Source organism: Oryzibacillus soli (genome assembly GCF_051594765.1).
GTDB lineage: Bacteria > Bacillota > Bacilli > Paenibacillales > NBRC-103111 > Paenibacillus_AR.
This window is the reverse complement of the sequence record NZ_JBPPGJ010000005.1, coordinates 170,755-356,223: the sequence shown is the minus strand read 5'-3', so window position 1 is coordinate 356,223 and position 185,469 is coordinate 170,755. Positions and strand designations below refer to the sequence as shown.

Genomic DNA, 185,469 nt, shown 5'->3' with positions numbered 1-185,469 from the left:
ATTCCGCTTCCCCGAAATGCCTCTTGCAGACCAAGGGCCGTTAGGCCCGACGCGTAGATACGGTGTTAACTGAAGTCGGCTCTTCTTCGATTACTCATGCAAATCCCATCTCTTACACTTCATATTTATCCTATTTTCCCTGATTCTTCTATGTCATTTATCATCATTACTGTATTTTCCATCATAGACGGATCGAAAGGGTTACTGTTATCCTCGATTAGTCTCGTGTTATCTTCTTCAGTTCTAATTTATTTTTTTCTTCTCCTTCTCTCGGCTCGCGCGGCTCGAAGGGGGTCACAGGACTTTGCGAATGATCTCGCGCGAGTTTAATCTGTTTCAATCGTTTGTAGTAATGAAATGACTCGCGGGATCGAAGGGGGTTACAGAATAGCTCGCTTTGTCTCGCGTGTTATTTGGCTTTTATTGGTTTTCAACATTCTCCATCGAAATACACCATAATAGTCATTAGCCGATTTCAGTTAACGTTGTTGTATTCACGAACCCGAGAACCTTAAGGAAGCACAGAGCCATACGCGAAGTTGGCTCTCGATCGGCCGCGACGCGGTTAGGTTCGCAGAGGTTGTCTGCTGACTTCACTTCCCCGAAAAGCCTCTGCAGACCAAGGGCCGTTAGGCCCGCCGCGTGAATACGGTGTTATACGCTGCCCCTGGCCTCTTCGAAAAACAATCCATCTTCTTGTCTCTTGATCTTCAATGTCTCTTGACCTCCAATATCTCTTGACCTCCAATGTCTCTTGACCTTTATGTCTCTTGGCCTTCAATGTCTCTTGACCTTCAATTCTCTTTACCTTCGATGTCTCTTCGATCTCAATGTCTCTTCGATTTTTAATTATCAATATCGCGGCTCGAAGGGGGTCACAGAATTATTCGAATGATCTCGCGCGTAACTTATCTTTAAATGTCATTGTCTCTCAGGGGTTGCGTATAACGTTGTTGTATTCACGAACCCGAGAGGCTTAAGGCAGCGCCAGCTGCCGGGTCCTACGGACTTAGCCTCGCAGGAGTTGTCTGCTGAATCTGCTTCTTCGAAAAGCCTCTTGCAGACCAAGGGCCGTCAGGCCCGCCGCGTGAATACGGTGTTAGCTGATGTTACCGAGTTCGAAGGATTACATACAAGTACTTAGAAAGTCTTTATTATTTCAATGAGTCCAGGATTTCGCACTGATCCTTTACATTTTGGACATTCATTCTTTGTTATTAAGTTTTTGTATGCTGCTTTCAATTCTTCTTTATTAAAAATATAAGCATCCCTATCAAAACAAAAAGCATCAATATCTAGATTACAATCAAAACAATGAAAACGTCGATAATACACATATATTAAATTATCATTCGAAACAAGTGTGCATAGACGTTCATTTTCTAAAGTTAATCCATTAAAGCAATATAATATTCTTGGCCACCATTGACCTTCCTTCCAAGGAACTTTCTCCAGTACTGCAATCGTCTTTGTACCTTGTGTTCCAAAATCATCAAGATAATGTGATATAAATCCTTTAGCGAGTTCTGCATTTAATAATTTATATCCGAAAATTTCAGAAATTTTATTATCAAATATTTCTTCCCACTCAGAACGTGTTGGGAAGAGAAGCCTTTTGTTTTGAAAGTTGATCTCTTTCATTTATTTTTTTCCTTTCGGTAATTTCAGCTAACGTTGTTGTATTCACGAACCCTCACTGGCTTAAGGCGCGCCAGCGCCGGGTCCGACGGACTTAGCCAGTGCAGGGTTGTCTGCTGATTCCACTTCTCCGAAAAGCCCCTGCAGACCAAGGGCCGTAAGGCACGCAGCGTGAATACGGTGTTATATGATGCTGGCGACTTCATGAGTTACAAACACTGGGTTTATTCTTTAATAAAATCAATAAATATGTTTCCGTCCTTTTTATTCTGATATACCAGTCTTCCATCCAGTCCCAAATAGAGTTCATTGTATATAGATTTCTTTCTTATCCTTAAATCAACTTGCTTATCATTAACTTGAAATCTAGCAAAATAATAAATCATTCTTGGAGAATTAACTCCACTCTTAAAATCCTCGGTCCACAATTTCAAAACCCTCGATGGAGTTCTAATAACCGGTAATGACATATCTATTCTGTTTTTGTTTCTTTCGTATATTAATACAGTAATGAAAAATAAAAATATAATAACGGAAATGGAGGTTGCTAATATAGCTTCACCAGAAATAACTCTCACCTCTGTATTTGATTTTTAAGTACTTCGCCAGTTTCATATAACTCCCATTCTACGTATTACGCGAATAACATTGTACCAAGAGTATCTGCGAAAGGGTTCGTGAATGCGACGGATTATGGGGGTGTTTGTGAAGTGCGGCGGCAAGGGAGGATGTCGGGACACCGCTTTGGCGCCTCCAGACATCCCTATGTGTCTCTTTCTCACTCTTTGTCACCTCCCATACCCCCTGCGTCTCCTTCTTTCCTTAGTTCCTCCCCTATCTCCCCCTCCATCATTTCCCGCCCTATCGACCTCCATCATCCCCCGCCCTTCCGACCTCCATCCTCTCCCTTCCTTCGCTCCCTCACTGTTCTTCCTGATGATCCCTGCTGCTGAACAGCCGGTCGAGCGGGCTTTGGATGCGGCGGATGTCCTTGACGGTGACGTGAGTATAGCGCTCGGTGGTGCGGGAGCTCTGGTGGCCTAGCAGCTCCTGAATATAGCGCAGATCCGTTCCGTTCTCCAATAAATGGGTCGCGAAGCAATGGCGCAGGGTATGGACGGTGGCCGGTTTGGTAATGCCAGAGGTGCGATGGGCATGTTCGAAGGCCTTCTGGACGGTACGTTCACGAAGGTGGCTGCCGCGATTTTGTCCGGGGAAGAGCCAATTCTGCGGCTGCTCCTCCTCTAAGTAGGAACGGAGGACGGCGTAAGCGATCTTAGAAAGCAGCGTATACCGATCTTTTCGCCCTTTGCCCTGCCGGATGTGCAGCATGCCCCGTTCGAGATCCAGGTCCGTCATCTTCAGCCGTACGACCTCCCCCACGCGCAAACCGGCGGAATAGGTCAAGTACAGGATCGCGCGATGCTTCAGGTTCCCCACTCCCCGCAGGATCCGCATCACCTCCGGAGCAGACAGCACGGAAGGCAGCTTATTCTCCTTCTTGGGGCGAATCCACAAGCCCGCCTCCTCCCCATATTGACAGACAGAGACGAGATAGAATTTGATGGCGCTTAAGGCTTGATTCACATAAGCATGGGACTTGCCGCTATTCAACAGGGTGAGGGAAAAATCGCGCACCAGCTGCGGGTCATAGGTCCGCTTCCGCTTCTGCAGAGCATCTTGCAGGAACCGGGAAACATGGCCGGAGTAGGCCTTGATCGTCTGGAGGCTGTAACCCCGAAGCGTTAAGGCCTCTACAAGCCGTGCCTCCTCGGCCTCCCCCCATATCGGAATCCTTGCACCAGAATCTTCCCGGAGATGGGTAGAATGAGCTCCACCCGATTGAGAAAAGGAAGCCCACTCCCCAAGAAATCCGCATTCCTCCAGCAGCTCCTGCTCCACGTGAACCTCATAGTCAGAGAAGAGCTCCATAAACTGCTGGACATGCGTGATCGTGTAAGGAAACAGCCAGGCCCGCATGTGCGGATTCCAGCGTCGGCCAGGGATCAGACGAATAAGATTGACGATCTCCTCGCTATAGGGAAAGACCAAGCTTAACCGGTCATCATCCATTTTACCGAGTTGAATGACCATTACCAATTCTACCTCCAGTATACAAGATTGGTAATTCGTTGAATACAAAAAAGAGACCGTCCAGCCGCTGCTGGAACGGCCACAGAACGATCTCCGATGCTTTCGGATAAGTAGATAACTCTTATTATGATAGTGCGAATTAAAGGAAGCAAGGACGGCAGATGAACTTTGTGCGAACGGTGTCATCGCCTTATCGAGCCCATCTCCCTCCACACCGGACAGGCCAGTAGGCCTCTTCGTTTTGTCATGAGAGGCCTGCCATCTGGATGCCGTGGGCCGCCCAGTCGATGATCCTATTGTTCATGATCGCTACCTCCCCGGATGAACCTCCTCCTGTTCAATAGGCGGCGGGCCCGCGGTTGTCCCGAGGAACAGCTCGCCTTGAATCCGGATGTGCTCGTAGGGCAGTGTCGGGTTGGCAAGACGCCACAGCATCCGGTCCGCCGCCCGGTATCCGGTCTCCCGGATGGGCAGAAGTGGACGGGTGAACAGCGGCAGCTCCTCCGGCTGCTCGTTCAGCAAGCCGACCAGGGACACGTCTTGGGGAACCAGAAGCTTCCGTTCCTGCAGGATTCTCCATACATCGGGCACGACATGGTGTAGGCCGCAGATGCATGCGGTCGGCCGATAGCGCTCAAGCCGGTCCCGGAGCTCCCGTTCCCATTCGCCGGTCACCGTAAATTCCGCCAGGCAATGATGCGCCGCATCGGTGTCCAAGCCTTCCGAATCCATCGCCTGGCAGAAGGCCTGCCACCGGAGGATATAGCCTCTCTGGGAATGGATGTCTCCGACATATAGAATCCGCTTGTGTCCGAGAGCCATCAGGTGGAGCACCGATTCGTAGACCGCTTCGTAGATATCCCAGATCACACTGTCGATCTTCACACCAGGCGGAGGATAATTGAGCAGAATTCTGGGCTTCTGCAGGCGGAATAAGTGGGATTCCCAGACTCGGGGAGTCATCGCCGGAGCAATAAAGACACCGTCCGCGTACTCCAGACCGCTCTCCTCCACCCATTCCGCCATCCGGTTCTCTGGCAGTTGGCTGGGCAGCAGCCACTCCTCGATCTGATGGCCGAAGGAAGCGAAGCGCTCATGAAGCCCTTCGACCAGCTTCCGGATGTAGACGGCGGACTCATCCGTATACACGACGACAAACCGAAGCCGTTCCGCCGGATACGGCTCGATATGCTCCAGACGAAGGCTGCGGATTTGGTCCATCGTGTAATAACCCAGACGTACGGCGGTCTGGATGATGGCCCTTCGGGTAGCCTCGGACATGCCGGGCTTGCCCTTCAAGGCTTTGATGACGGTTTGTACGGTCACGCCGGCGGATTGAGCGATGGTTTTTAAGGTGACGGCTTTGCGGATCGGCAATGCCCTCTCCCCTTTCTTAGCATGATGATCTGGGCGTTTTGGTTACAGATGGACGTTCTTTCGTTAACCTTAAGTTAAACTAGTTTCCTCTGTCCGGCAATCTATAATTACTTACATAAGATCTTGATCCGAATGAAGGAGGAACCCCAAATGTCCGAACAAACGCAATCCGCAACCTTATTCGTCCCCGGTGAAGCCCTTCCCGTCCGTTATACTCCCGATGTAGTGGTGGTTGGCGGAGGCGCATCCGGTGTCGCTGCTGCGATGGCAGCCGCCCGCAATGGAGCGTCTACCCTATTGATCGAACAGCGCGGGTACCTGGGAGGTATGGGCACCGCGGCGCTGGTTCCGGCATTTTGCCCCTATACGGACGGCGAGAAGCCGGTAATTCGCGGCATCGGCTTGGAGCTGCTGGACCGGATGAAGGAGGAAGCAGGCCCCGAGTTCCACTCCCGCTACCGGGACATGCTGAATTGGGTGCCCATTGACGTCGAATCCTTGAAGCGGGTCTATGACGACGCCGTACTGGAGAGCGGAGCCCGGATCCTGCTGCATACCGTGGTGGACCGCGTGCTTCATACCGGAGACCGGATCAGCGGACTCGTCATCAGCAACAAATCGGGCCGTGCCGTGGTCCAGGCCAAGGTTTATATCGACGCCACCGGCGATGCGGATCTGGCGGCACTGGCCGGCGTACCCTTCCAGCTGGGCGGAGAGCATGGCGAACTGCAGCCCGGCAGCATGTGCTATCTGGTTACCGGGGTAGACCGGGCCCGGTTCGACCGGTTCCTGGAGGAGACCGGCGAGCATCCGCAGCTGGAACGGACCGTGACGGAGGCTCAGAAGAACGGAGACCTGCCCGAAGGACGGAAGCGGATCTCCGGGATGGCGTGGATTACCGATACGACCGTCGGATTTAACTTCGGCCATCTCTTCGGCATTGACGGCACCAACGCAGAGGATCTGTCCCGCGCGGCCATCGAGGGCCGCAAGCTGGTCGACCTTCAGATCCGGTTCCTGCGCAAGTATGTGCCGGGCTTCGGGAACATCCATCTCGTCCATACCGGCGACCAAGTCGGCATCCGGGAGACCCGGAGGATCCAGGGGGATTACACCCTGGTGGTCGAGGACTTCCTGACCATGCGAACCTTCACCGACGATATCGCCCGCAATTCGTATTATATCGACATCCACCTGGCCAACGCCGGAAGCACCATGACCATCAAGCACTTGCCCAAGGGCAAATCCCATGGGGTCCCCTACCGCTGCATGCTGCCGAAGGGAGTCTCGAACTTGCTGGTGGCCGGACGCTCCGTCTCGTCGGACCGGGCCGTACAGGGCTCGCTACGCGTCATGCCCAACTGCTTCGCAATGGGAGAAGCGGCGGGTATCGCATCGGCCATGGCGTCCTCAGGCGGCTTCGGCTTCCGTGAGGTATCCGTGCCCGCTCTGCAGAAGAAGCTGCTGGAGCAAGGGGCTTGGCTAGGAGAGAATCCCGGTATCGAATCCGAGGACCGTTCGTTAATCGAGGGGCAGGTCGCCTTCGACAAGGAATCGGATGCCTGATGAAGCAGGCATAAGCTTTAAGCCCTGGCACCGATGGTGTCAGGGCTTATGTTGTTGACCGCTTAGAGCGAGAGCAGGAAAGGGATGGCCATCCCGGCAATCCGCCGGTGTCCGGCCTCATTCGGATGCAGCCCGTCCGATGTAAAAAGAGGCAGCGTGAGCCGATTGAAGCCGCTGTTCGCGTATAAGTCCAAGACCGGCAGCGCGTACCGCGAGCCCAGCTCGCGGATCGCCGCGGCGTAATCCCCCAGCCGGTATCCGGCTTCGTTAACCGTCTCGATATCGAAGCCGTCCTTGTCGCGGTGCAGCGGCGTCCACAGGCTTAGCCTACAAGCCGGGTTGGCGGTCAGAACACGCTCCACCGTCGTCTCATAAGCACCGATGAAGGTGTAAATATCCTTCACACCGGGTTGGCCGAGAGGCTTGTGCAGCCGGAAATCGTTCACCCCGGCGAACACCGTGACGCATTCCAGCGACGGGTCCACCTCCGCCGACATATGCACCGTCGCGCCGTAATCCCGGTCCCCTCCGGCCGACATGGGGCAGCCGCTTTTGCTGTAGTTCACCACGCGCCCGAAGCCCAACGCCTCCGCCACTAAGGGCTGATATCCTTCCGCAGCCGTAATGCTGTCTCCCAGGGTACCCCAGCCAAGCCCTTTCCACTTTTCGTCGTTCATACGATTCCCTCCCGATAAATCTGGTTCAGCTTCATTGTAGATTTCGGTTAAGGGAACGAATAGTTTCACTTTTGTTTAACGAAAAAACCGCCTTGGCGCCGCTAGTCATAAGCCCGGCTGCTCTTCGGTGAGATCCAGATCCTTATAAACGAACTCTCTGGACCTCACGAAGCCGCTCTTCTCGTAAAAGCTCCGGGCCCGGCCGTTGTCGGACCAGTAATCCAGCTCGATCCGGGTGATCTGCCGCTCTCTGGCGAGCTCCGCGATAGCGTCCATGAAGAATCTGCCGCAGCCCTTGCCCCGGGCCGATTCGTTGATGCTGAGCTGGTGGACGTAGACCGAACGGGAGGGCTTCCGGAAATCCGTCTCCGGATAATCCCGGATATCGATCCAGGCATAACCTTCGTACTCCCCGTCGTGCTCCAGGACGAGGAAGATGGCGTCCGGCTGCTGGACCTTTTCCTTGAAGAAGGTCTTCATTGCCTCCGGATTGTAGGGCTTGAAGATGTCCGGATACAGGCGTTGATGCAGTTCGTGTACGTCCTTATTCAATCGAGCCACCAGCTCATAGTCCTTGGTCTGAATGATGTGCACGGCATTTTCCCCCTCATCTGCGATAGCCATCTCCTCTACATGTTCGATACCCCATCCAATAAATCCCTCTCGGACACAAAAAAGACAGAAGCCTATTCAAGACCTCTGTCCTTATCCATCGTCCGGCTGCTTCTGTACCAGCAGATTCGAGCCTTCCGTATATTCGGCATAGAATACGTCCTTCACATGGGAGACCCCATGTTCCTCAAGCTCCCGGTTCAACCACTTCGAATCCCGGCCGATTCGGTTCAACGTCTTGGTCATGATCTGTCCGTCCAAGATCAGCTGTGCAGGCAGCTGCACTTCCCCGCCCCCTCCGGAATCGGCAGCCCTCCCTCTCAGCACGCTCAGATTGCCGTTTCCTTCGAGAAACGCATAATCCACCTCGCGGATGGAGAAGATCTCCTTCTCCCGGAGGAGCACGAGGAGTTCGTTCAGATCCAGCCTCTTGTCCTTCAGCACCTGCTTCCGGATTCGTCCCTTCTCGATGATCAACGCCGGTTCGCCGTCGAACAAGGACCGGGCCTTCCGGATCTTCAGCTTCATCTTGTCGATGATGTAGATCAGGATCGTCCAGAAGACCAGGGCAAAGCTCATGTGAAGAGCCGTCACTTCATCTTGGTACAAGACGTTGCCGACCAGCTCCGAGAGGACGATGGCGGAGATGAAATCGAAGACGTTGAGCTTCTTCAGCTCGCGGCCTCCAATGAACCGGGCGACGACGAACAGCACGACAAAACCGACCAGCAGCTTCACAGACAAGTGGAAGTACTCCATGGGGAACCCTCCTCCGCGCCGCAAGAGCGGCGATAACAGGTTGTGGGGCATGGTGAGTAGTATTCCCATATTCTGTGAAAGTAAAGAAAGCTCCCGGGACGCATCGTCCGAGGAGCTTCCTAACCCGCCTATTCGAAAGCGACGACTTGATTCGTCTCCACGGACCGGAATGCCGCTTCGAGCAGCTTCATGACCCGCAGGACTTCCTGGTTCTTCACGATGATCTCCGCTTGGCCCTCAATGGCATCCAGCACATTCCGGTAGAAATCCCGGATATCCGTCGGAATCCGCGGAATCGCTTCTTCCGTGGTCGTGTGGTCGTTCACTCGGGGAGCCATGGTCTTGGTGAGACCGGCACCGGCAACAATCGGGGTGGCATCATGGCTGCCCGATGCATGGGCGAGCTTCACGATCTGGCCCTTCATGCTCCAGTCCTCGATCACCGCCGTCCCCAGCGTACCGTTCACGTACCATAACGGATTCTTGATGTAGTGGGTCGTACCGACCTCCAACAGGGCCGTGCGCCCGCTCTCGAAGGTTAAGCTCAGCCGGAAGCCGTCATCCACTTCGGCATTGGTGATGTGGGTGAATTGACAATAGACGGACTTCACCTTCTCCGGGAACAGGAGCAAAATCCGGTCCGCCAGATGGACCCCCCAATCCAGCAGCATGCCGCCGCCGAACTCCTGCTTGCCCCGCCAGTCTCCGGGTATACCCCGGGAGCCGTGAACCTTCGACTCCACATGGAACACCTCGCCCAGCACCTTCTCGTCCACCAGCTTCTTGACCGCGAGATAATCCTCGTCCCACCTGCGGTTCTGGCCGACAACAAAGTGCATGCCCGTCTCCTGCTGAACGTCCAGAATGTCCTGCAGCTCCCGGCTGTTCAGGGTGACCGGCTTCTCACAGATCACATGCTTGCCCGCTCTCATGGCGGCGATGGCAATCTCCGCATGGACATGGTTCGGAGTGGCGATTATCACCAGATCCACCTCCGGATCCGACAGAAGCGCTTGCAAATCCGTATACGCTTTCAGGCCTAAGCCGGCTGCTGCATCCTGCCGCTTCGGGTCGATGTCGCAGGCTCCGACCAGCTTCATATCTTCAACCGTAGGAATGAGTCTGCCGTGCTGGCTGCCCATGCCGCCGAACCCTATAATGGCTACCCCGTACTCTTTGGAACGCATCTTAACCATCATCCCTTCATGGAGTCACAATACCTATCAGGCTGTTATGGAAAAATGGTAGCATGATTGCTTCCCGCTTGACAAGAACTGTTCGTGGCATGATTGTATGCTATTTTGCCTTCATGAACCCTCATAAGAGCTCATCTAGGGCTACATCTTCTTATTGAAGACTCTCAAATTTCGATCTTTTCCTTGCGGCCCTGCAGCGTATAAGTCTTCTGCGGACCGAAACCGACATTAGCGTCCACCGTCATCTCAAGTGTTTCCCCATCCTTAGAGAAGCTGCAGGTGATGGTTTGGACGAAGGGACCCTCCACCAGTCTTAAGGTGATCTCCAACGTATCCGACGCGATCCAGCGGAAGCTGGCGGCTACCCGCTGCAGCCGATCCGGCGGGAACAGGTAGATCTGGTTCTCCCGCCATTCGGCCTCGTACAACAGAAGCGTCTGCTCCCCGGAGGATGTACCGACCGCCAACTCCGCCTCGCGGCCGCTGACCCGGAAGGCCATGGTCTCAAGTCCGAATGGCATCGGACTTAACCGGTACCTCCCGCCTTCCCATCGCCTGCCGGCTGGGTGTACCTGTTCCGTTGCGGCCGGAGGCTCATAAGCCAGCTCCCGGAGTTGGCCGGACAAGCTCCCGTGCGCCGCAGGATCCGCCGGCAGCGCTTCCGGTGCGAGGCCCGGAAGAAGCTCGCTCCAGAGGACGCTCAACAGCAGATGCGTGACGTTGGTGCCCGAGGTGAAGACGGCGACCGCATCCTGCTCCGGCATGACGATGCAGAACTGGCCGAAGGCGCCGTCCGCTCTATAGGCGCCATGCCGGCACCGCCAGAACTGGTAGCCGTAGCCCTGGGTCCAATCGTTATCCGGTTCGCTCCCGTTCCGGATCTGACCCGCCGTGGCCTCCTCCGTCCATCCTGCCGGAAGCAGCCTTTTCCCGTTCCAGATGCCGCGCTGCAGATACAGCTGTCCGAACTTCGCGATATCCTCCGTCTGGATCATCAGTCCCCAGCCCCCTGCGGCAATGCCCCGCGGGCAGGTCTCCCATTGGGCACCCTTAATGCCTAACGGGCCGAACAGACGGGGTTCCAGGTATTCCAGCAAGGGCTGACCGGTAACCTGGTGAAGGATCGCCGACAGCATATAGGTTGCACCGCTATTGTAGACGAAGCGGGTACCCGGGCGGTGTTCGACCGCGGCGGACAGGAAGCCTCTGGCCCAATTGGTCTCTCCGTCCCGGTTGAAGGGAGGCTCCTTGTCATGGCCGGTCCCCATCGTCAAGAGGTCGCGGATCCGCATCTCCGCCAAGTTCGCGGACACCTCCGCAGGCAGCTCCTCCGGAAAGTAATCGATCACCCGGTCATCCAGCGAGAGCAGGCCCTCTTCACGTGCCAACCCAATAGCCGTAGAGGTGAAGCTCTTGCTCAAGGAAAACAGCATGTGGCCTTCATCGGGCCGGTAAGGCGACCACCACCCCTCTGCGATGACATGGCCGTGGCGGAGCAGCATGAGACTGTGAACCTCAATGCGGTTGGCTTGAATCGCCTCCAAGAGCTTCTGGATGGCTTCAGAACGTACACCCTGCTCTTCCGGTGTGCTTCGAGGCAGCTTGAACGTGGAATCCATGGGTTCATCCCTTTCCGTATGGATAATGGCAAACGCATACATCCCTTATTTTACCATACGCAGCGCGCAAAAAGGACTGCCTCCGGCGAGGTCAGTCCCTTTTTTTGTGGCCAACCATTGTTGCAGCTAAGCAAGGCCGGTTTATCCCAGCTTCTTCTTCACGGGTATCCAGACCTCGCAATACTCCAGTCCGCTCTCCGCTGTCCCGTACAGCTCGAATTCCGGCCCGGTCTCCGGCTCGTAGCCCGACATGGGGAACCACTCGGTGTAGATGCGCTTCCACAAGGACTGAACCTGCGCCGTCGTCTGTTCCACCGAATACTCCTCAGTGGTGAACACCGCCCAGGTCAAGGCGGGGATCTCCACCCGGACATAGCCCTCCGTCCGAGCCTTCTCCGAGTCGAAGGCGCAGATCATATAAGGGAAGCTGGCGCCGCCGGTATCCCGGTAGCACATCACGGCATTAACCGGGCAGATTCCGGGCGTGCCGGGCTTCCAATCCATCCCCGATGCCATCCCCAGACGGTCAACCGTACCGTCCTGCATCAGACGCTGCCACATCTGCGGAATACCCTTCAGATTCTCCCCATCCACAGTCGTAAAAATCTCCTCCACCCCGAACACGGCGAAGGCTTCCTTCTCAACCATCCGGTAGTTCATTTCGTCAGCCCCTCGAATCGTAATGTGAAAGGATAGCCGGGGATAGGACTTCAGGTTGACTCCCATACTCCGGGATAATGTCGGAGCGACGCCATGCAGCTTCTGGAAGGCGCGTGCGAAAGCCTCCGGCGACTCGTAGCCGTACTTCAGCGCCACGTCGATCACCTTGATCCCGCTTTGCTGCAGCTCGAAGGCCGCCAAGGTCAGGCGCCTGCGCCGAATATACTCCGACAGCGGCACATCCGTCATGTAGGAGAACATCCGCTGGAAGTGATACACGGAGCAGCAGGCGATGCCCGCAGCCGTCCGGTAGTCGATCTCCCCCTCCAGATTCTCTTCGATATAAGCGATGGCGCCGTTCATCCGATTCAGCCAATCCATCCCATAACCTCCCTTCAACTTCAGAATACAAGATTAGGTCCAGGGCTGCCTTGCAATCCATGCACCAATCTGCTAGGTATCCCGCGCATGGCCGCGGTTAGCTGCGGCCTCTATCTTCCCTATCATACTATAATCGCGATCCGGCTCCTATCTGAAAAATAAAAAGGCCGCAGCCGAAGCCGCAGCCCTACCGATCAGATCCGTTCCCCCACCGGTCCTTTCCCGGCGGTGATCGACAGACCGCCGAACGCCTTCTCCCGGCTGGCCAGCTCCTCTCCGCTGCGCCGCAGGGCCGCTCTCGGTCCCTCGAACCGGGTCCGGTAGTAGCCGAAATCCATGATGACGAGCAGGATCATCATCCCCAGCATGGCATAGGCCGCATTCTGGTTGGGCGGAATCATCATGATGATGCTGATGAACACAATCCAGACCAGGGAGACGATGGCGACGGGATTGCTGTATTTTCCCAGATTCCAGGGACCGTTGTGCTTGGACTGGAACTTGCCGCTCCGCTGGGCCAGGAGCTTCAAAAGGATGGGGATTCCGTAGGAGACGTACAGCCCCACCACGCTGACGGCAGTCAGGAATACGATGGTGCCGTAGGCGGCATCCGGCTGGGCCAGCTTAATCAGATAATCCGTGAAGGCCAGCAGAAAGGACAGGATCACGGCCAGCCAGATCGCCTTGGCGGGAGTGCGGAACTTGGTGCTGATCTGTGACCATTGGGAGCTGAACGGCATGCCTTTATCCCGGGAGAAGGCGTACATCATCCGGGAGAAGGAGGTGACCGAGGACAAGCCGCAGCACCACATGGCGATGGTCACCAGCCAGAGTACGGCAGTGCCGAAGGTGCCGCCCAGCGCCTCGCTGATGACATGGATGAAGGCGTTGTCGGCCGAAGCAGCGGCGCCTGCGTCTCCGATGGACAGCGTGACGAACGCCAGCATGATGAAGCCGAAGACAAAGGAATAAGCGACGGAGGTGAAGATGCCCCAGGGAGCACGGATTCGGGGGTTAACCGTTTCCTCGATGGTGTGGGCGGATGCATCGAAGCCGGTGAACGTCCACTGCGCCTGGAGGAGGCCGATCAGGAAGGCCAAGGCGTAGGGCTTGTCGGAGAAGGTCTCACCCACATGGAACAGATAGGACACTGGCTGAAGCTCCTGCTTGGAGAAGAAGGCCAGGCACACCACCAGGACAACGACGACCGCGATATGATACCAGGCCGAGAAATCATTCAACCGAGCCACCAGCCGGATTCCGACATGATTAATGATGCCGTGGCTCAGCAGAATCCCGGCGAAGGTCACCAGCACCGACGTATCCGTGGAGGTGTAGCCGATGACGTCGGCCAAGAGCGGATCTGCGAATAGCGCTACGGAATAGCCGATGCCCGACACGATGCCGATCTGTCCGATCAGGTTAATCCAGGCCGTATACCACCCCCATCTGGCGTTCGCCAGCACCGAAGCCCAATGGTACAGAGCGCCGGCTGTTGGGATGGCGGAAGCCAGCTCCGCCATAGAGGCCGCTACGAACAGGACGAAGAAGGCTACGATGGCCCAGCCGAAGCCCATCATGCCGGCACCTCCGTATGTCAAGCCGTGTCCGTACAACGAGACCGCTCCGGTCAGAATGGAAATGATGGAGAAGGAAATGGCGAAGTTGGAGAAGCCGCCCATACTGCGCATGAGCTCCTGCGCGTAGCCGAATCGGTTCAGCTCGTTCTTGTCCGCCAGAAGCTGATCTTCGAGATGATTCATCGTCATGCCTCCCTTAGACATCGGATTGTTCACTCTCCTGCGCTAACCCAAAAACCGCTCGTGCGTGCTCTCATCGAAGCTCCGAATGTTCCGGTTGACCACCGCCATCACCCCAATGGCGAACAAGCATGGCAGCAAGACGCAGATGACGCCCCACAAGGTCTCCATCGATCTTCACCTCCCCGGCAGAAAGAATGGCCTTGTCTTAGAACCCGACGCCGCTTCTTTTCTCCTCCAGCATCCGCTTGACCAGCACGCCCAAGTAGGCGCCCGCTTCAGCCGGCGGCGTTCCTCCCTTGCGGATATTGGACAGAACCATACGGTCCGCATCGGTCTTGCCGCTGCGGGGCCGGTACCCCATATAGACGCTCAGGGATTCGGCCGAGACGAGTCCGGGCCGCTCTCCGATGAAGAGCACGGCCGTCTCGGGCTCCAGGATGTCGCCTACCGCGTTCAGGATCCCGACTCTGGCCCGCGGGATGAACAAAGGCGTTCCCGGCGGGATGCCTTCCAGCTCCAGGGCGTCGAGAAAGGCGGGCAGGATATCCCGTAGATTGGCGCAAACTGCGCTGGCGCTTAGGCCGTCCGATACGACGATCTGCACGGCGGGCCGGCGCTGGCAATGCCGCCGAAGGCGATCCTGAGCCTCGGAGGTCAGCTGGCGGCCCCAATCCGGCCGCTTCAGGTACACCTCCTTGTCGGCGCAGCGGGAATCGACCGAGAAGAGGCCGTGCTCCTGAAGCAGGGCAGCAGGCACCTCTCCATACACGGCATCCAGCGCCGCCGCATGATCTGCCCGGAGCACGAGCCATTCCCGCGTGGTCGGGCGCGTGCCCGCCCTTCCCGCCGCAATCCGGGCCGGCGTGGATGCTTTCAAGCGCTCTAAGGGCTCCTCCATCCGATTCATCCGCCTCCTTGAAGGAAATAGGCCGGATTTCCGGCCGCCGTGGTCAGTCTGCCCTGCTCCATCAGACCCCGGCTCTCGAGCCACCGTTCGAAATCGGGCAGCGGTCGCAGCTGCAGAAGCTCCCGGACGGTGGCAATGTCGTGATAACCCAAGGACTGGTAATTCAGCATGCAGTCATCCGCCAGGGGCACGCCGATCAGGAAGCTGACCCCGGCGGAAGCGAGCAGAACCGCCAAATTATCCATATCGTTCTGGTCTGCCGCCATGTGGTTGGTATAGCAGACGTCAACCCCCATAGGGAGCCCCTGGATTTTCCCCATGAAGTGGTCCTCCAGTCCGGCCCGCAGCACCTGCTTGCTGTCGAACAAGTACTCCGGTCCGATGAATCCGACCACCGTATTGACCAGGAACGGGCGGAACCGCTTCGCCAGCCCATAGCAGCGTGCCTCCAGGGTAACCTGGTCGATGCCGTGATGAGCCTCCGCCGACAGCTCGGAGCCTTGCCCCGTCTCGAAGTACCATCGGTTCGGACCGATTCCCGTCCCCATCTCGCGAATCTGGGCGTCCGCCTCCTCCAAGAGAGCGGCCCGGACCCCGAAGGATCGGTTGCCCGCCTCCGTGCCCGCCAAGCTCTGGAAGAACAGATCTGCCGGAGCCCCTTGACGGACGGCCTCCATCTGAGTGGTAATGTGGGCCAAGACGCTGTTCTGGGTCGGAATGCGTTGCCGGTCCAGCACCTCCTTGGTCTCCTGGAACAGCCTCTTGATGTTCTCGACGGTGTCGATCACAGGATTCACCCCCACCACGGCGTCTCCGATGCCGTAGCTCAGTGCCTCGTACAACGAGGCCTTCATGCCTTCAGGCGAATCCGTGGGATGGTTGGGCTGAGCCCGGCTCGCCAGCCTCCCCTTCGCGCCGAGTGCCGTGTTGCAACGGGTCTCCACCCTGCACTTGGCTGCAGCGGTAATGAGATCCAGATTGGACATGAGCTTGGCGGCGGCCGCCGCCATCTCGCTGGTCATACCGCGACCGATCCGCATCACTTCGTCAGGCTCGGCCGCCAAGAGCCTCTCCCGCAGTTCCCCCACCGTCCAGCCCCGGATGCTCCGGTAGACCTCTTCATTCACACCCGCTTCTATGATCCGGGACACCTCATCCTCCTCCGGCGGGAGAAGCGGATGCTCGCGCAGCTCCTCCAGCCGCAGCTCTGCCAGCACCCACTTGGCCAGCATCCTTTCCCTGGCGTCCCTAGCAGCGATGCCCGCCAGCCGGTCCCCGGACTTCTCTTCGTTGGCCTTGGCGAACACCTCCCGGAGCGAGGCGAAGTGCTGGGTCATGCCGTTTAGGGTCGTATGAAGCTTCATGGGTCTGAGTCCTCCTCGGGCAGGAATTCTAAGGGTGTCCGCTTCGCAAGCGAATCCGGCGGCGGCGGAAGGAAGACGAGCGTCTTCACCGATACGGGGACGGAATCTCCATACAGCGGCCGGCCGATGTCCACATAGCAACCGGGCTCCGCTCCGACCTGGTCGATGCACAAGGGATACAGCCTTCCGCCGGAGGCCAGCCGGATCGCCTGCCCCAGAGCTCTTCCGACATCGGCCTCGCAGATCAGCACCGGGGTACGGGCGGCCGGCAAGAGAAGCAGCCAGGACTCCGAGAAGGCAGCCGCCCAGGCCCGGATCCCGGCGTAGGTCAGAAGCTCCGGCGCAGCCGGTACCGCCAGCGCGAAGGGCGGCTCCCGGTCGGAGCCGTAGAGCTCCACGGCCTCGCCGAGCCTCCGGCGCAGCTCCACCGCCCCGATGCCCCCCGCATGCACCGGTACATGCCGGACCGGCAGCAGCTCCGGCGGGGCGGTAATCGTGGAGCCGCTCAACACCACGCTGTAGCCTCCTGCGCCGATTACTGTGGCTCGGCCCGGATGGGCGGCGGTACGGCAGGGGATTCTTCGTAGGCGGATCGCTTCCCGCAGCTCTGCTGCCAGAAGCGGCCCTATATCGCCGTAGACCGCCGTCTCCTCCACCGTAGCCGGGGCGCAGGAAGGATCCGCCATGAGCTGGCCGATCCCGCCGGTAACCGTGAGCTCGTCGGGCGTCCGGCCTTCGGCGGAGACGGAGGGGACGGCGCCATACCGAAGGCCGGCCGGACCCGGTAGGTCAGATGAAGCGCCGTCCCATAGACCGTGGAGCAGCTCCCCGGCCATGGCCCGGCAAAGCTCCCGGAGCTCCTCCATCTGCGCGAGGCGTCCTTCCTGCAACCGGATGCCCCGCCCTTCCATCCAGCTTCGAATCCGAGCCGATACGTACCCGATTCGGCCATTCCGGTCCAGCCTCACGAGCCGCCCGCCGATGTGATAATGGGCTCTCCATACTGCCGCCCCTTGATGGAAGGCGGCCGCATTGGCGGTCCCTCCTCCGATGTCAACGTTCACCACGGTGCCTCCCAGCTCCCTGGACCTGAGATCACTGCCTGCGCCCAGGCCCGCCAGATGAGCCTCCAAGTCGCTGCCCGCCTGAGCCGCCACGAAATCCCCGGCCCAGTCGGCCAATCTCCTCACCACGGTCTCGGCATTGGCTGCGGCGGAGGATTCGCCCGTGACGATCACGGCTCCCGTCTCCGCTGCGCCCGGCTCCAGCCCAGCCAGTTGAAGCTCGGCCTCGACAAGTGCAAGAACCCTCCGGCCATCGATGCCTCCGTCGGGAGCAAGCGGAGTCTCATGGGCTTCTCCTGTGTAGAGCAGGGTACGCTCCACGATGTCCTGCCGGGGCAGGCCGCCGGGGAGTCCCCGATCTGCCAGAGACAACTGGCTCACCACGACCTTGGTCGTGCTGGTGCCGATGTCGATGCCCAGACTCCGGATCGTGCGGACCGGATCCATTCGATCGGCCTCCTCCCTTCATCCTGCTGCGTTCAAGGCCAAAAAGCGCTCCATCCCCATTCTCATCCGGGACGAGCGCCTTTGTCCGTTTCCTGTCCTATCATCTGGATGTTAGGGCCCCCCGGAGGCATCAGCGCCGTCCAAACCATATTCCCTCCCCTTTCCGGTCTCGAACGTTCATGTTCCGTTTCCCGTTGAATGTATCGTAGATCGATGGAATGTATTTGTCAATATATCTAACCTAATTTCATTTATTTCTACTTCAATCCACGTGACACGTCACATATCATGACATCTACTATGCGTTTCCCCGACAAAAAAGACCTCGAACCGGGTCTAACCCCGGATCAAGGTCTACATAAGCCAAACTGCTGCGTCAGCCTTGGCTGACCCTCCTCATTCCTTACTCCTCATGACTGAAATCCTTCCCCATCCTATCTCGCCGAGTGGCGGATGACCTCCTCCAGTCGCGCGGCCACATAGCCTGCGCCCTGCTCCAGCTCGCTCCTCGTGAAGCGGACCAGATGCATGCGCTCGTCGGCATCCAGCGCCTCCTCGAGGAAGCCCATGAAGCCTCGTGCCCTGCGGTCTACCTCCAGCAGCACCTCCACTCCGCCGGCATCCGGGAAGAAGGTTGCCTCCAGCTCATCCAGATGCCCGTAATAGGGGCCCCCGGGTACGAACTCGAACTCCTGAATGAACGGAACGCCTCTTCCATAGCGGGGAGCATATTCGTTCTCTACCTTGCGGATGCGGAAGCCCAGACTTTCGATAGCCTCCAGAACCATGCCTGCATGGGGATGAGGCAGGACCTCGATGTAATCCTCATCGCCCGGATCCACAGTGTTGGCGATGTCCAGTCCGGTCTTGATCCAGACCCGGACCCGGTCGAAGGTGGATGGCGTATAATCGGGAAGCGTGAAGGCGAAGGGAATCTCCAGCTCCTCGTTCGGCTGCAGCCGGAGCGCACCGGTGACGCGGAATTTGGCAATCGCCTCCGTATACGTGACTTTGCGGTCGTCCCTTTCTCTGATATAAGTGGTCAAGAGGTGCAGGTAGATGCCTTCGATCTCCTGAGCGATCCCACCCCCGCGGACATACACGGCTCCCCGCACTTCATCCCCGGGCTGATACCGCGAATCCTCCAGACGGGTATCCACCTTAGCCCCCCCGATTCCGATACTAGCCAACATCCGGTTGAAAAACGACATATTCCTTCTCCTCCTTAAGCATGATGGTGTTGAACCCAATCCTTGAACAGCCGGTAATCCTCCTCGACCTGGTGCGAATAGGACAAGGCCCAATCGGATAGGGTCCGGCAGAAGTCTCCGCAGCTGTCGCCCATAGCCTTCTCGATTTCCTTCTCGCTGTGGTAAGGGAGAATGCCCTTCTCCACGTCCGCATCGGCCCGCGCATGCATCTTGGCTGTGATTCGCCCCATCACCTCCAGCACATCCGACAACTCCTCCCGGTCCTCCACGTTCTCCAGCTTCAGCTTTTTCTTATAGGGGGACCGCTCCCGGACATAGAAGTGCCGGTCTCCTACCGTCAGGTACCCCAGGAACGGATCCGCTTCGTGGTGCATCGCCCGCTGGGTCGAGACCACCCGCTTGCCCTGATGGAGGAAGTGCTCCCAGAAGCTCTCGTTGTACGGCATAAAATAGGCCGGAACCGGCACGCGGACCTCCTTGGCCTCCAGCACCGGATCGTCGATACCCTCGGCAGCCCGGCCCCCTTCGATCAGAATGTAGTACCGGTCCAGACCGATGGAAGCCGTCCCGGAACCGTGCTTCAGAGCAATGTCCTTCACCCGGTAATACTCCGGTGCCTGGCGGTCCTCCTCCTCCAGGCTGGCAACATAATCATGCCATGCCCCCAGCAGGAGTCCTTTGTCCTCTTGGCCTGCAGGCTGCAGCTCCTCCGACCAGACGAAGGAGCGCTTGTTTCCCTCCGCGTCCGTGATGGTCTCCAGGAACTTATGGCCGCTGCGCTTCTGGAGCTTCCGGATCAGCCTGCGCACAGGCCCGTGGGTCCGGCTCTCGTCGAAGACGAGGCTGCGCGGATCCTCCTTCCCCTTCGAGAAGCGGCGTATCTGGTGATAGTAGCTGTCCAGATACGTCTCGATGGCCTGCTGGCGGTCCTCCGGATCCAGGCCTTTGATTTTGCAGACCAGATCAATGCTGACAGCCATGCGCAGGAGATCGTAGAGATATGAGCCCAAGTACCCTTCGTCGAAATCATTCACGTCATACACGATCTCTCCCCGCTCGCTGCGGAAGGCGCCGAAGTTCTCGAAATGGAGATCGCCCTGAATCCAAGTGGGCCGGTCTGCAGGCGTGTGGTACGGGAACCATTCTCTCGTCACGTCCAGATAGAACAGATAGGCGCTTCCCCGATAGAAGCTGAATGGATGGGACGCCATCTTGGCATATTTCAACCTCCGGCTGTCCGGGTCAAGCTTCATGATGCCGGCATCGAATTCGTCGAATACGGCCGCTAAGGATTGCTGGCGAAGCCGCACCTGCGTATGCTTCACCCGTTCGATCATCGATTCGTACATGGTGGTCCTCCTTTTGCTGCGATAACGCGGGGCGTATGCCGGATAATACGCATGGTCTCCGCCAGGCGTTTCATTTTCCATATCGGTTCCATACCCAAAGAAACCCCTGCCCAACCGGACAAGGGTCCAACACCGACCGTTCAAGGCAGCATTCAGAAGTGCGGCACGGCCATCAGACCAGCATGAAGTAGTGGATGAACTCGTCGTCCTTCTGGTAGCCGTGGGCTTCATATACCCGCTGGGCTTTGAGATTGGTGGTCTGAGTGGCGATCTCTATACCCTTGGACTTCGTGGCGGCGGCGAAGGCCTTCGCCCTCTCCAGCAGCAGCCTCCCGATGTTCCGGTTCCGGTGCTCCGCGTGGATATAGAGATCGTTCAGAATCCAGAGCCGCTTCATGGACACCGACGAGAAGGACGGGTACAGCTGGGCTAAGCCCACTGCCTCACCGCTCTTCGAATCCCGTGCCAGAAAAATCACCGACTCCCCATGCTCGAACCGTTCGAACAAAAACCGGCGAGCCCCTTCCAGATCCGGCTCTTGGCTGTAAAACACACGGTATTCGTCGAACAATACCGCAGCATCCCCCAGATCGTCAATCGTAGCTTGATGAATCACGACAGCATCTGACATGGTTATTCTTCCTCCTATGGATCGCTTATCGCTTCTCTCTTCTCAGGGATCGAATTCGACATGCGATGGTAAGTTCCTGCTTTTTCCACCGTTATCCCTTGCCTTTGCTCACCCAGAAAACGATCCGGTCCCCCTTGGATACGGGAGTTCCGGGAGCCAGATCCTGCTTGAAGACACGGCCCTTCTCGGTCTCATGGACCTCCAGCTGGTACGAATATCGAAGTCCCGCCTTCAGTGCCAGCTGGGAGGCCTCCTCCAGCGTCTTCTGGGTCAAGTCCGGTACGGTGCTCTCCGTAACCGCCGGTGCTGTCGACGGCTTCGCCGGGCTGGAGGAGGATCCGGGTGATGGCGATGGCGACGGATGAGACGTCCCCTTCGGCTGCTGCGAGGCGGCCGGTACCGTTGAACCGACCGGCGTGGAGACTGCGGCTGGGGCCGACGCAGCGGTATTCGCCTTCACGCCGCCGTCCGCCTCCCCGTCCGGCAGCCGGATCATCCACCAGAAGAGCGCTATTCCGCACAATCCTATTCCGAAGCCGATGAGCGAGAAACGGATCCATGGGCCCATGGACCATCCCCGGTTGGTATCTTCCCCCATTCTATCGGAAGGAGAAGCCGTTGGACGGACCGGCTGCCGCTTAGGTGAGGAATGCGATTGCAGCGTACCCTCCGTCGGCTCCCCAGGGAATGGACGGCTTCGCTTCGTCGGGACGCTTGAAGGCGCGGGAGTTGGCTCCACGGTCTCAAGCAGCCGGCGGATCCCTCCTTCATAATCCCGCAGGGTGCAGGAAGGCAGCAGGGCCGAGCCGGCCCAATCGGCCGCTTCCTCCGCAGTGCCACCCGGCAGTCCGGACATGGCAGCTTTCACGGATTGGTACATCCGCGACAGGGAGGCAGGCGGCTCCTCGGAGCCGCTGCACAGCTGGTACAAGAGTGTCGATAAGCCCTTCACGTCCCGATGGTCCGAGGACCCCTCGGACCAGATGTTGATGAGGCGCAGTCGACCGTCCCGATCCAGCCACAGATTGCCCGCCGTCACGGCAAAATCCTGCAGCCGCTCCCTCCGAGCTTCCCGAATCGCCGGACATAGCTCCAGCAGCTGCTCCAGAATTTCCTGGCCGGTCCAATGAAGCATCGGCAGAGCCTCCGTCAGAAACCGGCCTTGATCCCGCACCAGGACGGCATACAGCCCGTTCCCCCCCACCGATACGTCTAGGACCGGCACATACCGGCGGTCGCCGTGCCGGGAGGCTTGGCCCAGCCTCCGCAGAATTTCTTCCTTCGGATGAGTATCCGTATCCGCTTGGCGCCATAGGATGACGCTGCGGTTTAATTTATGGTCATGGGCCAGGGCGAGCCATCCGCCGTCCGTACGCCTCCATGCCTGTTCCAACCGGTACCGGTTGTCAAACAGCTCCATCGGTTACCACTCCTTCCCTGTTTCTATTACTATATTCGGTCGGCGGACGTGTTTTCCGACTTTCTTCCATCGGCCTGTAAACATTTGTCACAGCGTTGAATGCGTTTACATGGTAAGATCAGGGTGAGGACGATCACTTCTAACGGAGGGATGAACCATGTTCAAGAAGCTGTTAGTCGCGTTCGACGGCTCCAACCATTCCCAAAAGGCGCTCCGACAAGCCATGCAGATGGCCGAGGACAACGGAGCTGCACTGCACATCCTCCACGTCTTTCAATTGCCGGCTCTAATCGTCGGCGAATCCTTCATCTCCGCTCCGCCCCAGCTGGAGGCGGACACGTACCGCAAGGCCGAGCAGGTGCTGGAGCAAGCCCAGACGCTGGCCGCCAGCCTGCCAAATGTAACGGGACTTCTCAAGTACGGCCGGCCGGCTGAGGTCACGCTGGAGTACGCCGAGGCCATCCAAGCGGATCTCATCATCGTGGGAAGCCGCGGGCTTAGCGGCATCCGGGAGCTGGTGCTGGGCAGCGTCAGCCACAATATCGTCCAGCACGCCAAGGTGCCGGTCTTAGTCGTAAAATAAGGAAGAGGGCTCCGGTATCCGCCGGGGCCCTCTTGCTGAAACAGCCTAGTCCTGAAGCGGCCTGCGTCTCATCAGCCGCTCCGGATCCCTGACGAACCCGTAGCTCTCATACAAGCCGTGGGCATCCTTCGTTCCCAACAGTCCGTTCAGGCCCTGAAGCTCCGGACTCGTGACGATGGCTTGAACCAGCCGCTTGCCGATGCCCCGGCCGCGGTACTCCTCATCGACATAGACGTCACACAGGTAATACATCGTAGCCCCGTCCGTAACCACCCGCGCGAATGCGACCTGCTTCTCGCGGTCGTATACCCCGAAGATCATGGAATGCTCGATGGAGCGCAGCATGGTTTTGTAGGACCGTTCGCTCGCCCAATAGCTGCGGGATAAGAATCCGAAAACCGCCTCCAGATCCAGCCGGCCCCGATCGGTGCTGATCTCCAGCTCATCCTGATGCATTCGTGCCCTCCCCCTTTCCTTCTGCTGACAGATTCCTCCGGAGCTTCTCCACCGTCTCCGGATGAACCCCGCAGTACTCCGTCAGATAGCCTTCCGCGGAGCCGTAACGTGCCAGGAGCTCATCGAGCACCCCGTCCAGGTATTCCCGCCGCACCTCCAGGATCGGCCGCAGCTGCCGTCCGGTCAGCCGGAACAGGCTCAGCCATCGGGCCATTCGCTCGATCCTCCGCATCCGGGATGCAATCAAGCCGTTGGAGAGCATATAGTGCTCCAACACCACCGGCCGCGGTAATCCGAGGAGCAGCTGGAGGATGGCGGTGATGAACCCGGTCCTGTCCTTGCCTCCCGTACAATGGACCAGCGCCGGAACATTAGACTCCTCCGCCAGCAGCTCCATGACCTGGCGGACCTGGTCCGGGCTGTCGAAGCCGATCCCCCGGTAGAAGTCCTCCATGAAGCATACGCCGCCCTGTTCATCCTTGCCGCGAAGCAGGAGCCGAACCATCTCACCTGGCGTGTAGTCCTTGCCGTACGGACAGAATGGAATGCTGACCACCTTAATCTCCCGTCCAGGAAGAAACCGGATCCCCTTCTTCCTCCGTTCATTCGGCGTCCGTAGGTCGATGATGAGGCGGATCCCGGTTTCCTCCAGCCGGGCCAAGTCTTTTCCCTTAAGGGACGAGAGCTCGCCGGAACGGAACAGAATGCCGGATTGCATCCGGCACCCCCCACGAGCGGCGGGAACCGCCGCGTCGCGGAAATTGCTCCACTGCGGCCCGGCCGAATAGGAGGCTGCAGGTATCGATCCCAATGACATCAGCGGCACCCCTCTCTTCAAACTTTCCGCTATGCGTATGATGAAGTCAGAACCATTATACCACCTGAACCGGATTCCGGGCATGAATGAAGTCGTGTCAGCCCCCGTCTTATTCGTTGATATCTTGAACCAGCTCCGACATAAAACGAAAAGGACCCTGCCGGGCGGCAGAGTCCTAGAAACGGCCCGATTTCAAGATGGAATAGATCAGCCACCCCACCATAAACACGGCAATGAGCGAACCGGTCTCCAGCACGGGCAGATGCCAGAGGCTGCTCGCCTGCCGATTAAGCGAAGAACCGACGATCAGACCGCACATGATGATGCTGAAGGCCAGCAGCACGATGCTGAAGGACAGCCGGTTGCTGATCCGGTCCAGCTTGCGCAGGAACTTGTCGATCTCCGGTATGCTGATCTCGAGCCTCCCCTTGCGGATGAAGGCCATCAGCTCCATGGCGTGCTTCGGCAGATGAAGCAGGGAATCTCCGTATTCCGCCCATTCCTCCTTCAGCTTGCCCAGCAGGCTTCTCGGATGGAACCGTTCGATCAGGAGCTTGCGCCCGAAGGGCTCGGCAATGCGGATGATGCTGATGTCCGGGTCCAGGTGACCGACCACCCCTTCGATGGTCACCAACGTTTTGCCCAGCATGATCAAGTCCGGCGGAATCCGGATCTGATGGCGGTAAGCCACCTGGAGCAGATCGTTCACCGACTCCCCCAGGCTGATCTGGCTGAAGGAGACGCCCATATACTTGTCCCGAAGCTTGTCCACATCCCTCCGGAGCTCCTCCATCTCCACCTCTTCCGTGACCAGACCCATTCTTAGGATGGCTTGGATGACACCGGAGGAGCTCTGCCGCATCAGGGCGATGATCAGACTGGAGAAGTGCTGCTTCATTTCCGGGGAGAGCCGGCCCACCATGCCGAAATCCAGGAAGGCAATGACCTCGCCCGGCAGGATCTTGATATTACCCGGATGGGGATCCGCATGGAAGAAGCCTTCGATGAAGATCTGATGCAGCACGGCTTGGAGGAGCCGGGAGGCCAATCGGGGGCGGTCGATGCCGCCGGCCTCCAGCAGCTCCAGCTGATTCAGGTTCGGCCCGTCAATGAATTCCATGGTGAGCATCTTGCGGCTGCTGAATTCCGCGTATACCTTCGGGATCTTGATCCGGCGCTCATGCCGGAACATGGCCCGGAATCGGTCCGCGTTCTGGGCCTCCATGATGTAGCTCAGCTCGTTGGTCAGGGAATGCCCGAATTCCTCCACCATCTTGCTGAGCTGGTACCGCTTGGCCCAGCGGAAGCGGGCTTCTGCCAGAACCGCCATGTTCCCCAAGATTTCCAGATCCGTCCGGATGACCGAACGGATGGCCGGACGCTGGATCTTGACAGCCACCTTCTCCCCGCTATGCAGGAGTCCGATGTGCACCTGTCCGATGGAAGCCGCAGCCACCGGCTCCTCGGCCAGCTCGGCGAAGATCTCCTCCGGCTCCCGCTTGGTCTCCGAGCGGATAATGCTGCGCACATCCTCGAAGCCGAAGGGCTGGACCTGGTCCTGCAGCTTCTCCAGCTCCGTGCGGATGGATTCGGGCAGTAGATCCGGCCGGGTGCTGGCGATCTGGCCCAGCTTGATGAAGGTGGGACCTAACTGCTGCAGAACCTCGCGGATCCGGGCGCCCACCGTCTTGCGTTCGCTCCTGCCGTTCTCCCAACGCCTGCGCTCCGGTATGGACAGCAGCTGGAAAATATCCATCTCCGCCACCACGTAACCGAAGCCGTGCCTGGTTAATGCCAATGCAATGTCCCGGTACCGCTGCAGATGTCGGATCCTTCTCCCGGCCATCCCTCACGCCCCCCTTAGGGCTCGATAGGAGGCGTCTCCAGCGGATCGATCCCCTGCTCGGGCACTGCAGGAGCCTCCAGACGATCCAAGCGCTGCTCCAGCCGGGTAATATCGTCCTTGGTGGCCACGTTCAGATCGGCCAACCGCTTCTGGAGCTGCTCTTGTACCAGGCGCTTCAGCTCATCCCGTTCCCGCTCGCCCCGTTCCAGCAGGCTGGAGATCCACTCCTTGGAGTCGGAGGGCGCCAGCTCTCCTTTTTTTACCATATCGTCTACGAAGGCTTCGATCTTGTCCTTGCCCGCCATCGTAACCCCCAAGCCGAGGGACAACGCTTTACGCAACAGCTCGTTCATGCTAGTGGCCAACCTCCGTCTAGTGGTATAGTCGGTGGTTAGGATTGCCAAGAAAGGTCAACTTTATGTTCCCGGATATGAAGGAATAAGAGCACGAGCATATAGATCAGCACCAGGTTGATGCTGGGAAACACGATTTTCTCCGCAAGGGACACCGTTTCACCGGCACGTTCTTGCCCGATGATCATCGCCGTGCAGGCGGTCGCCATGGATAATCCCTTGATCAGCAGGATGGTTGCCAGCATGTAGCCGGAGGGCTCCCGGCGGATCAGCAGGGTCCCTCCCAAGAAGAGGGCGGGCACGACAAAAGCCAAGTCCAGCACTTGGATGACCAGTGTCGTGTAATGCTCCAACCCGATTGGGACCGACCCGTCCCGCAGCGAGGGCAGAATCCGGCCCAGCCACATCAGCCCCAACGCGCCGCCGACAACATATAGAAATCCCGCGATGCGCTTAACCGGCAGCCCCGGACGAATCGAACGCTGCAGCAGCTTGCTGTCGAAGGGCACCCAGGAGCCGATGAAGGCGAAGAAGCTGGCCGAGCACAGCGCCACGTAGAGCAGGAAGATCGGATTATACATGGACAATAATGCATAGGATGCATATGCGTATACGAAGTAACCCAAGGTTCCCGTCAGCAGCAGCCGGCCTTTCAGGGAGCCTCTTGATTCCCAGAGTAGGGACAGCAGCAGCAGAGGAACCGCCAGCACCAGCGTAACCCAATCCTGGGCGATGCCTTGGGCGGCCACCGCCTTGGAATCATAGCGGTACAGTCCTTCCCCGTAGAGGGTTACCGATTCTCCTCTTACCGTCGTGAAGACCCGCTCGCCGCCGCCCCCCTCGCTGAAGATGCCCGTTGCCGCCGCTATGACCGCCATCAACGCTACAAGCAGAACCAAGATCCGCGTGCCTTTCCAAGGCTTCATCCGTACCCGCCTCCATGAAATGAATCCGTCTTTTAACAAAGTTCATTATTTTGAACACTGTTAAATTATCATCCACCCCAGAAATTGTCAATGTACGGAAGATGAACAATTCTACTCCATCAGCAGTCCAAGCTCATGCAGCTTCTCCATTATGATCCGAGTGACTACGGAGGTCCGTTCCCGTTCCCCGTAAGAGAGCCAAGCCAGCTCGTCAATCTCCGAGGCAGCCAAGAGCTCACCCTCGTAATCCCCGGTGTAGCAGGTCATCTTAACCATTACGCCGGCCGGCTTCCCGTCGGCTTGAGCTTCGAAGGTGCCGAAGTGCCGGACCGTGTCCGGCTGGACGCGCACCGACAGCTCTTCTTGAATTTCACGGAGGAGCGTATCCGTGTCCGTCTCCCCCGGGTCCCTCTTCCCGCCGGGGAAATAGAACAATTCCTTTCCCTTCGAGCGTGCGCTCAGAACCCGTCCGTTCTCGATTCGGATCCATGCGATTTTGTCAATTGATCCCGTCATGACTGTATGCTCCTTCTCCATGTAGTTTTCCGGCCGGCCTCGGAGGACCGTTCCGTAAGGAACAAAAACGGACCAGCAACCGGTCCGCCATGCTTAGGATTTATGCTTGCGCCAATCCATGCTGCTGTTGTTGAGCAGATATTCGAAGCTGCTCTCCAGCCGCTTCTGCTCGGCCTTCCTTGCCTCTTCTTCCCGCTTGCGCTGGTCCGCCTTCTGGCGGGCCTCCTCCGCACGCATCTCCTCGGCCTGGGACTTCAGCTTCGAAACGATGTCCGCATTCAGGAGATCCTTCAGCGTGGCCGGTTTATCCGCGGATTCGGCTTGGGACGCAGCTGGCCGCCGTCCTTGGTTCATCTTCTTCTTCGACATCACTATCACCTCTGTCCCCCTATTATACCAACAACGGCCGGGACGCCGCCATGCCAAAATCCCATACAAACAGCACAATTCCGGCGCTAGGCTTTTCCAATCCCCTTGACTATACTGGAGGAGGATTCGCATAAACGGCTTCAAGCCGAAACGGACGGTGGATAGGATGACAAAAGCACATGTGGGCATTCAGCTCTATACCCTTCGGGAATTGACGAAAACCGATTTTCTGGGCACGATCCGCAAGGTGGCTGATATGGGGTATGAAGCCGTGGAATTCGCCGGATACTTCGGAGTCCCGGCTCGGGAGCTTCGGGCGTTCGTGGCGGACTGCGGATTGAAAGCGCCCTCCTCCCACGTAGGTCTGGACTTCTCCGATCTGACCAAGATGGAGACTGCGTTGGCCCAGCAGATCGAATATGCCCAAGAGCTGGGTCTGGAGTACCTCGTAACTCCCTCTTCCCCCTTCTCCGAGGTTCCGACCCAAGAGGAGCTGGATCATGTCATCGCCTTCCTGGAGCGGGCGGCCCGGATGGTACGGGAAGCCGGATTGAAGTACGGTTATCATAACCACGCCTTCGAATTCAAGCAGGTGAACGGCAAAGCCATCATGGACCATATGCTGGAGCGGATTCCCGCGGAGCTTATGTTCGCGGAGTTCGATCTGGGCTGGGTGCACAAGGGTGGATGCAAGCCCGCCGAATATATCTCCCGCTATGCGGGCCGCGTCCCGCTTGCCCACATCAAGGACTTCGGCGAGAGCACCAGCGATACCGAGATTGGACGCGGTGTTGTAGATTTCGAGAGCGTATTCGGGATCGCGGAGCAAGCCGGCATCCGTTATTACATCGTGGAGCAGGAGCAATTCCAAGGCTCTCCGCTGGACAGCGCGCGCATTTCCTTGGAATACTTCAAGGCCAGAGGCCTGTTAGACTGATGCCGCTTTCTCCATCGCTTCCGCCCGCCTAGTTAGCGGCGGGAGCTTTTTTGGGTTAGAGCTGGCCCGGACCTTGATGGTGGAACGCTCGGATAGGGGTATACCGGCCGAAAATCTCCATTGCCGTCTTCAGAAGCTCCCGTTCCCCTTGGGCGACGATCACCACCTCCGGCTCCAGCTTCTTGTAGGGAATCCCTGCATGGCGGGTCATATAGCCCAGCAAGAGCCCTAGTCCGAAGCCCAATAGCAGGCCGAATAGTCCCCACAGCACCGGCCCCAGGGGCAGGACGAAGCCATAGATGACACCCAGCAGCATGAACACGGTCCCTAAGGGAAACGCCAGATTCATGATTCTTTCCTCCAGGTAGAAGTAGCCGTGGATCAGCCTTTTTTTCTCATGGGGAGGCGCTAGAGGCAAGACCAGAAGAGCTTCCCGACTGAAGCCGGCCTGCTCCAGCTGAATCAGGACCACTTCTACCTCCAAGCTGTGCCGGTAAGTCGCGGCGGCGTAGCCGATCCCCGATCCGCCCAACGAGTCCAAGAACCCTCCCTCCCCTCTTTCCTTGTGGTAGCGATCCGTCAGATAGGCCCTCTGCTCATAGGCAAGCAAGTTGTTCACGGCATTGCAGGTATGGTAAGCGTCGTACATGGCATACACGTACAAGGACGGTAGAAACAGCCCCCACTGGACATCCAGCGTTCCGGAGGCCAGCGCGAACTGTCCGACGCAGGTATGATGAATAGCGGTCAGGAACCGGGATTGGGAACAGGCGATAACCCAGGTCACCAGGATAAATCCGCCGGTCATCATCCGCTGCAGATAAATTTGACCGAGACCCGGCATCAGCAGGGAGGTCAAGGTGGCCACTCCGGCTCGATACCGGTTCAGGACATGGATGCCGACGGTATTCATCTTCATGATGGGAACGCGGGCATGTTCGAATTCGGCCAGCATGTTCACTTGATTCAGCATGATCGCTCTGCGGCAGGAGTCCCAGATGGTGAACACGTAGACAGCCACGTACAGAAGCAGCCAATCGGTATTGAGCTGGTCCCGCGCCCGGCTGAAGTCCCCTACCATGGAGTAGAAAATGCTCTCATTCAGATGCGAATGATAATTGGTGTAGAGCTCCCAGATTACCAGAATGAAGCCTTGGATATACTTGCCGAGCATCAGATGGCCGAACCCGGGAATGGCGGCGGACCACCACATGACGACGAATGGATTCTGGATCTGCATAATGTTCAGAGTGAAGACAGACATGGCTGCTTTCGGATAACGGGGAGCTTGATGTGTTGTTCCCACCGATCGTCCCTCCCCCCTTGGAATCCATCCTAGTATGCCTCATGGACCCAGTTTTATCCATATCAAAAAGACCCTTGACCGCTTACCGGTCAAGGGTCCTATCATTGCCGCTCGTTCTTAGCGCTTCCCACGGGGAGCGCCCTGCGGCTTGCCGCGGGCGCCGCCGGACGGCTTCGCTCCGAAGCCGGAGCGGGCATTCCCGCCGGGACGGCCTCCGGAGCTGCCGCCGCGGGGGCCTTGGGCGGATCGGCCGCCCTCTTGCCCGCGGCCACCGCCGGAGCGGGAGCCGGCTCCACGGGGACCGCCGCTTGCGCCGCCGCCCGGTTTCCCGTCGGTCCGGCGGTAGCCGCCCTTGCCGGCAGCCGCTCCGTAGCTGCGGCCCGGCTTGGTGCCGCCGCTTGCGCCGCCGCCCGTGCGCGGAGCCTTCCGCTCCTCGAGCGGATCATAATCCTCGCGGCCTACAGCCGAGGATATATCGAACTCCTCCATGCTCCGCCGCTTCAGCGTGGCATGGATGCCCTGCTCGATCTTCAGCAGGTAGGAGCGGTCCTTGGCCGCCACCAGCGTTACGGCGGTGCCGGTCTGCTTGGCCCGTCCGGTCCGGCCGATCCGGTGGATATAGGATTCCGCATCCAGCGGAATGTCGTAGTTGAAGACGTGGGTCATCCCCTCGATGTCCAAACCGCGGGCGGCCACATCCGTCGCCACCAGGTATTGAAGCTCCGCCTTGCGGAAGCGCTCCATAACCTGCTCGCGCTTGCCTTGGCTTAAGTCCCCGTGAAGCTCGTCCACGTTATAGCCCCGGTCCAGCATGGCTTCCGTCAGCTTCTTCGCCCGGATCTTGGTCCGGCAGAAGATCACCGCCAGGTAAGGCTTGTAGAGATCCAGCATCCGGAAGAGCGTGGCCTGCTTGGCCCGGTCCGTCGTCTCCACCACGAACTGCTTGATCTCGTCCAGCGTCACCTTCCGGCCTTGAATCCGGATATCCTGCGGGGCATTCATGTAGCCTTTTGCCAGATTCTTAATCGGGTCCGGCATGGTGGCCGAGAAGAGCATGGTCTGCCTGGCCTTCGGCAGCATCCGGATAATGCCTTCCACTTCGGCCAGGAAGCCCATGTGCAGCATCTGGTCCGCTTCGTCCAGGACCAGCATCTTGACGCGGTCCAAAGCCACCGTTCCCCGACGCACATGATCGAGCAGACGGCCCGGCGTACAGACAACGACGGACGGACGGCCCTTCAGCTTGCGGGTCTGGGCCTCCACGTCCTGTCCGCCATAAACGGGCAGAATATGTGCCCCGACCAGGGGTGCCAGCTTCCGCATCTCGGCGGTAATCTGAATGGCGAGCTCGCGGGTGGGCGTGATGATCAGCGCCTGGATGACCGGAGCTTCCGGGTCGAACTTCTCTAGAATCGGCAGGGTGAACGCCAGGGTCTTGCCCGTACCGGTCTGTGCCTGGGCAATGACGTCCTTCCCCTCCAGCAGAACCGGTATGGCCGCTTCTTGGATAGGGGTGGGCTCCGCAACGCCGAATTCCTTCAGACGGTGGACGAACCTCTCGCGTATGCCTAATGATGTGAATGCAGGTTGGCCGCTCATGTACACGTTCCTTTTCTTCTTATATAGGTGTTACGTCCAGCTCTTCCTTAGCTTGCCCCTTCCTGCGCCGCGCCCCGGAGAATATTCTCGAGGACCGGCTGGGAGGCGGGATTCCAGTCGAATGCCTTGAAGGCGACGAATTCAAACTGCTCCGTAGCAACGAACAGCGCCACCCGTTTGACGAGCAGCAGCGCCTTGGCTACCGCCGCCTGCTTATGGCCTTCGGCATCCTGCACCGCGCCGGTGAAGCGCATCAAGAAGTCGGGGTAACGGAGCTCCATGGCGATCTGCAGATCCGCATGGCCGTCCCCCTCCCGGTCGGCGGCGAACACGACGATATCCGAGGAGCTTATCTCGGCGTCATGCTCCGGCCTCAGCTGATGCGCTTCCTCCGGTCCGGCCTTGTACAGGAAGAGAACCTCCGTCCGTCTATCTTGCAATAGCAGACACGGGATCAGCCGCTTCCCCGGCAGCTCCCGCCCGTTCGGGAACAATTTCTCCAAATAAGCCTGCTCCGTCTGGTGCATTCGCCTCTCCCCCGCAATCTCGATTCGGTTACACCTTCAAGGTGTCCCGCGCCGCCTTCACCAGAAGGTCGAACGCGTCGTCGTCCTCCTCCAGCCAGTCCTCAACGGCCAGGATCTGCTCTTCGTCCCCGGACTCCTGCGAGAAGAACAGCCCGTAGCTCCAGTCCCGGTTATGCTTGCTGTGCAGCGCGATCTCGTACGGCTGCTTATGTCCCGACACTTCAAATTCGACCTTGCCCACATAGCCGTCTTCCTTGTTATAGGTCATGTTGGCGTTCAAGATCTTGATTTCCATCCGATTCACTCCTGTATCCGTCGGGCTATAGGCCCAGGGGCCGGTATATTGCTCCAGTCCTTACAATACCCTGACCGCCCGCAAAAAGCAACCAAGGGCTGCCAAACGGTCGGAAGACCGTCCGGGCAGCCCTGCCGGATCAAGCTGGAACACGAAGTCATGGACGTTCATTAATGGCCGATCATCATGCTGGCTTCCGCCTTCTTCTCGGCTCCCGCCTCACCGGGCTGGAGCTTGATGGGAGTCAAGAGCAGAGCCATCACGCCGCCGAAGGCCGCAACGAAGCACAGGATCAGGAAGGTGTTGCCGAAGGAGTGAGACCAGGCCGCCATCATGTCGCCTTTGCCGGCCTGCATGAAGGACTTCATATAAGCGGTCAGAATCGTTGCGAGACCGGCCACGGCGAAGGACGTCATGACCTGCTGCGCCGCATTGGTCAGCGAGGTGACGCGCCCTACCAGGTTCTGCGGAGCGGATTGGATCAGGTAGGTGTTGAGCGGCATCATGGATAAGCCCATGCCCGCACCGAGCAAGGCGAGAGGCGCGATCAGCACGGCCGTGCCGTCGGTCGCTTCCACCCGGGACAGCAGGAAGGCGGCCAGGGTCACCAAGCCCATGCCCGACAGTACCAGCGGTCTTGCCCCGATCTTGTCGAACAGCTTGCCTCCGATAGGCATGGCGAGAGCGGCGGCGAAGGCCTGGGGCAGCATGGCCAGACCCGTATCGAAGGCGGTATAGCCCTTCGCCTGCTGCAGGAACAGCGGAACCAGGAACAAGGTGCCGAACAAGGCGATCTGGGAGATCCACTGAACGATGATGCCGCGCGTAAAGTTGCCGGAGCCGAAAACCCGAAGCTCCAAGAGCGGCTGTTTGTGCCGAAGCTCGGCAAGGATGAAGAGAATCAGAGCGACGGCGCCGATGGAGATGCCTCCGATCGTCTTCGAGGACGTCCAGCTGGTGCCCCCTTCGCTAACGCCGAAGGACAGAGCAGCGAAGGCTAACGGTCCGAGAATCATACCCAGGAAATCCAAGGCGGCAACGGATTGGCGTTCGATCTTAGGCAGGGTCCGGAAGCCGATGATGAGCCCGATGATCCCCACGGGAATGTTAATGATGAAGATCCAGACCCAGCTGTAATAGTCCACCAGCCAGCCGGCTAGAACCGGGCCTGCGGCGGGAGCCAGGAGGATCGGGATGCCCATCATACCCATAACGGCGCCGACCTTGCTGGGCGGACTCAGCCGGTATGTGAAGGCCATGGCGATCGGAGCCAGCATTCCTCCGCCCAGCCCCTGAAGCACCCGGTAGATGATCAGCTGTTCGATGGAGCCGGCCAGGGCGCACAAGAGAGACCCGACGGTAAAGAGGGCGACGGACAGCAGGAAGATATTCTTGGCGCCGAAGCGGTCGGAGAGCCAACCGGCCAAGGGAATGACGGCGGCTTGAGCCAGCGCGTACCCGGTGACCGTCCATTGGACCACGGACAAGGTGCTCTCGAACTCCTTGACGAAGCCCGGAATGGCCACATTCATGGCCGTACCGTCCAGGATGACCATGAACAGCCCGATGATGATGGCGGCGAGGGGCGCAAGAATTTGCCGGATCGAGAAGTCCTCGTTTCCAGCGGTTGCTGCGGGTGTTGACATTGTTCAGTTCCTCCCATCCTTTGTCACAAAACGGTCGGAATGCTTCCTTAGCCTCCATTGACCTTCTATAACGCAGCCGTTACAATAAGGACAATCGGGCGGAGCTTCCGCCTTTCTTTATCTAATCTAACCGGACAATTGTCCGAATACTGGAGATCATACCGGACAATTGTCCGGAAGTCAATGCGAACCATCCATTCTTAACGATTCTTTCCGGAGGATTCCATATGCCCATGCGCAAAGACGCGGCGGAGCACCGCCGGCTCATCCTGCAAACGGCTCAGCACCTTTTTACAGAATATGGCGCGGACAGCGTCAGCATGCACCAGATCGCCAAAACCAGCGGAATCGGCCAAGGCACCTTGTACCGCAATTACTCGAACAAGGCCGATCTGTGTCTGGATATGATCCGGGAGAGCTCCCGTCAGCTGGAGCAGGACATCCAGGATATGATGGCCGGCGAACCCACTATCTCCGTTCGGGACAAGCTGGACGGTCTCGTGACGCTGATCGTCGGGTTCATCGAGGAGAAGTCTCAGTGGCTCGGCGCCGTTCAGACCTCCACCTGTCCCGATGGGGGGTCCACCTACTACCGGTCCCCGATCTACGAATCCGGACACAGCCGGATCCGCCATCTGCTCCAGGAGGCCGTGGACCGGGGCGAGTGCCCGTCCGATCTGGACACGGTATTCGCCGCCGACTCCCTCCTGTCCCTCCTGGATCCGGATTTGTACCTGTTCCTGCGGCGAGTCCGGGGCTATACGACCGAGGCCTATCTCCAGAATGTGCGCAGCGTCTTCCTGAATCCCCTCTTCCGACAGCAAAAGGGCTGAACCGCCTCTCCGGCGGTCCAGCCCTTTCTTGCGTATATGGATGAGTTCGTCCGGTTAAGCGGAGAACCCTTCGGCCGGGAGTGCCGTAGGCCTCTCCCGGGTCATCATCAGAATGACGAAGCCGGCAATGGCGCAGAGCGAGGCCGCGATCAGGATGTGGCTGATCGGCACCACGCCGTTCAATCCCGTTCCCAGCAGCGGTCCGATGCTGCCCCGGATACCGAATAGCATCAGGTGCAGACCGAAGACCAGCCCTTCCCGTCCGGGAGCCAGCTTGAAGACGTACGCCATACAGCCCAGGTCCCAGCTGGCGTCGGCCAAGCCTTGGAGACCGCTTGCGGTCAGCACGGCAGGGTACGTTCCGAATAGGCCGTACAGAAGAGGTGCCGTGGTATGGCAAAGCATGCAGACCATCATGACCCACTTGGGCGAATACCGGTCGATGACCCAGCCCATCAGGAGATAAGCTACCAGCAGCATGGAGAAGTATGCGACCCGGACGAAGCCGATGCTGCTGTTGGACAGCTCCAGGTGATCGACCTGGATGATGTTGTAGAGCGGATTCGCCAGCATATTGCCGAAGCCTGACAGGGTTGTCGCTGCAAGAAACAGCAGCAGAGGACGGTTTTCCTTGGCGGCACGGAGCTGCTCCGGGAGAGTGGGCCTCTTGCGGCCCGGCAGGCCTGCATTCGGCTTCCGCTCATCCTGCAGTCTGTAGAACAAGCAGATGGATATGGTACCCGTTATGGACGCCGCCATCAGGGGGAGTCCGCTTCCCGACACGTCGATCCACCGCCCGACCCCGTAGGCCATCGGAATCATGAGCAGCCCCATGGCCACCCGGACGTAACCCATCAGTCTTCCCCGGATATCCGCGGGGTAGATCTGTGTCATGAGCGTGGCATAGGCCGGCGCTTGGATTCCCATCAGCATATGGAACAAGAGGGCGATGCCCACGAACACCCACGGCGAGGTGAACAGAGCCGGTATGATGATCAATAGCCTTCCGATCACGTTCGGAACCACAACGTAGTTCTTCGCCCTTCCTTGCTCGGCCATCCCCGCCCATAAGGGAGAGAACAACAGCCCGATGGCGGGTGCGGCGCTTAAGAGCCCGACCTGCAGATCCGATGCTCCGTTCCGGATGGCGATCGGCATATAAAACTGATTGAATACGACATTAAATAAGCTGAACGTCACGGCGGCCAAAAAATCCCAGCGAAAATTCACCCAAGCCCGCCGGCTCATCCGAAGTCCCAACGCTTGTACTGAAGAACCTTCCATGTACAGTCTCCTACTCTCCATCTTCTCGATCATGGTGGCATTCAAGGTTAGAATCTCATGTTTCCAACGGCTGCGCAACCTTCATTAGAGCCCGAATAAGGGCGGAGAGCCTGTACAATCAAGACCTTGCGGATGAAAGAGAAGGCTTATCTTCCGTTCTCTCCTCTTCTTAAATCTCCGCGCATCAGTGCTTCCTCCAGCATGATCTCCGCATAGCTCCACAGAGTCTTGGAGCCCTCTGCAACCATTCTGCCGTTCCGGGCGACGACCCGTTCGTAGGTAATGTCATTTTCCTTCCAGGACTGTCCGCCGTTATGGACGTTCAAGAGCATCGGATGCAGGCGGTCCAAGGCATTGGCGAAGCGGGACTCCGGTGTTTCACGATCCTCGAACTCCAGCCACAGCTCCTTCAATTCCCTTCCTTGCGGGTCGGGAAGCATGCCGAAGAGCCGTTCGGCCGCCTTCATCTCGCGGTCGAACTTGTCCTCGTGCCCCTTCTCATCATAGGCAAAGGTGTCTCCCGCATCAATTTCGACAATATCGTGAATGAGCAGCATTTTGACGGTACGAAGCAGGTCCAGTCCCGGTTCGTTGGCATGCTCCGCTAGGATGACGGCCATCATGGCCAGATGCCAGGTATGCTCGGTATCATTCTCATACCGGTCGCTGCCGATCGGCTTGGTCTTGCGGAGCACGTGCTTCAGCCGGTCGATCTCGATAATGAAAGATAGCTGCTGCTTCAGCTTGTCCGTCTGGTTCATGGGTAATCCTCCGTTTCAAGTCCTATCGGATGGGCCGATAAAAAGGTTCCCTTCATATTACCAGAGCCCTATCCTGCGCGCCAGTGGGGAATTGACAGAAACCGGAACAAATTCTATTCTAGTTAAGATGCCCATCTCAATATCATAAAGGAGGACCCGCAATGACGCGCTCCCTGAACCGAATTACAGCCATCCAAAGCACCGTTGCCTACCGGATGTACAGGTCCTCCCGCCTGATCCGGCATCTGCATTATCTGACCTTCCAGCGCAACGGCTTCGACCTGACGCCCGAGCAGTGGTTCATCCTGAACAAGCTGGCGGTCAAGAGCCCCCAATCCCAGACGGAGTTGGGTGAGCGAATGATCGATGACCGTCCCAACATGACCCGGCTCCTGATGACGCTGGAGAAGAAGGGCTGGATCTCCAGACGGACCGACGTTCACGACCGGCGCCGTTCCGAGGTGCAGCTGACGGAAGATGGCATCCGCCTGCTCGAGGAGTGCCTCCCTCTGGCCGTCAAGGTTCGCGATCAGATGCGCCTGGAGATCACCGACCAGGAGCTGGAGATCTTCTGGAGCGTGCTGGACAAGCTTGATCATAATATTGAAGCCATCATTCAAGGCATGCCCGCCTCTCCCGCCATGGACAGCAGCGAATAAGCTGCTGATTTTTTTTGCGCTGAACCGCCGGTTTATTGTTGCTATAGCAACATATATATGCTACATTATCATCATTATCTACCATTCATTAGGAGTGATCATATGGATTACCGCTTCGCCGGGCGCATGTCCCGCTTTTCCTCCTCTGCCGTCAGAGACATACTCAAGTGGACGCAGGGTAAGGATGTGATCTCCTTCGCCGGAGGGCTGCCCGCGGAGGAGTGGTTCCCCAAGCAGGCGCTGGAGGATGCTTTCTCCCGGCTCTTCTCTGAAGGTACCGGACGGGAGCTTCAATACGGCTTGACCGAAGGCTTCCCTCCCCTGAAGGAGCTGCTGGTGAAACGGATGGACGCCATCGGCATCGGCTGTTCGGTCCGGGAGATGATCCTGACCACCGGCTCGCAGCAAGCCATTGACCTGACTGCGCGGATTCTGTTGGAGGACGGGGACACGGTTCTGACGGAGAACCCCACTTATCTGGCCGCGCTCCAAGTGTTCCAGAGTGCGGGGGCCAGCGTCCGCGGCATTAACCGGGACGAACATGGTATTGATCCCCAGCTGCTGGAACAAGCCATCCTGGAACACCGCCCCAAGCTGCTCTATGTGATCCCCACCTTCGCTAATCCAACGGGAGCGGTATGGTCCTTGGAGCGGCGCCGGACTGTGCTTGAGCTGTGCCGCAAGCATAACGTTCTGATCCTGGAGGATGACCCTTACGGCGAGCTGCTCTTCGAGGAGGGCTCCCGTCCCCCCACCCTCATGGCGCTGTCCGGAGCTGCAGCGGACAGTCCGGTCATCTACACCAGCACCTTCTCGAAGACCGTTGTCCCCGCTCTGCGGACGGGATGGGCGGTTGCGGACGAACGGATCATCGCCCAGCTGGCCAAGGCGAAGCAGGCGGCTGATCTGCACTCCTCCTGTCTGGACCAGCAAGCCCTTTACCGCCTGCTGCTCACCTTCGATCTGGACGGACATATCGCCCGTCTCCGCCAAGTGTACCGGGAGCGGATGGAAACGATGGTGGACTGTCTCAAGGACCCGGTATGGCAAGAGGTCCGCTTCGAACAGCCCCAGGGCGGCATGTTCCTATGGCTGGAGCTGCCGGAGGGAGACGACGCGGCGGCCTTCTTCCCCGCCGCCATCCAGGAGGGCGTGGCATTCGTGCCCGGAGATGGGTTCTTCACCGAAGGCGGCAACGGCCGATCCATTCGCTTGAACTACAGCCATTCCCGGCCGGAGGTCATCCGGGAAGGCATGGAGCGGCTGCAAAGGGCATATCTTCGGTATAAGCAGCAGATCCCCGTCTAAGTTCAAGCGGATCCCAACAAGCACAAACACCCGCATCATCGCCTTCCCGGCGGTGATGCGGGTGTTTGTGATTAGTTCCGGATTAAAGAGCCATCTCCAGGATCCGGCCCACATCTTCCTTCGCCAGCGGCTTGAAGGATCCGACGGGACCGAACAGAACCGTCTCGGAGGCCATCTGGTCCAGATGCTCCTGGCCGATGCCGTAATGCCCCAACGTGCTGGGAGCGCCGATCCGGGTGAAGAAGTCTCGGGTGGCCTGAATGCCGGCGAGCGCCAGCTCCTCTTGGGATTTGCCCTCCGCCGGGATGTTCCATACCCGGACGGCGTACTGGGCGAACCGGTCCGGCCGCTCCTTGTAGACGTACTTCATCCAGTTGGGGAACAGAATGGACAACCCGGCGCCGTGCGGAATGTCATAGATCGCGCTGACCTCATGCTCGATCATATGGGTCGCCCAGTCGTTTGTCATGCCTGCGCTAATCAGCCCGCCGTTCAAGGCCATGGTGCCGCACCACATGATATTGGCCCGGGCATTGTAATCCTTCGGATTCTCCAGCACCGCATCCGCCGTCTCGATGACGGTTTGCAGGATGGATTCGCAGAGACGCTCCTGCAGGGGCGTATCGGTGGTTCGGCTGAAGTACTGCTCGAAGACGTGGGACATGATGTCCACGATGCCGTTCACCGTCTGGTCCCGGGGCACGGTGAAGGTATTGGTGGGATCCAGGATGGAGAAGCGCGGATAGGTGTGAATGCTGCCGAAGGAGCGCTTACGCTTCTCTTCCCAGTTCGAGACCACGGAATTGCCGTTCATCTCCGAGCCGGTGGCCGCCAGGGTCAGGATGGCGCCGAGGGGCAGGGCCTTCTTGATCTCCGCTTGGCGCATGTAGAAGTCCCACACATCCCCTTCGTAAGGAACGCCGGCTGCGATGCCCTTCGAGGCATCCACTACGCTGCCGCCGCCCACCGCCAAGATGAACTCGATGTTGTGGGCCCGGCACAGTTCAATCCCCTTGCGCACCGAGGAAACCCGGGGATTCGGCTCGATGCCCGGCAGCTCGTGCACCTCCGCACCGATTCTGCTCAACTGCTCCATGACTTGGCCATACAGCCCCGAACGCTTGATGCTTCCTCCTCCATAGACGAGGAGCACTTTCTTGCCGTAGGGCAAAACTTCCTCCCCTAACTTGTCCACCATCCCCTGCCCGAACAAGACCTTGGTCGGGTTGTAAAACGTAAACGGGTTCATCTCGATTCCTCCTCTTGGTTCCCTGCGGAGCCGGGATCAGCTGAACGCGCCTTCCTGATCGTTCTCCTGGATGGCGCCGGTTTGATCCAGATCCGCTTCCTCGCGACCTGCCTCATCATTCACCCGGAGTCCCAGCCGTTCGTGCGGCTCCGTATCTTCGCCTTGCTGCTTCTTCTGATAATCCTCCATGCTCGGTTATCCCTCCTTTGCTGGAAGTAGGTTTCCAACAGATGAGGGGGATTATTCGCCGCCATTAGCCTTAAGCCGTCAGCAGCGACAGCTCCCGTTCGCCGACCCGGACAGGGGAGCGCGGCACCAGCGACAGATTGAAGCCGCCGATCAGCTCGGACGGCTTCACTGGCTCCGGCCGGTCCAGCAGTCCGCTCCAATACGCCAAGAGTCCTGTGACGGTCTCCGGCCGGACTCCTGCTTCCCTCATAGGGGACAGCGCCACGGATCCGTGGCGCTTGGAGAGCCGTTCGCCGTCGGGACCGTACAGCAGCGGCACATGAGCGTACTGCGGAGGCACAAGGCCTAGGGCGCGGAACAGCCAAATCTGCCTGGGAGTGGAATCCATCAGGTCCCAGCCCCTGAGCACGTCCGTGATCCCCATGGCTGCATCATCCACCACCACCGCCAGCTGGTATGCCAGGATCCCGTCAGCCCGACGGACGATGAAATCCCCGCCGGCCCCCGGAGGGAAATGCTGCCTGCCCGCTGCCAGGTCCAGGTAATCCATGGACTCCGCCGGTACGGCGAATCGGAGGGATGGCGTCTTCCGGGCCTCCCTCTCCATTCTCTCCTCCGGGCTTAGGCTCCGGCAGGTCCCGGCATAGACCGGCCCTTCGGATGCCAAGCCGTGGGGTGCGCTGGCTACGGCCATAAGCTCCGCGCGGCTGCAGTAACAGGGGTACACTCGCCCGGAGCTGCGAAGCTTGTCCAGCGCTTCCAGGTAGAGAGAAGTCCGCTCGCTCTGAACATAAGGCTCGAAGGCTCCTCCCGTATCCGGACCTTCCTCCCAATCCAGACCCAGCCACCGGAGGTCCTCCAGAATCCTCGCCGCATATTCCGGCTTGGACCGGGGACGGTCGATATCCTCCATACGGAGAATGAAGCTGCCTCCGGCGGCACGGACCTGCAGCCAAGCCAGGAGCGCCGTGCGGGCATTCCCCAGGTGCATGAGCCCCGAAGGGGTCGGGGCGAACCGACCGCGCATCATGCCTCAGCGCCTCCCGTGCTCTCTGTCCCGCCTATGGCGTCCGGAGAGCTTGTCCCGCCTGGAAGCTCGTTCAAGCCGGCCCATCTCCCGATGGTACGAAGCATCTCATCCGTAATGGGCAGGATGAAGTCGCACGACCGGACTTGGCGCAGGCCGCTCCGATTGTGGATCACCGCCGCCTGCATCATGATCCGGTAATGCCGCGTTCCGGGAGAAACGCTGACCAGCCCGGAGGCTTCGGAACCGTCTTGCACGGTCCGAAGCGGCTTCAAGCCGTAAGGATCGACCGGCATGATGCTGATTATATCTTCCAGTCTCAGGTAATAGTTCATATGGGGCTTCTGCAGAACCAGCTCCTTGCTGGTTACGGTCAAGCCATAGGCGCTCTTCTTGTGGGAGAGCTTGATCTCCCCCTCCATGGAACGAATGGCGATAAAGTCACGGTTCATCGTTCCTCCCCTTTCTCCCTCTAAGGTGGTTCGAATCCGTCCTATTCCGCTAGTTTATCACGTTTTCTCACCCCGTGCTACCGCGCGGAGGCTCCTCTAAGAGGGCTCAACCGTTCTTGCGCCGGGTATTCCCTCCCGACTTGGTGTACCGGTTGGCATAGGCGGAAGCAATGACCGCCTCCGGCTTGATCCGCGCCGTCACGCCCATGGCCTCCACTCTGCGGACCATCTCCATGACGAAGGGAGCCGTCCGGTTCACCATTTCGTCGCTCCCCGCGTCAATGTCCACAAAGGTACCGAAGGAGGCTCCCTGATAAACATGCGGAAGCACGATGTCCTCCAGCTGCCGGACCCGTTCCATGCCGAAGGCGGTGATGATCTCCTCCGAGATCGTCGTCTCCATGGTCAGCTTCTGACGGATGGAATAGACGCGCCGGGGCAAGACGAGCTTCCGGTAGCAGGCCCAAGCTCCATTGCCCAGACGGTGGATCACCATTCCCGTTACGAAGGTGGTCGAACTGGCATGGGCTTGGCAGTCGGTTCCCACGATGAACCGGTAGCTGCCCTTAGGCTCCCGCTGCATGAACGAGCGGACTCTCAGGAATACGTCCTCCAGAGTAAGCCGCCGTTCCGAGATATTCTGAAATACAACCTCTTCCTGCCGTTCCATGAACGGTCCGCCTGCCGTCATCGGCTTGCCACCTGCCCCTCCTTAATTTCATTCTTCGATCCTGCATGAAAGGCAGCGTTTCTATCAAGGTATTGCCGGAAGTGCAGCGTTATGCGGCCTTTACACGAATCCTTCACTAAGCGGGATGGAAATAACCGCTCCTACTCGTAAGGATTTCCAATCCGTGTTTTTCTAGAACGTTGCGGCGCGCGGATAGCAAAAAGACCCTTTCACCGAAGTAAAAGAGTCTTCTCTCTCATGTGGGTCAAGGGGCCAAGAGCAGTCTAGAGCAGCCTAGAACTGACGCTGGAATATGAAGATCCGGTGATCCGGCATCTCGGGTCTGTCACCGGCAGGTACCTCCCTCAGGATCCGGCTGATCTCGTCGGCGGCGGGAATCCATCTTTCCACATCGGTCATTTCCTTGGGCAGGTCGGTTTCCTTCTCTTTCGCGAACAGCGTAAGCATTGCAACCCCTCCTCTGGGATGTTCCATGTGAAGTAAGGTATTCAGGATTTCTATCCATATTATAACACGCTTTTATCAAGAAAGTAACCGCTTTCACAATTCTGCCAAAAAAGAAAACCCGCCTCCTTACAAGGCGGGCAACACGATTTCTACCGTCGTCCCTTCCCCTACCCGGCTGGTGATGTAGAGGTGTCCCCGGTGCTCTTCAATGATCCGGTAGCAGACGTTCAAGCCCAGTCCGGTTCCGTTTTCCTTGGTCGTATAGAACGGTTCTCCCAATTTCTGCAGCTTGTCCGGGGGGATCCCGACTCCTTCGTCGGAGATCTGAATGTTAACAGCTTCCGGTCTGCGGGACATCCGGACAAGGATGTGGCCGCCGTCCGGCATGGCCTCGATGGCATTCTTCAGAAGATTGATGAAGACCTGCTTCAGCTGATTGCCGTCCCCCATAACGGGTGGCAGAACGGCATCAAAGTGCTGGATCAGCTTAATGTGGCTCAGATAAGCCTGGGATTCCAGCAAGGAGATCACATGCCGGATCAGATCCTGAACCGGCTGCTCCTTAAATTCCACCTGCTTCGGCTTCGCGATCATCATGAAATCGTTTACGATCGCATGGATCCGGTCCAGCTCTGCCGACATGATATCGTAATAGGTGCTATGGTCGGGGGCCTTCTTGCGGAGCAGCTGGACGAAGCCCTTCAGGGAAGTAAGCGGGTTCTTGATTTCATGGGCGACTCCTGCGGCCATCTGGCCTACCGCCGACATCTTGTCGGAGCGGCCCAGCTTCTCCTCCACCATCTTGCGGGTGGTGAGATCCCTCAGTACGGTCTGGACCATTCTGCGGTCCCCCATGAGATGCGGCAGGGCGATGCTGCATGCCTCCACCTCGATGGATTCGTCACGGGGCAGGACGAAGCGGTATACCTGGAACTTAAGCCCTTCGTCCTTGGCTGCCGCACTATAATGCTCCGCCGCTTTCTCCAAGCAGCCGGGGTGGGTAAAGGCGTGGAGCTCCCTTCCCCGCAGCTCCTCCAGCGAACGGACCTGAGCCAGCCGGAGAAACGCCTCATTGGCGAAGTGAATGAAGGTCCCGTCGTGCAGAAGCGTCGGCTCGGGAGACAGGCGGAGCAGCATCTCATACTTCCGCTCATTCTCCCGCATGAGCTCCTCGGTCCGAAGCTCCAGCTGCTTGGCCCGCTGGACCAGATTGATCTTGCGCTCTTGATCCCCGCTCCGCAGCCTTGACAGAATGACATGCCCCGATACCAGAATTCCCGAATAGATCAGGTAGCCGGTTGCGTGAGACAGCCAGATGCCGGAATCCCTGTACCAGGTGTCCATCACAAAAGCAGGTCCGAACCACACCGCTCCGATCGTGAAGGTGAGGAGACTGAACACGGCGGTTCGCATCGGGATGAACAGCAGGACGAAGATCAGCATCTGATACAGCGCATCGATATAATGGATGAAGGCGCCTTCGAGGTGCCCCAGTGTTGCAAAGCCCCCGGTTATGCACAGAATCCCGATCGACGCGGTCAGCTCCGCCTGGTACCGGGTCTTGCACCTGTCCGCTAGCCAGCCGGCCGTCAGGGCGACCGCTGTCATCCCCAGCCTGACGTAGAGGATCGGGCCCACAAACGGCTTCATGAACGCCACGTCGGCCAAGGTGCCGATGAAGATCAATAAGGCCGCAAGCATCCAGCGAGCCCGCTGTTCGCGGGGATAGGGGGGCTTATGCTCCTTCTTCGGAGGGAAGGGAAACCTACTCACTACGTGTTGCGGATTAGGCAGTTCCATAAGCGTCTCTCCATTAGCTGACAATTGCTGTCGTGCAACCGTTTTTTTACCATTGTATCATGAAGATCAGCGAATGTGTATGAAACAGCACCTCCCGCAAACGTGAACATATCCAATTTTTTGGATGAATCGGATCGATTTATGTCGATAATTACATGATTGATGCGAAAATGAGAAAAACACCCTGGCAGGTGTTTTCATCATTTGCTTATATAACACTTCGTCGGAGTCTATTTTCCCTTGCAGAACCTCCGGGACACGGCGCCGGTTCCGCATGCGCTCACACATTCGCCGCACAGGATACATTCCGTATGGCGCGGATCCCCCGACCGGACCATGCCGGTGACATCCAGGCTCATGGAGCATGCTTTGCTGCACTTGCCGCAGCTGACGCAGCTGTCCGGATCGGCCACAAGCCGCAGGGATCTCCAGCCGAACCGGTCCTTCAGCTTGGTGCCGGCAATGTTCAGGATGGACATCGGGCAGATATAATGACAGGTGGCGCGCTTGCCCAGGAACAAGGGAGCAAGAGCCAAGACGACGACGATGAAGTAGTAGAAGATCAGCTTCTGCGCATTGTCCGCCGAGATGATATTCTCGGTCAAATACAGCGGCTCCATACGCAGATGGCTTGCATGGACGGCTAGCGGGTACACGATGAAGATCACCCAGACCAAGCCCAAGCCATAACGGAACGTACGCAGCCAGCGAACCTCCTTCAGAGGCTTCTGGAGCACCTTGTCCATGGACATCTGGAGCCCGCCGTAAGGACAAACATACGAGCATGCCGCCCGGCCGAACAGCAGCGAGCTCAAGAAGAAGAGCCCCCATACGATGAAAGCACCCGCGATAATGCCGCGGAACAGTCCTTCAATGATTAGATACGGGGAGAAATAGTTGAGCGACACCGGCAGCAGCAGGAAGGATGTCCAGAGCAGCAGCTTGCGTCTTCTTTGGTTGACAGCCATACGTACGCCTCCGTTCGGTTCAAAAGATGGATTGGTCTTCCTTCATGCCAAGAACCCGGGACAGCACCTTGCCGATGACAGCCAGCTTCCGGCGCGCCTCCATAGGATCCGTCATCTCCCGGTAATGGATCGATGTATAGGAAGTGATCCCCCGAAGGAGAATCTGGGTCACATCCTCCGGACTGTCCGTAACGAAGACGCCTTCCCGGACTCCCTGCTCCGTCACGGCGGCCAGCACCGGCTCCACCTCCCGGTAGAACATCTGCGTGAGCTTCAGGTGCATCAAGGCGTGCTTGTCATCCTCCGGCTGGAGGGCCATGCCGGTATCTCCTCCGGTTGGGAAGAGCAGGGACAGTACGGCTCGCAGCTTCATCACCGCATCCAGCTTCAGTCCGGCCATCTCTCTTGCCTTCTTCCCCAGTTCGGCCAGCCTTCGCTCCAGGACGGCATGCAGCAGCTCCTCCTTGGATGCAAAATGATGATAGAAGGTCCCCTTCGCAATCCCGACCTCCTGCAGAATTCCGCTGACCGGCACATGCTCATAGCCATCCCGTACGAACAGCCGCTCGGCGGCGTCCATCAGCTCCGATCTCCGTTCCTCTGCCTGCTTCACAATGCGTGGCAACTCTTCCGCCTCCCGTTCCCCATAATCTGCTATATCTTTAGCTTACTCCACCGACCGACCGTCGGTCTAGTGAAAGGTGTGTGAACGAAAAAAGGCAGCCGCAGAACACGGCTGGCCTTGTCATTTTTCCAATATGGCTTGGTGCTCGTACAACGTCTCTTGAAGCCGTCTCAGCTGGGCCGCCTCCGGCGATTCCAGGTTGAACTTGTGCTGCAGGGCCAATCCGGCCGCAGCTCCGGCGGCGTCCCCCAGCATGATCAGGTTCGGGTATACCCGCATCGCCGACCAGGAATAGGAATCGATATTTGCCGCGTAGCCGGGCAGCAGCAGATTATCCACCTCCGGCGTGCGGATCGTCTCATAGGGGACGTACCAGGGCTCGTGCAGCGGATTGGTCAGATTCTCATGCTTCTTGTACGTGTTGGAGTCGAAGTTGTAATAGCCGATTCCGATCCGCCGGTCGTAGAGCCCCTCTCCCCCGTTCATGACGTCCTGCTTGGTCAAGGCGTGCTTCCTCGGGTCCTCCGGTCGGTTCCTGGCGTGGATGCTCTCCCGTAGGTACAGCATATCCCCGACTACCGGATCTCCGCGCTCGTCCAATACCGGCTCCACCTTCTCCAGCCCGGGAAGCTTGCGGAGCATCTCCCAATACAGCGGGTTCTTCAGCTCCTTCAGCGCCATCTCCCGCGCTTCTTCGGGATCAAGCCCCTTGGAATCCGGATAGAGGCCGTTGTTCATAGCCAGATCCCGGTAAGTCTTACGGGCATCCACCTCATAGATAATCTGCTGATTCATCCAGAACGGAATCTTAGTCGTATCCGAGCCCACATGGGAGTACCCGTCTTCCCCGGCGTTATACGCTTTCAACCGGAAGTACGGATTCTCCTGGTTATACCGTACCACCTCCGGGGTCGTATAGGCTTCACGCCCCGCCCAGAACTGGAACGAGCCCTTCTTGGAATACGCCACGCCGTAGGCCAGCTTGTCGGGCTCGATGGCTCTGTACGCGTCGACGCCCTTCACCTTGTACATGAGGGTGGCGACCATCTGCAGCTGATCCTGTCCGGTGTCCTCCCTGCCGGTATGGTAGTCCGCACCGGTTAGGCGGAGCAGCCGTCCGCTCTCGGAGGCGTCCACGAAGATATCCGCCTTCACCGGCGGCATATCCTTGCCCTTGAAGGCGTACCGGCCGTCCTTGTCCTTCTTGATCCGCTGGTAGGTGACCGAACGGATAGACCGGGTGTCCTTCTTGTCTGGCGCCTCGGCCGTCTCCACTGCCGTCAGATCGGTCTCGTACAGCACATCCACCTGTCCGCTGGCCTTCAGGAGACCTGCGAAATACTCGGCCATGCGGTCAGGCGGAAAGACGGCCCCCAGGTCCCGGTGAAACCGGAACATGGAGCCTCCCTGCGAGCCCTCATATCCTGCCGGAAGTCCGGGAGGGAGCTTGCTGGATTTATAGTAATTCACATCAAACAGGTTTTGCTTGCCGGCGGTCATGATGGAGCCCAGCTGGTTCTCGGGCACGATCATCAGAACATCCGTATCCTTGCCGCCTGCGGCGATGGCCATTAACGCAGTGGATACGGCTTGGGGTCCGCCCCCGTAAATCACGATTTCGTAGTTGGTGTTGCGCACTGATGATGTCATCATGATACTGAAGACGCATACAGCTGTCAAAATCAGCCCTTTGCGAAGCATACCGCAGGTAACCTCCACTGTTCAATCCCGGATTAGGCCATCTAGAGCAGACCCTTAGTCATCTGGTCCCATACCTAAACATAATGGGACTTGGATTTCCTGTCAAGAAGCGGATTCCATGGCGGTGTCATCCGGCTTAGTATAGCTTTTCTTCCCGGATGATATGCTCCAGCAAGGATTGGCAGCCGGCGTCCACCATCCCGTATACCTCATCGAAGTTTCCCGTGTAGTACGGATCGGGAACATCGGGCGTGCCGCTATTCGGCACAAAATCCATCAGCCTTACCACTTGGGTATCCGGGCCGGGAGAAGTGACTCGGGCCAGATTGGACACGTTGGAGGCGTCCATGGCAACCACATAGCGGTGGAGCTTCAGATCCTCCGCCTTCACCTGACGGGCCGCGATGCCTTCATAGGAGATGCCATTGGAACGCAGCACCTTCCGTGTGCCTTCGTGGGGCGGCTGTCCGGTATGCCAGTCTCCGGTGCCGGCGGAATCGGTCCGGATCCGGTCCTCCAGGCCCGCCATCTTCACCTTGTGCCGGAAGACCGCCTCCGCCATGGGAGAACGGCAAATGTTGCCCAAGCAGACGAATAATACTTGAATCATGGTTGTCTTGGCCTCCTTGTTGCTAACCTTCGTTCATCCTATAGTACCAAAACCGCCCGGTCCCCGTAAATGACGAAGCCCTCCGGCCGAGGACCGGAAGGCTCCGATGCGGTCACGAACGCGACCGCTTTATTTCACCGTTTTGTTGTAGGCGGCGATCTTGGAGGTAATCTCCTTGGCTGCACCGTCCAAGGCTTCCTTCGGTGCCTTCTTGCCGTTCAGCGCCTCTTCGATGGCGTTCTCGACCACCTGGCGGGCCTCCGGGAAGACTCCCATAACCGCGCCTTGGGTCGATTTGCTGGCCTTGGTCGAATGAAGCTGATCCACCGCCGTTTTGAACTGCGGGTACTTGACCATGTTGTCCTTTACGGATTGCTGGTCATACGCCTTGGTGGTGATCGGGAAATAACCGGTATTGATATGCCATTCCGCCTGCACCTCGGGGGTGGTCAAATACTTGATGAACTCCCAAGCCCCCTTCTGTTCCGCCTCCGGACGGTTGTTCAAAATGTAGTTGCTGGCTCCGCCGACGATAACGCCGCCTTCTGCAGCATCCTTCGGCTTGGGCAGATAGCCCGTGCCCACAGCGAACTTCCCTTCGGCGCCGCTGACAATGCCCCGGAGCGATGCGGTGGAATCCAGCATCATGGCGATCTGCCCGGCGGCGAATGCTTTTTTGGTATCGTCGGTCTTGCGCCCCAGGTTGATGGCCGTCTTCTTGTCAATCATATCCTTCCACCAGGTCAAGGCCTTCACACCGGCTTCCGCATTCACCAGCGATTCGGTGGCCGGGCTTGTACGGCCGTTGCCGTTATTGACGTATTCCGCCCCTTGATTGGCGAAGAGCTGTTCCATGAACCAGCCGTAGATGGCGAAGGAGGCGCCGGAGGTGCCGTTCTTCGTCAGCTTCTCCGCAGCGGCGGCCACGTCCTCGAAGGTGGCCGGGGCTTTTTCCGGATCCAGGCCAGCGGCCTTGAAGAGGTCCTTGTTGTAGTAGAGAATCGGGTTGGACGTATTGAACGGCATGGAATACAGCTTCCCGTCGATGGTGTAATAGTTCAGGATGTTGGACTCCCAGTACGACGTATCGAACTTCTCGGCATCGATGAAGCTCTGGATCGGAGCGACAGCCTTGGAATCAATCATGAAGCGGCTGCCGATCTCGTAGACCTGGATCATGGCGGGACCGGACTTGGAGTCCATGGAGGCCTTCATCTTGTTCAGACTTTCGTCGTAGGTTCCCTGGAAGACGGCCTCGACCTGGACGTTCTTGCTCTGGGCATTGAAATTGGCCACCAGCTTGTCCACTGCCTTGCCCAGTTCTCCGCTCATGGAGTGCCACCAGACCACCTTCACCGGCTCCTTGGGTGCCGCACTTTCCTTCACTTGGCCTGCCGCTGCGCTGGGAGACGCCGTGGCTGCGCCTGCGGTGTTCTCCTCCTTCTCCCCGCATGCCGCCGCAGTCAGGGTCAAGCCCGATGCCAGCGCCAAGGCCAGTCCTTTGGTCCATCTGCTCATGTCTCTCATCTCTCCCTTGATCTCTATGGTATTGCATATGGTCAACCGTTTGAACTTGAACGTCCGGCGAACCGGCCTGTTCTAACGGATGCCTTCCAATCAGGACTATCCCTTCAGCGCCCCCGCGGTGATTCCGCTGACCAGCTGCTTGAGCCCAACGGCCAGCAGGAGAACCGACGGCAGCAGCACCAGCGTGACGCAGGCCAGCACCAGATTCCAGGAGGTGAATTCCTCGAATTGCAGCATGCTGATGCCGATCTGTACGGTTCGCATCGTCTCCCGGTTGGTCATCAGGAGCGGCCATAGATACATGTTCCACGCTTGCAGGAAGGCATACACGCCCAGGGTGGCCAGAGCCGGACGCGACAGGGGCAGCACCATCCGGACGAAGCACCGGACCGGGCCGCAGCCGTCCATTTTCGCCGCCTCGAAGAGCTCGCCGGGCAGCTGCAGGAAGAACTGCCGCAGCAGGAACGTGCCGAAGGCCGAAGCCATAAAGGGGATGGTCAGCCCCTGATACGTATCCATCCAGCCCCACGCCTTGATGGTCAAGTAATTCGGGATGATGGTGACCTCCCAAGGGATCATCATCGTGGACAGGAACAGGGCGAACCACAGCCGTTTGCCGGCGAATCTCAGATGGGAGAAAGCATAAGCTGCCATGCTGGCGATGACCAGCTGTCCGGCTGTGATGACGGAGGCGATGAAGAAGCTGTTGGAGATGAACCTGACCACCGGCACCATCCGCAGCACCTCCGCGAAGTTGCCCCAGTAGAAGCCGCCCGGCAACAGAGGCGGCGGGAAGCTCGATGTCTCCGACGGGGTGTAGAAGGACGCTGTCACCGTAAACCAGACGGGATACACCACGAAGACCGCCATCGGAAGGAGCAGCAGCCAGCGCAGAAGCTGTCCGCCGTAAGAGGCTGCTGATCGGCTCATTGATAATGCACCTTCCTCTCGAAGAAGCGGTACTGGATCACGGTCAGGAGCAGCACGATGGCGAACAGCACCAACGCTCGAGCGCTTCCAGTGCCGAACCGATAGTTGATGAAGGCCTCCTGGTAGATGGAATAGACGACCACGTCGGTATGGTGCATGGGGCCGCCCTTCGTCAGGATGTGGACCTGGCCGAAGGATTGAACCGCTCCGATGACGGACACGATGCCGACGAAGAAGACCGTCGGAGACAGCAGCGGGAGCGAGATTCGGAGGAAGCTCCGGATGGGACCGGCCCCGTCGATTTTGGCGCTGTCGTAGAGCTCCTCGGGGATCCCTTTCAACCCGCTCAGCAAGACGATGTACGTAAAGCCGATATTCATCCATACGGTCATGATGGAGACGGACGCCAGCGCCCACTTGGGGTCCGTCAGCCAATGGACGGGCGGCAGGCCGATGCCCTCGAGGATGGCGTTCCACATGCCCGCCGTAGGATGGAACATCATCATCCACATGACGGAGGCTGTGCCAACGGACAGCGCCACCGGCATGGAGAACAGAAGCTGCATGAACCGCATGCCGCGGGTACGGCTGTGGGTCAACGCCGCCAGCAGGAGGCCCCACACGATGACCGTCGGAACCGTATAGAGTGTGAACAGGCCGGTAACCTTCAGGCTGTCATAGAACGCCCCGGAGCGCAGCAGCTCCATGTAATTATCGAACCCTGCGAAGGCGGCAATTCGCCCCCTCGGATCTGTCAGGTACAGGCTCAGGTACACGGACTTGGCCAACGGATAAAACAGGAAAATGCCGAACAATACCAGGGATGGCGCCAGAAACCCGTATCCCAGAAGCTGCTCCTTCCATGCTGTGCCGAAGAATCTTCTCCGGCTGTGCGCCATCGTTCTCAACCGGGGACGTACGGTCAAGAGCTCTCTCTCCAACTGACTCATCGGCCAGCCCTCCTTATCTCAACGAGCATCAGTATAGCGGGCCAGTGTTATGCCGTTGTCATCCCCGTTTGAAGGAATTGTTCGTTTTCCGCTTGTCCTTCATAGAATCTTCCGGTTATCCGACAGCATCCGCCATGATCCGGCGTCCTTTCTTGAAGCCGGGATGAAGGAGGAGGCAGCGTCCACATATGAGCTTTACATATCTGCGATCAACAAAAAAAAACGCCGTCCGGCTTATGGGCCGAACAGCGTCATTATGGATGGATATGGAGGCGCGCAAGCTCTTCCAAGCTGAGCACCGTGTGATCGACTATGCGGGAAAAATCCTCCGCCACTTCCTCTCCGAACCGGCGGCCGAACAGAATCCGGATCCGGTTCTCCGGCGGCTCCGGGCTGCCGTACTCGGAGATTAGCGTCTGCCGGATGGCGAACCGGCCTCCCCATACCCGGCGAATCGTCTCTTCGATACGGGCGCAGGCCGACTCCACTGTGCCGCCATCCGCGAGTCTCATCCGGAAGGTTACGTCCAGCGAGCAGCCGGGAGTCCGGTCTTCCAGCTCCAGAATCTCCGAGGCAAGGTCAGCCAGCTCCGTTGCAAGGGTGACTTCGGCGGCTATTGTGGCTGCAGGAGCAGGTTCTTCCGCCGGATGGCTGTTCCCCTGCCCCGTCACCCGCTCCGCCAGCTCGAAGACCAGCCGGTAGGTCCGGGACATGGTGGCCAGGTTCACCAGATCCTCCCGTTCTGTTATCCGGATGGAGCCGGCCAGATCCAGGTCGTACACCGCTCCCTCCAGCACCACCTTCAGGTTCTCGTACACCGTGGGATCGAACACCGTCCGTCCCTCCCTCCTGGGTTGAAGGTTACTTGTAGAGCTCCTCGCGCAGCCGCTTCACGTCGGCATTCTCCAGATAATCGTCGTAGGTGGTCATCATCCGGTCGATCATGCCGTTCGGCGTAATCTCGATGATCCGATTGGCGATGGTCTGGATGAATTGATGGTCATGGGATACGAACAGCATCGTGCCGTCGAAGTCGATCAAGCCGTTGTTCAAGGCGGTGATGGACTCCAGGTCCAAGTGGTTCGTCGGCTCGTCGAGGATCAGGACGTTGGCCGCCTGCAGCATCATGCGGGCAAGCATACAGCGTACCTTCTCGCCACCGGAGAGCACGTTGGCCTTCTTCGTGGCTTCTTCGCCGGAGAAGAGCATGCGGCCCAGGAAGCCGCGGATGAACCCTTCGTCCTGCTCCTTGGAATATTGGCGCAGCCAGTCGACCAGCGTCAGATCGCAGCCGTCGAAGTAGGCGGAGTTATCCTTCGGGAAGTACGCCTGGGAGGTGGTGACCCCCCAGCTGTAGGTGCCGGCATCGGCTTCCAGCTCGCCCATGACGATCTGGAACAGAGTGGTCTTGGCCAAGCCGTAGGGGCCGACGAAGGCGATCTTGTCGCCCTTGTTGATCGTGAAGCTGACGTTGTTCAAGACCAGCTCGTCGCCGACGGTCTTGGTCAGGCCTTCCACGGTCAGAAGCTGCTTGCCGGCTTCGCGCTCCGGCTTGAAGTGGCAGTACGGGTACTTCCGGTTGGACGGACGGAGGTCTTCCAGGGTCAGCTTCTCCAGCTGCTTCTTCCGGGAAGTGGCCTGCTTGGACTTGGAAGCGTTGGCGCTGAACCGGCGGATGAACTCCTCCAGCTCCTTGCGCTTCTCCTCCGTCTTCTTGTTCTTGTCCTGCATCAGCTTCAGGGCCAATTGGCTGGACTCGTACCAGAAGTCATAGTTGCCGACGTACATCTGGATTTTGCCGAAATCAATGTCAGCGATATGGGTACAAACCTGGTTCAGGAAGTGACGGTCATGGGATACCACGATGACGGTGCCGTCGAACTTCGCCAGGAAGTTCTCCAGCCAGTTGATGGACTCCAGGTTCAAGTGGTTCGTCGGCTCGTCAAGCAGCAGGATGTTCGGGTTGCCGAACAAGGCCTGGGCCAACAGAACGCGAACCTTCTCGTTGCCCTCCAGATCCTTCATCAGGAGATCGTGCTTATCCTTGGTAATTCCCAATCCTGTAAGAAGGTTGGCGGCGTCGGACTCCGCTTCCCAACCGTTCAGCTCGGCGAATTCGCCTTCCAGCTCGGCGGCGCGCATGCCGTCTTCGTCGGAGAAATCGGCCTTCATGTAGATGGCGTTCTTCTCCTCCATGATCTGGAACAGCTTCGCATGGCCCATAATAACGGTCTGCAGCACCGGGAATTCGTCGTATTCGTAGTGGTTCTGCTTCAATACGGCCATACGCTCGTTGGGGTTGATGCTGACCTCGCCGGTGGAAGGCTCCACTTCACCGGACAGAATCTTAAGGAACGTGGACTTGCCTGCTCCGTTGGCGCCGATCAGGCCGTAGCAGTTGCCGGGGGTGAACTTGATATTGACTTCATCGAACAGCGCGCGGCTTCCATACCGCAGCGATACGTTGCTAACATTTATCATTCGTTCGTTAACCGCCTTTTTTCCATTTAATTGATGCATAAATACATCCGAAAGTTAATTGTACCATAAAACCGGGTGGGATTGAATAAAAGCAGGCTGTTTTTCAAAAGTTACTTATCAGCATGGAATTGAAGGAGGATTCTTCCAATATGGACAGTGTGGTAATAGCCCGTTCGCTGTTTGGAATCTCAATGGCCTTCCATATCATCTTCGCTACCTTAGGCGTCGGTCTGCCCGTGATGATCGTTGCGGCCGAGGTGCTGTCTTATATCCGCAAGGACCGGGATCTTCGAAAGCTGGCGCAGCGCTGGACCCGGGGCTTCGCCGTCATTCTCGGCGTCGCCATTCCGTCAGGCACCATCGTGGGCGTTCTGATCTCGGTGCTGTGGCCCGGCTTCATGGAGATTGTCGGACAAGTGATCGCTCTGCCCTTCCAGGTAGAGATCTTTGCCTTCTTCCTGGAGGCCTTGTTCATGTCCATCTACGTATACGCGGCGGACCGTCTTCATCCTATGCTGCGAATCGTCAGCGTCGTCTTCGTGGCCATCGGCGCCGTCGGCTCCGGGGTGCTGATTACGGATGCCCACGCGTGGATGAACACGCCGGACGGCTTTCGGATCGTCAACGGCCAGGTGACGGATGTGAACCAATGGGACGCCGTCTGGAATCCCAGCTTCGTCGTGACCGCCACCCATGTTGTGCTGTCCGCGCTGATGACCGCGGCCTTCTTCCTAGTGTCCATCGGAGCGTACAAGCTGCTGACGGCCAATCGGCGGACGGAGCGGGAACTCTCCTATCACCGCAAGAGCTTGGTGATTAGCCTCACTCTGGGCGGTTTGATGTCGGTGATGACGGCGGTGAACGGCCATGCCACGGCCCAGATGCTCCATCACCATAATCCAGAGAAGCTGGCGGCGGCCGAAGGGCTGTTCGAGACCGGTCCACATGCCCCTTTGGCCATCTTCGGAAGCGTGGATGAGGCCGCGCAGCGTATCCATGGTGCCATTGAGCTGCCCTCCATGCTGAGCTTCCTCGCCACCAACCGGTTTGACGGCGTTGTGCGGGGGTTGAACGATTTTCCGCGTGACACTTGGCCGCCTCTCTACATCCATACCCTCTTCAATCTCATGGTGGCCATCGGCATGACTCTCATGGGCCTCACCTTCTTGTGCCTAATTTACCGTTATCTATGGAAAAAAGCGCTGCCCCGCTGGCTTCTCATGGCCTTGACCGTTACCGGCCCCCTCTCCATGGTCGGCATCGAAGCCGGATGGATCTTCAGCTGCACGGGACGCCAGCCCTGGACCATCTACCATATTCAGCGGACGGCCGATGCGGCCATTCGTTCCGGGAATCTGCTGTTTCTGTTTGTGTTGTTCGTGGCTCTGTACGTGTTTCTCTCGGTCGTCACTGTGCTGGTGCTGCGCTTCTACTTCCAGCGGCATCCGGTCACCTTCGAGGAGCCTGACGAACACGAACCATCCGGCGGCTTCATCCGCCTCCGGGAGGTCTAGGCGATGAACGAGGCGCAATGGGCCATAACAATCCTGTGGGTCTTCCTCTTCGTCTATTCCATCGTGGGCTCCGTCGACTTCGGCGCCGGCTTCTGGGCCATGGTGTACGGTGAACGGAAGGATACGACGGCCGGCGTGCTGGCTAATCGGTTTCTCTCCCCCACGTGGAAGGTGACGAATGTCTTTCTCGTGCTCCTCGTGGTGGCATTGGTGGGCTTCTTTCCCAAAGCCACTTGGGTGCTGGGAGCCATTCTTCTGGTGCCGGTGTCCCTGGTGCTGTTTCTCTTGACCGTCCGCAGCACCTTCATGATCTATGCCTACTCCGCGTCCAAATACGGCCGTCTGCTCACCATCGTATCCGGCATTACCGGACTTCTGATCCCGGGTCTTCTGGTGGTGGTGCTTCCCATCACTTTAGGTGGCTTCGTGGACCAGATCAACGGCTATCCCGTGCTGCATCTCGGAAGGCTGTTCTCCACCCCTACCACTTACGCCCATCTCTTCTTCGGCCTGGCGACGGAGCTGTTCCTGTCCGCTCTCCTGTTGGCGGATTATTCGGTGGAGGCGGAGGACCGGTCGGCCTATGCAGTCTATCGGCGGGCGGCCGTGACTCTGGGACCGACGGCCATCTGCGCGGCGGTTCTAACCACCTTCACCATGGCGCCGGAGGCCCAGTGGATCGTCCGGGGCATCCGGGAGCAGGCGGTATGGTTCGGTCTGTCACTGGCCGCATTCGCCGTCGGCTATTCCGCCCTGTGGTGGAAAGGCCAAGACGGCCGCCAGGGACGGCCCCGGGTCAGTGTCCTGTGCATAGTGGTCCAGTATGCCTTGGCCAGCTTCGCCTACGGTTCCGCCCACATGCCCTATATCGTGTACCCGGATTTCACGGTATACGAGGGCTTCACCAATCCGGCGATGTTCCGCTCGCTGGCGGCAGGTTATGCGGTTGGCATTGCCTTCTTGGTGCCGCTCTTCGTCTGGTTCTGGCGGCTCTTCATGAAGGACAAGCGGTACCTGAAGCAGACATGAGAGGACCTCGAGTGAGCCCTCTCGAAGAAAAGGGACCCGCCTGCGCGGGTCCCTCCATGTTAACCCTATTCATACGGACGAAGCACCGAACTTACCGCTTGTCCTTCTCCAACGCCTCCACAAGCTCCGACAGCTCCGCCCACCGGGTCATGGCGACATCGAGCTCCTCCTCCTTGGCTTGCTGAAGCGCATAGAGCTCCTGTACCTTCGCGGAATCGGAAGCATGCTCGACCAAGCCTTGCACGATCCGCTCAAGGTCGGCCTCCAGTCCGGCGATCCGGCCTTCGATCTCATCCCATTCCTTCTGCTCCTTGTAGGAGAGCTTGCGGGGACGGTTGGCGTTGCGGTCCTCGCTCTTGCTGTCCGGCACTGACTGAGCGTTCCCCATGGCTGCGGCTGGCCCGCGGCCTGCTGCAGCCGCTGTTCTCTGCTGCGGCACGGCCGAATCCTCCTCCGCCTTGCGGGAGGACTCCTCCAGGTAATCGGAATAGCTGCCCAGATATTGTCTCACCTGACCGCCGCCCTCGAAAGCGAAGAGCTTTTCCGCCACCCGGTCCAGGAAATACCGGTCATGGGAGACCGTGATGACGGTGCCCGGGAAGTGCTCCAGGTAGTCCTCCAGGATGGTCAAGGTCTGGATGTCCAGATCATTGGTGGGTTCGTCCAAAAGCAGGACGTTGGGCTCCCCCATCAACGTCCGGAGCAGGTACAGCCGGCGCTTCTCCCCACCGGACAGCTTGGCGATATAAGTCCACTGCTGCTCCTGCGGGAACATGAAGCGCTCCAGCATCTGCGAGGCGGTTACGGTCACGCCGTCCTCCAGCTTGATGGTTTCAGCCGCCTCCCGGATATACTCCAGAACTCTCTTATTCGGGTCCAGATCCTCGTTTTCCTGCGTGTAATAAGCCAGCTTCACCGTGGTTCCGGTGTCGATAGTTCCACTGTCGGGCTGAAGACGTCCGGACAGCATGCGGAGCAAGGTGGTCTTCCCGCTTCCGTTCGGGCCTATGATGCCGATGCGGTCCCGCGGCAGCACCAGATAGCTGAAGTCGCGGATCAAGATCCTGTCCCCATAGCTCTTCGTGACGCCCTCCAGCTCCAGCACCTTCTTGCCGAGCCGGCTGGCCGTTACATTCATCTCGAAGGTATCGAGGGGCTGGTCCGGCTTCTGGGCCTGCAGCTCTTCGGCCCGCTGTATCCGGGCTTTTTGCTTCGTGGTACGGGCTTTGGCCCCCCGCCTCAGCCATTCCAGCTCGCGTCGCAGCAGATTTCTACGCTTATCCTCGGAGGCGGCCTGCATCTCCTCGCGCTCCGCTTTTTTCTCCAGGTAGACGGCATAGTTGCCTTCGTACGGGTAGATTTTGCCGCGGTACAGCTCGAAGATCCGGTTCGTGACCCGGTCCAGGAAATACCGGTCGTGGGTCACCAGCAGAATCGCTCCCTTGTACTTGGCCAGCTGCCCCTCCAGCCACTCCGCTGTTTCGTTGTCGATATGGTTGGTGGGCTCGTCCAGGATCAAGAGGTCCGCCGGATGGATCAAAGCCGCCGCCAGCGCCACTCGTTTCTTCTGACCCCCGGACAGCTCCCGGATCGGCTTGTCGAAGTCCCGTATGCCAAGGCGGGACAGAATGGTCTTCGCCTGCGTGTCCGCCTCCCAGGCCTGGACGGCGTCCATCCGCTGCTGGGCTGCGAACAGCCGGGACTGCTTCTTCTCATTCGCAGGATCCGCTTCCAGCTCCGCAAGAGCGGCTCCGTAGTCCCGGATCGCCGCGAGTACCGGATGCTCCCCGGCGAAGATGTATTCGAGTACCTTGATCTCCTCGGTGAAGTCCGGGGATTGGTCCAGATACGCAATTCGAAAATCATTGGACCGTGTAATGGTGCCCGAATCCGGCGTGTCTAGTCCGGCCAACACCCGGAGCAGCGTGGATTTGCCCGTTCCATTGACTCCAATGAGTCCGATCCGCTGCTTCTCGGCCACCGTAAAGGAAATATCGTCGAACAGCACCTTGGCGCCGTAGGTTTTGGTCAGATGCTCTACCGATAATACATTCATGTTCGCTTAAGCTCCTTCTTCGTTCAAGCTTCCGTCACGTAGGCCGCCAGCAGAGCAATCGTGTTCCAGAGCGCTTCCCGGTGGGTGCGTTCCATGGAATGGGACGCATGGACCCCAGGGCCGATCAGGGCCGCCCGGATGTTGTTGCCTCCCCGTAGAGCGGCTGACGCATCTGAGCCGTAGTTCGGATAGATGTCCACGGCGTGGCTCAATCCGTCCCGCTCCGCCAGCCGGATCAGCTTGCCGGTCATCTCATAGTCATAAGGGCCAGAGGAATCCTTCGCGCAGATGGAGACATCCGACTCGGTGCAGCTGAGATCGTCCCCCATGGCGCCCATGTCGACGGCGATCAGCTCGTTGATGTCTGCCGGCAGATAAGCGGCTCCATGCCCGACCTCCTCGTAGGAGGTCACGATCAGCTTCAAGGTCCGTTCCGGCTGAATGCCATTATGGGTCAAGAGCTCCAACAGACCGAACAGGCAGGCTACGCCGGCTTTATCGTCCAGATGCCTGGACTTGATGTGTCCGCTGTCCGTCAGAACCGTTCTCGGATCGAAGGAGATGATATCGCCGTTGCGGATGCCCATAGCTTCCGTATCGCCCTTGGCCTTGACCGGCGCGTCCAGACGGACCTCCAGGTTGGCTTCCTCCCGCTTCTGATCCCGGACGTCCGAGTAGACGTGAACCGATGGATGGGTGGTCAGGATAGTCCCCGTTACCGTACCTCCATCTCGCTTATGGACCGTACAGTATTCGCCTTCGATAGAGCTCATCGCATAACCGCCCAGAGGGGTCATCCGAAGCGTGCCGTTGGGCTTAATGGAGCGAACCATAGCACCCAGCGTATCCACATGGGCGGACAAGCCAATAGACGGAGCATCGGTTCGGCCCTGAAGGGTGATGATGCAGGCCATCTTCGGCGTCCGCTCCGTCTTGCATCCGAGCGCGGAGGCGCGTGCTTCCACTTTGTTCAATATATCGGCGCAGTACCCCGTCGGACTGGGGGTGGCCAAGAGCTCCTGCAACAGCTCCAACACGTACGCTTGATTAATCCGGTTCTTATAAGTTTGTTCCATAGCGGCAGCTCCGCCTTTCATCTTTCATCTTCGGCATATTTGGTGAAAAGACCAACCTTATTGTACAATAGTTCATGTTGAATTCCTACTTGCCGATGTACGAATCTATGGAAGGAGGCGTCCGCCATGACCCAAGAACTGGCTCCCAAAACCTGCTCTATCGACAGAATGATCACCGTGGAAGAGGATGTGCAGCGCGTCCTGAACGGCACCAAAACCTCCACCCGGCGCAACGGCCGCTATGCCGATCCGGGCGAAATCCTCGAGCTGCAGGGCCGACGATTCGAAGTGACCCGCGTATACCAGCAGACTTTAGGTGAGCTGACGGAGGAGCATGCCCGCTCCGAAGGGTTCCCGTCATTGGAAGCGTACAAGAGCTATATTCTAGGCATGCATAAGGGAATGCCCTGGATTCCGTCCGCCAAGGTCTGGGTCCACGAGTTCCGCCCTCTCGATTAGCCGGATTATGAACAAAACCGTGCAGTCCGCATATGCGGTGCACGGTTTTCTTTGTACATGAGGGTCATCTTGGAAGTAAGATTGTCCCATCGCCGGTTTGGCAAGCTCCCTATATGGAACGGCGTCCTGACCGATTGCGGGTCCTGTGCTGCAGGAACCGGGCACGCGGGGCCGGATTGGATTCTTGTCAGTCGTACCGGAAGCTTCACGTGAAACAGCCGGCTATAGGTTTTTGGTGTTAGGTGTTGCAATTAGCTGATCGCTTGTACCGGCGCAGCAGCCTGCTTCTTCTTCTTCAAGGCAGCGATTCCTTGTGCCGTGATTTTGGCCATATAATGCGTGCCTTCGGATTGGAAACGGATCAGCCGGTTCTCGGCCAAGTATTCCAAGGCAAAAAATTTCTCCGGGTTCATTTCCTCCCAGGTCTTCGGGATCATAGCCTTCCGGCCTTTTTCCATCAGATGAAAGGAATACAGCTCTTGAAGCACATCCTCGCGAATTTTCGTTCTTTTCGCAGAAGCCATGGTCGCTCACACTCCTTCAAGGTTCCGTGACGCTTTCTCTAATTTATAAACTTTATCGTTTACTAAGTATTATAAACACAATATAACAAATTGCCAAGCCCTACGTCAACTGTTTGTAGAATCGTTACAAAAAGAAAAAACGTACAAACAAAAGTTTGTACGCTTCCATCGTCCGATCTTAGACCTCGAAGTCAACCGCAAAGGCTGACTCCCTTACACCGGCAATGTACTTGCCGACTTCCACATGGACCGGATTCACTTGGTAGGCGTTCATAGCCTCCAAGGATTCGAAGGTGGTGATAAGGGCTACATCATAGGAACGTTCGGAACGGACTACGTCGATGCCCACCTCGATATCCAAGATCTCGGGGATCTTCCCCTTCATGCCCAAGAGTACATTCTTGGTTTCTTGCAGAACCTCCGGGGTCGGGTTCTTAAGCTTGAAGAAAACGACATGGCGCAGCATGGGGATACCTCCACATAGGTTTTGATGTCCATAGCTCATTATAGCGCATATAGTTTCCGACTTCATCCTGCGGTACCGTAGAGTTTACCTTCTTGCCGTATCGTCCATTAGCCGGAAAATGAATTCCGACTCAGCGGCCTTAACCCGGTCTCCATCCTGGAGCGGATATTCCCGATGGGATACGAGGAGCTCGCCGTTTAGCCTGGTTCCATTCTTGGAGCCCAGATCCGTTACCGTCCAATCGGTTACCTTCCGTCTGAAGACGCCATGCTTCCGGGAGATACCGGTGTCTTCCGCCAGCCAATCCGCTTCCTCCGGGCATCGGCCGAACAGGTACGTGTCTTGGCGAAGCTCTATCGTAGCAGAGATGCCGTTAAAATGATACTCCAACGAAGCCAAGGGCTGAAGCAGCACGGTGTCGGCTGGGAGTTGAGCCGTCTCCTGCGGCTCAAGCAAAAACACCGTCTTGGCGGGTGTGTCCGCATAGAGTTTCCCGTCGGACCATTCGAAGGTGCGTCCGTTAGCCGGCGCTTGACGGTGATCCTCTAAAGGGGCATCGGACAGCCGGGAACCGGCTTTGTTGGATGCTCCCTCCGCTCCCTTCTCTTCCGCCCATTCCACGGCCTCCCATGAATCAAGCTCCTGCAGGTCTTCCATGGAACCCGCCGCGCTCCTGCGTCCCCATAACACGTAGCCTGCTGCACTGATCGCGGTCACTCCGGCTCCGACTCCTGCCGTCAGATAGGTAGGCTTCCATGCCACCATGCCCCACACCGCAGCCAGTAGAAGGAGCAGGATCCGGAAGCCCGTTCCATTCGTCCACCCCCTCGGCTGAAAGCGCAGGGTATCTCCATCCGAGCTCCAATCCTTTTCGGGTCCCTCTTTGGAACCGAAGGCTGCAGCTCTCTTGGCGGTCTGGTCTCTATCGAACGGCCATGATCCAGCCGCTTGTTCTCCGGCTGCAGTATGGGAATATCTGGTATATTCAGCAGCATGCTCATCTGTTCGACAGATACTTGGGCGGCCATATACAGATCCGTCTGTTAACCGACGATACCCGGGAGGCCGGATGAGATCTCCATCCGTAATATCGGACGTTTGCCTGCCGATGGACTCCGCAATGCAGCCTACTAGGAGACGTCCGAACTCCGGCAGCTCGAACAAAGAGCTTTTCAGACAATCCAGAAGCACCGGACACTCCTCCGGGGCTGCTTGCGCCTCCTCCATCAGCTGAAGCGTCAATTGATAGATTTCTTGACGAAGCGACCGCTTATAAGGAACGCTCTGAAGAGGCAGATACATGAGGTGCACCTCTTCCGTATCCCGCCCTACGAGAATCCATGCCGGATGCAGCGCATATTTGTTTTCATCCAGCATATTCGCCCGGCTGTCCTCCAATATCCGGACAATGGATAAGAGCAGCTCCAGAACGGTTCGAAGCCCATGGTTTCCGTTTCGGATGAATTGGTGGGCTGGCGTACCCAAGGGTAGCTTGTACCATAAGGCAACCTCCATATTGACGGTTTCCACCTCCAATGCTAGGAGCCGCGATAAGCCTGATTTCTCCATCATCCGTACATCCAAGCGTGACAGCATCTCACCAGTCAACGGACCCGCTTCGTCTCCCCGAACCACCCAATACCTTCCTTGCCGGGACTCTTCTATACAGCTCAAGCCGTAGCTGCGATTCATCTTTTCATCCCTCCTTCATCCCATAGCTTCCAGCAGGGAAGCGAAGAATCCGGGAACCACCGCCAGCATGAAGGGGAACCGGAGCAGATCCTTCCGGCTTCTAAGACTTCGTACCGCATCGGTTTGCTTCAGGCATATCAGCCGGAACAAGCGGAAGAAGAGATCCTTTCCTCTATCTCTTAACAATCCCTTAGCCGCCAAAATCACGATGCCGATCAAGCCGGCGAACAGCACGGAATACATGGCGATCGAGAAGACCGCTCCCGCTCCACCGACCGCTCCGATGGCGCCGAACAGCTTCACGTCCCCTGCCCCCAATGCCCCGGTCAGGTGCAGGACGAGCATAAGCCCGAACCCCGCGGCGAAGCCCGCCGCCGATGAACCGATTCCTGACGCTCCATTCATTCCGCCCACAGCCAAACCGATCCCCGTTCCCGCCAAGGTCAGCAGGTTGGGAATGCGGTAATCTTTTAGGTCTGTATATGCAGCCAAGCCGATTAATACCGTCATGATCCACCAATGTCTATCCATCTGCACCCACCCAAGCACGCTCGTATGTTTTTTTCTTCATCAGGAAGGTCCGGTTCAGTAAAGGAACCGGAAGCCTCCACTCATAGCTTGCAATCAGTTCTACATATGGGTCTCCTCCTGGTACCAGAGAAGGCAGCCGTACCTCCTCTACATGAAGGTTCTCCTTCTTTAGGAACATCCCATTAGCGTAATGCTTCAGGATCGGATCGAACGCGGCACACAACAACGGATCCGTAATCCTATGAATCGCCCGGTCTGCCGTTTCAAGAGCTGCGTCCTCCCATGAGGCTCTGGCATGAGTTTCCCATTCCAGTATCCGGCCGACCGGCTCCGGGAGCAGGGCCTCATACTGCTGAAGCCAATCCTCCGATTCCGTCCAACGGCTACGAACCTCTTCCAATCGGCTCCAGGCGCTCTGAGTCCATGCTCCCGCCCGGGTTCCTCCGATTTTTTCTTTTGCCTCGCCGTAGACTATCCGCATCGGCATCCAATAGGAGGCGACGCTTTTCCCGGTTTCATCCAAAGCGGAGCGGAGGGCGATCTCGGCGGAGGCCCATTGGATCAAGCCGACCATGAATAGGACCAAACCCATCACGCCAGGCAAAATAATGGCGGCTTCCACCGTCATGGATCCGTGCGACCCGCGCATGAAACGGATACGAGGCTTCTTCTTAATCATAGGAATACACCGCCGTCTTCCGGATCGTGCACCTGTTTCCGCTAGCCTCGCAGCCCAACCCGGTTGCACCATTCAACTTGGCTAGGATTCCGGGGACGAACCACAGCTTGACGCTGGTGGTCATGCTTCCCTGCACGTAAGTAGTCGTCTGTACCAAGTCCGTTCCGGTATTCAGCTCTACGAGGGCCTGTGTCCGCGCCATTACCGAGTTGTGGTTGGGATGCAGCAGGAAAAAGAGCCTGAGACAATCCTTGTACGTAACCTCGAAAGCCTTGAAATTGGAGAACAGGCTGACACTTCCGCCTTCCGCCAACCGTTTGACATCCTCCGCGGCGCGAACCGCTCCCTTGGCTGCAGCGGCGAGAACGGATAAGAGAGGTGTTCCGACTTCCATCGCCTGTGTGCCCGGCTCCATCCATGCCTCAACCGTACGGATCGCAAAGAGAAACAGGAACAGCTCACCGTAAGCTGCACCGATATTTCCGGCGCAGGATCCGAACCCGTAAAGGGCATATTCTGCCTCTTGCTGACGAAGCGGATGACCGGCGGGACGCGACTTGGGTTCGGCGCCACCTACCGCTTCCGTGCGGGTTCTATAATTGAACTTGTCCAATACGTACTCGTTGAGCAGCAGTTCATCTTTTAGACCGTTCGCCGATTCCTTCAGACGGTCCATAAGCCCCATCCCTCTGCCAATGGCACTGTCCGTTTCCCCCGGCATGGAGAACTCCGTACCTGTCGGCTGCGGCAAATTGTGGTACGCCCTGTATTTCTTCTCCAGTCCCTCCTTCCCGACAAGCCGGGTATAGAGCTCTTGGCCAGCATCGGCACCCATTGCACATCCTCCCATGGATTGCTTCACATTCCCCATTACGGAGGCCACTTTGCCCTTGTACTCGTCCGATTTCTTCTTCAGCTCGGAATTGCGTCCGCTCCGTTCGTTCTCCTGCTGCCGTCTCGTGGAATCATAGCTTCGAAGCTGATTATTCAGAGTTTCCACGTCCCTGAGAAGTCCTTCCCATCTTGCGGTATTCCACCATTCCACGTCGTTCCAGCGGCTTTCCAACCCCTGGAACGCTGCTGCAATCGTTGCCGCCCCGGTACGATAGGCATCGTAGAAGCTATCGGGATATCCGGAGGCATACGGATTCCCCTCTTTGCGTACCGATTGACCCATACCTGTGCGGGTGGAGAGGCTATCCCATTCCTTGCGCCATTCCTGCTCTGCCGCCATGGCTTCCTTAAGTGATTCCTCGACTTTACTTCGCCGTACCGAAATGACCTCTGATTTGATCCGAATCGCCGCCTTGGCGGATGCGAATAATGCCGTATACTCGGCAATATCCTCCAATAAACGAACCAGCTTATCCTTCCGTTCATTCAGCTGCCGTAGTTCACTCTGCACGGAAGAAAGCGAAGCGGACAAATGGCTCAAGTTCTCTTGCAGCCCTTGTAATTGAGCGATGCCGACTCCGGGCACCATACTGAGCGCCGCCATGGACATCTGAACGGAGTTCATGGCGCTCTCCAAGGACTCCGATTGCCGAACCAAGTCCCGAATGCCTTCCTCCGTCACAGCCAGTTCTTGACGGATCTCATCCGCCGTACGCATCCCGATTCGTCCTGCCAGCTCCTGAAGACGGTTCAAGGCGGCTTGAGCCGCCGCGGTACCGGATTGACCCGATTGAATCAAATCCTGAGCAGCACTCCACGCCTCGTCCAACGCCTCTTCCCTTTTCCAATATAACGCCTCCAGCTTTGCAGCTCCTTCGTAATAATCGGCGCCTTTTCCATACGACTCTGCTGCACCGGTCTTGCTGAACTTGTCCGCCAGCTCCGTTAAAAACTCCACCGGTGCCTTCACTTTCATCTCCTGAGCGATCTGTCGTTCGAATACCGCCGGATTCGCCAAGGTGTATACCGGATGGAGCGACGCCAGCTCCTTCGCAAGCTTAGGGTCCGTATAGTGCAAGCCCTTCCCCTCTAGGGGAGTCAGAACGCGCTCCGCGACTTCGAGGAAAAGCTTGCGGCTGGATTCCTCCTCCCATCGAAGCCCGAACAGCCCGTAGTCTGCCAGCTTCAGATCATAACGGGACATGACGGATCGCAGTCCGTCTTTCATCGCGATTTCACTTTCCCTTGCTGCCGCACGAATCCGGATCAAATCTACGAATAGGGCCTGAACCAGAAAGATCGGCACCAGCACCACGATCAAATAGACGGAGACCGACCCCCGCGTACCGCATATAAACCTTCTCATACGTTTCCACCCCATCGTCACTGGTGAAGAACCACCATGATCCCGTTATCCTCCAGGCTCTTCCGCAGCTTCGGTGTAATGTCGCACTTGCCTGTCCGCGCAACAGGAAAGAAATGCCACACCACGCCTTTGACCGCTCCAGTCCGGATCAATTCCGCGTCCTTTTGGATCTGGAGCTGGGCATCGGTTTTGTTCACGGTGTATTTGGCCTCATGCATGATGCCGTCCCGATCCAGAGCATCAATATGCCGCTCCCCGTAGGGCGTGGTTACTTTCATGGCGGAACCGTGGACCAATTGCTGGATGTAGGCTTTCGCCTCCCGCTCCGACCGGATGGCCGGTCTGCTCAAATTTCCAGGAATTATGCCCTTCAACTTCTCCGTCATCGATTCAGGAGTGGCAAACCGGCTCTTTAGCTTGGCGGAATAGGTACCGATGAGCTCCATCGTTCTAAGCATATCCACGGGATCGCTTATATAGGAAGAGGCAGCCGCAGTCCGCTTGGCAGCTGGAAAAAGGATGCTTCGGGGCCCGGGATCGGAAGCATACCGCTTCCATTCTGCCCGGACCTCGCCTTCCACCAAACGGTTGATATGCACCGCCATTCCTGAGAAACGAACTTCTCCCGACGAGGAGCGGAGCAATTTGGCAGATGAGCTCCCGGCTCCGGTGACTGTTCCGTCCGGAAGACGGAGCTCCGCCTGGCGGAAGCCCCGAAACGCGGAGCTAAACAGTCCGGCTGCCTCTGAGAACATACTGGAGTAAATGTCATCCATCTCCTCATAAGAAAAGGCTCCTGTCACCGGGTCTTTGTGGGAATCCTTCCATACGAAAGCCGCCCTCTCTGTCCATTCCATCGTCCGCTGAATGAGCTCCGCCCGGCTGAAGGCCATATATCCGGCCCCTACCAGCAGCAGGGTAACGATCATGACCAACGGCATTAAGATGGCCGCTTCAATGAGAATACGGCCCCTTTCATCCTTCATGAGCCCCTGCAACCGACGCTTGCGCCGCATCCGAATCACGGGGTATCAGGAGGAGAGATCGTATCCGAATCCATACCCGTGATTTCCCCGATGTCGGAGTTGGCTTTATTGAACAGCTCCCCCACCCATTTCATGATCCATTTCCGCATGGCGATGGCGATTACGACAATAATCGCCAGTATGAGCAGCATCTCTAAGGTACCCAAGCCGTTCTCGTCTCTCCAGAAATTACGTGCCTTACTCTTTATCATCCCATACATCTGAATAGCCTCCTCTTAATTCATCATAAGCAGCGCAGGGGCCGCGACAATAACCATAACCGTGCAGAACAACAGGATCATGGGAAACACAAGCTTCGACGAGGCCTCCTCCCCCAATGTCCGGGCCATGGCCTTTCTACGCTCCCATAGGGTTCGGGATAAATCCTGGAGTGCAGTCACAAAATCAGTGCCTCCTCTCTTGAAATTCAACAAAACGGCCGTGGAAAACATGGAAACCTCCATCACCCCACATGCTCTGCTGAATTCCTCCATCGCCCATACGAAGGGCTTGTTATCCTTGAGAGCGCATGATAAGCGGTACCATTCCCACATTAACGGGTGATGGGACGCTTGTTGTATGTCCGGCGCCGTTCGGTGAATCGCCTGTTGCAGCGTCTCTCCCGCATTCATAAGCAGGGTCAGCTTGCACAAGAGCTCGGGAAGCTCCAATACGATGGCCCGCTGCCTGCTTCGAACGGCTCCTGCAAGAGCTTTATAGCGGTAAAATACGTACACCGGCGCTAGCAGCCAAGTCGTTTGCAGATGTTGGGGCCCCGATAGGATTGCGGCCAAAGCAAGGATCATCAGAATGCCGATGACGTGCATGATCATTTCGGCCGTCCATCGCTTGGTCTTCGGCCAAGATTTCTCCACGCCGTGCAGAACGGCCATCTGAACATGAATGCCACGGAACAACAAGGGCCATCGTTCCCATACCCTCTTCCGGTCGAGGAACCGGAGCAGCTCTTCAAGCACCCCTTCCTGAAACCGGACAAGCGAAGGGCTCTTGCTGCCTTTGCTGCGCTTCCATCGATACTTTGTTGCCATTACAGCTTCAACTCCATCCATTTGCCTGCCAGCACCCAGCAACCGAGAAAAACAGCCAAACATACCGACATGATCAACGCTCCCGCCGCATTCCCGTACAAGGGCTCCATATAATCCGGAGAACTCCATTGCAGCAGCCCGATCACTGCAAGCGGCGCCACTCCCAGAATCTTGGACTCGAACCGCTTCTGCGCCAGCATGACGCCGATTTCTTGGCGAACCTCCATCTTTTCCCCGATAATATGGGCCGTCCGCCTCATGACCTCCGCCAGATTGCCGCCCGTCCGCTTGCACGTCGAGAACACCTCCGTGAATTGAAGCAGCTCGTCCAGCTCCGACCTCCTGCCAAAATCCAGCAGCGCTGCTTCCACAGTCTCGCCGTTTCGAATCTTGTTGTCGATTCGCTCAAACTCGATCAGAATATACGTTCCGGGGTCCGTATAGATCAGACGCAGATCCTTTACTGCTGCGGAGAACGCGTTCTCCACAGCTCTGCCCGCCGTCAAGGAGGAAACCAGTGCATAGAGTGCCTGCCGGAATTGTCTGGCCAGCTCCTCCTTCCGCTTGCGGATTCGGGTTCGACGGAGCCAGCCGGGAACCCATAGCCCGGATAACGCACACAGCATCGCCGGTATCGGATGGTTATAGAACAGATAGCCGATGGCGTATCCGGCAAGGCCCCCACCTACCCAGCATAAGGCGGACTCGGCTGGGTGGAGGTTGTACATTCCGTACTTCGTTCCCTCCGTTCCGGAATCGGCCGCTCTTCCATATCCGGTTCGAAGCTTCTGCATCCTTCGGATGCGCAAACTTCTGCTTCTGAACCAACCTCTTATCATACGGCTTCCTCCCCTTTATGCAGGAGGCCTGCCTGCTCCAGCTTGCGGGTATCGGACAGAACGTGCCCCGTCGGTCGAAGCTGTCCTTTGACCCGTCCGCCGCTATCGCCATCGTCTGCAAACCGGAATAAGGGAACCAATCGGATCTCTCCCTCATACAATCCGGACACCTCTGAGATTTCGGTCACCTTTCTCGTCTGATCCCTCATTCTGCTCAAGTGGATGATCACATCGATTGCGGATGCGATCTGCTTCCGGATAACCTCTACCGGAAGATCTGCACCCGACATGACCATGGTCTCCAGGCGGCTCATCATATCACCGGCCGTATTGCTGTGCCCTGTTGACAAGCTGCCGTCATGTCCCGTGTTCATAGCCTGCAGCATATCCAATGCCTCCGCCCCCCGAACCTCCCCGACGATAATCCGGTTCGGCCGCATCCGAAGCGATGCCCGGATCAAGTCCCGGATACTGATCTCCCCCCTGCCTTCCGTGTTGGCGTTGCGGGTCTCCAAGGAGACCAGATTCGGAATCTGTTTGATCTGCAGCTCGGCGGAGTCCTCGATGGTGATGACCCTCTCGTGCGGCGGAATCCAGCCCGACAACGCGTTCAGGAAGGTTGTCTTGCCCGATCCGGTGCCGCCGCTGATGAAGAGATTGTACTTGCCCACAACCAGAGTCCGCAGGAACTCGGAGGCTTCTTCTGTGACCGCACCGAACCGAATCAGATCTTCCATGGTGATAGGTCTCGCCGGAAATTTGCGAATCGTCAAGGTGGGTCCCTTCAAGGAGACAGGTGGCAGCACCACGTGAATCCGAGACCCGTCTGCCAGACGGGCATCCACAATAGGCTGGCTTTCATTTACCGTCCGGTTCACCTTGGATACGATGGATTGGATGAGATCCTCCAATCTGGATTCCGCATCGAACGTAACAGTAGACCGGTACACGCCCCCGCTCCGCTCATAGAAGATTTCCTCGTGGCTGTTCACCATGATCTCCGTCACCGTGGGGTCGTCCAACAAGGGCTGCAGGACATCCAAACCGCGGAAGGAATGAAAGATACGTCTGACCACAGCTTCCTTTCTCTTGGCGGTAAGCGGCGTTTGCCGGGAGAAGCGGAATACCGCCTCTTCTATTCGTTCCAGCAGTTCTTGATCAGGGAGGGATTGGGAGTAGTCGAAGCCGCTGGCGATGGTGTTCCTTAATAAAGAGGCGATCTCCTCATCCGTCATGGCGCATCCCTCCTTTTAGACCAGGCAAGCTGTTATTCACCCATTCGCTTAACCATCGGAATACACGCTCTTGATAAAGGCTTCGTCCGGATAGCGGATCGAGATTCTTCAGGTTCAGCCATTCCGGCTCCAAGGGCAGCGCTTCTTCCGCATCAACCGCTGCTGCCGGGTTTCCCCAAGCTGCATCTCGGACCGTCCCCGAAGGGGCATCCGCACACATCGACAACATCACAGTCAATTGACAGCCGTACCTCAGCACCCCGCTCCCCTGGCGGTTCGAGCCGGTCAGCTCCATGAGCATCCCGGAGGCCTTGCCGCGTCCCCACATATGGTTCGGCACTAGGAAAACCAGCGTATCGCATGCTTGAAGGGCCGCCATGGTTCGGGGATCCCTCCCGCTGTCCAAATCCAGTATCAAGACGTTTCCTTTGGGTGAGGCCGCCGCTGCGTGGATCAGTGCAGCCGTTTCCTGCTCTCCCATTTGGAGCAGCTCGTCCGGGTGGCGGGAAGCGGGGAGATAATGAAATCGTCTCTCCGCATTCCACTTGAAGCACTCCTCCACCTTGGACATGTATGCCGGCCCCTTCCCCGCATGGTAGAGCGCTCTACCGTAGCCGTCCTCCTCGTCGGCTTCGGACGACCAACAGGATGAGGGCAAGCCCTCCAGGGAAATGGCTATGGGCCGCAGCCCCATCTTGGCCAGCAAGCCGGCAGCCGTATAGGCGAATACGGTCTTGCCCGAGCCTCCTGAGGCGGAATAAACGGCCATAATCGGACTTCTGTCAGAAGCAGAAGCTTCTGTTTGATCCTGCCCCTGATTCAGCACCAGAAGGACCGCATCCAGCAGTTTATTGACCGGCTGATACTTGGGGAACACCTTACTTCCCAGATCACACATAACCGAATCCTCAGACAATACGATCAAGGTGCAGTCCGCATCTGCAGTCCGATCCTGTATCAAGCTTTGTCCCGGCTCCAATTCGGCCAGCAGGACATCAAGGCCCTCCTGTCCTTCAAGATAAGTCAAACAATGGCCAAGCTCCGTGAATAGAGCCAACCGGAACCGTTCCCGGTACGAAGAGGCCCTGATGTAGGCGGATGCCCGCAACAAATATTCGGCATCCGTACTGTACAGACCCAATCGGATCTTCTTCATTTCCCACTACCCCCGCCAGAAAAAATAAAAAGCACCGCCAACGTCTGCAAGAACGTTGGCAGTGCTTCTGCCTCGAAAAAGGTATCTTTTGCTAGTTAGTATAGCAGAGTTTACCATTTTTGCAAGAGAAACTTATAATTCTCGAAGGATCGGATCCATTATGGATTCCGGCCTCGCCAGAACCTCCAGCGAAAACGCGACAGCTTCCGATAGCCGGAGGCCTTGAGAACCGGCGCAATAACAGGTTTCAACGCTTCATCCAGCTTATCCAGAACCTGCTGCTTGTCCATAACCAGCGAGCCGCTCCATTGGCAGGAAAGCAACTCCGAAAGCGGAAGCTCCGGCACTTCTGCAACCGGGTGGTCCGGCAAAGAGCGGATCCACTCTTCCTTGCCTCGGAACCCGCAGGAACGGTTCGCAAGGATCTGCACCTTCACTCCGTTATCGCGGAGCTTAGCCAGCTGGAGCCAAGCCTGCGTCGCTTCCGGCCGGGATAAATGCACGGGTGACGGTCCGCATACCAGATAGACGGCTGTGGCTTGCCGGCATAGCTCCATGACGGAAGCATTCTCCCATAGCGTCCCCACGTCAATCAGAACGACCGTCTGTTCCAGAGCATCCATCAGCTTGGTGGTATGGGCGGCATCCCAATCCATGCTTCCTCTCGGTACATGGGGCGGGAGCGGAACCCACTCCGTCGCGCCGTCGCACCAGCCGGGCTCCTCCTGCTGTCCGTCCATACCATAGCGCCCCCCTCCGTATCGAACCTTTTCGGTCCGAAACGTATACCCGCGCGGGGCCTTCCTCTCGCCGAACAAGGTCTGGTACAAATCTGGATGAATACCTGGATGCTCAACGACGGCATGCTTCAGGTAATGCCGGTTCAGTACTCGGGCAAGCGCCATGGTGATAAATCCAGCCCCGCTCCCGGGGGTAAGCGATCCGATCACGATCCATTGCCGTCCCTTCCGGGAAGCATTAAGCTGTCGGGAGTCCCGCACCCCATCTGGCTGCCAAACGCTTGCCCCGCTGCGCTGTCCGTTAGTCAGCAAAGGTTCCAGCTCCGAAGCCGCCTCCGTCGCGCTCTTGTAGCGGTCTCCGGGAGCCTCTGCCGTCAGCCGCTCGATAACCTCCTGCAATCCATCCGGAGCGTCCCGCTTTTTCTGCGGCAGCCAATCCGCTTCGCGATTCAAAATCTTGCCGCCGTTAAGAAGCGTATACATCACGGCCCCCATGGAATAAAGATCCGTTCTGGCGTCGGTCTGCCGGCCCAGGAGCTGCTCCGGCGCAGCAAAGCCCAAAGTGCCCAAGCAGACGGTATCCTTCTCCGAAGCGGCCTTATAGTGCCGAGCGGTTCCGAAGTCGATCAGTTTTAAGCGTCCCTGAGCATCCAGCATGATGTTGGAGGGCTTCAAGTCTCGGTGGATGATCGGCCTAGGCCTTCCCTCGTGCAGGTATGCCAGAACACCGCACAGCTTCAGGGCGATCCGGACGACGGTTTCCCACCCGAAGTCCACGCCTCTCCGAAGCAAGTCCTCCAGGCTCTCCCCCTGGATGTATTCCATCACGAGAAAACCGGCTTGTCCGGGTTCCGATGGCAAAAAGTCTACAACCGAGGCAAGTCCCGGATGGCTGCATTCCGCCAGAAAGCGTGCTTCAGCCGCGAAGGCATCCCGTTCTCCGGCCGGCATGGCGATCTCCTTGACGGCCCACATTTTTCCTGGAAGCCGGCTGTCCTCCGCTAGAAAAACAGCGCCCATTCCCCCTTGCCCCAGCATACGTACGATCCGGTAACGTCCTTCCAGCAGATCCCCCGGACGCAGATGGGGAGTGTATCTCATTGGCAACTCCTCCGTTCGAGCTGTTGTGGCTCCGATTATAAGCAGCTTTTTCCAGTTAAATCAAGAGTATTTTAATTTAATCTCATAAGTATTTAATGTTGTAAAATAAAATAAGACCTGCATCTGCAGGCCTTTCCATTTCTCCTATACCATCAAATTGCCCTCACCCAAGGCCGACCTCGGGACCATTCGATCTCGACGGGAATTCCATACGCCCGGGTCAACAACGCATCGGTCAGAACCTCCGCCTTCGGACCCGCAGCCACCAGCTTCCCTTCCTCCAGCAAGGCCACATGCGTAAATGCCGGCATGATCTCCTCCATATGGTGGGTAACATAGACCATCATACAATGGTGCTCCTCCCCGATTCGCTCGATGTCCTTCAGGAGCTTCTCCCGCTCGAAGAGGTCGAGCCCGGCGCACATCTCATCCATGATCAGAAGCTCCGGTGCGAGCATTAAAGCGCGTGCGAGGATCACTTTTTTGCGTTCGCCTTGGGATAGGGTGCCCAGAGGCTGATCCTTGAGATGGTGAAGCCCGACCTGTCGCAGCAGCCCTTCCGCCTTCTCCAGGACAGCCGGCTCAATGGTTTGGTAGAACCGCAGGAATGCGTATTCTCCTGTTGCCACCACCTCCAAGACGGGATCCTTCAGAGCCAGGCGTTCAATTAAGGACTGGCTGATATAGCCGATATGCTTGCGGACCTCGCGAACGTCCACTTCGCCATAACGGTTGCCCAAAACCTCCACTTTACCGGAAGTGGGGAATTGGTAGCCGGTTATCAGCTCCAACAGGGTGGTTTTGCCTGAACCGTTGCGGCCCAGAATGACCCAATGCTCCCCCGGCTCCATCCGGATGTTGACGTCGTCCAATATTATCCGCTGCTCTCTTACAAAACGAATTCGCTCCAATGATACCATCGCTCTTCTCCCTCTCTATCTCTTCCCGCTTCCGGCAATCCGCCTCATAACTTCATCGGGCACCGGAAACAAATATACCTTGACTTCCTTCGGCTTGTATTGGTATAAGTGCTGATACATGTTCATACGTCCCATGGAGCTGGAGGAGTGCAAATAAATTTCCTTTGCGTAAAGGCCACGCCTGACCATCTCTTGGACAATCTCCAAGCCGTTCGGCTGATCCCATCCAAGATCGTGATCCATCGACAGAACCTCCACCTCGCATTCCTCCAGCAGCTGCAGAAGCTCCTTGCCGTTACGGGCCAGCACGAAGCCCGGCGGCTTCCGGCGAGCGTCATCCAAGTATACGTGGATGCTTCCTTCCAATACACGACCCCCTTCTTGTTCACTTAGGGAACAGGCTACGGACCAGACCGATCTCCGACCGGTGGGTACCGTCCGGACCGGAGCCCGTCTCCAGAACAACCGGTAAGCCCGTTCCGCCCAATCCGCCAAGAAATGTCCGTATATCCTCCAAGCCGATATATCCCTGTCCGATGTTCGCATGGCGGTCCTTGCAGGAACCGCTGGGATATACGGAATCGTTCAGATGGACAGCCTTCAGGTGCTCGAAGAACCCTAGCCTCGCCCCGTTGTCCATCCAAGCCGCCGATTCTCCCTTCCGCCATACGCCGCTGGCGAACAAATGGCAGGTATCCAAGCAGAATCCGATCTTCTCCGGATGCTCCGCCAGCTTGCGGACGGAGATGAGCTCCTCCAGAGTGGTTCCCATGGGGCCGCCTTCACCGGCCTGGTTTTCCAGGAGAAGCAAGGTGCTTCCCTTCCAGCCGGACAAGACTTCATTCATACATTGTATGATATTTTTGTAGCCTTGTAACGGGTCTGTTTCCTTCGATTTGCCGAAATGCACCACGATGCCCACCGATCCGCAGGCTTCTGCGATTTCCAGATCGTTGCGCAGGGATGCGACGGTTGCGTCCCGGAGCGCCGAATGGGGATGAGCCATGTTAACCGGGTAAGGCGTATGGGCAATGCTGACGATCCTGTTCTCAGCACAAAATGCAGCGCAGGCTTCCGCATCCCTGCGGTCAAACTCCTTCACGGCCAGACTCCTGGGATTCTTGGGAAAGTATTGAAATGCATCCGCTCCGATGGCACTCGCGGTACGTGCTGCCTGCAGATAGCCGCGGCGGATGCTAATGTGACAGCCAACCTTCAATCCGTCTGCCCCCTTCATCGTTGGCACCCCGGGCAGGAATACGATTTCTTCGATGCAAAATCCACCCGCTGGATCAATGCTCCGCAGCGAACGCACGGCTCCCCCTCGCGGTCATACACCCGGCATCGGGCATCGAAGCCGCCGGTCAAGGCATCGCCCTTGAATAGCGGCAGATCCATATAACCGCCGTGTGCAATGGCCTCGGCCAACGTGCTTCTCATACTGCGGTAAAGCCGGCTCCAATCGGCTTCCTGCAGGTTCTCAAGCTTGGTCTGGGGCAGGATACCGGCATCGAAGCAGATTTCATCCGAGTAGCAATTTCCAATTCCTGAGAGCACGCCTTGATCGACCAGTACAGGCTTCAGATAGCCCCTCCTTCTGCCAAGCGCCAGCCTGAAGTCCGCTTCTCCGAAGCTGGGTGACATCGGCTCAGGGCCCAGCTTCGCAAGCACATCATCAACCTCCGCAGTCGGATAGAGGTGAAGATAGCCCAACCGCAAGCCGATGAAGTGTAGGCTGGCTTCTCCAAGCTGCAGTTCCACCTGAACGGTGCGCTCCGGCTTTTCCTGCTCTGTGCCCCAGAACAGGACACCTCCCAGCATCAGATGAAGAAGGAGCGCCTGATCCCCATCCAAGTGAAACAGCAGGTGTTTGGCACGGCGGGTAATATCCGTCACCGTACGTCCAGCTACCCGATCTACGAATGCTGCGGCATCGACGTTGACAGACTTCTCTCGAGTCACCGTAACACGGGTAATCCGCTTTCCCACCATTCTAGGGGTTAGTAGCCTTCGGTAATTTTCCATTTCGGGCAGCTCGGGCATGGGTCTAGTCCTCCGTGGCACAATTTACCATCCACCCCCTAGGATGATCCAGAAGCGATCGGTTTTATACAACGCGGATGCCATCCCCCAAAAAAAGAACACCCTGTTCACGAGAACAGGGTGTCGATTCTTTATTGTTTCAGTACCTTAACCAACCGCTTCGCTTCGCCCGTCGGGGTTTGAACAGCTTCGTACACCCGCACCTGCATGGGATACAAGTGTTGATACGTAGAGATATTCGAGAATGTTAGAGTTTGTTCACCACTTATTAAAGCATTGTTACCTGTGAAACTAAAATTTTGGGCACCGATCACCCTGCCGACACTGTCCACGAGCTCAAGCTTCATGTAGGAAGATTTAGCATTGACCACCACATCTTCAGTTTTCTTAATGTCAAGATCCATCTTGATCCTATAGGTGTAATTAGTAACCATGGAAGAATCCGTATTTATGTTCCAATACTTCAACTTCACGGAATAGGGGTAGAACGAGAGCTCATCGCCCGTGTTCACTACCGGCTGTGCCACTACCTTATAAGCCGAGATCGGAACGCCGTAGGAGGCCTTCAGCTGCGGAGCCATGGTGCTGACCAACTGATCGTCCAACATCTTCAGGAGCAGCTTGTCACCCTTTTCCGAGCTAGGAACGGTGAAGGAGTAGTTCACCACATAGCCCAGCTTCGGCATCAGGATCTGGGAAGCGCCGTCTTGACGGGTGCCGACGTAAGTATAGCCATCCTCGCTGGAGAGCTCCATGCCGAGGGCCGGAAGCGCCAGCGGCCGGTCATGATTGTTGCGAACAACCAGCTTCGCCATGATGGTCTGGAAGCCGTCCGCATCGTTTCCGTTCATTGTCAGATCGATCAAGGAAACACTGAGATTCCGGTCGACGAGCTTGGAATAAGGATCAAATACCATGGCGTCACCCATCTTATACTGCGGAACCATATCCCAGATCGTATTGTCCTTGGCCGGGAGCAAGATGTTGAGGCGTCCGACCGTATATCCGACCGCCTGATTGCCTAGGGTTACGAACTTCTCCGGTGTAACCACATTGACGCTCTTCAAGGTCTCATTCGCTTCATGCGGAATAAGGAAGTGAATGGTTTTCTTCTCACCCTTCTTCAGCTCCACGTTGCTTTGAACCATGACGCCCTGGAAGCTCTTCGTTTCGGAACGTCCCTCCAAGGTGAACGCCGGAATAGTTTCCGTCCGTTCCCCCCTATTCTCAGCCAGCATGGCCACCAAAGTTACCGGCCCCTGCTCTGTGCTCTGGTTGACGGTGAACAGCGGGGTAAACTCCAGATTCTCCGAGAGAACCGGAATGCGGAAGGCCTCACCCCACTTCTTCAGTGCCGCAGGCTCAGAGATAACAGAATCCTCTCCCTGCCAAGTCATGCTTGATGCAGGAACGGAAAGCATAACGGTCTCTTCCATCGGATACACGTATTTGTTAACCTTCACCCATTCAATCTCATCGATCGAAACGGCTACATCCCGGTCAATGAACGCCATGTAACTGAGCTCGATCTTTTCCTTCGCTAGAATGGACTTGTAGTTCGTTAAGCTTCCGGCCAGCGTGTATTCCAAGCCGTCGGTGGTTTTGGCGCGAAGCTCGTATTCCGGCACACGCATAACCCGGCTGCCGGTGTTCTCCAGGCGGATGACGACCGCGATCCGTACGCCGCCCTCTGTTTTATCACTTAATACGCTCTTGACTTCCGCTTTGAGAGCTTGGGTCAGCTGATACTGCACGCTATGTAAGGCTGTGGTGCCAACACCGGCATCCGCATAAGCGGTCAATGCCAACCCTTGAGTCATTAAAGCGGCTGAAACCGCTACAGCTGTTATCGTTCTGGTCCATTTCGTATTCACGGTTTTGCCCTCCGATTATTTATTATCCGCTGCGACTTGTACCTTTTCCTTGTCCTTCAGCTGGTTCTGGCCGGAGATGACCAAGGATTCTCCCTCTTGTACGCCGGAGAGGATTTCCTGGTTCAAGCCATTCAGACGGCCCAGCTTCACAAGGCGCTTCTCCACCGTGTCTCCCTTCAGGACGAACACGAAGGAGTCTCCGCCTTCGCGGACAATACTCAGAGTCGGCACGGCTACGACGATCTGCTCCTGCTCATCGGTCAGTTGAATCTGAACCTTCATTCCGGGCCGGAGCTTGCCATCCTCATTCTTAACCTCCAGCTCCATTTCATAGGACTTGCTTTGGGAATCCAGCACATCCGACAAGAAGGTCAACGGGGCTTTACCCTTCACTTCTGTGCCGGGCAAGCTGTAGTTCAGCTCCTTCTTCCCCCGGACCAGCTTGGCACCGTCTTCCGTCAAGAGTGCTTTGATCTTGATCGGATTCAGTTGCTGCACTTGGCCGATTCGATAACCGGGAGTCAACGTCATGCCGGACACAATTGGCATATCCGTCAGAACACCGCTAACCGGAGCCTTCACATTCAGATTCTCCAAGGAACGCTCCAGCTCCTTCATGGCAAGACGCGAGCTGTCCACTTGGTACGCCAACCCGGAGAGGTTGTCGGTTGTCTCCAGATTCTTTTGCTGCTGCTTCAAAATATCCAGGTCCAGCTGAGTATTCTTCAATTGAGTCCCTGCCTGGTCCAACTGTACCTCGGTGACCAAGCCCAGATCGTAGTTATTCCGAAGCTCGTTATAGTTGCGAGTCAACTCGGCCAAACCTCTCTCCGCTTTGGCTACTCCATTGGCCATTTCCGTCTTCTTAATGGTCAGATCCTTACGGGCATTCTCCAGTGCAGTCACACTGTTAGACAAGGCCAGTTGAAGCTTCTCACGGGACAACTCAATGTCTTTCGGATCCAGCTTCAGAATCACATCTCCCGCCTGAACCATCTCTCCCCGGCGCTTCAGAACCTCCAGCACATCCCCGCCGGACTTCGCCATAATGTCGATCTGCACGATCGGAAGCACGTCTGCTACCTGCTCCAACGGTGCGCCGATCGATTGTTTGGCCACCTTTGCGGCTTTGACGCTCTTGATGGTCTGAACTTCGGATGTCGGTGCAGGTGACGAGCTGGATGCACCGGACCCGGCGGAGCAGCCGGCCATGATGGCCATACTCAAGGTGACCGCACCCATCAGCTTTATGCTAGTTTCCCATTTGCTTAATCTGAATCGTTTCGCACTCATGGTTTTCTCCTCTTCCGCTCTATTATTCGGATACGGTAATGGTCGGTTGAGCCGGTGTCTTCGGCTTTCTCTTGAACAGGCGGGCCATTCTCCCCTTAAAGGCATGGATCATTTCATACATGATCGGTACGACGACCAACGTCAGCAAGGTGGAAGTGGTCAAACCGCCGATGACCACAACAGCCAATCCTTTGGAGATGATCGTTCCTTCCGACATGCCCAAGGCAAGCGGCATTAAGGCGAAGATGGTGGCTCCCGCCGTCATGATGATCGGACGCAGCCGTGTCGTACCGGCATCCATCAGCGCATCGCGAACGGATTCGCCTTGATCCCGGAGCTGCTGAACCCGGTCGATGAGAACGATGGCGTTCGTCACGACGATACCGATCAGCATCAGGAAACCGATCAAAGAGGTGACGTTGACAGATTCACGGGTTACCAAGAGTCCCAACAGACCGCCGATAGCTGCCAGCGGCAGAGAGAACAGGATGGCAAACGGAGCACCTGCGTTGCCGAAGGCCAAGACCATGATGAGATATACGATGAATACGGAGGCGATCATGGCGACGAACATCTCGGAGAAGCTGTTGGCGATATCGTCCGACACCCCGGATACTTCACGGCTTACACCAGCCGGAAGCTCCAGCTTATCCAGCTCGGCGGATACCTTCTGGCTGACGCCGCCTTTGTCCTTGCTGTCGATCATTGCACTCACTTTTACGACCTCCAGCTGCTTCTCGCGGCTGATCGTAACGGGTGCGTCGATCTCACGAACTTTGGCGATTTCCTTCAAAGCGATCGTAGTGCCTGTGACCGTCTTGATCGGGATGTTCTCAATGCTGGAGACTGAGTTCTTGAATTGCGGATCAAGCTCCAGAACGGTTTTGTACATTACATTATCGAACTTCAGGTCCCCCAGTTGGGTTTCCTTGATCCATCCGTTAACGGCTTCAATGGTTTGCGCCGAGGTCATCCCATACAGACGCGCCTTATTCTGATCCACTTCCACTTCGATCTCCATCTTGGATTCACCCAAGGTGTCCTTGATGTCGTACAGCTCATCGTGTTCCTTCATCTTTTCCTTGATGTTCAATGCCGCTTCCTTCAGAAGGAGCTGGTCATCACCCTTCAAGGAGTAAGAGAAGTCTACGCCGCCGCCGCCGGCATCCATGCTGAGCAGCTGTCCATCCACCTCGGAGCCCTTAGGAAGATTGGCCTTGACGGATTCCTTCAGCTCTTTCAGCGCCGGCTTGGCTTCCGTTGCCTTGGAGAACTCTGAGAAAATACTGGCTTGGTACGAATAACGGTCCGCCGAGAAGTTATAGCCGACCAGCGTTTCGATGTACGTAAACTTGGGCTTTCCTTCCGGGTCCTTCTGCTCGCGCAGATCGGATTCCAGCTGCTTCATGGTGGCATCCATCGACTCGAAGGAGGTTTCCCGCGGGAGCTGAATTTGGAGAAGCATGGATTTGTCTCCGTCGCTCTCCGGCATGAAGGAGCTGGTCAGGTTCGGCACCACAAGTACGATGGTTAAGATAAATAAGAGGCCGGACAAAAGAATGGTCTTGATCCGGTTATTCAGCGACCAGTTCAGCGATTTGCGGTAAAACTGTCCCATCTTGCCCACATGGTTCTCATCATGGGTCTTGATGCTGGCGCTCCGCATAACCAGCAATTTGGCCAGCATGGGGATGACGGTCAAGGCTACCAGCAAGGACGACAGCAGCGCGACGCTCAGCGTAATGGCGAACGGGCGGAATACCTCGCCGACCACACCGCTGACGAAGGCGATGGGAGCGAATACGCCGACGGTAGTAATGGTGGAGGACGTAATGGCGCTCGCCACTTGTTTCGTTGCCAGCATGATGACCGATTCGTTGCGCTCCTGCGCTTTCTGAAGCTGACTATATATGTTCTCGATGACGACGATACTGTCATCCACGACCCGGCCTACGGCGATAGCCATGCCTCCAAGGGTCATGATGTTCAGGGAAATACCCAGCGGGGCCATGACCATAAGGGTGATCAAGAGCGACAGCGGGATGGAGACCAAAACGATCAGGGTCATCCGGAAATTCCGCAGGAACACCAGGATCATGAGCGAGGCCAACAGAGCGCCTAAGCCGCCTTCGCGGATCATCCCGTTGATGGAATGCTTGATGTCCGTCGCACTGTTGTAAACGGCGTGGAACTTAATGTTGGGATATTCCTTCTCCCACTTGGAGATCCACTGATCCGCCGCGTCTCCGAACTCGACCGCATTGGCATCCTTCGTCTTGTAGAGATGGATGCCGATGGCCGGATTCTCATCCAGGCGTGCGATGAATTTCGCTTCGTTGATAGCTTCGACCTTGGCGATCTGCTTCAGCGAAAGCGTATTGCCGGTTGTGGTCATCAGCTTCATGTTATCCAGATTGTAGATGGTATTCAGCTCGCCCTTAACGCGGACCATCTCGGTCCGGCCATCCAGGTCCACGGAACCTGCCGGGCTGGACAGCAGAGAGGCTTGGATCGTCCCGGTCACTTGGGCAGGGGTCAATCCGTATTGGTGCAGGGCATTGGCATCCAAACGAATGTTCAGCTGGGCTTCCTGATCCCCGATGGAGTCAATGTGGTCGATCCCCTTAATGGAGTTGAAGCCGGGCTCGATCACATCCCGGTAAATCCGGTCCAGCTCCGACTGGTTCATCCCGTTCACGCCGGATACGGACATGTAATACACCGGCTGGGATGCGAATCCATAGGTCATGACCTTGGGCTTCTCAGAGCCCTGAGGCAGCTTGACGTTCGCAATCAGACTTTCGACGTCCTTCTTGGCGTCGTCCGTGTTGCGTCCTTGCTCCAGCTCAATGACAATGGACGAGAAATTGTCCATCGAGGAGGACGTCAGATTCTTCAGTCCCTCAAGGTTCGCGACCGCCTTCTCGATCGGCTTGGTCACGTTGTCCAGGACATCCTTCGGAGGCGCGGCGTATTGGGTGCTCACCATTACGACCGGGAAGGAAATGTCCGGCATGCTTTCGACCTTCAGGCTGGAGCTTGCATAGATGCCTCCGCCGGTCAGAAGCAGAATCAAGATGAACACTGCAGCAATGTTCTTCATGGAAAACTTGGTCAACAACGTCATGTTGCTTGGTTCCCTCCACTTCGTTCACTTTCCTTATTTTTTATGTACTTCCTGATGGTTTCTCTCTGACGGAATACGAACCCCTTTCTCCCTAACGGAAATCATGAGTTACTACATTCGATTATACGGGGAAAAAGTCAGTTTGACAGGTGGGTATAGTCATATATAACCAAGTGACGAAGGTCATATTTTAGAATATGACTGCGGTATGACTTTCCTTCTGATCTAGAAAAGATGACCGCTCGGGCCATGTCAAAAGAGAGTCATCGGCGGTTGGACGCCGGCTACGGATTCCGGCCGCGGGAGCCTCGCGGACCGCGTCTTCGGCTGGGCGGCCTTCGCCAGCTTCGACCGCAGACGGAGAACCCGCTTCTCCAGATCGGCTGCCGCCTCCTGAAGACCGCCCTTGCGGGCGCGGCCGGCTGTCTCTTCTCCCCCATCCGATAATACACGGCTCTGCCCGCCCAGTCTGCTGCGCCTTAGCACGGATTGAAAGGCCGTCCGCTTCTCTTCCACCCATAGCAGCGCCTCCTCTGCATAGTGAAGCGCCGTCTCAAAGTCCTTCTCCCGGTGCTCATAGTGCATGGACAGCTCGATATAAGGCTCCAGGGAAGACATCCCTCCCGCTCCGTCCATCTTCGCCTTCTGAATGGCAGCCTTCCATAGTGCAAGTGCCGCTTGCCAGTCTCCGATCTGCTTGAAATGGGCGGCTAAGGGGAGATATAAGTAATCCGCCTCCACCGGGAACCTTCCGGAGGCGGGCTCGAGGTCCCGCAGAATCCGGCGGGACAGAGCTTCCTTGCCCATTCTGTGCAGCCACGTGCCCAGCCGGAATTGCTCCTCCGGGCCATAGGCCTCCGTATCCAACCGGCCCGCAAGGGCATCCGCGAACAGGACGGCCAACCCGGCCAAGGACAAGAGATCCATCTCGTTGTGCAGGAATACGGGCGCCATGATATCCGGCCGGTTCTCAGCCAGGTATTGGAAGTAAAGCGTCGGCGCCATGGAGCCCGGCACGTCGTCCACCCGGTGAAAGCCCAACCGGGCCTCCTCCACCTTGCCCAGACGGCAGGAAGGCAGCGTATTTTTCCACAAAGCTCTCGAGGGATACAGAAAATCGAAATGCCTGGGCTCTGCGATGCCCTCCTTCATCCGGTTCATGACGAACCGGTTCTTCAGCAAGGGCCAGTCGAAGCTTCGGCCGTTATAGGACACCAGGAATGGGTAGCGCTCCATCAAGGGCTTCAAGTATGCGAGCATGGCCAGCTCCTCGGCGGGGTTCCGGATGAAGAATTGCTCCACGGCGAACCCGCCGTTCTCCTCCCAGAATCCGATTCCGATCATAAACGGCACGTTGCCCGCGCCCACTCCAAGGCCGGTCGTCTCCGTATCGAAGAAGAGCAGGTCACGGCAGCTGACGCTCTCGCCCGGATGGAAGGCTGCAAGCTCGGCAGCGTTCCGCTTCAGATCGGACAATACGTACTCCCCATGGATGTAGTCCGGAGGATAAACCCGGCGGCGCCGGATGAACGACCCCCAGTCGCTGCGCACCAGAGCCGCCTCGATAGGATGCCATTCGGCGTCCAGAGCCTCCTCTGCCAAGGGGGCTTCGGCTTCGTTCCCGCCGGAGCGAAGCTCCTCCTCCCCGCCTGCAGAAGATTGCTCCTCTGCCACGCTGGGCTGCGGTGTTCCTGTCCCGCCTCCGCTCCCCGTCAACCGCTTCAGACGGTCCTTCAGCCCGCTCATGCCGGGCCTCCTTCTGAAGAGGGCAAGAGCTCAGCCAGCAGATTCTTAGCCAGCTGCTTGCCCAAGAGCCCTACCTCCTCGATGGGCCCTACGCAGGCCGGGCATCCGCTTAGGCAGGTGCACCGGTCCACCATCTCCCGAGCTTGCCGCAGCAGCTCACCGTGTACCTCATAGAGCCGTTCGCTTAAGCCCACACCGCCCGGGTACCGGTCGTAGAAGAAGACGGTAGGCTGCTTGTTATGCACCGCCTTGACCTGGGGCACCACGCAGATGTCCATCGGATCGCACATCAGGTAGAGCGGAGCGATATGCACCAGCATATTGGCGATGCCCAACAGCCCATATTGCATGTCGTTGGCGCTTCTGCTCTTGGTCAGCTCCTCGCCGAAGGTAAACCAATAGGAGCTGGTATGCAGCTCCTCCTCCGGGAGATGGATGGGTCCGGAGCCGATATTCTCGTGGGTGCGGAGCTTGATCTTCTTGAAGATCGTCGCCTTCGCGTTCACCGTCACTTCACCGAATTGCCTAAGGAGCCCTTCGGCGCTGGCTTCCTTCTGCACGTGCAGCACCTTCAGCGATACGGCAAGATTGGCGTCGGTGTAATAATCTACGTCCACAAGACGCACGTACGCTTTCTTCTCCTCGTAATCCAGCTTCTCCACCTGGTACTGGACCCCTTCGTGGAGATAGATGGCTTCTTCGTGAACCAGCGTCATAGCGCTGAACCGGTCTACCTCACCGATGACGCGGTTGCCGTTGGACATATCAATGATGACGATGTTCTCCTGAGCCGCGGAGCGCAGGGATATGCCATGGGCCGGAAAAGATTGCTCCATCCAGTACCAGCGGCTCTGCACCTTGTGCAGAATCTGCTCCTCCGTCAGGAACTCCAGCACGTCGGCTAGCGATTCCTCGCCGAATTTCTCCCCCTGCTCGAAGGGAAGCTCATAAGCGGCGCACTTGATATGGTCCACCAGGATGATCAGATTGTCCGGAGAGATCAAGGCCCGCTCCGGCGGCCGCTCGAAGAAATACCGGGGATTCTGGATGATGTACTGGTCCAACGGATTGCTGCTCGCCACCAGCACTGTAACCGAGCTCTCCTGGCGTCTGCCCGCACGGCCGGACTGCTGCCAGGTGCTGGCGATGGTGCCGGGATAGCCGTTCAGGACGCAGGCCTGCAGCTGGCCGATATCAATGCCAAGCTCCAGAGCGTTGGTGCTGACCACCCCGCGGATCTCTCCGTTGCGCAGCCCCCTCTCGATCTCCCGGCGCTGCTTCGGCAGATAACCGCCCCGATACCCGCGAATACTCTTCGTGCCCAGCTCATGCTGGACCATATCCTGCAGATAGGTCAGAAGAATCTCCACGCGAACCCGGCTGCGGGCGAAGACGATGGTTTGGACGCCATGTTTCAGTAGTAAGGCGGCGATCTTGCGCGTCTCAAGGACACTGCTCTTCCGGATTCCCAACTGTTGATTAACAACCGGCGGGTTGTAGAACACGAAGTGCTTCTCCCCGGCGGGAGCCCCGTTGTTGTCGATCAGCACCGCCGACTCCCCGATCAGTCGCTCCGCATGCTCCTTGGGGTTCTCGATGGTGGCGGAGGCACAGATGAACTGCGGCCGGGAGCCGTAGAACCGGCAGATCCGCTTCAGTCTTCGGAGCACATTAGCCACGTGACTGCCGAAGACGCCTCGATAAGAATGCACCTCGTCGATCACAATGTACTTGATGTTCTCGAACAGCTTCACCCACTTCGTATGATGGGGCAGAATGGCGGAATGAAGCATGTCCGGATTGGTCACGACAATATGTCCGGCGTTCCGGATAGCCGTACGGACCGTCGGCGGCGTGTCTCCGTCATAGGTGTGGGTTTTCACGTCCACCTCCATCAGGTTCACGAACTCCTGCAGCTCCGCTACCTGATCCTGTGCCAGAGCCTTGGTCGGGAAGAGATACAGCGCACGTGCGCTGTCGTCCTCCAGAATCTTCTGGAGCACGGGCAGGTTGTAGCAGAAGGTCTTCCCCGAAGCCGTCGGGGTTACCGCCACGACGTGGCTCCCGGACGAGGCGGTTCGAAAGGCGTCCGCCTGGTGCACATACAGCTGGCGGATTCCCCTCGACCGAAGAGCCTCCTGCAGCTTCGGATTCATCTCCTGCGGGAAGGGGGCGTACTGTGCCTCCCTCGGCGGAATGATATGCCATAAGGTGATGTTCTCCCTTATCTCGGGAGTATGCTTCAGAATCTCTATGGTTTCCTGTACGGAAGATGCTTTGCCTGTCAAAGGATTCATGCGGGGTACTCCTTCCGGCGGTCTCTTGGCGATGCGCAAGACCGGAATATCTCTCTCCATTGTACAGAATACACGTTCGCATGACAACGAAAATCGTCCGATGCCGAAGCCCTTTCCGGGATCCTGACAAAACCGAAGAAGCCCCTGCCGGCATTATGCCGTACAAGGGCTTCAACTTGACATTTCCTTCATCTTTCCGCATATCGGAGTCGAATCATGATGAACCTGCATGAATGCGGCGTGCGAGTTGTCAGAAAATTCCCGTAACTCCTGTCATTTCCTGCGGTTTCCCGGGAAAAGCTTCATTTTCCTTAGAGCTTCTACTCTCCGTCAGCCCCGCAAATCAGAAGCATCGTCGTAATCGTACCGGAACCCGTCCTCCAGCATCATGCCGAACCCCGGCTGCGGTCCGCCGCTACGGTCTGCGTGCAGCCGCTTCAGCACGTTCCGATAGCTGCGGATCTGATCGTCATTGCTCTCCGCTGCGATAGCCGTCTGCAGAGCCTGCTCGATCAGCTCCAGCTCTTCCTTGGTGATGTTCATAATCCTATGCACCTCCACTGTTTTTGCCTAGGTTATTGTATCCGTCCTTGGTAAAATGATGCATGGCCGATTCCGGTATTTTCCATGTCGGGATCCAGACGTTTTTTCACACCTAATAGAAGAAAAACTCCGCTTTGCGTGGTAATATTACAGTAGGCAAACACGTTTGGAGGACAAGCACATGCTGCGGAGCCAAAAAGGCATGACCCTGATCGAGGTGATGGCCGCCGTCGTCATCCTCGGGATTCTGGTGGTCTCCTTCACGAATATATCCAACTATCTCTTCGCCTCGGAGCGCAAGTACGACCGATCCGTCGAGGCTCTGAATCTGGCCGAAGGCATTACGAATGAAGTACGCAGCGCACTCATGGCCGGCAGCACACCGGCCAAATACAACGTCAGCATCAACCCGCTCACCGGAACGGAAACCTACAACAGCCGCACGTATACGTACAAGATCACCCGAAGCGCATACAGCACGGATTCCTCAACCGCATTGAACCTGGCCTCACCGGTTCCGGGCAACACCCAACGATCCCTGCAATCCATGTACCTGGTGAAAAATCAAAGCGGCGTGCTGGTGCCGGAATGGCTGACTGTCACTGTATCCTGGGAGGGAAGCTGATGCGAAAGCTGCTGAAGAACGACCGAGGCATGACGCTGCTGGAGGTGATGGCGGCGACTGCCATCCTATCCCTCGTGCTGGGCGGGGCTACTCTCTTGGTCTCCTCCATCTATAGCGGGTGGGGCAACTCCAAACAATCCTTCTCGGATGACAGCGCCGTCAGCATGGTTCTGAATGATATGACCTCCACCTTGTCGGATTGCCGGGAGCTGGAGGTGCTGGCGAATGAGCTTCGCTGCAAGCATTCCTCCGGCACCTATACGTCATACGTCTACACCTCGGACCATAAGCTGACCCGAAGGACCCTGAACGCCTCCCTGACGGTGACCGGCAGCTCGGAGCTCTCCTCGATTATGGCCCAGGCCCCTTCGGCGGTGGCCGCCCTGCCGACCGGATCTCCCTTGTCCAGCGGGACGAAGCTGAATGATGGCCAGCTGGTGAATATTCTTTTGAAGTTCAGCCCCAGCCGGGTAACCACTTTCGGTGCGACGGTGGCCAAGGACGGCGGAGAAACCCATACGCTTCGGATCAAGCTGTTGAAGGATTATTAACATGGTCCTTTCCATTAATAAAGCCCATTCTCGGCTAAGTCCGGGAATGGGCTTTTCTATCGAAGTGCTACTGACGGGTGGGATTCCAGTTCACCGGCTCCCCTCCAGAACCGCCCGAGGTGGAATCCGTTAAATGCAGGGACGTACTGTTTCCCGTATTGAAGGTGTAATTGTTCTTCAAATCGATGGAACCGCCGACCGCCACCACCCCTAAGGTAGTGACATCCAGTTGGGTGTCTGCATGGAAGCTGTTCTCCACGAACAGATCCCCCGCATCTGCCATAATGGTTGCATTGTTCTTGGCATAGAACGAGCCCAACAGAACGTTCCCCATTCCTAAGAGATCCGCTTGAGTATCAACATTCAATGCTCCTTGAATGACGATCTCCTTGATCTTCGCGATAACCGTATTGTTGCTCTTCAACCCGAAGACACAATTATTGCGGCAGTAGATGTCCCCGCTAGAATACAGTTTGTTCACCGCATAGAAGTCGGTCTGCGACCCCGTCGAGACCGTATTATAGGCCCCCGTTGACGGATTCTTGTTATAAAAGATCAGGTTGCCGTAGGCCCCGTCGACATCATAAACAAAGAATCCGTTCTGATTCCGAAGCTCAGATACGTTCTGCATCACGATGAGATCGCCGTACACGTTCATCTTCGTATTCTCCAGCCTCAGATTATCAACCATCAGCACGATCGGCTTGCTGTAGTGGAAGGTCAGCGCCCCGTTCGTCAAGGGAAACTTACTGGAATCGGTCGTATCAATATTCTTCACATGGATGATCGCGGGTGAGCCCGAAGAGGATTGAACCAGCGCATCGATATCCGCCTTGGTGCAGCCATCCCGGCAGGTCAGCCGACTCGGACTGCTCCAATAATTGCTGACGGCCGTGGTCGTGAGCGTCTCCTGACGGTTCATTTCTTTGGAGACGAATTGCTGCACTGTCTTGTTCGAGAAGAAGGATTGATCCCTGCCGCCTTGCGTATCCAGCTCCCCGCCATAGATGACCTTCTCCAGCGTCGGAATCCGCTGGTCCGGATAAATCCCCGCCGGCAGCGCTGCGCCGCCTTCCTTCACGTTAATGGCATAAACCATCTTCTTCTCGCGGTAATAGGGCTCGTTGGAATCCCGGTCATGGTTCCCGTTGCTGTCCCCGACTATAGCGCGGAATTCCGCATAATAGATCTCCTTGGACAGCGTCCCCGTATGCGACACGGGAACGCTGCAGGCCTTGTCTTCGCAGATTCGCTGCCGATAGTAGACGGTCTCCCCTTCGGGAAGTACGATTCGGACATATTTATCGTCGGTCCAGCCTCCGAAGGCTTTGAAGTGACCTCCCCGGCCCGTCTGGTTCGTATACGGGTTCAAGTAACCGATCAGCGACTCCAGGCCGGTCAAAGCGACGCTTTCCACCAGCTTCTTATTCTGGTCCGTCTTGTTCCGCAGCGCCTTGTCCGTAGTCATGTTCAGCATCACCGGTACGAATACCAGCAGGATGGCAAAAGCAAAAAGGACATAGAGCAGCGCAGCCCCCCGCTCGTTACGGATCAGACGAAGCTTCATATGCTCTACCTCCCTTTTTTTAATTCATGTTATTAATTATTCACCTTATTAACTTGGAAGGTGAAGTTGGTTTTTCCCGATACCTTGGCCTTCAGGCTGGTGTTCACTTCGGTAGCATTCGTATAATAGATGGTCCAAGCCAGGGAATAATCATCCACCTTCTTGGCTGCCCACCCGCTCCGCAAGAGCTCGACGGCAGCCCTCATCTTGTCGAAGGACAGTGACATTTCCTTGTCGCCCAAGCTCGAAGCCATATCCCGAAGAGAGCCGTAGTCTGCAACCACCTGTTTCATCGAATCCATATCCTCGGCTTTAAAATCCCTCACCATCTCGCTTAAGATCCGATTCTGCTCCATGGCGATGTATTGATAGAGCCCTTGTGTCGAGGCCTGATACGCTTCACCGCTGCGGTCCTTCAGGAAGTCCAAGTGGACCGTCTGGTTCTCGTCATCCCAGCTTACTTCCGCATCCAGCATCTCACCCATGCTGCGAAGCGGTACGTAGACCGAGCCGTTGTACAGAATGGAATCCTTCGACAGCTCGGCGGCCTGCCCATTCAATGCGATGTTGATCTTCTTGAAATACACCTCGATCTTGGAATAGCCATCCCCTGCGTAGGCCGCCGTGCCGAACAACAGCAGCCCTGCTGCAACACCCAGTAGCAGTTTTTTTCTCATCAGGCACTCTCCTGCAAGTGAATTGGACCTTCTATTGGTTTAACTCCCACATCATGGCGTCGGACCAGGTCGGGTCCTTGCGCTGCGAACCGGGCGATGCTTCCAGAACGGGCAGCTCCGTCAGCTTCCCAGTGTATTGGGGAGATGTATAGGCCGCCAGCTTCAGCTTCAAGGTTACCGGTACTTCTCCTGCTTGCGTAGGGGTGGAATGGGGATTCGGCGTGGTGGAAACCGTTGATTTACCGGACCCTTGGGCCGCCCGGTTGACGGGAGACATGGCCCATTCCTTCACTTGAAGAATCCTTGGCTGTTGATACAGCTTCCCGAGGAAATCCATCGTTTGCCCATACAATCCGCTCACCTCAACCTCCAGCGGACTCTCCGGAAAAGGCAGGACGACCTTCGGGGACGCTGCCGCTGTCGGCACCGGCGTCGGTGCTGGCTGCATCCCTGGAGATGGGGAAGCTGCGTTCGCCTGCTCAACTTGGGAGGCTTTGGTGATCAGATCCTCCAGCTTGTCTTTGGAGTCCGCCTCCGGTATTCCGAACACGATGGAGGTTAAGCTCACCTTGGATTGCTCTGCGGACGCCTTCAGCATACTCACCAACCGGGCGGATTCCTCCTGGTTCGGAACCTGCTCCAGGGCTTGTATCAACTGCTCCTTCGTGGCCTTGACCGGCACGGGAATGTTCTCGACCTGCCCCTTCGTCGCTTGGAGCTGACGGATATCTTGGTCGATTCCGTCCAGAAGCTCCTGCTGCGGGGCCACCCAGATCACGGCGCTGAGCACCAGCAGAATCAGGCCCGCAGCGCCTGCAGCGGATATTTGGACGGCCGGACTGCGCAGCCATGGAAGAGACGCGGGATCCAGCTTCAGCTTCATAGGGTTGTTCTCCTTTATCTAGGGCTTGCACTGAAGCTCCAACACAACGGAATAGAGCTGTGTTGAAGGCTGCGCAGGAGTAGTAGTGGGAACGGCCGCTCCGCCCGCTGGAGCGTTCGTGGCGGCAGACTCTGTAACGGTGACCTTCTTCAAGGCCTCCAGCTTTTTACGGGCGATCTCTACATCCTGCTGCGTGATGGGGCCTCCGGACGGAGCAGCCGGCCCGGAGGTTGGTGCAGGAGTCGCCTTCGGCACCGGAATGCCATGCAGCTGTTGGCTCAACTGATTATTCACCATCCAGTCCAGCTCCTCCAAGAGTTGATCGGACTCTGTCGGATTGGTGTTGGCTCCGCTCGGCTTGTTAAACAGCTGCAGATATTGATCCGTCGTCACCGCGCTGCTCTCCCCTGACCCTGCACTTGCGCCTCCTGTTGAGAATGAGCCGGCTGTGGGCCAGGCGGACCCCGACCCAATGGACGAAGAGATCACCGTTTTGTTGTCGGGTGCCGACGGAACGAACGACGTAGCCTTGATGCTCTGGGCGGTTACAGTTTGGAACAAGGACGATTTCTGCAGCAATACGATATATCCGCTCACGTCCTCCAGAGTCTTCATCTGTAACTCCAGCTTCACCTTGCCTTTGGCATCGGAAGACATGGTCTGAATCCGGCTCGTTACAGGAAGCTGCGAGGTCAAGACCTGAAAAACCGGCAGCCAGTCCTTACGTGCGGCCTTCACTTTGTCCAGATCCTTCACGAACGCTTGGTATTGGGCCGAGCGCGTGTCCACGATTCTTTCCTTCCTCAATACGGCAACCTGGGACTCCAGCTTGGCTTTGAGCTCATCCTTGGCTTGAACATTCTGGGATGTATGCACGTGATAGTAGATCATTCCCGCACATCCGGCGACGGTCACCGCAGCTACCGTTCCCATAAGCAGTCCGTAATATTGCTTGGCGAACGGGATTCGGGGCAGCAAGTTAATGGATCGGATCACCGTTCATTCCCCCTCAAGCCCAGTCCGATCGGAACCGCCAGCTTAGCTAAGATTCCCGCTTCCAGACGGTTCGACGTTTCCAGCCAGTCCATACGGGGCTGGATCACCTTTTGGTTCAACCGGTCAGCCAAGTACTCTGAGATCTCAGGCAGACGATCTGGATCCCCGGTCAGCACAGTGGTGTGGAATTCCTGGGAGCGGTTATTCAGCGTATACCGGTAAAAGTTCATCAGACGCTCCAATTCGTGGGCAAGATCACCGCAGGCTTGCTTGAAGTCTGCATCCGGGTCCGTGAAGGACAAGAAGCTCAAGTCCTCTTCCTGCTGTGTCTTGGACGATTCGCCCATTGGGAATTGGATCAGCACGTTCCGCGTGATTTTGAGATGACCTTCGTGGAAAATGCTGATGTCCGCCGAGGTATCGTTCAAGTCCACCGTTAAGACGGTGTCCCGCATCCATTCCGGCTCCGCATGGGACAGCATCCGGAACAAGGACAATGCCTTGATCTCCGCACTGGCTGGCTTCAGTCCGCACTCCCGGAGCAGGGACGCATATTCATCCACCAGCTCCCCGGGGGCCGCAACGAGGAGGACATCCGCCTTAGGCGCCTCCTCCTCCTGCTGTTCCTCCTCCAGGTCACGGAACAGATCATCAGCCGTCTTGAATGTATGAGAATCCCCTGCCGCTGCAGGGGCCGCTTCTTTCCAAGCCAATGGCGTATCCGTCCTATCAGGCGCTTGGGTGCTGCGCTTGTTTTTGCCTTTGGCCTGAGAGAGGGTCGTCCGTTGATCCGCACTCATGTTGACGTAGTCAAAATACGGTTGTTCAAAAGGAAGATGGATATTATGCTTCACTTCAAATTCCACTATTTTCTTCATCGCTTTGTCCGCCACATTCGGAAGCTTCAGATAACGGACCATGATGGTCGAACTGGGAACGACGAAGTGTACCTTTGCCGTGGCAAAGTCGTTCCATTTCATCACCTGCTGCAGCAGACGGTGCAGCTCCAAGGGATTCTTGATTTTCCCGTCCAGTATGGTGTCGGGAGGCAGCTTTTCCATAACCATGCGGGTCAGAACAGGCTTGCCGCCGCTCTTGACCTGGATCTCGGCAATCTTCAAGCAAGTATCGGTGAACTCCAGACCCAAAAAAGGTTGTCCTTTCGTAAACGCGCTAAGCAAGTGGGTCATCATGGCCATTTGGGGTGGATCCACTCCTTCGGTGCGGCTAGTGAATAAACAGGTTGATATACAGATGCAGCAAGGAATCTCCCCACAAGTAGGCGACCCAAGCCCCGGCGGCCAGATACGGCCCGAATGGAATGAACTGATCGGTCTTCAGTCGACGGAATACGATTAGAATGAAGCTCAGGAATAATCCGATGACGCTTCCCAGGAACAGGGTCAGGATTACTCCCTTCATTCCCACAAAAAGTCCCAGTACGGCCATGAGCTTAATGTCCCCGCCACCCATGCTTTCCTTCTTCAGGAAGACTTCGCCCAACCAGGCCAGGAGGTACAGCAGCCCGCCTCCGATGAGGAAGGCAAGGGCGTAATCCCACACCGGCAGCGGATGAATCCCGATGCGAAGCAGAACTCCCGAACCCAATCCGAAGACCAGGATTCGGTTCGGAATCAGCATGTATCGAAGATCCGTCTGGACGATCGTGATCAGGATGGACACCAGAACCAGTCCCGCGATCAGCTCGGGCACTGGGCCTAGTGTTACGGCCGTGAGCAGAAAAAGCAGTCCCGTCATCGCTTCCCATACGGTATATTGAACAGAATAGGCTTCGCCGCAGTACCTGCATTTCCCTCTGCTGAAGAACCAGTTAAATACTGGTATCAGGTCCAGCGGTCCTAACTGGTGCCCGCAGCTCGTACAGTGGGAAGGCGGGTGCACCACGGACATCCCTTTCGGCACCCGGATTGCCACCACGTTCAGGAAGCTGCCGATCAGAAGCCCCAGAATGGTGATCATGGTGTAAAAATATGCTGGGGATACTTGAAACGCCTGTATGATGGTATTCATGGGAGCTCCTTTATCGGCAGAGAGTGTGAAAGAAAGGTAACTCGGTAAGGAGTTACCTTTCGGGTGGAAGTTATTACGGTTTTGAAGTGGCAGTGTGGGTTGGTTCAAATGTCCAGTTGCTTCCGCTTTTGGTCACTGTGACGGTGGAGTAATATTTTCCATCATTTTGGTTTCTCGGAACATCCTCAATGTAACCATTACCAACGAGATCCGTTTTGACCGTTAAAGAGGTCCCGGTAAATTCCGGATGATCCATGACATAACGTGTCGCTGCATTTCTAATCATCCGTTCGGTTGCATCATCCGTATTATCCTTGGCCTTTTGGAAGCTGTTCATCACCGCTGTACCGGCTACAGCAGCAAGAATACCGATGATCACGACGACAGCCATCAACTCGATCAAAGTCATCCCTTTTTGATTCTTAGCCAATCTCATTCTCTTCCGCATCAAACTCTGGGACATGTGAATCTCCTCCATGAAATAATTATGTTTTAAGATCCTTAAAACCTAGGATTAATGCAGTCCGGCAATCAACTTGAATGACGGCAGCATGACGGCCAACACAATAGTCCCCACAATGGCGGCTAGAACTAAGATCATGATCGGTTCCAACATGGCCTTCAACCGATCTGCCATCTGATCCACGTCGGCTTCATAGAAATCCGCAACTTTTTCCAGCATTGTGTCCATGGAGCCAGTGCGTTCTCCTACCGCCAGCATTTGAACAACCATGGGCGGGAACAACCAAGAATTTCGGAAAGGATCCGCAATGGAATGCCCGCCTCGTACCGATTCTCTCGATTCTCTAATGAGCTTAGCCATGACCTCGTTCCCAACGACGGTCGAAACTATGGACATCATTTGAAGCATGGGCACAGCCGCTGCAAATAAGGAGCAAAAAGTACGGCTGAACCTTGATAGAGCTTGCTTATGATACAATAATCCAAAGACCGGAAGCTTTAATTTGAGAAGATCCAAAATATAAGCTCCTCTCTCAAATCTTCGGATCATTTTAAGGAGAAATCCTGGAACAAATACTGCTATTACGACAAAGAACCAATTTACTTTCATCCACCTGGAAATAGCTATCACAATTATTGTCGGGAGTGGAAGCTCCAGTCCCATCGTTTCAAAGTTCGCCACCAACTTCGGCACCACGAACATCATCAGGATGATGCACACGATGACCGTGAAGATCCCCATGATGATCGGATACACCATGGCGGACTTGACCTTCTCCCGGGTGTAGTATTCCTTCTCGTAGAATATGGCCAGACGATGAAGCATCTCGTCCAGGTTGCCGCTGGCCTCTCCGGCTCGAACCATATTGATGAAGATGGTGGAAAATATGGTCGGATACCGGGAAGCCGCCGCCGAGAATTGATTGCCCCGCTGCATCTCTTCCGCAATCTCTCCCAGAATCTTCTTGAAGGGCTTGCTCTCTGTCTGCTCGCTGAGCGTCCGGACGGCGTCCACCATGTTGATGCCCGCTTTGTAGAGACTGGACAGCTGCCGGCAGAACACCGTAAAGTGCTGGGTCTTGATCCTGGGTCCTCCCCCCAGCTTCATCTCCCGATGGAACAAGCTCTGGGAGAGATCGAGCAGGTCCATGATCCACAAGCCCTTGCCCTTCAGCTCATCCATGGCGACCTGAAAGCTCTGAGCCTCCAGCGATCCTCGCTTCAATCGACCGTAATCGTCCACCGCTACATACTTGAACTTCGGCATTTCCCTCAACTCCGGTTGTGTCATGCACGCTTACGCCTAACGTGTGTACGGCTTGTGATTACGCTTGAAGCTCGCTGAAGCCGAACATGGCTTCCTTCGCCGTCTCCACAGAAATGATGCGCTGCTGCAGCAGCTCGCGCAGGGCCATATCCATGGTCTGCATGCCGGTGCTCTTCCCCGTCTGCATGGCGGAGCGAATCTGATGCACCTTCTCGGAACGGATCAGGTTGGCGATGGCCGGGGTGTTCACCAACACCTCGATGGCCGCCACCCTCCCCTGGCCGTCTGCAGTCGGCAGCAGCCGTTGCGCCATCACGCCCAGCAGCACGGACGCCAGCTGCACGCGAATCTGCTGCTGAGCCTCCGTCGGAAACACGTCGATGATCCGGTCAATGGTCTGGGGCGCATCCGCCGTATGAAGAGTGCCGAATACCAGGTGGCCGGTCTCCGCTGCCGTGATGGCGATGCTGATGGTCTCCAGGTCCCGCATCTCGCCGACCAGAATCACATCCGGGTCCTGCCGGAGCGCCGCCCGAAGGCCTGTGGAAAAGGACATCGTGTCATTGCCCACTTCGCGCTGGTTCACGATGCAGGATTTGTGGTTATGTACGAACTCGACCGGGTCCTCCAGCGTAATGATGTGATCGTGACGGCTGCGGTTGATGTAGTCCACCATCGCCGCCAGCGTCGTCGACTTGCCGCTGCCCGTCGGCCCCGTCACCAGAACCAGTCCTTGGGGCTTCTTGGCGAATTCCTCGGCTATGGCCGGCAGACCCAGTTCCTCCATGGCCGGAATCCGGGAAGGAATCAACCGGATGGTCAGGCTCACCTGGCCCTTCTGACGGTAGATATTCACCCGGTACCGCGAGACGTTCGGAATGCCGTAGGAAAAGTCCAAGTCCCCCGTCTCCATGAAGGTCTCGTATTGGGCCGTGGTCATCAGATCCTTGGCCATCGCCAAGGTATCGGGCGGGGTCAGGACAGAGTCGCCCACCGGCTTTAGGTCGCCATGAATCCTGAGCATAGCGGGAGCGTTCACGGTCAGATGGATATCCGAAGCTTTACGCTCGTGCGCCAGCTTCAACAAATCGATGATGGTCAACCCTGTCACCTCGCATAGGAAAATATACCTGCATATAAACGGACGATGTCTCCTTCATTATACATAAATCAACGACATATTTGTATAAAATTATAGTCAATTAGAACTACCTGGATTTGACAATGTTCCCTAGTGCGAGCTTGTGACCCGGTACACCTCGCTGATCGTCGTCAATCCCGCCGCCGCCTTCAGCATCCCGTCGTCAATCATGGGACGAAGCCCGATAGACCGGGCATATTGCAGATATTCGCTGTCCGACCGGCGCTGCAGAATCATGGTACGGAGCGTATCGTCCACGGCCAGCACTTCTTGAATGGCCAGCCTGCCCCGATAACCGCTTCTGCCGCAATCGGCGCAGCCTCTTCCCTTTCTCAGCTTACCCGGCGCGATCCCGTGCTCCTCCAGCAGCTTGCGTTCCTCCTCCGTCGGATCCGTCTCCGCCGCGCAGGAGGGGCATACCTTCCGGACGAGACGCTGCGCAACCACCGTCGTAAGGGAGGATGAGACGAGGAACGGCTCGATTCCCATATCGATCAGGCGGGTGACCGAATTGACGGCTGAGTTGCTGTGCAGGGTGCTTAAGACCAGGTGGCCCGTCATAGCCGCCCGGATGGCGATCTCCGCCGTCTCCGCGTCCCGGATCTCCCCCACCATCACAATGTTGGGATCCTGGCGCAGAATCGAGCGAAGCCCTCTGGCGAAGGTCAGCCCCGTCACCGGATTCACCTGAACCTGGTTGATGTTCTGGAGCTGGTACTCTACCGGATCCTCTACCGTAATGATGTTGACTTCATCGCTGTTCAGCTTGGCCAAGGCCGAATAGAGCGTCGTGGTCTTCCCGCTTCCCGTCGGTCCCGTGATGAACACGATGCCATGGGGACTGTAGATCCCTCTCAGGAAGAGCCGGAGATTGTGCTCGGTGAACCCCAGCTTCTCCACGTCCGTCAGAGAAGTGGACAAGTCCAGTATCCGCATGACCACCTTCTCGCCGTGAACGGTCGGCAGCGTCGAGATCCGGATGTCGACCTTGCGGAACTCCACATCCATCTCCACCCGTCCGTCCTGGGGCAGGCGGCGCTCGGCCACGTTCAGATTAGCCATGACCTTGATGCGGGCAATGATGACGCTCTGCATGTGTGGCGGCAGCGTACGCTCCGTCCGCATGACCCCGTCCACCCGGTATCGGATCCGAAGGCTGTCCTCCTGCGGGTCGAAGTGAATGTCGGAAGCGCCGATCTGAACCGCTTGCAGAATGATCTGGTTCACTGTCTTGACGACCGGGGAGTCCTCATCCGCCTGCTGCGGCTTCTCCTCCTCCTCGCGGGAGCCCAGGTTCTGCATGATCTGCTCGACGGTCTCCTGGAGGCCGTAATACCGCTTGATCGCCCGCTGCAGCTCGTCCTTGGAGGCGATGGCAGGTTCAATCCGGTAGCCCGTGGACATGCGAAGCTCGTCGATGGCGTAATAATCGAGGGGATCCGCCATAGCCAGGATCAGCTTGTTGCCTTCGGTCCGCAGCGGAAGCACCTGATGCTGCTCCGCAAGCCGCTGGGGGATGATGTTGATGATCTTCGTATCGATCTTCTGGCGGTACAGCTGGACGTGGGGAATACCGAGCTGGAACTCCAGCACCTCGATCAGCTGCTGCTCCGTAATGTAATGGCGCGTGATCAGCACGTCGCCAAGGCGCATCTTTAGTTCCTTCTGTTCCTTCAGCGCATTCTGCAGCTGCTCTTCCGAGATAAGACCTGCTTCCACCAGCAGGTCCCCGATCCGTTTGCGGGGTGCCATACCGATCCTCCCGTCGACAAAAAAAATGGTTCTAATGAACTATTTTCCAGCATTGATATGATCATTTAATCATCCCTTGACCGATTCCGTCAATGGAAACGAATGGAGCCTGCCAACCTTTGTCGCGGCGCACAAAAAAACCGCCATCCTCCGATGGCGGCTGCATAGGGCGGGGATCAGACATAGGGCGGATCCCAGGCTTTTTTGCTCCAGCCCAGATGCTCTTTCTCAACATTCATATTCCGGTCCAACAGCACATCCACACCGAACGGCAGCTTATGGTCGTGCCAGAAGCGCATGTCTCTCCATTCCACCCGGTAACCGTCCCGGCTCTCCAGGATCCTCACATGCACCCGTTGGGCAAAATGCAGGAAGGCCCGGACTCCTCTGGTTCCCAACGTTGCCTGGGCCGCGGGATGCCCTCCATCCTTCGGATACGTATCGTGAAGGGTGACCTTGCCGGAACGGACGTGCCCCGTATAGAAGCAGCGGTCGGTCTCCACCACGAAGGACCATCGGAACCAATGAAGTCCCGGCACCACATGGCAGATTCCCCTCTCCTCCGCAAAATGCTGCCGCACCCGCCGGACAACCGCTGCGTGATGCACCCCTCGGACGAAGATGTATACGAACGTCCCCGCATAGATGCCGAGGAATAGGCCTCCCGGCTCGGCTTGGCCCGACAACCATACGATCAAGCCGGCAGTATGCAGGAGAAAGAGGAACGGCTCATACAAGGCGAGAATATCCAGGTGAAACCATCGGCGGCTGAAGGGACGGAAGCATTGGACGCCGTACGCGTTGAACAGATCCAGGAACACATGAAAGCCGACCGCCAGCATCACCCAAAAATAAAGATGCCCAATCTGGCCCCATACGTCATACAGACCCGCCAGCGGCAGCGAAATGAACGCCGGCCAGACCAGCAGGGCCGGAAGGGAATGGGTGATGCCGCGGTGATGACGGATATAGTGATCATAGCTCCACAGCCTGGTGACCGCATCGAAGTCTGGTGCATGGGATCCGATCAGCGTGCCGGCCAAGATGGCATGGGCCAGCTCGGGAGATCCTGCCACCGCAGGATCCATGAAGGCCAAGCCGGCCAGCGTGGCGCCGAATAACAAGTGGCTTCCGGTATCCATGGTACGCCTCCTCCTTTTTATCGAACCAAGCTTTCCTTCGACGCGCCGGCGGATTCGGCCAGCCACCGCTCGTGGCTCTGGAACCAATAGAACCATTGCTCCGGATGGCGCAGGATGCCCTGCTCCAGCACCCGGTTCAGCTCCTCCGCCGCTTTCGTCCTCTCCTTGCGGCCATAGGCCTCGTACAGACGGATGGGCCTTCCCAGCTCCACCCGGTGGCGGAAACGGCCTTCCCGGAAGCTGCAGCAGGGTACTACGGGCACCCCATGCTCCAGCGACAACTGCGCGGCTCCCGACGGGCTCCGGGTCAGACGTCCGAACAACCGGGATACCGGGAAGGTAGGCCGGTAGAAATCGCCAAGGAGAAAGATTACTCCCCCTCCCGCCAGATGGGACTTCAGCCTGCGGAGCAGCTCCAGAGGCGGGGTGGCGTCGTAATCCAGCCCCTTGCATCCCAGCTGCTGGAATCGAAGATAGAGCGGCCGCAGCTCCGCACTTCCAGCCGTCGCAACGGCCAGACAATCATAGGATTGGGACAGACGCCAATAGGTGAAGAAAAAGTTGCCGGTATGGGGGGCATATATGATGGCCCCCTTCCCTTCCTCCAGCGCTTCGTCCAAATGCTCCTCTCCGTTGACCGCGATTCTTCTCATGCCATGGGCCGGAAGCTCATCCGCCATACACAAGAGCTCGAACATGGCGACGGTCAGCTGGGTCCAATAGCTGCGGGCCATCCGCTTCAAATCGGCATGCCGCAAGCCTTGCTCCAGCAGGACCACCCCCATATTCGTAAGAATGCGGCGGTGCAGCCGGGGCACGGCCAGACGGAGGAGAAAGCCGGCCAGCTCGAGTCCCGTATACAGAACCGCTTCGGGCAGAGAGCGGGCCGCCCAGCGGCCGATCCGGCCCCAAGGCCCGGCTCCCGTCAGTTTGCCGATTCCAGCGTACATAAGCGGCCCTCCTTCTTAGTGAACACGAATCCGCTTCCGTTCTTAACCGTTCAAGAAATGCCGGCGGTACCGGCGGGACATCTTCTCCTGTTGGAGCACAATGAAGAAATCGACCGTATCGAACACCGGGTCATAGGCCGGGGCTCCTCCGATCTCGGCGCCGAGCCATTGATAGCCCTTCATGAGCGGAGGCAGCCTGCGGAAGGCTTCCTTCTCGTCCGCTACGGTTCTCTCCTCCGCAAGACCTTCAATCCGATGGGTGGGCAGTGGCTGTATCCCGTACCGGTCCGTCATAATGCCCTTATGCCGAAGCAAAGATACGGTCTCCAACAGATCCTCCCGGTTCCGGAAATGCACGCTGGCGCAGCCGACGAGAAAATCGTAAGGACTGCCGGCGATGTAGCGCGCGATTCCTTCCCACAGGAGCTGGATGGCACGGCCGCCCCGGTAATCCGGGGCTATGCAGCTGCGCCCCAGCTCCAGCGTATGCCGGATATGCTGACGGAAGCCTGTCAGATCGAACTCGGTCTCCGAATAAAAACCGATGTTCGCTTCCGCTCGGTCCCCAGGCAACAGCCGGTACGTACCGACGACACGGTCCGCCTCCAGATCCTTGACGATGAGATGATCGCAGAAGGCGTCGTACCCGTCTGTCTCCAAGCGGGAGGCATTGCGGAGCGCCAGATTTTTCTCTTCTTCCACGAATACCTCGTAACGCAACCGGAAAGCGGCTTCCAGCTCCCCGGCCCCCTTGGCCAGCCGAACCTCCAATGGCTGCGGCTGCAGCGATGTTTCAGCGGTTTCTGCCATCCATACCACGCTCCTCACAGGAGTAATAGGATCTGTGATTCTAGGGATAGCGTAGCATCGGACCGTTAAGGCGGCGTTTTCGTGTTATTAAGGTTTTGTGGAGGTTATAGACTTCACGGAGAATCGGGAACACAAAAAAGCCCTTCCCTTCCGCAGGATGGCGGTCAGGAAAGGCTTGTTCGTTCATGGACGACCCTATTAGGAGCGCAGCAGTGCCGGAAGCTCCGGCAGCTCTTGCTCGCTCATGTAGGAAATCTTGGCTCCCAGGGACCGGAACATGCCGATGGCATCCTCGTAACCCCGTTCGATGTGCTCCACACCCGAGATATAGGTCGTCCCCTCTGCGGCCAGACCGGCCATAATCAAGCAGGTACCGGCCCGGACGTCGGAGGCGTGCACATGACTGCCTTGAAGCGGGCGTCCGCCCCGAATAAAGGCGCAGCCGCTTCTCACATCGATCTGGGCTCCCATTCGCCTGAGCTGAGGCACGTGGCTGAAGCGCTCCGGATAGATCCGGTCGGACACGATGCTGCGTCCTGGAGCGGTTAAGAGCATGGCGGTCAAGGGCTGCTGCAGATCGGTGGCGAAGAGCGGATACATGCCCGTCCGGACGCGAGTCGCCCGAAGGGGACCTCCCCCATATGCTGTAATACTGGAATCGGTTACCTCGATGGGCAATCCGATCTCTCTTAATTTCGACAGGCAGGAGTTCAGATGCTCCGGAATGACGTCTTCAACGGTAACGGTCCCCCCGGTAATCCCAGCGGTCATGAGAAAAGCTCCGGCAATCAAGCGATCCGGGATCACGGCATAGGTGCAGCCCCCCAGCTCCTTGACGCCCTCGATCCGGATGAAATCCGTACCGGCACCGGTAATGTGCGCTCCCATGCGATTCAGCAAATTGGCGGTATCCACTACTTCAGGATCCTGTGCGGCGTTGCGCAGCTCCGTTCTTCCCTCAGCCAGCACCGCCGCCAGCATGGCGTTAATGGTGGCCCCGCATGTGATGGTATCGAAATAGACGGAGGCACCCTGAAGCCGTTCCGCCTTCACGACGTACCGGTCCTCCATAAAGTCGACGCCCGCCCCCATAGCCTTCAACACTTTAAAATGCTGATCAATCGGACGCGAAACAAAGTTGTCCCCACCGGGGTAGCCGATGGTGACGCTGCGGGTCCGGGCAAGCAATGCCCCGACGAAATAGTAAGAAGCCCTGTAAGCGGAGGTCTTATGGATATCCAATGTCGCGTTATGTATCCCTCCGGCATCTACGACGATGGATCCGTCCTCCCGCCGCTCCATCTTGACGCCGATCTCCGTCACGATGTCTTGAATAACTCTCATGTCCAATATATCGGGAATCCCCGTCAGCGTAACGGGACCGCTCGCCATGCAGGCTGCCGCGATCAATGCCAGGGAGCTGTTCTTCGACCCTTGAATCCGCACGGATCCGTGCAGAGGGCCTGACGATTCGACTTGAATCCATTTCATCTTCATCTATGGCTCCTACTGTCCAGAGTAGCATTAATAGTTCATATCGTTAACCATTACAGGTGTATGTTCAACGTAAGTTTTCACATATTTATTTATAACTTTTCACAAAGCCTACGTCAATGAGCCGGGAGTACTTTTCTCATCTTTTTTCAACAAAACGGCTCAGCCGTGACGAGATCGTCACGACCTTGCTCCGGCGCATAAAAGAATCGCCCGGAGGTCACATTACTTCTTGGGCGTCAAGCCCGAATAATGGTTCTATTGGGAGGCAAACGAAGCATGGCTAAGCCGGACAACCGCGCTGACAATGTGCGGAAGCTGCAGGAAAATGTGCAGAACACCTTGAAAAATCTTGACGAAGCCGAAGAATACCTGGACGAGCACGCCGATGAGATCAGCACCACGGAGCTGAACGACATCAAGCAGAAAAACGCCAACCGCCGGGAGTCCATCGCCGGCTTTCGTGAAGAGATTAAAGACGAAGCAGCGCACCAGCGGCAGCAATGATAGTCCATGAAAGAAGCTGCCTCCCCTATCGATGGGGCAGGCAGCTTTTCTACTTGGGTTGGAATCCTTCTCGGTAAGGCACCCGGATGGACCAGAAATCCTCCGCCATATGGGCGTTCGGAAACACCGCCCGCGCTTCCGCCAGCAGCATCTCCGCATCCTCTTCCCCGTAACGCGAGCTGATATGGGTTAATACCAGAGCTATCGCACCTGCATCACGGGCCGTTTCGGCCGCTTCGACCGTGGTAGAATGGTGAAACTGCGCGGCCATCTCCGCCCGGTACGCGTCGAAGGTCGCCTCGTGCACGAGCAGATCCGCATCCAACGCCAGCTCCAGCGCTGCATTCGACTTTAGCGTATCCCCCAAGATGGTGACGATCCGGCCCGGAATGGAGGGGCCGACCACATCCTCGCTCCTTACGACGGATCCGTCCGGCAGCGTCACCGGCTTTCCCGCTTTCAGCATGCCGTACATCGGCCCGCTTGGTACGCCCAGACTTTTCAGCTTGTCGGCGTCCAGCTTGCCTTCCTTGACCTTCTCGGCTATCCGGAAGCCGAAGCATTCGATTCGGTGCTCCAGCCGCTTCACGGACACTTGGAAGCCTTCCTCCTCGAACAGAAGACCCTCCTCCGTGATCTCAACCGTCTCCAGCTCATAGGACAGGCGGGCCTGGCTCAGGCGAAGCGCCGTGTCGATGAATTCCCGGATGCCGGGAGGCCCGTACACTGTCAGCGGCGAATCACCGCCCTGATAAGAGCGGCTGGTCAACAGCCCCGGCATGCCATACAGATGGTCCCCGTGAAGATGGGTGATGAATATCTTATCCGTCCGGCTCAACTTGACCGGAGATTGAAGAATCTGCTGCTGGGTTCCTTCCCCGCAGTCGAACAACCAGGTGCTGCCGATCTCGTCCAGCAGATTCAGTGCGATTGAAGTCACATTGCGGCGCCGGGACGGCATTCCCGCCCCGGTGCCTAAGAAATAAAGCTCCATGGATCGATTCCTTCTTTACCTGACATTATACCTTTTCCACATTGAAATATTGGGCTTGCGGGTGAGCGAACACCATGGCCGACACTGATGCCTCGGGGTCCATCATGCTTCCCTCCGTCAGCTCCACGCCGATGTCCGACGGCTGCATCAGCCGGAACAGCTGCTGCTGATCGTCCAGATTCGGGCAGGCCGGATAGCCGAAGGATACTCGGATCCCCTGGTAGCGGGCGCCGAAGCGCTGCTTCATGGTCATATCCGCCGGATCCGGATACCCCCAGACGTCGCGCATGATGTGATGGATCCGCTCTGCGAAGGCCTCCGCCAGCTCCAGCGCCGTTGCCTGAAGGGCGTGGGAACGGAGGTAGTCTCCGGCGGCTCTCCATTGGGCGGAGCGCTCGCCGACGCCGGCGCCTGTCGTTACCACCAGGAAGCCCACATAGTCCATCTCGCCGCTCTCCACCGGCTTCAGGAAGTCGGCCAGACACAGATACGGCTCCACTTCCTGCCGCGGGAATGAGAATCTTTCCAATACTTTGCTCGGATCCGAGGGATCGTATACGAGAATGTCGTTGCCGTCCGATTGGGCCGGGAAGAACCGGTACATGCCGTTGGCCTTGATGATGCCCTCGGTTTGGGCTTCCCCTAAGATGCCGTCCACCACTTCCTTCAGCTCTACAGCCTTGGGCTCCTGGTTCTTCAGCGCCTGCTCTACGGAACCGCGGAGGCCCAAGTGATGGCCCAGCAGCATCTCGTGATTGACATACGGAATCAAGTGGCTCACCGGATAATCCCGCAGGACGTGGCGATCCAGATCCGGAGGAGTGAACACCGCCTGCTCCCGGTTGATGTTAGAGGTTCTGGCGCGGGATGCGGCAGGCAGCTCCTCCCTCCGGCGGCCGGATTCAGCCACGTCGGAATCCTTGGCCTTGCGGAGCTCCTCCACCATCAGAGCCCTCTGATCCGGGTCGCTCAGCTTGTTGGCAATGTCGAGGCCGTCCATGGCGTCCTTCGCATAGAGAACCAGTCCGTCATACTCGGGCGCGATTCGGGTCTTGGTGAACTTCCGGGTCAGCGCCGCTCCTCCGACGAGAATCGGCACGTCGATGCCGGCATTCCGCATGTCCTGGGCGGTCACCACCATCTGCTGGGCGGACTTCACCAGCAGGCCGGACAGCCCGATGGCATCGGGCTTCTCCTTGCGGTACGCCTCGATCAGCTGCTCCGGCGGCACCTTGATGCCCAGGTTGACGATCTGGTAGCCATTGTTGGAGAGAATGATCTCCACCAGGTTTTTGCCGATGTCATGCACGTCGCCCTTCACCGTGGCGAGGATGATTTTTCCCTTGACGGCGGATTCGTTCTTCTCCATATGGGGCTCCAGGTGCGACACCGACGCCTTCATGACCTCGGCGCTCTGCAGCACCTCGGCTACGATCAGCTCGTTGTTGTTGAAGAGGCGGCCGACCTCCTCCATACCCGCCATAAGCGGCCCGTTGATGATGCCGAGAGGCGAATAGGTCTTCATCGCTTCGTCCAGATCGGCAAACAAGCCTTCCTTGGTGCCCTCCACCACATAAGAAGCCAACCGCTCCTCCAGGGTCAGATTGGAGGTCTTGACCTCCTTCTCCACTTTTTTCTCCCGGAAGAAGGCTACGAAAGCAGCCAACGTATCGTCGTTCGTATCGAAGATCAGATCCTCGGCCAGCTTCTTCTCCGTCTCCGGAATGGACGCGTACCGCTGCAGCGTCTCCGTGTTGACGATGGCGTAATCCAGTCCGGCCTTGGTGCAGTGGTACAGGTAGACGGAGTTCAGTACCTCGCGTCCTGCCGGCGGCAGGCCGAAGGAGATGTTGGAGAGGCCCAGAATGGTCTTGCAGGCCGGGTATTTGGCCTTGATGAGCTTGATGCCCTCGATGGTCTCCACGGCGGAGCCGATGTATTGGGGATCGCCGGAGCCGATGGGGAACATGTTCGGATCGAAGATGATATCCTCCGGCTTGAGCCCGTATTTGCCGGTCAGAAGCTCATATGCGCGGGTCGCCACCTCGATCTTGGCGTCCCTCGATACTGCCTGCCCCCGCTCGTCGATGAGGATGCAGACCACCGCTGCCCCATACCTGTGGATCAAGGGCACGATGCTCTGGAATTTGCTCTCGCCGTCCTCCAGGTTAATGGAGTTGATGATGGCCTTGCCTTGGGAATACTTCAAGCCCAGCTCGATGATGTGATCATAGGTGGAGTCGATCATCAGCGGCGCCTTGACCTTCTTCACGACCTGCTGGAGGAAGTTCTCCATGGCATATGCCTCGTCGATTTCCGTGTCCTGCAGGTTGATGTCTACCACATGAGCGCCGTTCTTCACCTGGTTCCGGGCGATCTCCGAGCCTTCCTCGAACTTGCCTTCCTTGATCAGCCGCTTAAACTTCCGGGAGCCGGAGATGTTCGTCCGCTCCCCGACCATAATCGGCCGGTTCTCGTCTTCGATATAGACGGTCTCGATGCCGGATACGGCAGGCGGATGGTCACCGACTTCGCCACGGGGCGCATAGCGGGACAGCGTCTCGGCCATCGCTCGGATATGATCCGGCGTAGTACCGCAGCACCCGCCTGCGACGTTCAGCCAGCCCTGCTCAGCGAAGCCCGCCAGCTTCTTGGCCAGCGACTCCGGCGATTCGTGGTACTTGCCGTTCTCATCCGGAAGACCGGCGTTCGGGTAACAGCTGACGGCCGTCTTGGCCAGCTGGGACAGAGTCCGGATATGGTCGCGCATGAATTCCGGTCCCGTGGCGCAGTTCAAACCGATGGACACCGGGTTCAGGTGCTCCAGCGAGATGTAGAATGATTCGATGTTCTGTCCGGCCAGTGTGGTCCCCATGGGCTCGATGGTCCCCGAGATCATGATCGGGAGCTGGACGCCCAGCTCCTCCATGGCCTTCCGGACGCCGATGCTTCCCGCTTTGACGTTCAAGGTATCCTGGGACGTCTCGAGCAGCAGCGCATCCACGCCTCCTTCGATTAAGGCCAGCGCTTGCTCGTGGTAGCTGTCGACCAGCTGGTCGAAGGTGACGCCTCCGGTTACGGACAGGGTCTTCGTGGTCGGTCCCAATGCGCCCGCAACATAGCGCGGCCATTCGGGTGTGCTGAACTTAGCCGCCGCCTCCACGGCCAATCGTGCCGCAGCCAGGTTCAGCTCCCGGGCCTGGCGCTCCAGGCCGTATTCGGCCAGAACCACGGACGTGGTGCCGAAGGTGTTCGTCTCGATGATATCCGCCCCAGCCTCCAGGTAGGCTTCATGAATCTTCTTTATTACATCGGGGCGAGTGACGCACAGCTGCTCATTACAGCCCTCCAGGTCCTCGCCGCCAAAGTCCGCTGCGGTCAGATCTTCCTGTTGGATCATGGTGCCCATCGCGCCGTCCAGGATCATAATTTTCTGCTTCAATCGAGCTTGCAACGGTTGCTTCGTCAACATTCTCCATCATCCCTTCCGCCAAACCATTCGAATCTCTCGAAATATTTACCACCTAGTGTATCAAATGTGGCTATATATTGAAAGAGCTTTGACCATTATTATCCCTACCCGAAAAATAGGAATTATTTCCGTCCCCGATCATCTGCGGCAAAAGAGAACGCCGCTCCCTAACGGGCAGCGGCGCTCGGCTCCAAATCCATTATAGCTTGGTCCGGATGATCTCCATAAGGCCATCCAGATCGGACACTTCATAGACGGGAACGATCTCATCGGACCGCTTCACCCCGTGATGGTTGATCCATACGTTCGGCATGCCGATTCCATTGGAACCGAGAATATCCGTCGTCAGCTTATCCCCTACCATAAGACCTTCCGAAGGCTCGATGCCCAAGAGCTCCACCGCATGCCGGAAGATGGACGGAGCGGGCTTGCCTTCCCCGAAGTTGCCGGATATGACGATGTAATCGAAATAGCCCTCCAGAGCGGGCACACCCGCCAGCTTCTCCTTCTGCAGATCCGGGGCACCATTGGTCAAAAGCAACAGCTTGACCTTCCCTTTGAGCTCGTCCAGCACACGGAACGTCTGTTCGTAAGTCAAAGGGCGCTTGCGGCGTTCTGCCGGGAACAGCTCCGCCAACTGCTTGCCGAGCTCTGCATCTCCGATTCCGATTCCGGCCAGGCCGCGTGTCCAAGCTTCGATGCGGTAACCCGGGGATTGCTTCTCCAGCTTGCGGAACATCTCATGCTCCCCCTCGGAGAAGTGGGCCCAGAACGCTTCGAACGGATTGATGCCGATCATCTTGGTGAACGGGAAAGTCTCGTACGATTCGTACAGCGCACGGGCTTCCTTGCGGACGGATGCTTCCAGCGCAGCCGGATCGATCTCCGGATACTTGTTCTGTGCCGCAAGACAAGTGGCAAGGAAGGCCTCCTCCACACTACGCTCATCCCAGAGCAACGTATCGTCCAAATCAAACAGTACCGCTTTTAAGGCCACAATGGTTCCCCTCTCTCCATGGTTGTTAACGGGTTTCGTCTCTATAATCAAGCTTATGCTGTTGAGCGAACTCTCTCAGCCGTGCATTCAGCTCCTCCATCGGAAAACGGTGCTGCAGCTTGGTGTAGATCAGCTTCTTCTGCTTGCCCTTCAATTGAATGACCACATGGCCGGGGTTGAGCACCAGCCCCTCGATATCCTTAGGCTCCAGGAGCTTGTCCCCGGTGAACCGGCGGACCGTGACGTATTGACGGGAGATCTTAATGACCGGTCTGCGGACCAAATAATACAGCACCGCCAAGGCGATGTAGCTGAAGCCCGTGATCCAGTACATACTGGTCTTCGATTCCGTCTGGTACGTCAAGATGAAATATAAGATGGCGAAGATCGCCAGCACCGAAGCCAGCATCCAGCTCCGTCCCTTAATGACGGTTTCCGCCCCCCTGCTCACTTGCGGCAGGGAACCTAACCCCCGTTTGACCCGCCCATGATTGACGGTCTTCTGATTCTTACGCACCATGCGTTCCCATTTGCGCGACACGGCATTTGCTCCTTCAGCCTAGGTAGGATAGACGTCTCGAACAACCGCGCGGAGCGGTTACTTCTCCTCGTCTTCGACAAACTTGATATGGTCCAGCTGATCCCGCATGGAGGCGCGGAACAACTCGATGTATTTGCGGCGAAGCTCGTTGCGTTCATCCAGCTCATCTTCGGTCAATCCGACCGTTTTTGCCTTGCGAGCCAGCTCATTGATCCGTTTCACAAGCTCTTCCATTTCTCTGCACCTCCTGCTGCCCGTACATGGCTCCACTTCTTTACTACTTTGCCATTACCGCCGCGTGGTTGTCAAGATCAGCACTCGAGATTCGAATCCGGAATAAGCAAAAGGAGTCCAGCTGCTGTATATGCGCAGTTGGACTCCCTATTCAGATCTATAAATGATGAAGGGTTGTAGTCGGATGTTGGGTCTCCGCTCAAGGGAGAATTAATATTTGTCCGGCGCGCAGATCCGTGTTCTTCAGATTGTTCGCCTTCTTAATCTTGTTCATATAAGAACGAACGTTCTCCCCCTTGGGAAGATGAGAGGATGCTATGTCCCACAGGGTGTCACCCGGGCAAACGTCAACGGTTTCTTGAACGGTCATCTTAGCCGACAGCGAAGTGACTTGCGTAGTCATGGAAGGGCCGGTCACAGCGGCTGCAGTCTGATGATCGGAGCTTCCCGCATAGGCATGCAGCAAAGCACCTGACATTAAGGAAAGCATAATCACCATCATGAAGATTACCATCTTAACGACTGTCTTATTCACATGGACCACTTGAACCACTCCCAAACATTTGTTCTGGTATTAAGATACCACGAACACTTGTTTGTGTCAACCCAAAATCGAATGTTTGTTCGCATCCTCTTTCAACCGTTCGTTCGCAACCTGTTCGTTCGAACTTATGTTTGTACGAACTCCGGTTCTATGTTATACTTTGTATAATTATTACCAAACTGGAGTGATCAGAATGAGCAAAATTTCCAACCGTCAGCAAGCGATCCTCGACTTCATTAAGACCGAGGTCCGGGAGAAGGGCTATCCTCCTTCGGTCCGCGAGATCGGTGAAGCGGTCGGACTCGCCTCCAGCTCCACCGTACACGGACATCTGGAACGCCTCGAGAAGAAGGGCATGATTCGCCGGGACCCCACCAAGCCTAGAGCCATCGAGATTCTCGGCGAAGAGGACGGTCTCGAGATGTTCTCCCATTCGATAACGCGCGTGCCTCTGATCGGACGTGTAACGGCAGGCATGCCTATCACCGCTACCGAGAACATCGAGGGCTATTACCCTCTTCCGAACGATATGGTCCATGACGACACCGTATTCATGCTGAATGTCGTCGGCGAGAGCATGATCGAAGCCGGTATTCACGACGGAGACATGGTCATCGTCCGGCAGCAGCCGACAGCGCATAATGGCGAGATCGTTGTCGCCATGACAGAGGAGGACGAAGCGACCGTCAAGCGGTTCTATAAGGAGAAGGATCACATCCGCCTCCAGCCGGAGAATTCCGCTATGGAGCCGATCCGGGTCCGGAACGTCACCATACTCGGCAAGGTCATCGGCTTGATCCGCAATATCCACTAAACATCCACTTCTACCGTCATGATGAAGAAACGGCTGGCTCAGAGACTTCTGAGCCAGCCGTTTCTTCATTCTTAACCCAAACAAAAAAGCCCTTCGTACGCCTCGGCGCCGAAGGGCTTAACCATGAAGACAACAACGCTTAGTATTGCGTCATGTACTGGTCGCGTTCCCAAGCATGAACCTGGGTCCGGTACATATCCCACTCAATTTCCTTCAGCTCGTAGAAGTAGGCCAGCGCATGCTCACCCAGCGCGTTGCAGATCACATCGTCGCGGATCATCTCACTGAGCGCTTCCTTCAGGCTGGACGGCAGGCTCGGAATGCCCTGCTCCTCCCGCTCTTCCTCGGTCATCACATAGATGTTCCGGTCGGTCGGGGCCGGCAGACTCATCTTGTGCTTGATTCCGTCCAGACCGGCAGCCAGCATGACAGCCAGTGCCAGATACGGATTGGCGGCAGGGTCCGGGTTACGGACTTCGATCCGGGTGCTCAGACCACGGGAGGCCGGAATCCGGATCATCGGGCTCCGGTTGCTGGCGGACCAAGCCACGTAACAGGGGGCTTCATAGCCCGGTACCAGACGCTTGTAAGAGTTGACCGTCGGGTTGGTGATGGCGGCGAAGCCGCGTGCATGCTTCAGAATGCCGGCCATGTAATGGCGGGCAGCGATGCTTAAGCCCAGCTTGTCGCTCTCGTCGTAGAACGCGTTGCTGTCACCCTTGAACAAGGATTGGTGGCAGTGCATGCCGGATCCGTTCACGCCGAACAGCGGCTTCGGCATAAAGGTTGCATGAAGACCATGCTGGCGGGCTACGGTTTTCACCACGAGCTTGAAGGTCTGGATGTAGTCTGCAGCCTTCAGGGCGTTGGTGTATTTGAAGTCGATCTCATGCTGGCCCGGCGCCACCTCATGGTGGGAGGCTTCGATCTCGAAGCCCATTTCTTCCAGGGTTAATACGATCTCACGGCGGCAGTTCTCCCCCAAGTCCATCGGGGCCAGGTCGAAGTAGCCGCCCTGGTCGTTCAGCTCATTGGTCGGATTGCCCTTCTCATCCGTCTTGAACAGGAAGAATTCCGGCTCCGGACCGACATTCATAGCTGTGAAGCCCATAGCCTCGGCTTCCTTCAGCATCTTCTTCAGAATACCGCGGGGATCGCCAGGGAACGGACGGCCGTCCGGCAAGTAAATATCGCAGATCAATCGGGCAACACGATCTTCGGTAACCCAGGGGAAGACCACCCAAGTGCTCAGATCCGGGTAGAGGTACATGTCGGACTCTTCGATCCGCACATAACCTTCGATGGACGATCCGTCGAACATCATTTTATTGTCAAGGGCCTTCTCAAGCTGGCTAACCGGAATCTCAACGTTCTTGATCGCGCCCAGCAGGTCGGTGAATTGCAGGCGGATGAAACGGACGTTCTCTTCCTTGGCAATACGAAGAATGTCGTCTTTGGTGTAGTTTTTGTACACTGGTGGATCTCCTCCCTAATGGTAAATGGTGCTGTATAATATCGCCGCTTATACCTTGTCCCATCCCGCTTGCCGTCATCCCTGGGAAGGCGGATAAGCCGTCCTCACGGAAGAGGCCCCTGATCTACAAGAGCCTGGCGGTATTAATGGAAAAACCGTGACAGCTCGCCTTGGATCAGGGACACCTGGCCAGGCCGCTTGGTCATCAACTGCTGCTTCAGCATCTTGTGAAGCTGGGAATCAGTCAGCTCCTTCCGCTTCACTTCCGTCTGCTCGTTCAAGACGGTCGCTTCCTCGGAGGTCTGATCCACAGGCAGTAGCACCTGCTTGATGCCTGCGATATTCACGCCCTTCTCGATCAGATCCTTGATCTGAAGGAGCCTTTCGACGTCGTTGAATGAATATAGGCGCTGGTTGCCGCCCGTACGAGCGGGCATGACCAATTCGTGTTGTTCATAATAACGGATCTGACGGGCGGTCAAATCCGTAAGCTTCATGACGATCCCGATGGGGAACAACGCCATATTGCGGCGAATGTCATCACTCATACCCTATCACTCCTACTGACACATTATATGGCAATTGTAACGCTACCACAAAAAGTTGTCAAGTTGTGTTAGGTTTAATCACAGATTTCTTTCATAAATAATGGCATTCGCCTGGTCAAAATGACATCACATTCACAATGCCGAATACAGATAACATCAGCATTACAGGGCAAGCAAGCTTCGGTCCGCCATGCTCTGCAGCGCCGTCAGAACTCCCAGCTTCGCGTGGGAATAAGTCAGTCCGCCCTGCATATAGGCGATGTAGGGCTCCCGGATCGGCGCATCCGCCGACAGCTCCAGGCTGCCGCCCTGAATGAAGGTTCCGGCGGCCATGATGACCGGGTGCTCATAGCCGGGCATGTCCCAAGGCTCGGGCACGACGTGAGCATCGACGGCGGAAGCCTTCTGGATCCCCTGCACGAACGCGATGAGGTGCTCAGCCCCTGTGAAGCGGATGGCCTGGATCAGATCCGTCCTCGAATCCGGCCAGCGGGGATGGGACTCGAAGCCCAGCTCCTCGAATACCGCGGCGGCGAATACGCTGCCCTTGAGAGCCTGTCCCGTCATATGGGGAGACAGGAAGAGCCCTTGGTACATAGCCCTTGTCGTGCCCAGCATGGCCCCGACCTCTCCTCCGATTCCCGGTGCAGTGAGACGGAAGGCCGCCTGCTCCACGAGCTCCGCCCGGCCTGCTATGTAACCGCCGGTGGGAGCTACGCCTCCGCCCGGATTCTTAATCAGGGAACCCGCCATGAGATCCACTCCGGCCTCCGTCGGTTCGGACCGCTCGGTGAATTCCCCGTAGCAGTTATCCACGAACACCAGGATATCCGGGTACAGACTCTTCACGAACCGGACCATTTCCCCGATCTGATCAACTGTGAAAGATGGACGCCAGTCATAGCCCCTGGAGCGCTGGATGCCTACCATCTTCGTTCGTCCGCTCAGTCGGGCGCGGATCCCCTCCCAATCCGGAGAACCGTCCGGCAGCAGCGCTACCTCTCCGTACCGGATACCAAAATCCTGCAGGGAGCCTGTTCCATCCCCCGGCTTGCCGATGACCTTGTGAAGGGTATCGTATGGCCTGCCGGTGATATAGACCAGCTCATCCCCCGGACGCAGTACGCCGAATAGGGCGGTGCCGATCGTATGGGTGCCCGACACGAAATGGGGACGTACCAGCGCCGCTTCGGCGCCGAATACGTCCGCATACACCAGATCCAGCACCTCCCGGCCGCGGTCGTTATACCCGTAGCCGGTGGAGCAGGAGAAGTGGAAATCGCTGACCTGATGCTTCTGGAAGGCCGCGATGACCTTCCACTGGTTGTGATCGATCAACGCGTCGATCTCGCGGTGCTTGCTCTGAACGGTGGATTCGGCCTGCGCCGCCACCTTCAAGATTTTCTCTGAAAAGTTCATCCCTCGATATGCTCTCCCTTTGCTGTCTCTCCACCGGCCACCAGATGGTCGGCCAGCATAAATCCGTACTTCTCGAAATCCTGGGCATTCACGTCGACGGACAGCACCATATCCTCGCCGTCCATATCCGTTTCGACCACGGTCCCCAACCGGTAAGCCAAGGAAATCTTGTCTCCTTGGGCGGCCGGAATGCGGAAGCGCTTGACGCCGCCCGCCATCTTTTCCTGCAGCAGCAGCTTGAGACGCTCCATATCGGCCTCACTATAGGCCGAAACCTTAATGGAGTCCCCGCTTTCCGCCGTCAGCAGGTCCCGCTCCTCCGGCGGCAACAGGTCGATCTTGTTGAAGACCGTCACCATCTCCTTGCCGTGGGCGCCCAGCTCCTCCAGAACCTGATGAACCACCTTCATCTGCTCATCGCGCATCTCGATGGAGCTGTCCACTACATGCAGGATCAGATCCGCCTCATTGGCCTCCTCCAGCGTCGCCCGGAACGCTGCGATCAGATCGTGGGGCAGGTTCTGAATGAAGCCGACCGTATCCGTCAGGACGATCTCCTTGCCATTGGGCAGCTCCAAGGTCCGGGAGGTCGGGTCCAAGGTGGCGAACAATTGGTTCTCCACATAGACGTCTGCAGAGGTCAGCTGCCGGAGCAGCGTGGACTTGCCCGCGTTCGTGTAGCCCACCAGCGCTACCTGGAATACCCCGGACTTGCGGCGGCGCTCCCGGTGCAGCTTCCGATGCCGGACCACTTCCTCCAGCTGCCGTTTCAGATCGCTGATCCGGTTGCGGATATGCCGGCGGTCGGTCTCCAGCTTGGTCTCGCCGGGACCCCTTGTGCCGATGCCGCCGCCAAGCCGTGACAAATTCTTGCCGTGGCCGGAGAGCCGCGGCAGAAGATAGCTGTGCTGGGCCAGCTCCACCTGGAGTATGCCCTCTCTCGTCTTCGCACGGCCGGCGAAGATGTCCAGGATCAGCTGGGTCCGGTCGATGATCTTCACATCCAGCGCCTCCTCCAGGTTCCGGACCTGGATGCCGGACAGCTCCTGGTCGAAGATGGCGGTATTGGCGCCCAGCGCTTGCAGCCGTTCCTTCAGCTCCTCGACCTTGCCCTTGCCGATGAACCATTTGGGATCCACCGTATCCCGGCTCTGCCGCATGGTCTCCAGCACCTTCACACCGGCCGTCTCGGCCAGGCTGACCAGCTCCTGCAGGGAATACTCCGCCAGATCCTCGCGGAAGTTCCGTTCCTTCAGAACCAGACTGACCAGAACCGCTTGTTCAACCGTCCGGCTGTCATTATTGTGGGACGTAGGCTTCATCTATTGCTTCAGCTCCTTATAGGGGACATTGAAATATATATTAGAGGTTGGTGCTTTTCTTCTCCCACTTCAGATCCTCGGGACGAATCGTCATGAGCTCGGTCTTGGATGGCGGAATGGGCGAATGCTGCAGCAGCCGTACCGCTTGGTAGCGCATGGCCTTCTCGATGGTGTTGCGGACATAGCGCGCATTGCTGAAGCCATCCTCCATCCGGAGCTTCTCCTGGACCAGATGCTGGCGGAGCTTCATCTCGGCCTGGGGCATCAGAACATACTGGCGCTCCTTCACCATGAGCTCAGCGATCTGAATCAGTTGGTCGACCGAATAATCGGGGAAATCCACCTGGATGGGAAACCGGGAGGGCAGGCCGGGATTGGTCCGAAGGAAGAACTCCATCTCCTCTTGGTACCCTGCCAGAATCAGGACGAACTGATTTTTATGATCCTCCATGGCTTTGACCATCGGATGGCTTTTCAGACAATCGAAAGATCAGTCCGACCTTACGGGCTCCGGTATCGGTCCGGCCCTCCGCTGCGGTCTCTCCCCCATCCAAGACCACATGCTCCAACAAGAGACGCACGATATCAAGCTTTACCTCAAAAGGCAGCTCCGCCAGTATGCCGGCGGCCTCCTCTCCGGAGCCGTACAAGCCGCCCTGCAAATGTTCGAGGCTCTCGATGGACCGATACGCCACGGCGGCTTCCTCCTCCGCCTGCTGCCGCCATCTTGCTTCCTCCTGCTCCAGCAGCTGCCGGCGCTCGTCATACAGCTCCCGGCTGATCCCGTCCGACAAGTATAGCTCCAGCAGCTTGCGCAGCTTCCCCGCCGCCTCCGCCGCCTTCTGCTCCGCCCGGAGAGGGTCCGGTCCCGGCGCCGCCCAACTTTCCTCCTGCAGGTAACCGGCCCATGAGGATCGGTTCACCAACAGGAAACGAACGATTTCCCGCCAGACCAAGCCGTCCGTAACCGAAGTGTTCCAATAGCCGTTCGAGCAATCGGGAGCCTTCGCGCCTCCATTCCCCGCATCATAAGAGGACTTCAGCTTCGAGGTGCAAATATAGTAAGAATAAGGCCTTCCGGAGGACGCGCCTCCCGCAACCATGGACCGGCCGCACGGACACTTGGCCAGGCCGGCGAGCAGCACCTCCCGCTTGGCCGGCCGTCCCGTGCGGGTTCGGCTGCGAAGCAGGGTCCTTTGCGCTTCCTGGAACAGCTCCTCCTCCACCAGCGGTTCGATGGGGAGGCTGTATTGCTCCGATTCGGGACGCTTGCGCTTATAGCCTTGATGATAATCTGTCTTATAGGCTTTGTATTCGCCTAAGTAGCTCCGGTTATGCAGAATACGGGTAACGGTGGAGCCGAACCATCGGCTGCCCCTCGGCGCCGGGACGCCTTCACGGGCCAGCGTCCGGGCAATCTCCTCTCCGGATAGCCCGCCGGCCGCCATTCGGAAGATCCGCATCACCACCTGAGCCTGCCCCGGCTCCACGACCAGTACATCGCGCTCCGTATCGAACCGGAATCCGAACAGCCGTGGATCTACGCTTAGCTTGCCCGTTGTCTGAAGCTTCGTCAGCTTCCCCCGAATGGTTCTCTCCCGGATCTTCTCCCGCTCGAATTCTGCGAACATGCCCCGGAGCTGATAGAACATGCGTCCTTCGGCGGTGTTGCTCCATTCGAAGTTCACGAATTCCAGCCGGATGCCGCGCTTCAGCCATTCATCCGTCAGCATCAGCTGCAGCGACAGCTTGCGGGCCAGACGGTCGGGGTCATAGACGACCACCGCTTCGGGCCGGCCCGGACTGCGGCACCATTCCCGGAGAGCATTCAGTCCGGGCCGGTCCGTACGCGTACCCGAGACGTCATCCGTGAAGACGGCGCATTCCTCCGGGACATATCCGAGCTCCAGCGCCTTCTGTCGGCAGGAAGCCAGTTGGCCTTCCAGGCTGTAGCCCTTCTCCGCCTGCTCCTCGGTGGACACCCTGACATAGATGCCTGCTCTTCTCTTGTAGCCGCTCATCCCGTTCTTCCGCCCCGGAGCAGAAGCTCCGCCAGACGCCGCCAGACCGTTTCATCACTCAGGGACGATAGTACGCCTTCCTCCTGACCGGATGCCGCTTCGGGCTTCCGGTACACCCATATGGTCTGGATATCCGCCTTGCCTTTTCCTTTGCGCGCCAAAGAGCATCACCTCTTCGGCACATGTATATTCCTTCCACGGATTGTCCTACAACTCCTCCGCGTTTCATTGTACCGAAACGGGCCGCAAAAGGGAACGGAAATATTGGAAACAAAAAAACACGTCCGTATGCAAGCCGGCTTGCATCGGACGTGTCGGTTTCCAGCTCAAACGGATTGATCCCGCCGAACTCTCGGGCTTACAGCTTTTCTACATTCTCGGCTTGCGGACCGCGGTTGCCTTGAACCACGCTGAAGGACACCTTTTGCCCTTCGTCCAGGGACTTGAAGCCCTCGCCGGTAATGGCACTGTAGTGGACGAACACGTCACCGCCGTCGTCGGAAGTGATAAACCCGTAACCTTTTTCCGCGTTAAACCATTTTACTGTTCCTGTTGGCATCCTGAAACCAAACCTCCATTAATAAAAATATCGCATGCTTTGATAGTATCGACCGAAAAATAAAAAAATATGTATCCCGCAAAGAAATTTATGAGCATCATTTTTGACCGGCGTTCGATGGTCTGAAAAGTCGTGCGATGGCTTTGACCAACGTATCGATGGCTTCCTTGCCGAAGTCCTTCTCCCCTCCGCGCGCGAGACTGTAAGCCTCGTCAATGAACAGGATGCCGCCCAGCGCCTTTTTCACCAGCTCCCGGGTCTTCAGCGCCGTATGGCCGATATATTCCCCAACCAAGTCTGCCCGTTCCACCTCAATCAGGTGTCCCTTGGACAGGATGCCCATCTCCTGGAAGAGCTTGGCGACCAGACGGGCCACCGTCGTCTTGCCGGTGCCGGGATTCCCCTTGAAGACCATGTGATACACATGGGCGTTGGAAACAAGCCCCGCCTCCGCACGGAATTGCCCGATTTGCAGCATGGCGTAGATCTCGTATACCAATTCCTTCACATTGTCCAGCCCGATCATCTGATGGAGCTCCCTGAAGATTTCCGCATAGGGAGTCGCCGGGTCCAGCATCTTATTCCCGAAAGGAATGCCGCTCTCCACGGGCTGTGCCGCGGTCTCCTCCTTACGGAGCACCACGCTGATTTGACGGGAGGCCCTGGCATTCTGGAGGGCATCGCCCGGCATGCTGCGTACACTCATTCCTGTCACCTCGTCTTTCATGGATTCGCACGATATCCTATTCTATTCGTCCAAGACCCGATTTCATGTCATGCCTCCGGCTGATAATCCGTCCCCTCCTGCGAAACACTGATGGGGAGACGATCCCAAGAACCGAAAGGAGCGCATGAAGCTTATGTCCACCGCCACACAAGAGAAAAAAAACGTGTTTCCTCCCCAGCACCAAAACCAGCAGCCGGGAATCGAGACGGAGATGATCCCCCGTCCCGCCTTCGAGGACTCCCGCTACCAAGCGGCCGGGAAGCTATTGGGCAAGGCCGCGCTGATTACCGGCGGCGACAGCGGCATCGGAAGAGCCGTTGCGGTCCATTACGCTAAGGAAGGAGCAGACGTGGTCATCTCCTACCTGAATGAACAGGGCGATGCGGAGGAGACCAAACGCCAGGTGGAGCAGGAGGGACGGAAGTGCTTCCTCTATGCGGGCGACATCGGTTCCGAGGAGCTGTGCCGCAAGCTCGTCGCGTATGCGGTGGAGAAGCTCGGCAAGCTGGATATTCTGGTGAACAACGCCGCCGAGCAGCATCCGCAGAAGTCGTTGGAGGACATTACCGCCGAGCAGCTGGAACGTACCTTCCGGACCAACGTCTTCAGCATGTTCTACCTGTCGAAGGCCGCCCTTCCCCACTTGAAGCCGGGCAGCGCCATCATCAACACGGCCTCCATCACAGCTTATGAGGGAAATGTCCAGCTTCTCGATTACTCCTCGACCAAGGGAGCCATCGTCACCTTCACCCGGTCCTTATCCCAACAGCTGATTGAAAAAGGCATCCGGGTCAACGGTGTCGCTCCCGGCCCTATATGGACTCCGCTCATTCCCTCCACCTTCACCGAGCAGCAGGTGGCCAAGTTCGGCGCGGATACGCCGATGAAGCGGGCGGGTCAGCCCGAGGAGCTGGCCCCGGCCTACGTCTTCTTGGCCAGCGGCGATTCCTCCTATATGGCCGGCCAGATTCTGCATGTGAACGGCGGCACGATCGTGAACAGCTGAGTGTACAACGAAAACGTCCCCCATTCATCCTGGACCGGATGATGGGGGACGTTGTTATGCGTTAGAAGTGTTCTTCTTCTCCGAAAAAATGCAGCACTGACCGAAAGACCTGATCCGCCTCCGGTCCCAGGCACAGCAGGTGCTTGGACTGCTGGAACCATTCCACCCGGGTCTCTCCGGCAATCCGCTTCACCAGATACGCGGCGCTCCACGGGTGGACGATCGGATCCTGAAGCCCTTGAAGAATGAGGGTCGGAACGGTAACCTTCCCCAGATCAGGGCGGACGGCCCGGATCACCTTCGTGAACTCCCAGGCGGCACGCAGGGGCGTCTGGGTGATCTTATGCTTCACGAGGGGGTCGCCGTCCCGTCTTCTCACCCACCATTCCCTAACGAAATGACGGGGGCTCATATAGATGGCCGCGGCGCCCAGCAGGGCCAGCCTCCGGACTCTGTATCGGGCGGCGAGGTGTACCGCAAGCATCCCGCCCATGGAGAAGCCCACCAGATCGAAGGAGCCATAGGTCCGCTGCATCTCCTCTGCCTCCTCGTGAACGGCCTGGAGCCAATCCAAGCTGCTGACCTGAGTCATAGGGGGCTCAGCATTCCCATGTCCCGGAAGCTCCGGTGTCCGGCAGATCCAGCCCGCCTGGACCAAAGCGTCCGCCAACGGAGACACCTCGTAGGGACCTCCAGTGAAGCCATGCAAGAGGAGACACGCTCTGCCCTTCGTCCCATCCGTCATACGCCCACCTCCATCAGAATCATTCAAAAAGCCGTCCGGCCAATAGACCCGACGGCTCTTCCATTACTGACTAACCGGTTCCACTTACATGGGCTTGAACATACTGAGATGCCGCCCCGTCATATCCAAGAGCGGGAAGTCGTTCCCTCGGTAAGCCTCCATCAGCATATTGGCCACTTCCCATGCCATATCGAAGTCTTCCTTGGTAATGAGCCCCCGCTTCAGCGCATCCTCCAGCTCTTCGGCATCCAAGAGATACAGCTTCCCGCTCGGAAGAATCACCACGTCCAGATACAGATCGTCAAACCAAGGCACCCCCCGGTCCGTCACACCCTGGACCTTGCAGATGTCGATGTAATATTGGACCACCTGTCCCTTGTCGTCATACATGGTGGTCATGACGTAATGGGCGCCCTTCGGGAAATGCTGGAGCCACTCATAGCCTGCATCGGCCACGCAGTAACGGATCCCCTCGTATTCCTTCCACAATGGATCCCGGACCTGCTTGATCTGATAGAGCACCACGTACCCTTGGAAGCCTGGGTCATTTACCGTCTTCACCTGAAATTTCTTGTCCGTGACACGTCTCCAGTTAGCCCGGTCAGAATATTTACGTTTCACAGGCGTTGTTCCCTTCGGTCATAGTCGTCTAACGGCCAAGCCAGGCTCACTTCTCCACGATCTGAATCGAATCGATGGTCACCTTCTCCGTCGGCGTTTCCTTTGCATTATTAACCGGGTTCACCTTAACCGGGGTCTTGGCAATCTTCTCTACGGTATCCATGCCCTCGATCACCTTGCCGAATACCGTATAGTTCGGCTCTCTGTTCAGATTGCTGGCAACCTCCCCCGTCACAATAAAGAACTGGCTGCCGTTCGTATTGGGGCCTGAATTGGCGTAAGCTACGATCCCCTTGTCGTACTTGTACTGTGTGGGCTCGTGGTCGAACTTGTAGCCGGGGCCTCCGGTGCCGTTGCCCTTGGGATCCCCCGTCTGGATCATGAACGTCTCAATGATCCGGTGGAAAATAATGCCGTCGTAAAACTTCTCCCTCGCCAGGAAAACGAAGTTGTTGACGGCCTTCGGCGCATCCTTCGCGAACAGCTCGATGGTGAAGCTGCCCTTGCTGGTCTTAACCTCCGCCTTGTATGATTTTTTTACGTCAATCTGCATGGCCGGCGGTTGTGACCATCTCTTCGCCGTGCCGGCCGCAGGCGATGCCGATGCGGTCGGCGATGCCGCGGCAGGAGCCGATGCGGCGGACGATGCTTTCGGTGAGCTGGAAGCCGGAGCAGTGGAAGCCGGAGCGGAACCGCCCGATTGGTTCTTGGCGCCGCAGGCGCTGGTAGCCAGCATAACCGCCGAGATGGCGGCGATTCCTGCGAGCTTGAACCAGGTTGGCTGATGTGTCAAGGCCTGTCCCCCCTGATATGGACTGAATTCTTACAAAATTATACCATACATCCGGCCAAGAAAAAAAGGCAGCCCGGATGGCTGCCTGGAAGAGCTAGAGCACTATCGGTTGGCGGAGTCTCCTCCGGCCGGAGTCAGACCGCCGACGGATACTTGGCCGGCGGGTTTGGAGGCGCCGCCTTCCCCTCCAGCGGCAGGCGCCGATGACGGCGAAGGCTGGCCCGGGGACGCCGGCGGATTGGAGCCGGCCGGACTAGGGGACGCCTTCGGCGAACCGCTGGCCGACGGTGTCGGCGTCGGGCTGGCGGCCCCGGGTGCCCCGGAGGCTCCGGGCTTCGCCGGGCTGCCGTTGCCGGGCTTGACGCTCTCGCCCGGCTTCGGGCTGGAGCCCGGCGAGGCTCCCGGGGAGCCCGACACGCCAGGCGACGGGCTGGCGCCCTCCGCCGCAGGAACGGCCACCGTCACGGAATTGGACTTGGTCCCGATCTCGCCGGACTGCGGATTAAACGGCGTGACGTAATACTCATAGCTGGCACCAGGAACGATGGCCCGGTCCTCGAAGAGGCCTTCCTTGGACTCGGCCAGCTGCTGGGCTTCCGTCTCCTTGGCTTCCTTGCGGAAGATCTGGTAAGTCCCCAGATCGCTGCCGGCGTCGCTGGTCCACTTCAGGACCACCTTCTTGCTTTCCTTCACGTATTCGGCCGTCAGGTTGGTAACCGTCTTAGGCGGCTCCTTCAGATCCGCCACGCCTTCCGGCTTCGTGAAGGACGTAACCGGCATCTTGGCCATGGCCTTGCTCATGACCTCCTTGAACATGGCGGCCGGATAAGAACCGCTGGCCGGGAGGACATAATGCTTCGCGTCCGTCTTGTCGAAGCCCATCCAGACGGCGGCGGACCATTCCGGCGTGTAGCCGACGAACCAGACGTCGCGGTTGTTCTTCTCGAGTCCCTTCAGATCCAGCTGGGTCGTACCCGTCTTGCCGGCGACGGGCCGGTTCATCCTGGCCGCCGTTCCGGTTCCGCCGTCCACCACGCCCTTGAGCAGCTCCGTCATGTAATACGCGGTCTTCGGACTCATGACCTTGGTACGATCGGACTTCGCCGTGGTCCGGTTCCCTTCGCCGTCCTCGATTATCCGGATGGCGTGGGCTTTGGGCATCATCCCGTTGTTCGGGAAGGCGCTGTAGGCCTGAGCCATCTGCAGCGGGGACACGCCCTTGGTCAGGCCGCCCAAGGCGATAGCCAGGTTGGCGTCCCCTTTGTCCAGTGTGATGCCCATATTCTTGACGAAGCCGGTGGCATACGAGACCTTGATCTGATTCAACAGCCATACGGCAGGGGCGTTGGCGGACTTGCGCACCGCCTCGAGCATGCTGATCTCACCCTTGTAGACCCCATCGTAGTTGCGCGGGGAGTACCCGCCGTCATACGTGGTTTCTTCATCCTTCAGCATGGTGTACGGATTATACGGCCCCTTCTCGATGGCGGGCGCGTACACGATGAGCGGCTTGAAGGCGGAGCCCGGCTGCCGGGTGGCGGTCGCTCGGTTCAGTCCCTTGTTCACGTAATCGCGGCCGCCCGACATGGCGACGATGCCGCCGTCCTTGTTGTTGACGATGACCATGCTGCCCTGCATCTTCTGCTCCGGTCCGTCCTTCTGGAACAGCTTCGGATTGTCGAAGGCCGTCTCCACGGTCTTCTGGGCGTCCGCCACCATGGTCGTATAGATTTTGTAGCCGCCGCGCATGATCTTATCCTCATCCAGCTTGTAGAGCTCCTCTGCCTCATCCAGCACATAATCGGTGAATGCCTGATAATCCTTGCCCTTGGCAGGTTGAGGCGTATAATCCTTGGCCTGGGCTGCATTCTTCTGCTCCTCCGTGATGTAGCCCTGGTCGTACATGAGCTTCAGCACCACGTTGCGGCGCTCCTTGGACTTCTCCGGATTCTTGATCGGATTATAAGTGGAAGGCGCCTTCGGGATGGCGGCCAGCGTCGCAATCTCGTCCAGGGTCAGCTGCTTGAGATCCGACTTGCCGAAGTACACCTTGGAGGCCGCCTTGATGCCGTAGGCCCGGCTGCCGAAGAAGATCCGGTTCAGATACAAGGTCAGGATCTCATCCTTCGTCCGATGATTCTCCAGCGCCAGGGCGATGGACATTTCCGTGCCCTTGCGGAAGAAGGTTTTGTCCGAGTTCAGGAACATGTTCTTCGCCAGCTGCTGTGTAATGGTGCTGCCGCCCTCGACGGCGCTTCGGGCGACGATATCCTTGACCAGCGCCCGGCCGATGGCCCACAGGTCCACGCCGCCATGCTCGTTGAAACGGCGGTCCTCTGTGGCGATAAATGCTTTTTGCACCAGGTCCGGGATCGTCCCCGGCTCCACCAGCTCCCGGTTCTCGGTCGCCAGAGTGGCGATCACGTTGTCGTTGGCGTCATAGATCCGGGAGGCATCCGTCATGATCAGCTTGTCTTCGTTCTCTGAGAAGATCTTTTCCCCGTTATAGATAATGACCATATACCCGATAAGTGCGCAAACGATGGCTAATGCCGCAGTGATTCCCATTGCGATCATGAGCTTGCCGAAGGTAAACCGGCTTTTCTTTCTCGGCTTCTTCGGCTTGACTGCTTGATCCTTGGCCAATCCTGTCATCCCCTCTCAAATCATAAAAAAAGAACAACCCTACGAACGGGTTGTTCTCGCAGGAGCTATTGAATTAGACGCCATATCGTTTCAAAAGGTTTCGGAATGAAATCCAAGAACCTTAGTCTGCATTGGGATCCACGTTAAAGGATACGGCGCGGAGCGGGGTAAACGTGGAGATCGCATGCTTGTAAATCATCTGCTGCTTGCCTTCGCTGTCCACGATGATCGTAAAATTATCGAACGCTTTGATGATTCCGCGGATTTGGAAGCCATTGGTCAAATATACGGTGACCGGGATGTTTTCTTTGCGGAGCTGGTTAAGGAAATTGTCTTGAATGTTGATGGACTTGTTCATGAGTGTGAACCCCCTTCAAAGTTTGAGAACACCGTTATATATCAACCGGACCTTTCAGCGGATAAGCATGCTATCCATTATATTCCGTGCCTCATGCAAACTTTCCTGCTATTATAGCATGAAAACTTTGTAAAAGCGCCGGAAAATTTGGCTCGGCGGGAACCTCCAGCCATTCGATATCCTTCATGTGGCGGAACCAGGACAGCTGCCGCTTGGCGAAGTGGCGCGTGTTCTTCTTCAACAGCTCCACGGCCGCACCGTACTCCAGCTCGCCCTCCAGATAAGCGGCGATCTCCTTATAGCCCAGCCCCTGCATCGAGATGTACTGCCTGCCGATTCCCCGGTCCAGAAGACTCCGGACCTCGGCAACAAGCCCCGCTTCCAGCATGGCGTCGATTCGGTCTTCAATACGTTTATATAAAATTTCACGATCCGTTGTCAACCCGACGATACACAGGTCATAAGGGGACTCCCGCGTCTGCTCCGACAAGAGCTCCGACAAGGTTCGACCCGTGGTGTGGTGCACCTCCAGCGCCCGGATGACCCGCCGGGTATCCCTCGGATGCAGCTTGTCCGCGCTTCTCGGGTCAACGGCTCTCAGCTTCTCATGAAGGGCTTCTTCCCCGCGCTCCTCCACGAAACGACGCTGTTCTTCACGGAACGACTCATCCGAACCGGCCTCACTGAACCGAAAATCATAACAAAAGGATTCGATATAGAGGCCGGTTCCCCCCACGATAAAGGGCAGATTTCCCCGTCCGCGGATCTCAGCGATCAGCGTGCGTACCCGGTTTTGAAACTCGGCAGCGGAGAACGGATACGTCGGCTCGCAGATATCGATCATGTGATGCGGAACTCCCTGCATCTCCTCGGGTGCAATCTTGGCGGTGCCGATATCCATGCCCCGGTACACCTGCATGGAGTCCCCGGAGATGATCTCACAGCCATAGGCTTTGGCTGCCTCGATGCTCAGCCTGGTCTTACCGACGGCGGTCGGCCCGATCAGCACGAGAAGGGGCGGCTTCGAGGAGGCGCTGCTGTGACGGTTCATGCTTCGATCACCCCGTATGCGATTTTGGTATGGGGACGAAGCAGCATCCGGAAACCCAGACGCTCGAATTCCCCGCTTTCCCGGTGCTCCTTCATTACGACCTTCCGGCGGGCGACCCTTCGGGCCTCCTCCACCGCTTCAGGACGCAGGGCCCCGTGGTTGGCGATGGTCTTGAGCGGGGCGATGGCGTTCGTATCGTCGATGGTCTGCCGGAACATGGGATCGAAATAGACCACATCGCAGCTCTTGTCGGGCTGCTGAAGCAGGAAGTCCAGATGGTCCGATTGAACGACCTCGATCCGCCGCATGGCCGCATCCAGCACGTCCAAGCCCGAGATATAAGATTGGAGCCCATCCTCGAGGATCAAGGCCACCAGCGGCTCGCTCTCTACGGAGACGACGGCCCCCCCGCCACCCGCCGCATAGGAGAACAGAATGGATTCGGAGCCGAGACCGGCGGTGCAGTCGAGGATCCGGTCCCCGGGCTGGATCTCCGCGGTTTCCAAGAGCGCATCCGGTTCTCCCCGAAGGATCCGCTTCAGACGCACCTGCGCCGAGCTGGGGTGGAAGAAGAAGGGCTGGGCCGCTCCCTCGGGGAAATACCGAAGCCCCTGGGTGGTGGCCACCAGAATATCCTGAGCTCCGTAGGTTCGCTGGAGCCGGGGCAGCGATGACTGCCTCCGCTGGACGAGACGGCAGGACAGCCGCCGGGAGAGGCGCTCCGCCAGCTCGAATTCCGCCGGAGTGGGATGGTAAGAGGTGGTGACAAACATATCATTTTCCATTCCTTGCTGTTCTAATATCCAAACGTAACCATTATATAGCAATCCCGGACGAATTGCGAATATGGCGGAATACTGGGGGTGACAGGCCTCCCGGGCTCAAGAAAAAAAGACTGCTCTATCGTATGTGCGTCTTCTTGCACATTCGATAAAGCAGTCTTCAGTTGAGGGTTACATCACCCGCTTGAACATCTTCTCCAGCTCATAGGTCGAAAAGCTGACCACGATCGGACGTCCGTGGGGACAGGTATACGGGATGCGGCAGGCTGCCAAACGGTCCAGCAGCGCCTCCATCTCCACCTTGGTCAAGCCTTGGTTCGCCTTGATCGAAGCCTTGCAGGAGCACAGCGTCGACGATTTTTCACGCAGCTTGGACAGGTCGATGGCCTTCTTCTCGGCCAGCACCCATTCGGTCATCTCGTCGATGATCTCCTTCTCCTCCCCCTTGGGCAGCCAGTGCGGATAAGCCCGTACCAGGAAGGTATTCCCCCCGAAGGATTCCATATAGACCCCCACCTGCTCCAGGTAGCTAAGGCGTGTCTTCAGAAGCTCCGCTTCCGCCGGCGTCAGCTCCAGGGTCAGCGGCACCAGCAGCTCCTGGCTGGCTTCATGGGGCTTGCCGAACAGCTCGTAGTAATACTCGTAGTTAATCCGCTCATGCGCCGCATGCTGGTCGATCAGGTACAGACCCTCCCCATTCTGGGCCACGATATAGGTGCCGTGCAGCTGTCCGATGGGATCCAACTGGGGGAAGCGTGGCAGCCGGGGCGCAGAGGCGGACGGATCCGGCTCTAGGGCGTCCAGCATCTTCTTGACGGCTCCGGGCGGCACGGTCTGCTGCTGGCTCTGTGGCTCGTAACTGCGGCCATTCGTTCCTCCAGCCGGACGGTCCCGGTACGATGCCGGAGCCGGGGTGGAAGACGATCTGTTCGCGTATGCGGCGTCCATGGATGGCCGGTCAACCGGACGGGTAAACGGTGCCGTCTCTCTCTCTGGTTGGGGCTCCCGCTGCTCCGGACGTGCCGGGAAGGTACCCTGTTCAGTCACAGTCGCTGAAGAATCGAGCGTTTCCGGTTCGGAGGAACGTGCTGGTATGGGCGTGCCTCCCTCGGCTCCCGGGGCTTCAGCAAGGGCCATAGGCTCCACAGCGGCAGGGGACGGCGGCAGGGATGGAGACGAAGCTCCAGATTCCGGGGGTCTTGGCGGCATCTCCCAAGTCCCCTGCCCCGGCGCCTGGCCGGGCCGGTAGAGCTCCAGCTGCTCCTGAACCACCGCCGGCTTGGCTGCCGTCGGACGGCCGCCCTGCGGGATCAGCGTTCCCCGGGTCAGAGCCGCCTTGGCCGTGCGTTCCAGAAGCTCCACAAGCTCCGCTTCCTTGCTGAACCGGACCTCCAGCTTGGAAGGGTGAACGTTGACGTCCAAGAGCGTCGGATCCATCTCGATATGGAGCACCGCCACCGGGTACCGGTTCAGCGGCAGCAGCGTGTGGTAAGCCTTGAGCAGCGCTTGCGCCAGCACGAAGTTGCGGATGTACCGGCCGTTGATGACCGTGGAGATTCCCGCCCGGTTCGAACGGGTCTGCTCCGGCTTCGAGATGTAGCCGGTGATCTTGTAATCGAGGGTCTCGCCGGAGACCGGGAGCATCATTTTGGCCAATCCGGTGCCGTAGATGCCTGCGACGACCTGCAGCAGGTCCCCGTTCCCCAGCGTCTGAACCAGGGTGGTTCCGTTATGCTTCAGCGTGAAGGCGATCCCGGGGTGGGAGAGCGCCAGACGGTACATGTAATCCGAGACATGGCCGAGCTCCGTCTGGATGGTCTTCATATACTTCAGCCGGGCCGGCGTGTTGAAGAACAGCTCCTTGACCCGGATGTCGGTGCCCTTGGGGGCGGCGGTGTCTTCCAGCGCCTTGACGGACCCTCCCTCGATGGCGAGTCTGCGTCCCAGACCGCTGTTATCTTGGGCGGAGACGCATTCGACCTTGGCCACCGCCGCGATACTGGGCAGCGCCTCGCCCCGGAAGCCCAAGGTCCGGATCTGGAACAGATCCTTGCCCGTCGCGATCTTGCTGGTTGCGTGGCGTTGGAAGGCCCGCTCCAGATCGTCCGGCGCAATGCCGGAGCCGTTGTCCGAGATGCGGATCAGGTTCAATCCGCCCTCCTCCACCGTAACGTCGATCCGGGTGCTGCCGGCGTCAATGGCATTCTCGACCAGCTCCTTCACGACGGAGGAAGGCCGCTCCACCACTTCGCCGGCGGCGATCTGGTTGGCTATGTGGTCGTCCAGAACACGGATGACGCCCATTTATTTCCCTCCTTGTCCCGCAGTCAGCTCCAGCTTGTCCAGTGTGCCGGCGGCGGTGAAGGTCGGGAAGAACTGCTCGAAGGCCTCGGCATCGAGATACATCAGGTCATGGTCCATCTTCGCGTTGCCCAGCGCTTCGGAGAACTGCGCCCCTGCAGCCGCGGAAGCGTTCTTGATCTCCACGGTGAAGCTCTCCGGCCGCCACAAGGTTTCCGCCCCGATCATAGCTCCCAGGACTCTCGAATGGATGTAGACATGTCCGTTCTCCTCGAAGGCCGGCAGACCGTCATCCACTTTCACGCCGTTGACGCTGATGGAGGAACGAGTTTTGTCCAGTCGGAATTCGGACACTCCCGCCTTGCGCAGCACGGTGAAGAGCTGGTTCAAGTCGCCGTTCAGCTGCAAATCCGGCTGGATTCCCACCTTGTTCACCGGGTGCCAGTTCGGCGTGAAGTATTCCTCCACCGTCAGCTTCAGAGACGATCCGTCGGCGAATGCGAACAGCTGTTGGACGCTGCCTTTGCCATACGTGCGTGTTCCCGCAACCTGAGCCGCCCCGTGATCCTGAAGGGCGCCCGCCAGCACCTCCGAGGCGCTGGCGCTGTTCTCGTTAACCAGCACATAGACCGGAACACTCTGCTTCTCGCCTGACAGAATCTCGATCGGCTCGTCCGTTCCGGCGCGGTCCTTCGTATGGATGACCGTCCCCTTTGGAATAAAGTTTGCTGCGATCCGGGCTGCGGAATCCAGCACGCCGCCCGGGTTGTCCCGAAGGTCCAGAACCAGGGCATGGAAGCCCGGCATCCCTTTTAGCGCTTCTAGTTGGGCTTCGAACAACTCGTCGGAGTCCGAAGAGAAGCTGTACAGCTTCATATACCCGACTCCACCGCCAAACAGATGGCTCTCCAGCACCGGCAGCTGAATCTCGCGCCGCGTCACGGTGACGGTGCGCTCTTCACCGCTCCTGCGGATCTTCAGCTCCACCTTCGTATCCGCCTTGCCCATGATAAAGCTTGCTGCGTCCGAGGTGGTCTTGCCCGACAGGTCATGGCCATCGGCTGCCAGAATGTAATCCCCGACAGCCAGCTCGGCCTCTTCGGCAGGTGATCCCTTGAAGGTGTCCGCGATATAGATGCCATTCGCGTCCGTGCCGATCGTGACCCCGATCCCAATATAGTTGCGGGCTAGCTGGCTCTGGAAGCCGGCGTAATCCTCCGGGCTCATATATACGGTGTAAGGATCCTTGACCGACTCCACCATCGACTTGATGGAGTCCTTCGCAAGCTGATCCTCCGTAATCCCGCTGACGTGCAAGCCGGTGAGCAGCTTAAGCACCTGCTCCTTCTTCTCGGCGGTTTCGCCAGAATCTGCGGCGTATACCGGAAGCGCCGTTGCCGCGACCAGAACCGCCATCAAAGCAGCGGCAGCGGTCCCCTTCTTCCAAAAAGGGACGCGGTTGTCCGGTTGTTGTCTGTTCATGTCTTCTTCTCCCTTCGGAATGCGGCGCGGATTAACGGTCCAGCTTCCGCTTCAGCTCATAGAGCAAATTCATAGCAGCCAACGGGGTCATGTTGATCAGATCCGCCGCCTTCAGCTCCTCCAGGACGGCAGAGGACTGGGCGTCGGCCTTGCGCTTGGCCTTCTCCGACGGAGATGGCCGGTCGGCATCTTCGAACAGACTTAATTGAACGGCAGGTGTCTTCGCTTCCGCATCCGCAGCAGAAACGGCGGCTGACGCTTCTCTTGAAACCGCTGCTTCCAAGTCGGCCTCCGCCTCGCGCTGCATCCAGGCTTGTCGGCGTTCGAGCGCCATCGGCTGGTGTGCGGGCCGCTCTGCGGTTCCGCCATCCGGCTCTCTCTCCGCAGCCACCGCCGCCTCCACCGAAGCGGTCCGCTCCTCGAAAGCGCCCAGCAGCTGGTAAGCCCGCCGGATGATGGTGTCGGGCAAGCCAGCGATCTGCGCGCAGTAGATACCGTAGCTGGTGCTGGCGGCGCCGCGGATCAGCTTCCGCAGGAAGGTGACCTGCTCGCCGCTTTCCTTGACCGCCATGCAGTAGTTTTTGAGCCCGGGGAGGCTGTCCTCCAGATGGGCCAATTCATGGAAGTGGGTGGATACCAGGGTCTTGCAGCCCACTTTGTCGTGCATGTATTCGATGACCGCTTGGGCGATGGACATGCCCTCCCCGGTGGAGGTCCCCCGCCCAAGCTCGTCGATGATGACGAGACTCCGCCGGGTGGCCTTCTCCGTCATGACCTGGATATCCATCATCTCCACCATGAAGGTGCTCTGCCCGCCGATCAGATCGTCCGCGGCGCCGATGCGGGTGAAGATCCGGTCGATCAGCGGAATCACGGCTTCTTCGGCAGGGACGAAGCAGCCGATCTGCGCCATGATGCAGAGAATGGCTACCTGGCGCATATAGGTGCTCTTGCCGGCCATATTAGGTCCAGTGATCAGGAGCATGGAGCCGTCCGACTCCGTCATGACGGAATCATTGGAGATGAAGGTTCCGTCCTTCATCACCGCTTCCACCACCGGATGGCGGCCCTGCACGATCCGCAGATCGTACCCCTCGGTCAGAACTGGGCGGGTGAACCGGCTTCTCGCACTGACCGTGGCCATGGATTGGAACGCGTCCACGGCCGCCACCACCTCCGCCAGCTTCTGTAGACGATGGATCTGGCCAGCGATCCGGTCCCTAAGCTCGGAGAAGAGACCGTACTCGATGTCCACCATCTTCTCCTCGGCCTCCAGGATCAGCGCTTCCTTCTCCTTCAGCTCCGGGGTGATGAAGCGCTCCGCATTGGCCAGCGTCTGCTTGCGCTCGTACAAGCCCTCCGGCAGAGAGCCCAGATTGGCCCGCGTAATTTCGATATAATAGCCGAATACTTTATTGTAGCCGATCTTCAGGGACCGGATGCCGGTGCGCTCCCGCTCCTTCTGCTCCAGCTCGGCGATCCATTGCTTGCCGTTCTGGTTGGCGGTCTTCAACTGGTCCAGCCGCTCGTGATAACCGGTCCGGATCATGCCGCCGTCCCGGACGGACACGGGGGGCTCGTCCACGACGGCCGCTTCGATCCACTCCCGCACGTCCCCGCAATCGTCCATACCTGCCGCCAGCGCGGCCAAGGACTCCGAGCCCGACGCCTGGCAGATCTCCCGGACATCGGGGATCTGAGCCAGCGATACCTTCAGCGCGTTCAGATCCCGGGCGTTGGCGCTTCCGTAAGAAACCCGCGCCACCAGACGCTCCAGATCATAGACCTCCCGAAGCCGGGATCGCAGGTCTTCCCGGACGATCAATTGATGATAGAGCCGGTCCACGGCCTCCAGACGCTCCTCGATCCGCACCTTGTCCATCAGGGGCTTCTCAATCCAGCGGCGAAGCAGCCGGCTGCCCATGGAGGTGACCGTCTCATCCAGCAGCCACAGCAGGGAGCCTTTCTTGGAACGGTCACGGACCGTCTCCGTCAGCTCAAGGTTCCTCCGGGTGAACGGATCCATGGTCATGTATTGGGCCGGCTTGTACAGCCGGATCTTGGTCATATGCCCCAAGGAACGCTTCTGGGTCTCGCTCAGGTACGCCAACAGTCGGGACACGGGCCCCCGGGATACCGGGTCCAGCTTGTCCAGCTCCTCCGGCCCGTACTGCCGCTGCAGCAGCTCCTCGTTCCCGTTCTCCCAGACGGTCAGAACCGGGGGCTTGGCCATGGCCGCAAGGGGATCCCGCACCTCCGCGATCAGTCCCGAAGCGGCCACGAATTCGGCCGGGGCATAGACGGACAGCTCGTCCAAGAGCAGCTCCAGCGAGTCCAGCCGGGCGGCGTACAGCTCGCCGGTGCTGATGTCGCAGACGGCGAAGCCGACTCCGCCCGGTCCCCGGACCGCGCAGGCGATGTAGTTATTGGCATTCTCGGCCAGCAGCTTGCCGTCCATCAGCGTACCGGGCGTGACGATCCGGACGATCTCGCGCCGGACGACGCCCTTGGCCTCCGCCGGATCCTCCACCTGCTCGCAGATGGCTACCTTGAAGCCCTTCTCTATCAATCTCGCAATATAGTTCTCGGCAGAATGGTAGGGGACCCCGCACATAGGGATCCGCTCCTCCATTCCGCCCTCTCTTCCGGTCAACGTGATCTCGAGCTCCCGGGATGCGTTCACCGCGTCCTCGAAGAACATTTCATAGAAATCCCCGAGCCTGAAAAACAGGAACGCATCGGGCACCTGCGCCTTTACGGCCAGATATTGCTCCATCATCGGCGTGTACTTGGCCATGTCCAACCTCCATGCGGCTATCAAACAGTCTTTCTATTATAGCACGAATGGTAGGCTCATGGCTTCTCCGCCATGAAACGGCGGGATTTTCCACGGAATGCGGAAATCGGCCTGCTCATCCCAGCCCTCGAGCCGGAAGAGACGGTCCCGGAGGGCGTCCAACGGCCCCCGGTACTCCCTGTAAGCGGGCAGCCGCTCCAGGTCCGGCCAGAGGCTGCGGACGACCGGAAGCAGCTCCGCCTTGTCGCTGCTGTAGTAAGCCCGCTGCACATCCGCCGCGTCCAAGGGGCGGGCCGGAAGCTCCCGGTAATGCAGCGCTACGGCGCGCACCAGGGCGAACACCGCCAAAGCCAGCTGCGGCGTAGACAGCCAGCTGGGCAGGGAGCGGTATTCGAAGCCGCCATGACGCTTGCGACGGCAGTCGCCCAGGAAGCCATAGCGGGGCCTGCGCCGGCCGGCGGCCTGGCCTTCGGCCAGCACCAGCGGCAGCGCCACGTAGTTGTCCAGCGCCCGGAGCAGGCGCTCGTTCAGCCAGACGCCGCTGACATGGACGTGGCCCCCGATGGGCAGTCCCTTGGCCGGCATGCTGCCGGCCAGCCAGGCCAGGCTGTCGTCGCCGATAAGCGCCGCAGCCTGCCGCATGGTCCGGTACAGCTCCCGGACCAGCTCCGGCGGGCTGGCGCAGGGCTTGGGCCGCAGCTCCGCCAGCGGGTGGATCACCTTGCTGCGGGAGAGGACCACCGCATCGCAGCCGACAGCGCCCTCCTTCTCCAGATACCGGGAGGCGCTGACGAAATGCCCGTCGGGACGCCGAAGCACGAACTCCGGGTCCGCCCCCAGCAGCACCGGCCGGCGCGCAGCGGGATCCCCCTCGGGCCAGCCGCTTCCATGTGCGCTCCCGTTATCGTCCGCTTCCATAGCGGCGTCCGATGTCGGCCGCTTCACCCGAAGCGTCCCCTCGGGGACCGGCTTTGTCGCCGCGCCGGCGCTCGGATGCGGCGCCGGATCCGCCTGCGGCCGCCGCCGGATCGTCCCCTCCGGCACCGGTCCGTCCAGCACGTCGCCTGCGTCAGAAGCGCCCTGCTTCACCGGGGCCGGCCTGGTTCCGCTTGGCTTCTTCGTTATGGCACCCTCCTGCCGGTCCGCTGCCAGCCGCTCCTCCGCGTAGCGGTTGATGGCCTCGGCGAAGAGCTCCGCCAGCCGGTCGTCCAACGCCGGGGCAGAGTCCGCCTCCAAGAGCACCGTGCCGCCCTTCTGGTCGACACCGACCCTCACCAGCGCCGTGCTCAGTCCGAGCGAATAGACGGCGCGGACCGCATCCCGCTTCGCGCGGCGGACATGGTAGGCCGTCTGCTGTTCCGCGTCCAGCTCGTCGTAGCGGGCATCGCTGGCAGGTCCGCTGACGGTCCTGCTGGCAGCGGTACCCGATGTCGTCCTTCGCCCAGAATCCAGCGGACGCTTGTTGCCTTGGGATCGTCCTCGACCTGCGCGGGACTCATCACGTCCCAATTCTGCAGAAACAACGGACATTCCCGCGCTCCAGCCTCCCGCACGGGGCATCACCAGCGCCGGCGGCCGATTCTTGGCCCAGACGCCAAGCGCTTCCTGTTGGAAGACGGGGATCCGGTATTCCTGGATCAGCTCCCCCTCCGCTTCGGTCCGGAGACCGTTCAGCCGCCAGATTTCCCGGACGGACTTGGCGTGCTTGGCGCGAAGCAGATTTTTGACCGGATTGAGCACATAAGCCTCCTCCGGATCACGGGCGGGGATCCCCCACTGGAGCACGGCGTCGTCCTTCCCCGCCCCCGCGGCGGACTCCCCGCAGGGCACCTTCAGGAACAGCGGCAAAAGCCCCGTCCGGCTCCCTCTCCCCAACAGCACATAGACTCCCATACCTGCACTTCCTTCCGAACCGCAGAAATAGGTACAAAAAAGAGGGCGTACGCCCCCATCCGAATCGCTCTATGCGGCATATGATGAACTATCCCCCAAAAGAGGCGCATGCGTGCGGCAGGCATAAGGCCGGCTTCAGGGGAAGCTCAGACAACCAGACCGGAGAAGCTCCGGTCAGTTGTCCTCGTCGAGAAGCTCCGGATCCAGCTCCTCGAAATCACCGTCGTCTCCGCCGTCGAAGTCCAGGTTCTTGTCGTCGAAGTCGTCGCAGCCGTTCGGGCAGACCACGACGCACACCTTGGTCTCGGCGATCATCTCCACGCGGAACTCGCGCTCCACGCGGATCAGTACTCCGTCGCCGCCGGTCGATACGGCAGCCTCGATACAATTCGGTTCCTGCGTCGCAACCGCAGAAACCTCCGCCGTGGAGCCCCTATGTTTTTTATCCAGATAGGATAAAGGAACAACATCAACATAGGATACGGTTTCTTTGGCTACGTCGGTTTTGGTGTTCTTGTCGTAAGAGTACCAAATGTTGATATCGTAAGTACCGATGACCTCCACGCTTTCTCCGGATTTCTCTGCTTCGTATTGGTTGTTGATAATCCAGGCGCCGAGGATGCTCGTGGGAGCATGAGGCGGAATTACGGTATGGCTCACTTGACTAAACTTACGTCCTTTGCCGCATACAGCCTTCGTAATGATCTCTCTGCATTGCAGATCTCTATCTGTATAAATGGACATCCTTTCAACCTCCTCCATACAATCATTCAATGTAATTGTATGCAGGACATTCGTCTAGAGTGACAACTATTTTTGGGCGCCGGGGACAAAATCCTGCCCGTACCCCTCCTCTTTCCGTCCGGCTTCGGGCGGAAGAGGCTTTTTGACTTTCTTCGCCATATAGAGGTACGTTTTGAGCTCCAGACATAGCTGGAGAAGGGCTGACCTCATCTCGAACTCTGCCCGGGTCACCGGCAGGGGCATGGCCTTGAACTCCCGCTCCAGCTTCAGCAGGGCCGTCTCTACGTTCCCCGCGTAATAGTCGGACTTCACGTCCGCCGACAGATCCGTGAACAGCTTAGCCACCGCTTCCCCATGGGGCAGGGTCTGGTAGACTTGGGCCAACAGGTCCAGCATCCGCTGTACGGAATCGAAGTGCTGCCGCCTCATTTCAAAATAGGGGGTCCAGACATCCCCGGTCTGGAACAGCTTGTTCTCGGCCGCCCGCTTCGCCAGCTGCAGTCCCTCCGATATGGCGTCCGGCGCCTCCAGCAGCTCCTTGCCGTCCCATACCGTCGACGGGTCCTTCAGATGCCGGGCCATATGCAGGAAGATGGAGCCGAACAGATCGTTCACGCTGGACCGCACCTCCACCAGACGGTGATCCACCCGCGGCATATAGATGAAGTTGATGACGGTGGCCGTGCCCAGTCCGATGATCAGGAGCAGGATCTCGTTGCCGACGGCGCCCAGGGTGACCTCCTGGCGGTCCACCACATGGAAGACAATGACGGAGCTGGTCACGATGCTGTCCGCCAGCTTGAACCGGGCAAGCGCAGGGTAGAAGATCAGAATGAAGAGCGAGATTGTCCATAGGTGGAAGCCCAGCAAGGCGAACAGCACGGACGCGATCAGAAGGCCGATGACCGTGGCCGTGAATCGGGTGGCCATGGTCTGCAGGCTGCGCTTGATGGTGATATCGATGCCGATGACAGACAAGAGCCCTGCGGAGAGCGCATAGTCTAGCCCGGCCGCTTTGGCCGCCGCAATGGCGATGTATACGGCGATCGCCGTTTTGATGACACGGATACCCATATGGAAATCAACCACCCTGCCTATAAATGTCGCACGAAACGCAAGAGGATTCGATACCCAGTACTGTACCATAACACTCCGGCTTTGAGAATGTCGGGACGGTGGACAAATCAACCCTCTGCCGAAGCACGAAAAACCCGCCCCTGGCTGCCGGGCAGCCTCGAGGCGGGTTGTCATCCTTACATCAGGAGCGTAATCGCCAACAGATCGTACAGCACCAGCGGTAAGATGGCTCCTCCCGGACCGTATGCCGGAACCGGCGGATACGGGGAGTACGGGGGATACGGGTGATGCGGCACCGGGCCATAAGGCGGGTACGGCGGGCGGGGCGGCACCGGTCCGTAAGGATACGGACTGCGCATGAGCTCCTCATCCTCTGCCAGGCTCAGGTACAGCTGGCCGCCGTCGATGAATACGATGACGCCCTCGTACTCATGGCCGTCCAGCGTCTGCACCTTCACGTGCTTGTGCATGAGCTTGCTTTTGCAGAGGCTGTGGATCTTCTCACGCAAGGTCTTGACCGTATCCACGTGCGCTTGATCCGCTTCATAGATGACTTGCGGATTCGGATACAGGGGCTGTTGAAGCATGGTTGATTCCCTCCAGTGGTTTACGAATGTGGTACAGCATATGATAAACGCCTACCGGTTGTTCAGCTTGTTCTCCAGATAAGCGACCGCCTGGTACATGATCGCCGCCACGACGGCGATGATCAGGAGACTGGCGATCACCAGCGTAAAGTTGAACACCTGGAAGCCGTAGATGATCAGATAGCCGAGCCCCATCTTCGAGACGAGGAACTCGCCTACGATGACGCCGACCCAAGCCAGACCCACATTGACCTTCAGCGTGGAGATGATCGTGGGGAAGGAAGCGGGCAGGATCACCTTCTCGAAGATCTTCCGCTTGCCGCCTCCGAACACCCGGATCACCTTAATGTAGTTGGCATCCACTTCCTTGAAGCTGGAATACACGACCAAGGTGGTGATGATGACGGTGATGGCCAGGGTCATGCCGATGATGGACGTATAACCGGGTCCCAGCCCAACGATGAAGAGGGGCCCCAATGCCACCTTCGGCAGGCTGTTCAGCACCACGATATACGGATCCAGCACCCGCTCGAGAAAGGGCGACCACCAGATGAGGATGGCCAGAACGGTTCCGGCCAGCGTGCCGAGCACGAAGCCGGCGAAGGTCTCCCATACGGTGGCGCCGATATGGGGCAGGAGCTCCCCGTTCACGGTCTTTTCCGCGATCAGCTTGAACACCTTGCTGGGATAGCTGAACAGGAGGACATCGATCCATCGCATGCGCCCCGCCAGCTCCCACAGACCGAAGGAGCCGAAAAGCAGCAGGAGCTGCGTCAAGCGGATGAGCCGGTTGCGCTTCTTCTTGGCGGCGATATATTCCCGGTAAGCCCGATCCGTCAAGGCCTGACCCGGTGTCGTTTGTTGTTCCTGATCTTCGTTCATGCCTCCCCCTCCCTCCGGTCCATCGCCTCGAATTCCTCCCAGATCTCCCGGAACAGTGGATGGAAGCCGGGAGCCTCCCTCGCATCAAAGGGAGACAGCCGCCGGATCTCATCCGGAATGATCAGCTCCTTGCGGACCCGTCCCGGGTTCCGGTCCAGGATGACGACGCGGTCACTCATGGCAACCGCCTCCGAGATGTCATGGGTGACAAGCACGGCCGTCTTCTTATGCTTCGCCAGCGTCTCTGACACCAGATCCTCCAGTTGGAGCTTCGTCTGGTAGTCCAGCGCGGAGAACGGCTCGTCGAGGAGGAGAATGTCCGGCTCGGTGGCTAATGTCCGGACCAGCGCCACCCGCTGCCGCATGCCCCCGGACAGCTGGGACGGATACCGGTCCGCTGCGCCGGAGAGGCCCATCTCCTCGAGCAGGTGCATGGTATAGGCTTTGCTGGAGTCATGGAGCCTTCCCGTCAGCTCCAGTCCGAGCAAGGCATTGTCCCGGATGGTCCGCCAGGGGAAGAGATAATCCTGCTGCAGCATGTAGCCCACCTTCATGGACGGGGCAACAACGGGCACTCCTCCGACCTCCACGAGTCCCGCCGTCGGACGGATCAGCCCTGCGATGATGGACAGGAGCGTGGTTTTGCCGCAGCCGCTGGGGCCGACCAGACTGACGAATTCACCGGGCAGCAGGGTGAAGTCGATGTTTTCCACCGCTAAGGAAGCGCCCTGCGGGGTGACGTAGACTTGGGTGACTCCCGACAAACGTACGGATGCTTGCATCCTTGCTTCATCCTCCTTCGGTCCCGAATGCTTCGAATGACGCAGGCCCTAGGACTGCGGATCAAGGTGTTACTTCACCGAGGATTTCGCCTTCTCGGCGAAGGAGTTATCCACCAGCTTCTTGTGGTCGACCCGGGTCTTCAGCTCGCCGGCCGATTGCATCACGTCCTGCAGGTTGTTCCATTCGGTCTCGTCGATGACCGGATCGGTGGCGAAGGAGCCCTGCTCCTTATACCGCTTGACGACGCCCTCCACCACGGCGGGATCCACATCCTTGAAGTACGGCAGGACCGCGTCTTTGATTTCCGCAACTGACTTTCCCTCCACCCACTTCTGTGCCTTCTGGATGGCGTTGGTGAATCTTTGGATCGTGCCGGCATTTTTGCCGATGAAGCTTTTCTTCGCCATGAAGACGGTGTATGGCAGCTTCCCGCTCTCCTTCCCGAAGGAGGCCACGACGAAGCCCTTGCCCTCCCGCTCGAAGACGGTGGCCGTCGGCTCGAAGAGCTGGACGTAGTCTCCCGTGCCGGAGGCGAAGGCGGACGGGATATTGGCGAATTCTACGTTCTGGGTCAGCTGCAGATCCTTATGGGGATCGATCCCCTTCTTCTTCAGCGTGAACTCCCCGGCCATCTGCGGCATGCCGCCTTTGCGCTGTCCCAGGAAGCTGGAGCCCTTCAGCATGCTCCAGTCGAAGGAAGCGAGCTTCTTCCTCGAGACGAGGAAAGTCCCATCGGTCTGCGTCAGCTGCGCAAAGTTGATGATAGGATCCTCCGCCCCTTGATTCTGGACATAAATGGAGGTTTCGGCCCCTACCAGCGCCACGTCGATCTGCCCTGACAGAAGGGCAGTCGTCACCTTATCTCCGCCCGGAATGGTCTGAAACTCCACTTCAAGCCCTTCCTCCTGGAAGAAGCCCTGTGACAAGGCTACATATTCCGGCGCGTAGAAGATGGAGCGGGTCACCTCCGCCAGCCGAACCTTGGCGGTCTCCTCCTTCTCCTTGCCGCCGCATGCGCTAAGTGCTGCCGTTAACGCCAGCAGAACCGCCGCGGCCCCTATTCCTGCCCGTTTTCCCATGCCGTTCATCCTCCCTGCTGTTCATCCGTTTGTTCATGGTATGCAGGAGCCTAAACCCGGGTGATTCGCCCAGTTCCTCAACACGAAAAAAACCGCCAGCCGGCAGGATGCCGGTGCGGACGGTTTGGTTTCGCTACAGCTTATAGATGTCGCGGTACTTCTCGGTTAAATACTGGACCAGATAGTCCGGGTTCAAGGGCTCTCCGGTCACTTGCTCCACGATCTCTCCGGGAGTCAGCAGCTTTCCGTACCGGTAGATCTCCTTCGTCAGCCATTCCTTGATTGGAAGCAGGTTTCCTTGGGCCACCATAGCCTCCGCTTCCGGCAGCTTCCGGAGGAGCGTATCGCGGAACTGGGCCGCGTACATATTGCCCAGCGCATAGGACGGGAAGTAGCCGAAGGACCCGCCGGACCAGTGGACATCCTGGAGAACGCCCTCCTCATGGCTTGTGGGCTCAACCCCCAAATACTCTTTGTACTTGGCGTTCCAGGCCTCGGGCAGAGCGGAGACGGGCAGCGTCCCGTTGATCAGCTCCTTCTCCAGCTCGTAACGGATCATGATGTGGAGGTTGTAGGTCAGCTCGTCGGCTTCGATCCGGATAAGCGACGGCTTTGCTTCATTAATTGCGCGGTAAAATCCTTCCGCATCCACGCCGTCTAACTGCCCCGGGAACGCCTTCTGCAGGTCCCCGAAGTAGCGGGACCAGAACTCGCGGCTGCGCCCGATCATATTTTCCCAGAAGCGGGATTGGGATTCATGGATGCCCATGGAGGTGCCGGTGCAGAGGTTGGTGAACAGCAGCTCCGTCGAGATGTTCTGCTCATAGAGCGCATGGCCGCCCTCGTGGATGGAGCCGAACAGCGCGCTGACCACATCCTCCGGCAAGTAGCGGGTGGTGATACGGACATCCCCCGGATTCAGGCCGGTGGCGAACGGGTGCACCGTTTCGTCCAGACGCCCTGCCTCGAAGTCATACCCCATTTCCTTCAGGATGAATAGATTGAACGCCTTCTGATTCTCCTTCGGGAAGGTTTGTCTCAGGAACGAGACATCGGGCTGGTGCGGCGAATTCCTTACGGCCGAGACCAGCGGAACCAGCTTCTCCCGCAAGGCCCCGAACACCTGATCCAGCTTCGATTGGGTCATGCCCGGCTCATACATGTCGAGCAGCGTGTTGTAGGGTGTGCCTTCGTAGCCCCACAGACGGATAAACTCCTGGTTGGCAGCAACGATCTTCTCCAGATAGGGCTGGAACAGCTCCCAATCGGAGGTTTCCTTCGCTTCTTCCCATAAGGTTTCGGCTTGCGAGGTCAGCACCACATAGGCTTGGTACTTCTCCGGCGGGATCTTGACGCTTTTCTCATAATCCTTCCGGCATTCCCGGACCATTACCCGGCTCACCTGGTCCAGCTTCGCCTCCTGCTCCGGCTGTCCGAAGTAGCTCAGGTATTCACCCATTTCCCCGGATACAGATAGCTTGAAGAGCTCCGTCGACAGCACCCCGACCACCTCGGAGCGCCCCTCGGCCCCCTTCTTCGGCAGCCCGGTGCGCATGTCCCAATAGATCAAGCCTACGGCTTCCTCGTAGGCCTTCATCTTTTTGACCAGTTCCTTGAACCCGTTCAATTTGGCATCGAACTCGCTCATTGGATCACGCCTCCTTTACAGTAGCTTCACTATACTTTTTTTGCCTGTCATTTTCAACTGAGCGGTTTTTTATGTTAGAATACACGTAGGTTTTGAAGGGATAACAGAGAAGACCAGGAGGTGCAGGCATGTCACGATTGCAAGAAATCATGAATTTCAACCGTTCTTTCGTCGAAGAGGCCCAGTACGAGGAGTTCCGCACGGATAAGTTTCCGGACAAAAAAATGGTCATCCTGACCTGCATGGATACCCGGTTGGTCGAGCTGTTGCCCAAGGCGATGAGCCTCCGCAACGGAGACGCCAAGATCATCAAGAGCGCCGGCGCCATCGTCTCCCACCCGTTCGGCAGTATTATGCGGAGCATTATCGTAGCCGTTTACGAGCTGGGGGCGAAGGAAGTATTCGTCATCGGTCACTATGACTGCGGCATGACCGGCTTAAGCGCCGTGGACGTGCTGGAGAAGGCCCGCCAATCCGGCATCTCCAACGAGGTGATGCAGACCGTCGCCCATTCCGGCATCGATCTCGAGCGCTGGCTCAAAGGGTTCGACCACGTCCAGGAAGGCGTCGTCAAGAGCGTCTCGCTGATCCAGAACCACCCGCTTCTCCCGAAGAACATTCTCGTCCATGGCCTGATCATGGATCCTACCACCGGCAAGCTGGATGTGCTGATCGAAGGCCAGCAGAAGGAATAGTTTGTTGGATTTTTCCTACTTATAGAGTACGAGCAAAAGCCCGCACAGCAATCTGTGCGGGCTTTTGAGTGTATTACTTCGTGGTAATTGTCCCCAGCAAGCGGGTACCGCCTTCGAATTTTTCATATATCTTCAGGCGTCCTGAAATAACCAAGTTCACAAAGTCATTTGTTGTTAATTTTTCAACCGTTATTTTATTGCTTGAATTCTCGTCGAAACTTCCAACACCTAACACTGGGATATCCCATGTCTTGTATACCGTTCCTGTAATATCTTCAAGAGTGATGTGATAATAACGGTTTTTCATGCTACCGACAGTGACATCGTAATCTTTGGATACTTCATAATAAAATGAGATCTCATAGTTGGAGCCACTAATCGTTCCAGACATGTTTTTAAATGCAACCTTGTACGGCGAGATGGTAGCCTTTAATCCATTTGATTCGTAAAACTTTGAAGATTGTTCCGCATCCTTCCAGCTCGTCGCCGTTAGCTGGCGAGGGGCGGTTAAGGTCTTGTCGTCCAGCTTGGGACCGAAGATGATCTTATTCGGAACCTCCACATTGTTTGGCAGTGTCACCCACAGGGTGGATAAGGACCAACCATCCTTGCCGACGTTACCGGTCTCCTCCGTTGCGGTTGCCTTATATACCATTTGGTCTTCCCCGATAAAGTAACCGGCATAAGGCACCGATGTGTGTCCGCGAGTCTCCAGATTCTTCTGGGCGATACGAACAGCGGCGATCTTGCCGTTGTCCGTGTCATACACCTTCGTATCCACAACCTTGGCCGAGGATTGGCGTCCTGCATCGGATAGGACAAATTCGCTGTTCATCGGAGCATCGGCAACGGCATTGGCAGACAAGCTGAAATTCAGCTTGGCCCATTCCTTCGTAAAGGTCACTTCATTGGTTTTGCTGTCGATGGAGCCTTCACCGAAGGTAAAGGTTCCGTCTTGAATGGCAATGTCGTACGGGACCAGGGCGTAGAAGTACAATACGGTCTTTGCCCCGGGATTCAGATACGGCGAGGATTGAACGCGGACCGCTTTGCCGTCTACGCTCAGATCGCCGCTCTCATATTTGGTGTACAGCGCGGGAAGCTTCACGACTCCGCTTTCTTTGTTTTCCACCTGCACTTCGGTCATGAGGACGTCATCGCCGCTTTCCGTCATCAGACGATAAGAGGTTTTAACCTGCATAGCCAGCTTGCCGACGGTAGTTTGATAGATATCTCCACCGGGCTCTGTAGAACCGCCTGTGGATGCCCCGCCTTCCGGAATCCAAGCAACATAGGAGGGTACCAGAACGGTCGTGGTTGTGCCCTTCTTCTCTTGAACAGCCAATTGAACAGAAGACGGGTCCACTCCGGACGGGAGGTCTGCCTCAAACCGGTAGGTGGTATACTCGCCCGCTGCCAGGTAAGTCGGGTGGGTCAGGCTATCCGTGGCCGTGACACTTAAGGTGCTGCCGGACAATTGGTAGCTGGCGCTGAAGGTTGGCAGGCTGATGGCCTTCGCACCTTTGTTCTCCAACTTCCAATCGGCTTTCATATGAACGCCGGTGGATTTGGTCACAACACTCATCGCTGCAATAGAGGACTTCAAACCGGCTTGACCGCTGTAATCCCGTTCCGCCGCTTGTGCAGCGGATGCAGATGGCAGGACCATGGAACCCAGTACGGTTACATTTACGGAAGAAGTCGTTCCCGTTGCCGCATTCGAATTGGATGCAGACGATGTGCTCGACGAATTGGTGCTCGTTGCGGAAGAGGTTGTCTTTTTGCCGAGTTCCAGGATGAAGCTGTACCCGTCAGGCAGATTGCCGACCGGAAACTGAACGGTCACCAGCTTGCTCTGGCGCGGAAGAATGGTCTCCTCGCCACCGTACAGCAAGGTGCCGGTATAGGTCAGCTCGTCCTGGTCTTTCAATTGAATCTGCAGGGCGGACGGCAGCTTGAAGCTTCCGGAGCCCAGGTTTTCTACATTTAAGAGTACATATTGATTCCACGTTCCGTTGGTCAATACCCGGAAGCTATCCTCCAGCTGGATCGCCACCATGGCATCCGTCGCATAGGACGAATCCACTGAATTCAGATTGATTACCGTCTGTGGCTTAACGGATTCCGCCATTTTGGTCGCACTGGCGACAGACAGGGAACCGATCGGATCCATATATCCACGGGAGGAGAAGTTCCATTCGAAGATCTGCGCTTGAAGGTCCGACAGGGTCAAACCGGTCGGTACCCGGCTGGCATATTTGATCATGACCGACGAGCCCGGCTTGATGCGCGAGGACATTTTGCCCGTCAGCTCTGCGGAATAGCGGTTGCCTTCCCCATCCAGCACGGCTACGCCGTAATTGTTGTAGTTCACGACTTGATCCGAGTGATTCACGAGCTCGAGTGTGAACAGGAAATTCTGGTTATCCTCTCCCGGAGAAAGCCTTGCTTCCTCCAATGTGAAATAGACGCTGTCGCTCAGGAATACGCCTTCCTTGCCGGCTTGTGCCGTCTTCAGGGTACCCGGCAGGATCATGGATGCAACCATGACGATAATTAGTGCAAGCCGCCACATTCTCTTGGAGAGGGGTTGCGGAGTCAATTTCAAGGTGTCCTACCTCCTCATGATTGGTTCAGTCAAAACGAAGCGCGTCGATCGGACGAAGCTTGGAAGCCTTATTGGCCGGATACAGCCCGAAGAGGATGCCGACCAGCACGCTGAAGGCGAATGCCGCGAGGCTGACCCAGAGGGAAACCTGCGTCGGCATATCCGGGTTGATCTTCTCAATGACAGCGGAGATGCCGATCCCCAGCAGCAGGCCGATAATGCCGCCCAAGCCACTCAGAACTACCGACTCCACCAAGAATTGGAACAGCACGTTGCGGCGTTTGGCCCCGATGGATTTGCGGATGCCGATCTCCCTCGTCCGCTCGCTAACCGTAACCAGCATAATGTTCATGATTCCGATTCCGCCGACCAAGAGGGAGATACACGCGATGCCGGCCAGCATGTATGACATCTGGGAGGCCACTTCCTCTTGAGTCTTCATGATTTCATTCTGGTTCAGAATCTCATAGCCCGTATCGGACTTGAATTTATAGTACAAATACTGCTTCAGCGTGTTCTCGGCCGTTGAGACGTCCTCCTTGGAAGCCGCCTCGGCGTAGGTGGTGCGAAGCACGCCCAGCTTGAACTGCCGCTGTGCCGTCGACAGCGGCATGATCACCGTGGTGTCGATGGACGTATTGTTGATGTTCTTGCCCTTCTGCGCCATGACGCCGATTACGTTGAACATGACGCCGTCGATGTTCAGCTCCTCGCCTACCGGGTCTATGAAGCCGAAGAACTTCTTGGCCACGTCGCTCCCCAGGACCACCACATTGTTGCGGAATTCCACATCCGGCGCTGACAGGAAGCGGCCTGAAGCCATCTCGACCTTGTTCATGGGCGCGTAGCGGTCATTGGTTCCGAGAACCATGTATGTGGCGCTGGTCCGGTCGTATTTGACGTTGGAGTTTCCCTTCTGGATCGTGGGGGCGACCCAGTTGAATTCCGGGAACTGCTCCAGCTGCATCAGCTCATCATAGTTCAATTGGGTGGCGCGGCCTACGTTGTTCACGTTGACCACCAAGAGGTTGGTGCCCAGGCCGGAGATCTTATCCGTCACCTTCGCCGTCGAGCCTTGGCCGATGGCAACCAGCGCTACGACAGAGGCTACGCCGATGATGACACCCAGCATGGTCAGTATGGACCGCATCGGGTTGCCCACCACGGTCCGCAGCGCCATGCGCACTAATTCCCAAAGCTTCATCTCGCCACCGCCCCATCCTGTTCAATAAGCTCGCGATCCCGGTCATTCCGGTGGTCACTGATCAGCTCTCCGTCTCGGATGGCCACCACCCGGCTGGCGTGCTCTGCGATGCCCGGATCATGGGTGATGAGCACGATGGTATTGCCCCGCTTGTTCAGGTCCAGCATCAGCTCCAGCACTTCCTTGCCCGTCTTGGAATCGAGGGCACCCGTTGGCTCATCCGCCAGAAGCAAGGAGGGCTTCGACACCAGCGCCCGAGCAATCGCCACGCGCTGCTGCTGGCCCCCGGAGAGCTCGCTGGGCCGGTGCCCCGCTCTCCCCTTCATGCCCAGGCTATCCAGCATGGCCAAGCCCATCTCTCTGCGCTCGTTCTTGGGAACCCCCGCATAGATCAGAGGCAGCTCCACATTCTCGATAGCGGTCAGACGAGGCAGCAGGTTGAACTGCTGGAAGATGAACCCGATCTTCTTATTCCGGAGCTCCGCCATCCTGTTGTCCGACAGCCCCGCCGTGGATACGCCATCGAGGGTATACGTTCCTCCGCTTGGTATATCCAGAAGGCCGATCGTGTTCATCAGAGTCGATTTACCCGAGCCGCTGGGGCCGATGATGGCGACGAAATCACCGGTTTCGACGTGCAGAGTGATGCCCTTGAGCACCTGCAGCTCCTCGGTTCCTCGTGTATAGGTCTTGACAATGTTGTTCAGCTCAATGATCAGAGGTTTAGTACCCATCAACGCTGAGCACCACCAGTCCCGCCGGCTCCTCCTGCTCCGGCACCGCCGCTTCCGCCGGCACCACCGGTTCCGCCTGCTCCGGCATTCCGTCCTTGACCGCCGCCTCCCTGCTGCATGAACTGCTGGATCATGGCGGGATCGATCTGCATTTGGCCGCCTTGACCGCCCTGGCCCTGCTGGAACTGCTGACGCATCCGGTTGATCTCATCCTGGCTCATGGTCTGGGTCTTGGTCTGGATCGGAATAACGACCGTTTGTCCTTCCTGAAGTCCCTCGGTCACTTCCACATGGGTTTTGTTCCGGATCCCGATCTTAATCTCGTGCTGTTCTTCCTTCGTGCCGTCGTCGTTCTTGATCGTCACGTAATATTTCCGGGACCGGCTCTGGAGCGCCTCGAGCGGGATCATCAGCACGCCCTGCTTGTTCTGGAGAAGGATCTCTCCGGTGGCTGTCATCCCGTATTTCAGACCGGTCGGCTTGCTGATCGTCACGACCGCATCGTAATATGTGACGCCGTTGGTGGTGGTCCCTACCGTGGACACCTGGGTAACCTCGCCCTGGAAAGTCCGGTTGTTCAGGGAGCTTACCTTCACGTCCACCTTCTGGCCGACCTTCACGTTCGGCAGGTCCAGCTCATCCACCTGGATGGCCAAGAGCATGGTCTCCATGCTGGCTACGCCGCCGAACTGGGTGTTGGAGGTGACCTTGGTGCCCGGTGTCAGGGAAGTAAGAATGTTGGTCTTCGCGTTGACGAAGTCGGTGGAGAACACGCCGTCGAACGGTGCTTTGATCGTAAGAGCGTCAATCTGATCCTGCAGGGTCTGAACGGTCAGAAGTTGCTGATCGTAGTTGCTCTTCTTGGTATTGTAGTCATTGACGATATTCGCATTGGCGGTGACGGCGATGACCTTTCCCTTCTCCACATAATCGCCGCTCTTCACGTTCAGCTGTTCGATCGTGCCCGCCACACCGGCGAGAATATTCACGTTTTGGCTGTAAGCCAGCGTCCCTTCCTTCTGGGAACGCAGCGTACCCGACGCGGTCTGCACCTCGCCAGTGACCTTCAGGCCGGCATCCATAGTGGAGTCGTTCTCAATGGCAACCTCCACGTCCACCAGGCGGTTGCCCTTCAGGTCCGGCTTGGGATCGGTGCCGATCTTGGAGATCTTGCCGGTCTTGGTCATCATGAAGTTGGCGATGGTCAGCTCCATCTCATCTCCCTTCTTCAACTGGAGGGAATCCTCCAGCAGGAAAGGAAGCGTGACCGTCAGCTGTTTATTGTCCGCAATGGACCCGATCTTGGACTTCCGGTTGACCTCCACCCCGACATCGATGGTGCTTGTGAGCGTAATCACCCCGCTGATCGGCGCCACCGTCTGGAGGGAGTTCATCTGCTCCGCGTAATCGTTCATATCGGCTTCCAGCGTAGCCAGGGTGGCTTTCGCTTTCTGCATGTTGCTGTTCAAGGTAGCGCTGGTCAGAACCACCAGCACGTCATCCTTCTTCACTTCCATATTCCGGGTCAGGTTCATCTTGTCAATCACCGCTTCCGCCGGAGCCTGCAGGGTCTTGGTCTCCTTCGGCTGAAGCTGCGAGGTCCCGGATACGGAGGATCGGATGTCGCCCTTCGTCACCTTGGCGGTCACTTCCGTTTCCTTGCCTGCCGCATCATTGCGCTGCTGCAGGTAGAAGTAGGTTCCGCCGCCGCATACCGCAAGAACCAGCACCGTGATCAGCCATTTTCTGTACTTCCTCATCCCACTCATCCGCTATGCCTCCTAAACCACACTATGTACCCGTTCAAAGCCCCTATGGGACCAGCTTGCTTTCGAGGAGCTCGATCAGTTCTTGCTCCACGCTTTTCTCTCCAGCGGTCCAATCCTCGTCCGGATTGCGCCCGGAAGCTTGCCAGCCCATATGGATTCCCGCCGCCTCCGATTCCGGTGTCTCTTGAACCGCTCTCTTGACCCACTCCTCCATCCGTCGGTGCTTCTCCTCTCCCGCTCCGTCCCGGCCGTCCGGCTGAGGCCATTTTGGTGGGACTGACGCACCGTCTTTCTCCGAATATCGGACGTACGCAGCCAACTGTTCAGGGCGGAACAGCTTGGTTAAGACCACCTTTTCTTGTTCCTCCAAAATCCCTTCCGACACGCTTTTGCTTACGATCGGCAGCATCGCCTCCGCTTGCTTTTTGGTCAGCTTGGTGTCCGGGGCCTCATCCAGCCGGATCAGAAAGCGGAATATCCGGACCATGTCCGCCTCCTTCTTCATCTGGATGGAGTCCGAGTCAGGCTGAGGCTCCACCCCGGACGGAGCTGCGGGAGCCGGACTGACTGCATTGGCGGAAGCCGAAGGCTCCGCCAGAGAACAACCGCCGATTACCGCAACGGTCACCGCCAATCCAAGCGACACGGCCGCCATCCGCCAGAAAGGGCTCTTCCCCACATTCCAGCGCCTCCTTCCCAACATCTGCAACCGCCAAAAAAAAAATATCCTGATGCTATCATCAGGATATCGGACAACTTTGAAGGAGGTTTGCTTCATTTGTAAAAAGAATGTGAAAAATTAGGCAATCCCGTCGGATTTGACCAAGGGAAATAAGACCGAGAAGGTCGTTCCTTGGCCGGCTCGGCTCCGCACCGAGATATGGCCGTTCATGCCGTTGACCAGGTGCTTGGCAATGGTCAGTCCCAGCCCGGTGCCGCCCCCGTCCTTGCCCGTACGGGAGGGATCCGCCTTGTAGAAGCGGTCCCAGATCCGCTTCATCTCCTCCTCCGACATGCCGCAGCCCGTGTCGGAGATTTCGACCTGGAACTCCTCATGCCGAACCTCCAGATGAACCGAGATCCGGTTGCCCTCCGGTGTGAATTTCATGGCGTTATGCAGAAGATTATTGAGAATCTGGGCGTAACGGTCCGGATCCAGCCTTACCAATACCGGCTCGCTGGGCAGCTCCCCGGTCATCCACACCTCGAATTGCAGATCTTTGGACTTGATGACAGGAGCCAGGAGGTCGATAATTTCCTTCGTCTTGGCCACCGGATCCAGTAGAGTGAACCGGTACACATCCGAACCGTTCTGGATTCTGGCCAGATCCAGAAGCTCATCCACCAGCCTCCCCAAGCGCTGGACCTCCAGATCGCAGATCTGAAGATAATGGGGACGCTTCTCCTCCGGTATGACTCCGTCCTTCATGGCGACGATCATCCCCCTGAGTGCCGACAACGGGGACCGGAGCTCATGGGATACGTTCGCGAGAAATTCCTGGCGCGTGTCCTCCCAGCGCTCCAGCTCTTCAATCATGAAGTTGAAGCTTTGCGCCAGCTGGCCTACCTCATCATCCTTGCCCTCCGGCACGCGGATGGAGAAATTCCGCTCCGCCAAGGCCAGCGATGCCCGGTTCATCTCGCGGAGCGGTCCGGCCAGCTTGCGGCTCATGATGAAGAGAATGGCACCGACCGCAACCAGGGAGAACAACAGAGGCACCCAGATATTCCACCGGACGGCCGTGATGACCTCCGTGATATCCTCCACGGGCGTCTGCAAGAAGACTACCGAGGTCTGGTTGTTCAGCGTCAGAGGCATGTAATAGATGAGATAGCTGCCCCCGGGCCGCGGAGGCTGCTCCGGTCTTCCCTGATCCTCGGGGCGGGCGGGACGGAACGGTGTCATATGCTCGATGAAGAAATCGCTGTTGTTCTTGAGCGCCTTCGTCAGCGTCGCCTCCAGGTCCTTCGGAATCGACTGACCCTCCATTACGGGGTCGCTGCTGAAGAGAACCTTGCCTTGGTTGTCCAGGATCCAGATCTGGCCGTTGAAGCTCCTGGAGATCAGCCTCATGGAAATCCGGAGCTCGCGGCTGGACAGGCTGCCCTCCTGGACGCTCTTCACTACCGAGACCAGGTCGGAAGAACGGTCGATCAGCAGCTGCTTCTTATCCTTATAGAACAGGTCGGCGAAATATTGATTCCAGAATAAGGCCAGACCGAGGAAAAAGAGTACGCAGGTGGCCAGAAACGATAGAAACAGCTTCAGATACAGACTCTTCCGCAGCTTCGGCAGCATCAGGCCTTCACCTCGAAGGAATAGCCGATTCCCCATAAGGTCTGAACGGACCAGCCCTCATGGGAGCCCAGCTTCTTCCGGATATTTTTGACGTGAGCGTCCACCGTCCGGGTTCCTCCGGCAAAGTCGAATTTCCATACCTGCTCCAGCAGCTCGTCCCGCGTATAGACCCTTCCCGGGTTGGAAGCCATGAAGTACAGGAGCTCCATCTCCTTGGGCGTCAGATCCACCCGGACTCCGTCGACGAACACCCGGTACTGGTCGATGTCGATGGACAGATCCGGGAATTCCAGCAGCTTCCTCTCGGGGCCCTTCTCCTCCTGTTCCTTGGGCTTAGCCGCCCGGACGCGGCGGAGAATCGCCTTCATCCGCGCCACCAGCTCGTTCGGATCGAACGGCTTGACGATATAGTCGTCGACACCGAGATTAAACCCCCGCAGCTTATCGATGGACTCTCCCTTAGCGGTAAGCATCATGATTGGCGTGTCGTTCAAGGGCTCGGGTAGTGCACGGATCCTCCGGCACAGCTCGAAGCCGTCCGTATCGGGAAGCATCACGTCCAATACGGCCAGGTCCGGCTGCTCCCGCTCCACGGCCTCGATCACATCCTTGCCGGAATAGAGCACCACCGGCTCATAGCCGACATGCTCCACGTACAGCCGGATGACCTCCACAATATTCGGCTCGTCATCGACGATCAGGATACGCTCCGTCGTTCTCGTCATTGTGGAGACCCTCCCTGCTTCCGGCTCATCTTCATCATCATGCTGCGCCGGCGCTCGGAGATGACGTCCGAACGGTCCCGCAGCGTATGCCGGTGGAGCAGGCTCTCATCCTCCAGTGCGCTGGGCTGGTTCCATACGGCCCCCCAAGAGAGGCACAGCGCCCTGCACCGGTCCAGCAGCTGCGGATCCCGAATCGGAAGCTCGGGATCCCGAAACGGAGAATATGCGTCAAGCGATTGTCTCTCTTTCATGTGACCGATCCGTTCCCGGAATCGCTGAAGCAGCTCCTCCCGGTCTAAGCCGGCTAATCCCGGATCCGCCGCGGACAACCGTTCGCAGGATTGCTCCAGCATCTTGACGGCACCCGCCAGATTGCCTCGGCGTTCATGATAGGCGGATACCGCGGCTTGAATCAGACTGTGCCATACGGCCTTCAGGGCCGGATCCGTTTCCTGCTTCCAATATTCCTCCAACAGCTCGTGACATTCAAAATAATCCCGCGTCCCATGAAAATGGACCAGGAATTCCACATACGCTTCCGGATAAAGCCCCACCTGCGCACCTCCGCACTTCCCTGCATGAACTCATTGTAACAAATCGGCATCATTTCCGAAACCGGATGGCACACTAAGCCGTATGTAGGTATAGAACCTGCAACAAAAATCACAGTCATCCAAAAGGAGAACTCGACATGTTGAAGAAATGGATCGCCGTCGTACTCAGTCTGGGTCTGGTCATGGCCGCAAGCGCTGTCACCTTGCCCGAACAAGCCTCTGCCGCTCCTTATGTGATGAAGACCAGCTACAAATCACCGAAGGGAACCTATAAGCAGCCGGCTACCAATCCGAACAGCGGGGTAAGTAAGACTCAGCCTGCCACCGGGAACAAGGATTCGGGAACGGCTGGTGTAACGCCCGCTCCGAAGCGGAGCTTCTTCGGAGGCGGTTTTGCCAGAGGGCTCTTCCTCGGCGGAATGGCAGGATTACTGTTCGGAGGCATGTTCGGGAATATGGGCTTTATGGGACAATTCCTGGGCTTAATGGTCAATGTCCTTGCAATCGTAATCCTGATCATGATCGTCCGCAGAATTTTCGCCTACTTCACGAACCGGAACCGGTATAACCAGAACCACAGGAGGTCCTGATCCATGCAGTTATCCGAGCAGGACATTATGAACGCCATCTGTCTCCATATGGCGGAGCGCAAGGGCATCCGGCCGGAGCAGGTGGAAGTGGAGCTGATGTGGGACGAGTCGCTAGGCTTCTCGGCGGAAGTAACCGCCGAAGGACGCAGTCAATACCTCATCGAAGCGAACATGCTCGAAGCAATTGAGCGTTATCTCTACACGGTTCAAGGCATTCGGGTGTTCCGCAGCCAGATCCGGCTCCAAGTAGATCAAGAGATGACCGCCCACATAGAAATTGCCTGAACAGGACACCAAGGAGCCGAATCCACCGCAGCGCGGGACGATTCGGCTCCTTAGTTTTTTCTAAGCATCGGACCGGCTCTTTTCCAGAAGATCCGCTTCGCCCTCCACGGATAGGCGGGCCACCTCTTTGAGCAGCGTCTCCTGGACCTGCACTTCGTCCACCTGTGTCTCCGTGCGGACTCGAACCTCATTCAGTTCCACGGGAATCTTCCGAACCTCCAAGCGCTCCTCGCGGACCGGGATCCGGTACGCCTCATGACCGTTCTTCTCCACAACCAGCTCTTCACGGTACAAGGGAACCTCGATCCTCCGGGTATCCTCCACCCATTCCCTTCTGACTTGAACATCTGCGAGGAAGATCCGTTCCTTCCCGATATCCAGCTTCTCTTCCCGAAGCTTCATCACCCGGGAGCCCGCATCTGCTATCGGTTCCTCCGCCATCCCTATCTTCGTCTTTGAACGGTTCCGGAGTATGGGCATTAGCGAGACTGTGGCTGATAGCCCTATCCCTGCAACAGCACCTGCTCCGATCGCTCCCGCCGGATTTCCCCAACCCAAATAGAAGTTCGCCAACCAAAGGAGGAGCGCTCCTGAAAGCGCCCCCATTACCATACCTGCTATTTTTCTCATACGTTTTGCTTATTGTACGTCTACGTCGGATCTGTTGACGATATCAGGGTTCCCGTCCACATCCAGACGGGCTACTTCCTTACGGACGGTTTCATTCACTTCCTTGGTTTCCTGAATGGCATGCTTGTGAACCTCAACCTCGCCCGTCACGACGGTACGCTTGTTCACGTCCACCCGTTCCTCACTGACCGGGATGCGGATCACCTCGTCACTGCCCACCGGCTCATCGGAGAATTCGTTCAAGGTTCTTCTTTCGATGACCACCTGTTCATGAGTGACCGGCACGTTCACGGAACGCGTCTCTTCGACGACATCCTTGTGAAGGATGACTTCACCCGTCTTCACCGAATATTTGGACACATCCAGCTCTTCCTCGCGAAGGCGGACTTTCCCGTCCTCCACCCGGTCAGCAGACCGGAACGTATCCGTATCCGCATCTGTATCCTTAATCTTGTCCACATCTACTTGAACGCCAGCATTGTCGATGTATTCCACTTCCTCGGTATCCCGCTTCTCATCATCGAACAGTCCAAAGAAACTCATCGCATGGGCCCTCCTTAGAAGTATGATGGATGATGCCCTTATAACATCTCCCCGCAGGGTTTCCCCTATCCTTGGCAATGGTTGACTCACCGGATGAGTGCCTAGCCATATTTTCCATGGAAAAACACGCAACAAATCTACTGATTTGCCGTTAAATAGAATAGAAGCTCATAGAAAGAGGAGTGAAGCATGGTCAAATTCGGCATGAAGGCTGTCCTGCTTTCTTTATCCTTGTCCCTGTTGGTACCGCTGCCGGTGTCGGCCGCCACGGACAAGACCACCAAGTTCCGCGTCTATCAGAACGACCAGCTGCTCATGGAATTCGCCGATTATGCCAAGGCGGAGAGCTATGCGCGCTCATACTCCAACAGCCGTGTAGAGGAAATCGGAAGCGGCGCCTGGCGATGGAACAACTACCCCCGGTATCAGGTGTACCAATCCGGCCATACTGTGCCGGAATGGTCCTTCGCCAAGCTGGAGGACGCCATTAAGGAAGCCTCCAAGTGGGGACATGCGAGCATTCGGGATCTGCAAGGCGTCGGATGGGTGTGGAACAACTATCCTCGTTACCGGCTATATCAAGGAGATGCAACCGCCGATTCGTGGCTGTTCACCAGTTTGCCCGCGGCCACCGCGGAAGCCAAGCGCTGGTCCAACGCCCACATCATCGACCTGACGAACAACCGTTGGGTATGGGACAATCTCCCTGCCGCGAAGAAGAAGGAGCTTCGTTCCGGACAACCTTCCTACCAAGTGTACCAAGGGACCTACACCCAGGATTCTTGGCGTTTTGCTTACTTGGAGGATGCGGTGAACGAAGCGCTCAACTGGGGAAATTCCCGCATCGTCCGCCTGGCTGACCAATCGACCGTTTATGAGAACGCGAAGCCGTATAAGGTCTACCAGAATGACACCTATCTGGACGAATTCGTCAGTCTGGATCAAGCGGCCGATTATGCGCGGCTGTGGGCGCATGCTTCCATCCGGCTGGACGGCGAAGCCATATGGAACAACGAAGCGACCTATACCGTGTATCAGGGAACCAATCGGATCGGTGATTTCTACACGCCCTCCGATGCGCTCCAATATGCCAAGCAGTACAGCAATGCTTCGATCCGAACCTTGAACGGCAACACCATCTGGAACAATTTCAGGAAGCTGCAATTGTGGGCATGGAATGGCTCCTCCGCCAAGGATACGATCCTGAAGCAGACGGCCGGTACGATGGGACTCGATGTGGATTCTCCGACCTGGTTCCAGCTGGCCGATGCGGACGGCGGCTTGAAGGATACCTCCAGCAAGGAAACGGTGGAGCTGCTCCGCAAGCAGGGCCTGCAGGTGCATCCTCTGGTCAGCAATCAATTCGATTCCGCGTTGACCACAGCATTCCTGAGCAACAAGGATGCTCAAGCGCGGTTTATCGCCGCTTTGGTGAAGCGGGCCGCGGAGCTTAACGTTCAAGGCATTAATGTGGATTTTGAGAGCATCAGCGGCAAGGACCGGGCTCCGTACACCGAATTCCTGACCAAACTCACGGAAGCCGCCCATGCCCAAGCCTTGAAGATTTCCGTAGATCTCCCCCGCGGCAGCGTCAAGTGGAACCACCAGACGGCCTACGATCACGAGAAGCTGGGTGGAATCGTCGATTATATCATTACCATGACGTACGACCAGCATTATGCAGGCAGCACGGTTCCAGGCTCGGTAGCGGGTCTGTCATGGATCGAAGAAGGCATTAAGGAATTCCTGTCCTACGGGATCCCGAGGGACAAGCTGATCATGGGTATTCCCTTCTATGTCAGGGAATGGACGCTGGATGCGTCCGGCGCGCTTGTCAGCAACCGAGCCATTTATACCAAGGACTTATCTTCTATATTGAGCTCCCGATCCACCGTTTCCGCTTGGGATCCGGCCTTCGGTCAATACAAGATCGAATACAAGGGGGATGACGGCAACAAGAAGGTCTTCTGGCTGGAGAACGCCGACACCCTTCAAGCACGCCTGGCAGTAGCCAAAAAATACGAGCTGGCCGGAGTGGCCGCTTGGAGACTGGGTCAAGAAGACCCCGCCTTCTGGCAAACCATGCTGCAGGCCAAGTAAATGATGAACCCCCCGCGAGGTACGTGCGGGGGGTTATCCTCATGCTCTTAACTTAACCGGAATCCAGATCTCGCTCCGGTATGCGGGAGAGGTGGTATCCGGGCTCTCGTTCCATAGGATCTCTGGCCCTTCCACCGCTTCATAACGGTTGGAGGGGAACCATTCCGAGTAAATCCGGCCCCATATGCTCTGCAGGGTGGAAGGGAAGGGCCCGACGGCCTCGAATACAGCCCAGGTGCCTGCGCCTACTTCCAAGGAGTCGAACTCCTCCGGACACGGCTTCGTCGTGGCTACCCCAATGTAATGGTCCAGCTCCCCCTTCTCCTCCATACGGCCCTCGGAGAAGTTCGCGGAGGCGCTGATCATCCCCGAAGGCTCCACATCGCTCAGCTGCTTCAGACGGAGGATCATCGGCCCTGTCAAGGCAGCCGCCATGGCGGCAATCTCCGGATTGACGCCGTGGAAGACGATGGGCACCCGCTTCTTCAGGCCCACGATACGAAACGCTTCCTTCTCTACAATACGATAATCCATCTCATTTCCTCCCTGGACGGTTAATTGAAAGGTCATCCGGGGAAAAGCCTTCAACCGGTGTCCCTTGCTCTTGGCCTCCGACGGAGAGATACCATGGAATTGTTGAAACGCTTTGGTGAACGCATCCGGAGACTGATACCCATACTCCAGCGCCAAATCGATAATACGGATGTTCGTGCTCTGAAGCTCCAGGGCCGCTAGCGTAAGTCGGCGGCGACGAATATATTCGGACAGCGGTAGCCCGGCCAGAAACGAAAACATCCGCTTGAAATGATATTCCGAGCATCGGGCGTAGCGGGCGGCCTCGTCATAATTAATCTCCTGCGTCAGATTCTCCTCAATATAGGCCAGAGCCTCGTTCAATTGGGCCAGCGGATTCATGCTCTTCCCTCCTTCCTCTCCCGTCCAGAATATCAACTCTAACGTCAACCGGTCCGACAATCCGTGCACCATTTTGACGGGTGATTTCCTGCAATTTCACCTTGCCGCGCTCCGGCCTCCATTGTAAGGTGAAGGCGAGGAGGCGATGTCGATGCTGTATCGATGGATTCGCAAATCCTGCACTTCCCGCAGGGTCAAAAAGCTTCGCCTGCTCGTATGGAGGCGCAGGCTGGATTCCCGGCTGAAGCGGCTGCTGCCGCTTCTTCCCGAAACCATGAGGTGTACGGTATCCGTAGCGTGGGGACCTTTATACGGAGGGTCTGCAGTCGTGAACCGGGCTTGTACCACGGCTCGGATCTTCATTCAACTGCCCTATGACCGGTATCTGTCCGGGGAGGAACGGACCGTTATGGACCGGTATGCGGTCGCTCCGGCCGACCTGCCCTATTTTATCCTCTTCCATGAATTCTACCATCTGTTGGACCTCTCCTGCCAGATTGGCCGTGACGGCAGCAAGGGTCTCCAAACGTACCGAACCGCCCTGATTCGGGCGGTTCGGCAGTCGTCTGTCTATAAGGATGTAGAGATTGAGCAGGCTGCGGATGACTTCGCCTACCATCAGCTTGTGAAGAACCGTCCGGCTGCCTCTTAACCCGGCGCGGCGGAGAGCTCCCGCTTGCGGGCCTTCTCCTTGATGTAATCCGCCGTACGGAGAGCCAAGGACATGACCGTGTTGGTCGGATTGCCTGCTCCCGACGTGACGAAGATGCTGGCGTCGCAGACAAACAAGTTAGGGATGTCATGGGTCTGCCCGTAGGAGTTCACCACGGAGGTGCGCGGATCGTCTCCCATCCGGCAGCCTCCCATCATATGGGCGGTATCCGGCACGACGAACTCCACTTTCCCGCCTTCAGCCTCTAGGATGGCGCTCATTTTTCCGGTGGCGTGATCAATTAGCCGCTTGTCGTTCTCTCCATAGCTGAAGGTTACCTTGGCCCGGGGAAGCCCGTACTCGTCCTTCTCCTCCGCAAGCGTCACCCGGTTGGACGGCTCCGGCAGCACCTCGCCCACCAAGGTGATTCGGCCGTAGTAGTTATAATCCCGCAGAGCTTCCTTCAATCGGCTCCCCCAGACGGGGCCTCCCCGGGCTTTGGATATCCCCTGGGCGAAGGCCACCGGACGGGCTCCATGCGCATGAAGCGTATACCCGCGGACAAAGCCGTTCGCCGGATCCGTCCGGTAGAAATCCTGGGTTGTGGCCAAGACCGGTGTGCCCTTGTACAGCCGGATCTCCCGGTTGAACTTGGCGTATACGTCCTGGCTGCTGTGGACCATGATAGACCGGCCCACCATGCCGCTGCTGTTGGCGAGACCGTCCGGGAATCGGGAGTCGGCTGAGTTCAGCAGGAGGCGCGGGGTTTCCACCACGTATGCGGACAGAATAACCAGCTTGGCCTTCTGCCGGTACGTCTGCCCCTCGTGGACGAAGGTGACGCCTTCGGCCAGCCCGTCCTTGCCCATCAGCACCTGGGTGACCATACAATCCGGCAGCACCTCGGCACCGGCCTTCATCGCCTTGGGAATATGGACGATTAGGGTGCTGAACTTGGCGTTGGGCATGCAGCCTTGATTGCAGAAGCCCCGATTGATGCAGGGCGGCCTTCCCTCGAAGGGGGCGGAGAGGATGGCCAGCGGGGGGACGGAGCTCTTAATCCCCAGCTTCTCGCATCCGTTCATGAACAGATAGGCATTGGGGCTCAGCGGCTCCCTCTCCGGGTAGGGGTATGGACCTTTGAACTCCCCCCATGGAAAATGCTTCGGACCGGAGACCGCGATCTCCTTCTCGATTCGGGAATAATAGGGCTCCAGGTCCTTGTAGCCGATGGGCCAATCGTCCGCTACGCCGTCTATCGTTCGGGCCCGGAAGTCCGCTTCATGGAAGCGCAGGAACACGCCCGTAAAATGCACCGTGCCTCCGCCGATCCCTCGGCCCGAATTGTTATGTCCCATCGTCAACGGGTCATGCCCATCCACGATGCGGGTATCCTGCCAGCCCAAGGCCTTCATGGCCAGCTCATCGCTGGCAAAATCCTTCTGCGGATCCCGAATCGGGCCCGCATCAAGCACGACAACACTCATGCCGGCTTCGCTCAGCTCCTTGGCCAGCACCCCGCCGGCCGCGCCCGCTCCGACAATGACCGCATCCACGACTTCCTCCGCATATCTGCGCTTCATCATGTCTCCCGATGCGCCTCCCATGGCTCCAATTGTCCAAGCTGCGTCCGGATATAGCCTCTCGGGTAGGCCGGACCCCCATAGCCGATTCCGGACCAGACCAATGGATGCGAGCAATAAGCTTCCACTGTCCAGGAGAGAAGCTTCTGGAAGAACGCCGACTGGGGCACCTCCCGCCAGAGCTTGGCGGATCCGGCTCTGTTCTCGCTCAGTGCCTTCAACATCCGCTCCTGCTTCTTCCTCTCCAGCTTCATAAACGATACGCCTTCCGTTAACTCCGATTCCTGCTCAATGGCTTTCAGTCCCATTCGAACCAGTACCGGCGCTTCAGGCACTCCGGCCTGCCGCTGCCCTTCTCCCGGGGATTGGTTCAAGGATTGATCCACGTGACGGATGACATATTCCAGAATCTCCGGGTCAGTATCATCCACGAGAAGGGAGGCGATCTCCCGGATCAGCTCCGCCTCCACCGCCGTCAGGAACCGAAGCTCCCCCCGGAGCTGGAGCCGTCCGGTCACGATGGCCCGCGTATGGCCGTCCCACTCTTTCTTCTCCTTCATCACATCATAGGACGGATAATGGCTCTTGATCTCCATTGGCTTCACCCCGCCTTCCAATAGACGGCGATCAGGCCCAGTACGCTGAGAGCAGAGAACATCAGCGGGAGCGCCACGGGGGGGCCGATCAGGAAGTTCCGAAGGGCCCAGCCTCCGACCCGGATGCCTACGCCGCGGACATGGAAGTAGAAGCCGATCAGCCCTGCCAGAACCCCGAACCACATGAACCCGGTAAACAGATTATGCAGCCACGGGGCATTATACCAGGTCAGAACCATCCCGGTCACGAAGAAGACGGGCGAGGCGATGACTGGAACCCACATGGACTTGTGATGGAAATTTTGCCGGTAATGAAACAGCGTGACTTGGATGCCGATCATCAAGAAGGCCAAGCCGACGAAGAGAATGAGAATCCGATCCAGCGACCATATCGACCAATTCATGGCTGTCCCCTTTTCTAAATAAAGTCAGTTCAGGTTCTAATTTCCCCTATGCCCTTTCATTTATTCCCCCATTCTCCCAAGCAGGCAGGTGCAAACACCCCCTGATGGCATTTATCCGGACCGCCGTTAGGGACATCCCGCATAGGATACGTTGGCAACATTAATCCGGAAAGCGGTATAAATGCGAACCGGAGCCTATTACGGTAAGGGGAAAGGATGAAGCGAATGGCGACGTATCGGGAAGCCTTGCAGGCCAAGGAGAAGCTGTCCAGGACCTATTTGAAGGCAAAAGGGGTTTACGGCATCGGAGTAGGTGCCGCTCATCCGGAACGGCCCGGCTCTGGAGCCGCCGTTATCTTCTACACCGGACAGGCGGTGGCAGGCAGCAAGCTTGCCGCTGCATCGGCCGTGATCACGTCTCGGGGAAAGAAGGTCACCGTTCCGGTCCGGTATGTGGTCACGAAGCCGTTCCGGCGCTACGGAAGCGCCAAGCCGGCGAATCTAACCGGCAAGATAAGGCCTGTCCCGGCAGGCTACAGCATCGGCACCTTGGAGGCCTCCGGCACGGTGGGGTTAATCGTGACCGGCCTGAACGGACAAAATCGTTATGCATTGAGCAATAACCATGTGCTGAACCGCAATAATACCTCCGGCTACTCCGGGACCTATCAACCGGGTGGCGCGGATCCTGACCCGTCCCGGATCGGCCGGCTGGATCGGTTCGTACAGCTTCGGAAGCAGGGCGTCCATTATGTGGACGCTGCGATTGCCGTCCCTCTCCAGAAGCAGCTGCTCAGCCCCACCTACGCCAAGGTAGGAACAGTGCCCGGACACGTCACCTCCTACCGGGTCGGGCAGGTTCTGAAGAAGGTGGGCCGGACAACGGGCCTGGTAACGGGCGTCGTACAATCCGTGCATACGGATGTGAAGATCGATTATGGCGATTACGGGAACCTGGGTACCCTCACCTATCGGAATCAGACAGTCATCCGGGGAACGAATCCCGTCTCCCTGCCGGGGGATTCCGGATCGGTCTGGCTGAGACGGAGCGACGATTATGCCGTTGCGGTCAACTATGCCGGTCCGCCCGACGGGAAGCTGTCGATCGCCTTCCCGGTCCATTGGACGATGCAGGCCTTCAAGACCCGCGTCGCGACACCCGCTGGTGCCGGTAAGGTGAAGGTCGTCAAGCCCCTTAACAACAGCTATGTCCGTCCTCTGACTCCCCTTCAGCTGAAGCGAATCAAGGTCATCCGGGCGAAGACTGCTCCTTAAAATCCTCCCCACAAAAAAAGTCCCGCACACGAATGTGCGGGACTTTTCTGATAGCGGGATGGGCCGCTGATCGTTAAGAGAAGCGCCGTTTGCTGATGAGATAAGTGGTTACGGTTGTCGAGATGCTGCCCTGGTTGTGCAGGAAGATTGTCCAGCGCCGCGGGGTGGACGGGTAGTAATCGGTCGCATACACCTCTACGTCGTCGGTAATGGACCAGCCTCCTGTGATGACCCTTCTGTTGGGGCCGACCGGCAGGTCGATCCGGACGTAGTCGCCGGGGAAGATCGTGAAGGTCTGGTAGACGTCCCGGCGGAAGCCGTTGCCGAGATTCTGGGTGATCTTCGCCTTCGCCGTCAGATGTCTTTTACGGAGAATCTTCTTGGGACTGGCCTTAACTGTCTTTTTCTTCAACATGGAACACACCCTCCCTAAGGTATAGTGGTGTCTGCGGGAGCTTCTCAACTCGTTCCGCAGATAATATAACCTATGAGAGAGACTCTATCAGGGTGTAGACCAATCGATAGGTTCCTTCGCGGAATTTTACAGCAGTGGCGGGACGTATCGTTTGAAAAATCTCCAAGACTATCTCGTATCGTCTATTGAAGCTGCCTCCTGCTTCTGACATAATGTGCAAAAGGTCATTTTCTATCGCACCCAATGATCATAAGGAGGCTGTTTCGAGTGAAAGGGATCATTACCGTATTAGGCAAGGACAGGGTCGGTATCATCGCCAAGGTGTGCACTTATCTGGCCGATCAGAACGTGAATATTCTGGACATCTCCCAGACGATCGTCCAAGGCTTCTTCAACATGATGATGATTGTCGATGTGTCGGGCTCGAACAAGTCCTTCGAGACTCTGGTGGAGGACCTGCAGGACGTAGGGCATTCCATCGGTGTGGAGATTAAGCTGCAGAACGAGGAAATCTTCAACATCATGCACCGGATCTAGAACGTCTACAGACAGGGAGAGAGAGCCATGATTTCCATTGGGGAAGTGCAAGAAACGAATCAGATGATCCGCGAGATGAATCTGGACGTCCGAACCATAACTATGGGCATCAGCCTGATGGATTGCGCCCATTCGGACCTTGAGATCTTCTGCCGGAACGTCTATGACAAGATCACCCGTTCCGCCGAGCATCTCGTCCGGACCGGTGAAGATCTGGAGAAGCAATTCGGCGTGCCTATCGTCAACAAGCGGATCTCGGTTACGCCAATCTCCATCGCCGCCGGCGGATTGCATACGGATACGTATGTACCCGTTGCGGAGATCCTGGACAAGGCGGCCAAGGAAGTCGGGGTCAACTTTATCGGAGGGTTCTCGGCCTTGGTACACAAGGGCTTCACCAAAGGAGACCAGATCCTGATCCGCAGCATTCCCGAAGCCCTGGCCGTGACGGACCGGGTCTGCTCCTCGGTCAACGTAGGCTCCTCGCGCACCGGAATCAACATGGATGCGGTGAAGCTGATGGGCCAGATCATCCGGGAAACCGCTGAATGGACCCGGGAGCGGGATTCCATCGGCTGCGCCAAGCTGGTGGTCTTCTGCAACGCCGTGGAGGACAACCCCTTCATGGCAGGAGCGTTCCATGGCGTGGGCGAGCAGGAATGCGTCATCAACGTGGGGGTCAGCGGCCCCGGCGTGGTGAAGCGGGCATTGGAGGATGTGCGGGGGCAGGATTTCGAGACGCTCTGCGAGACGATCAAGCGGACCGCCTTCAAGGTGACCCGGGTCGGACAGCTGATCGCGCAGGAAGCCTCCAAACGATTGGGCGTGCCCTTCGGCATCATTGATCTCTCCCTGGCGCCGACACCGGCTGTAGGCGACTCCATCGCCGAGATCTTCCAGACCATGGGCTTGGAGGAAGCCGGTGCGCCGGGAACCACGGCGGCTCTGGCCATCCTGAACGACAACGTCAAGAAGGGCGGAGTTATGGCTTCCTCCTACGTTGGCGGCTTGAGCGGCGCCTTCATTCCGGTCAGCGAGGACCACGGCATGATCGAGGCGGTGAAGCGCGGCGCTCTGACTCTGGAGAAGCTGGAAGCCATGACCTGCGTCTGCTCCGTCGGTCTGGATATGATCGCTATTCCCGGAGACACCAAGCCGGAGACCATCTCGGGCATCATTGCGGACGAAGCCGCCATCGGAATGGTCAACAACAAGACCACAGCCGTCCGGATCATTCCGGTGATCGGCAAGCAGGTAGGCGAAATGGTCGAATTCGGCGGACTTCTCGGCTATGCGCCGGTCATGCCGGTCAACAGCTTCGACTGCAGTTCCTTTATTGCAAGAGGCGGCCGGATTCCGGCGCCGATTCACAGCTTTAAGAATTAAGACATAGAGAACGGCGGGCGCGAGATGCGTTCCGCCGTTTTATTTATGAATCCCCTCCGGATGGAATCGTCAATCGGGACGGAGTCTCGCCCGCCATATGCGGCAGCCGGTCCGGCTTGGGCATGTAGCGCGCTTCCCCTTCCCCATTCATCTCCGGAAGCTGTCCCCAATACTTCTTCGGCATATGTGCCATCCGGAGCCTGGGATTGACCCGTCCTTCCACTGCGACCGTGTCGTAGAACCGCTTCCACAAGAGACGGAACTGTTCCTCCGCCGCGTCGGGTGCCGCCAGGCTCAGCTCCTCCAGCGGGAGGATGCGGGACTCGCCGGGGCGGTGTACCAGGGCCATCCGGTGGGTTTCGTCGTAGATCAGGAAAGCTTCGTTCCGGTACCGGTCGCAGAAGTGCTCCATAATGACAGGAAGTACGGCATTGTCCGGCCGGATCACCGCCACCTTCACCTCTCCATAGACGCTGAACCGGACGAACCCCATAAACCGGTGGCCCTCCCGCGTCAGGTGCTGAACCGCCTTATTCAGGTCATGAACGGTATCGTCAGCCAGCATATCCATGACGGCTCTCCCCCGGGAATATCCGAGCCGGAGGAATTGCAGGATTAGCATCTCCTTGCGGGGACTGCACGTATGGAAGCCCAGCCGCACCAGCTCCTGGGCCTCGGGCGAGATACGCCCCGGTATGGAGCGATAGACTCGGTCCGCCTTGACGGGATCGGTAACGATTCGCTTGGACTCGAACAGCCAGCCCTCCTCCCCGTTCTCGGAGCAGATGTCCATGGGGATTTCCTTGCGCTCATAGCTTTCGAACACGCAGCACATCAGCCCCTCGAAGCTGCCGTCATAAGAGTAGATCAGAGTTGGCCGGTCAAGCATTGAATCAGACTCTCCTTCGCCGTGGAGGGATCGTCGAACAGCGTCAGCTGCTCCACTTCCGGCTGCTGCAGCTTCCGGAGCTCCTGCGCCGAGATAAGCGAGCGCAGCACATTGCTCTCATTAACCCGGAGTCCCTCCAGCGCCTTCCCCTTGCATGTGATAAAATATTGGGCCCGCTTCAGCACAACCCCCAGCTTCTTCAAGGCAGCGTAATCCAGGCTTCCGGTTTTCCGTGCGGTCAAGATCCGCTGCGCGCTGCGAACCCCGATGCCGGGAACTCGAAGCAGCATCTCATATGGAGCTTGGTTGACCTCCACCGGGAACAGCTCCATATGGTGAATCGCCCAATTGCATTTGGGATCGATCAGCGGATTGAAGTTGGGATTCCGGTCGTCAAGCAGCTCCTGTGCCTGGAACCCGTAGAAGCGAAGCAGCCAATCCGCCTGATACAGCCGATGCTCCCGAAGCAGCGGCGGCTTCGTCTCCACGGAGGGGAGCAGCGAATGCTCCGTAACCGGCATATAAGCGGAATAGAATACCCGCTTCAGGTTATATTTGCGGTACAGCCCTTCGGTCAAGGTCAGGATCTTGTAATCCGTATCCGGAGTTGCACCGACGATGAGCTGGGTGCTCTGGCCGGCCGGTGCGAACTTGGCGGCGTGCCGGTACTTCACGAGCTCCGTGCTGGACTCGCGGATCTTCTCCCGGATCAGTCCCATGGGCTTCAGGATCGAATCCTTGCTCTTGTCCGGTGCCAGCAGCTTCAGGCTCTCCTGGGAAGGCAGCTCGATGTTCACGCTCATCCGGTCCGCCAGCATGCCGAGTCTGGAGAGAAGAAGGCTGTCCGCTCCCGGAATAGCCTTCACGTGAATGTAGCCGTTGAAGCGGTACTCCTCTCTCAGGAGCTCCAGCGTGCGAATCAGCTGCTCCGTCGTATAATCGGGACTCCGGATGATCCCTGAGCTTAAGAACAGTCCCTCGATATAGTTGCGCCGGTAAAATTGCATGGTGAGGTCCGCCAGCTCCCGTGGCTTGAATACAGCCCGCGGACGGTCATTCGACCGGCGGTTCACGCAGTATGCGCAATCATAGATGCAGGCATTCGTCATCAGCACCTTCAGAAGCGAGATACAGCGACCGTCCGCCGAGAAGCTGTGGCAGATTCCCATCCCCACCGTATTCCCGAATCCGTTCGGCGTGCTCTTCCGCTCGGCTCCGCTGGAGGTGCATGCCACGTCGTATTTGGCCGAGTCAGAGAGAACGGCCAGCTTATCGATCAGCTCCACAACGCAAGCCCCCTTTATATGGGGCAGTATACCACAGAACATATGTTCTTACCATATTGTACATCAAAAATACAAAAACCGCCCTCTATAAAAAGGACGGTTCCCGTGAGATTATTGCACCTTCTTGGACCGATTGCCGGTCCATACGGCCAAGCCGCCCTTCAGATGGCTGACCGGCCCGTACCCCTTGCGAATCAGGACGGAGGCCGCACGTTTGCTGCGGGCACCGCTCTGGCAATACAGGAAGAGCTCCTTGGCCTGGGGAATCTCGCTCCACCGGTCATTCAATCGGGACAACGGCAGATTGGTCGCACCTGGGATGTGACCCTGATGGAACTCATGGGCCTCCCGGACATCGATCAGCATCTTGTTGCCGGAGTCCTCCATGTTACGGGAGAAATCCTGCTCGTTCAGCTCCGTCAAGCCCTTCACCGGCGCGAAGTGGCGGTATAGGATCCAACCGATGGACAAGAGCAGCACGATGGAGAGTATTTGGGACAGATTCATGGGGATACGCCTTCCCTTCCGAAGGTTGCGGATTGATGACTCTTGATTCCATTATTCCGCCAGGGAAGCGATTCATACCCCTTCTCCAGCATCATCGCGATCAGCACTGTTCGACGAATTGTACCCACATTCCGCCTCCTAATGAGATTGGACTCCGACCGGAGCCGCATAGATCACGAATTCCTCTTCCCCGTCCAAGCGCAGCAGCCGGTCCACGGCCTCCTGCTCGAACGCTGCAATCGCGCAGGTCCCGCACCCGATGGCATGGCTGCTCAAGTACAGATTCTGCATCACATGCCCCGCATCCAACAGCATAACCCGATGGGAACGGTCCGAATATCTCCACTCGCTTCTGTAAGGCACGGCACTGTAGAAGAAGGTCACCGGCGCCTTGGCCGCCCACTTCTGATCGCATAAAGCGAAGGTGACGGCTTCCTCCAGATGCTCCTCTTCCCCGATGTATTCCAGGGCGTGCTCCAGAGGCAGATAGTGATAGATCCCTTCCCGGAGACCCTCTACCCGGAAGACGGCGAGATAGGTTTCGAACGGGTGCCGGGCTCCGGCGGAGGGAACCGGGCGTATGGTCGCGTAGCGGTTTCCCCGGATCCCCTTCACCCCTTGAGTGGTCCACAAGAGGAAGGACAGCTGCTCCAGTGTCAACGCATCCTCCTTGTAGACCCGGCAGCTCTTCCTCTCTTGAACCAGCGTCCAATAATCCGCCGACACCACAGCCGTGGCAAAATCCTCCGGCAAGCTTATCCGCTCCCCGCCTGACGGAGGCTTGGCCAGCGGGGGCTGAGGCAAGCCCCGCTGCTGGTCCGACTCGAGCTCCTCCCCGCCGAATCCGCTCTTCATCAACATCCGGTTGCGACGGATCCGTTCCGCCAGTTCTTCCTCCATACGCTTCATCCTGCTTCCTCCCGTCATTTCTCTGGCCCGTTGTGGCAACATGTGGCATAAGTATACCTGATATCGGGCTTTCCGGACCGGACGAGAAACGAAATCTTTGTGGAAATTATGTAGGTGATAATAATTCTCAATTAATAACAACATAACGCAAGGCTTATCTCTCAAATTTAATATTGACAAGCAAATTGTGGGCAATTATAGTATTTTAGTGTCGCGGGTGATAATGATTATCATTTGCATGTAATGACGTGCGAAGCCTGCCAGAACGCTTTCACCAATAGAGATGAATGTGGGAGGAATGAATGAACATGAAGAAATGGTCTTTACTCGCTGTTCTAGTCCTTGTAGTAGTCTTGAGTGCCTGCGGTGGAAAGAAAGAACCGTCCGCAGATGCCGGCAGCCCGTCTCCGGAGGCCAAATCCGGAACCGTCACCTATACGTCCGAGAACGGTCCCGTAACCGTGCCTGCTAGCCCGAAGCGGATTATCGGACTCTCCAATGCTCCGAACGTGATTGCTCTTGGCGGCACGCTTGTCGGTGTGGACCAATACACCGCCGGCAATCCTCTCTTTCAGGAGAAGACCAAGGGCGTTCAAGTGGTATCCGATGAAAGCCTGGAGAAGATCATCGAGCTGAATCCCGATCTGATCATCGCGGGCTCCTATACCAAGAACCTCGATAAGCTTAGCAAGATCGCCCCCACCGTGGTCTACACCTGGGGCAAGCTCGATTATCTGGAGCAGCAGAAGGAGATCGGCAAGCTGCTGAACAAGGAGAAGGAAGCCCAAGCCTGGGTCGATGACTTCAAGAAGCGTGCGGAAGCCGCCGGTAAGGAAATCAAAACCAAGATCGGCGAGAACGCCACTGTCTCCGTCATCGAGAATGACGACAAGCAGCTCTACGTCTTCGGCAACAATTGGGCGCGGGGAACCGAGATTCTGTATCAGGCCATGGGCCTGAAGATGCCGCAGAAGGTCGTGGACGCCGCACTGAAGCCGGGCTACCACGCGCTGTCCATCGAAGCGCTGCCTGAATTCGCAGGAGACTACATCGTGTTCAGCAAGAACCCGGACGGCAATAGCTCCTTCCTGAATACCGACACCTGGAAAAACATCCCTGCCGTGAAGAGCGGCCGTGTGATCGAGATCAATACCAAAGCCGCCACTTACAGTGATCCGGTCACACTGGAGTATCTTCTCGACATCTTCAAGAAATCGTTCAAATGATGAGCACGTCGTCGAAGCACTCCGCTTGGTTCGCCGCGAAGCTGACCGCCGGCCTCTTGATTCTGGCCGGCATGTTCATCTTCGCGATGGTCACGGGAGCGGTCGAAGTATCGTTCCGGGAGCTTTGGCTTGCCGTAACCTCCCGCGTATCCGGAGATAAGATCTCCATGCTCCGCGAAATCCGTCTGCCCCGTGAAACTGCCGCAGTCTTCGTAGGGGCCGCTCTCGCCGTGTCGGGAGCGGTGATGCAGGGCATCACCCGCAACCCCTTGGCGGATCCCGGGCTCCTGGGGCTGACGGCCGGAGCGAATGCGGCGCTGGCGTTGGCCGTTGCTTTCGTTCCCTCCGCCGGATACTTCGGCTTCATGCTGGCCTGCTTCGCCGGGGCCGCCCTTGGGGCCGTGCTGGTATTCGGGATCGGCATCATGCGCAGAGGCCTTCTCTCTCCCCTCCGGCTGATTCTGGCCGGGGCGGCCGTGTCCACCTTTTTGTATGCGGTAACGGACGGCATCAGCCTCTTTTACAAGATCTCCAAGAATGTATCCATGTGGACGGCCGGGGGGCTGATCGGCACAACCTGGGACCAGCTTCTGGTGATCGTGCCGGTGATCGTCGTAGGCATCCTGGTCGCTCTCCTGTTCGCCCGTCAGGTCACGATCCTGAGTCTTCACGAGGAGGTAGCCGCAGGCTTGGGGCAGAACATCGCCCGCATTCGGGCGGCACTGGTGGTCGTTGTCATCCTTCTTGCCGGGGCTTCGGTATCCCTAGTCGGCAACCTGGCCTTCGTAGGCTTGATGGTGCCCCACGTCGTGCGAACATTCGTAGGCTCCGATTACCGCTTCATCATTCCCATGTCGGCAGTGTCAGGCGGAGTCATGATGCTAGCGGCAGATACATTAGGGCGGACGGTCAGCGCTCCGTATGAAACACCGGTGGCGGCTATCGTCGCCATGATGGGCATTCCCTTCTTCCTGTTCATCGCGCGCAAGGGAGGCCGGTCCTTCTCATGATCTCCTCTTCCCTGCTGCGTAAGCAGCGCATCATTCTGGCCGTCCTGCTGGTCCTGATCGCAGCCACGGCTGTTCTCTCCGCCGGAATGGGCTACTCCTCCCTGTCCTACGGAAGGCTGCTTCCCACCCTGATGGGGGAAGGAACCTTCAAGGAGGAGTTCGTCCTCTTCTCCGTCCGGCTGCCGAGAATCGTCATCACCCTGCTCGCCGGAATGGCACTTGCTGTGTCCGGCTCCATCCTCCAGGGAATTACGCGGAACCCGCTGTCGGACCCCGGCATGCTCGGGATCAATGCCGGAGCCGGAGTAGCCGTCACCGTTTGCTTCCTCTTCTTCCCGGTGGACGCGGGCGCGTTCGCATACCTGCTTCCGCTCGCGGCCTTTGCGGGGGCCTTGATCACCGCTGCGCTGATCTATCTCTTCGCTTACAGCCGGAATGAAGGTCTCCAGCCCATGAAGCTGACCTTGATCGGCGTCGGCTTTTCCATCGCACTCTCCGGGATGATGATCGTCTTGATCTCCGCTGTAGATTACTGGAAGGTGGACTTCATCGCCAAGTGGCTGGCCGGCAATATATGGGGCACGGACTGGCCCTTCATCTGGGCGGTCTCCCCCTGGCTTGCGGTTCTGATCCCCTTCGCGCTGGTGAAAGCCAAACGGTTGAATCTCTTGGAGCTGGGAGACCCGGTGGCGACGGGAATCGGCGTGTCGGTGGAACGGGAGAGAATCGTCCTTCTCCTGACTGCCGTAGCCTTGGCAGCCGCAGCCGTATCCGTCTCCGGCTCCATCGCCTTCGTAGGACTCATGGCCCCGCACATCGCCCGCGCGCTTATCGGCCCTCGCCATCAGCTCTTCATGCCGGTGGCTATCCTGACAGGCGGCTTCCTGCTGCTTCTAGCCGACACGGCCGGGCGGAACCTGACCGATCCCGACGGCATTCCGGCCGGGATCATGGTCGCCTTGATCGGGGCACCGTATTTTATCGCCCTGTTATTCAGAAAGTAACCTGCAAGAAGGAAGCGCCCGGAGCATCATGCCTCGGGCGCTTCTTTTCTACTGTGCTTGTACCAACCGGTAATACGGGATGCTGAGAACAGGCTCGAATCCGAGCCGGATAGCCAGCCGGTAGGAGCCAACGTTTTCCAGCCTGCAGGACCACACGGGCTCCAAGCCACGCTGCAGGATATCGTCGATCAGTGCGGAAGAGACCCTGGCGGCGTAGCCTTGCCCTCTGTGAGACTCCGAGGTTTCTATGCCGATCTCCAGCCGCTTCTGGTCTATGAAGGCCGAGAAGGCCGTTGAAGCCGTTTCACCACCGATGATCAGCGAATAGCCGATTCCCTCCCCCATGAACTGGTCCGCATCCTGCCAGAAGTTCCGGGCTACCACACTCCCGGTCTGATTCCGGAACATCTCCGCCGAAGTCCGAACCGGTTTCGGCTCCCGTTCATCTACCGACCGTTTCCAATCAGCATACCTTTCCGGGTTGAACCGGAAATTCACCCTTGTGTGCCGTTCAATGCCCGGAAGTCTCTCGATCCGTTCCGTCCAATCCCCCATGGGATCGGCTTGAAGCCATTCGGGCTTCGTCCGGGTTCTATCCGCATTCGTAAGGTACTCCTGCAGAGAGCGATGGAACGATTCCCGTTCGGTTCTTCCGAACAACAGGGACATCCCGTAAGGATGAAACACACAGAAGGCGTTCGGATCGTGCGCGCAATCGGCATAGATCAAGCCTGGGATCCGGCATCGGACCACCGCTTCGGCGAACATCGTATTGATCTTCACCTGCTGGAGGGGCTCAAGGGCTTTCCCATATTCACGGGGCTCTAATAGAATCATGGCCATGTCCTTTCTCGGTGCGGTTTTCCTTCCATCCTGGAAGGGATTTCACACATTATGCCATATTTTGGGGTTGCTGGGTATTGCAGAAATGTGAAATCTCCGGGCTATCTTCACGTCGATCCAGCAGCTCTCCGTTTGGTATTCCGCGGTGGAAATGCTACAATATGGGAGAAGCGTTGTTCCGCCGAACGATGCCAATATCCATGAAGGAGCGAATCCCATGAGCTTAAATGTGTATTTGAACTTTAACGGCAACTGCCGCCAAGCGGTGGAATTTTACGCAGAGGTTTTCGGCTCGGACAAGCCCCACATCATGACCTTTGGCGAGTCGCCGTCGAATCCGGACTTCCCGGTACCGGAAGAAGCCAAGAACCTGGTCATGCATACTTTCCTGAACATCCACGGGTCCATGGTCATGTTCTCCGATACCTTCCCGGGATTCCCGTTCGTTCAAGGCAACAACATCAGCCTGACCATCGTCAGCAAGGATGTAGACGAGATCAAGGATCTGTACCGCAAGCTGTCCGAAGGCGGCAAGATCGGCATGGAGCTGCAGGAAACCTTTTGGAGCAAGTGCTACGGCACCTTGACCGACAAATTCGGCATCGAATGGCAGATCAGCTATTCCAACGAATAGAAAAAAGAAGCAGCAGCCCGCAGGCCGCTGCTTCTTCCCTTTCCGATTCTTAGTACATCGGCTTGGAGATGATGACCAGAAGGATGTAGAGTACCAGAACCAAACCTACTGCACCGTAAATTCCGCCTGCGCCGCCTGCTGCATATGCCATGAATGAACACTCCTTTGTGGGGTTATGGTGATCTTGATCTTTCGCTCAAGACCTTATCAATATACGGCGGCTGCCCGTCTCCGGATTGGACGATCGCCCGGTCTCCGAGCCCAAAGTGTGCGTTGTGGGCGGATTTACGTGTGGGTACCCCAATAAAGCAAAAAGGCGAGGCCGAAGGGCCTCGCCATTCCGTTTTTTATCCCAAGAAGGAGGAGAGCATCCATACATGCTTTTCGAGGCTGGTGTGGATCGCCAGAAGCATGTCGCCGGTGGTTTCGTCGTCCGCCGCTTCCGCAGCCTTCATGCCTTCCTTCAGCTCGGCGATGACGGTTTCGAAGTCCGCGATGGTTGCAGCAACCATTTCATTGGCATTCTCGCTGCCTGCCGCTTCCTTGATGGAGGATGCCGCCAAGTAATCCTTCATGGTCGCCAAAGGCTTGCCCTTGATGGCCAGAACACGTTCGGCCAGATTATCGATATGCAGAGCGGCTTCGGTATACAGCTCTTCGAATTTCAGATGCAGAGTGAAGAATTGCCCGCCTTTCACATACCAGTGAAAGTTGTGAAGCTTCACGAACAGGACGCTCCAGTTCGCGATTTGTTTGTTCAACACGTCAGACAGATTAACACTCATCCTCGTTACCTCCCATATTATGTATGTCCATGTACTATTGTACATGTTTTGATGTACAGAGAGGTATTACAATTTTAGCAACATTTCAATGTTAGAGCGATGTTACCTCTTTTTGCGTAGGGACTTGGATTTGCTATTGTCCCCAAGATGTGGTATAGTGGCAACATCGGATTTTTGGATCAGCATTCACATAATGGAGAGGGTTGTTTACTGAAGGGAATAACCTTGTCTATTATGTGAATCTTTTTTTCTGCCCGGAAGATCCGTGCAAATTACACCCTTGGAGGCAATCCCCATGCAAACCGGTACAGTAAAGTGGTTTAACGCAGAGAAAGGCTACGGCTTCATCACGACAGAAGGCGGCAACGATGTATTCGTCCACTTCAGCGCCATCACTGGCGAAGGCTTTAAGACTTTGGACGAAGGTCAACGCGTCGAATTCAACGTCGTTCAAGGCAACCGCGGTCCGCAAGCTGAGAACGTCGTTAAGCTGTAAGCGCGAATAAGCTGCCCCCTCCTCTCCAGGATGCCAGGGGCAGCTTTGTTGTTACTACCATATCTTGATACCCCTACAAGGAGGGCACAACGATGTACTATTCCCGCAAAAAGTCGGTGGAGGAAAGACCTTCGGAGGAAACCCCCGTATGGATTTGCCAGAAGGACGGCTGCAATGGCTGGATGAGGAATAATTTTGCCTTGGAAGCCGAGCCGGTGTGCCCGTTGTGCCAATCCCAGATGACCAGCGGCGTCAAGACGCTTCCGATCTTGAATCCTTCGAACTACGGCTACAAAGCGTAAAGCTTATCCATCCACCAGCCCTAACTCAATACCTCTAGATCATCCAAATTATCAGCCCTTGGCCAAGCAGCCGAGGGCTTTTTGTTGTCCGTATCTCCGAATACCCGCGTCTGTTACTCGGCACATCCAAGGATTGACAAGGCGGGAAGCAATTGATATGATTTATTCATAGTTATCTTATAGGAATTATATCTTTTCCCTAAGGAAGGGGGAGCCTGCTCATGAAAGATGTGCCCTTGGTTTACGTGAAGGCGAACCAGATTGGGATTGTCGGATCCGTTCTGGCCCTGCTGTTGTTCCGAGAGCCCGTGATTGCTGGAGCGCTGCTGGCGGTACAGGTTACTGGCCTGGCATCCGGAGGCGGATGGAACCTATTCGTCCTGGCCGTGAAGCCGTTCCTGCGCAGCACCGGTTCCGGCAGGCAAGCCGCAGTGCTGACCCGGTTCAACAATGCACTGGCCGTAATATTCCTGACGCTGTCTTCCCTCTTCTTCCTTATTGGCGCGAACGCAGCAGGCTATATTACCGCTTCCCTCCTATTGGCTGCAGCAAGTGCCGCACTCCTGGGCTATTGCATCGGCTGTACCATTTACTTCCGCTATAAGCAATGGAAGGCCATCAGACGTACCCATTCCTAAGAACACTGGCATAAGAAGGCGCCGGCGGCGTATGATACGGAGCATTCCGAACCATACGCCGCCGGCGCTTATATGATTGATGGCGACCATAAAACGGCGGCTGTGATCAGCAGCCGCCGCTCGGGTCATCATACGCCGGGAATCCGTGTTCAATGTCCCGTCTTCCTGCGCATGGCTTTGTACATAAGGAATGATGCGTCCGAGGATGCCGTCGAGACCCTTCCCTTGCCCCAGCCGACCCCCTCCCGGTAACTGCCGAGAAGGCCCGCACTGTCGAGCTCCGATTCCGCCACGGCAATCTCCTGCTCGGCATGGGGGGCCACATACAGGGCATCCACCGGGCAGTAGAGCTCGCACATGAAGCAGGTCTGGCAATCATCCTTACGGGCGATGACGGGAATGCCGTCGGCCCCCGCTTCGAACACGTTCGTCGGGCATACCTCTACGCAGGAGTTGCAGCTGACGCAGCGCTCTTCGCTTACAATCTCGATCATACGGCCGTCACCTCCTTCACGGTGCTTGCATCCGGCTTCACCCATACCTCATCTAATCCGCCGGACAGAAGCCGGTATTGCTGCGCGTTGTCCTGCTGGGCATAATCCTCCCGCTTATGCATGCCCCTGGTCTCCTTGCGCTCCAGCGCGGACGCGTACATCCACCGTGCGGTGGCCGTCATGGCCGCCGCTTCACGGGCTTTGGACAGATGGGCGTCTCCCGCCAAGGAACCGTTCCGGATCTCGTTCCAGACTTGGTCCAAGCGGCTGATGGAAGCGCGAAGCTTCACATCGCTGCGGAACAGGTTCCGGTCATACGGGGCGACTTCTTCCCGGACCGCCTCGATGATTCCGCGTGTGGCGGTCCCGACTGCCGCCCCGTGCCCGTTGGCTGTAGGAGTAACGCCGGCGCCCCTTACCTGACGGGTATAGGCAAGCTGGCCCAGCTTCTTGGCATAAGCCGCCGCCCCTTCACCGGCCCAGGAACCGGAGGACATGGCCCAGGCCGCGTTATGGCTGCCGCCCCCTGTGAAGCCTCCGCAGATGAACTCCCGGGTGGCCGCATCGCCGGCGGCGTACAAGCCAGGCACCGCCGTAGAGCAATCCTCTCCGGTCAGATGGATGCCGCCCGTTCCCCTAACGGTTCCCTCCAATCTCATCGTAACCGGGAACAGATCGCGGAACGGATTGATGCCGGCCCGATCGAAGGGCAGGAAGAAGTTTGGCTGCGCCAGACGCATCCACTTCTGTTCCTCATGACCCGCCTGATCGAGACGGGCGAAAACCGGCTGGGTCAGGAGTGTCCGGGCGATCACGGAACGTCCCCGCTGGGAGCCGGCTCCTTCGATGACCGTTCCGTCCGCATGGTAGAAGGTCGCCCAGGTATAGAAGGCCGATTTCGTCACGGAGGCGAATGCCGGTGCGATCGAGTAGGCATTGGAGAACTCCATGCCGGACAGATGGGCACCTGCCTCGGCTGCCAGCAGATAGCCGTCACCCGTCAAGACATTGCATCCGAGCGCCTTGCTCAGGAAGGCGCAGCCGCCGGTGGCGATGACCACAGCACTGGCTTGGACGGTCCAGGCTTCTCCGGAATGCAAATGGACCCCGTTTGCCCCTCCCACACCATGCTCATCGGTCAGGAGCTCCAGCACAGGACTGTGATCCAGGATGCGGACACCGGCCTTCTGGATCAGCTTTCTCATGAGCCGCATGTATTCCGGACCTTGCAGGCTGCGGCGGAACGATTGGCCCTCGTCATCGATCGGGAAGGGGTACCCGTACTCGGCGAGCCGGTTCATATTGGAATAGGTCCGGTCCAGCACCCGGGTGGCCCATCGGCGGTCGGCCAGATACCCTCCCAATGCCTCCCGGCTCTTCAAAGCCTCCTCCCGCTTCTCCTCTGTAGGCTCCACATACCATACGCCGGTTCCTGAAGGCGCGGTCGCTCCGCTGGTGCCGCAATAGCCCTTATCCGCCAGCACCACCGATGCTCCTTGTGACGCAGCCGTTAATGCGGCCCAAGTTCCTGCCGGCCCTCCTCCGATCACCAGGACATCCGCATTCCCATGGTTATGCAACGGTTTCATCGTTTCAACCTCCCATTTTCTCATTTAAACAAAAAGAGACCCGTGAAATTCACGCGTCTCCAGTTGACTGGTAGATGGTTATAGGATCTAAAACCATATTTACCAAGCGTTTTACTTGGTTATGGATGAAAATGTATCATAGTCCTTTTGCGACTGTCAATCATTATTTTAAAATTAAAAAGGTTATTGACAGCCTCGTAACGTCTTGGTAAGATTCACTCAAATACGACCTAGCCGATAGGATTTATCGGTTTAACGAAACGAAGGCGGCTATTGTTCTTATCATGATCTATATCATTAGTTTACCGTACAAACGGAGGCTATTCTTTTCATAAGAATAAGCCTTTTTTTGTTACCCGGAGAGGAGTGAAAGATATGAGCACCCCCATCTTGGAAGTCAAGCAAGTGGACAAAAGCTTCATCACCCGGAACGGTACGGTTCAAGCCCTTCTGAACATCGAGCTGACCGTCAAGGAAGGAGAGTTCCTGACAGTCATCGGGCCTAGCGGCTGCGGCAAGAGCACACTGCTCAAGATCATTGCGGGCCTTGATATTCATTATGAAGGAACCGTCACACTGGAGAACCGGCCCGTCAGGGGCCCCGGGATCGAACGGGGCTTCATCTTCCAGGAGCCCCGCCTGTTCCCGTGGCTGACCGTAGAGCGCAACATTGCCGCCGACCTGCCGCTTCACGACACGGAGATCCGAAGGCGGGTTGACGAGCTGATCGAGCTGGTCCGGCTGAAGGGCTTCGAAAGGTCTTACCCCCGGGAGCTGTCGGGCGGGATGGCTCAACGGGTAGCCATTGCCAGAGCCCTCCTCCGCAATCCCAAGGTGCTGCTGCTCGATGAGCCCTTCGGTGCTCTGGATGCGTTCACCCGATCCCACATGCAGGAGGTTCTCTTGGACATCTGGCAGCAGAACCGGACTACGATGATCTTCGTCACCCACGACATCGACGAAGCCGTCTATCTGGCGAACCGCATCGTCATTCTGAAACCGAGACCCGGATCCATCCGCAAAATCGTGCCGGTGGACCTTCCATTCCCCCGCAAGAAATCCAGTATCTCCTTCCAGGAATACCGGCTCCACGTTCTTAATGAATTCGAGCGGATCGAGGAGCTGGAGCTGATCGACAGCTCGGGTATCTGAACGGATCCGCTGCCATCCCAAGAAGATGAGGTGAACCTAACGTATGAGTCAACCGACCAAAGCATGGGCCGTGCCCCTCCCGGCCGACCCCGCCGTCAAAGCCCGAAAGGGCCGGACTACCCGCAAGGAAGGCTACAAGCCGGGCGGCTTCCTGCTGGGAGCCCTCTTCCCCGCGGCTCTCCTGATTTTTTGGCAGCTTGCCGGGGATCGGGGGATCGTCTCCCCGAATCTTTTGCCCACCCCCTATGACATCGGCCTGGCCTTCCGGGATCTGATCCGCTCCGGCGAGATCTTCGGACACCTCCGGATCAGCCTCTACCGGGTGCTGGTCGGCTTCCTGATCGGAGGCACCTTCGGACTCCTATTCGGCATTGCCGTCGGATTCTTCCGCAAAGTGGAGCAAACCCTGGACCCCAGCTTCCAGATGATCCGGATGATTCCCCATCTCGCCGTTACCCCCTTGTTCATCCTGTGGTTCGGCTTCGGGGAGCTCTCGAAGATTCTCCTGATCGCCAAGGGGGCCTTCTTCCCGATCTATGTCAACACGTTTCTCGGCATTAGGGGGGCCGACAACAAGCTGTTCGAGGTCGCACGGGTCCTGCAATTTAACCGGTATCAGCAGATCGTGAAGCTGATCCTTCCCTCCGCTCTTCCCAACATTCTGCTGGGTGTCCGCCTCTCCATCGGAGTGGCTTGGCTGGGCCTCGTCGTCGCGGAGCTGATGGGCTCCAGCGAAGGGATCGGCTATCTGATTCTGGATGCCCGTCAGTTCTCCCAGACCACCGTCGTCTTCGTAGGCATCATCATCTTCGCTGTCTTCGGCAAGATAACGGACTCCATTGTCCGGTTCCTAGAGAGAAAGCTGCTTCGCTGGCGCGACAGCTTCTCCGGCTAAACCGCGATCCTATCCTACCATACCAGAGAGGGGTACCACTCCATGTCCATGCTGACTACCCATATCGCATCGCCTGCCCGTAAGCTCCGCACCGCCGCTTTGACGCTCCTGACCGCCGTCTCCCTGTTCGCCGTCACCGCCTGTGGAGAGAAGCCGGATGCCACTGCCGGTGCATCTGCAGCCGCGACTGCCAAAGCAACCGCAGCTCCATCGTCCGCAGCCGGTACCGCCCCCGCAGGCAATACCGCCAAGCCCATCCCGGAGGCGCTCCGCGTCGGCTATATCGGCGCCAATCCGCTGAACCTGCCACGCGGTGCCGAGGGCTGGGGCTTCTACAAGGGAAGCTCAGCCGAGGACCTGAAGAAGCTCGGCATTACCGAAGTGAAGTTCACCGCCTTCCCCAACGGCCCCGATCTTAACGAAGCGCTCTTGGCCGGTCGGCTGGACGTGGGTATCCTCGGCGATACACCGGCCATCGTCGCCCGCTCCAACGGCTCCAAGACCCGTCTGATCGGCTTCAGCAACGTGGGCATGAACGCCTACATCATCGGCAAGAAGAACGGTCCCAAGACCTTGGCCGACTTGAAGGGCAAGCAGATCGCCGTCCAGAAGGGCTCCTACATCCACCGGTATCTGGTCGGAGTGCTGAAGAAGGAGTACCTGTACGACTCCGTGAAGATCATCCACCTGCTGTCCGCCGATGCGGAGGCGGCTCTGGAGCGCGGGGAGATCGACGCCCTGGCCGCAGCCAGCGGAGCCGGCCCCCAGCTCGTCGCGAAGGGGTTCCCCTTGATTGACGAAGCGTCCAAGAACCCGACCTTGACCGGCACCAGCTTGACCGTCGTATCCGAGGAATACTTAACCAAGAATCCCGGTTTCCCTAAGGTGTGGAACGACTTGAAGGGGAAAGCCTTGAACGATCTGTTGGCCAAGCAGGACGCCTACTATGAATTCTTGGGACAGATCTACAAGTATCCGCCGGAGATCATCCGCAAGGATTATCCTATCGGTGAGATTCCGGAACAGCCTCTCCCCGAGGCGGCGCTGAAGCAGCTGGAGGGCACCAAGCAGTTCATCATCGACGAAGCCTTGGCCAAAAAAGACTTCAGCCTGCCGGATTGGCTGCTGAAATAAATAAACCGCCGTACGGCCCTGATCGGCACCTCCATTGTTAGAACGTCTCTAACCATCGGGGTGCCGTTCGGCTGTGTACGGCGGTTTTGTGTGAGACGCGGATTACGCGCCCTGGAACGATCTCAGCATCCAGACGTGCTTCTCCAAGCCGGTGCTGATGGCCAGGAGCATATCTCCGGTGGTTTCGTCCCCGGCGTCCTCCGCGGCCTTCATGCCGGTCTTCAGCTCTTCGATGACGGTCTCGAAGTCCGAAATGACGGCGGCAACCATCGCATTCGCATCCTCTCCGCCCTGAGCCTCCTTGATGCTGGATTCGGTCAGGTACTCCTTCATGCTGGCCAAGGGCTTGCCCTTGATGGTCAGCACCCGCTCCGCGAGCTCGTCGATATGTAGGGCCGCTTCGTTGTACAGCTCCTCGAATTTCGCATGGAGCGTAAAGAACTGGCTGCCTTTGACATACCAATGATAATGGTGCAGCTTAACGAAGAGCACGCTCCAGTTGGCCAGCTGCCGGTTGAGAATGGGGGTTAAGCTTCCGGTTTTGCTTGGGGTTTCGACCGCCATGTTGTAAGGATCCTCCTTCTAAGGTGTATAGACACTTGCAGGTTACCCTAATCCGGAGGGATTATTCGGGTTGAGCTATGCTTGGGCCTGGACCCGCAGCGGTGATTGTGCTATGGTAACAGCTGAGGACAAAGACATATTTGTCCTTCCGGTGTCATATACATCTGGATCAAAAGCATGAAGCGAAAAGGAGACCGTTTCGTATGGCAGCGTCCCTCTTGAGTCTGTCCACGTTTTCGTTTCTGTTGGTCACCCTCTTTACGCCGGTCCTGATCTGGGGACTGCGTTCCCTCCGGCTGACGCAGCCCATCCGCGCGGAGCTTCCGCCGGACCATCAGGCCAAGCGCGGCACCCCCCTGATGGCAGGCATGATCCTGCTGGTCGGGGTCGCCGTTTCCCTGAGCTTCTATCCCAAGCCGCTCGTCCTGTTCCTATGCGCCACCTTCCTCCTGTTCAGCCTGATCGGCTTCGCGGACGATTTCAAGAAGGCGGCCTTTCAAGATCCTAACGGCATATCGGGACGGACCAAGCTTGTGTTCCAGTTCGCTTTTACCGGGATTCTGCTGTTCGTGCTGATGCGGACCTTCTCCATCGGACCGGAGCTTCGGCTGACCGATGCCTTGTCGCTTCCCATCCCCGCCCTGCTGTATATCCTGGCCATGGTCCTGTTCATTGTCGGTACCGCGAACGCCATTAATTTCACGGACGGCTTGGATGGACTCTTGATCAACGTATCGATTCCCACCTATTTCTTCTTCTTCATGATCTCCGATCATCCCGAGGTCAAGCTGTTCTGCCTGATCATGATCGGCTGTCTGCTCGGCCTCTTGATCTATAATCTGTACCCGGCCCGCGCTTTTATGGGCGATACGGGGTCTCTGGCCATCGGTGGCTCCCTCTCCTTCCTGGCCGTCGTGGAGAAGGTGGAGCTCCTGATTCCCGTCCTGTTCTCCGTCTACCTCGTCGAGCAGTTCTCCGTGATCCTGCAGGTGTGGTATTACAAACGGACGAAGCTCCGGCTGTTCCGGATGGCTCCCATCCACTATCATTTCAGCCTGAAGTACGGATGGTCCGAGAACAAGATCGTAATGGTGTTCGGGTTCATCTCCTGGGCATCCGCCTTGGTCTCGTGGCTGTACTGGTATGTGTTCATGTCTTGAACCTTGGCCCAACCGCAAGAAAAACCGCAAGCTCCGAATCCTCGGCGCTTGCGGTTTTTTGTTGGCGTTGAGGGGCTCCCGCATAAGGGACCAGCCCCCCGGGAACATTACCTTCCTAAGCAGAGAACGGGAAACGAAGGAAGGGATTGCCTTGAAAAAGCTGGTCTTCGTCCTGTCGATTCTGATCTTGATCGCCGCAGGCGGAGCCGTTAGGCTATTCGATACCGGGAACATGCTGCATGCTCGCGGAGGGATTCCTTCCGAGTATGCGCTAAGCGGCGAGGAAGCCGAATGGGATCACTCCGCCCGGCTCCTGATCCAGCTGCAGAAGAACCGCTATGCCGCAGCCGCTCTGTCCCGTAGCCGCACTGCCTCCGGCGGTATGACAAGCGGTGCCTGCCGGTTGATCGCTGCCTGCTACACCTTCTTCGGCTACGAGCCCGCACTGCCCTACCACCAGATCCGGCTGCTCCTGCAGGTGTTGGATATCGGGACAGGGTTGCTCCTGTATGCCGCCGTGTTATTGATGCTGGGCGCTCCTGCCCTGGCATGGATGGTCTCCGCGCTCTACATGGCCGGTCCCCTGCTTCAATCCCCTTCCGCATGGCTGCCCTCCGACGGATGGAGCACCTTTTTGCAGGCGTGGGTGCTATGCTGCCTCCTGCTCTTCTTCGGCATGGGCCGCAGCTCCAAGCTGGTGGGACTGCTATGCGGCGTCACCTTCGGCTTCGGAACCCTCCTCGATCCCCCGCTGTTTCCGTTCCTGCTCCTGTTTGCCGGCGCGGCCGGCCTTCGATGCTTCTATACCCGGAGAGATGTGGCCCCTTTTCTCTTGGCCTTGGCTTGCTGCCTCTTCATCCTGGCTCCATGGTGGCTCCATTCCGTTCGGACGGCTCCGGCGCCGGATCGGATCATCGCTCGTCAGCTGAGCCTCGAGCTGCCGTCAGAGAACGGCCTGAATCGTCAGGACCGCAACTAGG

At 57.6% G+C, this 185,469-nt stretch carries 179 protein-coding genes and 2 pseudogenes (1 of these 181 only partly in view); 34 read left to right on the top strand and 147 right to left on the bottom strand.

Annotated elements, in window-relative coordinates; genetic code table 11:
* Nucleotides 1-1,140 precede the first annotated feature (1,140 nt).
* The 3 genes from ACSEXW_RS09350 to ACSEXW_RS09340 form a co-directional block, all read right to left on the bottom strand.
* A complete protein-coding gene (locus ACSEXW_RS09350) occupies nucleotides 1,141-1,641 on the bottom strand; it encodes a hypothetical protein (RefSeq protein ID WP_438445861.1) in 501 nt (166 codons plus the stop codon).
* A gap of 918 nt (nucleotides 1,642-2,559) precedes the next feature.
* Nucleotides 2,560-3,732, bottom strand: a complete 1,173-nt coding sequence (locus tag ACSEXW_RS09345) for a tyrosine-type recombinase/integrase (protein ID WP_438445860.1) — start codon at nucleotides 3,730-3,732, stop codon at nucleotides 2,560-2,562.
* Nucleotides 3,733-4,041: 309 nt separating this feature from the next.
* Nucleotides 4,042-5,109, bottom strand: coding sequence for a LacI family DNA-binding transcriptional regulator (locus ACSEXW_RS09340; protein ID WP_438445859.1), 1,068 nt, complete (start codon nucleotides 5,107-5,109; stop codon nucleotides 4,042-4,044).
* A gap of 150 nt (nucleotides 5,110-5,259) precedes the next feature.
* Between ACSEXW_RS09340 and ACSEXW_RS09335 the strand changes: the two genes are divergently transcribed.
* The gene (locus tag ACSEXW_RS09335; protein WP_438445858.1) at nucleotides 5,260-6,675 is read left to right on the top strand and encodes an FAD-dependent oxidoreductase; all 1,416 of its coding nucleotides are present in this window, start codon (nucleotides 5,260-5,262) and stop codon (nucleotides 6,673-6,675) included.
* Between the two features lie 62 nt (nucleotides 6,676-6,737).
* Here the strand turns inward: ACSEXW_RS09335 and ACSEXW_RS09330 are convergent, their stop codons facing one another.
* The 15 genes from ACSEXW_RS09330 to ACSEXW_RS09260 all read right to left on the bottom strand — a co-directional run bounded on the left by ACSEXW_RS09330 (nucleotide 6,738) and on the right by ACSEXW_RS09260 (nucleotide 22,735).
* Complete coding sequence (locus ACSEXW_RS09330) at nucleotides 6,738-7,352, bottom strand: SGNH/GDSL hydrolase family protein (RefSeq protein ID WP_438445857.1); 615 nt, start codon at nucleotides 7,350-7,352, stop codon at nucleotides 6,738-6,740.
* A gap of 105 nt (nucleotides 7,353-7,457) precedes the next feature.
* Nucleotides 7,458-7,946: a GNAT family N-acetyltransferase gene (locus ACSEXW_RS09325; protein ID WP_438445856.1), complete on the bottom strand. Its 489-nt coding sequence runs from the start codon at nucleotides 7,944-7,946 to the stop codon at nucleotides 7,458-7,460.
* A 111-nt stretch (nucleotides 7,947-8,057) separates the two neighbouring features.
* On the bottom strand, nucleotides 8,058-8,723 hold the full coding sequence (locus ACSEXW_RS09320; protein ID WP_438445855.1) for a DUF421 domain-containing protein: 666 nt from the start codon (nucleotides 8,721-8,723) through the stop codon (nucleotides 8,058-8,060).
* A 128-nt stretch (nucleotides 8,724-8,851) separates the two neighbouring features.
* On the bottom strand, nucleotides 8,852-9,910 hold the full coding sequence (locus ACSEXW_RS09315; RefSeq protein ID WP_438445854.1) for a Gfo/Idh/MocA family protein: 1,059 nt from the start codon (nucleotides 9,908-9,910) through the stop codon (nucleotides 8,852-8,854).
* A gap of 173 nt (nucleotides 9,911-10,083) precedes the next feature.
* Nucleotides 10,084-11,538: a serine hydrolase domain-containing protein gene (locus ACSEXW_RS09310; RefSeq protein ID WP_438445853.1), complete on the bottom strand. Its 1,455-nt coding sequence runs from the start codon at nucleotides 11,536-11,538 to the stop codon at nucleotides 10,084-10,086.
* A gap of 141 nt (nucleotides 11,539-11,679) precedes the next feature.
* On the bottom strand, nucleotides 11,680-12,579 hold the full coding sequence (locus ACSEXW_RS09305; protein WP_438445852.1) for an AraC family transcriptional regulator: 900 nt from the start codon (nucleotides 12,577-12,579) through the stop codon (nucleotides 11,680-11,682).
* A 194-nt stretch (nucleotides 12,580-12,773) separates the two neighbouring features.
* Complete coding sequence (locus ACSEXW_RS09300; protein WP_438445851.1) at nucleotides 12,774-14,342, bottom strand: amino acid permease; 1,569 nt, start codon at nucleotides 14,340-14,342, stop codon at nucleotides 12,774-12,776.
* A 42-nt stretch (nucleotides 14,343-14,384) separates the two neighbouring features.
* Nucleotides 14,385-14,510, bottom strand: coding sequence for a hypothetical protein (locus tag ACSEXW_RS09295; protein ID WP_438445850.1), 126 nt, complete (start codon nucleotides 14,508-14,510; stop codon nucleotides 14,385-14,387).
* Between the two features lie 37 nt (nucleotides 14,511-14,547).
* Nucleotides 14,548-15,240, bottom strand: a complete 693-nt coding sequence (gene eutC / locus ACSEXW_RS09290) for an ethanolamine ammonia-lyase subunit EutC (protein WP_438445849.1) — start codon at nucleotides 15,238-15,240, stop codon at nucleotides 14,548-14,550.
* A 5-nt stretch (nucleotides 15,241-15,245) separates the two neighbouring features.
* Nucleotides 15,246-16,613: an ethanolamine ammonia-lyase subunit EutB gene (locus ACSEXW_RS09285; protein ID WP_438445848.1), complete on the bottom strand. Its 1,368-nt coding sequence runs from the start codon at nucleotides 16,611-16,613 to the stop codon at nucleotides 15,246-15,248.
* Nucleotides 16,610-18,124, bottom strand: coding sequence for an ethanolamine ammonia-lyase reactivating factor EutA (locus ACSEXW_RS09280; protein ID WP_438445847.1), 1,515 nt, complete (start codon nucleotides 18,122-18,124; stop codon nucleotides 16,610-16,612). Before ACSEXW_RS09280 ends, ACSEXW_RS09285 begins: the two co-directional genes overlap by 4 nt.
* 434 nt (nucleotides 18,125-18,558) lie before the next feature.
* Complete coding sequence (locus ACSEXW_RS09275; protein WP_438445846.1) at nucleotides 18,559-19,335, bottom strand: sporulation protein; 777 nt, start codon at nucleotides 19,333-19,335, stop codon at nucleotides 18,559-18,561.
* Nucleotides 19,336-19,349: 14 nt separating this feature from the next.
* Entirely contained in the window at nucleotides 19,350-20,684 is a 1,335-nt protein-coding gene (locus tag ACSEXW_RS09270; RefSeq protein WP_438445845.1) for a DUF2252 domain-containing protein, read from the bottom strand.
* Nucleotides 20,685-20,856: 172 nt separating this feature from the next.
* Nucleotides 20,857-21,315 carry a GNAT family N-acetyltransferase gene (locus ACSEXW_RS09265; RefSeq protein ID WP_438445844.1) on the bottom strand — a complete coding sequence of 153 codons (459 nt, stop codon included), beginning with the start codon at nucleotides 21,313-21,315 and terminating at the stop codon, nucleotides 20,857-20,859.
* 91 nt (nucleotides 21,316-21,406) lie between these two features.
* Nucleotides 21,407-22,735: a PASTA domain-containing protein gene (locus ACSEXW_RS09260; protein WP_438445843.1), complete on the bottom strand. Its 1,329-nt coding sequence runs from the start codon at nucleotides 22,733-22,735 to the stop codon at nucleotides 21,407-21,409.
* A gap of 157 nt (nucleotides 22,736-22,892) precedes the next feature.
* Here ACSEXW_RS09260 and ACSEXW_RS09255 point away from each other — a divergent pair, with 157 nt between their 5' ends.
* A complete protein-coding gene (locus ACSEXW_RS09255; protein ID WP_438445842.1) occupies nucleotides 22,893-23,318 on the top strand; it encodes a universal stress protein in 426 nt (141 codons plus the stop codon).
* Nucleotides 23,319-23,363: 45 nt separating this feature from the next.
* On the opposite strand, the gene ACSEXW_RS09250 is transcribed toward ACSEXW_RS09255, so the two are convergent.
* The 7 genes from ACSEXW_RS09250 to ACSEXW_RS09220 form a co-directional block, all read right to left on the bottom strand.
* Nucleotides 23,364-23,774: a GNAT family N-acetyltransferase gene (locus ACSEXW_RS09250; RefSeq protein ID WP_438445841.1), complete on the bottom strand. Its 411-nt coding sequence runs from the start codon at nucleotides 23,772-23,774 to the stop codon at nucleotides 23,364-23,366.
* Nucleotides 23,761-24,591 carry a tyrosine-protein phosphatase gene (locus tag ACSEXW_RS09245; RefSeq protein WP_438445840.1) on the bottom strand — a complete coding sequence of 277 codons (831 nt, stop codon included), beginning with the start codon at nucleotides 24,589-24,591 and terminating at the stop codon, nucleotides 23,761-23,763. Before ACSEXW_RS09245 ends, ACSEXW_RS09250 begins: the two co-directional genes overlap by 14 nt.
* 175 nt (nucleotides 24,592-24,766) lie before the next feature.
* The gene (locus ACSEXW_RS09240; protein ID WP_438445839.1) at nucleotides 24,767-26,437 is read right to left on the bottom strand and encodes an ABC1 kinase family protein; all 1,671 of its coding nucleotides are present in this window, start codon (nucleotides 26,435-26,437) and stop codon (nucleotides 24,767-24,769) included.
* 14 nt (nucleotides 26,438-26,451) lie between these two features.
* Complete coding sequence (locus ACSEXW_RS09235) at nucleotides 26,452-26,790, bottom strand: phasin family protein (protein ID WP_438445838.1); 339 nt, start codon at nucleotides 26,788-26,790, stop codon at nucleotides 26,452-26,454.
* A gap of 38 nt (nucleotides 26,791-26,828) precedes the next feature.
* The gene (locus tag ACSEXW_RS09230) at nucleotides 26,829-27,716 is read right to left on the bottom strand and encodes a hypothetical protein (RefSeq protein ID WP_438445837.1); all 888 of its coding nucleotides are present in this window, start codon (nucleotides 27,714-27,716) and stop codon (nucleotides 26,829-26,831) included.
* Nucleotides 27,717-27,827: 111 nt separating this feature from the next.
* The gene (locus tag ACSEXW_RS09225; protein ID WP_438445836.1) at nucleotides 27,828-28,232 is read right to left on the bottom strand and encodes an NUDIX hydrolase; all 405 of its coding nucleotides are present in this window, start codon (nucleotides 28,230-28,232) and stop codon (nucleotides 27,828-27,830) included.
* Nucleotides 28,233-28,325: 93 nt separating this feature from the next.
* Nucleotides 28,326-28,601, bottom strand: a complete 276-nt coding sequence (locus ACSEXW_RS09220; RefSeq protein ID WP_438445872.1) for a YqkE family protein — start codon at nucleotides 28,599-28,601, stop codon at nucleotides 28,326-28,328.
* A 166-nt stretch (nucleotides 28,602-28,767) separates the two neighbouring features.
* On the opposite strand from ACSEXW_RS09220, the gene ACSEXW_RS09215 reads away from it, so the two are divergent.
* On the top strand, nucleotides 28,768-29,538 hold the full coding sequence (locus ACSEXW_RS09215; protein WP_438445835.1) for a sugar phosphate isomerase/epimerase family protein: 771 nt from the start codon (nucleotides 28,768-28,770) through the stop codon (nucleotides 29,536-29,538).
* Nucleotides 29,539-29,593: 55 nt separating this feature from the next.
* Here the strand turns inward: ACSEXW_RS09215 and ACSEXW_RS09210 are convergent, their stop codons facing one another.
* From ACSEXW_RS09210 to ACSEXW_RS09190, 5 genes are all read right to left on the bottom strand, one after another.
* Entirely contained in the window at nucleotides 29,594-30,844 is a 1,251-nt protein-coding gene (locus ACSEXW_RS09210; RefSeq protein ID WP_438445834.1) for a hypothetical protein, read from the bottom strand.
* Between the two features lie 117 nt (nucleotides 30,845-30,961).
* Nucleotides 30,962-32,443, bottom strand: coding sequence for a DEAD/DEAH box helicase (locus ACSEXW_RS09205; RefSeq protein WP_438445833.1), 1,482 nt, complete (start codon nucleotides 32,441-32,443; stop codon nucleotides 30,962-30,964).
* A gap of 47 nt (nucleotides 32,444-32,490) precedes the next feature.
* Nucleotides 32,491-32,970, bottom strand: coding sequence for a hypothetical protein (locus ACSEXW_RS09200; RefSeq protein ID WP_438445832.1), 480 nt, complete (start codon nucleotides 32,968-32,970; stop codon nucleotides 32,491-32,493).
* A 28-nt stretch (nucleotides 32,971-32,998) separates the two neighbouring features.
* On the bottom strand, nucleotides 32,999-33,265 hold the full coding sequence (locus ACSEXW_RS09195; protein WP_438445831.1) for a hypothetical protein: 267 nt from the start codon (nucleotides 33,263-33,265) through the stop codon (nucleotides 32,999-33,001).
* Nucleotides 33,266-33,435: 170 nt separating this feature from the next.
* Nucleotides 33,436-34,911, bottom strand: a complete 1,476-nt coding sequence (locus ACSEXW_RS09190) for a DHA2 family efflux MFS transporter permease subunit (RefSeq protein WP_438445830.1) — start codon at nucleotides 34,909-34,911, stop codon at nucleotides 33,436-33,438.
* Nucleotides 34,912-35,138: 227 nt separating this feature from the next.
* On the opposite strand from ACSEXW_RS09190, the gene ACSEXW_RS09185 reads away from it, so the two are divergent.
* Complete coding sequence (locus ACSEXW_RS09185; RefSeq protein ID WP_438445829.1) at nucleotides 35,139-35,744, top strand: TetR/AcrR family transcriptional regulator; 606 nt, start codon at nucleotides 35,139-35,141, stop codon at nucleotides 35,742-35,744.
* Nucleotides 35,745-35,798: 54 nt separating this feature from the next.
* Here the strand turns inward: ACSEXW_RS09185 and ACSEXW_RS09180 are convergent, their stop codons facing one another.
* Nucleotides 35,799-37,028 carry an MFS transporter gene (locus ACSEXW_RS09180; protein WP_438445828.1) on the bottom strand — a complete coding sequence of 410 codons (1,230 nt, stop codon included), beginning with the start codon at nucleotides 37,026-37,028 and terminating at the stop codon, nucleotides 35,799-35,801.
* 146 nt (nucleotides 37,029-37,174) lie between these two features.
* Nucleotides 37,175-37,789 carry an HD domain-containing protein gene (locus tag ACSEXW_RS09175; protein ID WP_438445827.1) on the bottom strand — a complete coding sequence of 205 codons (615 nt, stop codon included), beginning with the start codon at nucleotides 37,787-37,789 and terminating at the stop codon, nucleotides 37,175-37,177.
* Between the two features lie 161 nt (nucleotides 37,790-37,950).
* On the opposite strand from ACSEXW_RS09175, the gene ACSEXW_RS09170 reads away from it, so the two are divergent.
* The gene (locus ACSEXW_RS09170; protein WP_438445826.1) at nucleotides 37,951-38,448 is read left to right on the top strand and encodes a MarR family winged helix-turn-helix transcriptional regulator; all 498 of its coding nucleotides are present in this window, start codon (nucleotides 37,951-37,953) and stop codon (nucleotides 38,446-38,448) included.
* Nucleotides 38,449-38,550: 102 nt separating this feature from the next.
* Complete coding sequence (locus tag ACSEXW_RS09165; RefSeq protein ID WP_438445825.1) at nucleotides 38,551-39,756, top strand: aminotransferase-like domain-containing protein; 1,206 nt, start codon at nucleotides 38,551-38,553, stop codon at nucleotides 39,754-39,756.
* 82 nt (nucleotides 39,757-39,838) lie between these two features.
* Here ACSEXW_RS09165 and ACSEXW_RS09160 read toward each other — a convergent pair whose 3' ends face one another.
* From ACSEXW_RS09160 to ACSEXW_RS09085, 16 genes are all read right to left on the bottom strand, one after another.
* The gene (locus ACSEXW_RS09160) at nucleotides 39,839-41,005 is read right to left on the bottom strand and encodes an iron-containing alcohol dehydrogenase (RefSeq protein WP_438445824.1); all 1,167 of its coding nucleotides are present in this window, start codon (nucleotides 41,003-41,005) and stop codon (nucleotides 39,839-39,841) included.
* 36 nt (nucleotides 41,006-41,041) lie between these two features.
* Nucleotides 41,042-41,194, bottom strand: coding sequence for a hypothetical protein (locus tag ACSEXW_RS09155; protein WP_438445823.1), 153 nt, complete (start codon nucleotides 41,192-41,194; stop codon nucleotides 41,042-41,044).
* Between the two features lie 70 nt (nucleotides 41,195-41,264).
* Nucleotides 41,265-42,224 (bottom strand): tRNA glutamyl-Q(34) synthetase GluQRS, encoded by a 960-nt coding sequence (gluQRS, locus tag ACSEXW_RS09150; RefSeq protein ID WP_438445822.1) that lies wholly within the window; start codon nucleotides 42,222-42,224, stop codon nucleotides 41,265-41,267.
* The gene (locus tag ACSEXW_RS09145; RefSeq protein ID WP_438445821.1) at nucleotides 42,221-42,673 is read right to left on the bottom strand and encodes a hypothetical protein; all 453 of its coding nucleotides are present in this window, start codon (nucleotides 42,671-42,673) and stop codon (nucleotides 42,221-42,223) included. The genes gluQRS and ACSEXW_RS09145 overlap by 4 nt, the downstream gene beginning before the upstream one ends.
* Before the next feature lie 106 nt (nucleotides 42,674-42,779).
* A complete protein-coding gene (locus ACSEXW_RS09140; protein WP_438445820.1) occupies nucleotides 42,780-43,364 on the bottom strand; it encodes a ribonuclease H-like YkuK family protein in 585 nt (194 codons plus the stop codon).
* A 273-nt stretch (nucleotides 43,365-43,637) separates the two neighbouring features.
* Nucleotides 43,638-43,811, bottom strand: coding sequence for a hypothetical protein (locus tag ACSEXW_RS09135; RefSeq protein ID WP_438445819.1), 174 nt, complete (start codon nucleotides 43,809-43,811; stop codon nucleotides 43,638-43,640).
* Nucleotides 43,812-43,937: 126 nt separating this feature from the next.
* Entirely contained in the window at nucleotides 43,938-45,512 is a 1,575-nt protein-coding gene (locus ACSEXW_RS09130) for an ATP-binding protein (RefSeq protein WP_438445818.1), read from the bottom strand.
* Nucleotides 45,513-45,841: 329 nt separating this feature from the next.
* Complete coding sequence (locus ACSEXW_RS09125) at nucleotides 45,842-46,579, bottom strand: 4Fe-4S binding protein (RefSeq protein WP_438445817.1); 738 nt, start codon at nucleotides 46,577-46,579, stop codon at nucleotides 45,842-45,844.
* Between the two features lie 19 nt (nucleotides 46,580-46,598).
* Nucleotides 46,599-47,204, bottom strand: a complete 606-nt coding sequence (locus ACSEXW_RS09120; RefSeq protein WP_438445816.1) for a TetR/AcrR family transcriptional regulator — start codon at nucleotides 47,202-47,204, stop codon at nucleotides 46,599-46,601.
* A 120-nt stretch (nucleotides 47,205-47,324) separates the two neighbouring features.
* Entirely contained in the window at nucleotides 47,325-48,905 is a 1,581-nt protein-coding gene (locus ACSEXW_RS09115) for an FAD-dependent oxidoreductase (RefSeq protein WP_438445815.1), read from the bottom strand.
* A gap of 136 nt (nucleotides 48,906-49,041) precedes the next feature.
* Complete coding sequence (locus ACSEXW_RS09110) at nucleotides 49,042-49,515, bottom strand: low molecular weight protein-tyrosine-phosphatase (protein WP_438445814.1); 474 nt, start codon at nucleotides 49,513-49,515, stop codon at nucleotides 49,042-49,044.
* Between the two features lie 129 nt (nucleotides 49,516-49,644).
* Nucleotides 49,645-51,033 (bottom strand): ABC transporter substrate-binding protein, encoded by a 1,389-nt coding sequence (locus ACSEXW_RS09105; RefSeq protein ID WP_438445813.1) that lies wholly within the window; start codon nucleotides 51,031-51,033, stop codon nucleotides 49,645-49,647.
* A 105-nt stretch (nucleotides 51,034-51,138) separates the two neighbouring features.
* Nucleotides 51,139-51,972, bottom strand: a complete 834-nt coding sequence (locus tag ACSEXW_RS09100) for a carbohydrate ABC transporter permease (RefSeq protein ID WP_438445812.1) — start codon at nucleotides 51,970-51,972, stop codon at nucleotides 51,139-51,141.
* Complete coding sequence (locus ACSEXW_RS09095) at nucleotides 51,969-52,922, bottom strand: carbohydrate ABC transporter permease (protein WP_438445811.1); 954 nt, start codon at nucleotides 52,920-52,922, stop codon at nucleotides 51,969-51,971. The genes ACSEXW_RS09100 and ACSEXW_RS09095 overlap by 4 nt, the downstream gene beginning before the upstream one ends.
* Before the next feature lie 254 nt (nucleotides 52,923-53,176).
* Complete coding sequence (locus tag ACSEXW_RS09090; RefSeq protein ID WP_438445810.1) at nucleotides 53,177-53,755, bottom strand: hypothetical protein; 579 nt, start codon at nucleotides 53,753-53,755, stop codon at nucleotides 53,177-53,179.
* A 28-nt stretch (nucleotides 53,756-53,783) separates the two neighbouring features.
* The gene (locus tag ACSEXW_RS09085; RefSeq protein WP_438445809.1) at nucleotides 53,784-55,403 is read right to left on the bottom strand and encodes an ABC-F family ATP-binding cassette domain-containing protein; all 1,620 of its coding nucleotides are present in this window, start codon (nucleotides 55,401-55,403) and stop codon (nucleotides 53,784-53,786) included.
* A 149-nt stretch (nucleotides 55,404-55,552) separates the two neighbouring features.
* On the opposite strand from ACSEXW_RS09085, the gene ACSEXW_RS09080 reads away from it, so the two are divergent.
* Together ACSEXW_RS09080 and ACSEXW_RS09075 are read left to right on the top strand one after the other, a co-directional pair.
* On the top strand, nucleotides 55,553-56,917 hold the full coding sequence (locus tag ACSEXW_RS09080) for a cytochrome ubiquinol oxidase subunit I (RefSeq protein WP_438445808.1): 1,365 nt from the start codon (nucleotides 55,553-55,555) through the stop codon (nucleotides 56,915-56,917).
* Between the two features lie 3 nt (nucleotides 56,918-56,920).
* Nucleotides 56,921-57,946, top strand: coding sequence for a cytochrome d ubiquinol oxidase subunit II (locus ACSEXW_RS09075; protein WP_438445807.1), 1,026 nt, complete (start codon nucleotides 56,921-56,923; stop codon nucleotides 57,944-57,946).
* A gap of 91 nt (nucleotides 57,947-58,037) precedes the next feature.
* Here ACSEXW_RS09075 and ACSEXW_RS09070 read toward each other — a convergent pair whose 3' ends face one another.
* Both ACSEXW_RS09070 and ACSEXW_RS09065 read right to left on the bottom strand, forming a co-directional pair.
* A complete protein-coding gene (locus ACSEXW_RS09070; RefSeq protein WP_438445806.1) occupies nucleotides 58,038-60,002 on the bottom strand; it encodes an ABC-F family ATP-binding cassette domain-containing protein in 1,965 nt (654 codons plus the stop codon).
* 23 nt (nucleotides 60,003-60,025) lie between these two features.
* Nucleotides 60,026-61,078 (bottom strand): M42 family metallopeptidase, encoded by a 1,053-nt coding sequence (locus tag ACSEXW_RS09065; protein WP_438445805.1) that lies wholly within the window; start codon nucleotides 61,076-61,078, stop codon nucleotides 60,026-60,028.
* Nucleotides 61,079-61,204: 126 nt separating this feature from the next.
* On the opposite strand from ACSEXW_RS09065, the gene ACSEXW_RS09060 reads away from it, so the two are divergent.
* Nucleotides 61,205-61,537: an ASCH domain-containing protein gene (locus tag ACSEXW_RS09060; protein ID WP_438445804.1), complete on the top strand. Its 333-nt coding sequence runs from the start codon at nucleotides 61,205-61,207 to the stop codon at nucleotides 61,535-61,537.
* A gap of 251 nt (nucleotides 61,538-61,788) precedes the next feature.
* On the opposite strand, the gene ACSEXW_RS09055 is transcribed toward ACSEXW_RS09060, so the two are convergent.
* The 23 genes from ACSEXW_RS09055 to ACSEXW_RS08945 form a co-directional block, all read right to left on the bottom strand.
* Nucleotides 61,789-62,061 carry a hypothetical protein gene (locus ACSEXW_RS09055; RefSeq protein ID WP_438445803.1) on the bottom strand — a complete coding sequence of 91 codons (273 nt, stop codon included), beginning with the start codon at nucleotides 62,059-62,061 and terminating at the stop codon, nucleotides 61,789-61,791.
* 178 nt (nucleotides 62,062-62,239) lie between these two features.
* Nucleotides 62,240-62,527 (bottom strand): Dabb family protein, encoded by a 288-nt coding sequence (locus ACSEXW_RS09050; RefSeq protein WP_438445802.1) that lies wholly within the window; start codon nucleotides 62,525-62,527, stop codon nucleotides 62,240-62,242.
* An 84-nt stretch (nucleotides 62,528-62,611) separates the two neighbouring features.
* Entirely contained in the window at nucleotides 62,612-64,219 is a 1,608-nt protein-coding gene (locus ACSEXW_RS09045) for a DUF6382 and FHA domain-containing protein (RefSeq protein WP_438445801.1), read from the bottom strand.
* A gap of 15 nt (nucleotides 64,220-64,234) precedes the next feature.
* A complete protein-coding gene (locus tag ACSEXW_RS09040; RefSeq protein WP_438445800.1) occupies nucleotides 64,235-64,750 on the bottom strand; it encodes an A24 family peptidase in 516 nt (171 codons plus the stop codon).
* A complete protein-coding gene (locus ACSEXW_RS09035; protein WP_438445799.1) occupies nucleotides 64,743-65,429 on the bottom strand; it encodes a TadE/TadG family type IV pilus assembly protein in 687 nt (228 codons plus the stop codon). The genes ACSEXW_RS09040 and ACSEXW_RS09035 overlap by 8 nt, the downstream gene beginning before the upstream one ends.
* Entirely contained in the window at nucleotides 65,422-67,689 is a 2,268-nt protein-coding gene (locus ACSEXW_RS09030) for a hypothetical protein (protein ID WP_438445798.1), read from the bottom strand. The genes ACSEXW_RS09035 and ACSEXW_RS09030 overlap by 8 nt, the downstream gene beginning before the upstream one ends.
* A 17-nt stretch (nucleotides 67,690-67,706) precedes the next feature.
* Complete coding sequence (locus ACSEXW_RS09025; RefSeq protein ID WP_438445797.1) at nucleotides 67,707-68,675, bottom strand: hypothetical protein; 969 nt, start codon at nucleotides 68,673-68,675, stop codon at nucleotides 67,707-67,709.
* Between the two features lie 35 nt (nucleotides 68,676-68,710).
* Nucleotides 68,711-68,935 carry a Flp1 family type IVb pilin gene (locus ACSEXW_RS09020; RefSeq protein ID WP_438445796.1) on the bottom strand — a complete coding sequence of 75 codons (225 nt, stop codon included), beginning with the start codon at nucleotides 68,933-68,935 and terminating at the stop codon, nucleotides 68,711-68,713.
* A 15-nt stretch (nucleotides 68,936-68,950) separates the two neighbouring features.
* Nucleotides 68,951-69,763, bottom strand: coding sequence for a type II secretion system F family protein (locus tag ACSEXW_RS09015; RefSeq protein WP_438445795.1), 813 nt, complete (start codon nucleotides 69,761-69,763; stop codon nucleotides 68,951-68,953).
* Nucleotides 69,763-70,602, bottom strand: coding sequence for a type II secretion system F family protein (locus ACSEXW_RS09010; RefSeq protein ID WP_438445794.1), 840 nt, complete (start codon nucleotides 70,600-70,602; stop codon nucleotides 69,763-69,765). The genes ACSEXW_RS09015 and ACSEXW_RS09010 overlap by 1 nt, the downstream gene beginning before the upstream one ends.
* Nucleotides 70,599-71,837, bottom strand: a complete 1,239-nt coding sequence (locus ACSEXW_RS09005; protein ID WP_438445793.1) for a TadA family conjugal transfer-associated ATPase — start codon at nucleotides 71,835-71,837, stop codon at nucleotides 70,599-70,601. Before ACSEXW_RS09005 ends, ACSEXW_RS09010 begins: the two co-directional genes overlap by 4 nt.
* On the bottom strand, nucleotides 71,827-72,993 hold the full coding sequence (locus ACSEXW_RS09000) for a P-loop NTPase family protein (RefSeq protein ID WP_438445792.1): 1,167 nt from the start codon (nucleotides 72,991-72,993) through the stop codon (nucleotides 71,827-71,829). Before ACSEXW_RS09000 ends, ACSEXW_RS09005 begins: the two co-directional genes overlap by 11 nt.
* 158 nt (nucleotides 72,994-73,151) lie before the next feature.
* Nucleotides 73,152-74,834, bottom strand: coding sequence for a serine/threonine protein kinase (locus ACSEXW_RS08995; RefSeq protein ID WP_438445791.1), 1,683 nt, complete (start codon nucleotides 74,832-74,834; stop codon nucleotides 73,152-73,154).
* 152 nt (nucleotides 74,835-74,986) lie between these two features.
* Nucleotides 74,987-75,754, bottom strand: a complete 768-nt coding sequence (locus ACSEXW_RS08990; protein ID WP_438445790.1) for an ABC transporter ATP-binding protein — start codon at nucleotides 75,752-75,754, stop codon at nucleotides 74,987-74,989.
* A 15-nt stretch (nucleotides 75,755-75,769) separates the two neighbouring features.
* Nucleotides 75,770-76,120 carry a cyclic-phosphate processing receiver domain-containing protein gene (locus ACSEXW_RS08985; RefSeq protein WP_438445789.1) on the bottom strand — a complete coding sequence of 117 codons (351 nt, stop codon included), beginning with the start codon at nucleotides 76,118-76,120 and terminating at the stop codon, nucleotides 75,770-75,772.
* Between the two features lie 19 nt (nucleotides 76,121-76,139).
* Nucleotides 76,140-76,973, bottom strand: a complete 834-nt coding sequence (locus ACSEXW_RS08980) for a deoxyribonuclease IV (protein ID WP_438445871.1) — start codon at nucleotides 76,971-76,973, stop codon at nucleotides 76,140-76,142.
* Nucleotides 76,974-76,987: 14 nt separating this feature from the next.
* Nucleotides 76,988-77,797 carry an Fpg/Nei family DNA glycosylase gene (locus ACSEXW_RS08975; protein ID WP_438445788.1) on the bottom strand — a complete coding sequence of 270 codons (810 nt, stop codon included), beginning with the start codon at nucleotides 77,795-77,797 and terminating at the stop codon, nucleotides 76,988-76,990.
* A gap of 131 nt (nucleotides 77,798-77,928) precedes the next feature.
* Entirely contained in the window at nucleotides 77,929-79,671 is a 1,743-nt protein-coding gene (locus ACSEXW_RS08970) for a hypothetical protein (RefSeq protein WP_438445787.1), read from the bottom strand.
* Nucleotides 79,672-79,686: 15 nt separating this feature from the next.
* Nucleotides 79,687-80,964, bottom strand: coding sequence for an efflux RND transporter periplasmic adaptor subunit (locus ACSEXW_RS08965; protein ID WP_438445786.1), 1,278 nt, complete (start codon nucleotides 80,962-80,964; stop codon nucleotides 79,687-79,689).
* Between the two features lie 22 nt (nucleotides 80,965-80,986).
* A complete protein-coding gene (locus ACSEXW_RS08960) occupies nucleotides 80,987-84,091 on the bottom strand; it encodes an efflux RND transporter permease subunit (protein ID WP_438445785.1) in 3,105 nt (1,034 codons plus the stop codon).
* 252 nt (nucleotides 84,092-84,343) lie between these two features.
* Nucleotides 84,344-85,837 carry a ribonuclease H-like domain-containing protein gene (locus ACSEXW_RS08955; protein WP_438445784.1) on the bottom strand — a complete coding sequence of 498 codons (1,494 nt, stop codon included), beginning with the start codon at nucleotides 85,835-85,837 and terminating at the stop codon, nucleotides 84,344-84,346.
* Nucleotides 85,834-88,134 carry a DEAD/DEAH box helicase gene (locus ACSEXW_RS08950; protein ID WP_438445783.1) on the bottom strand — a complete coding sequence of 767 codons (2,301 nt, stop codon included), beginning with the start codon at nucleotides 88,132-88,134 and terminating at the stop codon, nucleotides 85,834-85,836. Before ACSEXW_RS08950 ends, ACSEXW_RS08955 begins: the two co-directional genes overlap by 4 nt.
* 330 nt (nucleotides 88,135-88,464) lie before the next feature.
* Nucleotides 88,465-88,677, bottom strand: coding sequence for a hypothetical protein (locus ACSEXW_RS08945; protein WP_438445782.1), 213 nt, complete (start codon nucleotides 88,675-88,677; stop codon nucleotides 88,465-88,467).
* Between the two features lie 181 nt (nucleotides 88,678-88,858).
* Here ACSEXW_RS08945 and ACSEXW_RS08940 point away from each other — a divergent pair, with 181 nt between their 5' ends.
* Together ACSEXW_RS08940 and ACSEXW_RS08935 are read left to right on the top strand one after the other, a co-directional pair.
* Nucleotides 88,859-89,302, top strand: a complete 444-nt coding sequence (locus tag ACSEXW_RS08940; protein WP_438445781.1) for a prepilin-type N-terminal cleavage/methylation domain-containing protein — start codon at nucleotides 88,859-88,861, stop codon at nucleotides 89,300-89,302.
* Nucleotides 89,302-89,853 (top strand): PulJ/GspJ family protein, encoded by a 552-nt coding sequence (locus tag ACSEXW_RS08935; RefSeq protein WP_438445780.1) that lies wholly within the window; start codon nucleotides 89,302-89,304, stop codon nucleotides 89,851-89,853. The genes ACSEXW_RS08940 and ACSEXW_RS08935 overlap by 1 nt, the downstream gene beginning before the upstream one ends.
* A 67-nt stretch (nucleotides 89,854-89,920) precedes the next feature.
* On the opposite strand, the gene ACSEXW_RS08930 is transcribed toward ACSEXW_RS08935, so the two are convergent.
* The 14 genes from ACSEXW_RS08930 to murA form a co-directional block, all read right to left on the bottom strand.
* The gene (locus ACSEXW_RS08930) at nucleotides 89,921-91,420 is read right to left on the bottom strand and encodes a hypothetical protein (protein ID WP_438445779.1); all 1,500 of its coding nucleotides are present in this window, start codon (nucleotides 91,418-91,420) and stop codon (nucleotides 89,921-89,923) included.
* A 32-nt stretch (nucleotides 91,421-91,452) separates the two neighbouring features.
* Nucleotides 91,453-92,097 (bottom strand): stalk domain-containing protein, encoded by a 645-nt coding sequence (locus ACSEXW_RS08925; RefSeq protein WP_438445778.1) that lies wholly within the window; start codon nucleotides 92,095-92,097, stop codon nucleotides 91,453-91,455.
* Nucleotides 92,098-92,128: 31 nt separating this feature from the next.
* On the bottom strand, nucleotides 92,129-92,980 hold the full coding sequence (locus ACSEXW_RS08920) for a hypothetical protein (protein WP_438445777.1): 852 nt from the start codon (nucleotides 92,978-92,980) through the stop codon (nucleotides 92,129-92,131).
* 18 nt (nucleotides 92,981-92,998) lie between these two features.
* Nucleotides 92,999-93,976, bottom strand: a complete 978-nt coding sequence (locus ACSEXW_RS08915; protein WP_438445776.1) for a PilN domain-containing protein — start codon at nucleotides 93,974-93,976, stop codon at nucleotides 92,999-93,001.
* Nucleotides 93,973-95,175, bottom strand: a complete 1,203-nt coding sequence (pilM, locus tag ACSEXW_RS08910; protein ID WP_438445775.1) for a type IV pilus biogenesis protein PilM — start codon at nucleotides 95,173-95,175, stop codon at nucleotides 93,973-93,975. Before pilM ends, ACSEXW_RS08915 begins: the two co-directional genes overlap by 4 nt.
* 28 nt (nucleotides 95,176-95,203) lie before the next feature.
* On the bottom strand, nucleotides 95,204-96,007 hold the full coding sequence (locus ACSEXW_RS08905) for a prepilin peptidase (protein WP_438445774.1): 804 nt from the start codon (nucleotides 96,005-96,007) through the stop codon (nucleotides 95,204-95,206).
* Between the two features lie 73 nt (nucleotides 96,008-96,080).
* Entirely contained in the window at nucleotides 96,081-96,470 is a 390-nt protein-coding gene (locus ACSEXW_RS08900) for a competence type IV pilus major pilin ComGC (RefSeq protein WP_438445773.1), read from the bottom strand.
* Between the two features lie 51 nt (nucleotides 96,471-96,521).
* Nucleotides 96,522-97,736 carry a type II secretion system F family protein gene (locus tag ACSEXW_RS08895; protein WP_438445772.1) on the bottom strand — a complete coding sequence of 405 codons (1,215 nt, stop codon included), beginning with the start codon at nucleotides 97,734-97,736 and terminating at the stop codon, nucleotides 96,522-96,524.
* Between the two features lie 58 nt (nucleotides 97,737-97,794).
* Nucleotides 97,795-98,838 (bottom strand): type IV pilus twitching motility protein PilT, encoded by a 1,044-nt coding sequence (locus ACSEXW_RS08890; RefSeq protein WP_438445771.1) that lies wholly within the window; start codon nucleotides 98,836-98,838, stop codon nucleotides 97,795-97,797.
* 129 nt (nucleotides 98,839-98,967) lie between these two features.
* Nucleotides 98,968-100,656, bottom strand: coding sequence for a GspE/PulE family protein (locus ACSEXW_RS08885; protein WP_438445870.1), 1,689 nt, complete (start codon nucleotides 100,654-100,656; stop codon nucleotides 98,968-98,970).
* Between the two features lie 149 nt (nucleotides 100,657-100,805).
* Nucleotides 100,806-101,771 (bottom strand): metal-dependent hydrolase, encoded by a 966-nt coding sequence (locus tag ACSEXW_RS08880; protein ID WP_438445770.1) that lies wholly within the window; start codon nucleotides 101,769-101,771, stop codon nucleotides 100,806-100,808.
* Between the two features lie 17 nt (nucleotides 101,772-101,788).
* Nucleotides 101,789-102,721: a lysophospholipid acyltransferase family protein gene (locus ACSEXW_RS08875; RefSeq protein ID WP_438445769.1), complete on the bottom strand. Its 933-nt coding sequence runs from the start codon at nucleotides 102,719-102,721 to the stop codon at nucleotides 101,789-101,791.
* A gap of 42 nt (nucleotides 102,722-102,763) precedes the next feature.
* Nucleotides 102,764-103,531, bottom strand: a complete 768-nt coding sequence (locus ACSEXW_RS08870; RefSeq protein WP_438445768.1) for a GNAT family N-acetyltransferase — start codon at nucleotides 103,529-103,531, stop codon at nucleotides 102,764-102,766.
* Between the two features lie 198 nt (nucleotides 103,532-103,729).
* On the bottom strand, nucleotides 103,730-105,022 hold the full coding sequence (murA, locus tag ACSEXW_RS08865; RefSeq protein ID WP_438445869.1) for a UDP-N-acetylglucosamine 1-carboxyvinyltransferase: 1,293 nt from the start codon (nucleotides 105,020-105,022) through the stop codon (nucleotides 103,730-103,732).
* Nucleotides 105,023-105,304: 282 nt separating this feature from the next.
* Here murA and tlp point away from each other — a divergent pair, with 282 nt between their 5' ends.
* Nucleotides 105,305-105,532 carry a small acid-soluble spore protein Tlp gene (gene tlp / locus ACSEXW_RS08860; RefSeq protein WP_438445767.1) on the top strand — a complete coding sequence of 76 codons (228 nt, stop codon included), beginning with the start codon at nucleotides 105,305-105,307 and terminating at the stop codon, nucleotides 105,530-105,532.
* 49 nt (nucleotides 105,533-105,581) lie between these two features.
* Here tlp and rnz read toward each other — a convergent pair whose 3' ends face one another.
* The 6 genes from rnz to ACSEXW_RS08830 all read right to left on the bottom strand — a co-directional run bounded on the left by rnz (nucleotide 105,582) and on the right by ACSEXW_RS08830 (nucleotide 112,272).
* Nucleotides 105,582-106,526, bottom strand: coding sequence for a ribonuclease Z (gene rnz / locus ACSEXW_RS08855; protein ID WP_438445766.1), 945 nt, complete (start codon nucleotides 106,524-106,526; stop codon nucleotides 105,582-105,584).
* A 25-nt stretch (nucleotides 106,527-106,551) separates the two neighbouring features.
* Complete coding sequence (gene metH / locus ACSEXW_RS08850) at nucleotides 106,552-109,995, bottom strand: methionine synthase (protein ID WP_438445868.1); 3,444 nt, start codon at nucleotides 109,993-109,995, stop codon at nucleotides 106,552-106,554.
* A 202-nt stretch (nucleotides 109,996-110,197) separates the two neighbouring features.
* Nucleotides 110,198-110,995: an HAD family hydrolase gene (locus tag ACSEXW_RS08845; RefSeq protein ID WP_438445765.1), complete on the bottom strand. Its 798-nt coding sequence runs from the start codon at nucleotides 110,993-110,995 to the stop codon at nucleotides 110,198-110,200.
* 25 nt (nucleotides 110,996-111,020) lie between these two features.
* Nucleotides 111,021-111,536 carry a hypothetical protein gene (locus ACSEXW_RS08840; protein ID WP_438445764.1) on the bottom strand — a complete coding sequence of 172 codons (516 nt, stop codon included), beginning with the start codon at nucleotides 111,534-111,536 and terminating at the stop codon, nucleotides 111,021-111,023.
* 57 nt (nucleotides 111,537-111,593) lie between these two features.
* The gene (locus tag ACSEXW_RS08835) at nucleotides 111,594-111,770 is read right to left on the bottom strand and encodes a DUF896 domain-containing protein (RefSeq protein ID WP_438445763.1); all 177 of its coding nucleotides are present in this window, start codon (nucleotides 111,768-111,770) and stop codon (nucleotides 111,594-111,596) included.
* Between the two features lie 199 nt (nucleotides 111,771-111,969).
* Nucleotides 111,970-112,272: a LysM peptidoglycan-binding domain-containing protein gene (locus tag ACSEXW_RS08830; RefSeq protein ID WP_438445762.1), complete on the bottom strand. Its 303-nt coding sequence runs from the start codon at nucleotides 112,270-112,272 to the stop codon at nucleotides 111,970-111,972.
* 235 nt (nucleotides 112,273-112,507) lie between these two features.
* On the opposite strand from ACSEXW_RS08830, the gene lexA reads away from it, so the two are divergent.
* On the top strand, nucleotides 112,508-113,128 hold the full coding sequence (lexA, locus tag ACSEXW_RS08825; protein WP_438445761.1) for a transcriptional repressor LexA: 621 nt from the start codon (nucleotides 112,508-112,510) through the stop codon (nucleotides 113,126-113,128).
* A 139-nt stretch (nucleotides 113,129-113,267) separates the two neighbouring features.
* Here the strand turns inward: lexA and glnA are convergent, their stop codons facing one another.
* From glnA to ACSEXW_RS08780, 9 genes and pseudogenes are all read right to left on the bottom strand, one after another.
* Complete coding sequence (glnA, locus tag ACSEXW_RS08820; RefSeq protein ID WP_438445760.1) at nucleotides 113,268-114,602, bottom strand: type I glutamate--ammonia ligase; 1,335 nt, start codon at nucleotides 114,600-114,602, stop codon at nucleotides 113,268-113,270.
* 143 nt (nucleotides 114,603-114,745) lie between these two features.
* A complete protein-coding gene (locus ACSEXW_RS08815) occupies nucleotides 114,746-115,150 on the bottom strand; it encodes a MerR family transcriptional regulator (RefSeq protein WP_438445759.1) in 405 nt (134 codons plus the stop codon).
* 162 nt (nucleotides 115,151-115,312) lie between these two features.
* The gene (locus tag ACSEXW_RS08810) at nucleotides 115,313-116,569 is read right to left on the bottom strand and encodes a methionine gamma-lyase family protein (protein WP_438445758.1); all 1,257 of its coding nucleotides are present in this window, start codon (nucleotides 116,567-116,569) and stop codon (nucleotides 115,313-115,315) included.
* Nucleotides 116,566-117,891: a GTPase HflX gene (hflX, locus tag ACSEXW_RS08805; RefSeq protein WP_438445757.1), complete on the bottom strand. Its 1,326-nt coding sequence runs from the start codon at nucleotides 117,889-117,891 to the stop codon at nucleotides 116,566-116,568. The genes ACSEXW_RS08810 and hflX overlap by 4 nt, the downstream gene beginning before the upstream one ends.
* Nucleotides 117,892-117,931: 40 nt before the next feature.
* Nucleotides 117,932-118,354: pseudogene (locus tag ACSEXW_RS08800) on the bottom strand (AAA family ATPase); the annotation flags it as partial.
* The gene (locus ACSEXW_RS08795; protein WP_438445756.1) at nucleotides 118,329-119,912 is read right to left on the bottom strand and encodes a recombinase family protein; all 1,584 of its coding nucleotides are present in this window, start codon (nucleotides 119,910-119,912) and stop codon (nucleotides 118,329-118,331) included. The pseudogene ACSEXW_RS08800 and the gene ACSEXW_RS08795, both read right to left, overlap by 26 nt.
* Nucleotides 119,909-120,073: a hypothetical protein gene (locus ACSEXW_RS08790; protein ID WP_438445755.1), complete on the bottom strand. Its 165-nt coding sequence runs from the start codon at nucleotides 120,071-120,073 to the stop codon at nucleotides 119,909-119,911. The genes ACSEXW_RS08795 and ACSEXW_RS08790 overlap by 4 nt, the downstream gene beginning before the upstream one ends.
* A gap of 197 nt (nucleotides 120,074-120,270) precedes the next feature.
* On the bottom strand, nucleotides 120,271-120,471 hold the full coding sequence (locus ACSEXW_RS08785) for a cold-shock protein (RefSeq protein ID WP_438445754.1): 201 nt from the start codon (nucleotides 120,469-120,471) through the stop codon (nucleotides 120,271-120,273).
* Nucleotides 120,472-120,607: 136 nt separating this feature from the next.
* Nucleotides 120,608-121,177 (bottom strand): annotated as a pseudogene (locus ACSEXW_RS08780) (AAA family ATPase); the annotation flags it as partial.
* A gap of 154 nt (nucleotides 121,178-121,331) precedes the next feature.
* Here ACSEXW_RS08780 and ACSEXW_RS08775 point away from each other — a divergent pair.
* Nucleotides 121,332-122,204 (top strand): SDR family oxidoreductase, encoded by an 873-nt coding sequence (locus ACSEXW_RS08775; RefSeq protein WP_438445753.1) that lies wholly within the window; start codon nucleotides 121,332-121,334, stop codon nucleotides 122,202-122,204.
* A 61-nt stretch (nucleotides 122,205-122,265) separates the two neighbouring features.
* Here the strand turns inward: ACSEXW_RS08775 and ACSEXW_RS08770 are convergent, their stop codons facing one another.
* From ACSEXW_RS08770 to ACSEXW_RS08685, 18 genes are all read right to left on the bottom strand, one after another.
* Entirely contained in the window at nucleotides 122,266-122,949 is a 684-nt protein-coding gene (locus ACSEXW_RS08770; protein ID WP_438445752.1) for an alpha/beta hydrolase, read from the bottom strand.
* Nucleotides 122,950-123,033: 84 nt separating this feature from the next.
* Nucleotides 123,034-123,570, bottom strand: a complete 537-nt coding sequence (locus ACSEXW_RS08765) for a ribonuclease FAU-1 family protein (RefSeq protein ID WP_438445751.1) — start codon at nucleotides 123,568-123,570, stop codon at nucleotides 123,034-123,036.
* A gap of 46 nt (nucleotides 123,571-123,616) precedes the next feature.
* Nucleotides 123,617-124,363, bottom strand: coding sequence for a peptidylprolyl isomerase (locus ACSEXW_RS08760; RefSeq protein ID WP_438445750.1), 747 nt, complete (start codon nucleotides 124,361-124,363; stop codon nucleotides 123,617-123,619).
* A 102-nt stretch (nucleotides 124,364-124,465) separates the two neighbouring features.
* Entirely contained in the window at nucleotides 124,466-127,018 is a 2,553-nt protein-coding gene (locus ACSEXW_RS08755; protein WP_438445749.1) for a transglycosylase domain-containing protein, read from the bottom strand.
* 112 nt (nucleotides 127,019-127,130) lie between these two features.
* Complete coding sequence (hfq, locus tag ACSEXW_RS08750) at nucleotides 127,131-127,367, bottom strand: RNA chaperone Hfq (protein ID WP_438445748.1); 237 nt, start codon at nucleotides 127,365-127,367, stop codon at nucleotides 127,131-127,133.
* 91 nt (nucleotides 127,368-127,458) lie between these two features.
* Nucleotides 127,459-128,418, bottom strand: coding sequence for a tRNA (adenosine(37)-N6)-dimethylallyltransferase MiaA (miaA, locus tag ACSEXW_RS08745; protein ID WP_438445747.1), 960 nt, complete (start codon nucleotides 128,416-128,418; stop codon nucleotides 127,459-127,461).
* Nucleotides 128,415-129,191, bottom strand: a complete 777-nt coding sequence (locus ACSEXW_RS08740; RefSeq protein WP_438445746.1) for a class I SAM-dependent methyltransferase — start codon at nucleotides 129,189-129,191, stop codon at nucleotides 128,415-128,417. The genes miaA and ACSEXW_RS08740 overlap by 4 nt, the downstream gene beginning before the upstream one ends.
* Nucleotides 129,192-129,371: 180 nt before the next feature.
* Nucleotides 129,372-131,504, bottom strand: coding sequence for a DNA mismatch repair endonuclease MutL (gene mutL / locus ACSEXW_RS08735; RefSeq protein ID WP_438445745.1), 2,133 nt, complete (start codon nucleotides 131,502-131,504; stop codon nucleotides 129,372-129,374).
* Complete coding sequence (locus ACSEXW_RS08730) at nucleotides 131,505-132,983, bottom strand: S41 family peptidase (protein WP_438445744.1); 1,479 nt, start codon at nucleotides 132,981-132,983, stop codon at nucleotides 131,505-131,507.
* 31 nt (nucleotides 132,984-133,014) lie between these two features.
* Nucleotides 133,015-135,780: a DNA mismatch repair protein MutS gene (gene mutS, locus ACSEXW_RS08725; protein ID WP_438445743.1), complete on the bottom strand. Its 2,766-nt coding sequence runs from the start codon at nucleotides 135,778-135,780 to the stop codon at nucleotides 133,015-133,017.
* Between the two features lie 36 nt (nucleotides 135,781-135,816).
* Nucleotides 135,817-137,673, bottom strand: coding sequence for a putative amidoligase domain-containing protein (locus tag ACSEXW_RS08720; RefSeq protein ID WP_438445742.1), 1,857 nt, complete (start codon nucleotides 137,671-137,673; stop codon nucleotides 135,817-135,819).
* A 174-nt stretch (nucleotides 137,674-137,847) separates the two neighbouring features.
* A complete protein-coding gene (locus tag ACSEXW_RS08715) occupies nucleotides 137,848-138,417 on the bottom strand; it encodes an outer spore coat protein CotE (RefSeq protein WP_438445741.1) in 570 nt (189 codons plus the stop codon).
* A 66-nt stretch (nucleotides 138,418-138,483) separates the two neighbouring features.
* Nucleotides 138,484-139,491 carry an aromatic acid exporter family protein gene (locus tag ACSEXW_RS08710; protein ID WP_438445740.1) on the bottom strand — a complete coding sequence of 336 codons (1,008 nt, stop codon included), beginning with the start codon at nucleotides 139,489-139,491 and terminating at the stop codon, nucleotides 138,484-138,486.
* Between the two features lie 179 nt (nucleotides 139,492-139,670).
* Nucleotides 139,671-140,081 carry a hypothetical protein gene (locus ACSEXW_RS08705; protein ID WP_438445739.1) on the bottom strand — a complete coding sequence of 137 codons (411 nt, stop codon included), beginning with the start codon at nucleotides 140,079-140,081 and terminating at the stop codon, nucleotides 139,671-139,673.
* A gap of 51 nt (nucleotides 140,082-140,132) precedes the next feature.
* Nucleotides 140,133-140,963, bottom strand: a complete 831-nt coding sequence (locus ACSEXW_RS08700; protein ID WP_438445738.1) for an ABC transporter permease — start codon at nucleotides 140,961-140,963, stop codon at nucleotides 140,133-140,135.
* Complete coding sequence (locus ACSEXW_RS08695; protein ID WP_438445737.1) at nucleotides 140,960-141,745, bottom strand: ABC transporter ATP-binding protein; 786 nt, start codon at nucleotides 141,743-141,745, stop codon at nucleotides 140,960-140,962. Before ACSEXW_RS08695 ends, ACSEXW_RS08700 begins: the two co-directional genes overlap by 4 nt.
* Nucleotides 141,746-141,814: 69 nt before the next feature.
* Nucleotides 141,815-142,825 (bottom strand): ABC transporter substrate-binding protein, encoded by a 1,011-nt coding sequence (locus tag ACSEXW_RS08690; RefSeq protein ID WP_438445736.1) that lies wholly within the window; start codon nucleotides 142,823-142,825, stop codon nucleotides 141,815-141,817.
* 133 nt (nucleotides 142,826-142,958) lie between these two features.
* The gene (locus ACSEXW_RS08685) at nucleotides 142,959-144,473 is read right to left on the bottom strand and encodes a carboxypeptidase M32 (RefSeq protein WP_438445735.1); all 1,515 of its coding nucleotides are present in this window, start codon (nucleotides 144,471-144,473) and stop codon (nucleotides 142,959-142,961) included.
* A gap of 128 nt (nucleotides 144,474-144,601) precedes the next feature.
* On the opposite strand from ACSEXW_RS08685, the gene ACSEXW_RS08680 reads away from it, so the two are divergent.
* On the top strand, nucleotides 144,602-145,168 hold the full coding sequence (locus ACSEXW_RS08680; protein ID WP_438445734.1) for a beta-class carbonic anhydrase: 567 nt from the start codon (nucleotides 144,602-144,604) through the stop codon (nucleotides 145,166-145,168).
* A gap of 73 nt (nucleotides 145,169-145,241) precedes the next feature.
* On the opposite strand, the gene ACSEXW_RS08675 is transcribed toward ACSEXW_RS08680, so the two are convergent.
* The 8 genes from ACSEXW_RS08675 to ACSEXW_RS08640 all read right to left on the bottom strand — a co-directional run bounded on the left by ACSEXW_RS08675 (nucleotide 145,242) and on the right by ACSEXW_RS08640 (nucleotide 155,061).
* Nucleotides 145,242-147,776 (bottom strand): hypothetical protein, encoded by a 2,535-nt coding sequence (locus ACSEXW_RS08675; protein WP_438445733.1) that lies wholly within the window; start codon nucleotides 147,774-147,776, stop codon nucleotides 145,242-145,244.
* Nucleotides 147,777-147,801: 25 nt separating this feature from the next.
* Entirely contained in the window at nucleotides 147,802-148,980 is a 1,179-nt protein-coding gene (locus ACSEXW_RS08670) for an ABC transporter permease (RefSeq protein ID WP_438445732.1), read from the bottom strand.
* Entirely contained in the window at nucleotides 148,977-149,714 is a 738-nt protein-coding gene (locus ACSEXW_RS08665; RefSeq protein WP_438445731.1) for an ABC transporter ATP-binding protein, read from the bottom strand. Before ACSEXW_RS08665 ends, ACSEXW_RS08670 begins: the two co-directional genes overlap by 4 nt.
* A complete protein-coding gene (locus tag ACSEXW_RS08660; RefSeq protein ID WP_438445730.1) occupies nucleotides 149,714-151,483 on the bottom strand; it encodes a permuted SH3 domain-containing protein in 1,770 nt (589 codons plus the stop codon). The genes ACSEXW_RS08665 and ACSEXW_RS08660 overlap by 1 nt, the downstream gene beginning before the upstream one ends.
* A gap of 43 nt (nucleotides 151,484-151,526) precedes the next feature.
* Nucleotides 151,527-152,162 (bottom strand): hypothetical protein, encoded by a 636-nt coding sequence (locus tag ACSEXW_RS08655; RefSeq protein WP_438445729.1) that lies wholly within the window; start codon nucleotides 152,160-152,162, stop codon nucleotides 151,527-151,529.
* Between the two features lie 120 nt (nucleotides 152,163-152,282).
* The gene (locus ACSEXW_RS08650) at nucleotides 152,283-153,782 is read right to left on the bottom strand and encodes a sensor histidine kinase (RefSeq protein ID WP_438445728.1); all 1,500 of its coding nucleotides are present in this window, start codon (nucleotides 153,780-153,782) and stop codon (nucleotides 152,283-152,285) included.
* Nucleotides 153,782-154,507 (bottom strand): response regulator transcription factor, encoded by a 726-nt coding sequence (locus tag ACSEXW_RS08645; RefSeq protein WP_438445727.1) that lies wholly within the window; start codon nucleotides 154,505-154,507, stop codon nucleotides 153,782-153,784. Before ACSEXW_RS08645 ends, ACSEXW_RS08650 begins: the two co-directional genes overlap by 1 nt.
* The gene (locus ACSEXW_RS08640) at nucleotides 154,504-155,061 is read right to left on the bottom strand and encodes a DUF309 domain-containing protein (RefSeq protein WP_438445726.1); all 558 of its coding nucleotides are present in this window, start codon (nucleotides 155,059-155,061) and stop codon (nucleotides 154,504-154,506) included. Before ACSEXW_RS08640 ends, ACSEXW_RS08645 begins: the two co-directional genes overlap by 4 nt.
* 137 nt (nucleotides 155,062-155,198) lie before the next feature.
* Here ACSEXW_RS08640 and ACSEXW_RS08635 point away from each other — a divergent pair, with 137 nt between their 5' ends.
* Nucleotides 155,199-155,651, top strand: coding sequence for a hypothetical protein (locus ACSEXW_RS08635; RefSeq protein WP_438445725.1), 453 nt, complete (start codon nucleotides 155,199-155,201; stop codon nucleotides 155,649-155,651).
* Nucleotides 155,652-155,654: 3 nt separating this feature from the next.
* Nucleotides 155,655-155,936, top strand: coding sequence for a YxcD family protein (locus ACSEXW_RS08630; protein WP_438445724.1), 282 nt, complete (start codon nucleotides 155,655-155,657; stop codon nucleotides 155,934-155,936).
* Between the two features lie 60 nt (nucleotides 155,937-155,996).
* Here the strand turns inward: ACSEXW_RS08630 and ACSEXW_RS08625 are convergent, their stop codons facing one another.
* Together ACSEXW_RS08625 and ACSEXW_RS08620 are read right to left on the bottom strand one after the other, a co-directional pair.
* Nucleotides 155,997-156,377, bottom strand: coding sequence for a YsnF/AvaK domain-containing protein (locus ACSEXW_RS08625; RefSeq protein WP_438445723.1), 381 nt, complete (start codon nucleotides 156,375-156,377; stop codon nucleotides 155,997-155,999).
* Nucleotides 156,378-156,575: 198 nt separating this feature from the next.
* The gene (locus ACSEXW_RS08620; RefSeq protein WP_438445722.1) at nucleotides 156,576-157,109 is read right to left on the bottom strand and encodes a YsnF/AvaK domain-containing protein; all 534 of its coding nucleotides are present in this window, start codon (nucleotides 157,107-157,109) and stop codon (nucleotides 156,576-156,578) included.
* 189 nt (nucleotides 157,110-157,298) lie between these two features.
* On the opposite strand from ACSEXW_RS08620, the gene ACSEXW_RS08615 reads away from it, so the two are divergent.
* A complete protein-coding gene (locus tag ACSEXW_RS08615; protein WP_438445721.1) occupies nucleotides 157,299-159,209 on the top strand; it encodes a glycosyl hydrolase family 18 protein in 1,911 nt (636 codons plus the stop codon).
* A 39-nt stretch (nucleotides 159,210-159,248) separates the two neighbouring features.
* Here the strand turns inward: ACSEXW_RS08615 and ACSEXW_RS08610 are convergent, their stop codons facing one another.
* Nucleotides 159,249-160,124, bottom strand: a complete 876-nt coding sequence (locus ACSEXW_RS08610) for an AraC family transcriptional regulator (RefSeq protein ID WP_438445720.1) — start codon at nucleotides 160,122-160,124, stop codon at nucleotides 159,249-159,251.
* Between the two features lie 151 nt (nucleotides 160,125-160,275).
* Between ACSEXW_RS08610 and ACSEXW_RS08605 the strand changes: the two genes are divergently transcribed.
* The gene (locus ACSEXW_RS08605; protein ID WP_438445719.1) at nucleotides 160,276-160,776 is read left to right on the top strand and encodes a hypothetical protein; all 501 of its coding nucleotides are present in this window, start codon (nucleotides 160,276-160,278) and stop codon (nucleotides 160,774-160,776) included.
* Here the strand turns inward: ACSEXW_RS08605 and ACSEXW_RS08600 are convergent.
* From ACSEXW_RS08600 to ACSEXW_RS08590, 3 genes are read right to left on the bottom strand one after another with little or no spacing between them, the layout of a single operon-like run.
* Nucleotides 160,773-162,362, bottom strand: a complete 1,590-nt coding sequence (locus ACSEXW_RS08600) for a GMC family oxidoreductase (RefSeq protein WP_438445718.1) — start codon at nucleotides 162,360-162,362, stop codon at nucleotides 160,773-160,775. The two genes, ACSEXW_RS08605 and ACSEXW_RS08600, sit on opposite strands and share 4 nt — an antisense overlap.
* Nucleotides 162,359-162,955 carry a gluconate 2-dehydrogenase subunit 3 family protein gene (locus ACSEXW_RS08595; RefSeq protein WP_438445717.1) on the bottom strand — a complete coding sequence of 199 codons (597 nt, stop codon included), beginning with the start codon at nucleotides 162,953-162,955 and terminating at the stop codon, nucleotides 162,359-162,361. The genes ACSEXW_RS08600 and ACSEXW_RS08595 overlap by 4 nt, the downstream gene beginning before the upstream one ends.
* A gap of 5 nt (nucleotides 162,956-162,960) precedes the next feature.
* Nucleotides 162,961-163,359, bottom strand: a complete 399-nt coding sequence (locus ACSEXW_RS08590; RefSeq protein ID WP_438445716.1) for a hypothetical protein — start codon at nucleotides 163,357-163,359, stop codon at nucleotides 162,961-162,963.
* Nucleotides 163,360-163,584: 225 nt separating this feature from the next.
* On the opposite strand from ACSEXW_RS08590, the gene ACSEXW_RS08585 reads away from it, so the two are divergent.
* On the top strand, nucleotides 163,585-164,634 hold the full coding sequence (locus ACSEXW_RS08585; protein ID WP_438445715.1) for a chymotrypsin family serine protease: 1,050 nt from the start codon (nucleotides 163,585-163,587) through the stop codon (nucleotides 164,632-164,634).
* Between the two features lie 73 nt (nucleotides 164,635-164,707).
* On the opposite strand, the gene ACSEXW_RS08580 is transcribed toward ACSEXW_RS08585, so the two are convergent.
* Nucleotides 164,708-165,049, bottom strand: a complete 342-nt coding sequence (locus tag ACSEXW_RS08580; RefSeq protein ID WP_438445714.1) for a hypothetical protein — start codon at nucleotides 165,047-165,049, stop codon at nucleotides 164,708-164,710.
* A 267-nt stretch (nucleotides 165,050-165,316) separates the two neighbouring features.
* Here ACSEXW_RS08580 and ACSEXW_RS08575 point away from each other — a divergent pair, with 267 nt between their 5' ends.
* Together ACSEXW_RS08575 and ACSEXW_RS08570 are read left to right on the top strand one after the other, a co-directional pair.
* On the top strand, nucleotides 165,317-165,586 hold the full coding sequence (locus ACSEXW_RS08575) for an ACT domain-containing protein (protein WP_438445713.1): 270 nt from the start codon (nucleotides 165,317-165,319) through the stop codon (nucleotides 165,584-165,586).
* Nucleotides 165,587-165,616: 30 nt separating this feature from the next.
* Nucleotides 165,617-166,972: a PFL family protein gene (locus ACSEXW_RS08570; RefSeq protein WP_438445867.1), complete on the top strand. Its 1,356-nt coding sequence runs from the start codon at nucleotides 165,617-165,619 to the stop codon at nucleotides 166,970-166,972.
* A gap of 43 nt (nucleotides 166,973-167,015) precedes the next feature.
* On the opposite strand, the gene ACSEXW_RS08565 is transcribed toward ACSEXW_RS08570, so the two are convergent.
* The 5 genes from ACSEXW_RS08565 to ACSEXW_RS08545 all read right to left on the bottom strand — a co-directional run bounded on the left by ACSEXW_RS08565 (nucleotide 167,016) and on the right by ACSEXW_RS08545 (nucleotide 170,563).
* Nucleotides 167,016-167,861: a TIGR03915 family putative DNA repair protein gene (locus ACSEXW_RS08565; protein WP_438445712.1), complete on the bottom strand. Its 846-nt coding sequence runs from the start codon at nucleotides 167,859-167,861 to the stop codon at nucleotides 167,016-167,018.
* A complete protein-coding gene (locus ACSEXW_RS08560; protein WP_438445711.1) occupies nucleotides 167,840-169,147 on the bottom strand; it encodes a putative DNA modification/repair radical SAM protein in 1,308 nt (435 codons plus the stop codon). Before ACSEXW_RS08560 ends, ACSEXW_RS08565 begins: the two co-directional genes overlap by 22 nt.
* Before the next feature lie 111 nt (nucleotides 169,148-169,258).
* Nucleotides 169,259-169,654, bottom strand: coding sequence for a rhodanese-like domain-containing protein (locus ACSEXW_RS08555; protein WP_438445710.1), 396 nt, complete (start codon nucleotides 169,652-169,654; stop codon nucleotides 169,259-169,261).
* Nucleotides 169,651-169,782 (bottom strand): hypothetical protein, encoded by a 132-nt coding sequence (locus ACSEXW_RS08550; RefSeq protein WP_438445709.1) that lies wholly within the window; start codon nucleotides 169,780-169,782, stop codon nucleotides 169,651-169,653. Before ACSEXW_RS08550 ends, ACSEXW_RS08555 begins: the two co-directional genes overlap by 4 nt.
* 10 nt (nucleotides 169,783-169,792) lie before the next feature.
* Nucleotides 169,793-170,563 carry a SagB/ThcOx family dehydrogenase gene (locus tag ACSEXW_RS08545; protein ID WP_438445708.1) on the bottom strand — a complete coding sequence of 257 codons (771 nt, stop codon included), beginning with the start codon at nucleotides 170,561-170,563 and terminating at the stop codon, nucleotides 169,793-169,795.
* 308 nt (nucleotides 170,564-170,871) lie between these two features.
* Here ACSEXW_RS08545 and ACSEXW_RS08540 point away from each other — a divergent pair, with 308 nt between their 5' ends.
* The 3 genes from ACSEXW_RS08540 to ACSEXW_RS08530 are packed head-to-tail and all read left to right on the top strand — an operon-like array spanning nucleotide 170,872 to nucleotide 173,803.
* Nucleotides 170,872-171,789, top strand: coding sequence for an iron-hydroxamate ABC transporter substrate-binding protein (locus ACSEXW_RS08540; RefSeq protein ID WP_438445707.1), 918 nt, complete (start codon nucleotides 170,872-170,874; stop codon nucleotides 171,787-171,789).
* Nucleotides 171,789-172,799 (top strand): FecCD family ABC transporter permease, encoded by a 1,011-nt coding sequence (locus tag ACSEXW_RS08535; RefSeq protein WP_438445866.1) that lies wholly within the window; start codon nucleotides 171,789-171,791, stop codon nucleotides 172,797-172,799. Before ACSEXW_RS08540 ends, ACSEXW_RS08535 begins: the two co-directional genes overlap by 1 nt.
* On the top strand, nucleotides 172,796-173,803 hold the full coding sequence (locus ACSEXW_RS08530) for a FecCD family ABC transporter permease (protein ID WP_438445706.1): 1,008 nt from the start codon (nucleotides 172,796-172,798) through the stop codon (nucleotides 173,801-173,803). Before ACSEXW_RS08535 ends, ACSEXW_RS08530 begins: the two co-directional genes overlap by 4 nt.
* Nucleotides 173,804-173,851: 48 nt before the next feature.
* Here the strand turns inward: ACSEXW_RS08530 and ACSEXW_RS08525 are convergent, their stop codons facing one another.
* Nucleotides 173,852-174,640: a GNAT family N-acetyltransferase gene (locus ACSEXW_RS08525; protein WP_438445705.1), complete on the bottom strand. Its 789-nt coding sequence runs from the start codon at nucleotides 174,638-174,640 to the stop codon at nucleotides 173,852-173,854.
* Nucleotides 174,641-174,863: 223 nt separating this feature from the next.
* Here ACSEXW_RS08525 and ACSEXW_RS08520 point away from each other — a divergent pair, with 223 nt between their 5' ends.
* On the top strand, nucleotides 174,864-175,280 hold the full coding sequence (locus ACSEXW_RS08520) for a VOC family protein (protein ID WP_438445704.1): 417 nt from the start codon (nucleotides 174,864-174,866) through the stop codon (nucleotides 175,278-175,280).
* A 49-nt stretch (nucleotides 175,281-175,329) separates the two neighbouring features.
* Here the strand turns inward: ACSEXW_RS08520 and ACSEXW_RS08515 are convergent, their stop codons facing one another.
* Together ACSEXW_RS08515 and ACSEXW_RS08510 are read right to left on the bottom strand one after the other, a co-directional pair.
* Entirely contained in the window at nucleotides 175,330-175,431 is a 102-nt protein-coding gene (locus ACSEXW_RS08515; protein ID WP_438445703.1) for a YjcZ family sporulation protein, read from the bottom strand.
* 196 nt (nucleotides 175,432-175,627) lie between these two features.
* The gene (locus ACSEXW_RS08510) at nucleotides 175,628-176,065 is read right to left on the bottom strand and encodes a Dps family protein (RefSeq protein ID WP_438445702.1); all 438 of its coding nucleotides are present in this window, start codon (nucleotides 176,063-176,065) and stop codon (nucleotides 175,628-175,630) included.
* Nucleotides 176,066-176,360: 295 nt separating this feature from the next.
* On the opposite strand from ACSEXW_RS08510, the gene ACSEXW_RS08505 reads away from it, so the two are divergent.
* The 3 genes from ACSEXW_RS08505 to ACSEXW_RS08495 all read left to right on the top strand — a co-directional run bounded on the left by ACSEXW_RS08505 (nucleotide 176,361) and on the right by ACSEXW_RS08495 (nucleotide 177,501).
* Nucleotides 176,361-176,561: a cold-shock protein gene (locus tag ACSEXW_RS08505; RefSeq protein WP_438445701.1), complete on the top strand. Its 201-nt coding sequence runs from the start codon at nucleotides 176,361-176,363 to the stop codon at nucleotides 176,559-176,561.
* 92 nt (nucleotides 176,562-176,653) lie between these two features.
* Complete coding sequence (locus tag ACSEXW_RS08500) at nucleotides 176,654-176,863, top strand: cold-shock protein (RefSeq protein ID WP_438445700.1); 210 nt, start codon at nucleotides 176,654-176,656, stop codon at nucleotides 176,861-176,863.
* Between the two features lie 221 nt (nucleotides 176,864-177,084).
* A complete protein-coding gene (locus ACSEXW_RS08495; protein WP_438445699.1) occupies nucleotides 177,085-177,501 on the top strand; it encodes a DUF4395 family protein in 417 nt (138 codons plus the stop codon).
* A gap of 149 nt (nucleotides 177,502-177,650) precedes the next feature.
* Here ACSEXW_RS08495 and ACSEXW_RS08490 read toward each other — a convergent pair whose 3' ends face one another.
* Together ACSEXW_RS08490 and ACSEXW_RS08485 are read right to left on the bottom strand one after the other, a co-directional pair.
* Entirely contained in the window at nucleotides 177,651-177,995 is a 345-nt protein-coding gene (locus ACSEXW_RS08490; protein ID WP_438445698.1) for a 4Fe-4S dicluster domain-containing protein, read from the bottom strand.
* On the bottom strand, nucleotides 177,992-179,584 hold the full coding sequence (locus ACSEXW_RS08485; protein WP_438445697.1) for an FAD-dependent oxidoreductase: 1,593 nt from the start codon (nucleotides 179,582-179,584) through the stop codon (nucleotides 177,992-177,994). The genes ACSEXW_RS08490 and ACSEXW_RS08485 overlap by 4 nt, the downstream gene beginning before the upstream one ends.
* 375 nt (nucleotides 179,585-179,959) lie before the next feature.
* Between ACSEXW_RS08485 and ACSEXW_RS08480 the strand changes: the two genes are divergently transcribed.
* Genes ACSEXW_RS08480 through ACSEXW_RS08470 form a run of 3 tightly spaced genes read left to right on the top strand, consistent with a single transcriptional unit; the run spans nucleotide 179,960 to nucleotide 182,765 of the window.
* Nucleotides 179,960-180,736, top strand: coding sequence for an ABC transporter ATP-binding protein (locus ACSEXW_RS08480; protein ID WP_438445696.1), 777 nt, complete (start codon nucleotides 179,960-179,962; stop codon nucleotides 180,734-180,736).
* Nucleotides 180,737-180,779: 43 nt separating this feature from the next.
* A complete protein-coding gene (locus tag ACSEXW_RS08475; RefSeq protein ID WP_438445695.1) occupies nucleotides 180,780-181,631 on the top strand; it encodes an ABC transporter permease in 852 nt (283 codons plus the stop codon).
* 42 nt (nucleotides 181,632-181,673) lie between these two features.
* Nucleotides 181,674-182,765 (top strand): ABC transporter substrate-binding protein, encoded by a 1,092-nt coding sequence (locus ACSEXW_RS08470; protein WP_438445694.1) that lies wholly within the window; start codon nucleotides 181,674-181,676, stop codon nucleotides 182,763-182,765.
* 102 nt (nucleotides 182,766-182,867) lie between these two features.
* Here the strand turns inward: ACSEXW_RS08470 and ACSEXW_RS08465 are convergent, their stop codons facing one another.
* Entirely contained in the window at nucleotides 182,868-183,329 is a 462-nt protein-coding gene (locus ACSEXW_RS08465) for a Dps family protein (protein WP_438445693.1), read from the bottom strand.
* Nucleotides 183,330-183,532: 203 nt separating this feature from the next.
* Here ACSEXW_RS08465 and mraY point away from each other — a divergent pair, with 203 nt between their 5' ends.
* Together mraY and ACSEXW_RS08455 are read left to right on the top strand one after the other, a co-directional pair.
* The gene (gene mraY, locus ACSEXW_RS08460) at nucleotides 183,533-184,489 is read left to right on the top strand and encodes a phospho-N-acetylmuramoyl-pentapeptide-transferase (protein ID WP_438445692.1); all 957 of its coding nucleotides are present in this window, start codon (nucleotides 183,533-183,535) and stop codon (nucleotides 184,487-184,489) included.
* Between the two features lie 151 nt (nucleotides 184,490-184,640).
* Complete coding sequence (locus tag ACSEXW_RS08455) at nucleotides 184,641-185,468, top strand: hypothetical protein (protein ID WP_438445691.1); 828 nt, start codon at nucleotides 184,641-184,643, stop codon at nucleotides 185,466-185,468.
* Here ACSEXW_RS08455 and ACSEXW_RS08450 read toward each other — a convergent pair.
* Nucleotides 185,433-185,469: the 3' end of a YwiC-like family protein gene (locus ACSEXW_RS08450; protein ID WP_438445690.1), read on the bottom strand. The gene runs 680 nt beyond the window's last position; only the last 37 of its 717 coding nucleotides appear in the window; its start codon lies beyond the right edge, outside the window; the stop codon is at nucleotides 185,433-185,435. The two genes, ACSEXW_RS08455 and ACSEXW_RS08450, sit on opposite strands and share 36 nt — an antisense overlap.

Bases quoted from the DNA above. Each gene is read 5' to 3' on its own strand.
- ACSEXW_RS09250 (WP_438445841.1), bottom strand. From the start codon at position 23,774: ATGCATCAGGATGAGCTGGAGATCAGCACCGATCGGGGCCGGCTGGAT.
- ACSEXW_RS08685 (WP_438445735.1), bottom strand. From the start codon at position 144,473: ATGAGCGAGTTCGATGCCAAATTGAACGGGTTCAAGGAACTGGTCAAA.
- ACSEXW_RS08920 (WP_438445777.1), bottom strand. From the start codon at position 92,980: ATGAAGCTGAAGCTGGATCCCGCGTCTCTTCCATGGCTGCGCAGTCCG.
- ACSEXW_RS08875 (WP_438445769.1), bottom strand. From the start codon at position 102,721: ATGTACGCTGGAATCGGCAAACTGACGGGAGCCGGGCCTTGGGGCCGG.
- miaA (WP_438445747.1), bottom strand. From the start codon at position 128,418: ATGAACCGTCACAGCAGCGCCTCCTCGAAGCCGCCCCTTCTCGTGCTG.
- murA (WP_438445869.1), bottom strand. From the start codon at position 105,022: ATGAAATGGATTCAAGTCGAATCGTCAGGCCCTCTGCACGGATCCGTG.
- ACSEXW_RS09245 (WP_438445840.1), bottom strand. From the start codon at position 24,591: ATGTCATTGGGATCGATACCTGCAGCCTCCTATTCGGCCGGGCCGCAG.
- ACSEXW_RS09165 (WP_438445825.1), top strand. From the start codon at position 38,551: ATGGATTACCGCTTCGCCGGGCGCATGTCCCGCTTTTCCTCCTCTGCC.
- ACSEXW_RS09080 (WP_438445808.1), top strand. From the start codon at position 55,553: ATGGACAGTGTGGTAATAGCCCGTTCGCTGTTTGGAATCTCAATGGCC.
- ACSEXW_RS08695 (WP_438445737.1), bottom strand. From the start codon at position 141,745: ATGCAAGCATCCGTACGTTTGTCGGGAGTCACCCAAGTCTACGTCACC.
- ACSEXW_RS09105 (WP_438445813.1), bottom strand. From the start codon at position 51,033: ATGAGCAGATGGACCAAAGGACTGGCCTTGGCGCTGGCATCGGGCTTG.
- pilM (WP_438445775.1), bottom strand. From the start codon at position 95,175: ATGGCCATGATGACCCACTTGCTTAGCGCGTTTACGAAAGGACAACCT.
- ACSEXW_RS08465 (WP_438445693.1), bottom strand. From the start codon at position 183,329: ATGGCGGTCGAAACCCCAAGCAAAACCGGAAGCTTAACCCCCATTCTC.
- ACSEXW_RS08475 (WP_438445695.1), top strand. From the start codon at position 180,780: ATGAGTCAACCGACCAAAGCATGGGCCGTGCCCCTCCCGGCCGACCCC.
- ACSEXW_RS08835 (WP_438445763.1), bottom strand. From the start codon at position 111,770: ATGGAAGAGCTTGTGAAACGGATCAATGAGCTGGCTCGCAAGGCAAAA.
- ACSEXW_RS09235 (WP_438445838.1), bottom strand. From the start codon at position 26,790: ATGAACGAGCTGTTGCGTAAAGCGTTGTCCCTCGGCTTGGGGGTTACG.
- ACSEXW_RS09285 (WP_438445848.1), bottom strand. From the start codon at position 16,613: ATGAAGCTTCATACGACCCTAAACGGCATGACCCAGCACTTCGCCTCG.
- ACSEXW_RS09050 (WP_438445802.1), bottom strand. From the start codon at position 62,527: ATGCTGCGCCATGTCGTTTTCTTCAAGCTTAAGAACCCGACCCCGGAG.
- ACSEXW_RS09200 (WP_438445832.1), bottom strand. From the start codon at position 32,970: ATGCACCAGACGGAGCAGGCTTATTTGGAGAAATTGTTCCCGAACGGG.
- ACSEXW_RS08710 (WP_438445740.1), bottom strand. From the start codon at position 139,491: ATGGGTATCCGTGTCATCAAAACGGCGATCGCCGTATACATCGCCATT.
- ACSEXW_RS09190 (WP_438445830.1), bottom strand. From the start codon at position 34,911: ATGTCAACACCCGCAGCAACCGCTGGAAACGAGGACTTCTCGATCCGG.
- ACSEXW_RS08895 (WP_438445772.1), bottom strand. From the start codon at position 97,736: ATGCCGAAGTTCAAGTATGTAGCGGTGGACGATTACGGTCGATTGAAG.
- lexA (WP_438445761.1), top strand. From the start codon at position 112,508: ATGAGCAAAATTTCCAACCGTCAGCAAGCGATCCTCGACTTCATTAAG.
- ACSEXW_RS09115 (WP_438445815.1), bottom strand. From the start codon at position 48,905: ATGCTTCGCAAAGGGCTGATTTTGACAGCTGTATGCGTCTTCAGTATC.
- ACSEXW_RS08785 (WP_438445754.1), bottom strand. From the start codon at position 120,471: ATGCCAACAGGAACAGTAAAATGGTTTAACGCGGAAAAAGGTTACGGG.
- ACSEXW_RS09155 (WP_438445823.1), bottom strand. From the start codon at position 41,194: ATGGAGGATTATCAGAAGAAGCAGCAAGGCGAAGATACGGAGCCGCAC.
- ACSEXW_RS09180 (WP_438445828.1), bottom strand. From the start codon at position 37,028: ATGGAAGGTTCTTCAGTACAAGCGTTGGGACTTCGGATGAGCCGGCGG.
- ACSEXW_RS08715 (WP_438445741.1), bottom strand. From the start codon at position 138,417: ATGTCCATTTATACAGATAGAGATCTGCAATGCAGAGAGATCATTACG.
- ACSEXW_RS09255 (WP_438445842.1), top strand. From the start codon at position 22,893: ATGTTCAAGAAGCTGTTAGTCGCGTTCGACGGCTCCAACCATTCCCAA.
- eutC (WP_438445849.1), bottom strand. From the start codon at position 15,240: ATGGAGGAGCCCTTAGAGCGCTTGAAAGCATCCACGCCGGCCCGGATT.
- ACSEXW_RS09020 (WP_438445796.1), bottom strand. From the start codon at position 68,935: ATGTATGGGATGATAAAGAGTAAGGCACGTAATTTCTGGAGAGACGAG.
- hflX (WP_438445757.1), bottom strand. From the start codon at position 117,891: ATGAAGCCTACGTCCCACAATAATGACAGCCGGACGGTTGAACAAGCG.
- mraY (WP_438445692.1), top strand. From the start codon at position 183,533: ATGGCAGCGTCCCTCTTGAGTCTGTCCACGTTTTCGTTTCTGTTGGTC.
- ACSEXW_RS09260 (WP_438445843.1), bottom strand. From the start codon at position 22,735: ATGGAGCTGTTTGACAACCGGTACCGGTTGGAACAGGCATGGAGGCGT.
- ACSEXW_RS09110 (WP_438445814.1), bottom strand. From the start codon at position 49,515: ATGATTCAAGTATTATTCGTCTGCTTGGGCAACATTTGCCGTTCTCCC.
- ACSEXW_RS08950 (WP_438445783.1), bottom strand. From the start codon at position 88,134: ATGAATCCTTTGACAGGCAAAGCATCTTCCGTACAGGAAACCATAGAG.
- mutL (WP_438445745.1), bottom strand. From the start codon at position 131,504: ATGGGCGTCATCCGTGTTCTGGACGACCACATAGCCAACCAGATCGCC.
- ACSEXW_RS08755 (WP_438445749.1), bottom strand. From the start codon at position 127,018: ATGACAGGATTGGCCAAGGATCAAGCAGTCAAGCCGAAGAAGCCGAGA.
- ACSEXW_RS08490 (WP_438445698.1), bottom strand. From the start codon at position 177,995: ATGATCGAGATTGTAAGCGAAGAGCGCTGCGTCAGCTGCAACTCCTGC.
- ACSEXW_RS08935 (WP_438445780.1), top strand. From the start codon at position 89,302: ATGCGAAAGCTGCTGAAGAACGACCGAGGCATGACGCTGCTGGAGGTG.
- ACSEXW_RS09040 (WP_438445800.1), bottom strand. From the start codon at position 64,750: ATGGATAGACATTGGTGGATCATGACGGTATTAATCGGCTTGGCTGCA.
- ACSEXW_RS08880 (WP_438445770.1), bottom strand. From the start codon at position 101,771: ATGGATACCGGAAGCCACTTGTTATTCGGCGCCACGCTGGCCGGCTTG.
- ACSEXW_RS08690 (WP_438445736.1), bottom strand. From the start codon at position 142,825: ATGGGAAAACGGGCAGGAATAGGGGCCGCGGCGGTTCTGCTGGCGTTA.
- ACSEXW_RS09170 (WP_438445826.1), top strand. From the start codon at position 37,951: ATGACGCGCTCCCTGAACCGAATTACAGCCATCCAAAGCACCGTTGCC.
- ACSEXW_RS08600 (WP_438445718.1), bottom strand. From the start codon at position 162,362: ATGATGAAGCGCAGATATGCGGAGGAAGTCGTGGATGCGGTCATTGTC.
- ACSEXW_RS08555 (WP_438445710.1), bottom strand. From the start codon at position 169,654: ATGAATCTGTCCCAAATACTCTCCATCGTGCTGCTCTTGTCCATCGGT.
- ACSEXW_RS09275 (WP_438445846.1), bottom strand. From the start codon at position 19,335: ATGTCGTTTTTCAACCGGATGTTGGCTAGTATCGGAATCGGGGGGGCT.
- ACSEXW_RS09265 (WP_438445844.1), bottom strand. From the start codon at position 21,315: ATGTCAGATGCTGTCGTGATTCATCAAGCTACGATTGACGATCTGGGG.
- ACSEXW_RS09300 (WP_438445851.1), bottom strand. From the start codon at position 14,342: ATGAATCATCTCGAAGATCAGCTTCTGGCGGACAAGAACGAGCTGAAC.
- ACSEXW_RS08625 (WP_438445723.1), bottom strand. From the start codon at position 156,377: ATGGCGGAGGAACCGATAGCAGATGCGGGCTCCCGGGTGATGAAGCTT.
- rnz (WP_438445766.1), bottom strand. From the start codon at position 106,526: ATGGAGCTTTATTTCTTAGGCACCGGGGCGGGAATGCCGTCCCGGCGC.
- ACSEXW_RS08925 (WP_438445778.1), bottom strand. From the start codon at position 92,097: ATGAGAAAAAAACTGCTACTGGGTGTTGCAGCAGGGCTGCTGTTGTTC.
- ACSEXW_RS08810 (WP_438445758.1), bottom strand. From the start codon at position 116,569: ATGAACTTTTCAGAGAAAATCTTGAAGGTGGCGGCGCAGGCCGAATCC.
- ACSEXW_RS08485 (WP_438445697.1), bottom strand. From the start codon at position 179,584: ATGAAACCGTTGCATAACCATGGGAATGCGGATGTCCTGGTGATCGGA.
- ACSEXW_RS09035 (WP_438445799.1), bottom strand. From the start codon at position 65,429: ATGATTAAGAAGAAGCCTCGTATCCGTTTCATGCGCGGGTCGCACGGA.
- ACSEXW_RS09215 (WP_438445835.1), top strand. From the start codon at position 28,768: ATGACAAAAGCACATGTGGGCATTCAGCTCTATACCCTTCGGGAATTG.
- ACSEXW_RS09095 (WP_438445811.1), bottom strand. From the start codon at position 52,922: ATGAGTCAGTTGGAGAGAGAGCTCTTGACCGTACGTCCCCGGTTGAGA.
- ACSEXW_RS09130 (WP_438445818.1), bottom strand. From the start codon at position 45,512: ATGCTTGCGGCCTTATTGATCTTCATCGGCACCTTGGCCGACGTGGCG.
- ACSEXW_RS09220 (WP_438445872.1), bottom strand. From the start codon at position 28,601: ATGTCGAAGAAGAAGATGAACCAAGGACGGCGGCCAGCTGCGTCCCAA.
- ACSEXW_RS09135 (WP_438445819.1), bottom strand. From the start codon at position 43,811: ATGCTTACGCTGTTCGCGAAAGAGAAGGAAACCGACCTGCCCAAGGAA.
- ACSEXW_RS08595 (WP_438445717.1), bottom strand. From the start codon at position 162,955: ATGGAGATCAAGAGCCATTATCCGTCCTATGATGTGATGAAGGAGAAG.
- ACSEXW_RS09085 (WP_438445809.1), bottom strand. From the start codon at position 55,403: ATGATAAATGTTAGCAACGTATCGCTGCGGTATGGAAGCCGCGCGCTG.
- ACSEXW_RS09225 (WP_438445836.1), bottom strand. From the start codon at position 28,232: ATGACGGGATCAATTGACAAAATCGCATGGATCCGAATCGAGAACGGA.
- mutS (WP_438445743.1), bottom strand. From the start codon at position 135,780: ATGGCCAAGTACACGCCGATGATGGAGCAATATCTGGCCGTAAAGGCG.
- ACSEXW_RS08665 (WP_438445731.1), bottom strand. From the start codon at position 149,714: ATGGGTACTAAACCTCTGATCATTGAGCTGAACAACATTGTCAAGACC.
- ACSEXW_RS08905 (WP_438445774.1), bottom strand. From the start codon at position 96,007: ATGAATACCATCATACAGGCGTTTCAAGTATCCCCAGCATATTTTTAC.
- ACSEXW_RS08990 (WP_438445790.1), bottom strand. From the start codon at position 75,754: ATGGTATCATTGGAGCGAATTCGTTTTGTAAGAGAGCAGCGGATAATA.
- ACSEXW_RS09070 (WP_438445806.1), bottom strand. From the start codon at position 60,002: ATGAATGTATTATCGGTAGAGCATCTGACCAAAACCTACGGCGCCAAG.
- ACSEXW_RS08515 (WP_438445703.1), bottom strand. From the start codon at position 175,431: ATGGCATATGCAGCAGGCGGCGCAGGCGGAATTTACGGTGCAGTAGGT.
- ACSEXW_RS09140 (WP_438445820.1), bottom strand. From the start codon at position 43,364: ATGACGGCAGGCGGACCGTTCATGGAACGGCAGGAAGAGGTTGTATTT.
- ACSEXW_RS08955 (WP_438445784.1), bottom strand. From the start codon at position 85,837: ATGAGCGGGCTGAAGGACCGTCTGAAGCGGTTGACGGGGAGCGGAGGC.
- ACSEXW_RS08705 (WP_438445739.1), bottom strand. From the start codon at position 140,081: ATGCTTCAACAGCCCCTGTATCCGAATCCGCAAGTCATCTATGAAGCG.
- ACSEXW_RS08630 (WP_438445724.1), top strand. From the start codon at position 155,655: ATGCAGTTATCCGAGCAGGACATTATGAACGCCATCTGTCTCCATATG.
- tlp (WP_438445767.1), top strand. From the start codon at position 105,305: ATGGCTAAGCCGGACAACCGCGCTGACAATGTGCGGAAGCTGCAGGAA.
- ACSEXW_RS08775 (WP_438445753.1), top strand. From the start codon at position 121,332: ATGTCCACCGCCACACAAGAGAAAAAAAACGTGTTTCCTCCCCAGCAC.
- ACSEXW_RS08545 (WP_438445708.1), bottom strand. From the start codon at position 170,563: ATGAAGCGTATGGAGGAAGAACTGGCGGAACGGATCCGTCGCAACCGG.
- ACSEXW_RS09025 (WP_438445797.1), bottom strand. From the start codon at position 68,675: ATGAAGGATGAAAGGGGCCGTATTCTCATTGAAGCGGCCATCTTAATG.
- ACSEXW_RS08505 (WP_438445701.1), top strand. From the start codon at position 176,361: ATGCAAACCGGTACAGTAAAGTGGTTTAACGCAGAGAAAGGCTACGGC.
- ACSEXW_RS08605 (WP_438445719.1), top strand. From the start codon at position 160,276: ATGCTGTATCGATGGATTCGCAAATCCTGCACTTCCCGCAGGGTCAAA.
- ACSEXW_RS09160 (WP_438445824.1), bottom strand. From the start codon at position 41,005: ATGAACCCGTTTACGTTTTACAACCCGACCAAGGTCTTGTTCGGGCAG.
- gluQRS (WP_438445822.1), bottom strand. From the start codon at position 42,224: ATGATGCGCGGTCGGTTCGCCCCGACCCCTTCGGGGCTCATGCACCTG.
- ACSEXW_RS08960 (WP_438445785.1), bottom strand. From the start codon at position 84,091: ATGACGTTGTTGACCAAGTTTTCCATGAAGAACATTGCTGCAGTGTTC.
- ACSEXW_RS08650 (WP_438445728.1), bottom strand. From the start codon at position 153,782: ATGCTGCCGAAGCTGCGGAAGAGTCTGTATCTGAAGCTGTTTCTATCG.
- ACSEXW_RS09060 (WP_438445804.1), top strand. From the start codon at position 61,205: ATGACCCAAGAACTGGCTCCCAAAACCTGCTCTATCGACAGAATGATC.
- ACSEXW_RS09175 (WP_438445827.1), bottom strand. From the start codon at position 37,789: ATGAACCAGACGGACAAGCTGAAGCAGCAGCTATCTTTCATTATCGAG.
- ACSEXW_RS08565 (WP_438445712.1), bottom strand. From the start codon at position 167,861: ATGCTTGACCGGCCAACTCTGATCTACTCTTATGACGGCAGCTTCGAG.
- ACSEXW_RS09310 (WP_438445853.1), bottom strand. From the start codon at position 11,538: ATGGATTCCACGTTCAAGCTGCCTCGAAGCACACCGGAAGAGCAGGGT.
- ACSEXW_RS08870 (WP_438445768.1), bottom strand. From the start codon at position 103,531: ATGGCAGAAACCGCTGAAACATCGCTGCAGCCGCAGCCATTGGAGGTT.
- ACSEXW_RS09240 (WP_438445839.1), bottom strand. From the start codon at position 26,437: ATGGCCGGGAGAAGGATCCGACATCTGCAGCGGTACCGGGACATTGCA.
- ACSEXW_RS08965 (WP_438445786.1), bottom strand. From the start codon at position 80,964: ATGAGTGCGAAACGATTCAGATTAAGCAAATGGGAAACTAGCATAAAG.
- ACSEXW_RS08610 (WP_438445720.1), bottom strand. From the start codon at position 160,124: ATGAATCCGCTGGCCCAATTGAACGAGGCTCTGGCCTATATTGAGGAG.
- ACSEXW_RS09320 (WP_438445855.1), bottom strand. From the start codon at position 8,723: ATGGAGTACTTCCACTTGTCTGTGAAGCTGCTGGTCGGTTTTGTCGTG.
- ACSEXW_RS08795 (WP_438445756.1), bottom strand. From the start codon at position 119,912: ATGAGCGGCTACAAGAGAAGAGCAGGCATCTATGTCAGGGTGTCCACC.
- ACSEXW_RS08730 (WP_438445744.1), bottom strand. From the start codon at position 132,983: ATGAACAGACAACAACCGGACAACCGCGTCCCTTTTTGGAAGAAGGGG.
- ACSEXW_RS09005 (WP_438445793.1), bottom strand. From the start codon at position 71,837: ATGACGGATGAGGAGATCGCCTCTTTATTAAGGAACACCATCGCCAGC.
- ACSEXW_RS08540 (WP_438445707.1), top strand. From the start codon at position 170,872: ATGAAGAAATGGTCTTTACTCGCTGTTCTAGTCCTTGTAGTAGTCTTG.
- ACSEXW_RS09270 (WP_438445845.1), bottom strand. From the start codon at position 20,684: ATGTACGAATCGATGATCGAACGGGTGAAGCATACGCAGGTGCGGCTT.
- ACSEXW_RS09045 (WP_438445801.1), bottom strand. From the start codon at position 64,219: ATGAATCGCAGCTACGGCTTGAGCTGTATAGAAGAGTCCCGGCAAGGA.
- ACSEXW_RS08830 (WP_438445762.1), bottom strand. From the start codon at position 112,272: ATGATGGTGATTATGCTTTCCTTAATGTCAGGTGCTTTGCTGCATGCC.
- ACSEXW_RS09000 (WP_438445792.1), bottom strand. From the start codon at position 72,993: ATGAAGAAGATCCGATTGGGTCTGTACAGTACGGATGCCGAATATTTG.
- ACSEXW_RS08620 (WP_438445722.1), bottom strand. From the start codon at position 157,109: ATGAGTTTCTTTGGACTGTTCGATGATGAGAAGCGGGATACCGAGGAA.
- ACSEXW_RS09145 (WP_438445821.1), bottom strand. From the start codon at position 42,673: ATGAACCGTGACTTTATCGCCATTCGTTCCATGGAGGGGGAGATCAAG.
- ACSEXW_RS09075 (WP_438445807.1), top strand. From the start codon at position 56,921: ATGAACGAGGCGCAATGGGCCATAACAATCCTGTGGGTCTTCCTCTTC.
- ACSEXW_RS08520 (WP_438445704.1), top strand. From the start codon at position 174,864: ATGAGCTTAAATGTGTATTTGAACTTTAACGGCAACTGCCGCCAAGCG.
- ACSEXW_RS08770 (WP_438445752.1), bottom strand. From the start codon at position 122,949: ATGACGGATGGGACGAAGGGCAGAGCGTGTCTCCTCTTGCATGGCTTC.
- ACSEXW_RS09125 (WP_438445817.1), bottom strand. From the start codon at position 46,579: ATGGCTGTCAACCAAAGAAGACGCAAGCTGCTGCTCTGGACATCCTTC.
- ACSEXW_RS09055 (WP_438445803.1), bottom strand. From the start codon at position 62,061: ATGGCTTCTGCGAAAAGAACGAAAATTCGCGAGGATGTGCTTCAAGAG.
- ACSEXW_RS08590 (WP_438445716.1), bottom strand. From the start codon at position 163,359: ATGAATTGGTCGATATGGTCGCTGGATCGGATTCTCATTCTCTTCGTC.
- ACSEXW_RS08470 (WP_438445694.1), top strand. From the start codon at position 181,674: ATGTCCATGCTGACTACCCATATCGCATCGCCTGCCCGTAAGCTCCGC.
- ACSEXW_RS08510 (WP_438445702.1), bottom strand. From the start codon at position 176,065: ATGAGTGTTAATCTGTCTGACGTGTTGAACAAACAAATCGCGAACTGG.
- ACSEXW_RS08900 (WP_438445773.1), bottom strand. From the start codon at position 96,470: ATGTCCCAGAGTTTGATGCGGAAGAGAATGAGATTGGCTAAGAATCAA.
- ACSEXW_RS08645 (WP_438445727.1), bottom strand. From the start codon at position 154,507: ATGACGAGAACGACGGAGCGTATCCTGATCGTCGATGACGAGCCGAAT.
- ACSEXW_RS08995 (WP_438445791.1), bottom strand. From the start codon at position 74,834: ATGAGATACACTCCCCATCTGCGTCCGGGGGATCTGCTGGAAGGACGT.
- ACSEXW_RS09230 (WP_438445837.1), bottom strand. From the start codon at position 27,716: ATGAAGCCTTGGAAAGGCACGCGGATCTTGGTTCTGCTTGTAGCGTTG.
- ACSEXW_RS08680 (WP_438445734.1), top strand. From the start codon at position 144,602: ATGTCACGATTGCAAGAAATCATGAATTTCAACCGTTCTTTCGTCGAA.
- ACSEXW_RS08815 (WP_438445759.1), bottom strand. From the start codon at position 115,150: ATGAGTGATGACATTCGCCGCAATATGGCGTTGTTCCCCATCGGGATC.
- ACSEXW_RS08535 (WP_438445866.1), top strand. From the start codon at position 171,789: ATGAGCACGTCGTCGAAGCACTCCGCTTGGTTCGCCGCGAAGCTGACC.
- ACSEXW_RS09335 (WP_438445858.1), top strand. From the start codon at position 5,260: ATGTCCGAACAAACGCAATCCGCAACCTTATTCGTCCCCGGTGAAGCC.
- ACSEXW_RS08530 (WP_438445706.1), top strand. From the start codon at position 172,796: ATGATCTCCTCTTCCCTGCTGCGTAAGCAGCGCATCATTCTGGCCGTC.
- ACSEXW_RS08660 (WP_438445730.1), bottom strand. From the start codon at position 151,483: ATGAGTGGGATGAGGAAGTACAGAAAATGGCTGATCACGGTGCTGGTT.
- ACSEXW_RS09010 (WP_438445794.1), bottom strand. From the start codon at position 70,602: ATGATAAGAGGTTGGTTCAGAAGCAGAAGTTTGCGCATCCGAAGGATG.
- ACSEXW_RS09185 (WP_438445829.1), top strand. From the start codon at position 35,139: ATGCCCATGCGCAAAGACGCGGCGGAGCACCGCCGGCTCATCCTGCAA.
- ACSEXW_RS08635 (WP_438445725.1), top strand. From the start codon at position 155,199: ATGTTGAAGAAATGGATCGCCGTCGTACTCAGTCTGGGTCTGGTCATG.
- ACSEXW_RS09305 (WP_438445852.1), bottom strand. From the start codon at position 12,579: ATGGATTGGCTGAATCGGATGAACGGCGCCATCGCTTATATCGAAGAG.
- ACSEXW_RS08585 (WP_438445715.1), top strand. From the start codon at position 163,585: ATGGCGACGTATCGGGAAGCCTTGCAGGCCAAGGAGAAGCTGTCCAGG.
- ACSEXW_RS08670 (WP_438445732.1), bottom strand. From the start codon at position 148,980: ATGAAGCTTTGGGAATTAGTGCGCATGGCGCTGCGGACCGTGGTGGGC.
- ACSEXW_RS09195 (WP_438445831.1), bottom strand. From the start codon at position 33,265: ATGGAAATCAAGATCTTGAACGCCAACATGACCTATAACAAGGAAGAC.
- ACSEXW_RS09205 (WP_438445833.1), bottom strand. From the start codon at position 32,443: ATGAGCGGCCAACCTGCATTCACATCATTAGGCATACGCGAGAGGTTC.
- ACSEXW_RS09350 (WP_438445861.1), bottom strand. From the start codon at position 1,641: ATGAAAGAGATCAACTTTCAAAACAAAAGGCTTCTCTTCCCAACACGT.
- ACSEXW_RS08740 (WP_438445746.1), bottom strand. From the start codon at position 129,191: ATGTTTGTCACCACCTCTTACCATCCCACTCCGGCGGAATTCGAGCTG.
- ACSEXW_RS09280 (WP_438445847.1), bottom strand. From the start codon at position 18,124: ATGGATCCGGTCCGCACGATCCGGAGTCTGGGCATCGACATCGGCACC.
- ACSEXW_RS08525 (WP_438445705.1), bottom strand. From the start codon at position 174,640: ATGATTCTATTAGAGCCCCGTGAATATGGGAAAGCCCTTGAGCCCCTC.
- ACSEXW_RS08945 (WP_438445782.1), bottom strand. From the start codon at position 88,677: ATGAACATCACCAAGGAAGAGCTGGAGCTGATCGAGCAGGCTCTGCAG.
- ACSEXW_RS08500 (WP_438445700.1), top strand. From the start codon at position 176,654: ATGTACTATTCCCGCAAAAAGTCGGTGGAGGAAAGACCTTCGGAGGAA.
- ACSEXW_RS09315 (WP_438445854.1), bottom strand. From the start codon at position 9,910: ATGCGTTCCAAAGAGTACGGGGTAGCCATTATAGGGTTCGGCGGCATG.
- ACSEXW_RS09100 (WP_438445812.1), bottom strand. From the start codon at position 51,972: ATGAGCCGATCAGCAGCCTCTTACGGCGGACAGCTTCTGCGCTGGCTG.
- ACSEXW_RS08975 (WP_438445788.1), bottom strand. From the start codon at position 77,797: ATGCCCGAGCTGCCCGAAATGGAAAATTACCGAAGGCTACTAACCCCT.
- ACSEXW_RS08930 (WP_438445779.1), bottom strand. From the start codon at position 91,420: ATGAAGCTTCGTCTGATCCGTAACGAGCGGGGGGCTGCGCTGCTCTAT.
- ACSEXW_RS08700 (WP_438445738.1), bottom strand. From the start codon at position 140,963: ATGAACGAAGATCAGGAACAACAAACGACACCGGGTCAGGCCTTGACG.
- ACSEXW_RS08480 (WP_438445696.1), top strand. From the start codon at position 179,960: ATGAGCACCCCCATCTTGGAAGTCAAGCAAGTGGACAAAAGCTTCATC.
- ACSEXW_RS08615 (WP_438445721.1), top strand. From the start codon at position 157,299: ATGGTCAAATTCGGCATGAAGGCTGTCCTGCTTTCTTTATCCTTGTCC.
- ACSEXW_RS09330 (WP_438445857.1), bottom strand. From the start codon at position 7,352: ATGAACGACGAAAAGTGGAAAGGGCTTGGCTGGGGTACCCTGGGAGAC.
- ACSEXW_RS09030 (WP_438445798.1), bottom strand. From the start codon at position 67,689: ATGAGAAGGTTTATATGCGGTACGCGGGGGTCGGTCTCCGTCTATTTG.
- ACSEXW_RS08495 (WP_438445699.1), top strand. From the start codon at position 177,085: ATGAAAGATGTGCCCTTGGTTTACGTGAAGGCGAACCAGATTGGGATT.
- hfq (WP_438445748.1), bottom strand. From the start codon at position 127,367: ATGAACAAGTCCATCAACATTCAAGACAATTTCCTTAACCAGCTCCGC.
- ACSEXW_RS08940 (WP_438445781.1), top strand. From the start codon at position 88,859: ATGCTGCGGAGCCAAAAAGGCATGACCCTGATCGAGGTGATGGCCGCC.
- ACSEXW_RS09295 (WP_438445850.1), bottom strand. From the start codon at position 14,510: ATGGAGACCTTGTGGGGCGTCATCTGCGTCTTGCTGCCATGCTTGTTC.
- ACSEXW_RS09015 (WP_438445795.1), bottom strand. From the start codon at position 69,763: ATGGCAACAAAGTATCGATGGAAGCGCAGCAAAGGCAGCAAGAGCCCT.
- ACSEXW_RS09065 (WP_438445805.1), bottom strand. From the start codon at position 61,078: ATGGAACAAACTTATAAGAACCGGATTAATCAAGCGTACGTGTTGGAG.
- ACSEXW_RS08720 (WP_438445742.1), bottom strand. From the start codon at position 137,673: ATGGGAGTCTATGTGCTGTTGGGGAGAGGGAGCCGGACGGGGCTTTTG.
- ACSEXW_RS09345 (WP_438445860.1), bottom strand. From the start codon at position 3,732: ATGGTCATTCAACTCGGTAAAATGGATGATGACCGGTTAAGCTTGGTC.
- ACSEXW_RS08580 (WP_438445714.1), bottom strand. From the start codon at position 165,049: ATGTTGAAGAAAAAGACAGTTAAGGCCAGTCCCAAGAAGATTCTCCGT.